The 230,686-nt window shown below is 38.8% G+C and carries 186 protein-coding genes, 17 tRNA genes, 15 rRNA genes, 1 other RNA gene, 4 pseudogenes and 1 other annotated feature (1 of these 224 cut by a window edge); of the genes and pseudogenes, 46 read left to right on the top strand and 177 right to left on the bottom strand.

What is annotated here, in order from left to right; translation table 11 throughout:
• A protein-coding gene (locus PSR12_RS01115; protein WP_202342741.1) for a hypothetical protein crosses the window boundary here: on the top strand, positions 1-769 show its 3' portion. 509 nt of this gene lie to the left of the window's left edge; only the last 769 of its 1,278 coding nucleotides appear in the window; the start codon falls outside the window, past its left edge; its stop codon occupies positions 767-769.
• Between the two features lie 199 nt (positions 770-968).
• Here the strand turns inward: PSR12_RS01115 and PSR12_RS01110 are convergent, their stop codons facing one another.
• The 4 genes and pseudogenes from PSR12_RS01110 to PSR12_RS01095 form a co-directional block, all read right to left on the bottom strand.
• The gene (locus PSR12_RS01110) at positions 969-2,894 is read right to left on the bottom strand and encodes an ABC transporter substrate-binding protein (protein ID WP_221681379.1); all 1,926 of its coding nucleotides are present in this window, start codon (positions 2,892-2,894) and stop codon (positions 969-971) included.
• Positions 2,895-3,073: 179 nt separating this feature from the next.
• Positions 3,074-4,018, bottom strand: coding sequence for an ABC transporter substrate-binding protein (locus tag PSR12_RS01105; RefSeq protein ID WP_221681378.1), 945 nt, complete (start codon positions 4,016-4,018; stop codon positions 3,074-3,076).
• A 101-nt stretch (positions 4,019-4,119) separates the two neighbouring features.
• Positions 4,120-5,682: an ABC transporter substrate-binding protein gene (locus PSR12_RS01100; RefSeq protein WP_221681377.1), complete on the bottom strand. Its 1,563-nt coding sequence runs from the start codon at positions 5,680-5,682 to the stop codon at positions 4,120-4,122.
• Between the two features lie 355 nt (positions 5,683-6,037).
• Positions 6,038-6,286, bottom strand: a pseudogene (locus PSR12_RS01095) (hypothetical protein); the annotation flags it as partial.
• Between the two features lie 172 nt (positions 6,287-6,458).
• Between PSR12_RS01095 and PSR12_RS01090 the strand changes: the two are divergent.
• The 6 genes and pseudogenes from PSR12_RS01090 (at position 6,459) to PSR12_RS01065 (ending at position 13,375) form a co-directional block, all read left to right on the top strand.
• Positions 6,459-7,415: an ABC transporter substrate-binding protein gene (locus PSR12_RS01090; RefSeq protein ID WP_257520968.1), complete on the top strand. Its 957-nt coding sequence runs from the start codon at positions 6,459-6,461 to the stop codon at positions 7,413-7,415.
• A gap of 97 nt (positions 7,416-7,512) precedes the next feature.
• Positions 7,513-9,147, top strand: coding sequence for a helix-turn-helix domain-containing protein (locus PSR12_RS01085; protein ID WP_274771257.1), 1,635 nt, complete (start codon positions 7,513-7,515; stop codon positions 9,145-9,147).
• Between the two features lie 32 nt (positions 9,148-9,179).
• Positions 9,180-10,364 carry a helix-turn-helix domain-containing protein gene (locus tag PSR12_RS01080; RefSeq protein WP_274771255.1) on the top strand — a complete coding sequence of 395 codons (1,185 nt, stop codon included), beginning with the start codon at positions 9,180-9,182 and terminating at the stop codon, positions 10,362-10,364.
• Positions 10,365-10,409: 45 nt separating this feature from the next.
• Entirely contained in the window at positions 10,410-11,408 is a 999-nt protein-coding gene (locus PSR12_RS01075; RefSeq protein WP_274771253.1) for an ABC transporter substrate-binding protein, read from the top strand.
• Positions 11,405-12,205: an alpha/beta hydrolase gene (locus PSR12_RS01070; protein ID WP_274771251.1), complete on the top strand. Its 801-nt coding sequence runs from the start codon at positions 11,405-11,407 to the stop codon at positions 12,203-12,205. Before PSR12_RS01075 ends, PSR12_RS01070 begins: the two co-directional genes overlap by 4 nt.
• A gap of 118 nt (positions 12,206-12,323) precedes the next feature.
• Positions 12,324-13,375 (top strand): annotated as a pseudogene (locus tag PSR12_RS01065) (IS3 family transposase).
• 113 nt (positions 13,376-13,488) lie between these two features.
• Here the strand turns inward: PSR12_RS01065 and PSR12_RS01060 are convergent.
• The 3 genes from PSR12_RS01060 to PSR12_RS01050 all read right to left on the bottom strand — a co-directional run bounded on the left by PSR12_RS01060 (position 13,489) and on the right by PSR12_RS01050 (position 18,954).
• On the bottom strand, positions 13,489-13,743 hold the full coding sequence (locus PSR12_RS01060; RefSeq protein WP_066038057.1) for a hypothetical protein: 255 nt from the start codon (positions 13,741-13,743) through the stop codon (positions 13,489-13,491).
• A 174-nt stretch (positions 13,744-13,917) separates the two neighbouring features.
• Entirely contained in the window at positions 13,918-18,018 is a 4,101-nt protein-coding gene (locus PSR12_RS01055; protein WP_274771247.1) for an S-layer homology domain-containing protein, read from the bottom strand.
• A 309-nt stretch (positions 18,019-18,327) separates the two neighbouring features.
• On the bottom strand, positions 18,328-18,954 hold the full coding sequence (locus PSR12_RS01050; protein ID WP_274771245.1) for a nitroreductase family protein: 627 nt from the start codon (positions 18,952-18,954) through the stop codon (positions 18,328-18,330).
• 124 nt (positions 18,955-19,078) lie between these two features.
• Here PSR12_RS01050 and PSR12_RS01045 point away from each other — a divergent pair, with 124 nt between their 5' ends.
• Positions 19,079-19,435, top strand: a complete 357-nt coding sequence (locus PSR12_RS01045; protein WP_274771243.1) for a winged helix-turn-helix transcriptional regulator — start codon at positions 19,079-19,081, stop codon at positions 19,433-19,435.
• 340 nt (positions 19,436-19,775) lie between these two features.
• On the opposite strand, the gene PSR12_RS01040 is transcribed toward PSR12_RS01045, so the two are convergent.
• Complete coding sequence (locus tag PSR12_RS01040; protein ID WP_274771240.1) at positions 19,776-21,344, bottom strand: sensor domain-containing diguanylate cyclase; 1,569 nt, start codon at positions 21,342-21,344, stop codon at positions 19,776-19,778.
• Positions 21,345-21,851: 507 nt separating this feature from the next.
• Between PSR12_RS01040 and PSR12_RS01035 the strand changes: the two genes are divergently transcribed.
• Positions 21,852-23,036, top strand: a complete 1,185-nt coding sequence (locus PSR12_RS01035; protein WP_004233875.1) for a CaiB/BaiF CoA transferase family protein — start codon at positions 21,852-21,854, stop codon at positions 23,034-23,036.
• 39 nt (positions 23,037-23,075) lie between these two features.
• Here PSR12_RS01035 and PSR12_RS01030 read toward each other — a convergent pair whose 3' ends face one another.
• From PSR12_RS01030 to PSR12_RS01015, 4 genes are all read right to left on the bottom strand, one after another.
• Positions 23,076-24,551, bottom strand: coding sequence for a hypothetical protein (locus tag PSR12_RS01030; protein ID WP_274771237.1), 1,476 nt, complete (start codon positions 24,549-24,551; stop codon positions 23,076-23,078).
• A gap of 200 nt (positions 24,552-24,751) precedes the next feature.
• Positions 24,752-25,306 (bottom strand): HPP family protein, encoded by a 555-nt coding sequence (locus PSR12_RS01025; RefSeq protein WP_221681364.1) that lies wholly within the window; start codon positions 25,304-25,306, stop codon positions 24,752-24,754.
• Positions 25,307-25,505: 199 nt separating this feature from the next.
• Positions 25,506-26,864, bottom strand: a complete 1,359-nt coding sequence (locus PSR12_RS01020) for an acetamidase/formamidase family protein (protein WP_257520955.1) — start codon at positions 26,862-26,864, stop codon at positions 25,506-25,508.
• Between the two features lie 84 nt (positions 26,865-26,948).
• Positions 26,949-27,563 carry a PH domain-containing protein gene (locus PSR12_RS01015; protein ID WP_048390761.1) on the bottom strand — a complete coding sequence of 205 codons (615 nt, stop codon included), beginning with the start codon at positions 27,561-27,563 and terminating at the stop codon, positions 26,949-26,951.
• Between the two features lie 191 nt (positions 27,564-27,754).
• Between PSR12_RS01015 and PSR12_RS01010 the strand changes: the two genes are divergently transcribed.
• Positions 27,755-28,477, top strand: coding sequence for a response regulator transcription factor (locus PSR12_RS01010; RefSeq protein WP_221681362.1), 723 nt, complete (start codon positions 27,755-27,757; stop codon positions 28,475-28,477).
• Positions 28,474-29,859, top strand: coding sequence for a sensor histidine kinase (locus PSR12_RS01005; protein ID WP_274771233.1), 1,386 nt, complete (start codon positions 28,474-28,476; stop codon positions 29,857-29,859). Before PSR12_RS01010 ends, PSR12_RS01005 begins: the two co-directional genes overlap by 4 nt.
• A gap of 105 nt (positions 29,860-29,964) precedes the next feature.
• Here the strand turns inward: PSR12_RS01005 and PSR12_RS01000 are convergent, their stop codons facing one another.
• The 7 genes from PSR12_RS01000 to PSR12_RS00970 all read right to left on the bottom strand — a co-directional run bounded on the left by PSR12_RS01000 (position 29,965) and on the right by PSR12_RS00970 (position 36,522).
• Complete coding sequence (locus PSR12_RS01000; protein ID WP_274771231.1) at positions 29,965-30,324, bottom strand: YxeA family protein; 360 nt, start codon at positions 30,322-30,324, stop codon at positions 29,965-29,967.
• Position 30,325: 1 nt separating this feature from the next.
• Positions 30,326-32,194: an ABC transporter permease gene (locus tag PSR12_RS00995; RefSeq protein ID WP_274771229.1), complete on the bottom strand. Its 1,869-nt coding sequence runs from the start codon at positions 32,192-32,194 to the stop codon at positions 30,326-30,328.
• Complete coding sequence (locus PSR12_RS00990; protein ID WP_004233892.1) at positions 32,181-32,948, bottom strand: ABC transporter ATP-binding protein; 768 nt, start codon at positions 32,946-32,948, stop codon at positions 32,181-32,183. The genes PSR12_RS00995 and PSR12_RS00990 overlap by 14 nt, the downstream gene beginning before the upstream one ends.
• Positions 32,949-33,098: 150 nt before the next feature.
• The gene (locus tag PSR12_RS00985; protein WP_004233894.1) at positions 33,099-33,575 is read right to left on the bottom strand and encodes a glutathione peroxidase; all 477 of its coding nucleotides are present in this window, start codon (positions 33,573-33,575) and stop codon (positions 33,099-33,101) included.
• A 14-nt stretch (positions 33,576-33,589) separates the two neighbouring features.
• Positions 33,590-34,924, bottom strand: coding sequence for an FAD-dependent oxidoreductase (locus PSR12_RS00980; RefSeq protein ID WP_221681358.1), 1,335 nt, complete (start codon positions 34,922-34,924; stop codon positions 33,590-33,592).
• Between the two features lie 13 nt (positions 34,925-34,937).
• Entirely contained in the window at positions 34,938-36,083 is a 1,146-nt protein-coding gene (locus PSR12_RS00975; RefSeq protein WP_274771225.1) for a VanZ family protein, read from the bottom strand.
• 151 nt (positions 36,084-36,234) lie between these two features.
• Entirely contained in the window at positions 36,235-36,522 is a 288-nt protein-coding gene (locus PSR12_RS00970) for a DUF6509 family protein (RefSeq protein WP_004233902.1), read from the bottom strand.
• Positions 36,523-36,678: 156 nt separating this feature from the next.
• On the opposite strand from PSR12_RS00970, the gene PSR12_RS00965 reads away from it, so the two are divergent.
• Positions 36,679-37,854, top strand: a complete 1,176-nt coding sequence (locus tag PSR12_RS00965) for an alanyl-tRNA editing protein (protein ID WP_274771224.1) — start codon at positions 36,679-36,681, stop codon at positions 37,852-37,854.
• Positions 37,855-38,136: 282 nt separating this feature from the next.
• Here PSR12_RS00965 and PSR12_RS00960 read toward each other — a convergent pair whose 3' ends face one another.
• Entirely contained in the window at positions 38,137-40,134 is a 1,998-nt protein-coding gene (locus tag PSR12_RS00960) for a methyl-accepting chemotaxis protein (RefSeq protein ID WP_221681355.1), read from the bottom strand.
• Between the two features lie 329 nt (positions 40,135-40,463).
• Here PSR12_RS00960 and PSR12_RS00955 point away from each other — a divergent pair, with 329 nt between their 5' ends.
• The 4 genes from PSR12_RS00955 to tatC are packed head-to-tail and all read left to right on the top strand — an operon-like array spanning position 40,464 to position 44,027.
• Positions 40,464-41,213: a gluconate 2-dehydrogenase subunit 3 family protein gene (locus PSR12_RS00955; RefSeq protein ID WP_131522166.1), complete on the top strand. Its 750-nt coding sequence runs from the start codon at positions 40,464-40,466 to the stop codon at positions 41,211-41,213.
• Positions 41,214-41,226: 13 nt separating this feature from the next.
• Entirely contained in the window at positions 41,227-42,939 is a 1,713-nt protein-coding gene (locus PSR12_RS00950; protein WP_274771221.1) for a GMC family oxidoreductase, read from the top strand.
• Between the two features lie 27 nt (positions 42,940-42,966).
• Positions 42,967-43,170 (top strand): twin-arginine translocase TatA/TatE family subunit, encoded by a 204-nt coding sequence (gene tatA, locus PSR12_RS00945; RefSeq protein WP_048390784.1) that lies wholly within the window; start codon positions 42,967-42,969, stop codon positions 43,168-43,170.
• A gap of 11 nt (positions 43,171-43,181) precedes the next feature.
• Positions 43,182-44,027, top strand: a complete 846-nt coding sequence (tatC, locus tag PSR12_RS00940; protein WP_048390786.1) for a twin-arginine translocase subunit TatC — start codon at positions 43,182-43,184, stop codon at positions 44,025-44,027.
• A gap of 14 nt (positions 44,028-44,041) precedes the next feature.
• Here tatC and PSR12_RS00935 read toward each other — a convergent pair whose 3' ends face one another.
• A complete protein-coding gene (locus tag PSR12_RS00935) occupies positions 44,042-44,857 on the bottom strand; it encodes a metallophosphoesterase (RefSeq protein ID WP_274771218.1) in 816 nt (271 codons plus the stop codon).
• A 510-nt stretch (positions 44,858-45,367) separates the two neighbouring features.
• Here PSR12_RS00935 and PSR12_RS00930 point away from each other — a divergent pair.
• Positions 45,368-46,075: a response regulator transcription factor gene (locus PSR12_RS00930; protein ID WP_274771217.1), complete on the top strand. Its 708-nt coding sequence runs from the start codon at positions 45,368-45,370 to the stop codon at positions 46,073-46,075.
• Between the two features lie 49 nt (positions 46,076-46,124).
• Here the strand turns inward: PSR12_RS00930 and PSR12_RS00925 are convergent, their stop codons facing one another.
• The 8 genes from PSR12_RS00925 to PSR12_RS00890 all read right to left on the bottom strand — a co-directional run bounded on the left by PSR12_RS00925 (position 46,125) and on the right by PSR12_RS00890 (position 57,300).
• A complete protein-coding gene (locus PSR12_RS00925; protein ID WP_274771215.1) occupies positions 46,125-49,874 on the bottom strand; it encodes an S-layer homology domain-containing protein in 3,750 nt (1,249 codons plus the stop codon).
• Between the two features lie 208 nt (positions 49,875-50,082).
• Positions 50,083-50,778 (bottom strand): phage tail protein, encoded by a 696-nt coding sequence (locus PSR12_RS00920; RefSeq protein ID WP_274771213.1) that lies wholly within the window; start codon positions 50,776-50,778, stop codon positions 50,083-50,085.
• Between the two features lie 94 nt (positions 50,779-50,872).
• Positions 50,873-51,349 (bottom strand): GNAT family N-acetyltransferase, encoded by a 477-nt coding sequence (locus tag PSR12_RS00915; RefSeq protein ID WP_274771212.1) that lies wholly within the window; start codon positions 51,347-51,349, stop codon positions 50,873-50,875.
• A gap of 43 nt (positions 51,350-51,392) precedes the next feature.
• On the bottom strand, positions 51,393-52,511 hold the full coding sequence (locus PSR12_RS00910) for a hypothetical protein (RefSeq protein ID WP_257520944.1): 1,119 nt from the start codon (positions 52,509-52,511) through the stop codon (positions 51,393-51,395).
• A gap of 27 nt (positions 52,512-52,538) precedes the next feature.
• The gene (locus tag PSR12_RS00905; protein ID WP_274771210.1) at positions 52,539-53,651 is read right to left on the bottom strand and encodes a hypothetical protein; all 1,113 of its coding nucleotides are present in this window, start codon (positions 53,649-53,651) and stop codon (positions 52,539-52,541) included.
• Positions 53,652-53,670: 19 nt separating this feature from the next.
• Positions 53,671-54,735, bottom strand: a complete 1,065-nt coding sequence (locus tag PSR12_RS00900; RefSeq protein WP_274771208.1) for a hypothetical protein — start codon at positions 54,733-54,735, stop codon at positions 53,671-53,673.
• Positions 54,736-54,800: 65 nt separating this feature from the next.
• Complete coding sequence (locus PSR12_RS00895; RefSeq protein WP_274771206.1) at positions 54,801-55,262, bottom strand: GNAT family N-acetyltransferase; 462 nt, start codon at positions 55,260-55,262, stop codon at positions 54,801-54,803.
• Between the two features lie 985 nt (positions 55,263-56,247).
• Entirely contained in the window at positions 56,248-57,300 is a 1,053-nt protein-coding gene (locus PSR12_RS00890; protein ID WP_221681345.1) for a helix-turn-helix transcriptional regulator, read from the bottom strand.
• Between the two features lie 74 nt (positions 57,301-57,374).
• On the opposite strand from PSR12_RS00890, the gene PSR12_RS00885 reads away from it, so the two are divergent.
• The 3 genes from PSR12_RS00885 (at position 57,375) to PSR12_RS00875 (ending at position 59,665) form a co-directional block, all read left to right on the top strand.
• Complete coding sequence (locus tag PSR12_RS00885; protein ID WP_274771204.1) at positions 57,375-57,686, top strand: hypothetical protein; 312 nt, start codon at positions 57,375-57,377, stop codon at positions 57,684-57,686.
• Positions 57,687-57,920: 234 nt separating this feature from the next.
• Complete coding sequence (locus PSR12_RS00880; protein WP_274771203.1) at positions 57,921-58,625, top strand: class I SAM-dependent methyltransferase; 705 nt, start codon at positions 57,921-57,923, stop codon at positions 58,623-58,625.
• The gene (locus tag PSR12_RS00875) at positions 58,622-59,665 is read left to right on the top strand and encodes a saccharopine dehydrogenase family protein (protein ID WP_274771202.1); all 1,044 of its coding nucleotides are present in this window, start codon (positions 58,622-58,624) and stop codon (positions 59,663-59,665) included. Before PSR12_RS00880 ends, PSR12_RS00875 begins: the two co-directional genes overlap by 4 nt.
• 51 nt (positions 59,666-59,716) lie before the next feature.
• On the opposite strand, the gene PSR12_RS00870 is transcribed toward PSR12_RS00875, so the two are convergent.
• From PSR12_RS00870 to PSR12_RS00860, 3 genes are all read right to left on the bottom strand, one after another.
• A complete protein-coding gene (locus PSR12_RS00870) occupies positions 59,717-60,439 on the bottom strand; it encodes an amino acid ABC transporter ATP-binding protein (protein ID WP_257520936.1) in 723 nt (240 codons plus the stop codon).
• On the bottom strand, positions 60,432-61,091 hold the full coding sequence (locus PSR12_RS00865; protein WP_036075291.1) for an amino acid ABC transporter permease: 660 nt from the start codon (positions 61,089-61,091) through the stop codon (positions 60,432-60,434). The genes PSR12_RS00870 and PSR12_RS00865 overlap by 8 nt, the downstream gene beginning before the upstream one ends.
• A gap of 133 nt (positions 61,092-61,224) precedes the next feature.
• Positions 61,225-62,019, bottom strand: coding sequence for a transporter substrate-binding domain-containing protein (locus PSR12_RS00860; protein ID WP_257520935.1), 795 nt, complete (start codon positions 62,017-62,019; stop codon positions 61,225-61,227).
• A 424-nt stretch (positions 62,020-62,443) separates the two neighbouring features.
• Here PSR12_RS00860 and PSR12_RS00855 point away from each other — a divergent pair, with 424 nt between their 5' ends.
• Both PSR12_RS00855 and PSR12_RS00850 read left to right on the top strand, forming a co-directional pair.
• Positions 62,444-65,452 (top strand): ATP-binding protein, encoded by a 3,009-nt coding sequence (locus PSR12_RS00855; RefSeq protein WP_257520934.1) that lies wholly within the window; start codon positions 62,444-62,446, stop codon positions 65,450-65,452.
• A gap of 14 nt (positions 65,453-65,466) precedes the next feature.
• Complete coding sequence (locus PSR12_RS00850) at positions 65,467-66,180, top strand: DNA-binding response regulator (protein WP_274771198.1); 714 nt, start codon at positions 65,467-65,469, stop codon at positions 66,178-66,180.
• Between the two features lie 200 nt (positions 66,181-66,380).
• On the opposite strand, the gene PSR12_RS00845 is transcribed toward PSR12_RS00850, so the two are convergent.
• The 7 genes from PSR12_RS00845 to PSR12_RS00815 are packed head-to-tail and all read right to left on the bottom strand — an operon-like array spanning position 66,381 to position 72,156.
• Positions 66,381-66,749 carry a Na+/H+ antiporter subunit G gene (locus tag PSR12_RS00845; protein ID WP_004233152.1) on the bottom strand — a complete coding sequence of 123 codons (369 nt, stop codon included), beginning with the start codon at positions 66,747-66,749 and terminating at the stop codon, positions 66,381-66,383.
• Positions 66,727-67,011 (bottom strand): Na(+)/H(+) antiporter subunit F1, encoded by a 285-nt coding sequence (locus tag PSR12_RS00840; RefSeq protein WP_004233151.1) that lies wholly within the window; start codon positions 67,009-67,011, stop codon positions 66,727-66,729. Before PSR12_RS00840 ends, PSR12_RS00845 begins: the two co-directional genes overlap by 23 nt.
• Positions 67,011-67,493, bottom strand: coding sequence for a Na+/H+ antiporter subunit E (locus tag PSR12_RS00835; RefSeq protein ID WP_274771196.1), 483 nt, complete (start codon positions 67,491-67,493; stop codon positions 67,011-67,013). Before PSR12_RS00835 ends, PSR12_RS00840 begins: the two co-directional genes overlap by 1 nt.
• Positions 67,493-68,998: a Na+/H+ antiporter subunit D gene (locus PSR12_RS00830; protein WP_257520931.1), complete on the bottom strand. Its 1,506-nt coding sequence runs from the start codon at positions 68,996-68,998 to the stop codon at positions 67,493-67,495. The genes PSR12_RS00835 and PSR12_RS00830 overlap by 1 nt, the downstream gene beginning before the upstream one ends.
• Positions 68,991-69,329, bottom strand: coding sequence for a Na(+)/H(+) antiporter subunit C (locus tag PSR12_RS00825; RefSeq protein WP_004233143.1), 339 nt, complete (start codon positions 69,327-69,329; stop codon positions 68,991-68,993). The genes PSR12_RS00830 and PSR12_RS00825 overlap by 8 nt, the downstream gene beginning before the upstream one ends.
• A gap of 3 nt (positions 69,330-69,332) precedes the next feature.
• Positions 69,333-69,755 (bottom strand): Na(+)/H(+) antiporter subunit B, encoded by a 423-nt coding sequence (locus PSR12_RS00820; RefSeq protein WP_257520930.1) that lies wholly within the window; start codon positions 69,753-69,755, stop codon positions 69,333-69,335.
• Positions 69,745-72,156: a Na+/H+ antiporter subunit A gene (locus PSR12_RS00815; protein WP_274771191.1), complete on the bottom strand. Its 2,412-nt coding sequence runs from the start codon at positions 72,154-72,156 to the stop codon at positions 69,745-69,747. Before PSR12_RS00815 ends, PSR12_RS00820 begins: the two co-directional genes overlap by 11 nt.
• 564 nt (positions 72,157-72,720) lie before the next feature.
• Between PSR12_RS00815 and PSR12_RS00810 the strand changes: the two genes are divergently transcribed.
• Entirely contained in the window at positions 72,721-73,407 is a 687-nt protein-coding gene (locus tag PSR12_RS00810; protein WP_036075307.1) for an adenine nucleotide alpha hydrolase family protein, read from the top strand.
• A 26-nt stretch (positions 73,408-73,433) separates the two neighbouring features.
• On the opposite strand, the gene PSR12_RS00805 is transcribed toward PSR12_RS00810, so the two are convergent.
• Positions 73,434-74,642 carry an MFS transporter gene (locus tag PSR12_RS00805; protein WP_274771189.1) on the bottom strand — a complete coding sequence of 403 codons (1,209 nt, stop codon included), beginning with the start codon at positions 74,640-74,642 and terminating at the stop codon, positions 73,434-73,436.
• Positions 74,643-74,744: 102 nt separating this feature from the next.
• Between PSR12_RS00805 and PSR12_RS00800 the strand changes: the two genes are divergently transcribed.
• On the top strand, positions 74,745-75,464 hold the full coding sequence (locus tag PSR12_RS00800; protein WP_202342701.1) for a YetF domain-containing protein: 720 nt from the start codon (positions 74,745-74,747) through the stop codon (positions 75,462-75,464).
• Positions 75,465-75,488: 24 nt separating this feature from the next.
• On the opposite strand, the gene PSR12_RS00795 is transcribed toward PSR12_RS00800, so the two are convergent.
• Positions 75,489-76,193 (bottom strand): CBS domain-containing protein, encoded by a 705-nt coding sequence (locus tag PSR12_RS00795; protein ID WP_221681335.1) that lies wholly within the window; start codon positions 76,191-76,193, stop codon positions 75,489-75,491.
• 170 nt (positions 76,194-76,363) lie between these two features.
• Here PSR12_RS00795 and PSR12_RS00790 point away from each other — a divergent pair, with 170 nt between their 5' ends.
• Complete coding sequence (locus PSR12_RS00790) at positions 76,364-77,134, top strand: MerR family transcriptional regulator (protein WP_446720646.1); 771 nt, start codon at positions 76,364-76,366, stop codon at positions 77,132-77,134.
• On the top strand, positions 77,131-77,784 hold the full coding sequence (locus tag PSR12_RS00785) for a GAP family protein (protein ID WP_274771185.1): 654 nt from the start codon (positions 77,131-77,133) through the stop codon (positions 77,782-77,784). Before PSR12_RS00790 ends, PSR12_RS00785 begins: the two co-directional genes overlap by 4 nt.
• Positions 77,785-77,834: 50 nt before the next feature.
• Here the strand turns inward: PSR12_RS00785 and PSR12_RS00780 are convergent, their stop codons facing one another.
• From PSR12_RS00780 to PSR12_RS00760, 5 genes are all read right to left on the bottom strand, one after another.
• Positions 77,835-78,617: an ABC transporter permease gene (locus tag PSR12_RS00780; protein ID WP_274771183.1), complete on the bottom strand. Its 783-nt coding sequence runs from the start codon at positions 78,615-78,617 to the stop codon at positions 77,835-77,837.
• Positions 78,614-79,498, bottom strand: coding sequence for an ABC transporter ATP-binding protein (locus tag PSR12_RS00775; protein WP_221681331.1), 885 nt, complete (start codon positions 79,496-79,498; stop codon positions 78,614-78,616). The genes PSR12_RS00780 and PSR12_RS00775 overlap by 4 nt, the downstream gene beginning before the upstream one ends.
• Positions 79,495-79,698, bottom strand: a complete 204-nt coding sequence (locus PSR12_RS00770; protein ID WP_004233126.1) for a PLDc N-terminal domain-containing protein — start codon at positions 79,696-79,698, stop codon at positions 79,495-79,497. The genes PSR12_RS00775 and PSR12_RS00770 overlap by 4 nt, the downstream gene beginning before the upstream one ends.
• Before the next feature lie 118 nt (positions 79,699-79,816).
• A complete protein-coding gene (locus PSR12_RS00765) occupies positions 79,817-80,248 on the bottom strand; it encodes a protein-tyrosine phosphatase family protein (protein WP_274771181.1) in 432 nt (143 codons plus the stop codon).
• Between the two features lie 20 nt (positions 80,249-80,268).
• Entirely contained in the window at positions 80,269-81,216 is a 948-nt protein-coding gene (locus PSR12_RS00760) for a carbohydrate kinase family protein (protein WP_221681329.1), read from the bottom strand.
• 156 nt (positions 81,217-81,372) lie between these two features.
• Here PSR12_RS00760 and PSR12_RS00755 point away from each other — a divergent pair, with 156 nt between their 5' ends.
• The 7 genes from PSR12_RS00755 to PSR12_RS00725 all read left to right on the top strand — a co-directional run bounded on the left by PSR12_RS00755 (position 81,373) and on the right by PSR12_RS00725 (position 89,534).
• Positions 81,373-81,936 (top strand): GNAT family N-acetyltransferase, encoded by a 564-nt coding sequence (locus PSR12_RS00755; protein ID WP_221681328.1) that lies wholly within the window; start codon positions 81,373-81,375, stop codon positions 81,934-81,936.
• Between the two features lie 18 nt (positions 81,937-81,954).
• Positions 81,955-82,869, top strand: a complete 915-nt coding sequence (locus PSR12_RS00750; protein WP_274771178.1) for an EamA family transporter — start codon at positions 81,955-81,957, stop codon at positions 82,867-82,869.
• A 199-nt stretch (positions 82,870-83,068) separates the two neighbouring features.
• A complete protein-coding gene (locus tag PSR12_RS00745) occupies positions 83,069-84,175 on the top strand; it encodes an extracellular solute-binding protein (protein WP_274771176.1) in 1,107 nt (368 codons plus the stop codon).
• Between the two features lie 83 nt (positions 84,176-84,258).
• Positions 84,259-85,329: an ABC transporter ATP-binding protein gene (locus tag PSR12_RS00740; RefSeq protein ID WP_009371494.1), complete on the top strand. Its 1,071-nt coding sequence runs from the start codon at positions 84,259-84,261 to the stop codon at positions 85,327-85,329.
• A 12-nt stretch (positions 85,330-85,341) separates the two neighbouring features.
• Positions 85,342-87,048 carry an ABC transporter permease gene (locus PSR12_RS00735; protein WP_221681325.1) on the top strand — a complete coding sequence of 569 codons (1,707 nt, stop codon included), beginning with the start codon at positions 85,342-85,344 and terminating at the stop codon, positions 87,046-87,048.
• Between the two features lie 27 nt (positions 87,049-87,075).
• Positions 87,076-88,590, top strand: a complete 1,515-nt coding sequence (argH, locus tag PSR12_RS00730; protein WP_221681324.1) for an argininosuccinate lyase — start codon at positions 87,076-87,078, stop codon at positions 88,588-88,590.
• Entirely contained in the window at positions 88,587-89,534 is a 948-nt protein-coding gene (locus PSR12_RS00725; RefSeq protein WP_274771173.1) for an N-acetylglucosamine kinase, read from the top strand. The genes argH and PSR12_RS00725 overlap by 4 nt, the downstream gene beginning before the upstream one ends.
• A gap of 21 nt (positions 89,535-89,555) precedes the next feature.
• On the opposite strand, the gene PSR12_RS00720 is transcribed toward PSR12_RS00725, so the two are convergent.
• The 4 genes from PSR12_RS00720 to PSR12_RS00705 all read right to left on the bottom strand — a co-directional run bounded on the left by PSR12_RS00720 (position 89,556) and on the right by PSR12_RS00705 (position 93,399).
• Positions 89,556-90,860: a transglutaminase domain-containing protein gene (locus PSR12_RS00720; protein ID WP_274771171.1), complete on the bottom strand. Its 1,305-nt coding sequence runs from the start codon at positions 90,858-90,860 to the stop codon at positions 89,556-89,558.
• Positions 90,861-90,950: 90 nt separating this feature from the next.
• The gene (locus PSR12_RS00715) at positions 90,951-92,087 is read right to left on the bottom strand and encodes a transglutaminase domain-containing protein (RefSeq protein ID WP_274771169.1); all 1,137 of its coding nucleotides are present in this window, start codon (positions 92,085-92,087) and stop codon (positions 90,951-90,953) included.
• 253 nt (positions 92,088-92,340) lie between these two features.
• On the bottom strand, positions 92,341-92,601 hold the full coding sequence (locus tag PSR12_RS00710; RefSeq protein ID WP_004233098.1) for a metal-sensitive transcriptional regulator: 261 nt from the start codon (positions 92,599-92,601) through the stop codon (positions 92,341-92,343).
• Positions 92,602-92,685: 84 nt separating this feature from the next.
• Positions 92,686-93,399 (bottom strand): glycosyltransferase family 2 protein, encoded by a 714-nt coding sequence (locus PSR12_RS00705; protein ID WP_004233095.1) that lies wholly within the window; start codon positions 93,397-93,399, stop codon positions 92,686-92,688.
• 239 nt (positions 93,400-93,638) lie between these two features.
• On the opposite strand from PSR12_RS00705, the gene PSR12_RS00700 reads away from it, so the two are divergent.
• Positions 93,639-95,555: an SEL1-like repeat protein gene (locus PSR12_RS00700; protein WP_221681320.1), complete on the top strand. Its 1,917-nt coding sequence runs from the start codon at positions 93,639-93,641 to the stop codon at positions 95,553-95,555.
• A 44-nt stretch (positions 95,556-95,599) separates the two neighbouring features.
• Here the strand turns inward: PSR12_RS00700 and PSR12_RS00695 are convergent, their stop codons facing one another.
• The 11 genes and pseudogenes from PSR12_RS00695 to aceA all read right to left on the bottom strand — a co-directional run bounded on the left by PSR12_RS00695 (position 95,600) and on the right by aceA (position 104,930).
• The gene (locus PSR12_RS00695) at positions 95,600-96,007 is read right to left on the bottom strand and encodes a hypothetical protein (RefSeq protein WP_004233089.1); all 408 of its coding nucleotides are present in this window, start codon (positions 96,005-96,007) and stop codon (positions 95,600-95,602) included.
• A gap of 73 nt (positions 96,008-96,080) precedes the next feature.
• Positions 96,081-97,454, bottom strand: coding sequence for a HAMP domain-containing sensor histidine kinase (locus tag PSR12_RS00690; RefSeq protein ID WP_221681318.1), 1,374 nt, complete (start codon positions 97,452-97,454; stop codon positions 96,081-96,083).
• A complete protein-coding gene (locus PSR12_RS00685) occupies positions 97,451-98,122 on the bottom strand; it encodes a response regulator transcription factor (protein WP_257520918.1) in 672 nt (223 codons plus the stop codon). The genes PSR12_RS00690 and PSR12_RS00685 overlap by 4 nt, the downstream gene beginning before the upstream one ends.
• 73 nt (positions 98,123-98,195) lie before the next feature.
• The gene (locus PSR12_RS00680; RefSeq protein WP_221681316.1) at positions 98,196-99,293 is read right to left on the bottom strand and encodes a DUF1648 domain-containing protein; all 1,098 of its coding nucleotides are present in this window, start codon (positions 99,291-99,293) and stop codon (positions 98,196-98,198) included.
• 4 nt (positions 99,294-99,297) lie between these two features.
• Positions 99,298-99,693 carry a GntR family transcriptional regulator gene (locus PSR12_RS00675; RefSeq protein WP_221681315.1) on the bottom strand — a complete coding sequence of 132 codons (396 nt, stop codon included), beginning with the start codon at positions 99,691-99,693 and terminating at the stop codon, positions 99,298-99,300.
• 72 nt (positions 99,694-99,765) lie between these two features.
• Complete coding sequence (locus PSR12_RS00670) at positions 99,766-100,059, bottom strand: LysR substrate-binding domain-containing protein (RefSeq protein WP_342456122.1); 294 nt, start codon at positions 100,057-100,059, stop codon at positions 99,766-99,768.
• A gap of 54 nt (positions 100,060-100,113) precedes the next feature.
• On the bottom strand, positions 100,114-100,275 hold the full coding sequence (locus PSR12_RS00665; protein WP_231595767.1) for a hypothetical protein: 162 nt from the start codon (positions 100,273-100,275) through the stop codon (positions 100,114-100,116).
• A 258-nt stretch (positions 100,276-100,533) separates the two neighbouring features.
• A pseudogene (locus tag PSR12_RS00660) lies at positions 100,534-100,794 on the bottom strand (recombinase family protein); the annotation flags it as partial.
• 204 nt (positions 100,795-100,998) lie between these two features.
• Positions 100,999-101,397, bottom strand: coding sequence for a hypothetical protein (locus tag PSR12_RS00655; protein WP_231595766.1), 399 nt, complete (start codon positions 101,395-101,397; stop codon positions 100,999-101,001).
• 538 nt (positions 101,398-101,935) lie between these two features.
• Complete coding sequence (gene aceB, locus PSR12_RS00650) at positions 101,936-103,534, bottom strand: malate synthase A (RefSeq protein WP_039885193.1); 1,599 nt, start codon at positions 103,532-103,534, stop codon at positions 101,936-101,938.
• A 112-nt stretch (positions 103,535-103,646) separates the two neighbouring features.
• Positions 103,647-104,930, bottom strand: a complete 1,284-nt coding sequence (gene aceA / locus PSR12_RS00645; protein WP_221681309.1) for an isocitrate lyase — start codon at positions 104,928-104,930, stop codon at positions 103,647-103,649.
• A 214-nt stretch (positions 104,931-105,144) separates the two neighbouring features.
• On the opposite strand from aceA, the gene PSR12_RS00640 reads away from it, so the two are divergent.
• Positions 105,145-105,816 carry a LytTR family DNA-binding domain-containing protein gene (locus PSR12_RS00640; protein WP_274771161.1) on the top strand — a complete coding sequence of 224 codons (672 nt, stop codon included), beginning with the start codon at positions 105,145-105,147 and terminating at the stop codon, positions 105,814-105,816.
• A 104-nt stretch (positions 105,817-105,920) separates the two neighbouring features.
• On the opposite strand, the gene rrf (PSR12_RS00635) is transcribed toward PSR12_RS00640, so the two are convergent.
• The 35 genes from rrf (PSR12_RS00635) to PSR12_RS00465 all read right to left on the bottom strand — a co-directional run bounded on the left by rrf (PSR12_RS00635) (position 105,921) and on the right by PSR12_RS00465 (position 137,382).
• Positions 105,921-106,036 (bottom strand): 5S ribosomal RNA (rrf, locus tag PSR12_RS00635).
• A gap of 191 nt (positions 106,037-106,227) precedes the next feature.
• Positions 106,228-109,155 (bottom strand): 23S ribosomal RNA (locus tag PSR12_RS00630).
• An 89-nt stretch (positions 109,156-109,244) separates the two neighbouring features.
• A tRNA-Ala gene (locus PSR12_RS00625) sits at positions 109,245-109,320 on the bottom strand.
• 12 nt (positions 109,321-109,332) lie between these two features.
• Positions 109,333-109,409 (bottom strand) — tRNA-Ile (locus PSR12_RS00620).
• Between the two features lie 94 nt (positions 109,410-109,503).
• Positions 109,504-111,055, bottom strand: a 16S ribosomal RNA gene (locus PSR12_RS00615).
• 142 nt (positions 111,056-111,197) lie between these two features.
• Positions 111,198-111,273 (bottom strand) — tRNA-Ala (locus tag PSR12_RS00610).
• Positions 111,274-111,293: 20 nt separating this feature from the next.
• Positions 111,294-111,370 (bottom strand) — tRNA-Pro (locus tag PSR12_RS00605).
• A 9-nt stretch (positions 111,371-111,379) separates the two neighbouring features.
• Positions 111,380-111,456, bottom strand: a tRNA-Arg gene (locus tag PSR12_RS00600).
• Between the two features lie 8 nt (positions 111,457-111,464).
• A tRNA-Leu gene (locus PSR12_RS00595) sits at positions 111,465-111,553 on the bottom strand.
• Between the two features lie 5 nt (positions 111,554-111,558).
• Positions 111,559-111,633: transfer RNA gene (locus tag PSR12_RS00590), tRNA-Gly, on the bottom strand.
• Between the two features lie 37 nt (positions 111,634-111,670).
• Positions 111,671-111,755 (bottom strand) — tRNA-Leu (locus PSR12_RS00585).
• A 17-nt stretch (positions 111,756-111,772) separates the two neighbouring features.
• Positions 111,773-111,848, bottom strand: a tRNA-Lys gene (locus PSR12_RS00580).
• 6 nt (positions 111,849-111,854) lie between these two features.
• A tRNA-Thr gene (locus PSR12_RS00575) sits at positions 111,855-111,930 on the bottom strand.
• 3 nt (positions 111,931-111,933) lie between these two features.
• Positions 111,934-112,009: transfer RNA gene (locus PSR12_RS00570), tRNA-Val, on the bottom strand.
• Positions 112,010-112,019: 10 nt separating this feature from the next.
• Positions 112,020-112,135: ribosomal RNA gene (gene rrf / locus PSR12_RS00565) — 5S ribosomal RNA — on the bottom strand.
• Between the two features lie 115 nt (positions 112,136-112,250).
• A 23S ribosomal RNA gene (locus PSR12_RS00560) occupies positions 112,251-115,178 on the bottom strand.
• Between the two features lie 181 nt (positions 115,179-115,359).
• Positions 115,360-116,912 (bottom strand): 16S ribosomal RNA (locus PSR12_RS00555).
• The 16S, 23S and 5S rRNA genes sit together here with 11 tRNA genes alongside, the layout of an rRNA operon.
• A gap of 672 nt (positions 116,913-117,584) precedes the next feature.
• Positions 117,585-117,866: a hypothetical protein gene (locus PSR12_RS00550; RefSeq protein ID WP_221683415.1), complete on the bottom strand. Its 282-nt coding sequence runs from the start codon at positions 117,864-117,866 to the stop codon at positions 117,585-117,587.
• A gap of 206 nt (positions 117,867-118,072) precedes the next feature.
• Entirely contained in the window at positions 118,073-119,575 is a 1,503-nt protein-coding gene (lysS, locus tag PSR12_RS00545; RefSeq protein WP_221683414.1) for a lysine--tRNA ligase, read from the bottom strand.
• Between the two features lie 179 nt (positions 119,576-119,754).
• A complete protein-coding gene (gene dusB / locus PSR12_RS00540; RefSeq protein ID WP_274771158.1) occupies positions 119,755-120,795 on the bottom strand; it encodes a tRNA dihydrouridine synthase DusB in 1,041 nt (346 codons plus the stop codon).
• Positions 120,796-120,882: 87 nt separating this feature from the next.
• Positions 120,883-121,395, bottom strand: coding sequence for a 2-amino-4-hydroxy-6-hydroxymethyldihydropteridine diphosphokinase (gene folK / locus PSR12_RS00535; protein ID WP_274771156.1), 513 nt, complete (start codon positions 121,393-121,395; stop codon positions 120,883-120,885).
• Positions 121,395-121,760: a dihydroneopterin aldolase gene (gene folB / locus PSR12_RS00530; RefSeq protein WP_221683411.1), complete on the bottom strand. Its 366-nt coding sequence runs from the start codon at positions 121,758-121,760 to the stop codon at positions 121,395-121,397. The genes folK and folB overlap by 1 nt, the downstream gene beginning before the upstream one ends.
• Entirely contained in the window at positions 121,760-122,614 is an 855-nt protein-coding gene (gene folP, locus PSR12_RS00525) for a dihydropteroate synthase (RefSeq protein WP_221683410.1), read from the bottom strand. Before folP ends, folB begins: the two co-directional genes overlap by 1 nt.
• Before the next feature lie 13 nt (positions 122,615-122,627).
• Positions 122,628-123,467 carry an aminodeoxychorismate lyase gene (gene pabC / locus PSR12_RS00520; RefSeq protein ID WP_274771153.1) on the bottom strand — a complete coding sequence of 280 codons (840 nt, stop codon included), beginning with the start codon at positions 123,465-123,467 and terminating at the stop codon, positions 122,628-122,630.
• On the bottom strand, positions 123,468-124,049 hold the full coding sequence (gene pabA / locus PSR12_RS00515) for an aminodeoxychorismate/anthranilate synthase component II (protein WP_274771152.1): 582 nt from the start codon (positions 124,047-124,049) through the stop codon (positions 123,468-123,470).
• A complete protein-coding gene (gene pabB / locus PSR12_RS00510) occupies positions 124,046-125,476 on the bottom strand; it encodes an aminodeoxychorismate synthase, component I (RefSeq protein ID WP_274771151.1) in 1,431 nt (476 codons plus the stop codon). Before pabB ends, pabA begins: the two co-directional genes overlap by 4 nt.
• A gap of 128 nt (positions 125,477-125,604) precedes the next feature.
• On the bottom strand, positions 125,605-126,534 hold the full coding sequence (gene cysK, locus PSR12_RS00505) for a cysteine synthase A (RefSeq protein ID WP_274771150.1): 930 nt from the start codon (positions 126,532-126,534) through the stop codon (positions 125,605-125,607).
• 247 nt (positions 126,535-126,781) lie between these two features.
• Entirely contained in the window at positions 126,782-127,753 is a 972-nt protein-coding gene (locus tag PSR12_RS00500) for a peptidyl-prolyl cis-trans isomerase (protein WP_221683406.1), read from the bottom strand.
• Positions 127,737-128,618, bottom strand: coding sequence for an Hsp33 family molecular chaperone HslO (hslO, locus tag PSR12_RS00495; RefSeq protein ID WP_274771147.1), 882 nt, complete (start codon positions 128,616-128,618; stop codon positions 127,737-127,739). The genes PSR12_RS00500 and hslO overlap by 17 nt, the downstream gene beginning before the upstream one ends.
• Before the next feature lie 21 nt (positions 128,619-128,639).
• The gene (locus tag PSR12_RS00490) at positions 128,640-129,407 is read right to left on the bottom strand and encodes a type III pantothenate kinase (RefSeq protein ID WP_221683404.1); all 768 of its coding nucleotides are present in this window, start codon (positions 129,405-129,407) and stop codon (positions 128,640-128,642) included.
• A gap of 238 nt (positions 129,408-129,645) precedes the next feature.
• Positions 129,646-130,479: an aldo/keto reductase gene (locus PSR12_RS00485; RefSeq protein WP_274771145.1), complete on the bottom strand. Its 834-nt coding sequence runs from the start codon at positions 130,477-130,479 to the stop codon at positions 129,646-129,648.
• Between the two features lie 153 nt (positions 130,480-130,632).
• Positions 130,633-132,660 (bottom strand): ATP-dependent zinc metalloprotease FtsH, encoded by a 2,028-nt coding sequence (gene ftsH, locus PSR12_RS00480; protein ID WP_221683403.1) that lies wholly within the window; start codon positions 132,658-132,660, stop codon positions 130,633-130,635.
• A 282-nt stretch (positions 132,661-132,942) separates the two neighbouring features.
• Positions 132,943-133,485 (bottom strand): hypoxanthine phosphoribosyltransferase, encoded by a 543-nt coding sequence (gene hpt, locus PSR12_RS00475; RefSeq protein WP_004229145.1) that lies wholly within the window; start codon positions 133,483-133,485, stop codon positions 132,943-132,945.
• Between the two features lie 67 nt (positions 133,486-133,552).
• Positions 133,553-134,959, bottom strand: a complete 1,407-nt coding sequence (gene tilS / locus PSR12_RS00470; protein ID WP_221683402.1) for a tRNA lysidine(34) synthetase TilS — start codon at positions 134,957-134,959, stop codon at positions 133,553-133,555.
• Between the two features lie 29 nt (positions 134,960-134,988).
• Positions 134,989-137,382: a SpoIIE family protein phosphatase gene (locus tag PSR12_RS00465; RefSeq protein WP_048395327.1), complete on the bottom strand. Its 2,394-nt coding sequence runs from the start codon at positions 137,380-137,382 to the stop codon at positions 134,989-134,991.
• A 418-nt stretch (positions 137,383-137,800) separates the two neighbouring features.
• On the opposite strand from PSR12_RS00465, the gene PSR12_RS00460 reads away from it, so the two are divergent.
• From PSR12_RS00460 to PSR12_RS00445, 4 genes are all read left to right on the top strand, one after another.
• Positions 137,801-137,875: transfer RNA gene (locus PSR12_RS00460), tRNA-Gly, on the top strand.
• 11 nt (positions 137,876-137,886) lie between these two features.
• A tRNA-Met gene (locus PSR12_RS00455) sits at positions 137,887-137,963 on the top strand.
• A gap of 4 nt (positions 137,964-137,967) precedes the next feature.
• Positions 137,968-138,039 (top strand) — tRNA-Glu (locus PSR12_RS00450).
• A 165-nt stretch (positions 138,040-138,204) separates the two neighbouring features.
• Positions 138,205-138,456 carry a hypothetical protein gene (locus PSR12_RS00445; protein WP_202342951.1) on the top strand — a complete coding sequence of 84 codons (252 nt, stop codon included), beginning with the start codon at positions 138,205-138,207 and terminating at the stop codon, positions 138,454-138,456.
• A gap of 86 nt (positions 138,457-138,542) precedes the next feature.
• Here the strand turns inward: PSR12_RS00445 and PSR12_RS00440 are convergent, their stop codons facing one another.
• The 25 genes from PSR12_RS00440 to metG form a co-directional block, all read right to left on the bottom strand.
• Positions 138,543-138,971, bottom strand: coding sequence for a S1 domain-containing RNA-binding protein (locus tag PSR12_RS00440; protein WP_004229154.1), 429 nt, complete (start codon positions 138,969-138,971; stop codon positions 138,543-138,545).
• Positions 138,972-139,105: 134 nt separating this feature from the next.
• Positions 139,106-139,510 carry an FtsB family cell division protein gene (locus PSR12_RS00435; RefSeq protein WP_048395333.1) on the bottom strand — a complete coding sequence of 135 codons (405 nt, stop codon included), beginning with the start codon at positions 139,508-139,510 and terminating at the stop codon, positions 139,106-139,108.
• Positions 139,511-139,527: 17 nt separating this feature from the next.
• The gene (gene yabQ, locus PSR12_RS00430) at positions 139,528-140,019 is read right to left on the bottom strand and encodes a spore cortex biosynthesis protein YabQ (protein WP_341275679.1); all 492 of its coding nucleotides are present in this window, start codon (positions 140,017-140,019) and stop codon (positions 139,528-139,530) included.
• The gene (gene yabP, locus PSR12_RS00425; RefSeq protein ID WP_004229167.1) at positions 140,016-140,315 is read right to left on the bottom strand and encodes a sporulation protein YabP; all 300 of its coding nucleotides are present in this window, start codon (positions 140,313-140,315) and stop codon (positions 140,016-140,018) included. Before yabP ends, yabQ begins: the two co-directional genes overlap by 4 nt.
• A 147-nt stretch (positions 140,316-140,462) precedes the next feature.
• On the bottom strand, positions 140,463-140,753 hold the full coding sequence (locus tag PSR12_RS00420) for an RNA-binding S4 domain-containing protein (protein ID WP_004229169.1): 291 nt from the start codon (positions 140,751-140,753) through the stop codon (positions 140,463-140,465).
• A 4-nt stretch (positions 140,754-140,757) separates the two neighbouring features.
• A complete protein-coding gene (gene mazG, locus PSR12_RS00415; protein ID WP_221683400.1) occupies positions 140,758-142,218 on the bottom strand; it encodes a bifunctional methyltransferase/pyrophosphohydrolase YabN in 1,461 nt (486 codons plus the stop codon).
• 9 nt (positions 142,219-142,227) lie between these two features.
• On the bottom strand, positions 142,228-143,850 hold the full coding sequence (locus PSR12_RS00410) for a putative polysaccharide biosynthesis protein (protein ID WP_257520910.1): 1,623 nt from the start codon (positions 143,848-143,850) through the stop codon (positions 142,228-142,230).
• 158 nt (positions 143,851-144,008) lie between these two features.
• Positions 144,009-144,545, bottom strand: a complete 537-nt coding sequence (gene spoVT, locus PSR12_RS00405; RefSeq protein WP_004229174.1) for a stage V sporulation protein T — start codon at positions 144,543-144,545, stop codon at positions 144,009-144,011.
• 310 nt (positions 144,546-144,855) lie between these two features.
• A complete protein-coding gene (mfd, locus tag PSR12_RS00400; RefSeq protein ID WP_274771138.1) occupies positions 144,856-148,368 on the bottom strand; it encodes a transcription-repair coupling factor in 3,513 nt (1,170 codons plus the stop codon).
• A gap of 138 nt (positions 148,369-148,506) precedes the next feature.
• A complete protein-coding gene (locus PSR12_RS00395) occupies positions 148,507-148,734 on the bottom strand; it encodes an anti-sigma-F factor Fin (protein WP_016993788.1) in 228 nt (75 codons plus the stop codon).
• A 241-nt stretch (positions 148,735-148,975) separates the two neighbouring features.
• Positions 148,976-149,542 carry an aminoacyl-tRNA hydrolase gene (gene pth / locus PSR12_RS00390; protein WP_274771136.1) on the bottom strand — a complete coding sequence of 189 codons (567 nt, stop codon included), beginning with the start codon at positions 149,540-149,542 and terminating at the stop codon, positions 148,976-148,978.
• 148 nt (positions 149,543-149,690) lie between these two features.
• Complete coding sequence (locus tag PSR12_RS00385) at positions 149,691-150,287, bottom strand: 50S ribosomal protein L25/general stress protein Ctc (RefSeq protein WP_221683396.1); 597 nt, start codon at positions 150,285-150,287, stop codon at positions 149,691-149,693.
• Between the two features lie 254 nt (positions 150,288-150,541).
• Positions 150,542-151,501: a ribose-phosphate diphosphokinase gene (locus PSR12_RS00380; RefSeq protein WP_004229183.1), complete on the bottom strand. Its 960-nt coding sequence runs from the start codon at positions 151,499-151,501 to the stop codon at positions 150,542-150,544.
• Between the two features lie 24 nt (positions 151,502-151,525).
• A complete protein-coding gene (gene glmU, locus PSR12_RS00375; RefSeq protein WP_221683395.1) occupies positions 151,526-152,896 on the bottom strand; it encodes a bifunctional UDP-N-acetylglucosamine diphosphorylase/glucosamine-1-phosphate N-acetyltransferase GlmU in 1,371 nt (456 codons plus the stop codon).
• A 261-nt stretch (positions 152,897-153,157) separates the two neighbouring features.
• Positions 153,158-153,460: a septation regulator SpoVG gene (gene spoVG, locus PSR12_RS00370; RefSeq protein ID WP_004229187.1), complete on the bottom strand. Its 303-nt coding sequence runs from the start codon at positions 153,458-153,460 to the stop codon at positions 153,158-153,160.
• Positions 153,461-153,680: 220 nt separating this feature from the next.
• Positions 153,681-154,055, bottom strand: a complete 375-nt coding sequence (locus PSR12_RS00365) for a RidA family protein (RefSeq protein ID WP_004229189.1) — start codon at positions 154,053-154,055, stop codon at positions 153,681-153,683.
• The gene (purR, locus tag PSR12_RS00360) at positions 154,052-154,885 is read right to left on the bottom strand and encodes a pur operon repressor (RefSeq protein WP_004229190.1); all 834 of its coding nucleotides are present in this window, start codon (positions 154,883-154,885) and stop codon (positions 154,052-154,054) included. The genes PSR12_RS00365 and purR overlap by 4 nt, the downstream gene beginning before the upstream one ends.
• Positions 154,886-154,941: 56 nt before the next feature.
• The gene (gene ispE, locus PSR12_RS00355) at positions 154,942-155,808 is read right to left on the bottom strand and encodes a 4-(cytidine 5'-diphospho)-2-C-methyl-D-erythritol kinase (RefSeq protein WP_009374181.1); all 867 of its coding nucleotides are present in this window, start codon (positions 155,806-155,808) and stop codon (positions 154,942-154,944) included.
• A 220-nt stretch (positions 155,809-156,028) separates the two neighbouring features.
• On the bottom strand, positions 156,029-156,208 hold the full coding sequence (locus PSR12_RS00350) for a small, acid-soluble spore protein, alpha/beta type (protein WP_004229193.1): 180 nt from the start codon (positions 156,206-156,208) through the stop codon (positions 156,029-156,031).
• 113 nt (positions 156,209-156,321) lie between these two features.
• Complete coding sequence (gene veg, locus PSR12_RS00345) at positions 156,322-156,582, bottom strand: biofilm formation stimulator Veg (protein WP_004229199.1); 261 nt, start codon at positions 156,580-156,582, stop codon at positions 156,322-156,324.
• A gap of 157 nt (positions 156,583-156,739) precedes the next feature.
• Positions 156,740-157,621 carry a 16S rRNA (adenine(1518)-N(6)/adenine(1519)-N(6))-dimethyltransferase RsmA gene (gene rsmA, locus PSR12_RS00340; protein WP_274771125.1) on the bottom strand — a complete coding sequence of 294 codons (882 nt, stop codon included), beginning with the start codon at positions 157,619-157,621 and terminating at the stop codon, positions 156,740-156,742.
• The gene (gene rnmV, locus PSR12_RS00335; RefSeq protein ID WP_004229206.1) at positions 157,614-158,180 is read right to left on the bottom strand and encodes a ribonuclease M5; all 567 of its coding nucleotides are present in this window, start codon (positions 158,178-158,180) and stop codon (positions 157,614-157,616) included. The genes rsmA and rnmV overlap by 8 nt, the downstream gene beginning before the upstream one ends.
• Positions 158,181-158,400: 220 nt before the next feature.
• Positions 158,401-159,612: a resuscitation-promoting factor gene (locus PSR12_RS00330; protein ID WP_009374180.1), complete on the bottom strand. Its 1,212-nt coding sequence runs from the start codon at positions 159,610-159,612 to the stop codon at positions 158,401-158,403.
• A 135-nt stretch (positions 159,613-159,747) separates the two neighbouring features.
• Positions 159,748-160,518 carry a TatD family hydrolase gene (locus tag PSR12_RS00325; RefSeq protein WP_048395439.1) on the bottom strand — a complete coding sequence of 257 codons (771 nt, stop codon included), beginning with the start codon at positions 160,516-160,518 and terminating at the stop codon, positions 159,748-159,750.
• Between the two features lie 253 nt (positions 160,519-160,771).
• Positions 160,772-162,763 (bottom strand): methionine--tRNA ligase, encoded by a 1,992-nt coding sequence (gene metG / locus PSR12_RS00320; RefSeq protein ID WP_237497404.1) that lies wholly within the window; start codon positions 162,761-162,763, stop codon positions 160,772-160,774.
• 334 nt (positions 162,764-163,097) lie between these two features.
• Here metG and PSR12_RS00315 point away from each other — a divergent pair, with 334 nt between their 5' ends.
• Positions 163,098-163,376 (top strand): transition state genes transcriptional regulator AbrB, encoded by a 279-nt coding sequence (locus tag PSR12_RS00315; RefSeq protein WP_004229214.1) that lies wholly within the window; start codon positions 163,098-163,100, stop codon positions 163,374-163,376.
• Between the two features lie 234 nt (positions 163,377-163,610).
• Here PSR12_RS00315 and rsmI read toward each other — a convergent pair whose 3' ends face one another.
• The 20 genes from rsmI to ffs all read right to left on the bottom strand — a co-directional run bounded on the left by rsmI (position 163,611) and on the right by ffs (position 180,811).
• Positions 163,611-164,486, bottom strand: coding sequence for a 16S rRNA (cytidine(1402)-2'-O)-methyltransferase (rsmI, locus tag PSR12_RS00310; protein WP_221683393.1), 876 nt, complete (start codon positions 164,484-164,486; stop codon positions 163,611-163,613).
• Positions 164,483-164,746, bottom strand: a complete 264-nt coding sequence (locus PSR12_RS00305) for a GIY-YIG nuclease family protein (RefSeq protein WP_274771117.1) — start codon at positions 164,744-164,746, stop codon at positions 164,483-164,485. Before PSR12_RS00305 ends, rsmI begins: the two co-directional genes overlap by 4 nt.
• The gene (locus tag PSR12_RS00300; RefSeq protein WP_221683392.1) at positions 164,730-165,479 is read right to left on the bottom strand and encodes a tRNA1(Val) (adenine(37)-N6)-methyltransferase; all 750 of its coding nucleotides are present in this window, start codon (positions 165,477-165,479) and stop codon (positions 164,730-164,732) included. The genes PSR12_RS00305 and PSR12_RS00300 overlap by 17 nt, the downstream gene beginning before the upstream one ends.
• Positions 165,480-165,542: 63 nt before the next feature.
• Positions 165,543-165,899 (bottom strand): DNA replication initiation control protein YabA, encoded by a 357-nt coding sequence (yabA, locus tag PSR12_RS00295; RefSeq protein WP_004229222.1) that lies wholly within the window; start codon positions 165,897-165,899, stop codon positions 165,543-165,545.
• Positions 165,900-165,926: 27 nt separating this feature from the next.
• Positions 165,927-166,742, bottom strand: coding sequence for a PSP1 domain-containing protein (locus PSR12_RS00290; RefSeq protein WP_048395431.1), 816 nt, complete (start codon positions 166,740-166,742; stop codon positions 165,927-165,929).
• On the bottom strand, positions 166,735-167,739 hold the full coding sequence (holB, locus tag PSR12_RS00285) for a DNA polymerase III subunit delta' (RefSeq protein WP_221683391.1): 1,005 nt from the start codon (positions 167,737-167,739) through the stop codon (positions 166,735-166,737). The genes PSR12_RS00290 and holB overlap by 8 nt, the downstream gene beginning before the upstream one ends.
• Positions 167,740-167,887: 148 nt before the next feature.
• The gene (locus PSR12_RS00280) at positions 167,888-168,328 is read right to left on the bottom strand and encodes a YaaR family protein (RefSeq protein ID WP_004229228.1); all 441 of its coding nucleotides are present in this window, start codon (positions 168,326-168,328) and stop codon (positions 167,888-167,890) included.
• Between the two features lie 108 nt (positions 168,329-168,436).
• The gene (locus PSR12_RS00275) at positions 168,437-168,766 is read right to left on the bottom strand and encodes a cyclic-di-AMP receptor (RefSeq protein ID WP_004229230.1); all 330 of its coding nucleotides are present in this window, start codon (positions 168,764-168,766) and stop codon (positions 168,437-168,439) included.
• A 311-nt stretch (positions 168,767-169,077) separates the two neighbouring features.
• The gene (gene tmk, locus PSR12_RS00270; protein WP_221683390.1) at positions 169,078-169,707 is read right to left on the bottom strand and encodes a dTMP kinase; all 630 of its coding nucleotides are present in this window, start codon (positions 169,705-169,707) and stop codon (positions 169,078-169,080) included.
• A 17-nt stretch (positions 169,708-169,724) separates the two neighbouring features.
• The gene (locus PSR12_RS00265) at positions 169,725-171,149 is read right to left on the bottom strand and encodes an aminotransferase class I/II-fold pyridoxal phosphate-dependent enzyme (RefSeq protein WP_255601758.1); all 1,425 of its coding nucleotides are present in this window, start codon (positions 171,147-171,149) and stop codon (positions 169,725-169,727) included.
• Positions 171,150-171,424: 275 nt separating this feature from the next.
• A complete protein-coding gene (locus PSR12_RS00260; RefSeq protein ID WP_274771113.1) occupies positions 171,425-171,862 on the bottom strand; it encodes an SRPBCC domain-containing protein in 438 nt (145 codons plus the stop codon).
• A gap of 105 nt (positions 171,863-171,967) precedes the next feature.
• Positions 171,968-172,083: ribosomal RNA gene (gene rrf / locus PSR12_RS00255) — 5S ribosomal RNA — on the bottom strand.
• Between the two features lie 70 nt (positions 172,084-172,153).
• Positions 172,154-175,081, bottom strand: a 23S ribosomal RNA gene (locus PSR12_RS00250).
• Positions 175,082-175,262: 181 nt separating this feature from the next.
• Positions 175,263-176,814: ribosomal RNA gene (locus PSR12_RS00245) — 16S ribosomal RNA — on the bottom strand.
• Between the two features lie 283 nt (positions 176,815-177,097).
• Entirely contained in the window at positions 177,098-177,370 is a 273-nt protein-coding gene (locus tag PSR12_RS00240) for a pro-sigmaK processing inhibitor BofA family protein (protein WP_004233951.1), read from the bottom strand.
• A gap of 75 nt (positions 177,371-177,445) precedes the next feature.
• On the bottom strand, positions 177,446-177,661 hold the full coding sequence (locus tag PSR12_RS00235; RefSeq protein ID WP_004233954.1) for a YaaL family protein: 216 nt from the start codon (positions 177,659-177,661) through the stop codon (positions 177,446-177,448).
• A gap of 13 nt (positions 177,662-177,674) precedes the next feature.
• Positions 177,675-178,271, bottom strand: coding sequence for a recombination mediator RecR (gene recR, locus PSR12_RS00230; RefSeq protein WP_221683476.1), 597 nt, complete (start codon positions 178,269-178,271; stop codon positions 177,675-177,677).
• Between the two features lie 11 nt (positions 178,272-178,282).
• Positions 178,283-178,597, bottom strand: a complete 315-nt coding sequence (locus tag PSR12_RS00225; protein ID WP_274771110.1) for a YbaB/EbfC family nucleoid-associated protein — start codon at positions 178,595-178,597, stop codon at positions 178,283-178,285.
• A 20-nt stretch (positions 178,598-178,617) separates the two neighbouring features.
• Positions 178,618-180,402 (bottom strand): DNA polymerase III subunit gamma/tau, encoded by a 1,785-nt coding sequence (gene dnaX, locus PSR12_RS00220; protein ID WP_221683475.1) that lies wholly within the window; start codon positions 180,400-180,402, stop codon positions 178,618-178,620.
• 141 nt (positions 180,403-180,543) lie between these two features.
• Positions 180,544-180,811, bottom strand: an RNA gene (gene ffs / locus PSR12_RS00215) — signal recognition particle sRNA large type.
• A gap of 168 nt (positions 180,812-180,979) precedes the next feature.
• Here ffs and PSR12_RS00210 point away from each other — a divergent pair.
• The 4 genes from PSR12_RS00210 to PSR12_RS00195 all read left to right on the top strand — a co-directional run bounded on the left by PSR12_RS00210 (position 180,980) and on the right by PSR12_RS00195 (position 184,704).
• A tRNA-Ser gene (locus PSR12_RS00210) sits at positions 180,980-181,072 on the top strand.
• 126 nt (positions 181,073-181,198) lie between these two features.
• Entirely contained in the window at positions 181,199-182,458 is a 1,260-nt protein-coding gene (locus PSR12_RS00205; RefSeq protein ID WP_221683473.1) for a sensor histidine kinase, read from the top strand.
• On the top strand, positions 182,459-183,337 hold the full coding sequence (locus PSR12_RS00200) for a response regulator (protein ID WP_048391012.1): 879 nt from the start codon (positions 182,459-182,461) through the stop codon (positions 183,335-183,337).
• 92 nt (positions 183,338-183,429) lie between these two features.
• Positions 183,430-184,704, top strand: coding sequence for a cation:dicarboxylate symporter family transporter (locus tag PSR12_RS00195; protein WP_221683471.1), 1,275 nt, complete (start codon positions 183,430-183,432; stop codon positions 184,702-184,704).
• 46 nt (positions 184,705-184,750) lie between these two features.
• Here PSR12_RS00195 and PSR12_RS00190 read toward each other — a convergent pair whose 3' ends face one another.
• The 10 genes from PSR12_RS00190 to PSR12_RS00145 all read right to left on the bottom strand — a co-directional run bounded on the left by PSR12_RS00190 (position 184,751) and on the right by PSR12_RS00145 (position 193,074).
• The gene (locus tag PSR12_RS00190; RefSeq protein ID WP_221683469.1) at positions 184,751-185,371 is read right to left on the bottom strand and encodes an RraA family protein; all 621 of its coding nucleotides are present in this window, start codon (positions 185,369-185,371) and stop codon (positions 184,751-184,753) included.
• A 99-nt stretch (positions 185,372-185,470) separates the two neighbouring features.
• Positions 185,471-186,379 (bottom strand): methyl-accepting chemotaxis protein, encoded by a 909-nt coding sequence (locus tag PSR12_RS00185; protein WP_274771103.1) that lies wholly within the window; start codon positions 186,377-186,379, stop codon positions 185,471-185,473.
• A gap of 138 nt (positions 186,380-186,517) precedes the next feature.
• The gene (locus PSR12_RS00180) at positions 186,518-187,045 is read right to left on the bottom strand and encodes an LOG family protein (RefSeq protein WP_004233967.1); all 528 of its coding nucleotides are present in this window, start codon (positions 187,043-187,045) and stop codon (positions 186,518-186,520) included.
• An 89-nt stretch (positions 187,046-187,134) separates the two neighbouring features.
• The gene (locus tag PSR12_RS00175; protein ID WP_004233968.1) at positions 187,135-187,803 is read right to left on the bottom strand and encodes a deoxynucleoside kinase; all 669 of its coding nucleotides are present in this window, start codon (positions 187,801-187,803) and stop codon (positions 187,135-187,137) included.
• Positions 187,803-188,438 carry a deoxynucleoside kinase gene (locus tag PSR12_RS00170; protein WP_274771100.1) on the bottom strand — a complete coding sequence of 212 codons (636 nt, stop codon included), beginning with the start codon at positions 188,436-188,438 and terminating at the stop codon, positions 187,803-187,805. Before PSR12_RS00170 ends, PSR12_RS00175 begins: the two co-directional genes overlap by 1 nt.
• Positions 188,439-188,634: 196 nt before the next feature.
• On the bottom strand, positions 188,635-191,046 hold the full coding sequence (locus PSR12_RS00165; RefSeq protein WP_274771098.1) for a heavy metal translocating P-type ATPase: 2,412 nt from the start codon (positions 191,044-191,046) through the stop codon (positions 188,635-188,637).
• Positions 191,047-191,127: 81 nt separating this feature from the next.
• Positions 191,128-191,334 carry a copper chaperone CopZ gene (gene copZ, locus PSR12_RS00160; RefSeq protein WP_004233974.1) on the bottom strand — a complete coding sequence of 69 codons (207 nt, stop codon included), beginning with the start codon at positions 191,332-191,334 and terminating at the stop codon, positions 191,128-191,130.
• A 31-nt stretch (positions 191,335-191,365) separates the two neighbouring features.
• The gene (locus PSR12_RS00155) at positions 191,366-191,698 is read right to left on the bottom strand and encodes a metal-sensing transcriptional repressor (protein WP_004233976.1); all 333 of its coding nucleotides are present in this window, start codon (positions 191,696-191,698) and stop codon (positions 191,366-191,368) included.
• 66 nt (positions 191,699-191,764) lie between these two features.
• Entirely contained in the window at positions 191,765-192,718 is a 954-nt protein-coding gene (locus PSR12_RS00150) for a cation diffusion facilitator family transporter (protein WP_115674558.1), read from the bottom strand.
• Positions 192,719-192,738: 20 nt separating this feature from the next.
• Positions 192,739-193,074, bottom strand: coding sequence for an ArsR/SmtB family transcription factor (locus PSR12_RS00145; RefSeq protein ID WP_016995255.1), 336 nt, complete (start codon positions 193,072-193,074; stop codon positions 192,739-192,741).
• A gap of 223 nt (positions 193,075-193,297) precedes the next feature.
• Here PSR12_RS00145 and tadA point away from each other — a divergent pair, with 223 nt between their 5' ends.
• Positions 193,298-193,813 carry a tRNA adenosine(34) deaminase TadA gene (tadA, locus tag PSR12_RS00140; protein ID WP_221683461.1) on the top strand — a complete coding sequence of 172 codons (516 nt, stop codon included), beginning with the start codon at positions 193,298-193,300 and terminating at the stop codon, positions 193,811-193,813.
• A 94-nt stretch (positions 193,814-193,907) separates the two neighbouring features.
• On the opposite strand, the gene PSR12_RS00135 is transcribed toward tadA, so the two are convergent.
• The 6 genes from PSR12_RS00135 to pdxS all read right to left on the bottom strand — a co-directional run bounded on the left by PSR12_RS00135 (position 193,908) and on the right by pdxS (position 201,490).
• Positions 193,908-195,503 carry an amidohydrolase gene (locus PSR12_RS00135; RefSeq protein ID WP_274771095.1) on the bottom strand — a complete coding sequence of 532 codons (1,596 nt, stop codon included), beginning with the start codon at positions 195,501-195,503 and terminating at the stop codon, positions 193,908-193,910.
• The gene (gene brnQ, locus PSR12_RS00130) at positions 195,500-196,831 is read right to left on the bottom strand and encodes a branched-chain amino acid transport system II carrier protein (protein WP_257520895.1); all 1,332 of its coding nucleotides are present in this window, start codon (positions 196,829-196,831) and stop codon (positions 195,500-195,502) included. Before brnQ ends, PSR12_RS00135 begins: the two co-directional genes overlap by 4 nt.
• A 108-nt stretch (positions 196,832-196,939) precedes the next feature.
• Positions 196,940-198,274 (bottom strand): sigma 54-interacting transcriptional regulator, encoded by a 1,335-nt coding sequence (locus PSR12_RS00125; protein ID WP_274771094.1) that lies wholly within the window; start codon positions 198,272-198,274, stop codon positions 196,940-196,942.
• A 141-nt stretch (positions 198,275-198,415) separates the two neighbouring features.
• The gene (gene serS, locus PSR12_RS00120; protein ID WP_274771093.1) at positions 198,416-199,696 is read right to left on the bottom strand and encodes a serine--tRNA ligase; all 1,281 of its coding nucleotides are present in this window, start codon (positions 199,694-199,696) and stop codon (positions 198,416-198,418) included.
• A gap of 75 nt (positions 199,697-199,771) precedes the next feature.
• Positions 199,772-199,991: a binding site (T-box leader), on the bottom strand.
• A 49-nt stretch (positions 199,992-200,040) separates the two neighbouring features.
• Positions 200,041-200,604, bottom strand: coding sequence for a pyridoxal 5'-phosphate synthase glutaminase subunit PdxT (gene pdxT / locus PSR12_RS00115; protein WP_221683455.1), 564 nt, complete (start codon positions 200,602-200,604; stop codon positions 200,041-200,043).
• A 1-nt stretch (position 200,605) separates the two neighbouring features.
• Entirely contained in the window at positions 200,606-201,490 is an 885-nt protein-coding gene (gene pdxS, locus PSR12_RS00110) for a pyridoxal 5'-phosphate synthase lyase subunit PdxS (protein ID WP_221683454.1), read from the bottom strand.
• A 102-nt stretch (positions 201,491-201,592) separates the two neighbouring features.
• Here pdxS and pdxR point away from each other — a divergent pair, with 102 nt between their 5' ends.
• Positions 201,593-203,011, top strand: a complete 1,419-nt coding sequence (gene pdxR / locus PSR12_RS00105) for a MocR-like pyridoxine biosynthesis transcription factor PdxR (RefSeq protein WP_274771092.1) — start codon at positions 201,593-201,595, stop codon at positions 203,009-203,011.
• A gap of 15 nt (positions 203,012-203,026) precedes the next feature.
• On the opposite strand, the gene asnB is transcribed toward pdxR, so the two are convergent.
• From asnB to dnaA, 20 genes and pseudogenes are all read right to left on the bottom strand, one after another.
• Entirely contained in the window at positions 203,027-204,865 is a 1,839-nt protein-coding gene (gene asnB, locus PSR12_RS00100) for an asparagine synthase (glutamine-hydrolyzing) (protein ID WP_221683451.1), read from the bottom strand.
• A gap of 99 nt (positions 204,866-204,964) precedes the next feature.
• Positions 204,965-206,296, bottom strand: a complete 1,332-nt coding sequence (locus PSR12_RS00095; protein ID WP_274771091.1) for a D-alanyl-D-alanine carboxypeptidase family protein — start codon at positions 206,294-206,296, stop codon at positions 204,965-204,967.
• A 141-nt stretch (positions 206,297-206,437) separates the two neighbouring features.
• The gene (gene guaB, locus PSR12_RS00090) at positions 206,438-207,901 is read right to left on the bottom strand and encodes an IMP dehydrogenase (protein ID WP_004233999.1); all 1,464 of its coding nucleotides are present in this window, start codon (positions 207,899-207,901) and stop codon (positions 206,438-206,440) included.
• A 269-nt stretch (positions 207,902-208,170) separates the two neighbouring features.
• Positions 208,171-208,286, bottom strand: a 5S ribosomal RNA gene (gene rrf, locus PSR12_RS00085).
• Positions 208,287-208,356: 70 nt separating this feature from the next.
• A 23S ribosomal RNA gene (locus tag PSR12_RS00080) occupies positions 208,357-211,284 on the bottom strand.
• A gap of 181 nt (positions 211,285-211,465) precedes the next feature.
• Positions 211,466-213,017, bottom strand: a 16S ribosomal RNA gene (locus tag PSR12_RS00075).
• Positions 213,018-213,322: 305 nt separating this feature from the next.
• Positions 213,323-214,216: a patatin-like phospholipase family protein gene (locus PSR12_RS00070; protein WP_221683486.1), complete on the bottom strand. Its 894-nt coding sequence runs from the start codon at positions 214,214-214,216 to the stop codon at positions 213,323-213,325.
• A 616-nt stretch (positions 214,217-214,832) separates the two neighbouring features.
• A pseudogene (tnpA, locus tag PSR12_RS00065) lies at positions 214,833-215,289 on the bottom strand (IS200/IS605 family transposase).
• Positions 215,290-215,366: 77 nt separating this feature from the next.
• Positions 215,367-215,482: ribosomal RNA gene (rrf, locus tag PSR12_RS00060) — 5S ribosomal RNA — on the bottom strand.
• A gap of 111 nt (positions 215,483-215,593) precedes the next feature.
• Positions 215,594-218,521: ribosomal RNA gene (locus tag PSR12_RS00055) — 23S ribosomal RNA — on the bottom strand.
• 89 nt (positions 218,522-218,610) lie between these two features.
• Positions 218,611-218,686: transfer RNA gene (locus PSR12_RS00050), tRNA-Ala, on the bottom strand.
• A 12-nt stretch (positions 218,687-218,698) separates the two neighbouring features.
• Positions 218,699-218,775, bottom strand: a tRNA-Ile gene (locus tag PSR12_RS00045).
• A 94-nt stretch (positions 218,776-218,869) separates the two neighbouring features.
• Positions 218,870-220,421 (bottom strand): 16S ribosomal RNA (locus PSR12_RS00040).
• Between the two features lie 411 nt (positions 220,422-220,832).
• The gene (locus PSR12_RS00035) at positions 220,833-221,912 is read right to left on the bottom strand and encodes an HD-GYP domain-containing protein (protein WP_221682478.1); all 1,080 of its coding nucleotides are present in this window, start codon (positions 221,910-221,912) and stop codon (positions 220,833-220,835) included.
• A 142-nt stretch (positions 221,913-222,054) separates the two neighbouring features.
• Positions 222,055-224,520, bottom strand: a complete 2,466-nt coding sequence (gyrA, locus tag PSR12_RS00030) for a DNA gyrase subunit A (protein ID WP_221682477.1) — start codon at positions 224,518-224,520, stop codon at positions 222,055-222,057.
• A 25-nt stretch (positions 224,521-224,545) separates the two neighbouring features.
• Positions 224,546-226,480, bottom strand: coding sequence for a DNA topoisomerase (ATP-hydrolyzing) subunit B (gene gyrB / locus PSR12_RS00025; RefSeq protein WP_221682476.1), 1,935 nt, complete (start codon positions 226,478-226,480; stop codon positions 224,546-224,548).
• Between the two features lie 93 nt (positions 226,481-226,573).
• A complete protein-coding gene (gene recF, locus PSR12_RS00020) occupies positions 226,574-227,689 on the bottom strand; it encodes a DNA replication/repair protein RecF (RefSeq protein ID WP_004233301.1) in 1,116 nt (371 codons plus the stop codon).
• Positions 227,690-227,692: 3 nt separating this feature from the next.
• Positions 227,693-227,917, bottom strand: coding sequence for a S4 domain-containing protein YaaA (gene yaaA / locus PSR12_RS00015; RefSeq protein ID WP_004233303.1), 225 nt, complete (start codon positions 227,915-227,917; stop codon positions 227,693-227,695).
• Between the two features lie 113 nt (positions 227,918-228,030).
• Complete coding sequence (gene dnaN / locus PSR12_RS00010; RefSeq protein ID WP_004233305.1) at positions 228,031-229,167, bottom strand: DNA polymerase III subunit beta; 1,137 nt, start codon at positions 229,165-229,167, stop codon at positions 228,031-228,033.
• A gap of 169 nt (positions 229,168-229,336) precedes the next feature.
• On the bottom strand, positions 229,337-230,686 hold the full coding sequence (gene dnaA / locus PSR12_RS00005) for a chromosomal replication initiator protein DnaA (RefSeq protein WP_004233307.1): 1,350 nt from the start codon (positions 230,684-230,686) through the stop codon (positions 229,337-229,339).

Genomic DNA, 230,686 nt, shown 5'->3' with positions numbered 1-230,686 from the left:
TTCATCTCGTCTCTCGTTCCATAAAGATGTAGCCAATGCCCGAGCAGAGCTTAATGCACTACGTAGGTTTTCGAATATTTCTTTACCTGTAGGTATCGAGCAGCAATTACTTGATGCAGAACAGCTGGTTGTAAAGGATAAGGCAGCAGCTAAAGAAGTTGAAAACGCTATTGCAGCTTTATCACCAAAAACATCGACAGCTCAGGATGTGCAGGCAGTCAAAACTTCTTTTGAAGCATTAACACCTGTTCAGCAGCAGCTAGTCCCAAATGTATGGACTTTAGTGGATTTTGTACAAGGAACACACACACTTCCTTCAAAAGATAACATACCAAAAACACCTGTTTTATCTGATGCAGCAGCTGTCCCAGGGAAAATTACAGCTATGATAAAAAATAAAAATATCTATAAAGCTAAAATTAATGTAGCCGCATCAGAAAATGACACGGAACGTTATATTCTAACAACAGAAGACAAAATGACCATCATTATTCCTCCACTTTATACACTTGTCAATGAAGATGAAGGGGTTATGGATATTCAAGTAACAAAAAAGGCAAATCGAATTACTCTTCAAGCTACATTGAATAAACAACCAGTAACCTTTGATGCAAATATGGAAATCATAATTGAAGGCTTACCAGCCAATTCTTCCTTCAATCGCTCAAATGGTTTTGGCAAGCAAGTTCCAGCTGACTTTACCATCAGTGGAAATCGTCATATTATCCAAACTACTACTCCTGGCACGTTCCAAATCGTAAGAAATTAAATTAAAGCACTAAAGAAACAATGTTGGTTTCTTTAGTGCTTTCTTTCTTTTTGAAAAGTTAATCTCTATTATTAGAAGTGCACTTTAAAAAAGAATAGACAAAGTCAAATAATCAAATTTGTCTCATTTTAAATAAAAATATAACCTCTCTATAAATGTTATGTATTAATAATCATTTATGGGGTAAACCATCAATTTTTTAATTTTTAGTTGTATCAACTAGTTGGTCCACAATGAAATCTAGCTGTTTTGATAATGAATAAATGTCGTTGTAGTAACAAAAACCAAAATCCATTTCGATAAGCCTTCCTTCTTTAATGGCAGGAATATTAGACCAAACTGGATGATCTGTTAAATCTACCATTCCGTCATAAGATGAGCGGAACACATAATCTCCTGCATAATCTGTTAATACTTCTAAAGAAACATCGATTGCCTCATTGGTGTTGTTTTTATCATCAATTTTCTTTTGAATAATATCTGGTGCTTTCATTTCTAAATACTCATAAAAAGCTTGGGAACCACGTCCAAAGGTATAACTTGTCACAACGGACATTTTTCCTTTGCCGCCTTCCATAATACTAACCGTTTTATCTGAAATACCTGCCTCTTTTAGCTTCTTTTGACTATCCTCTACTTTTGTATAGAAATTAGCTAAAAGCTCTTTTGCTTCTTTCTCTTTTCCTAGTACTTCACCAATCTTTGTTAAACGTTCATCTAGTGAGGTTGAGAAATCGATCATGATTGTTGGTGCAATTTTCTGCATTTGATCGTAAAGCTCATCCTTACTTGGAATAATGATGACATCAGGTTTTAATTGAATCACTGCCTCGACATTTGGTTCAAACCATTCACCTAAACTTTCAACTGTTTTTAATTCTTCCTCAAATGCTGCTCCCTCTTGTATTTTAGAGGAGCCCACTGGTGTCACATCAAAAGCTAGTACATCACCCGTATAATACATCACCACTACCCGCTCAGGGTTAACAGGTATTTCTACGTCTCCTTTCATAGTAGAGACAATTTTTGTTTGTGATACGCTGACTGCTTGAGTGGTAGAGGCTTGTTTTTCCCCGCCTCCTGTATTGCTTGATGTCCCGCTGCTGCAAGCACTTAATAAAAGCGTCAGACATAGAAAGAGTGTTGCAATAGCTGATAATCCTCTTTTATTCATTGGTTCATACTTCCTTTCATTATATTGATAACCATTCTCAATATAATCTTGGAAGCTCCAATCGACAATGGAGTATCTTTCAGACATTGAAGGACTATCTTTTATCAGATCACTTACTTTTTGCTTTTGACGGAATTTTGCAGGAGAAACGCCTACTCTCTTTTTGAAAAGTCTACTAAAATAATAGACATCACTATAGCCGACACCCATAGCGATATCGCGTAAGCTAGCATTTGTCTTCTCAAGCAAAATAGAAGCTTTTTCAATACGTAGCTGAATTAAATACTCAATCGGGCTACAACCTAATTGTTGCTTGAATTGAATGGATAAATGAGATGGACTATAGCGCAATGCCTTCGCAATGGATTCTAAGGTCAATGGCTGTGCATAATTTTGCTCTAGATAGGCTTTAATTTGACTAGAGACATTTAGCTTTTGAATGTCGACACTGTCCTGATCTAACTGCATGAAAATTTCATTTAATAATTGATAAAATAGCGATTTAACAGTAAATTTGCTGAGGTTATTGGCATTTTCCCACTTCTTATACATAAAATATATTTTTTCAAACATTGTAATAGGTGAGTTAGGAACAAGACTGTATTGATAGTTGAAAGGATTATTTGTTTGTAACGCCCTTGCTATCATTTTATTTGAGGTTAAAGGAATGGAAGCTCGATAAAATATTAAAAAATATTCAAAGCCTTTGTCTGTAGCCATTATTTGTAGTGTGGTGCCCTTTCCACCGTGAATAAGATGAAAGCCCTCTAGTGTATAGTTTATTAAATCGATTTGAACTTCCGCACCACCACCTGTGGCATAAAGAAACATATTTGCAGGCAATTTATATGATTTTCCGATTTCCTCAGGTTTGAATAGCTCATATCTTAAATCGAGCACTTTGATCGTTGCATGATTCCAAAGAAATAGAAACTCCTCTTTTGGTAGCATCCTACATCATTCCTTCCAATTCTTCACTACCTACAAGTTTATTATAATTGATAATCATTCTCAACATAAAACTGTATAAGCATAGAAAAATCACCCAAACAATCCAATGCCTGAGTGATTTTATGGAATTCCACTTAATTTTGTTTAGTATGTTGTACTAGCATTTCCAATTACTTAGCTTATTTTTTATTCGTGAGCCAGGTTGTTAATTCTTCTACCTGAGCCAACACGGCTGTTGGGTCATAATACCATGAGCGCTCCTCTGGCCAAACATAAAGATGATCATTTTTTACGGCTGGCAAGCTACCCCATATAGAATCTTTCTTAAAATCTTCAACTGTGCGATCATCTGAAGTCAAAATAATGTAGTCTCCTGCATAATCTGCCAGCACCTCTTCGGAAATTTCAGCCCACTGCTTTTCCATCATTTCATCTGCTACTTTAGCAGGTGGTTTGCGACCAAGTGCCTGATAGACTGGTTGTCCACCACGTCCAAAATTATCACCATATGCATAATACGTTTTGCCTGCATCCTCTATAATAGAGAAGCTTGCATCCTCTGGAATAATCGCATCTACCTGTGCTTTGGCATCGGCAATCCTTTGATCATATTGCGCCAGCCAATCCTTAGCTTCTTGCTCTTTGCCAAGCAACTCACCGAAATATGTAAGTTCTTCGTGTGCATCCTTCAATTCACCATAGGGAATGACAACTGTGGGGGCAATTTTACTTAAAGCATCATAATTTTCCCCATTGCCAGTAATAATCAAGTCAGGTTTGAGCGCTATTATCTTCTCAATCGACGGTTTCCCATAATCACCGATTTCTTCTACATCCTTTAATGCATCCTTTAAATAATAGTTTTCAAGTGCCAACCCAGGAGCTCCCACAGGTTTCACATCTAATACAAGCAAACTTGCAATATACTCCTCTGCTACAATACGCTGAGGACTAGTCGGAATAACAACCTCACCATTTGTCGTCTGAACCGTTTTTGTCTCTGCTTCTTTTGTATCTTGCTCTGCAGTCGGACTAGAATTTTTCTCCTTTTCTCCACAAGCCGTTAACAGAAGCAATATTAAAAGAAATAGTGGCGCTATGAATTTTCTATTTTGTTTCAGCAATTTTTTCCCTCCACACATACCAATTGATAATCATTCTCATTAATTGTAGAAGAATGTAAAATAACTGTCTATGTATGAAAGTGATTTGTTCCCCTGTATATTTATGATGTTAATACTTCCATTAATTTTTGTAATTGAGTAGCTGTAGATAATGGGTCATATCCATAAAATAATTCATACTGATTCAAAAAATACACCTGTTTCTTTTGCACCGCTGTAAGTGACTGCCATTTTTCTGAATGTAATACCCTCAAGAGATGCTCTTTTCCAAAATCTTTTGGAGGAAGAGCAGTGACGAATATATAATCCGCTGAAAAATAAGCAATATCTTCAATATCTACTGATAAGTAACCTGTTTGTTCAATATTTCGTGTGACAATCGCAGCTGGTCGACTAAAGCCCAAATCATCGTACAGTATATGACTCCCTCTTCCATGACTACTATTTAAACAATATGCTTGATGACTACCTATTTCCCAAACAATAGCAGTCCCCCTTGCTCCAAGTTGTTGGTCAAGAATAACGTTACACTGAGCTATCTGTTCATCATATTGCTGGAGCCAGCTCTTACATACTTCTTGTCTATCAACGATATGGGCAATCAACCTAAATTGCTCTCGCCAGCTTAATTCTCTACATGGTAGCTCGAATATAGGAGCTACTGACAGTAATAATGGTTTTTCATCACCCCCACTGTAGTTAATAATAATATCTGGACATGCTGCTGTAATCGCCTGATAATTTGAAGCAATATCATACTCATAGCCTTTCAGTTTCTGCGTACCAGGGACAGGCTTGATACCCTCTAGAAAAGGAGAGTATACACCCAACACTGGCGTAATACCAAGAGCTAGTAAGCATGCTGTATGATTGGTATTGAGTGCAAGGACACGCTTCGATTTCTGATAATAGACTGTTGGTGTTACACCTACTTTTTCTTTAAATTTCCGACTTAAATAAGTTCCCTCATTGTAGCCAACTTCCTCGGCAAGCTCATCTAATTTAGGCATTGTAAACAATAGCCTTTTCTGTGATTCTCGTATTCTTAGTAATGTTAAATATTCACTATATGTATAGCCTGTGTGCTTATGAAACGTACGAGAAAAATGTTCTGGACTTACTTGTGCTTTTTCAGCCATCTGCTCTCTTGTTAATTCTTCACGAAAATGTAGATTAATATAATGAAGTACTTTATCAATCCATAGTCCTTCTTTTTTTTGATTATTATCACGTAAATGGCTGTATAACACTTCTAGCATTTCACCAAATATTTTTTGTAAACGAAACGGATTATTGCTCTCAGTGTTCGCTTCTTTTTCTACTTCTTTAGCTAAATTCATCAGTCGATAGGAGCATTGCTCAATTACGATAGAATCTTGCAATAAACGATCAGTTTTGTAACCATATACACAATATTGAATGACGATTCCTCTGCTTTCGCATGTTTCAAGAAGATGAAAATCGTCAGTATTTTCTATAAGCATAACAGAATTTGAACTAAGCCTAACGTGCCTACCTTGAAGCGTACACTCTATATATCCCTCATATACTATGACCATAAATGGGTAGGTGAATTGTACTATGTCACTTAACATTTCATTTAATTTCACTATTTGTATAGGTTGATAAAAAAGATGGGACAGTAACTGATTGTCTTTGTACATTTAAACTCTATCTCCTAAACAGCAAATTGATATTGATTATCATTTTCATTATAATGGAATAGAATGAGAGAAATCAATTGAATTAGGAGGCTTACAGCTTTGAAAAACTTTATAAAAAAGAATGCCTTTTTAACTGGCATTTTAATGATTTCCATCCTTTTGGCTGCATGCGGAACTTAATCCTCTTCCACAGCAGAGAAGTCAAAGGTTGCAAACTCCAATCAAGTCTTAACAGATTCAATAGCACATGAAGTGACCATTCCTAAAAATCCCTAACGCATCATAGCTCCATATCTAGAAGATCACCTTGTAGCATTATGTCTGGTTGCTTTTTGTACAAAACGCTAACAAAACGACGATTAGTAAGTACTCCAGAAATCCCTACTGTTAGTAAATAACCTAAAAACAGTATTGTTCCTAGGTAACCAGATTGGGCGGTTGTGAAATACATTCCCTCCTGCATAAACGGCAATATAACTCCATATGCCATGCGAAATCCCGTAGTTTTAACAATTAATAGCATTCCTGCTATGACAAACACCCAATAATTTTCATTTTTTAACCCCCTTTCATTACACGAATCGTAGTCCAATGAAAGGTCCATTTTCCACCAATGGAAGGATACTTATACGGTAAAACGGATTTTATTTTAAGGTTAAAGTTAGATTTTTGGATAAACCTTAATGGCCCTTTTTCATTTTATCCATTGTTCTAGGCCACTGACTAATTTATGCTAGCCTATATCGATAATGATTATCATTTACGGAGGAAGAGACATGAAAAAATTAAAGCGACATATGCTCATTTATAGCTTATTATTACTGGTTAGTATCATACTGGCTGCTTGTGGTTCTACCAATGGAGAAACGAAGAAGGAAGAGACAACAACATCAGCATCAACAACTCGCCTTTATAAGGATTATTTAGGTCATGAGGTTGAAATTCCTGTAGATCCTGAGAGAGTGGTTTATCATGGAGAAGGATACGGTGATTTACTTGCATTGAATATCAAAACAGTTGGTGCTGGCTTCTCTTGGATTACAAATTATGCTTGGGAAGATCGCGTAAAAGATGTGGAGGACGTTGGTTTTCCTATTAATGTGGAAAAAACATTGTCATTAAAGCCTGACCTTATTATTATTGGTACTTCTGATGATAAGACATATTCACAGCTTTCTAAAATCGCTCCAACTATCGTGTTTGATACTTTTGCGCCATTAAACCAACGTTTAACCGAGCTGGGCGATATACTAAATAAAAAAGAAGAAGCGACTCAATGGATGGATGCTTATACAGAAAAAGCGGATAAAATGTGGGAGTCGCTTGTAGCTGATGACATCATTAAACCAGATGAAACGGCATCGGTTTTAACATATTATCCAGGAGACCGATTATTTGTCATGGCACGTGCTGGACTTTCTCAAGTTTTATACGATTCAAATGTGCTTAAGCCTGGTGACAAAATACAAAAAATTCTTGATGATGGAACAGGCTTTGCTGAAATCTCCACAGAACTTCTTCCTGAATATGCTGGTGATCGAATATTCATCCTCACACCAGTCGATGATGAAGCAAAACAATCGACAAAAGAAATGATGGAAAGTCCAATTTGGAAGAACCTACCAGCTGTGAAGAACGGTCATGTCTACACGATTGATATTGAAAAAAGTGATAGCGATGCCTCAACAAGAGAATGGCTGTTATCACAACTACCTACTATGTTAAAAAAATAGCTAACAAGAGACATTTCATCTTTGTTGAAATGTCTCTTTACTTTTTATACAATACATTTAATTGATAATCATTTTCATTTACTAAGGAAGTGAACAGATGGAAGACAACAAATCAGCTTCTATTAACAAGGATTTACTATTTCATTTAGAAAATATTGACTGTATTTCGCAGAGCTATCCGTTTATCTCGACTTCTCATCATACGATGATACTTTTTACAGATGGCTGTGGGACGTTGACGATTGATGATATACCTTATTTAGTGACGAAGGGAAAAATTTTTCTGGTACAGCCCCGTTCTATGATTGATTTATCGGATATAAATAATGGTTACTGTTTCTATAAAATTACTTTTTCAGCCTTTCAGCTAAAACATAAGCACCTTTCCCCACATCTAGGATCTATTTTTTCTGATGAAGTGGAATATACAATTTATCCTTATACACGCTTAATTCGTCTTACCGAAGATCTGGATAATTTAAATCCTAAATTGGATTTTCTTAAACAACAAGGACTGTTGTATGAACTATTAAATTTATTATTTGAATATCAGCTTCAAAAGAGCTACCAGTTGTCAATGACAAAGGTAGTTGAAGAAACCATTGACTATATACATAACTATTTTCAACTTCCTTTAACGGTGAAAAAGCTAGCGGAACTCGCTCGTATAGCTCAATGGCAATATAGTGCGATCTTCCAAACCTTAACTGGGAAGAAACCGCTAGATTATATTACAGATTTACGTCTTACAAATGCCAAAGAATTATTGCTACAAACAAATGAGCCATTAAAAGATATTGCGCAGCAAGTGGGATTTGATGATGAATATTATTTTAATCGCCGCTTCCGACAGGTAATTGGAATTCCTCCAAAACAGTTTGCACGACAATATAAACAAAAAACTGTTGTAAAAGATTGGACAGGACATGAGGTAGCAATCCCTCGTTCACCACATCGTGTTATTTATCATGGAGAAACGTTTGGGGATATGTTGATTTTTGATTTGCAGCCAATAGGCGGAGACAAAACCTCTATTAGTAAATCCTTCTATAAAAACCATGTTCCTTATATTCAAGATGTTGCCTTTCCAATCAATCTTGAAAAATCTTCGCAGCTGAACCCTGATTTAATTATCTTTACAAATAATGACGAGCAGCAATATCAAGCACTATCTTCTATTGCACCAACGGTAACCCTAAATTCCTGGGATTCATTGGAGGAACGCGTCCTTTTATTAGGGCAGTGGCTTAGCCAACAACAGCGTGCAGTAGATTGGCTAGAATATTTTAAAATCCAAGAAAATACTATGTGGCAGCAGCTACAAACAGTGATAGAGCCTGGCGAAACAGCATCTGTTTTGACTTTTGATCATGGCAAACGCCTTTTTATTATGGGCTGTACAGGTCTATCCCCTGCCCTTTTCCATCCAGATGGATTTCAGCCGCACCCTCAAGTCAAAAAACTACTTCAAGCAGGCGAGGGGTATAAAGAAATACCAATAGATCACTTACCTCAGTATGCTGGTGACCGCATCTTTATGTTGTTATCTGATAAACCCGAATCGCAAATGGCTACGATGGAATTGATTAATAGCGATATTTGGAAAGGACTCACTGCTGTACAAACTAACCATGCTTATTTAGTGGATGCAACAAAGTGGAATTACGGAGATGCCTTTACAAGAGAGAAGTTACTCGGTGCATTACCAAAGCTATTGGTTACTACCAAGTAATTCTCATACTTATAATAAGGGGTGACATTTATATGAAAACGGAAAGTATAACAGATATGACAACTCAAATATCATTAAAGGATATTCGAGATTATATTGCTAAAAACCATCATCAACCTCTCACGATTAAGCATCTAGCACTCATTTCGGGTCTGAGTTCCAGCTACTTTGGAGAGGCATTTAAAAAGGCATTCGGTCAAAGTGCCACAGATTATTTAACGGCGCTACGTATCGGACATGCCAAGCAATTACTGCGTGATACCGATTTATTACTTCGTGAGATTGCTAGAAAAGTAGGCTACAGTGACGAATTTTATTTTAGCCGAAAATTTAAAAAGGAAGTTGGGATTTCACCTTCTGCTTATAGTAAGATGGCTCGCCAGCGTATTTCTACTTTTTCGGTCTCCGCTACTGGAAATTTATTAGCGCTTGGTATCATACCAGTTGCAGCTCCGCTGAATGCTAAATGGAGTCCTTATTATTACCATCATTATCAAGAGAAAATTCCCGTGCATGTTAATATATTTGATACAGAATCAGAGGACAACTTCAAAAAATTAGCCTCTGTTAAGCCAGATATTCATATTTTTCAAGAGGAACCCTCCCTCTCCATGCTTGATTGGCTTCAAACAATTGGCATCCAAAATATCTTTATACAAGCGAAGGATTGGCGAACACAGCTGAGAGAATTAGCTGTAGCTGTTAAAAAGAAAAGCGTAGGTGAGCGCTTCATTCAAACATATGAACAAAAGGTATTACAGGCGAGATTAGAAATTAATCAAGTTGCTGGAAATGATACGTTTGCCGTTCTTCGTTTATGCGGTGATCAATTATTTATGTATTGTAATAAAGGGATTCAGGATGTACTGTTTACAGATTTACAGCTTCGTTCTGTCGATGCTCGCCAACAAACATATAATGAGCATATTACATTTGATCAGCTAGTAAATATAGACCCTGACCGTTTGCTATTTATCATTTGTCCAGATTCGCCAACTCGAAATTATTGGCTTACTTTACAATACCTTGATCGTTGGAAAGAGCTCCGTGCCGTAAAAAATGGACATGTCTATGTTTTACCTTCGAATCCTTGGTTTGAATACTCAGCTATTGCTATAAACCGAATGCTAGATGAAATGTTGCTTATGCTAACCGGAAAAAATCCAAATCCTTTTCCTGTCCCCGTCCATGGTAACGTATCTGACGGTGATTTATAATTCTATTTGAGAATGATTATCACCGGAAGGAGACTTTGATGAACAATGAAACAAAATTGTCGTAATCAATGTCATACAATTATAAAATCTGCCTATTTATTAGCGATGTTTTTGCTAACTATCGGCATACTTTCCGCCTGCAATACCCAATCAAGCAATAAAGAGGAACAGGTAGAAACGCAGGCATCCTCAGAAAGTACAAAGGAGCAAAGTGTTTACCCGCTAACACTAAAAGATGAGGTCGGGAATGAAGTAACACTACCGGCTAAGCCTACTAAAATTTTTGCACCTGTCATGGAGGATTCATTACTAGCTCTTGGTATCAAGCCTACTATGCAATGGTCTAACGGTGTTAAGCCACAGCTTTATTTACAAGATCAGCTACAGGGTATACCAGAAATTAGCTTTGCAAGCGGTCCCCCATCAGCCGAAGCCATTATGGCAGATAAACCAGACTTAATTATTTTGCATAATTCATTTTATGTGGAAAATGGCACCTATGAAAAATATGCAAAAATCGCACCAACCTATGTTTTTAATAATGCTGCAAGTAATTTAGAAGGCTCTATTAAAGTTTTAGGGCAACTACTTGATGAAACAGACAAGGCTGAGCAAGCTTTAAAGGATTATCAAGAAAAAGTAGATGTAGCAAAAACAAAGCTATCCTCTATAACAAAAGGTAAAAAAATTGCTTTAATTCGCTTTAATGCAAAAGGTATGTTTTTCATGACTGATGAGTATTTTAGTGGATATGTCCTGACACATGAATTAGGATTTGAACAAAGCAGCTACGTGAAAAATGGTGCCTTCGAAGTATCATTGGAGATTCTACCTGAACTGGATGCCGATTATATTTTCCTAATCAATGATGGTAATCTTGGGGATGAATTTTTAAATGAGTTGAAGAACAGTAAAATTTGGCAAAGTACGGCAGCCTTCAAAAACGATCAAGTATTTGAGACATCCGAGGATTACTGGCTAAATGGCGGTATTCATGCTCAAGGAAAAGTGATAGAAGATGTATTGGAGTTTTTAGCGCCATGACAACAATGACAAAGAAACCTTATACATCAGAAAACTACTTAGAAGTTACTATGACATCTCGTCAACAGCTAGATTATCGCCTTTTAATTGCAAGCCCAACAGATGAACCATCAGCAGATGGTTATACTGTCATCTACGCCTTAGATGGGGACGCCCTTTTTCCAACACTTGCAGAGGCAGTGAAATTACAAACCCGTAAACCAAAAGGCTATGATCCTATTCTTGTTATTGGCATCGGTTATCCCTCAAAGGAACCTTTTGATATGGAGCGACGCTGTCTCGATTTTACACTACCTGTTAGCAAAGAACATCTGCCACCACGTCCAGATGGAACGCCTTGGCCTCCAAACGGCAAAGCCAATGAGTTCTTAGATTTTATTGAACATGAGCTCATACCTGCTATAGCAAAGGAATGGCCTATCAATAAAAAGAAGCAAGCGATTGTTGGTCATTCCTTAGGCGGCCTTTTCACACTATATGCTTTATGTGCAAGACCTCACTTATTCAGTCATATTGTAGCTGGCAGTCCCTCTATTTGGTGGGCTGACAATGCGGTACTACAAGTAATAGACAGATTTTTTGAAGATTGGAACGGTCAGCATGCTATTAATCTCTTACTCACAATCGGTGCTAACGAGTTGCCAGATATGTTAGAGGGAGCTGATCTAGCGGCTGAACGACTGAAGCGTTTAAGCGACCAAAACATTCATACTAATTATGTGAAGTTTAATGAGGAGGACCACGTGAGCGTCCTGCATTGTATGCTTGGTCGACTTCCGCGATTTTTAAATTCCTAGCTAAAAAGCCCAAGTGGTCATATCTGAACTGACCCCTTCGGGTTAGACAAAACAAAAAAGCATCTTCAATTGAATTTAGGGTAATGTATCCTAATATCTATTGGAGGTGCTTATTTTTATGGGAACGAGAGTGAGTTATCCGCAAGAAGTAAAATTAAAAGCAGTTGAAATGAAGTTACAGGGTATTCCTACAAAGGTGATATTAGCAGAATTAAATATTCGTAATGACACTCAAATAGAAACATGGACACGTTGGTATAAAAATGGTGAAATAGATCGTTTCTAACAACCTGTGGGAAAGCAATATACTTTTGGGAAAGGTCCAGATGATCTTTCAGCTATCGAACAGTTGGAGATAGAAAATAAATTTTTAAAGCAACAAATTGAAGTTTTAAAAAAGTACGCCGAATTGGAAAGGAAGTGGTTGGACAAGTAATTGTGGAGATAATTGAAAACTTAAAAGAACAAGTAACTGTTCAAGAACTATGTGCAATATTGAATGTCCCTCGATCTACGTATTATAGATGGCGTCAAGAATCCAAACGGATTCAAGGGGCGTACCAATTAGAGAAAAGCGTTGGGGAACTTTGTAAAGCAAATAAATATCGTTATGGTTATCGAAAAATCACAGCTATCTTAAGACAAGATCGGGTTGTGAACCATAAGGCTGAGCAACGTATAATGCAAAAGTATGGTTGGCAATGTCGTGTGAAAGTTAAAAAACGTAAACAAACAGGACAACCACATTACGTGGCTAATAATCTGATGAATCGTGAATTTACATCACAAAAGCGCTTTGAGAAACTCGTTACAGATATTACCTACTTACCTTTTGGTGGGAAAACGTTATATCTATCTAGTATACTCGATTTATTTAATGGTGAAATTATTGCTTATACGATTTCTGATACTCAAAATGTAAATCTTGTGTTAGATACACTTCAGCAATTACCTGTTTTACCGCAAGGTTGTCTTTTACACAGCGATCAGGGCGCGGTTTATACTTCAGCAACGTATCAACAAGCCAAAGCAAAGGGCATTATCATGAGCATGTCCCGTAAAGGAACGCCCGCTGATAATGCCCCAATTGAATCGTTTCATGCGACACTTCGTATTCAATTGAAATTAAACAACCAGTCTCCAATTAATTATCGGAAACTGGTTGGGTGATGCTTTTTTGAGACTGTCTCACTAATGGGGTTCAGTCCCTATCCACTTGGACTTTTTTCTAACCTAGGCCAAAGAAAAAAGGCTAAGGGTTGCCCTTAACCTCTACTATCAGCTTATTTTGTTAACATATTTGAAAATTCCCCTAGCAACATGTTACTCGTTGTCATATCATCATAATTCCATTTATCCTCAATGAAATGCACTTTATTGTTTTTCACGGCAGGTAAGGAGTTCCACAATGGCTCTTGCTTTAATTTCTCAAAAGCATTTTGTGCCTCTTTAGCAGAATAAAGTAAAACAAAGAAGGAATTACTAAAAGTTACTCTAACTTTTAAATTTTGCTGGTCTATATTCGTTATTCGTCTCAATCAAAAAATTTACTATAATTAGTTAATTCCTCTGGGTTTATGTAAAAAACACCCCTTCGATGAATTCATAGGCTACAGTACCTATTTTCAACAAGAGGTGTTCTAATTTGTCTCATATTTTAATCTATTTTTTTCGAAAAATAATCGTTTCTAAAAGTTACTTATCGTCCTTGCTTACTTTGGACTTGTAATTGCATACCCAGGAGTAACCGGTGAAATATTTCCATATTGATCTCTAAGAACAGTGTAAATCATATCACCTTCCACAAAACTATATGGAATGCCTGGACGCACAGATAAAGTTTCTTCAATTCGAGAAGTATTACTTGTAACTTTTCCATTACCAGTTATTAAATTTGAATCTCCTGGATTTATTATTTCTTCTGCTTTATCAGGAGCTTTACCATTGGTTACTACATAATAATATTCAACATACTGACGTTCTTGATTTAATTTAATACGTATAAATAAATCTTTACTATAAGGTGTTCCGTTGTTTGTAACTAAGTTACCTTTTGCATTGCTTAATACTGCCGTTTCAACTGTTGGTGATAAATTAACATAAACATACTCACCAATATCATCAGCATCAAATGTATTCTTAGCCTTTAAAGAATCTAATACATTTGGTTTCATGTTAATACTAAATGTTTTATCCACATTTGTTGGAGGTGTTCCCGTGAATTTGATGACTAACTTACTCTTTTCTGTTGTCTTTGTTCCCTGTGTGTAGCTAACAAACTTGTAATCACTCAAATTTGCTCCTGTCATAACTAATAAACTATCAAGCGAGTCACCTTCGTTTAGGGTAATTGTTGATTTCTCATCTAATCCTCGCATTATGGCTTCACTAAATGTTATTTCAAATTCATTTTTATCTCTTACAATTACATCTTCAACTTTTGGTTTAGTTCCATCAGAATAAAATTCAGCCTTTTCTAATTCCGTTGTATTTCCTGCTAAATCTCTGGCTACATAGTAAAGCACATAGTCTTTATGAGCCTCAGGAACAGCAAATACTTCAGTTGTTTGCGGACCTTCCTTTAATTCGAGTGTTTTACTTGAATTTTTTACTTCTTCTAATGTTGGTGGTTGTTCATCTTTACGTTTTAATATATAACGAATTTGACCAGCCTCATTAGAATTAATATCTAGTTTTGCTGTAGCATCACCTTCTTGAGGCTTTACAATACCATTCATAATTTCTGGCGCAGTTCTATCTTTAACAAGTTCAATTGTCTGTATTTTTTCTGTCAAGTTCCCAGAACGGTCAGCCATAAAAATGTAAATACTCCAAGAATGGAACTTTGTTAAATTATTGGGTATTGGAATATTTAACTGACTGTCTCCTATCTCAATGGCTCTTGAACCTCCATATAAATTTAGTGGTACGTCCTGTAATGTTAATTCATTATTTGTACCACTTGGCAGTAACGCATTCAATTTTTTATCCATTATATCTCGCATAGATAAATCTGAGACTCTATTATTTGTAGGTAAAATAACATAATAATATGTCCCAGCCTTAGATGCATTAACGTTTAAAAGACCATGATCATATTGATCGTTTGTTTCAACACTTTTAATTGTTAATAAAGGCGATCGTGTATCCTCATGTGTGTAAACAGCAAAATTCCGCGGTTTTTCATGAGTTCTACTATTTTCAAATTCATTACCTGCAAGGTCATATAATGTAGGTTCTATAGTGACACGAATCGTATCATTATTAATAAGTCCTGTTGCTGACGGTATTGTTAGCGTTACCTTTGTATCATTTTCCTTATAGTCTACCTTAGATGGATTTATTTCTTTTTGTCCTGAAATACTCATAATCCCAGTACCACTTAAAACATAATTTTTCACATTTTTTGCAGCTTCTTCGTCAAGTGGTTCACTAAAATGGACAGTAATTTCATTTAATCCTGTCAGTTCTAGTCGTTGTTTTTCAATAGGGATAAATGGTGCAATATCATCCAGTTCCTCTGTTGTAAAGTCAGTCCATACAGCAGGATCAATTGAGAAGTTACCTGACTCATCCTTCATAACAACGTAAAGTTGATATTTTGTTTTAGCCTCCAAGCCTTTTAATATATCTTCTATCCCTAGGTTACCAGCTATTGCTTTACCCTTAACTGTTGTTGGGTCAGCAATGATATCTGCTGTTGTTGGGGCAGGAGCTGATGTTTCCTTACGTACATAATAATAATAGTCCCCAGGCTCAGTAGCTTTAAATGTGAATTTAGCACGTGTGCCTCCATGTAAAGCTGTCACATTTAGTTTTTCTACTCTTGGCGGAGTTCCATCTTTCATTTGGAACTCTTGAGAAACTATGTCCGATGCATTTTTCGAGCCATCCACAACCATGATGTAGATAACATATTCTTTTTTCTCTCCTAAATTGGAAACCTTAATTGAGTTGGTTCCTTTGATGGCTGCCGCAGTTCCATGTGCTACGTTCTTATTTGAGAGACGGTTAACCATTTCACTTTTATTTGGTGCCTCTGCGCCCTTTTCACGCACAATATAATAGTACGTACCGACTTCATCAGAAGTGAAATCTGCTTGAATTTCGCTGCCATTTAGAACTTTGACATTTGTAATACTAATGATTGGTTTTGTTTTATCATCAGGATTTTGATTCTCGTTTTCGTCCTTATCGATTGGTTTGCCATCTGGATCTGTAATATTACCTACATTATCTTTATCATCTAAGAAATCATCAAAGATATTATTCGGTGATTCGTCTTTAGGTAAAATAACTTTATCAATATACGTATAATCTCCAATATCAATTTTGCCATATGAATTATCAACAAATAATGTGCCAATTCGTCCATCAATATATAGCTCTAGATCTGTGTAGCTATTGTAATTGATCCAATCGATATTTCCTGAACCATAAATTGTAAGCTTTGTTTCTGTATTTAAATTTAACGTACCAATATCGCCTTGAATTTCAAACTCACGCACATTTCCAATGATGTCTACACGTGGTAGTTTTGTATTTGTTTCAATTTTTGTACCTGTTTGAGATACTACTAGTCGAGCAACACTGCTGTTATAAAATTCTAGGTATTTCTCAACATTTTTCATTTCCTCTTTTTCTTTAGACCAGTTAACAAATGGCTTATCATTTTCAGTATTTGGTTTTGTCCAATTTTGAAGATCGTTCGAATTGTTATTTGACGAATCATCGCCTTTATTATTATCTGGGTTTGACCAATTGATAAATGAAATATTGTTACTTGCCACACGACCAAGAGCTAATGGTTGATTATAAGTAGCCCCTAAATGCAATGGTGGGCGAACGGTTTCGTTGACAAACATTGTCCCTGTCAGCGTCATATTCGAGAATTCGATATAATTACCATTTACTACAATCGTTGCGCCAAAAGAACCGTAATTTCCATCAAAATCTAAAGAACGTGTGCTTGTTCCACTTGCATTAAGGGTTAATTTTGAAATGGAGCGAATTCCCTTACTCGATAAATCACCCTCAATGACAGCACCTTTTAACACAGGAGCATTATATTCGTTAAAAATATGAGCAAGGCTTTCTGGAATTGTATAAGATTGACCATTTATATAAACAGCATCATCATCCACATTTGTGATTTTGTAAGATGTTTCATTATTTTTCTTCTCTTGTGAACCCACTACAAACGAAGCAAACTGTCCGCGAGTAACAGGATCAAATGGAGAAAATGTAACAGGAGTTGTGCCCTTTGTAATATTCAGATCGATTAAAGTTTGAATATAGATGGCATTGTTTGTTTTGCTATTCACATCTTTGAAAATATTATTGTACGTAGGGGATACCTCTAAATGGAATCCAACTACAACCATTTTGGCTAGTTCCCCTCTAGTCAACACTTCATTCGGCATAAACATGCCATTTGAATAGCCCGACATAATACCTGCATTTTGCAAGGCCGCTACGTATTTATAATATTGATTGCCCTTTGGAACATCCTTATAGTAAGGATCTTGGATATTTTTTGTATCCAATTTTAACGCCGTTGCCAGCATTTTCGCTGCCTCTCCACGAGTTACACTGACATCAGGACGGAAAGTATTATCCGCAAAACCGCTCATTACACCCTGAGAATATAGTTTTAATATTTCATTATAATTGTCCGAGTATTGGTTAATATCCGTAAAGGGAGAAGTAGCCGCTGCTGCATTTGGTGGAGGTACTACAACAGCAATCCCGCTTGAAGCAAATACGGTTGCAATCAAGGCTTTATTTACTTTTTGGATTTTAGATTTATCCATTCCACTCTTCCTTTCGCTTATGTATTTTGATACGTACAAATATCATTTTGCTCATATCCTTTATATCGACCAAAGGCTAGTGAACCTTCATAGATAAATCTAAAATTGTAGAGTAAATTTCTTCTAGAGTTCGAGACTAAAATACGATTTCTTTACTATGCGAGTTCATAAGCTTTCTATCACTCAATATTTAAAAATTCATAGTTTGCAATACATAAAAAAGAAGCCATTTAAAAATAGATTCGTAATTGGCTTCTCTCTATTAGCTATTAATTTTGAACTTTTAAAAGTTTGGTTAGTTTAAAAACACTAAATTATTTCATTCTTATAAATTACCTTGTTTACATTATGCCTAACAGTCTTATGACCTGCTTTTATACCTTTACCAATAGCAATCAGCATAACATCTAGATACCTATCAGAAATATTTAAGGTCTCTTTCAATTTCTTAGAATCGTAGCCTGACATCGTAATTGTGTCAAAACCAGCTTCATTCGCTAACAAAACTAAGGACATTGAGGCAAGACTTACATCTCTAGTTAATTCTAACTTGAGATCTTCTTTTGTCTTACTTTCATAATAATTTATTGCAGCATTCGCAAGATAGTCTCTTAATGATTCATCAAAGTAACCTGCCTGGTACCCCTCCTCATGAATTTTAATAATATTACCTTTGTTAAATGCCTGATAGTCGCCCAACATGACAATTAACGATGAAGCTTCTACTATTTGTTGTTGATTAAAAGCTATAGGTAGTAATAAATTTCTTAAGTTCGCATCCTCGATTATTAAGTATCGCGTTGCTTGAATATTATTTCCGTTAGGCGACTTACTTGCACTTTCAACTAAGGCAGTCAATGTTTCTGAACTAATTTTATAATTTGAATCATAATGTCTAACTGAACGTCTTTTTTCTAAAATATCTTTTACACTCATTATTAACAACTCCTAAGTTTTAATGTATTGCGCCTCTAATTATAGTAAGCAATAATAAATAAGAAAATAACGCACAAAAAAGTGGTATAGCCACTTTTTTGTGCCTATTTAGGAGAGAAAGCACATGGTGAACTATAATACAGGAATCAATATTTTTATGGATATTGCAGGTGGCAAATGGAAATGTTTAATACTATTTTTCTTGAGTCAACAATCAGTAAGGACGAAAGAGTTTTATGAATTAATACCCGGAATTACGCAAAAAGTTCTAATTGATCAATTGAAGCAGTTAGAAAGAGACGGACTTGTTCGGAGAGAAATATTTAAAGAAGTACCACCAAAAGTAGAATATAGTTTAACAGATTTAGGAGAGTCATTTATCCCCGTTTTAAATACGATGTGTACATGGGGAAATGATTATGCACGTTTAAAGGGAATTGCCAAGGAGCAACAAATTTGTTGTCATCAAAAAGAAAGCTAAGTTTTCCTTAAAGGCTCCTTGTACTAATCACTATTAAAACCACAGCTTGTTACTCTGTTAGAATATTCCACAAAATGCTAAAAAGCCAAGGAGCATCGGTGCTCGCTTGGCTTTTGACGATATATAGGCATACATCTAGTCGTACTTGGGGTGTCATAAGGGAAAGGGGGATAACCTTACGTCTTGTCAAGTCGATCAAGAGATGTGGCCCGAGTTACATATCATTTGAACATAATTTAAAAGTCATGTGGTTGATGACTTATATACAGCTTGCCCAAATGATGTTTGCATTAATCATTACCCCAAAAATTTGGGTTGTAAGCTCTTTTGTTGTATTTTTTTATTCCTTTTTTGAGACTCCGACTTTTACCTGATTTCGCCCTTCTTGTTTCGCAAGGTAAAGTGCGTCATCAGCCGCTTCAATTAGCGCTTCAGTTGTATTTGCCATTGCAGGATAGGATGCTATTCCTGCAGATAATGTTATTGGTCTACCACAAGGACTGACCGTATCAGCCAAAGTTTTTCGTAGTTGTTCTGCGACTAGTTTGGCTCCCTCTACCGTCGTGTTCGGTAGAAGCATGACAAATTCCTCGCCACCGTACCGGCAACATACATCGCCTTCCCGAGCTACTGATTCCATTTGTCTAGCCAAAAATTGTAAAACTTTATCACCTACTGCATGTCCATATGTATCATTCACACTTTTAAAGTGGTCTAAATCTAGCAAAATAATGACATGTGGTACCTTACTTGCTAACCATTCAGCAAGCATTGAATCCATTGTACGTCGGTTCGTAATTCCCGTCAGTGGATCAACAGTAGATTGATCCTTGAAAAAGGAGACCTGTCCATGTAGAAACGATAAACTTCGAACCAATGCATTCTTCAATGAATAGGCTTCAAAGTACCATCCACTAACAGATTTTAAACCTTCTACATTTTTCTTATCTAAACTCTCTTCTGTTAATGATGCTAGTTGTTGTAAGGGATTCGCAATACGTGCTGCAGCCCAAAGTACAATGATAATCGAAACAAACATAAGAGGGACAGATTTTATAATGACCTCCTGTACACGATCAAATGAAGGGGCTAATGCTACCTCTAAAGGTTTCTGCGCAACAACTCCCCACCCTGTCGATGCCACTGCACTATAGCCTGCTAGCATTTTCACTCCTTTTGTATTCTCAACTAGTTGGGCACCATCCTTGCCAGATGTAACAGCTTGAACGACTTTATTTTTCGTTACAATGTCATTAATACGACTTGGATCTTGATGATAGATAACTCGTCCATCTGAATCAACTACATATACGTAAGAACCATCCTTACTATAATGTTCTCCCAACAAGGTTTTAAAGGCATTAGGTTCCTTTAAATAGATAGTGCCAGCAATCATTCCTAGATATTCATTGGACTCCGAGAAAATAGGATGCGATATAAAAATGATGAGCCGCCCTGTCATCGCCTCATATGGCTTAGAAATAATGGGTGTCTTTTTGGCTAATGCCTCTTTAGCGCCCATTGATGTTAAAATCTCTCCTTTAATTTCTATAGAGGGCGGAGAGACAGATAAAACAAGTCCCTTTGCATTTGTTATAACCACCGAATTGAACATTTGATTTTGCAATCTCAAGCGCTCTGTTTCCTGATTCAATACTTGTTCATCATCCATTTTCGTCCTGACCTGCTCCGCACTATATCCTAAGATTTGAAAAGCTTCATGTAGATAGGAATCAGCAGTTGAGGCTAATTTTTGAGCATAGACTCTATTCGTTTCTAGCGCATTTTCCTTAATGGAATCAATGTTCATCCTATAGCCGCCCCAAACACTACCTATGCTTGTTAAAAAGAATGCTGCCATTGCTACGCCCATTATAAGATGCTTTAACTTTAATCGGTGCGATTTCATTTTTCCCCTCCTATTTATGATTTTTTATATGTATATTTTGAGAGATACTTTAAACAATTAGTGCCTATTATAAGCAATGGCTCCTATAGGTAAAAGTAACATGTATTAATTGTGTAAGAAGAATCCAACACACCTCTAGGATTGTATCAATAAACGAGATCGTATCATATAGAATCTAGCAAACAAAATTGCAACATTTTAGTTACTTAGATTAAAAATTCCAACAACTGACGCTAATTATCTGAAATTTGATAGAAAATCTAAATTCTAAATTTTTTTACTTTTATTGTTATTCTGACATATAAAAGTTGAAGCGTTTATTTTATAATAAAAATTAGCATAGGCAAGTTAAGATTCAATCTGTTATAATACTCATTAAAATACAATAAACTGTAATAATACAGTATATAGAATACGCTTTTCACACAATGGGGATTATGAGAAAAGCGCTACTCGCCATCATCATACAGATGGTTGTGTAGCCTACACAAAAAGGGGTTGGAAGATTTGGGTATTTTAAAGGGGTTAAAAATTCTCGATTTTTCTGCATTACTACCAGGACCAATGGCGACAATGATATTTGCTGATTTAGGAGCAGATGTTATCCATGTCGAATCTTCAAAGCGGGTTGATTTAACGCGAATCATGCCTCCCTATGACGAGGATCATGAGGCATATATCCATCAACATTTAAATCGATCAAAAAAGTCTATAACGCTAAATTTAAAATCACCAGAAGCTATCGACATTGTTAAATCACTTGTACAGGAATATGACGTTATTATCGAAGGGTTTCGACCTGGTGTAATGCATCGACTTGGCATCGGCTATGAAGCGCTTAAAGAAATAAATCCTAAGGTTATTTATTGTGCGATAACTGGCTACGGACAAACAGGGCCATATAGTAATCGTCCAGGACATGATAATAACTATCTATCCTTAGCAGGCTTACTCGACTATTCACGCCATAAGGATAAAAAACCTGTTTCCATGGGCGTCCAACTAGCTGACATAGCTGGAGGGACAATGCATGCAGCAATAGGCGTACTGGCTGCTGCCCTCCATCGTGAAAAAACAGGAGAAGGACAGTTCATCGATATTAGTATGACAGATGCTGTCTTTTCACTTAATGCTATGTATGGTGCAGCATTTATTGGAGGTGGACGTGTCCCACAGCCAGAGCAAGAAATTTTAAATGGAGGCAGCTACTATGATTTTTACAAAACAAAGGATGGGCGATTTTTTTCTGTCGGTAGTTTAGAGCCTCAATTTCGCAAATTGCTCTGTGAAGCACTCGATATTCCCGAATTGATCGATAATACCTTCAATGACTCCTACTATACACAAATTCGTTTTAAAGAGGCTGTTCACGACGCTTTCTTGTCCAAGACATATGAGGAATGGCTTGAGGTGTTTAACGAGGATTTCGAAGGTTGTGTAGAGCCAGTTCTAACATTTCCTGAAGCATGTGAGCATCCACAGCTAAAGGCACGAGAAATGATTGTGACTATTCCCAAAAGCGATGGCACTATGCAAAAACAAATTGCCTCTCCGTTTAAATTTGATGGTACGCAGCCTGAATACAAGCATGTTGGTGCTAAATTAGGCGAGCATAATGAGGAAGTTTTACTATCTCTAGGCTTTGATGCTGAACAAATTGAGGCTTTGAAGGAAAAAGGCGTTTTAGAGTAAAAAAAGGTGTCTAATACTGTGATGTATTAGACACCTTTTTTATACATATGCACTAATAAACATACGTAGGTTTTCAAAATGATCATCTATTAGTAGATATTTTTTGTAAATCTCCATTAACTTTTCAAAAAGCTCGTACTGCTCGGTTACAAACAAAACTCTTAAAATATTTAACATATGCAGGGATGCACTTTGTGCGACAACATAGTATGGTGCATTTGGTTGACGATAATTGCGTCGCCACTCTTCCACAGACAAACCAATATGTTGTAGAGAGTTATTCACATGAAGTGCTATATCCTGTTGAACATATGCCTCAATTGCAATAAGTTGTTCACTACTAAAGTTTTTGTGTACTAATGAAGAATTGATTTTTTTATTCGATGCTAAAACATGCTCTTTTAATAAAAGTAAGCCATCCTCATAACGTGCCATTTTTACATAGTGCTCCAGTAGAATGGCATATAAATTTTCTAAATAATTTAGCTGATAATTTTTAATAATGGCAGGTGGTGTTGGTTTACGATTTGGTAATAGCTCTTTATACTCTAGTAATATTTCAATGGCATAATTATTTATTCGCTCATCCTCTAATAAATATTCACCATATTGTATAACCATTTCACTCTGCTGTTCTCTATTTGCTATATGAAATAAAATATAGGCAATTAACACTTTTTCCTTCTCTGATAGTGCATACATTGAGTAGCGCCATTCAGCTTCAAATGAGGTAATAAGCCCTTTGACACTTTTAAAATCACCTTCTGATAAGCGATAATGAGTAACAATTTGATAAAGACGTAACTGTTTCTTTGCCAAACAGCTAGCATTATGCTTATCCACATGAGTTATACACTTATCCAGTATCGCTTTATAGTTATTCACAAAGTTATCCACATGTTCACAATTTTCTCTCACAGAATGCTCGAAATGTCCCATTATTTCATAAAGAAATGTGAATTGCTCTAAAGGTTTGTGGATAAGCAGTGAATAAACTTTTTTTGTGAAAAGCCAATGCCAAAAAGATACATGCTCTTTATACATCATATGCACTAAATATTCATCTTGAAATTTATATAAGATAATTGATTGTAGCTCATTAACTGGCATAGCTATTTGCATTCGTTTCCCAAAGACTAACCAAATTAATCGTTCTAAGTCTATTGTATGTTGTGCAAAAAGCTGCTCAAAAAAAGTATCTTTACCCTTTTGGGTATAGAAAAAAGCACTGAGACGCTCATTCACAAATTTTGAATCTAAACCATATTTGTCAAAATATATTTGCATTTCTGTTGATACATGACCCCAATATTTACGTGCTGTGGAAAAGGCAATATTCTTAGCCGTTTCTTCGTTTACTAAAAATAGATTGGGTGAAAGCGAAGTACCAAGTATTTTTGGATCTTCTTGCAGATTTGACTCTGCCTCCAGCCAAGTTGCTAGTATATTTTCAGCACCCTTTTTACTTCTTTGTTTATAAGCCATGAATAATTGCTCATCACAGTCCAACAGCATAAAAATGGATCCTCCCATCAATTTCTACCAACAAAGATCTTCCCCTATCATTTAAATACATGATTTTTACACTCTTTCTTCAATATAACAAATCTTAACTAACATATGCTAAAAAAATATGGGTATGTATAGCAAAAACGTTAACAAATATAAAAAAACCATCTATATAAGTGGACACACTTCATAGATGGATATCATCTTTACCAAAACAACGGATATTTTCTTTTTTCTCGTAAATTATTGATCAACAAACCGAAAAATACAATTATGACTGCTCCAATTAATACAGGGGTTAGTAAATAACTCCAACCATAACCTCCTAAAATAATAATTATAGGATTGGCGCCTGCTGGTGGATGGATGACACCTAAAAAGGCCATAAAAAATATAGTTAATCCAACACCAAGACTAATAGACAATATATTGGAGCCTAGTAATGAATACATGGCCAACCCGATAAATGCCGAAATGAAGTGACCTCCAATTATATTTCGTGGCTGGGACAAAGGTGCATTCCAAACGACAAATATAAGAACGCAGCTACCGCCTAATGATGCCATTAACCAAGGTGAATCGGTAATGTTAGTTAACCATAGCAACACAAAAATGCATATTAATCCTCCCATTGCTCCAGTAAAGGCATCAGCGAAATTTGTTCGAGAAGGAGCATGACCTCCCCCTCTCATTTTTAATATAAAAGGTTTTATACTACTCTTTTTCTCTATTTTGTTTTCCACACCTATAATTTCTGTCATTAGACACCAACTTTTCTCTTCTATACTCATCTATTTTATATAAGGTCCTGTTCATCATTGTTAAACTTTAACTATTATATCAACACAACAATAGATTTCAATCCAAACTTCAAATTTCAGAAAAACAATTACTTATCTGACTTATAGCTCATACAAAAAAGCAAACTTTTAAAAGTTTGCTTTTTCAAGAAATCATTTATTAGTCATATTGTTTTTTAATAGTTTTATATATTCTTACCTTTTTCAATACAGTTTTAGGTACTTGGAAAGTGGCTGTGACAACCCCTGGATGGCGTCCGATTTCAATGGAGCCTGTGATTGTTGCTCTATTTAAAACCTCTGGTTCGCTCATCTCAAATAGCTTCGCAGCTCGACTAATCGCGTTATCAGTCGCCTCATTTAACGTTTTACCAGAACCAACCACCGACACTGGGAATGCATCCTCTACCTGCTTAACACCAAACTCCTCCGCTAGCTCACGTGCGCGACGTTTTTCTTCCTTTGTAAAGGGCTTTGCTGTATAAGGTAAATCTTCTACATTTGGTAGTAAAATTGGGCCTTCCAAAGCTACTTTCTTCAAGACCTTAACTTCAAGCTGTACAATACCCGCTACATCAGTTGTATGTCCTGCAATCTCGCCGTCCCCTTGCATAGCATGCATGTCTCCAATATATACACCACCGCCTGGTACCTTGACTGGACAAATAATAGTCGCACCTTCTCGTACTCGGCTGATATCCATATGTCCATCGGTACGATGTAAATCCAATTCTTCTTGAGTAAAAGCATATTCATGTGGTGCTCCAATTAAAAATGAACCAAAGTCACCTGCATTATGTGAATCAGGCATCGCTTTAGAAGGGGTTGTACCAAGCTGACCTAAAAATGGTCGCATTCTCGCCAATACACCTACTAAATCGCTTGGAGCCAATGCTACAACAGGATTTTGTACAGAATTTTCAGGTGTTCTCATGTAGGTTCTAGCATCAAGTGCAATTCGTCTAGCACCCTCTCGTCCAACCGTTACACCCATTTGCCCTTTATGATCTAGTACCATCGTATAACCGTTTGTCATTTTAAAGGGTGCCGTTTCTGTATCACATGTAGAACATCGAATTGCATGTGGGCCTATCCCTTTTACAACTGTGCTTGGATGAAGCTTGCCACAGCCTGGACATTTTACAGAAACAAACGGATCACCAATGAATCGATCTACAATTGCCTCATCATGGCCAGACGAAGTTGCAAGAGATGTGACCTGAATAGATTTAATTTTTATAACAATAGCATCACCCACCTCTGCCCCTTCTACAAACACGGGCTTCGTTACTTCATGTCCTCCGCGAATAGTAGGTGTAAGCATGGGGCCCCAACATCCAGGTGTTGTATTGGCAATAATCGTTCCACCATCCTTAAGTGGTCCTAACATCTTCTGTGATGGATCTAAAATACCATCAATAAACTCATTTACGAACAATGTTTCAGCGGCTTGAGGTTGCTGTATAAAATCATCACTTTCTACCTCTTCTTTTTCTAGCACATGCATGTCGTTTGTCATTTTCTAATCACGCTCCTAGAATAATTTTTATGTATATCGTTATATGTTAAAAATGCTCTCTACACTTGCAGAGAGCTATTTTTATCAATTGTTCATATATAAATCAAAAATATGTGAGAAGTCTTCTTTTTTATACTTATCTTTATGATCGATCATCCAGGTATTCGCAAAGCTTGTAATTTCTTTGAATGACGACGCAGGAGATATATTGTCATTGCCAATTCGACCAAGTGATGATGATGCTATGTTTAAACTTTTTTCCGCTACTTCTAGCTTATAAGCATTGTTCTTTTGTTCATAGCTAATGGCATGTAGTGCTTTATATAAATCTTTAATGTCATCAATAAAGCGTTTATGAATGTCGATGGACAGTGGGGAATTGCCGATTGTAAACTTAATTTCGACATCAAGGTCGATTGTTCCTGCTGTTTCGAGAAAAACTTCTGTCACAGTATACATTGAATAGTCATAGCGTCGCAGTAATCGTTTCTTGCTCATAGCACTTTCGCCATCTACATGAATAATTGCACGATTTGTAAAGCAATACTCATCAGCCTTCGTTTTAATTAAAAAATAAATTTTTTCATCAATTTCATGTAAGATAAAATCATCTGCATCTGTCTTATCATAGTCCTCTCTTGGCACAACCACACCAATATCTGAAAGTCCAAGTGCATCTGCTGCTATTTTTTTAAACATCGCCATTCCTCCTAATTTGTAATACTCTTTTTACGCTTTAGAATCTGTAAAGGTTTCACCTTGTAGTGGTTTATATAAAAAATGTACTTCCTTTCTTGTAGAATACAACCCAACATTTCCTCTTTTCTATACATTTCATTTATAATAATTGTCAGTAAAGATTCTTCCAAATCGAAAGGTCGTGTGAACAAGTGCAAGAACCAACCATTTTAGTAGTGGATGATGAGGCAGATTTAGCGAATCTACTAAAAGTAAGCTTACAAAAAGAGGGCTACAAACAAATTTATACAGCTAGTACCATTCGCGATGCTTGGACAAGCTTTCAACAAACAACACCCGATATTATACTTCTAGATGTCATGCTTCCCGATGGTGAGGGTTACGATTTATGTAGACGTATCCGTGAAGTATCCCATGTCCCTGTGCTCTTCATGTCTGCTAAAAATGAGGAAATTGATAAAATTTTAGGACTAGCCATTGGCGGAGACGATTATATTACAAAACCTTTTAGCCCGAAAGAAGTAGCCTATCGTGTGAAGGCGCAATTACGTAGAGCTGGCTATCAAACACAAGATACCATAACGAATATTGTTGAAAAAACACTACAAATTGGACCATTTCAGTTGAATGCCGATGAAACTGAAGTGCATAAAAATGGCGTGTTATTGGAGTTAACAGCTAAGGAAATTGGGTTAATGGCGTGCTTTATGCACAATCCCAATCGAATCTTAAGTAAAGAAACATTGTTTGAACGTGTATGGGGAGAGGATTTCTTCGGTTCTGATAACACTGTTATGGTGCATATTCGCCGGTTGCGTGAAAAAATTGAGCAGGATGCGTCTAATCCTCTATATATCACAACTGTAAAAGGACTTGGCTATAAGTTTGTCATGCCCAAAGAGGCACAAGAATGAAGTGGAAATTAACCGCTCGCTTTCTCCTTTCCGTACTTTCTATCGTCATCATTGTTATTTTTGTCAATACAGCTATCTTCATGGGACTCCTTACTTATCGGCTAACAACTGACTCTGAAGGTGTTTCTGCCACCGAAGAGGAAAACTTTGTGCGAGAATTTCAAAAACATATCGAGATAAAAAATGGAGCAACCTCCATACGTGAAGATGGACTCGAACAATTGCATCAAAGAAATGCTTGGATACAATTGCTTGATGAAAATGGTCAAGTTATTGATTCTCATTTTGCACCAGATAAAGCACCATTGCACTATGCACCTATCGACTTAATTCAAGTATATAAATATAAAGAATTCGATTCTGATACTACGGTGTATATTGGCAGTAAGGATCCCTTTAGTTATTTAATTGGTATTAAAGGTAGCGGTGTTACAAGGCTTGTTACGCATGTTTCTGGTACATCACTCTTACAGTTTATAGGGAAATTTGGCCTGTTCATCGTGATTGCGGACTTGTTAGTAGCTACATTAGTAGGATGGCTTTTTGGTCGTACATTAACGAAACCTCTTTATGCGATGATAGATCGCATTCACCATTTAAAGAATCATGATCATACGTCTATTAAGACTCCTGGTGGTGTCTACAAGCCGGTTTTTGAAAACTTAAATGAAGTATCACGAGAATTGGCAGCCCATGAACAGGAGCGAAAGAGACTAGAAATTATGCGTGAAGAATGGATTAGTAATGTCTCCCACGATATGAAAACGCCACTTGCCTCTATTCGAGGTTATGCAGAACTATTGAATGATGCACAAATAACAAATACTGAGCAAATCGAGTACGCAAAAGTTATAGAAAAACAATCATTGCATATGCAAAATCTACTGGATGACTTAAATTTAACGATGCGTTTAAGACATCAACAGCTTCCACTTACACTAAATGAAGTGAACATGGTGCCTTTTATTCGAGAGATAGTGATTGAAACATTAAATACACCACAATATGAACAAGCTAATCTAACGTTTGAGGCGACAACTGCGAACAGTCTTCATCAAATAGATGAACATTTTATGCGCAGAGCTATCATGAACTTTTTACACAATGCATTGCTTCATAATGCTCCCGATGTATCTGTCTATGTGTCTGTTGATGAGCATACTCTAACAATTTCTGATAATGGCAAGGGGATAGCCCCAGAGGATTTGGAACATATTTTTGAACGCTATTACCGTGGCACAAATACGGACAATACTGCTGGTACTGGTTTAGGTACAGCTATTGCTAGAGATATCATTGAGGCCCATGGAGGAACAGTGACCATCACCTCGGAAAAAGGAAAAGGTACATGCGTTATTATTGATCTACAAAAGGAATACTAAATAAATAAACTAAATTTAACCAGTTGAATTTAAACGCTAAATACTTTGCACTGAACTTTCGTGTGGAAAAGAAGGAGTCTCAAAATTTGAGACTCCCTCTTTGTGTTATTTCATTTGATCCTGTACTTTAGCAGGTAATTCATGGAATTTCACTTCATCAAATGAAGTAACTTCTGTTTCCTTTTTCACGTAAAGCTTTAAATAAGCATCCTGGCGTAAATTTTTATGAGCGGAAAACTTTAATGTTTTCTCTTCCCCATTTTTATCGTAAGTAGGTAGCTCGTACCAATACATTTTAAAGATTTCACCACTATCTGCTTTATACTCCTCTACCTCACCATCAGCCGTGATATGAACATAGTTGGTATCTTTATTTAATCGGTTAAAATCTACAGTCATCAATACAATTAACCCTGCTACGAATAAGATAAACAATGCACCTATTCCGAAAAATACTTTTTTCATATTAATTCCCCTGTCTCACTATTTTATAAAACGAACGAACGGTAAAGATATAATAAATAAAGTAAATAGCTGAATATGCAATCATCCACAAGATGACTGGTTTTGTAATATTCATGTTAAATAGCTGTGAAAATGCTAGTAATGCAAACACACTATGTGCAATCCCCACAATAAGTGGCGCACTAAAGATAACAGCGACCTGTCCTGCTACTGTCTTTAAGATTTGCTTACTATTTACACCAACTTTATTTAAAATAGCATATTTTTCCTGATCTTCTTCGGCTTCCGTTAAAATTTTGAAGTAGATAATACTGCCCGTTGCTGTTAGGAAAACCAATCCTAGGAAGCTTCCTACAAACAATAGAGCACCAACTGTTGCTAAACTATCCTCATAGCTTTGCGGTACACTAGAAAATGATTCTTGTTGTTCAGAAGACAACTGCTGGTAAATGTCTTTCGACACATCCTGTTGTTTCAAATCATTATCCAATCCAACAACCTGCATCATAATTTCATCGGCATCAGTAGCTTTAAACTCTTGATCATTCACAACGAGAACTGTTCCAGCTGCTATAAAGTTTAACACGCTTTCCGTGTACATCTTCTCTACATGGAAGGAGTCTCCGTTTTGTAGCTTAAAGTCCTCACCTGTATAATCATGTGAAAATCGTTCATCATAGGCTGCATCCAGTAAAACCGTAGAACCCTCTGGAATGTGTAGCTCTTTATCCTTGCCTTGTAATTTTGCTAAACGATTATAGTCCGATTCCTTAAGTAATGTATATTCGAAAAATGAGAATTCATTATCTACACGTAAATTTTTCACAGCCAGTGCTTCATTATATAAGACATCTTGTTGTGAAAATTCTACTGTCTCGCCTTTCCACATAAATGTGTTTGGCAGCATCTGACGTACAGAAGCTTCTGCATTATAATACATACCGAAGACACCGCCACCTGCTGTAATCGTAGTGGCACTTAAAATTGCAATGATTGACAACGATTTGGCATTGGCTCGAATACGATACAATAATTGAGAAACACCGATTAAATTTAAACCCTTCCAGGACCATGATGTTGCTTTCTTTAATGCTGTTAACACAAAGACACTCACACTATGGAATAGAAGGTATGTCCCTGCAATTGTCACCCCTATAACCACTAATGGCGTACCTAATACCGTAAAGAATCGCCATATTTCACTCGTAAACATATCAGAGGCAGCTGTATAATAACCAAATGCAATAAGTACAGTGCCGAGTAGAGCAGCTACTAATGAAGCACGTGGAATTTGCTCTCCCTGTTTGTCTGCGTGGAATAAATCAATTAGCTTAAATTGATAAATTACACGGTAACCTTGTAAGGATGTGAATAAAAACAGTAGTGCAAAAATGCCCGTTGTATTAATTAGTGCCTCCATTGAAAATGTCAGGCTACCAACCACTTCATAGCCCATTAAGCGTACTAGTATCATTAATAGCCCTTGGGACATAAAGAAACCTAGAAGGATACCAAACATTAGAGAGACAAGTCCTATGACTAAATTTTCAAAAAAGAGCATTAAGCCAATTTTTTGCTTACGTACACCTAGTAACGAGTAAAGGGCTACTTCCTTTTTCCGCTTCTTCATAAAAAACGAGTTGGAATAGGCCATAAAGATGACAATGAAGAACAGAAGTACGACTGACGAGGCACTCATCAATCCTTTAATTTGTTGTGACGATTGCTTTAAGGCTGAAAGGTCATCATTATATTTGAGTGTCACAAACGTAAAGTAAATAACGATACTAAATACCATTGAGGCAATATATAAAAAGTAATTCGATAAATTGCGTTGAACATTTTTACGCGCTAAACTAAATAACGTCATTTACTCCACCCCCGATGCTAGATAGCACCTGCAAGATCTCTTGGAAAAATTGCTTCCTCGTTAGAGTCCCACGTTGAATTTCCTTAGATAGCTGTCCATCCTGAATAAATAGAATGCGCTGGCAGAAGCTAGCTGCAAAGGCATCATGAGTAACCATCATAATCGTTGCGGCTTGAGATTGGTTTAAATCACTTAAGCTTTCTAATAAATCGGTTGCAGATTTTGAATCTAGCGCACCTGTAGGCTCATCGGCAAAAATTAGTTTCGGTTCTGTCACTAATGCTCGCGATGAGGCTGTACGCTGCTTTTGCCCACCTGAAATTTGATAAGGATATTTGTTTAATAAATCACTAATTCCAAACAATGCAGCAATGCGATCAACTCTCGCATTAATAGCCTTTGTCGGCATTTTTGCAATCGCTAGTGGTAAGACAATATTTTCGCGCACTGTTAAAGAATCAAGCAAGTTATAATCCTGGAAAATAAACCCTAAATTATCTCGACGAAAATCTGCTAATTCAGCATCCTTCATACGTGCCAAATTAGTATCTTCAATAATAATTTCACCAGTCGTTGGCGTATCAATCGTTGCTAATACATTAAGAAGCGTAGATTTCCCAGCCCCAGAAGGACCCATTACCCCAACAAACTCTCCCTTTGCTACTTCAAATGATATATTCGATAGCGCTGTAAAAGTATTTGCGCCTTTGCCGTAAGTTTTTCCAACGTTTTGTACCTTTAATAATGGCGTCATATACGCTCACCTCTTCTTTCTGACTTTAGTATACGACCCCAAACTTACAGCAAATTTGTCGCAAGCTTACAGCAACCTTAAATCCACTGCTTTTTGGAATTTATAAACAAAAAAAGATTCATACACAAGTTGTGCATGAACCTTTCTAATCTATTGAGCTAATACTTTTTGAATATCTTCCTCAAAGCTACTTGGCTTATCTGCTGAGGCGTAGCGTCCAACAACCTCTCCATTACGGTTTACAAGGAATTTTGTAAAGTTCCATTTAACACTATTGCCTAAAAATCCTTTGGAGTGGGAAGTAAGATAATCGAAAATAGGATGTGCTTCTTTACCATTCACCTTAACAATCTCATGCATGGGAAATGTCACACCATAGGTTAATCGACATTGGGAGGCCGCTTCTTCAGCTGTCGCTAGCTCTTGTTTAAATTGATTTGATGGAAAACCAAGTACAACCAGACCTTGCTCCTGATACTTTTCATAGAGACCTTCTAATTCTTCAAATTGTGGTGTAAAGCCACATTTAGAAGCTGTATTAACAATTAGCATCGGCTTTCCTTTATAACGTTCAAGGCTATAGATAGTACCATCTTCTAAAGTTACATTAATATCATAAATGCTCATCTCTCTACCTCCTATTATAAACGTCCATTCATTCTTGCCACCTGCTGCAAAGGGTCCCAAACACCGTTGAATGGTGGTGCATAGGCCAAATCTAAATCTAGCAAATCAGGTAAGGTCATTTTACTATATAATGCTGTCGCAAACACATCGATACGCTTATCGACTCCCACTGGTCCCACGATTTGCGCACCCAATAACAATTGATCGCGCTTGCGAACGACCACTTTTATAAACATACGTTGTGCACCGGGATAATACCCAGCTATATGGCGTGCAGATAATTTAAATGCCTCATAGTCAAAACCAAGCTCTTTAGCATCGCGCTCATTAATGCCTGTTGTAGCAATAGTTAAATTGAAGAACTTTAAAATAGATGTGCCCACAATTCCTCTAAACGGAGCAAATTTGCCTGACATGTTGAGACCTGCTAATCGACCTTGCTTATTGGCAGTCGTTCCTAACGGTATATAATCTAAACGTTCTTTCACAATATTAAAGTGAGTTGCACAATCGCCAGCTGCATAAATATTTTCAAGGGAAGTCTCTAAATGACGATTTACAATGATCGCCCCATTTTTTGCAAGTGCAATCCCAGTATCCTTTAAAAACTGTGTATTTGGTTTTATGCCTGAAGCGACAATGACTAAATCCGTCTCTAGAACGCCGTTATCTGTTATAACACGTTCCACTCGTTTATTTCCTTCAAAAGCCTCAACGCTCGTATTTAATAACAGCTCTACATCGTTCTTTTTCGCTTCCTCATGCACATGCTGAGCAAGTTCTTCATCTAAAATACGGGCCACATGACTTCCGCGCTGAACAAGTCTTACCTTTTTCCCACAGGCATGTATTGTTTCAGCCATTTCTAAACCAATATAGCCACCACCTATGATGGTTACCTGCTCAATCTCTGGTGTTAAATCTGCCATCAAATCTTCCAGTTGAGGAATTGTTTTTACCGTATGGATACCATCTAGCTCATTCCCCTTTTTCACAGGCATGACTGGACTAGCACCTGTTGCAATAAGAAGTTTATCGTAGGTAATCTCAAATTTGTCGCCACTTGCTTGTGTACCTGTAATAACCTTCTTCTCTATATCTACATTCTCTACCTCATAGCCAACTCTTGCATCAATGCCATACTTATCTCGAAAAGTTTCGACATCTCTTGCAATTAAACGTTTGGTTGATGAAATACGACCATCTACAACATAAGGCAATCCACATTGCCCATATGAATAAATAAAACCACGTTCTAAAGTAGTTATTTCTGCTCCTGGAACATTTCGATAGATTTCCATTGCTGCAGACATACCTGCAGCATCTCCCCCAATGATGACGTATTTCATTCTACAAGCCCCCTTATTTTTTCCTTGTTGCCATTAAATCAGCATATTGATCGATATACAAACGTCGTTTTCCACCACTTACGATGACTCTTACTACATGAACGGCTAATATCATTGTAAGTGTAAAACCTGCTATTGCGGCAAGTAGAGAAATGACAATTTGTAGAACATAAAATGATGAATCCATATCTAATTGAATGTCACCTAATGTTGTAATGGCATCTGATAAACACAAGGTAGCGATAATAGCAATACAACGACGCCATGATTGCTTTACAATACTTTTACCATTCTTGTTGACCATTGTAAAACGCATCACCTTCATACCAAGCGTTGCGCCATTCATCATACTTGGTAGCAAACCAAAGAGTATAATGTACAGAGCCATTTTCACTAAAAATTCAAAAGTACCGCTATACCCTGTCAGAACACCAATAATCACCCAAACCAATTGGGCGATAAATAAATCAATGACCAATGCTAGTAAAATAGAAATCGGCTTAACAATATCATTTTTTTCCATTTCAGCAGCTTTAGTCTCAACCTCTTCATGAGAGGGGAATAATGCCCAAACAATTGGTGCTAGGAAGAAACCTAGGAGCGCACCTATACTGTTTAGTAATAAGTCATCGACATCAAAGATTCGGTATGCGCAATTAAAGATGCCATAAATGCCTGTTCTTTGTGTGACCTCATAAAACAATGTTAGCAAAAAGCTAATTAAAAATGCACGTTTCCAGTACCTTCTTTCTTTAAGAAAATATCGCAAGTAAACGCCGAATGGCATTAATAGTAAGAAATTAAAGAAGGCTTGAAAAAATGCCTGCTGTTTTGTGATAGCAAGCCATGTAGATGGATTTGTGGCAACAACGCCACTATCCTTTAAAACATCATCAACAAATTGAAAAAGTCGCAAATTAGTATGAACGGTGTCTGCGGATTGAAGTGAGCAAGTATCTCTTGTAGACGGAAATGGTAGTAATACTAAGCAAAGCGCAGATAAAAAGTAAAAAATAAATGAGAACATGATAATGGTTTTGGACATCGATAAGTATCCATACTTGCGATACGTATAAATCAGCCATGGTATAAATAGTACAAAGGATAAAATAATGGTTATGAAAAATGCTATAAAAATGGATTGTGTGTACGTTGACATAGAAACACCTCTCTCTTTAAATTGCCCTATTTTATGAACACTAAAACTAAGTTTAGTCCTTCAATACTACATGTATATTTCATCATGCTTACATAATCCTTAATTCAATAAAAAAACAGGTAAAGAATATATACTCTCTACCTGTTACTTACTATGCTTTTGCTATTTCTTCTTTACAGAATGTCAAAATTTCTTCTAGTTCATCATCCTCTAATGCAAAGTCTAAATATTCACCTTCAGCCTTTTCCATGATGAAGTAATTTAATATAAATGGTTCTTCGTTTTTTTCACCTATAAGGACACGAATTTCAATACCAGCTTCGTGGTAAAGCTCATCCTCTTCATCAATTTCTACATCCAGAATAAATTCATAACGCTTACCTTCAATAATATTTGTTGGGTCTAAAATTTCTTCCATTGAGAATTGTGTAATTTCCATTATATTTGCTCCTTTTTCTTTAGCTGTTCTTTTCTATATTAAATCAATTTCAGCATGGGTCAACTAGAAAACCCGTATACACCTGTAGTTAATTATGCCACAATGAAATGGAATTAATTTAGAACTAAATTTCCCTACATACGAGGAGGCTTTTTCATGAAAGAGCTATTATATTATCAAGACGTTATGTTACAAGAGTTTGATGCAACTATTATTAGTAAAGGAACTGATGAATTCGACCGTCAGTATGTTGTACTATCGAACACCGCTTTCTATCCCACTGGTGGTGGTCAACCTCACGATACAGGTACATTGAATGCGTTGGAGGTCATAGATGTTGAAAAAGTGGATGATGAAATTCGTCACTATATTGAAGGTGATCTATCGACTTTAGATGGTGTCGTACATGGCAAATTAAATTGGCCAAGACGATTTGATCATATGCAGCAACATGCTGGCCAACATATTTTAACAGCTGCTTTTGTAGAGCTTTTTAATGCGCAGACTGTAAGCTTTCATCTAGGCAGTGAGCAAGTAACAATTGATCTTGCTATAGAAATGATTTCTGAGCAACAGCTTGCAGCGGCAGAAGCAAGAGCCAATGACATAATTTTAGAGAACCGCCCTATTCAAACTACCTGGGTTACAGAGCAAGAGCTGGGCAACTATAATCTTCGTAAAGAAGTCGCAGTGACGGGAGACATCCGACTTGTGATTATCCCTAATTTTGATTACAACGGTTGTGGTGGCACTCACCCTACATCCACAGGGCAAGTTAGTACCATCAAAATATTAGGTACGGAGAAAATGAAGGGCAATGTGCGCGTTTCTTTTGTGTGTGGTCAACGCGTTTTGACTGAGCTTGACATGCGTAAAAAAGTATTAGCGGACGTTGCTCGTCAATTAAGTGTCCCTGAGATTGAAGCTGCCACAGCACTTTCAAAAGTTTTATCTACTCAAAAAACTACAGAAAAGGCTCTCGCTGCTGCGAAAGAGGAATTACTCACGTATGAAGCAAGGGCACTTGTTAATAGCGAAGGTGTCGTAACAGCTGCTTTTAATCAGCGAACAATGCAAGAGCTACAAAAAATAGCACGTTTGATTGTTACGGAACAAAAAGATGTAATAGCTCTACTTGTATCTGAAAATGAAGGCAAACTACAATTCGTCGCAGCAAGAGGGAATAATGTTTCAAAAAGCATGAAGGATGTTGCCCAAAAGGCACTACCTCTTATTAATGGTAAAGGTGGCGGAAGTGACCAAATGGTACAAGGTGGTGGCGATTGCACCGTTTCGAAAGAAGAATTACTAGCAGCGATGCAAGACGCTTAATTGCATTATAATAGAGGAGCTGTTATTAAAATTACGGCTCCTCCTATATTGTTGAAAAAAGACAATGTTACTAGCAGAAAAAGAATTTTTGACAAGGTGAGGGGTTGATTTTCGTTCCGCCAGCGTCCTTTCCAGGGGGTGTCTGACAACCGTGGGATAGCGAGACAGACGAGCCCCTGCATGGAGCGGTAATCCATCTTCACCTTTCACAAAAATTGTATGAATGATTTTGTTTTTTAACACTCTGAAGGAGCTATCATTAATAGACAGTTCCTCTCTAATTTAATATTTAAATTTTTGAATGGCTTCATATAAACGTTTTGCCATTTCTGATAGTTTTTCAGTTTGATTGTTCATTACTGCTACCGTCTTCAACTGTTCCGCTGTTGCATCTGTTACCTCATGCACATAATCACTGGCCGCATGTGCAGTAGCTGCCATTTCTTCCATAGACGCGGAAACTTCCTCCGTGTTGGCAGACATTTGTTCAGCTGAAGCATTCATTTCTTCAATTTGACCTGCTATTTCTCCTACTGCTTGAACCATTTCCTCGAAGCGTTCTCCTACTGCCTCAATGGAAGCTAAACCACGCTCAACATTATCTTCACCAGATTCCGCTGCTTTTACTACTTCTAATGTATAAGATTGAACTCTTTCGATGAGCACATTAATTTTAGTAGCTGATTCTGCTGTTTGCTCCGATAGCTTGCGAACTTCTTCTGCTACAACGGCAAAGCCTTTACCAGCATCTCCAGCCCGTGCTGCTTCAATAGAGGCATTCAATGCCAATAAATTTGTTTGATCGGAAATATCGGTAATCATTTTTGAAATTAAGCTAATTTCTTCTGACTCTTTTTCTAGTTTGTGAATAATTGATAGTTCATCTGTTGTGCCTTGCTGAATCTCATTCATACATAGAACGGATTGTTGAACTGCATGATTGCTTTCACTAATTTTCTGGGAAATAAAATCTGTATTACAAGCAATTGAGGAGGCAACTTCAGCTACATTTTGTATCCCTATTGCCATTTGTTCCATTGCTGAGGCACTTTCCTCTGCCATCACAGTTTGGCTTTGTGCCCCTCGATCTACTTCACTTATTGCACCAGCAATTTGCTTTGAACGCTTTGTTACTCCATTTACATCTCCCATTAAATCACACGCAGCTTCATTCACTGCCGTTGCTTCTTGACTCACTTTGGCTATCATTTCCCGCATATTATCAGTCATGCGATCTAATGCACGTGCCATCGTTCCCATTTCATCAATACGTTTCAAATATTTTTCTGGAATCTCCTGTGTAAAGTCTCCATTCGATAAGCCCTCACTAATGCGAAGTACATGTCGAAGTGGTCTACTAACAGAGCGAGAAATGGCAAATGAGATGCATAGCCCAAGTATCGAAACAATGATCGTAGTGACAATGAAGTTGGTCTTAAGCTTAGTAAGCCCTGAAAGCATCTCATCTTCTAGTGCGATAACCCCCATTTTCCAACCATTATCGAGGGTATGATAGCCCATTAGACTAGTTCCTGTATCTTCCGTTTTAAAAGTAAAATAACCGTTATCATTAGTAATCATTTCTTTAGCAGCCATTGCTCTGCCTGTCTTGATACCTGTTTTGTCTGCTTCCTTAATTGGATTGTATTGCTCCTTCACATACGAGTGATTATTATGTCCAATAATTGTTCCGTTAGCGTCTAACATAAATGCATAGCCACTGTCTCCAACCTTAATGTCTTCTACAATTTTAGATAGGTAATAGCCGTCAATACGTGCTAATAATAAGGCTTTTTCACCTGTCACTGTATCAATTGGAGAAACAATTAAAATGACTGGTTCACCTGTTACACGACTAATCGTAATTTCTGACATGACAGACTTACCAGTAAAACCTTCTTTTACGTAATCACGATCCCCTAGTTCAGCTGTTGTATCATCCAGATAATGGGCAACTCCATTAGCATCGATAATGCCAAAACCTAAATAATTCTCATTACCGGCAAGACGTTTCGATAGATACTGCTTTTGCTTTTCAAAGTCCATGCTCCGAACTGCCTCTTGCTCTGCAATTGCCTCCACCTCCACTAGTGTTAATTGGAAGTGTTCTTCTATGTATTGGGAAACATCCTCTGCTCTAGATACCAAATTAGATTCCACTTGCTCATTCACGGCTTTTGTACTATTTATCCAAGTAGATAGCCCAAGCGTGCCACATGTTACAAATACAAGAGCTATAATTGCAACAATTAATTTACCGCCAATTCCTTTTAACCACATTTCTCTTTTTCTCACTTCTTCCATTTTTAGCTATACAATCCGCATATTTTTACATAACTTCAGAGTAAAGTCACTAAAAGTAGAAGTCAACAAAAGTTTTCCAATATGATTAATAAATGTATAATAATACCATTTACACTACCTTTATAGTGCTAACAATTTTCTACAAAATTTTCAATTCATAGATCCCTCTTGTCATTTAAAAGGAGAGTACATCATGCTAATGGAGGAAATTAAAACATTTTCCAACAAAAATTGATTATAATTCACATTTTTTGCTGATTATTAAAGATAGGATCCGTTTAACACATTTTGAGGGGAGGACTTCCATGAGTTCAGACAAAAATAATGTTTCTCGTCGAGACTTTTTAAAAACTACAGGTATTGCTGCTGGTACATTAGTCGGTGGTGGTTTAATTGGAGGATTAGTTGGTTACAACATCAATGGTAAAGGTACTTCTACCCTAGAGCATGGTGGTCATGAAACAACGAATGAGGCCACAGGCTCACCAAAAGCTAAGATGTTTTTCAGAAATGAAAAAGATTTTAGTATCTTATCAAAGGCCACGGAACGTATCTTTCCAGAGGACGATTTGGGACCAGGAGCTATTGGTTTAGACGTTCCCTATTTTATCGATCATCAACTTGCAGGAAATTATGGGAGTAACTCTAAAGAATATATGCAAGGTCCATTTGATGTAGGTGCCCCAACTCAAGGCTACCAGAGCCGTTTAACGCGAGCGGAAATTTTTAGACAGGGTATCCAAAAAATGGAGGATGAAGCACAAAAGCGTTATAAGAAAAGCTTTAACGATTTAGATGGCAAACAAATGGATGAAATATTAACTGCCTTCCAAAAAGGTGACATAGAAATGGTTGGGGTTACTTCCGCGTTCTTCTTTACATTATTACGAGCAGCAACATTAGAGGGAGCTTATTCTGACCCTATGTATGGAGGAAATCGCAATATGGATGGCTGGCGTATGAAGGGCTTCCCTGGTCACCAGATGGCTTATATTACACAAATAGAAGATGCCAAGTTCCAAAAAATTGAGCCTAATCCATTAGGCAACCATTAAGGGGGGATAAAAAATGGCTAAAACATTACCGAGTGTAGACGTAGTAACAGTTGGTGTAGGTTGGACTGGCGGTATCGTTGCTGCTGAATGTGCTAAAGCTGGCTTAAAGGTAGTCGGTTTAGAGCGAGGTCAAAAGCGTGGTACCGAGGATTATTTAAATGTTCATGACGAATACCGTTATGCCATCCGATATGATTTAATGCAAAATCTTTCTAAAGAGACCGTAAGCTTTCGTAATGATCGCAATATGAAGGCATTACCAATGCGTCAGCTTGGCTCCTTCCTACTTGGAGAGGGTCTGGGTGGATCAGGAACACACTGGAATGGCATGACTTATCGATTTTTACCCTATGATTTCCAAATCAAAACATTAACAGATAAACGTTATGGACCTAATAAGCTGGGACCAGATTATCTGATTCAGGATTGGGGCTTAACATATGATCAGCTAGAGCCCTATTTCGATAAGTTCGAGAAAACAGCTGGTATTTCGGGTGATGATAAAAATAAATTTAGTGGAAAGCGTTTGAATCCCTATCCAACACCGCCTATGAAAAAAACGCCTATGCTTGCACAATTCGAAAAAGCTGCAACAAACCTGAAGCTAACACCTTATATGGTTCCATCAGCTAACGTATCAGAGGTTTATAAAAACCCAGATGGCGAAACGATCAACGCTTGCCAATATTGTGGTTTTTGTGAACGCTTTGGATGCGAATATGGTGCAAAGTCATCTGCAGAAATTACAGTTGTCCCTACAGCCCTGAAGACAGGAAACTTTGATTTACGCTTCAATTCCAATGTTGTTGAAATTTTAAAGCAAGGTAACAAGGCTACAGGTGTAAGATATATCGATACTGTTTCGGGAGAAGAATTCATTCAGCCAGCTAATGCTGTTGTATTAACTAGTTATGTCTTTAATAATGCCAAGCTATTAATGGTTTCTGACATTGGGGAAAGATATGATCCTACTACTGGCAAAGGAACACTTGGCAGAAACTATTGTTATCAAATCTTGCCTGGTGCCGCTGGGTTCTTCGAGGAACAATACAATACATTTATGGGTGCAGGTTCGTTAGGCATGTGTATAGACGATTACAATGGGGATAATTTTGACCATAGTGATTTAGATTTTATTCACGGAGGTAATATTGCACTTACACAGACAGGTACACGACCAATAGGCTCAAATCCAACCCCGCCTGATACGCCTACTTGGGGACCAGAATTTAAAAAGCAATCTATTTATTACTATACACGTTCATTTGGGATTGGTGCGCAAGGAGCATCTATGCCACATAAGGAAAATTATATATCACTGGACCCTACCTATAAGGATGCTTACGGGCTACCATTAACTCAGTTAACATACAATTTTACTGATCAAGATCGAGCTCTTCATAAATACATCTCTGCACGTGCAGCTGACATTATGAAGGAAATGGGTGCAAAAACAATTGTCCCTAACGCGGAAATTACCGATTACAATATCGTACCCTACCAAACAACGCATAATACTGGTGGTACGGTGATGAGCTTAACACCAGAACAAGGTGTTGTGAATAATTACTTACAGCACTGGGATGTTGATAACCTTTTCGCAGTAAGTGCAGGCAACTTTGCACACAATAGTGGTTATAATCCAACAGGCACATTAGGGGCACTTGCCTACCGTTGTGCTGAGGGAGTCATCAAATACAGTCAATCAGGTGGTTCATTAGTATAAAAAATCATTCTAAAGGAGGCAAGACTTATGGGAGGTCTAGGAGCAATTGGAGTACCTGGATTAATCATTATTTTAGTGATTGTATTAATTGTATTTGGCCCAAAAAAATTACCAGAAATCGGTGGAGCGGTTGGTAAAACGTTTGCAGAATTTAAAAAGTCTACTAAGGGACTTATGGATGATGAAGATGATACCGTGAAAAAGGTCGAAAAAAAATCTGATGCTTCGTAGGAGGGTTTCCTATGGATCCATATGAAGACGGAAAAAGAAAATATTTAAGCCCTCTAGATAAACCACAAGCCGAGCCTCCAAAACCAGTGGAGGCTTTAGTTGAAATACCTACGGTAGCAATTGAAGAGGATCATGTGTCCGATGAACCCCTGATACCTGTTACCTCATTATTGGAGCATCTTAGTGATTTACGTAAGCAAATTATCAAAGGGTTAACGGTTTTTATTTTATTTTTCATTGTTGTCTTTTCTACTATTAATATTTGGTTTCCATTTATAACGCGAGGTCACTCACTCGTTATTTTAGGACCGCTAGAAGTAGTTAAATTTTACATGACGATTTCAACTACTTTAGCTTTTGGTCTTGCAATGCCCTTCCTCGTCCACTTTCTATGGAGCTTTATTAAACCAGGCTTAAAAGAAGAGGAAAGTCGATTTTTAGGCCTCTATGCACCAATCATGTTAGTTCTATTTTTAGTAGGAGTAGCTTTTGGTTATTTCGTCGTAAATCCACTTAGCTATACATTCTTAGTAAGCATTGGAGCTACCAATTTCGATGTCATGGTATCAGCAAATGAATATATGCACTTTTTAATCATGACTACAGTACCGCTTGGTCTATTATTTGAGTTACCGATTGTTGCCCTATTCTTATCAGCCATTGGTGTACTGACTGCTGAATCCATGAAAAAAATACGAGGCTGGTCTTATATCGCAATGGGCGTAGGCTCCGCTGTTATCACGCCTCCAGACTTTATAAGTCAGTTACTCGTATTAATACCGATGATTATTTTGTATGAAATAAGTATTTACCTCGTTAAACGTATAGAACGCAAACAAATTGAAAGCACTGCGTAAATTTTACGCAGTGCTTATTTTTTCTTTAGATCCATCACAATAATTTCTGGTAGATTAAAAATGCGATATGGTACTGAGCTATTACCTAACCCTCTACTAACTACCATTCTCGTCGCGCCTGCTTCGTAGACACCAGCTGTATATTTTGGAAACAGCCCCTGTCCTGGTGCAACAAGTCCTCCAAGCCCAGGAATACGAACTTGCCCACCATGCGCATGTCCCGAAAATACTAAATTTATGTGGTAATTTACATACGTATTAAATAGTTCTGGTCTATGTGCTAGTAACAACTTAAACATATCGTCTGGCAAATAGGCCGTTGCAATGTCCAGCATATCTTCTGTTGTTCTACCCATTAACGGATCCTCAATACCAACAATCGCCAAGCGCTCCCCGTCGCGCTCTAACACGGTCGATTCGTTGGCCATAATATGTACCCCTAACGATGACAGCGCCTCATAAATTTCATTCACCTTATTTGACGCTACCTCATGGTTTCCTAGTACATAATAAACATCCGCTATTTTAACTAGTCCTTCCACTGCTTGTAGACTTTGTTTTAAATTATAGCGATTACTATCGATCACGTCACCTGTGATAAAAATATAATCAGGCTTTGTATCCTTTACCTTAGCAATCAATTTTTGTTGCTTGTCACCAAAGACAGCGTCATGTAAATCCGAAACTTGTACAATGCGTAGCCCATCAAAGCTGTCAGGCACACTTTCTGATTCAAACACATGTTTACTTACGACTAGCCAGTGATTGTTTACGTACAAAAAAATGACTATAAAAACAACAAAGAAGATACCATATAATAATTTTTTCAATCGCAATCGCTCACTTTGTGGCTACTTTTTTCAGAAATAATTCTGACTTTCTCATTATAAGCAAAAAACAGAGTGATTGTAAGTATATGCACTTTAAATACACAAAATGCACAAATACACTTAACTTAAAATTTTTAGCATTAGATTATGATACACGGTTTAATCTATTTTTCGTTAACTATTGGCATGCTATAATATGGGTAGAAAGACATATTTTATTATCCACTCATAATACATCACGATTTGGGAAATGCATCTCATTTACTAAAGTGCGAGAATACTAATAAACTTAAATCAGTTAAAGGAGAAAAGAATTGCTTTATTGTAGGTAATGATCCAGTTAGATTGGACGATAAACGTGTTTTGCATCCTAATAAATTACACAATTTACAGAATTGAATAATTTCAGAATCCAGCTTCCATTGCTAAGTATAAAATTGATGACGAAAAATTTATTTAGTACAGTTGCGCTACATAATATTCTAAATTTAGATGATAAGAGGTGAAAAAATGTTGAAAGCCATCATAGTAGATGATGAAATTTTAGCAATCAATTTATTAGAAGCCACGTTACATGATAATAGCGCGGTTACTATTATCGGAAAATTCGTAAATCCACTAGAAGCTATAGCAAATATCCCTATACTCAAACCTGATATTCTTTTTTTAGATATAGATATGGCGGAAATGAATGGTATTGAATTTGCTAGTAAGATTGCAGACTTTCCTTATTTAATGGATATTGTATTTGTCACTGCCTATGAGCGTTTTGCAATAGAAGCTTTTAATGTACAGGCTGTTGACTATATTTTAAAGCCTATTGAGAAAGAACGTTTAATGAAGACAATCAAGAGAATATCAATGCGTAGAAAGCAATTTCAAGTAAAAGCTGCTGTACACCATATAGAGGAAGATGCTCATGTAATAGAGGATTTTCACTTTCATGTTCATTCCGGAAGAGTATATATCGGTAACACAGCATTAGCCTTATCTACAAAGGAATTTCAAATTTTTTTCTTTCTAGCTCAACGACCAGGACAAATTTTTCCCCCATCAGAGCTGTATAAGCTTATTTGGGCAGAGGAAAGTATTGGGCATACACAGGCATTGAAGGTTCATATTAGTAATTTACGAAAAAAGCTAGAATCCGTTGCTGGCCATAGAGCAAAGATTATAACAGTGAGGGGTTCGGGATATAAATTCCTTTTCGAGCCTTGAAAAAGAAGGGCACTGCGATTACCTTACGAATCGCGTACCCTCTTTTTGGTTATTTTTTTGCGGCTTCTTGAATCTCATAAAATGCCCAATGGTGTTTTGGAACATCTTTAAATAATGGTATTTGATCTTCAATGAGGACTTGACGTTCAAACAGTCGATTTAATACCCTCACTGCTTGTGCACGTGTTAAGAATCCATCTGGATTGAATGTATCGGCTGTTATTCCTGTCATAATTTCCGCTGCATTGACAGTATCAATTGCTTTCACTGCCCAATGATGGACGCTCACATCTTTGAATGCTGCACTTTGTAAGGCTGGTGGACAGAAATCGGCATCAGGACGTTCCACACATTGCTGTTCTATCCAGCGGGCAGCCACTGTAGCCATCTGTGCACGCGTAATCAAGCCGTTTGGATTAAAGTTAGTTGCTGTAACCCCTTTAAACAGACCCTTTTCCTTCGCAAATTCGATTGCATCTTTAGCATCATGTTGGAATGTATCTGTATAGGTTGCCTTTGCTTGCGGTATGGCATTACCTGTTAATTGACGAGCAAACATACTTGCCATCTGTGCTCTTGTAACAGGAGCATTTGGACGGAAGGTACCATCTGGATAGCCTTGAATGTAAGGTAGATGTGTAACACCCTCTGTAGTTGGCTCCTTCACTTCTTCCTTCTCTGGTAAGTAGAGAATGGAGAAGGTGGAGAATTTATTCACCTCAAACTGTAAACCTGTTATTCCCATTTGATATTCTACAACCTTCCCTCGTACAACTTCTTTTGTGCCATCACTATGCTCGATAAAGATCGCCAAATTGGCAAGTTGTTCATCTGTTAAATCTGTAGGCAACGGCAATGTTAATTTAACAGGACGGCTTTGCATATTGGTTTCGATGGTCATCGGACGACCAAGCAACTCAACAACCGCACCTTCTACCAATTGCTGCACAACGGTTTCCCTTTTGGCTTGTTCTTCAATCTCTAACTGTTTATCATGCCCTTTTATCGGAACGAGTCGGAAGTATAGATTCTCATTAAACATTTCCAATGAAGTTTTCGGCACTTCAATTCTAACGTTATCGGTAACAATTTCGAGATGGACTGCTCCATTTTGCAGAAGTGACAGCACATTTTTCGGAATGGACACCTGGACTTGATTTACTTGATCCTTCTCATCTGGGATGATAATCCTTGCTTTATCATTCCCTTGTTCCTTTAATTTCCTAATTGTCTCTGTTGCGCTCTGGGCCGTTAATGTCACTTCATCGTTTATAGTGTTATCTACATTTTTTGTTCGTTTTATTGTTGTTTTAGAAACTAGGTCGCCATCACCAGACTCAACATCTAACACAATTTCCTCTACATTGGTTGAAGGTGTTGATGAACCAGAATCAGGATTTGGTGAAGTATCAGTATTGCCCCCACTTGTATTATTACTAATCCATTTTGCATAGATCACTGTGTTTGCTGTAATTGCAGTATTAAAATTATATGGTGTTGTGTAGGCATTACTTGTATACCAGCCACCAAATGTATAGCCCGCTTTCGTTGGCGTTGGTGTTGGCTGACTTGCTTTTCCTTCATGTACTACCGTCTGATTAGAGACAGCCCTTCCTCCGTCTACATCAAAGCTTACCGTATGTGTCACAGTCACTGGATTCCATTTTGCATATAATATGATGCTTCCACTACCCATTATGAAAGTTGAAGCTGGTGCATAATCTGTTCCTTTTCCATCTGCTTGCGTGTTCCAGCCCTCAAACGTGTAACCCACTTTTACTAGATTTCCTATATTACCTAGAACTGTTACAGTTTCTCCTTGCTCACACGTTTCACTATCTGTTGGAACTGTGCCCCCTGTGTTTGTATTGCCGTTGTAGGTGATAGTAATAGTTTGTGCTGAATTTACTATTACAGGAACTACATTACTTGTCGCGGTAGCAGTTTGATTGCCACTTACTCCACTATTCGTGTTCGTCACTACTACATAGTAGTACATCGTGCCTGCTGTAGAGGTTGGGGCTGCATAGGTCGCATTCGTGGCTCCGCTTATCAAGGTTCCTCCACTCGTGCTATTCGTTGTGTTACTGTACCATTGGTAGCTCAGGGTTCCTCCATCACTTACATTTGCACCTACACTTAACGTCGGATTTGCGGCTCCTTGGTTCACAGTCGCTCCCGTTGGCTGCGTCCCGATTGCTGGTGTCTCGGCATCTACTAACGCATTCACTGTTACCCCTACTACATTACTTGTCGCAGTAGCAGTTGGATTGCCACTTACTCCACTATTTGTGTTCGTCACTACTACATAGTAATACATCGTGCCTGCTGTAGAGGTGGGGGCTGCATAGGTCGCATTCGTGGCTCCGCTTATCAAGGTTCCTCCACTCGTGCTATTCGTTGTGTTACTGTACCATTGGTAGCTCAGGGTTCCTCCATCACTTACATTTGCACCTACACTTAACGTCGGATTTGCGGCTCCTTGGTTCACAGTCGCTCCCGTTGGCTGCGTCCCGATTGCTGGTATCTCGGCATCTACTAACGCATTCACTGTTACCCCTACTACATTACTTGTCGCAGTAGCAGTTTGGTTTCCACTTACTCCACTATTTGTGTTCGTCACTACTACATAGTAATACATCGTGCCTACTGTAGAGGTTGGGGCTGCATAGGTCGCATTCGTGGCTCCGCTTATCAAGGTTCCTCCACTCTTGCTATTCGTTGTGTTACTGTACCATTGGTAGCTCAGGGTTCCTCCATCACTTACATTTGCACCTACACTTAACGTCGGATTTGCGGCTCCTTGGTTCACAGTCGCTCCCGTTGGCTGCGTCCCGATTGCTGGTGTCGCAGCATCTACTAACGCATTCACTGTTACCCCTACTACATTACTTGTCGCAGTAGCAGTTTGATTGCCACTTACTCCACTATTCGTATTTGTCACTACTACGTAGTAATACATCGTGCCTGCTGTAGAGGTTGGGGCTTCATAGATCGCATTTGTTGCTCCGCTAATTGGAGTTCCTCCACTCGTGCTATTCGTCGTATTGCTGTACCATTGGTAGCTCAGGGTTCCTCCATCACTTACACTTGCCCCTACACTTAACGTCGGATTTGCGGCTCCTTGGTTCACAATGGTTCCCGTTGGCTGCGTCCCGATTGCTGGTGTCTCGGCATCTACTATTTCGCCAGCTGGAGACCCCCATAATTCGAACTCATAAATATTTGTTGGATTTGGTTTTCCAGCCTCAGCCATTAGAGGCTCGACATTTGTTACTTTTATGCGGAAATATTGATATGTCACCGTAGGGGAAAGCGATTTATTAATAGTGACTGTATATCCATTTTGATCAATTGTAGTATTATTTAAAGAAGAATCAATAGGAGTAAAAACATCTCCATCCTTACTGGCTTCTAAATAAACATCTTTGAATTGATAATTCTCTGTCATTGAAAAGGCAATAACTTTCCAACGCTTAATTATATGAGGACTCCCTAAATCAACCATTAACCAAGCTGGATTGGTTTCTGAAATAGGTTCACTACTTGGAGAATCATTTGTAGTCCATGAATACCATGAGGTTGTTTCGTCACCGTCAACAGCGTTACCACTTACTCCCCATTCTTCTTCGACTTCACTTGATACTGTAACTGCTTTCCCTAACGCAACATTCTCACCCCCTGTATCTGAACTAGCACTTACTTCCATACCTGCAAATACACCAAAAGAAATTAAATTAAAAAGCAATAAACCAACCACAAAGACAGAAGTAATTTTCAACCGCTTTTTATTTTCCATTCAATCCTCTCCTCAAAATAAATTTAGCTCCTTGATTGTAAGGATTGTTTATACAAATCAAGATTTGAATTCCAATATATAAGCACTTTAAAAATTTGTATTCTCACTATTAAAGACCCATTTAAGGATGTCCAAAATGCTATGAAAATATGAAACTATATGTTGTGTTTATCAAATAATTAGCGTTATAAAATTTTTAGTTTACTTGCTAAAATGGCTTCATCGGATAAATACCCTGGTAACATATAATATAATTTATAACCAGATAAGGTTGCATATTCGCAATTGGAGTGCCAGATCCTGTTATACCAGTATTTACCGTTCCTGTTACTGTTCCATTCACCGTTCCTGTTACTGTTCCCGTTACTGTTCCTGTTGCATTCACCGAATCATTCTGAAGTGTAGTATCGGGTGAATTTGTGCTGTATATGTTTACATCTTGATTAGTAGCCGTTTTTGCTACACCTAAACATTTATTTGAACCTGGCACAGATGTCGTATTCCCTGGTACCGTGGTTGCATTCTTAGGTAAATTCACAGTTACTTCACAAGCTCCATTACTAATACTTCCACCACTAATTCCTGCACTAAATGTATTATTTAATGTAACAGTATGAATATGTGGTGGTATCTGACCAGTTTGCAAGGTCACATTTTCACTGCCTGCCATTTGTCCAATTGGCCTATTTGCTAATCCTACACCCTGTCCCATTCCTACTGGCACTCTACCTCGTAAATCGGGTAATTTAAACGTAGTTGTAGCATTCCCTCCATATTTTACTCCTATTAAAGAATAAATCGCCTGATATTGGTTTATTGGCAATTCCTGACCTTGACATAATAACCACCCATCAGGAGCCCAATCTAAAGACCAAGGTAATATAGTTCCAACAAAAGCTTCCATTATTAAATTCTCCCTTCTCACTTATAAATTATTTTTCAAAATTACTATCAATTAATCTCACTAAATTCAAACACCCTTATTATAGAATATCCACTTATCTATCAACCTCCCAAATCATTAGTAAATACGGGGACGTTTCATCCATAACAACAAACCCACATCTCTCATACAACCTCTGTGCAGGATTCCCCATCAAAACATTTAATTCTATTGGCAATCTCAATTCAAGAGCTATACGTTGAAGTTCCCTCAATAGCACTGTACAGATTCCTCTCCCTCTATATTCAGGAAGTATGAAAATATCAATCAGACGTATTACTTCTTGCTGTACCTCGGTTATTAATCTACCAATACCTACATCTTCATACATTATGAGTTCATAGTTGGCATTAGGAAATTGTTGCTGATAAGAAGCTTTTTGAGCACCATATTGCATACGTAATAAACCTTCTATTTGTTGCTCATCCAATTCTAATATGGCAAATTCATTTTTTCTTGTAGATACAAATAATGAATAAAGGGTATCTTCCTCTTCAGGTAATGCCACTCGCAATTTCACTTTATCTTTCATTTTTGCTTTGCCACTCACCTCTTTCCTGAAATTTCAAACAATATCAAGCAACACTCGCTAAAATATCCTTATTTTCTTCTTGTATAGATACAACTTCTTGGATTTCCATTTCCAAAACCCTTGCTATCTCGGAAGGTGTATGCTTCGTAAACAACATGTACATAGCTTTTATTTTCTTTGCTTGATCCCCAGAAACTTTTAGAGTATTTGAGATTTCGGCTAAATCCGTATGGTTCTCTATCAAATACGATCCTAATAAAGTATTAGTGATTTTTTGTAACTCATTTTGATCCATAGCATTTTTGCATAATGCTTCTGCAGCTATACTCGCTGCCACTGATAAATCCATCCCTTTTTCATGCATACGTTTCATCGCATTAAATTGATCAGACCATTTGCGTAATGTATAATTTTGTTCCTTTACTAAGAAAACTAGCTCTCGATGATTTACAACAGTATCTTGTAAAAGTTCTGTCTCCTTAAATGTCATTGCAAGATCTTTAAAGAAAGCATTAACTTGACTTTGTCCACGATAAATCTCTTGTTTAGTCTTCGTTAAATCCTCTTTTGCCTTATTCGTTTCTGCTTGAATATTTTCAAAATACTCTTTCCGCAATTCTCCTTGAATAATTCCTGTAATAAGGTAGAGGACAGCGGCTATTGCACCAAGCGTACCTAGTTTCGCAACTAAGCTATCCAGCACTTTTATTTTTCCAATCCATTGATTAACTACAAATAATGTAAGCGCCACATACTTATCTAAAGCGATTTTTTTATAAGAAGGCACAACGATTGATAAAGAAATCAGTGGCAACGTATTTTTAAAGCATTTTCTCCATTCGAGGAATTCCATTAGCAAACTATTTAAATCATCTTGGATATCATGCTTTAAAATATTTAAGTCAATTGATGTTTCACTTAACTCACTTTTCAGCTCTTTTAAAAGCTTAATTGCTTGTGCCTTTCGCTCTGGGTTATCTGTACGAAATAGATTATCACCCAGCCATGCACTAATTTCTAAATCCTCGTCCAATAGCTTAGAAATGATGCTATCAATTCCCTCTTTACATTCAGCAAGCTTATCTTCTACTTCATAAATATTTTTTAGTGCGGGCTGTAATTCTTCGACATAGGTTGTTAATGTTGCTTCTGTAATCGCCATATTATCCATCCATTCTAAGATTATTTTTTAGCTAACAATTGCTATTAAATCGCTATTTGTCTCTTGAATTGTCATAACCTCGTTTACATCCATTTCCAAGACTTGAGCAATTTCATCTGGTGTATGCATTTTAAATAACATGTAGGTTGCTTTTACTTTTTTAATTCTTTCTAGGGACATATCAAGCTTTTGAGAAACTACACTATTGGGCTCTCCCATTTCAATAAGGTAGGCACCCATTAACAGTTTGCTGTAATTGTCTAATTCATTTTCATCATCTTGTTTATTTACTAGATTTGCAGCAACCACTTCTGCTGAAAATTCAATATCTAAGCCTTTATTAATCATTCGCTTCATCGAATCATATTGATCCGACCAACGTCTTAATGTGCCAGCCTGTTGTTTAACGAACGATACTAGCTCCTGATGGTTTGTATATGACTTTGTTAACAAGCCTGTTTCTTGAAAGCTCTTTGCCACATCTTCAAAAAAGGTATTTACTTGCACCTGCACATCATTGATATCCTGCCTTAGCTTTTTAACATCCTCCATTGCAGCCTTTGTTTCTTTTTGGATATTTTCAAATAACTCCATTCTTTTTTCGCCTTGAATTATTCCATCTATTAACACCACCACAACAATAAGACCTACAACACCTAACCCTAATACCTCAAATATTGGTAGTAATATGTCTTTCAATACGATAGTTAATACAAACCCTAGCATTAATCGATGAAAGGGATTAAAAGCCTGGAATTTAGGTACAGCTATGGAAAACGCAATAAATGGTAACCTATTATCAAAGTAAGTTTTCCAGTCCCCATACTCTTTTAATAAAGTATTTAATTCATCTTGAATATCATGCTTTAAAATATTTAAATCAATTTTTGCATTACTTAATTCATTGTTTAAGTCATTTAACAGTTGAATAGCTGTTTCTTTCCTTTTCGGGTTATCTGTCCGAAATAGATTGTCACCAAGCCATGCACCTAGATCAAATCCTTCATCGTTTAATTTGGATAAAATACTGTCTATATCTCCACCGGCTTTTCCAAGCTTGTCTTCTAGTTCAATTATATTTTTAATACTGGGTTGAAGTTCCTTCACATAATTGTCTAATTGGTATTCCGAAATTGGCATAGCATTTTCTCCTTTCTGTTTAGGAAATAATTAAAGAAAAAAATTCTTTATTTTCTTTATAAAAAGCTTCAATCTCCATCAATTCCAAATTCACTTGTTCAGCAACTACTACTATGCTCTCTTGGTTTAGCAATAAGTATGCTGCTACTAATAGCTTTGCCTGTTGTTCAGAAAGCTTTAAATCTTGTGCTAATGTCACATAGGTCGCGCCTGTTTCAAGTAGATAAGCTCCTTGTAAAACTCTCTGGTTTTGATAGATTTGCGCTGATTCCTCTAAACTTTCGCTTAATACTTTTGCCGTTAGTTGTACAGCCTCTTGGAATTCCATATCTTTTTCAAGCATTGTATGAAGCATTTGATAATGATCGGCCCATATTTTCAACTGCTCACCCTTGCTTTTAATCTCAGCAATGAAATCAAGTTGCGTATAGGACGATTCTGACAATCTATCACTTTGATTTAAATTTGAGACGACATCGCCAAATTGTCTGTCCAATTCAATTTCAGTATCCATAATGATTGACATTAATTTAGCAGCACTGCTTTTTGCTTCATTTATTTGCTCTTTTATGTTCACATCAAAATTGTCTAGGGTTCCTATTATTTCATTTACTTGACTCGATTCAATTGTTGCAGTTAGAAGGGGTAATTTTGTTACTATCTCTTTTTCAATTAAGAGGAACAGCACTATGTTGAATTGAACATTTGAAGAAAGACTTGTCTCAAAAGGGATGCTTGATACTGCAAATGGAAGTAGGGGAAGCATATCCTTTAAAGTTTGCTGTAATTCTCTGTTATTTTTTTGCAAAGTGTTTATTTCATTGACAAGTAGCTGTTTAATATGTGCCATACCAATTAAAGATTTTTGTAAATCCGATTGTAGTATTCTTACTTCTTCGAGATGTTTTTCTTTCTTTTTACTTGCTAATAAAAATCTCCTTTCTTTTTTTTGAATATAGTTTTTGATACTGCTGTCAATGTGTACAATGACACTTTCGACCTGTCCCTCTAAATTAAAAAAGTACTGAATCGTTTGCTGTAACTTTTCTTCATATGTCTGTAAAGCCGTATTTGATATTGGCACTTCACATTCACCTCTCTTTAGTTTTTAATAATGGACGGGAATCAGCTTCAAAAGACTTGATACGTTTATTGCCACCTCATTTTTAAATAGAGTTCATCAGTTGACACTACATGAAATCCTAGTCTCTCATATAGATTTCTTGCAGGATTTGTATGAAGAACTTGTAATATCACTGGTTTATTTTCTTCTTTTGCCTTTTGCCGAAGATTGCTAATGAGATAAGATCCTACTCCATTACCTTGAAAACTTGGCAAAATAGAAATATCAATTATATGTAGTCGCTCAGGTAAATCTTCTGTTAACAACCTTCCAACATATTGCTCATCTGAAGTAATAATACAATGGCTTGCATGTGGAAATTGTTGTCTATATGAGGTTTGCTGTGCGCACCACTGCATTTCTAAAAAGCGCTGTATTTGTTCAGCAGACCATCCCCATGAATCTATTTCTTTCCTACGAGAAGAAGCATAGACTTCGTAAAGGAATGGCTCGTCGTCTTTCGTAATAGACTTAAGCTCTACTTTCATCCTCTCGCCCCTTCTTTTCTTGAATAGCTTAATGATTATAGAGTCATAACACATGTCTGTTATATCTCCTCTGCTTTATTTATCACAAAATTCAGATTTTTAAAGCCCTAGTAATAACTAATACTTAATGCCCAAATAAAAAGTCTATTATTGCATTTATTTTGTGGCTTTTAGCCTTTTTTTCATTATATTATAGGTCAATAGATTTCACTATGAATTTATTCCATTTTTTAGGTTAATTTTTCTTAACCTTTTATTATGATTATTGATACTAGTAGCTAAAGTATAGTTAATGGCTTCTTTAACTATCACTGATGTAACTTAATAGCTTCCAATCACAAACCTACTGATTGAATGTTAGTAAACAATAAGAATCTACTAGAAAGCTACCAGATTCTTATTAGTGTTGAAAAACAAAATAGTCGATCGAAAGGCAGAAATGGATTTTAATTCCAGTCCACTAGTTTTCCTGTAGGCGAGCGCCGAGCCGCTTTCACTCCATGCAGGGTTTGCCTGTCTCGCTATCCCACTGGAGTCAAGTAGCCTTCCAAGCCGACCCACAAAAGTGTTACCTTTTTAGCAAAGGTTTTCAAATAAGGTGGAGGTCTTCACTACTCTTTATGAAGAGTGTTGTCACCCATCACTTCTCTACAATGAAAAAAAGCCTATCCTTTCTCTAGTAATACAAATAATGGGCTATTTTGTTCACTACAGCTATTATGAAAGATAAGGAAAAGACACTTTTGCAGCATGGTTGATTGGAGTGGAGCCAGCGTCACTCCTAAGGGATTTAGCGTCACAGTGGAGACCCTAGAGCCAACGCTAGTGATTGAAGCAGCTCATCGGACGCCTCCTGGAAAGGACGCTGGCGGAACGGAAATCATCCGCTCACCTTGCAAAGTCGCTTTTTATGCCGTTGACATCATCTTTTTTCAGCAACATGAAGAATCTGCTAGAGAGCTAGCAGATTCGTTAGTTCAACTTATTAATCTAATTGGAAGCGGGAAAAAATTTTCCATACTAGCTCATTTCGATTTGAGACATTTACTTTTTGAAAAATTACCTTTAAATGATCTTGTACTGTGTAGGTTGAAATATTAAGATTATAAGCAATCTCTTTTGTAGGAATCCCTTTAATAACTTCAAATACTACTTCCTTTTCTCTGGGGGTAAGGTTATAGGCCGTTATTAAGAAATTGAGCATTTCTCTTGATGGTGCTTCATTTATTAATAAAGCAATTTGCTGTTCTTGTTGGCTTGTCAGCAAAAGTGATGCCCGAATAGCAATATAGCCTGTATCTTTGATAGGTACTATTAAAGAAGTATTTGAATTGTACTTGTCAGCAAGGAGTTTTGCACAGAGAGCTTGAATAGGCTTAGGAACTTGAATTTCTGCTAAACTTTCATACTTTCTTAAAATGGATAGCAATTCACAAGCTTTGGTATTACTTGAAAGAATTTTTAACTCTTTATCAAAAATAACAATGCCTTGTTCTCCTTCTACAGCTGGAATCCTCTCCTCAATAATATAATGATAGAACTTCTTTAATGATTCACCCATAATTGGTATCAGTCTTTTTATAATCACCACATCTTGATCTTTAAATAAAGGCTGATCATTTTCAGCTCTTTTGAATAGTGTTAAAAAACCATAGCATTGTCCTTGGTAAGTTAATGCGGCTCTTACTTCATCACTATAGCCATTGGGCATTAAAACTTCTCTATAGCGAAAGCTTCGACTTGAGGAATCGCTTAACCTGCCTATGTTTTGCCCACTTTGTACTAAGAATCCATATTTATTTACATCTTCTGTCGTATATTCCAATTCCATAATCTTCTGATGAATCGCCTCTATTGATTGTTCAGTAACTGCTCCTACCGAAAAAAGTGTATGTACATCCGTTAATGTACAGCAATACGCATCAAAATTTATATGTTTCCGTAGAGCTTCAATCATCAATTGCCGATATTCAAATGAATTTTTGCTGTGCTTTAAGCATTGGTCAGATTTTCGTTGCCAATATTGTGTTTCCTTCATAAACACCCACCTCCCCCCAGAAATATGGGATAGTTCTTTTTTTTCGAAAGTTTATAATTGAGAATAATTCTTAATTGAATTGTACAGAAGTTCAACAAGGAGGAATACTATTTTATAAAAAATTATTTTTCATTATTGTCTTGCTAGCTACTTCCGTTAATAGTGACTGCTCAGAGAAATCATCTCAAACAATTGTGGGTGGTGAGAATTCAGAAGAACAGCAAGCTCTTAAAGCTACTATTCGTGCACCTAAATCGCCTGCTATTTTGCCAAGCATCCTATTGGCAAAACAACAGAAGGATAATGAACTTATTACCTGGGAAACAGTAGATACCCTTTTAGCTCAAATACAAAAAACAAGCACAATTTATGGCACTTCCTCTTAATATGGGAGCTAATCTATATGCAAAAGGAGTACCATTACAACTTATAGGAGGTTTAGCACATTAAACTATTTTCATACCTAGTTAAGGTGGTCTACCAGATATTTTTAGTCCTACACAAATACTAGGTGATTTCACTAAACAATCATCAGCCTTTCATCAGAATGATTGCTTAAAGATGAAGGAATTGCTCTCGAAATTTTAACGCATAAAAATAATTTTTTTGGAGGTATTTTAATGAATAGATCTATACATAGCTGGGACAGTCCTTCTGTCAACACTTATCAACAGTCCATTCGACAAAAAATCATAGGCTATAACCTTATTTATGACATGATGGTCAATATACTTCAGGATCTTACTACTGTAAATAAATTTTTAGTGGTAGGCGCTGGAGGCGGACAGGAATTACTCACATTAGGCAAATCATTTCCTTCTGCCCATTTCACAGCAGTCGATTCATCAAAGGTAATGCTGGAGCTGGCTGCTAAACAAATTGACTCGCTACCACATCGACCGACTATTATGTGGGTTGAGAAGGATCTACTATCCTTAAGAGTAAATGAGGTCTTCGATGTAGCTAGTTGTCATTTGGTTTTACATTTCATAGAAAGCCTTGACCAAAAGAGAACAATGCTTCAAAAGATTGCGGATAGCTTAAATGAAAATGGTGTGTTATTTATTTCATCGATTAATGCTGATTTAACTTCCCCAACATTCAAACACGAGCTTCGTTATTGGCGAAGCTCCATGCTTCATAACGGAATAAGTGAGGATCATTGGCAACGCTTTGAGCAATCCTTTAGCGTCACAACCCATCCGATTACTCTTGAATTGCTTATTAATTTACTAGAAGAGGCTGGTTTTACGACAATCCTTGCCTATTTTAAAACACATATGATTGACGCTTTAGTCGCTATTAAGGGAGAAACTACTTTATGAAAAATGGGAATATCTTAATCATCGGAGGCTATGGTGAAGTAGGTGGGAAAATTGCAAAATTATTGTTGCAAAGCTCTCCTAACAGAATATGGATTGCCGGAAGAAATATAGAAAAGGCTAAGGATTTCTGCGCCCAGCACAATAACTTAGTAAGACCTCTACAATTGGATGTGTCGAAAAAAGTGCACCCAGAGCAATTAAAAAATGTAGCACTGGTCATTATGTGTTTAGAGCAAAAAGATACTGCATTTGCACAGCTTTGCTTAAATAAAGGGATTATGTATATCGATATTACTGCAAGCTATACCTTCCTTAAAAAGTTAGAGGCACTACACTTACTAGCTGAACAGAATCATTCAACAGCCGTATTTAGTGTTGGTATGGCTCCAGGATTGACCAATTTAATGGCCATGCATGCTGCAAAGCAATTATCCTCCGTAGAGAAGCTGCATATTTCTATCTTACTCGGGGCAGGCGATACGCATGGCACTGCAGCAATTCTTTGGATATTGCATCAATTAAATAAACCTTTTAGTAGCTACAGCAATCAGAGAGTTGCTAATTTCACTAATAAGAGAACCGTGAAATTTAAGAAGATTGGAAAACGTAGTGTGTATCAATTTAATTTCTCTGACCAGCACACATTAACAAAGCACTTCCCTTCTATTCCTATCGTCACAAGATTAGGCTTTGATGTTGAGCCACTCAATAAATTCGTATCCTTTTTACAAAAGAGTAGAATTGCTTACTTATTAAAATTTGACCGTATCCAAATCTTGCTCGCTTCACTTATTCAAAAAATAAAAATTGGTTCTGATGTGTGTGGCATACAAATAGAAGCCATTGGGAAAAAACATCACAAAGAAGCAAGCTTTACATTAGACTTTCTTGATCGCGATGAATCACTTGTAACAGCGAAAGTTGCAGCATTTATTGCTAACGAGCTCCTTAACAATAAACATCCAGCAGGAGCCTATCATATTGAGGAATTATTTACATTAGAAACCTTACAGACTCATTTTGATAGGTCCTTTCAATAAAAATGGCATTTAGCTCTCATCTAAGGGAGAAGCTAAATGCCTTTTGTTTTATTATAAAACCTTCTCTAAAAAATCCTTAGCACGCTGTGTTGATGGCGCTGAAAAAAACTGTTCTGGAGGAGCATCCTCAATGAGCTTGCCGCCATCAAGGAAAAGAATACGATCAGCAACCTCACGAGCAAAGCCCATCTCATGTGTCACAATCAACATAGTCATCCCAGAATCTGCGAGGTTTTTCATAACGGCCAAAACCTCTTTAACCATTTCAGGGTCAAGTGCCGATGTAGGCTCATCAAATAATATAACTTTAGGGTCCATGGCAAGTGCTCGCGCAATGGCAACACGTTGCTTTTGTCCCCCCGATAAGCGATTTGGATATTCTTGACGCTTCTCAAACAGACCCACTTTCTTTAGTAACTCTTCTGCTTTGTTGATAGCAGTAGTCTTATCTATACCCTTCACATTGATTGGCGCATATGTTAAATTTTCAAGCACGGTTTTATGAGGGAAAAGATGAAAATGCTGAAATACCATACCTACTTCTTCACGTATTTTCATTATATTTGTCCCTTTATCTGTCAGGACATCCCCTGCAATCGTTACCTTCCCACTTGTCGGAGCTTCTAATAAATTTAAGCAACGAAGAAATGTCGATTTACCTGATCCCGAAGGTCCAATAATAGCAATTACTTCTTTTTCTTTAACTTCAGTTGATATACCCTTTAATACTTCATTCTGCCCATAAGATTTGTGTAAATCTTCAATTTTAATCACTTTTTCTCATTCCTTTCTCGATTCGTTTACCAAGGAACGTTAAAACAAGCGTCATGATGTAATAGATTACCCCTGCAAAAAGTAATGGCTCAAGATAACGGTATGTCGAACCGCCTACAATGTAGGCACGACGCATAATATCTAATGCACTGATTACTGTCACAACTGCCGTTTCTTTATTTAATGTAATAAATTCATTTACTAAGGAAGGTAAAATATTTTTTACTGCTTGCGGAATAATAATATCCTTCATCATTTTTGCATATGGAATACCCAGTGCTTGTGCAGCTTCCATTTGTCCTTTATCAACTGCATTGATACCAGCACGGATAATCTCTGAAATATATGCTCCTGAGTTTAAACCAAAAGCAATAATAGCTGTTGGAATAGGCTCAATTTGGATATCTAGTAATTGTGGTACTGCATAATAAATAATTAGTAATTGTAATACAAGAGGTGTACCGCGGAAAATCGACGTATAGAAATCAGCAAACCAACGTAAAAAATTCACTTTACCAATTTTACATAATGCTAAAAGTATACCTACGATAAAACCAATGATGGATGCACCGATTGCAATTTGAAGTGTAACACCTATCCCTTTTAAAATATAAGGAATAGAGGGTACGATAGCTGTAAAATCTAAATTCACAGCGCTCCCTCCTTTCTTTTTCATCATGATGTGGCTTTGTTTTTTGTACCGAACATAAATTTAGAAGAGGCTTAAAGCATAATAATGAAAAGCACAAGCGATAGCCCAAAAGTAGAGCTATCGCACGCAATTATTATTCAACTTTTTCTAACCATTTTTCTTCTAGCTCTTGGATTTTGCCTTCTTCAGCTAGCTCTTTTAAAGCTTTATTAATTTTATCTTTTAAATCGCTTCCTTTTGGAACAGCGATTGCTTTGAAATCTTCAGGCTGTTCTTCCACTGGGAAAGCTTCTAATTGATCATTCGTTTTTAAATAGCCTTTCGCAACGCCGCCCTCTAAAATACCTGCGTCTAAACGTTTAGACATCATATCTTGCACAATCTCAGGGATTCGCGTACGTCCTTCTACTGTTACATCAATCTTTTTCGCAATTTCATTACCTAAGTTTTCCTGGATAGATGCAGTTTGTACACCTATTTTTTTACCAGCTAAGTCAGCTTCTTTATTAATACCGCTATCCTTTTTAACAAGGATTACTTGCTCTGTTTCATTATATTTATCTGAGAAATCTACCACTTTTTCACGCTCTGGATTCGGTGTCATACCAGAAATAACGACATCAATTTTCCCTGCTTGTAGTGCTGGCACTAAACTGTTAAAGTCCATATCTTGCACTTGCATATCAACGCCTATTTTTTCTCCAACTAATTTGATTAGATCAATATCAAATCCAATAATTTCTTCGCCTTTTGCTGCATCCACATATTCAAATGGCGCATAGTCTGCTGAAGTACCAACTTTTAATACTTGCTTACCCTCTGTATCCGTAGTAGATCCTGTATCGCTTGCATTATTGTCTTTAGTCCCACATGCTGCAAGTACACCTATTACTAGTACCAGCACCATGATGAATAACTTGTTCTTCATAAACCGTAACTCCTTTTATTTATAATTTATTGTGTATGAGAATACATTTCTCGAAAATAGCTGATTGGATATTTATTCATATTGAAGAATAAAAAATCTATCTGCTAATTAAGATATACTCTTTTGAAATAATAATCAAGATAAACTAAAAAAATTTTAGCTAGATATTATATACATAATTTTCTGATAAGTCAATTTATTTTTGTTTTCATTCATTTTACAAAGTAACTTTACTATTTTCCGTTTTAGCATTATTTATTCCTCCATCGTAAAAACAACTTAACTTCAACAGTGTTCAGAGATAGTGATTATCGCCATTATTTAAGCTCGCAATATTTTGATTTCATCGCTAGTAGGAATTTTGTATTAATGCCGTAAGTTATCTTGTATAATCCAAATAAATCATTTGAAAGGGATTTTTACGATGAAAAAATTATCGTTGTTGTTCGCAATTATTATTGGCTCAGTGCTGATAGCAGGCATTACCTTTTTCTTAACTCAACCTAAGTCGCATGGGCCGCAAGCGATTGAAGGTGTGATGGATTTACGTCATCATTCATTTCACGATAATACGCCTATCAAATTAGATGGGGAGTGGGCATTTATCCCGAATCATTTAGTGGACGGTGAAGCCTTTGATTCTTATCAAAGCTATCTTGTTAATGTCCCTTCAGCTTGGACAAAATATACAATTGATGGGCAACAAATACCTGTATTTGAAAGTGGAACTTATCGTCTCAAGGTTTTAATCGATGATACTGAAGATATTCTAGGAATTAAAACGAGTAACATTCGAATGTCGAACGCATTGTATATTAACGGAAAGCGAATTGGACATAGTGGAGAGCCAGCTGAGGATAGCAGCTATATACCCCACAATACCCCATATACCGCTTATTTTTCGCCTGATAAAAAAGAACTTGAAGTGATTGTCCATGTAGCCAATTTTGATTATGCACCAGGAGGAGGAATTATTAGCTCCATTTTTTTAGGGGATCAATCTAGTATTGCAAAGCTTCGAGAGGGTGCCATATTCTACGATTTAATTACCCTAGCAGGTTTTTTAACAATGTTTATCTACTTTTTTGGCTCATATCTTTATTCAAAATTTGGTATAGAACAGCTTTACTTCTCTATATTTTGTTTTGCAAGTGGGGTCTACACCCTTACTCATGGGGAAAAGTTATTACTAGACTTTATAAATGTTCCATATGCTCCATTTCAGAAAATGCAAATGATCTCTAGTATAGCTGTAGGCCTTTTTATATTGTTGTATTTTTACCGTGCTCTAATAAACCATATGAACCGTTTAGTTGTGAAAGTGTTTTGCGCAATAGGTACCCTTCTAATGCTTGTTGCATTTTTTCCAACATCCATTAATTCACTATTTCAGAACATCAACTCATTGTATGTATTCGCAAATATTGTTTATATTTTCTATGTGCAAATTATAGCAATTTACAAACGCGCGACAGGAGTAATGTATTTAACATTAAGCTCCCTAGCCATTTTACTTTATTTTATCGTTGCAACGTTAAATACAAATATTAATCTTGAACTAAGTGCTCTACCACCATTGTTACCATTTATTTGCCTGACAATGCTTTCCCTATATATTTCTCATCGTTTTGCAGATTCTTATTTAGAAAAAGGCAAGCTAACGGAGGCACTTATACGTGTAGATAAATTAAAGGATGAGTTTCTCGCTAAAACCTCTCATGAATTCCAAACGCCCTTACATGGCATTATAGGCATTTCGCAGTCTATGCTGAAGGATGATAGTTTACCTATCTCAGCGGATGAACAAAAAGAAAAAGTATCACTTATTTTCAATATTGCAGAACGTCTATCCTATTTAGTCAATGATTTACTAGATTTTTCAAAGCTTAAGGAGAATGAATTAACATTGCGGATGACATCTGTTGATTTATATGCCATTGCACATATGACTGTAGAAGTGCTTTCCTACACGATTAGCAAGAATGTCAAAATTTATAATCATATAGAACGGGGAACCTTTGTCCAAGCTGATGAAAACCGTCTTCGCCAAATTTTATATAATTTAATTCATAACGCAGTGAAGTATACAAATGAAGGAAAAATTGATATAACTTGTTATGAGAAACAGTCATTCCTAGTGATTGAAGTTAAGGATACGGGGTGTGGGATAGCACCAGAAAATTTAAAAACCATTTTTAACCCATTCCAACAATTCAATTATTCAATCGGTGGCAGTGGATTAGGTTTACATATTACAAAGGAGCTTGTCGAGCGGCAGGGTGGAAAAATATTTGTTGATTCTATTGTCGGACAAGGTGCTACCTTTTCATTCAAATTACGAAAAGGTCAGCCGACAAATGAGGAATTACCATCAATCCCAATCCAAACATACCAGCATCCTTTCCTAACATTCCCACATATTGTTGAAAAAATAGGAAAGAAAAAAATTCTTATTGTGGATGACGATGCTGTTAATTTAAAGGTACTAATAGATATTTTGACACAAGAAAACTATTCCATTATAGCAATTGATAATGGACACCATGTATTTGAGTACCTTACACAACAACCTAGTATTGATTTATTAATTTTAGATATTATGATGCCCACTATTTCTGGCTATGAGATTTGTCAACAGGTTAGACAAAATTACACGTCTACAGAGCTACCTATTCTAATGTTGACTGCGGCTGTTCGCCCAGAGGATATGATTGCAGCCTTTCAAACTGGTGCAAATGATTTTTTACATAAACCTTTAGATGCTACCGAGCTAAAGACAAGGGTACGCAATCTTCTTTTATTGAAGGAGTCTGCAGAAACAGCAGTGAAGATGGAAACCGCGTTTTTACAGGCACAAATTAAACCGCATTTTATTTATAATGTCTTAAATTCCATTCTGTCACTAAGCTATTTAGACTTAGATAAATCACGGGCAATGATTACAGATTTTGCTACATTTTTACGTAATAGTTTTGCCTTTGAAAATGCCAACAGTCTTGTCCCTTTGGAAAAGGAGCTTAGTCTTATTGAGGCCTATGTAAATATTCATCGCACTAGATATCCTGAGCAATTAGAATTTAATATTTGCATGGATGAGCCTATCCAATGCCTTATTCCTCCTTTACTGCTTCAGCCTTTAGTAGAGAATGCCCTTCTTCATGGTTTGAAAATCAGAAAAGAGCTTAGCGAGCTACTATTAGTTATAAGGCAGGAAGAGCATATGGTGATTTTCCAACTGATAGACAACGGCATTGGTATATCTTCAGAGCTTTTAAGGCAAATTCAAAATGGTGAGAAAACAGCTAGTCAAGGCATTGGTATTTTAAACATTTCCAAAAGATTAAAAAAATTCAACAACGCTACTATCTATTTTGATAGCCACGAAAACAAAGGAACGACTGTTGAAATAAGATTTCCAATAATTACTTTATAGAGGATGTGAGCAGCTTGTTAAAAGCAGTTATTATAGATGATGAAATTTTAGCCATTCGTTTATTAGAATCCATGCTAAATGCAAGTGGCTCTATTGAGATTATTGGAACCTTCCAGAATCCAAAAGATGGTTTAGTAAATATTGATATGTTAAAACCTGATATTTTGTTTTTAGACATTGAAATGACTGAAATGACTGGTCTTGAATTCGCTTCTAAAATAGAAAATGTTTCAAGCTATATAGATATTGTCTTTGTTACAGCTTATGAAAATTATGCTTTAGAGGCCTTTAATGTACAGGCTATAGATTATATTTTAAAGCCCATTGACCACAACCGACTCTTAAAAACAATTGAGCGGCTACTTGAACGAAGGCAGCAAAAAAAGTTAATACAACCAATTGAACATACTTCTGTAAATGAAGGAACCAAAATTATTCATACATTACACTTCCATATACACTCAGGAAAAGTTTCAATTGGTGATACTGTATTAACTTTATCAACAAAGGAATTCCAAATTTTATTCTTTTTAGCACAGCATTGCAATCAAGCTTTTCCAGCTGCCGAGCTGTACCGACTTATTTGGGACGAGGATAGCTTTGGACAAACACAAGCCTTACGAGTTCATATCAGCAATTTAAGAAAAAAACTTGAAACGATTCCAGGTCATACAGCTAAAATTGTTATGGTAAGAGGCTCTGGGTATCAATTAGTTTTTCAAGAATAATTTGAAAGGGAAGTTGATTAAACCAATCAACTTCCCTTTCACTTGAATGTTATGAAATGTCCAATGTTTACTACCTTCTAGCCACTGCTCTCTCATCTCTTATGCAGGGATTTCCCCACTCTCTGTGAACAATCTATTCATCAATTTTGCAATTCTATTTTTAAAAAAGACTGTTTGCTTTAGGGCAAACAGTTCTCCTTCTATTTTATCGTATGTTCTTCAGGGAACAATTTTGACTTTAATTCATCTTCACCAGAGCCCTTGGCTAATGGAACGCGAGAACGATAGGCTGCACGACAAATTAAATGCCCTGCAACGGGTGCTGTCACAAAGACGAAAAGAATACCTAAAATGAGCCGTACACTAACAAAACCGTCATGCACCCAGAAATAGATAAACGCTCCTAACAAACAGGTTAAGACTGATAATGTAGAGCTTTTTGTAGCAGCGTGTGAACGTGTATAAACATCTGGTAGGCGAATCATTCCAAATGCGCTAATAACACTCACAATGGAACCTATAAGAATAAGGATAACTGCTGCCCATTCAATCATTTGATTTACGTTCAACAATCACACCTCTTTCTATATATTTTGTAAATGCAATCGTTCCGATAAACGCTAAAATGCCCAAAATAAGTATAGCTTCTAAATATGCTTTAGTCTTCAATATAATAGAGACAATCGCAATAGCCGATAATAAATTAACCCCAATTGTATCGAGAGCTATCGCTCGATCAGGCATTGATGGACCACGGATAACACGATATAACGACAGCGCAATGGAAATACTGAAGAAAGCAAGTGCAAGAAGTAATATATTGTTAATCATTAGCGTGTCACCTCCATTATTGCTTGTTCAAATTTTCCAATTGATCGTATAACTGCATCCTTTGACTCTTCTATGTCCATAGCATGGATATAAAAGACATCTCCCTCTTCTGATACCTCCATGACGACAGAGCCAGGAGTTAATGTTAATAGTAAGGCAAGGGTTGTAATCTCCCAATCCCCCTTTAATACAGTTTTATATGTGAAAATACCAGGTGTAATATTTAACTTAGGTGTTGTGATTTGTCTTAATACACTATAGCTTGATAAAAATAGCTCCCAGTTAAACAACCATAATAACTTGATAATGGAAAAAACTCTCCGCATATAAAATTGAGTACCATAAAAGCGATGCATCGCATATAGAATGCCCATACCTACAACAAAGCCCATTAAAAATGTCGAAAATTGTGGTGTCACTTCATCTTGTAGTAGTAACCAAAGTGTTGCGATAAATAAGTTTAAAATAAACTGCATCGCCATTATTTATTCACCTCACCTTGCCATTGTTCGCCATCTAAAACTGCATCGATATAGATAGATGGTGTATAAAGAGTTTCAGCTGCATCTGTGACAAATGGTGCCATTTTTTCTGCCCCAATCCCTAATCCAAATGTGCAAACAGCCAATAATGTTAAAGGCAACAGTATACGTTTAGGTAAAGGTTTTTCATCCTCTAGGCTAATAATGGTTTCGCCAAAAAAGGAAGAAAGAAATATCCTTAACAATGAATATAAAACAATTAAACTAGAGAAAAACCCTAGACCTAATAGAACGAAATGGCCGCCTTCTATCGCACCTTGTCCAATTAAAACCTTTCCTAAAAAACCACTTAGTGGGGGTATACCAGCTAGTGAACACATTGCTATAAAGAACAACCACCCAAAAAAGGGATAGTTACGGATAAGTCCACTCATCTTATCAATTACTGTTTCCCCAGTGAGATAGATCATCATGCCAACAGCTAAAAACAACATAGCCTTAGCTATCATATCGTGCATTAAATAGTAGATAACACCTTGTAAGGCTGACTCTGTACCTACTGCTAGCCCAATTATTATAAAACCAACGCCAATTAATACATTGTAGGAGGCTATTGTTCTAACATCACGACCTGAAAGTGCACCGATACAGCCTGCTATAATTGTAATTCCAGCCATGATGCCGAGAGCTGTGTGTGTGACTTCAGGATTATTAGGGAACAGCAATGTAAAGGAACGAACAAGTGCATACATCCCTACCTTTGTTAATAAAGCAGCAAATAAAGCAGCAATGGCAGTTGGTGGTACGCTATACGAGCCTGGCAACCAGAAGAATAATAAAAGTCCAGCCTTCAAGCTAAAGACGATTAAGAAAATAAGCGCTACTGTTGTAATAAGAGGATTAGCTCCTGCCTCCATTACACGAACTGAAATATGGGCCATATTTAATGTGCCAACTGTTCCATACAGAAAAGCTAGTGCTACTAAGAAAATCCAAGAGGCTACAATATTGATAAGCACATATTTCAATGCTTCACGTAGCTGAATTTTTTCGCCACCTAAGCTGATCAGTGCGTAGGAAGCAAGCAACATCACTTCAAAACACACAAATAAGTTAAAAATATCGCCCGTCAAAAATGAGCCATTGACACCTGCTATCATCAGCAAGGTAAATGGATAAAAATACATTTTTTCATATCTTAGCTCCATTGTAAAAATTGCATATAGCATACAAATGAGGGCTACAATATTTGCAACTAACACTAATAGTGTCGCAAATGAATCGGCTACAAATGAGATTCCAAATGGTGGTGCCCATCCACTAAAGTCAATGCGCATCACACCCTGTTCTTGAATCTCTACTAATAAAATGACGCTGATGATAATAATAAAGCTCAATGTTAATAAGCTGATGATGCGTTGTAGCGTCACATGCTCTTTTAAAAACACCAGTAAAATAGCCGTAATTACCGGTACAATTAATGGTAAAACAATCATATTACTCATCAGGCGTACCTCTCAATTCATCAAAATTCCCTGAACCATTTGTTTTGTACGCACGATACCCTAAAACGAGAACAAAAGCAGTGACAGCAAAGCTAATCACAATCGCTGTTAATATTAATGCTTGAGGTAATGCATCTGTATATGGTCCCTCTGATTCTCCTAATAATGGTACATCCCCTTTTTTTAAACCTCCCATAGTCAGAATCAGTAAGTGGGCAGCATGAGATAAAACAGCGGTGCCTAAAATAACACGTAATAACTGCTTTGAGAGGATTAAGTACGTCGCAACAGCTACTAATATACCTACTAAAACAAGTATTAAAGACTCCATTGGCTACTCATCCTCACTTATACTTAAAATAATTGTTACAACAACCCCCACCACTGTTAAAGCTACACCCGCTTCAAATATAGTGACAGTTGAAAAGCCCAATTTCCCAAAAATAGGAACATCTATATACGTATGTGCTTGTGTTAAAAATGGTACATCGAAAAACAACGAACCTATTGCAGTTCCTGTTGCAAGCAATACACCAAGAGCTGCAACCTTTTTAAAGTCGAAAGGCATCCCTTTATGAACAGTTTCAATATCATAGGCTAGATACAACAAAACAATGCCTGAGGCTAACACAAGACCACCTATAAAGCCACCACCAGGAGCATGATGCCCAGCAAAGAATAAATACACGCCGAGTGTTAAAATAATGAACACGACAGCTTTGGTGATGGTCCTTAAAATCACATCATTAATTTTCATGATCTGCTTCCTCCTTTCGTGGCTTAAGCTTTGTTAGAGCATAGACCCCTAAGCCAGCAATTAGAAGAACAACAACCTCTAGCATCGTATCAAAAGCACGGAAATCCCCTAGTATTGTATTAACGATATTGGAACCACCAGCCAATTCATAGGCATCATTGAAGTAAGTAGCCACTGGTTCAAAGCGATCATAGTGTACTACTGCTAAACCAACAATTGTTACGGTTGCACCAACAAAAATAGAAATCAATGCTTTTGACCATTGAACCCTTTTACGTGGTAGCTCTGGCATCAAATCTGGCAAATATTTAAAACATAAAAGGAATAAAGCTGTTGTGACCGATTCAACAACTAATTGTGTTAAAGCTAGGTCTGGTGCACGGAAGATAACAAAGAAGAAGGCAATAGAATAGCCTAGTACACCATTTAGCAACATGGCTGTCACCCGACCCTTTGCGAAAATCATCCAAACAGCTGCAAAGATCATGACAAACACAAGGATTAACTCGTAGGATTCTATAGCGGAATCTTTATCAAAATTAAAGGTCATAGCATCTGACCAAACAAAATAACCAGCGATAAGTGCAACAAAAAATACATATATATAGATAAAATAATGTGTTAAATTACCTGTCATATATTTATTGGTAAGCCTCTGTGAGCCATTTTCACTCATCTCTATCATTCGATTGTAATACGTATTAAACGTATATTTTTGTGAAAATAGACGATAAAGTGGCTTCCAGCTTTTTAATGTTTTAAATAAGATAATTCCAATAATAATGACACCTACTGTCATCAATAACTCTGCATTGATGCCATGCCATGCATGAATATGTGGTGTTAACTCACTTGTAGTTGGGAATGTAGGATAAATACTAGCCATAGCAGGCTCTAAAATATAATGCCCTAATATATTAGGGAAGAAAAAGATACCAACTACCAACAAGCATAAAGTAATTGGCGATATTAACATGCCAAGTGGAGCTTCGTGTGGTTTTCTATCAATCTTCTCTGGTTGTAGTTTACCCAAAAATGTACGACTAATTAAAATCAAACTATAGATAAAGGTAAAGATACTTGCCACCCATGCTATGATGGGGAAAAATAACCCTATATCAGCAATAGAGAATGCTTCTACATCACGAATAGCCAATACTGCTGCAAAAAACATTTCCTTACTTAAAAAGCCATTAAATGGTGGCAATCCTGCCATTGAGAAGCTACCAATCACTGCGATTGTAAAAGTGATAGGCATGAAAGACATTAAGCCACCTAAACGACGAATATCACGAGTACCTACTTCATGATCGACAATTCCAACCATCATGAATAAAGCTCCTTTAAAGGTCGAATGATTCACAAGGTGAAATAGCGCTGCAAAGCTTGCTTGAGTGTAAAGAATTGAGTTTTCCTCATAGCCATAATAATGACCAACAGACCCAAGGCCAAAGAGACTCATAATTAAACCAAGCTGACTCACTGTTGAAAAGGCTAATAATGCTTTTAAATCCGTCTGACGGACTGCATTAAATGAACCCCAGAATAATGTAACTAGGCCTATAACACTAACTAGCCAGAACCACACAGCCTCTCCACCAAAAACTGGTGAAAAACGAGCTACTAAAAAAATGCCTGCCTTTACCATTGTTGCGGAATGTAAGTAAGCACTAACAGGTGTTGGGGCCTCCATAGCATCGGGCAACCAAATGTGGAAAGGAAATTGTGCAGATTTTGTAAAAGCCCCAAGTAAAATTAGAATAAGTGCTGGCGTAAATAAGGCATGATCTCGTATAACCTCTACATTAGCAACAATTTCACGAATACTAAATGTATGAGAAGCTACATAGAGCATTAAGAAACCTGCAAGCATTGAGAGTCCGCCAAAGACTGTAATCATCATAGCTTTTTTGGCTCCAGCTCGAGATGCCTTTCTATGATGCCAAAATGCAATTAATAGGAATGATGACACACTTGTCAGTTCCCAAAATGTGTATAATACCATTAGGTTATCTGAAAAAACAACGCCAAGCATAGCGCCCATGAATAGTAATAAATAGCAGTAAAAGTGATGAAGAGATTCTTTCGTTGATAAATAAAAAATAGAATATAAAATGACTAAACTACCTACACCTGTAATCAGCAGACCAAAAATCATACTGAGTCCATCTAGGTAAGTTGTGAAATTTATATTAAAAGAGGGAATCCACTCATATGTATGAATAAAGGTTTTACCCTCGGCTAATTGAGGAATATAGCGAGCGAGTAAAAGAAACAAGATGAATGGAACAGATAAAACAAACCAGCCAAGATGTGTGACACGCCTTAGTCGCCTGTAAAGCAATGGAATTAGAGCAGCACAAACAAATGGCAAAAGTATCGCAATGAGAACTGTGACCAAATGAAAACCTCCTACTATCTAAATCATCTAGCAAATTTTTGTGGTGATGGGCATGTAAAGTGCTAAGACTTTAGAAATTTGTTCAAGCTAAGTAACATATTAGATGTATTCTTGAAATTTTTTAATGGAATGTGGTGGGGTGTTAAAGTGCTTAATTGTTTATAAAAACGGTTATTTTAGTTATTTAGTCACTTCTAACCCGATGCAAGCCTAAATAACTTGTGGAAAATCAGATAATTTATACAGTTACAACTCAGTTAATATCAGCATAATGAAGACACTTGACTATCTATTTAACTCACTGCATAATAGTGTGGCATATGAAAGCAAATTAGCATAGATGCACAGAATGCATAAATTAAATAATCTCTAATTATTGATTTAAGCTTAATCCTTCAAGGGTTTTCCAATACATTTTCGTTAACTTTTATACATTTTTAAGTATACAATATAAATGAGCATAATGCACTGTAACAGCATTGATTTTAGCTGTTTTAGGATAATTTTTTCAAAATCAACAGTGAAATTAACAAAATACCAACAGATAAGAGGTGTACATTTTTTATGAAGCATGTAAAAGGGCGTTTGGATGAAAGTATATTAGTTTGTGTTTACTACGGCTTAAATGGCGAACGTTTGATTCGTCGTGGTCATAAGATGGCCACAATGCTTGATTGCCCACTTTATATTCTTTCAGTCGATTCGCAACCCCTTGATGCATTTGACGCAGAGAAATCTAGTTATATAGAGCAATGGAAAAAGTTATCAGATGAGCTTGAGGTCGAAAAATTTATTTTGCAAGATAATGAAAAACGCCCCATACAAAAGGTTATTGCAGAGGTCGCAAAGAATTATAGCATTTCGCAAATTATCGTAGGGCAAAGCGCACAAAGCCGTTGGGAGGAAATCACTAAAGGCTCGTTCCTAAACGTACTGTTAAAGGAAGTTCCCTTTGTTGATTTTCATATCGTAGCTGTTCAACGCCCAACAGACGATGATGCAAATGAAACATATGAAAAAGGAGTACGTGCTTACTTAATTAAAGAACAGGAGAACTTTAAAGTAGCATTTACATGTCCTAAGTATGTATCGATTGAAGGTATATTCTTCAAAGAAATTGGCACAGATTTTGACAACGGCATCTTTAAATTTACTTACAACGATAAAATGCATGAAGTTCATATTTCAGAGGGCTATGTAATCGATCAGGAAAAATTGCCAGCAGAATTTTTAGCTCCATTAAGACAATAAAAAAAACGCGTAGATACGCGTTTTTTTTATGAGACAGCAGCTGAAGCAGGTTTATCCTTCGGTAAGAAGAAGGCAACTAGTAATAATAAAGGTAATAATGAAACAACAATCATTGTAAAATCAATGCCTTTATGATCCATTAAAACGCCGATAACCATTGCCCCTATTGCGCCCATACCAAAAGCAAATCCTGTTGTTAAACCAGCCATTGTGCCAATTTTTGTTGGGACTAACTCTTGTGCATAGACCACCGTTACGGAGAAGCTAATCATAATCAACGTACCAATAATAACTAAAAATATCATAGCCGCCCATAATGGTACATATGGCAATGCCAAACAAAATGGCATAGGGCCAACTACAGAAAGGATGATGACATTTTTCCTACCAATACGGTCTGATAAAGAGCCTCCGAAAAAGGTACCTACTACACCAAATGCCATGAATGTGAATATTAATATTTGCCCTAGTCGAAGGCTAACCTCATAGTGATCCATTAGATAAAACACATAAAAACTAGTTATATTTGTTGTATAAAATGATCGTGCAAAAATAATTGTAAATAATAATGTTAATGCCATTCCAACCTGTTTCTTTGTTAATGGAGGCAATGTTGAAACAAGTACACGCTTTTTCTTAGTTGTACGCTCCTGCTCCAATTGTTTTTTATACCATGTAGCAATTTTACTTAATAAAATAATACCAAACGTTGCAATGACTAATATGATCGCAGCCCCACGTTGTCCAAGAATATCAAAGATGTAAGCACTTATTAATGGTGCCAGTGCTTGCCCTGAATTTCCCCCCACTTGATAAATAGACTGCGCAAGTCCTCGTTTAGATCCAGCTGCCATAAAGGAAACCCTTGATCCCTCAGGGTGAAAGATAGCTGACCCAAAGCCTATAAATAATACTGCAATAATAATAATCCAATACTGCGTTGTGAACGCTATAATAGCAATCCCTATAAATGAACTAATCATACCGATAGGTAAAGCATAAGGCATTGGTTTTTTATCACTGATATAGCCTACCGCAGGCTGCAATGCAGAAGCAAATATGTTTAATACAAAAGAAATCATTCCAATTTGTGTAAAGGTCAATCCTAATTCACTCTTAAATATCGGAAACATCGCTGGGATAACAGCTTGCATCGTATCATTGATAAGGTGAGCAACACCGATTGCAATCATAATCGGATAGATTGGATTGGTTACATTTAATTGTTTATTCATGTTGCCACCTCACTCTTATTTTGTTTAAACAGGATTGTCGCATACTATCGACCGTTTTGCACAAGCTATAGTTCGACAGCTGTAAAAGGAGTTGATATATGCATGGAAAGCTTTATTCATGCTCACTTTTGGGAAATGATTCTACGCACAACACTTTCGTTTTTTGCCTTACTAATTCTGGCACGTATACTTGGAAAAAAACAACTAGGCCAGTTAACATTCTTCCATTATATTACAGGTATTACATTTGGTTCGATCGCTTCAGAAATTGCCTCTCAGGAAGAAACACCATTTTTAGATGGTCTGATTTCGCTCGTTTGGTGGAGTGCTTTAACATATTTGATGACCGTTATTACAATTAAATCTAAAAAAGCTCGCGTTCTCGTTGATGATAAACCAACGATTGTTATTCAAAAGGGTCTTATATTAGAATCAGCGCTACAAAAAAATCGTCTTCATCTAGATGAGCTTACAATGATGCTACGTGAACAAGCCATTTTCTCCGTACAAGACGTTGAGTATGCCTTACTAGAAACGAATGGAAAGCTCAGTGTGCTACAAAAAACCTCTGAACAAGTGGCTACAAAGCAGGATGTTAAAGCAGATGTATCACCACCTACCTATCTTCCTACTGAAGTTATTTCTGATGGTCAACTTATTACTGAGAATATTGTTGAACTTGAGCTGACAGAAGACTGGGTATTAAAGAAATTGAAAAAGCAAAATGTGCATTCTGTAGAAGAAGTTTATTTTGCTCAAGTCCAAACAAATGGTTCCTTGTACATCAGCTTAAAAGATAAAGCGAGACATTCAAGCCCTTAATTGCTTGTCTAGTCTCGTTTTTTGTTAATCAATTTTGACAATATCTAAGGGCGTAATAATACCGAGTAATCTTTGATGTGGTTGACCATGCTCCGTTATTAATAATGCCTCAAAGCGTCTCCCTCTTTCGACTCCTTGTTTAAATATTTCCTCAGCCTCATAGATGGATATCGTTCTACTGACAAATTTGTAATTCACTCTATTTTTCTCATGCAATAAGATATCATGCAGTGTTGGTATTTTTTTCGGTAAATGATCGCCACCCATCTTTGACGCAAGCCAATTTGTGATTCCAACTGTTGTGATTAGCCCCTTAAACTGCTTATTATAATAAACAGGAAATTGTGTATATTTGCGCTGACGTATCACTTTTAAAACATGTCTTAAAGAATCATTTTCTTGAAAAATCAATACTCTTTTACGGAACATTTGCCCTACAAGCGTTGGCTTAGCAAGGGTAGCATCTATGTATTCAATTCGTTCTACAACATCAGTATGTGGCTCTGCAATCACATAATGTAATGATGTACGATGATGCACAATCGCATTTCGTAAGTCTGCATATGAGCGCAGATCATCTTCATATTTCTTCACCAAGACATCCTTTTTCTTCGCTTGATCAATCAGCCGATAAAAAGGCATAAAATCCTTAGCACCTACAATATCTCTCAGTCTATGATCTATTCGATTAAACGCTGTCAGGAAACGATCGGAATTTTCAGTTCCCACTTTTCATGTCCCTTCTTTCTATAGTAGTCTATATATTTTCCGAGTTATTTGACAAATTTCGAGTTACACACCCATTATATTCCTAAGTTATAGAGATTCCAAGAAAGTAGTTTTACAATCCCTCTTGAAAGTGACGTTACGTCATTTTATATAATGGCATGAAAGGAGGAGTGATTACTTTGCTTACGATTCACAATGTATCAAAACAAACTGGCATTTCTGTTCGAACATTACGTTACTATGAGGAGATCGGCTTGTTACTTCCTATAGCAAAGACTGAGGGAGGACATAGGATTTACGGAGAGAACGAGCTCAAAACGTTACAACAGATTGTATTTTTAAAGGCATTAGGCTTCAAGTTGAAAGAAATTCAGACACTTATCAATAACTCATGGAATTGGGAAGCAAGTTTAGACCATCAGTTAGCTTTTGTAGCAGAAGAGCAAAAGAAACTACAGCAGATGAAGAACACCATCCTTGGATTAAAGAATGCTTCGTCTATCGAAGGTGGGTTAACAGAGTCCCTTATCCAAAAGTACATTAAGCTTTCAAATCAAGAACGAGATAATAAGCAAGCCTTCCGCCAGCAGATTTTTGCAGCTACGGAAATAGAACTTTTTCGAAAATTACCCAATTTAAATCAAAATGATCCTAATTCTTTAGAGTGGATTGGTTTATTAGGTCAATTAAAGCAGCTACATAAGGAAAGCCCTGAAGCCGATTCCGTGCAGTTTATTATTAAACGAATGATGGAAAAGGCCAAGGTAGAATATAACGGAAATGATGAATTTTTAGAGAAGATGTGGACGATAAGAAAATCTACTTATAAATCTGAACAAATAGGATTATATCCTTTAGAGGAAGAATTTCTACATTTTATAGAGCAGGCTTTTCATGTTTATGAAACAAAAAAACAGGCGTTAGGAAAGTCACAATCATGAACATAGAAATGTTGCTACTGATTGGCACCTTAGCTTTGTTAGACATGTTTAGTCCTTCTATAATTGGCGTATCCGTCTATATATTGCTTGTGGCTAAAAAAAAGCAGACCCGCCTTTTATTAACCTATTTAATGACTGTTGGGTTGTTTTACTTTAGTACTGGGATTTTTTTAATGTTAGGTCTAGGTGTCATATTCAGCCCTATTTCTAATTTACTAGATAGTTACTCAGCTCGATTAATCATGACCATTGTAGGAGGAGTTTTATTTATTGGCAGTTGGTTAGTACCAAAAAGAACGGCAAATGGATCACCTAAACCAAAATCTTTACATGTGAGCTCTATGGTAGCTTTAGGTTTCACAACTTCTATTTTAGAAGTTGCAACCGCTCTTCCTTATTTCGCGGCAATAGGTATTTTAACGAGTAATCAAATAGTGTTTTATGAATGGTTACCTTTATTGGCAGGATACAATTTAGTAATGATTGCACCAGGGATCATCCTACTATGCTTACATCTATTATTCCGACGATTTATGAATAAACCTTTAAGAAAAATTCAAACACTTTTTGATCAAAGAACAAGTTCGACCCTTTCTTGGATTATGTTCTTTGTGGGATTGATTTTACTTATAAATGGTAGGATGATTTAAAATAAAAAACGGTAAAAATCCATTATAAGTTGGTTTTTACCGTTTTCTCTTCAGATTTTTGTCATAGACGCATTTCTTTTCATCATCACGATACCAATGCCGATGCAGATAATTGTCAATGCTAGCGTAATGACTAAGCTCCACCAGTAATCTGACATCTCTATTGTTCCTCGAAATTTTGCAATTCCGTAGCTTGCTAGTTTCCACGGTGATATTGTCCAAAAGATTCCTATAATCATATCGATAATTTGCCCAACAAAGATCACTGTAAATGCACATGTTGTAGCAATAACTGTTTTAAAGCTGGCACTCATCATTAACGTAACAGCTATCACAAATAGCAACCAAATATAGTACGTAGAAAAGCTTACTAACAGTGCACTTACGTCCAACGTTCCATATAGAATAGTTGTATAATAGACACTTGCAGCAAACCCAGCTAAAATACTAACCAAACAAATGGTGCTCATAACAACAAATTTACTCAAAAAATATGCGCCAAATGAAATGGGCCGAGCATATAGTAATGTTGCCATACCATTAGCACGTTCCTTACTAATAGCTCCTACAAACGAAGCCATCATCACCAATAAGCCAATCGTTTGAAATTGCCCGATAGAAGCTTGAATTAAATCCAGTGGCATTAATTCTGGCATCAACATTTCAAAGCCCTCTGGTACATTCCCAACAGCATTTAAAATATCCATCATATAATAGTTTGTTAGTGGATCACTCATTCCAAGCAGAGCAAACACTAGAGGAATCCATAGAAACTTCCAACTCCTCCATGCTTCTCTAAATTCCTTTTGCAGAAGTACATTGAATCCTCTCATGCCTTTTTCGCCACCTTCATGAAAATTTCTTCCAAAGATGCTGTCTGTCGCTCTACCTTTCTAATTGTATAAGGACATTCACTTAACCGTTGAAGCAACATTTTCATCGTCGGCTCCTCATTCACGATCTCAATATACACATTACAGCCTATTACATGATTAGAGGGATTTGCAAAAAGCTTAGCTTCTTCTTCACTGCCAAATTCAATGACATAATTTTGCTCATCAAAACGTTGCCGTACTTCACGTAATGTTCCCTGCTCTACTAGTTTTCCATTTTGCAAGAATAATAGTTGATCTGTCATTTCTTCAGCATCATTTAAAATATGCGTTGAGTATAAAATAGTCGTCTCTTGCTGTAGTCCTTTTAATAAATCAAGTACTTCTCTACGGCCAACTGGATCTAATGCTGAAACAGGTTCGTCTAATAGCAGTAATTTAGGCTTATGCACTATTGCTTGGGAAATACCAAGTCGCTGCTTCATCCCACCTGAAAAAGAGGCTATTTTTTTATGTTGGGCATCCCCTAACCCTACAAATTCTAAGGTTTTTTGGGCTTCTAATTTAGCCTTTTTGGCTGCTACACCATTCAATTTTGCAGCCATTTCTGTAAACTCTAACGCAGTTAGCCAAGGATGAAATTGTGGATATTGTGGTAAAAAACCTATATTCGCACGTAAATCATTACCTAGCATCTTTACATTTCCAGCAGTCGGTTTCAAAAGTCCCGTTAACATAGATAAAGTGGTTGTCTTGCCAGCTCCATTCGGACCAATTAAAGCCGTAGAAGTTTTTTCCTCTAAGTTGAAATGAATAGCATCTACAACTTTGTGCTCTGCAAATTGCTTGGTCAAACCTGTAACTTGAAGTAAAGTTGTCATGACTGCTTTCTCCCCACTATAAAGTACGCAATTGACCCTAATAGATTAGCAAATAGAATGATAAACACCCAAAGAATTTTAGGGCCGTTTGTTGCGTGAATTTTTCGTAAATCAATAAGTGCTACGATCATCAAAATAATTTGAACGATGATGAGCGGTGCTATAACTGCCCATGGAACTTTTGCTAATTCCTCCATCATACAGATCACCTCATTATTTGTTATACACTAACTATAACAACTTTGTTCTAATATGTATAGAACAAAGTATCTCTTACATCATAAAAAAAGATGTACCTTAATTAGTACATCTTCTCAATTATTTATAAAGTTTTTGCAGAGCGTCTTCCATTTTAGGGCGTATAGTTACTACTGAACGAGCTTTTTTGACAGCTGACTGTGCTGCTTCTAACGAATCAGCCATTCCCAACTCCATTAAGATAGCAGTAGCTGCAACACCTGCACGTCCACCCCCACTTCCACAGTGAACATATACTTTCTGCCCTGTCTCAAAGGCTATAGCAACTTCTTGCGCTACTTGTTGGATGGATGATGCTACCTCACTATCTTCATCTGCTATAGGCATATGTTTATAAGAATAAGGAACTATTTCCTGCTCTTGAAGGGATAGCCCTTGAACACGAACATCTATCACAACATCAACGGATTCTTGTGTAAATGCAGCCTCTGCATCTTTTGCACCGCCAAAGAACAGTTGATCCTTTACTAAAACATCGTAGTTTTTCTCCATATTCTCCACGCCTCACATGTTTATTTTAGTAAATGCTTAATATCCTCATAATATGGTAGAGCCGTTAAAGCACCTGCTTTTGTTGCGGCAAAAGCTCCTAATTTGTTGCCAAAGCTTGTACAACGCACTAGTTCTGCTTTTGTTGTAGGTAAACCATTATAATGGACATCACGTAGGACACCTGCCATAAATGCATCTCCCGCACCTGTAGTATCCACAGGCACTACTTTCTCAGTCGGTACATGGATAACATCACCATTAAGGACTGCATAAGTCCCGTTCTCTCCTACGGTAATTAAAATAATAGGCACTAAATAGCTATTTAATTGCTCGATACCTTCTTCTAAGCTACTTGTCTCTGTCAGGAAGAATAACTCATCATCCGTCACCTTTAAAATATCGACATCCTCGAAAAATGATGTAATCGTATCTCGACAAATTTCTTCACTGCTCCAACGTAAAGGACGGATATTTGCATCCATTGCAATAATCGCACCCTTGTCCTTAGCCATTTCTACTGCTGCTCGTGTTGTAGCAAGAGCTGTTGGATGGAACATTGTGCCTGAACACACCGTTAAAGCAGAGGCATGCTTAAAAGCTGCTTCATTTAGCTGTGATGGTTCAACTTGTAAATCGGGTGTTTCATCAACATAATCCTTAAAAATCCGCTCACATGCTTCTGTTAGATGCACATAAACACCACTTACTCGTTTTGCTGGATCAAATACGGCATAATCCAGTTTCACACCCTCTTGGGCAAGCCCATCTCTCACAAATTGCGAGCCCTCATCATCACCCGTAATTGTAATTAATGCGGAAGGCGCACCAATGCGGCTAATACCCGCTGCAACATTGACCGTTGCGCCACCCATATATTTAGTAAATGATGAGTTTGTTACATCATCAGCAATATAGTCAATAAAAGCATCTCCATAGACTAATATAAAATCCTTCTCTTGCTTTGTCATGATAGTCCTCCTGAAAGTCTAGTCATTATAGATTAACACGAAAATTGTCATTCTATAAAGGTTTTTACTTTTGGCATTTCTTTACGAGAGGATGGATAACTTGAGTCATCCCCTATCTTTGTTATACTTGCCTATAGAAAGGTAGGGATTATCAAAATGAGTATTACAATTCGACAAGCGCAACCACAAGATGCCCATGCTGTTGTGCCTTTAATTATCGACGCCATTGGCGATATTGCTAATCGGTTAACTGGTGAGCAATCAACGGAGGCTGTGATACAAGAGCTGACTGTTCTTTTTCAACAAGAAGACAATCGACATTCTTATTTAAATACTTTTGTCGCTACTGAAAGTGAACAGATTTTGGGGATTCTCGTTTATTATCACGGTCAACAAGCTGTTCATATGGATGCTAACCTTGTTAAATGGCTTGAAGCAAAAAATGCACCATCCATTGTTATTGACAAAGAAGCCCATGAAGACGAGGCTTACATTGATACAGTTTGTGTTGCACCAGCTGCACGTGGTAAAGGAATCGGAACATTGCTATTACAATTTGCCGAAGAGCTGACAAAGCAGCGTGGCTATACAAAATTATCATTAAATGTTGAAACCCAAAAAGAAGAAGCTCGCCGTCTTTATGAACGACTAGGCTTTGTTATTACGGAGCCTTGGTCAATTATTGATGAGCCTTTTCACCATATGGTTAAACAGTTTTAGGAAGTGAATAACTAATATATGAAAAACAATTTGATTTACCCTCTTTTGATTGTTATTGCATCTAGTAGTTACGGGATCTTGTCGACTATTGTCAAAGTAGCTATGCAGCATGGCTTTACATCAGCAGAGGCTGTATCAAGCCAATATATTATTGGCTTTTTACTCGTAATATCCATCTTTATTTTTACTGACAGAAAATTACCAAGACCGTCCAAGAAGGGTTTACTTATTTTAATATGTGCGGGAGTTTTTACAGGGACAACAGGTATCGTGTACGGAGAATCTTTAAAGTATCTTCCTGCTTCTCTTGCAGTAGTCATGTTATTCCAATTTACATGGATTGGTCTACTGATTGATTGTGCCCTCCATAAAAGATTACCAAGTAGACCTGAAGTTATTTCAATCGTCATCTTATTTATCGGAACGATTCTAGCTGCAGGTGTATTAAATGTAGATTTAAGTGACATTCCTATTCAAGGATGGCTATTCGGTTTTACAGCAGCCGTTACTTTTGCATGTTTTATTCAATTTAATTCTCGACCTGTCGAGGGCGTGACTACCACATCAAGGGTATTAATCGTTTCCTCTATAGCCCTTATTATGATCAGTATTTTCCTAAGCCCCGAGGTTATTTGGAACGGTAAACTATTCATGCAAGGCCTGTGGAAATATGGACTAGCACTAGGTCTTTTCGGTATCATTTTACCGATTTATCTATTTTCGATTGCTATCCCTAAAGTTGGTGGTGCGCTTGCTTCTATTTTAAGCGCCATTGAATTACCAGTGGCTGTTACTGTTTCCGTTATTGTTTTGCATGAACCTTTAACTGCTGTACAAATTATCGGGATTGTACTGGTGATTGCTGGCATGATGCTGCCAACCATTGTTGCACAACGTCAACAAAAGGATAGCTTATTAGAAGCACATTTATAAATCGACAAAAAACTCCTTAAAAATGGAATGATTCCTTTTTAAGGAGTTTTTTTGAACTTTAATGAAATGCCATTGCTTACCATTATGCACTTCGCTATGATGAATGCAAATGTAATTTTTTAATAATTCTAACATTAATGTTCCCCTTCGGTATTATACTGCAATATGCAAGTAACTTACTTTAAGAAAGGGGAAGTTGATGAAAAAAGCCTATATTCTTGGTTTTTTCCTTATGTTAATGCTTGTCGTTTTAGCTGCTTGTAATGGCAAAGATCAGCAAAATTCTACAAATGATGCAGCAAATAATGAGGAGGCATCGAATGGTAAACAAACAGAAGTAGCAACAACGTCGCCTTCAGGCAAGCTAGTAATTTACACTGGACGTGACGAAGAAATGGTGCAAAATGTGATCGATCAGTTTAATGAAAAATATCCAGACATTGAAGTAGAATTTCTAACAATGGGTGCTCAACAGATTTTAGAACGTCTTCGTGGAGAGAAAGCCAATCCTCAAGCAGATTTTTGGTGGGGCGGAACGCAATCCGCACTCATTGTTGGCGCCAATGAAGACTTACTACATGCTTGGCAGCCGAGCTTTATTGACGCTATTGATACCGCACACAAAGATGTAGATGGACGTTGGTTCGGCGAGATGCTGTTACCTGAAGTAATTATGATTAATAGTGATTTACTAACAAAAGAAACTGGTCCACAGGACTGGGATGACTTATTAGATCCTAAATGGAAGGATCAAATTTTAATCAGAGGTGTACTGGCGTCAGGCACAATGCGTACGATTTATTCTTCCATGATTGTACGACAAGGTGCGGATTCACCTGATAAAGGCTACGAGTGGTTACTACAATTAGATGCCAATACAAAGGAGTACACACAAGACCCTAATGCTTTGTATTTAAAACTAACGCGTCAAGAAGGCAGTGTCTCCCTATGGAATCTACAAGATATTTTGTTAAAAAAATATACGACAGATTATCCTTTTGATTATATTTATCCTAAAAGTGGTGCACCTATTTTAGTAGACGGTGTAGCAGTTGTAAACAATGCGAAGAACCTAGAAAATGCGAAACTTTTTGTAGAGTTTTTATTTGAAAAAGAGATGGTAACACAATTAGCTAATGATTATTATCAAATTCCTACACGTTCAGATATCGACAAAGGCTCCATGCCAGAATGGTATCAGGAATTAGATTTAAAAACATTTGATATTGATTGGCAGCTAATGTCTGACAAAGAAGCAGAATGGATGGAATACTGGGATAACAATATTAAAGGGCGCGGTAAATAGTAGAACGGGTAAAAATTCGGCTTATACAGCGAATTTTCACCTTCCTGTATCATCTAGATTCTTTGTTAGAGAGGAGCTAATGATTGAGAAGTGTCAGAATCGAAAATGTCTCGAAGCAATTTGGTCAAGTGTATAGCGTGAAGGACTTAAATCTTGAAATAAAAGCTGGTGAATTTTTTACCTTTCTGGGTCCTAGCGGCTGTGGCAAAACAACCACTTTAAGGATGCTTGCAGGCTTTTATTACCCTACTAAAGGCAAAATTCTTTTTGATGATCGAGATGTCACTCGACTTCAGCCCAATAAGCGCAATATCGGCATGGTATTTCAAAATTATGCCCTTTTCCCCCATATGACGGTTGATGAGAATATTGCATTTGGTTTACAAGTTCGAAAATTTTCAAAAGCTGAGATTCAGCACAAGGTGGATCGAATTAGAGGTCAAGTACATCTTGCTGCTTACGGCAACAGAAAAATAAATGAGCTATCTGGTGGGCAACAGCAGCGTGTTGCTTTAGCTAGGGCACTCGTGATAGAGCCAGATATTTTATTGCTTGATGAACCTCTATCCAATCTAGATGCAAAATTGCGTGAGGAAACACGTATTGAAATCAAACGAATCCAATCTGAGCTTGGAGTCACAACGATATACGTTACTCACGATCAAATGGAAGCCATGTCTATGTCGGATCGAATTATGGTTATGGAAAATGGCTATATCAAACAAATTGGTACGCCTCAGGAAATTTATCATCAACCCAAGGATCGTTTTGTGGCAAATTTTATTGGTGAAACTAATTTAATTGAATGCTCAATCCAAGCTATTGATGGGGAAAATGTACAAGTACGAACAGTGAATGGACATAATTTAATTGGGCGAAAGCAACAAAGCTCTCCCTCTTTAACGCATATGATTGGAGACAAAGTATTTATTTCTATTCGTCCAGAATCGATTCAACTTGGTACTGGTGAAAACACATTAACAGGAAAAATTACATTTGTTGAATTCACAGGTATTAGCGTTAATTACATTGTAGATTTTACTGCGTTCTCACTTAAAGTAATGCTTATTAATTCTTATGACCAAATCAAAAAGATCGGTGAAGATATTACAATCCATATGGCACAAGATTCACTGTACTTTTTAGGGGAATAGGAGGAAGCCAATATGGGGAAACAGTCTGAAAGTACGTGGACGCGAATTTTGCATGCCAATTGGTTTGTCTATGTTTTAATATCGCCATTATTTTTAGTGTTATTCGCCTATGTGGTTTATCCCTTCTATCAAACTTTCATCCAAAGCTTTGCTGGTGATGAAGCATTCTTTCACTATAAGAAATTTTTTGATATAGCTAGTCCAGCAAATTTAGAGGCCTTGTGGACCAGTATTTATATTTCATTTATCAGCGTTATTTGCTGTGCACTTGTTGGGGTAACAATGGCCTTTTTACTAGAACGCTATAATTTCCCTGGGAGACGGATATTGTCTATTTTAGTTTTGGTTCCAATGGCACTTCCTCCTCTAGTAGGTGTTTTGTCCTTTTCATTTTTATATGGCGATAGCGGGATTTTCCCACGAATTTTTCAGCATCTATTTGGGTTGGATCACGTTCCTTTTGCCTTGAAGGGAATATGGGGCGTCATCGTTGTTCATACATTCACAATGTATACGTACTTCTATTTGACTGCCTCTGCTGCTATTAAGGGGCTTGATCCTGCTCTTGAAGAGGCAGCTACTAGTCTGGGTGCAGGGCGTATTCGCGTATGGACAAAGGTTATTTTACCGATGCTCACACCTTCTATTGTCGCCTCATCCTTATTGGTGTTTATGATTTCTATGGCTTCTTATACTGCACCTTTGATGTTTGGTGTGGAGCGTACTATGACGATGCAAATTTATTTATCACGTACAAATGGGAATCTTGAGATGGCGGCAACACAGTCGATGATATTATCTTTTGTGTCTATCACTTTTTTAATCATTATGCGTTGGTATCAAAATCGCAGAAATTATCAAAATCTGAGTAAGGGAATTAGTGTTCATCGTTCAGAGGTATCCTCAAAAAAGGTAAAAATTATAGCAACCATTGCTTCTTTTGTTGGCACATTAATATTGATACTGCCTATTTTAGTGTTGATATTGATCTCTTTTTCTGTGGATGGAGCTTGGAAAACGCAAATTCTCCCGACCGATTATACAATCGATCATTATATTGCCCTTTTTACCGATGAACGCACATGGCGACCTATCTGGAACTCCATTCAAATGGGTGTCATTGCAACACTGGGCAATATCATCTTTGGAGTCGCGGCAGCTTATGCTATGGTGCGCTTAAATTTTAAAGGGAAAACCTTGCTCGATATTTTGATAATGGTACCTTGGGCTTTGCCAGGAACAGTTGTTGCTGTTAATTTAATTGCAGCCTTTAGTACAGAAAGTATCTTTAGTTTTAATCAAGTATTGATCGGGACATTTTGGATTTTGCCATTAGCCTACTTTATTCGACATTTACCACTTGTTTTTCGATCAACATCCGCCTCTCTTGTACAGCTAGATCAATCAATTGAAGAGGCATCACGTGGCTTAGGGGCCAACTGGTGGTATACATTTAGACGTATTGTCGTGCCTTTAACATTCACCGGGATTTTAGCAGGGACACTCTTAGCCCTCGTGCAAAGCTTTGGTGAATTTGTTGCATCCATTCTAATTTACAGTACATCCACTATTCCATTGTCTGTAGCGATATTCCAAAAATTATATGCATTTAAATTTGGGACCGCCTGTGCTTATGGTGTCTTACAAATTTGTTTAATTTTAGTTGTCCTTATTATTTCTGAAAAACTATCAAAAGGCAGTGCTGGTACAGCCATCTAACTGCCAATCTATTAGGGGGCCTTGACAATGTTTGAAGATTTTCGCAATAAAACACAGCTGGAAGATGGGATGATATTCCCTTCTAACATCTATCGAAAAATCGTTTTACAGCCAGCTTATGATGAGGCAAAGAAAAATTTTTTAACAATTATGCTACAAATCAATATTGCTCATTTAAAAATGTTAGAAGAACAAGGACTTGTAAAAAAAGATGAAGCAAAGCAAATTGGGATAGCTCTAAAAAAAATTGACTTAAATTATTATCGTTTAGAGGATTACAGTCCCCAATATGAGGATTTATTTTTCCGCATTGAAAATAAATTAATAGAGCTTGCTGGTGATGTTGCTGGAAATCTTCACATTGGTAGAAGCCGAAATGATATGGGTATCGCCATCTATCGAATGACATTAAGAAAAAAATTATTATTATTAATGCGCGAGTTACTAACATTACGTGATGATTTAATCGCTGCTGCAGAGGAACATATCGATACCATTATGATTGGCTACACACATACACAGCAGGCCCAGCCTACAACCTTCGCCCATTATTTAAAGGCCGTCATCGACCAGCTAGAGCGTGATTTTGAACGAATGCAGCATGTCTATAAAACGGTCAATCGTAGCAGTATGGGAGCCGCTGCCTTAACAACGACAGGCTTTAATATTAGTAGAGAACGTATGCGTGACCTACTTGCCTTTGATGATATTATCGAAAATGCATGGGATGCAGTTGCAGGAGCAGATTATATAGCCGAGGCTGCAAGTATTGTACAGCTTGCTGCACTCAATCTTGGCCGTACTTCTCAAGATTTTTTGTTATGGGCTACTCAGGAGTTTAATGCGTTTACACTCGCAAGTCCATATGTGCAAATAAGCTCTATTATGCCTCAAAAGCGTAATCCTGTTTCTATAGAACATACACGCTCATTACTATCTGCGGTTGTAGGAGATGCAAGTACAGTATTACAGATGGTACATAATACACCTTTTGGAGATATCGTAGACACTGAGGATGATATGCAGCCTTATTTATGGCGTGCCATTGACCGCTTAATTGGTATTTACAAGTTGTTTGGTTCGCTTGTTGTTACAATGGATGTCAATAAGAAGAAGTTAAAAAGTCGCGCTGAAAATAGCTTTGCGAATGTCACTGAGCTAGCTGATACATTAGTCCGTTCAGAGGGAATTTCCTTCCGTCAAGCACATAGTATTGTTAGTAAATGTATTAAGGTTCTACTTGCTCATGGAGAGGAATCATTAGCTAGTCTTACATGGGGACTTGCAAATACACAATCGAAATTGATCACGGGCAAGGAATTAACTATTTCAGAAGAGGATTTTTATAAGACGTTAAGGCCAGAATCCTTTGTTGGTGTGCGAACATTACTAGGTGGTCCCGCTCCAGCCACTATGAAGGCTGCTCTTGAACGTTCCAAACTGAACGCCCATGATTTTTATGAATGGATTCGCTTAAAGGAAAGTTCCATTATTGAAGCAGAAAAAGAACTAACAGCCTTTCTAGAGGAATGGAATCAATGAAGCAATGGTTATTAATTATTGATGGTGGGGCGACAAAAACAGCATGTGCAGTTGTTCATGCTGAATCTGGTGACATTGAGTATTCTACATCCGCTAAAGGCTCTAATTATCAAGCCATTGGTGTTGAATCGGCTACGGCAATATTACAAGAGCTTTTAGCAAATGTTGAAAGATTTTTGCGAAAGTATCCTAATTCTCAAATTGCTGTAGCCACCTTTGCTTTAGCTGGCATTGATTCTCCGAAGGATCATGCAGCCGTCGTGACTATTGTTCAAAATGCTCTTAAGATCACACAGCTACAAATAGACACAATGATTATTGAAAATGATGCAGAGGCCACACTATTAGGTGTGACTGCTGGACAGGCAGGTGCACTGCTCATTGCTGGAACAGGAGCTATTGCCTATGCCTTTGATGGGCAGCGAATTGTACGTGCAGGGGGCTGGGGACATCGGGCTGGCGATGAGGGAAGTGGGTATTGGTTAGGGCAGGAAGTCGTAAGAGCTATATTTAAAATGGAGGATGGTCGTGGGAAACCAACAATCTTAAAGGAAGCTGTCTATCAGTCTTTAGGTATACAAGATGTTACAGAGCTTGCCGAATGGCTATTCCAACCTTCCTATACAAATGCACAACTGGCCAAGATAGGCTCTTTTGTGGCAAGAGCAGTCGAGCAAGAAGATGCTTGTGCCATCGCAATATCTCAACAAGCTGCCCATGAACTAGTCCTTCTAGCAAGCGCTGTATTGAAAAATATTGACTATCAGAATGAACCATTTTCTTTTTTTTGTAATGGTGGTGCCATCAAGCATAATCCACTCATTTTAAAGATCTTTACAGAGGAAATAACCTTCATGTATCCTCAAGTGGACATTACCCTTTGTCAGCACCAGCCTATTACTTATTTAATTGAACGAACAAAAAGGGCATATGACTGTTTATAAGTCATTGCCCTTTTCTTGCTTTTAAAGTGCCAGTCTCTTCAATTCTTTCGTCGTAAAATAGAGATAGCCATCCTTTATAAATAAATCCTTCGAATCCTCCCTATTTAGTACCTCTTCTCCACTACCATCTGGACGAATCTTTGTTAAATACGCCCCTCGGGAATAATTACTAAAGTAGAGCCAACCATCTGAATAAACGATATATTGCGCCCGGGAATTTGTGACACGTTTCGTCTTACCAGTTTTCATATCTAGTACATATAGCTTATTGTCATCTGCAATATTACTATAAAACAATTGGTCTCCAACCTGTGCTGGGAAGTCTATATCATGATAATAACTATACAGTGTGCTTGTTGCTTTTGGATAGTCTTCAGCAATCCACGAGTGATCCTTCGCCATTGTACGGTCATCTACTAAAAAGTATTGGTAGCGTATTGCACCCTTACGATCTGGTACTGGATCATTCCATGTCGTATCGAGATGATACCACTGTCCATCCAGCTTGACTAGATTCCACGCATGTCCCTCTTGACCTACATAGCCCACAATATATTTTGTTTCAATACCCAATTTTTGAAGCATAGAGTGAGCAAGTAAAGCATAGCCCTGGCATACTCCCCCGTGCTCAGCAAGAACGGTATAAGCGCTGTGTGGGCTAGAGTTCGTTTGTTCTGTATAGGAAGTATTGGCAACAATATAGTCATTGACAGCTCGTACCTTTTCTACATCCGTCATAGATTTTTTACTAATCCTAGCAATAATTTCTTGAACATTCATCTCTACATATGCCGCCTGCTCTGGCGTCATTAAATAGCTCTGTTCTCCAAAAATAGTTGCTTTATTTCGCCCATATTCATATCGAATTGAATGTTTACTTACATGGCCGTAAACATAGTCATCGCGTTTGATAGCATTGTTATAGGCCTCTTCTACAATTTGTTCAATTCTCTGTGTATTCCCTTTATATTGAATTTCAAACTTTGGTGAAAAGCTATTATAATACGCATACATCGCATCAGCCAGTTCCTTGGCATTTGTCACGACTAACTTTGTTTCAGGTTTCTGAATAGGTGGAGCTGTAGGGGCTACCTCCGCTTCATGTACATCTTCTATAGGTAGGGCTGTTTCAATTGAGGCATTATCTGAAAGTCTTGCAGTAACATCTACGATCTTCTCCTTTGTTGAAAGTAGCATCGTTTCGATTTCATCATTATTTGTCCAATCCACCACCTGTTGAATAACTGCCTTACCAGCTGTATAAATAGGATCAATAAAAATAACAATAATGGCAATTATAGCTAATTTCTTCCACAAACTCCTCACCTCCAACCGTCTTCCTTACATTATATACAAAAAAAGCACAAAGAACTCACTTAAGGGTCCATTTGTGCTTGTTAATATTTGTTTGTTGACTTAATTAATTTTAAGTTTATGTTCTTTTGTTTGGACATTATACAGTAAATAATTGTCACTAACCTTTAAATTTGTTACTGGCTGCTTCACTAGCACCTCAGCTTTTAACGTTTTTAAATCTAGCTTTGTCAAATACCCACCGTTACTGTAATCACTATAATATAGGTTTTGATTAGTCCCTGTAATATACAACGAACGTTTATCTAATACCTTTGACTTACTACCACTAGTCATATCAAGCTTATACAGTTTATCGTTATCTGCAGTATTACTAAAATAAACAATATTATTTAACTGATGTGCGAAATGGACATTAAGCATATAACTGTATTTAGTGCTTGTAGCAGTAGGATAATTTCCTTTAATCCAAGTATGGTCTTTGCTAATTTGATTGTCCGACACTAAAAAATAGTCATAGGACGCCGCACCAACGCGATTTGGCAAAGGATCGTTCCACGTTGTATCCAAATGATACCATTCCCCATCAACCTTTACTAAATTCCAAGCATGTGCCTCATTCCCATTTACAAAGCCTACAACATATTTTGTCTCTATCCCAGATTGCTCTAACATAGCATGTGCTGCCAATGCATAACCTTGGCATACAGCTTGTCCTTCAAAAAACAAAGCATAAGCACTATGTGGACTTGCCTTAGTTTTAGTTCCGTACATAGTATTGGATACAATATAATCGTTAACAGCTTTTACTTTTTGAAAATCTGTCATAGAAGGTTTGATAATATTTTTCAGAATTAGATTAATCTTTTTTTGTACAGCTGCTTCTTGAGTTTGACTTGTCAGGTACTTCATTTTATAGGTTACATTCCCTAGAGAATCTGCGGAAACCATGGTACTTTCTATATGTCCACTTGCATAAACGGCTTGTTGCTTAGCTTTTTCAAGTGCGTCCATCATTTCTTTTTTTAGGTCGCCTATTTTGCCTGTATACTTAATTTTTATATCGGTCTCAAAGTTTTGTATTTGCTTTGCAAGTTCTTCTGTTAATTGATCCCAACTTGCTACTGTTGAGTTAGCTACCATAGGATAAATTGGGGAGGTATTTTCTGTTTGTTTTGCATAGACAGCAGTTGGACTTAACATCAATAAAGCTGCACCACATAACAATAATTTTTTCATCGCTCATCACCTTCCCTTTGATTCTTTCTTTACTATTTAGCATAGCAAAGAATGTACCTACTAAGCTATCATACAAGTTCACTAACTAAGACTTTTAACTAAAAATATATTAAATTTTATATAATATAAAATACCTACTAATAAAATATAATTAGCGAATATAACTATTTTTTTGCAAAATAATAAAACTCACCTAATTAATAGTGAGTTTTATTTCGATTTAGATTCTGTAATTGTTCAGGCGTTTAGTAAATTATCTACTTTTCACCACTAAATTAACTGCTTCCTGAATGGCTTCGTTCATTTTTTCACCATCCCCTTCAGCATTCTGTACACATTCCAATAGGTTCGTACTAACAATAACCCCAACTGTACGGTCTACAGCAGAGCGTACTGCTGATAATTGTGTAATGACTGCCTTACAGTCTTTTTCCTCCTCCATCATTTTCAAAATGCCACGTAGCTGTCCTTCCATCCGTTTCACACGATTTTTCACTTGATCTGAATATTCCATATACATTGCTCCTTCTCTTATACTCGCTACGCTCTAATGAGTGATCGTTATTCTTTATCCTAGCTCATTATTTTAAATTTAAACCTAGCCATTACTATTCCTTGGTTTTAGATAATTGATGAGCATTCTCGTAATAATGGTACCAGCGTTTGTTATTTCATCGTACTGAATTATTGAATTCTTCTTTATACGTAATTGCCCAATTTCTACCTCGAAAACTGGACACTTTCTTTTAAGTGCAGCAATCAACATGTTTGTATCATAATCATAGCGTTCACCTTTTACTTTCATTAACCAAGGCAACTCATTGATGGAAATATAACGTAAACCTGTTTGTGTATCCATTAATTTCTTATGATACAGTATCTCGAAAAATAAGCTTGTTGCACGATTTCCCCAGTAAGAAAGAAATGTACTATCAGTTGAACGAAAGTTACGCACACCTAGCACAATCCCTTCAGAAAACACCTTTGTCATGGTTAAAACAAGCTTAACATCTTGTAAAGTATGTTGCCCATGAGCCCCAACTGTAAGGATACCATGGCACCTTGCTTGTTGTTCTCGTATATATGCAAAGGCGGTCTTAAGTGCGCCACCCTTACCAATATTGCAATCATGCTGTAGTACTTGGCAGCGTTCAATTTTATCTAGGTTTTCAAAAATATCTTTATATTTTTGATCACTCCCATCATTGACAATGATGATTTGTGTAATAGTCGTTGCTAATAATTGATGTACATAGGTAATGAGTGATTGTTGTGGATTATATGCTGGTATAATAGCTGCAATATTTTTCATTTCGATCCCCCACCTAAAGGCTGACAGGTTCTCCGTAGCTACGAATCTCCCTTATATCAAATAGTATCATGTAACACCAACAATTCAACTGATCAATCCCATTAAAACATATCAATAATATCGATTTTTCTCCGATATATGAACAAAGAGATGAAGAGGCGCTTTGTAAAAAGGTTTAAAAGTAAAATGCTTGCAATAAAAACCGAGGTAATTAACTGAAAGAGGTGAGTTCTTTCGTCATGCATTATGAAAACCTTGAAGAACAATGTCAAAAATTAAGACAGCTGTCCTTCACAACATTATCCAAAAATTTACAGGATGCTAGTTTGCTCGCCATTTCAACCCCAGCAGAATCCTTACAGAAGTCACTTCTTGTATTAGAGGAAATTTTATATGAGATTTATCGATTGGAAATGCATACCGAACCTAAACTCAAAAATGTCCGAATGCTATTAAATAATCGAAGTTTTGTGGCGCAAATTCATCCTCGTCGAATTTATTTATTGATGAATCTAATTCATAAAATGACAAGCCATACTAGTAATGACATTGTAGAAGCCAAAGCAGCTAAAATTGTTTTAGACTATCTTAGCGATATTGTTGAATGGTTTATGAAGCGCTATGATCGTAGTTTCAAATCGAACCGCCTGTCTTCTCATGTCACAGAACTTCCTTCTATATTTGATAAAAATATACTTCAGCATGAGCAGTCACGAGAGGCTTACGAACATGCTGTCAAATGGTTTGAAGTAGCTGCCCAGAATGGAGATGCAAGTGCTCAATATAACTTAGGTGCTCTTTACAATCATGGGCGAGGTGTAGAAAAGGACTATAGGCTTGCAAAAATGTGGTATGAACGAGCTGCCGCACAAAATGACGCAAATGCTCACTATAGCCTCGGTGTACTTTATCATCTAGGCCAAGGTGTTATACAGGATTATCTAGAGGCTGCACGTCATTACCAAATAGCTGCTGATTTAGAGAATGCTGACGCCCAATACAATTTAGGTGTACTCTATAATCAAGGCTTAGGCCTATCTCAAAATTTTAATGAAGCTGCCAAGTGGTATACCTTAGCAGCCAATCAAGGGAATACAAGTGCCCAAAACAATCTAGGCTTTCTTTATCATAATGGCACGGGTGTGGAGCAAAGCTATGATAAGGCCGTCGCTTATTTCAAAATGGCTGCCTTAACTGGAGATGCAAGTGCTCAATACAATCTCGGTTATATGCATCTTAAAGGGCGTGGTATTCCCCAAAACCAAGAAGAAGCAGCAAAATGGTTTCATATGGCTGCTTTACAGGACCATGTGAACGCAGAGTTTCAACTGGCCATGCTCTATAATACTGGGCAAGGAATGACGAAGGATCATATAGAAGCTTTAAAATGGTTCAAGCTAGCGGCACATAAAGGACATTTAAATGCTCAATACTGTCTTGGCCTGCTGTATGAAAAAGAACAGAATCTTGTGTCAGCAGAAAAGTGGCTACTGCAAGCTGCTGACAATGGCCATATCAGCGCTGGCTTCGAGCTTGGACGTCTATATGCATATCAGCTTCAAGACCCAGCCAAGGCAATGTCATATTTTAGGACAGCCGCTGAAAAGGGCTATGCAGATGCACAGTATGAGCTTGGCCTATTACTGACATCTGGCACTGGTGTTCCTATAAATTATAAGGAGGCCGTTAAATGGTGGCGAGCAGCAACCGATCAATCACATATTCAAGCTGAATATCAATTAGGCCTACTTTATGAACAGGGATTAGGGGTAGCCTTAAATCTTGAGGAGGCACGCAGATGTTATCGACTAGCAGCCACTCAAGGCCATGCAGGTGCGCAGTATCAACTGGGCAATTTATTTGATAAAGGTAAAGGCGTAGAACAGGATTACACAGAGGCAGCTAAATGGATTGAACAGGCTGCATCACAAGGACATATGAAGGCACAATACCAATTAGCCCAAATGCACATTCATGGACAGGGCGTACCAAAGGACTTTGCAAAGGCCGCCCAGCTTTATCGACTATCTGCTAATCAAGGGCATCAAAAAGCCCAATTCCAGCTTGGTATGCTCTACAAAAAAGGGCATGGTGTTGCACAAGACTATCAAGAGGCGACAAGATGGCTGAAAAAGTCACTGGAAGAAATTAAATAAATATTAAAAAACCTACCGCATCACATAAGACACGGTAGGTTTTATTAATGACTGCTATTATCCTTTTGTTGTTGAATCATAAATGTTACAACAATAAATAAAGCAAAGCTAATTAATAGCGTAGTTCCTCCTACAATAAAGAAGACTAATGTAAAAGTGCTACCAAAATTAAATGGATTTATATTGTAAAACCACATGCCTAACGTTAAGCCCAGAACACCCACAATAGCTGTCCAACCATGAATGGTTACTAATTTTTGTGATTTCACTTTGAAGGCTCTATAAAAAATACCCCAGGCAAACATACTAAGCCAGCCAACAAGTAAAATATGTGCATGTATCGGTCTATATTCATAACTACCTGATCCCGACATATGTGAACCTAAATATGTGCCGATTAAAGCAAAAATTGCCGCTAATCGAATAAGGCGTATGCTCCACTTTTGTTCCATACGATAACTCCCCCTAGTCGTGTTTCAACTAAGTAGCAGTTTATCTTGTGAACATGAACTTTACATGAACTCCTTATGACAAAATTGGTAGATGGATATAAACCTTTGTGCCCGCATGCACTGTACTTTGCATCTGTATGGTCCCTCCATGTAGCTCAACAATTTGTTTGACAATCGCTAAGCCTAGTCCGGTCCCTTGCTTGGTTCTAGACGCATCGGCACGATAAAAACGGTCATATACTTTTGCTAACTGATCCTCAGTCATTCCTATCCCACTGTCCTCCACAAGAATTTCAACTAAGGCAGATCTTTTTTGTAAATGTAGATGTATTTGCCCACCCTCTACATTATATTTAATGGCATTTGTCAGTAAATTATCCCATACGTTTTGTAAAAGCCCTGCATCGCCATCAAAAATAATTTGCTCAAGCTTATATGATATTTGAAGTTGTGACTCTTCCATTTGCCAACGATACTTTCGTACAGTTTCCTTTAGCTGTTCATCTAAACGATAAGACTCACGTTTTACAATTATTGTCGATTGGTCAAGGGAGGTTAATAATAATAACTGTTTGGTTAATGTAGATAGGCGTTTTGTTTCTAGTTCAATGATTGCTGCATATTCCTGTCTTTCCTGTTCAGTAAGGGAAGGATTTTTCAGTAAATCTACATACCCTTGAATATTTAATAAAGGTGATTGAAAATCATGTGATACATTACTAATAAATTCCTTCCTTGTACGATCAGTTTCCTGTAATCTCTCGGTCATCCTATTAAAGCTTGATGCTAATTGACCAATTTCATCTGCACGATCAATATCTAGAACTGTATCAAATTTTTCATGCGCTAGCTGTTGAGTGGCTGCTGTTAACTTTGTAATGGGGCGAATTAATGCTTTAGCAAATAGTAGCATGGCAAGTAGGCTCAGTATTGTCATAACCAACATTAATCCTGCAAGTATTGTATGCACCTCAGAAAACAATAAACGAATATCAGGTCTTATGAATAATGCATAGGACTTGCTTCCATAGGTAAATGGCACACCAATTGTATTATTCAGTTCATTAGCAAAAAATCCTGTTACAAAGGTTTCTTTAGGAAAATCTCGCATACCATGATAGGTTTCCCCATTTAAAACACGCTCTACCACAGACGTTGACAATGTTTTATCACGATATGGACCGCCAAAAAATTGCCCCTCCTCACCAGTTGTCACATAAATTTGATAGCCGATTTCACCCAATGTTGTCAGATAGCTATTTAAATCCTCTGGTTTGTCTGTCTCAATATAATGCACAATATCCTGTGCTATGCTAACGTTCTTTGCATCATTTTTTTCTTTTATAACTTGATGGTAATAGGTATTCGTTGCCAAAAATCCCATACATAAGCTTCCGATCATTACCAGCATTGTTGTTACAACAAATTTACTATATAAGGTTTTCATGTTGCTTCCTCTAGCTTATAGCCAACACCTCTTACTGTTGTAATTTCAACAGCCGTGTCATATCGGTTTAATCTTTCACGAATCCGCTTCACATGCGTATTTAACGTTTGCTCATCTCCATCATAGTCATAGCCCCATACTTGTTCCATAATATAGCTACGAGTAAACACTTGATGGGGACGTGATGCTAACAAAGCCAGTAATTCAAATTCCTTTAAAGGTAATATAAGTGTATTTTCCCCTATTACAACCTCAAAGCTTCGTCGGTCAATTACTAGTTTACCTACTTGGATGGTTACTTGGTTTTTTTTATCAAATCTCCTCAATATCGCAGCTATACGAAATAATAATTCCTTTGGTTCAAAGGGCTTTACAACATAATCGTCAGATCCTGCTAAAAAGCCACGTTCTTTATCCTCTAGCTCACCTTTTGCTGTTAATAATAAAACAGGAATATCATAATCTTGAGTTAAATACTCTGTCAGTGTAAAACCATCCATTCCTGGCATCATCACATCGACAACAGCTAAATCAGGCAGACTCCCTTCGAGTAAGGCTAGTGCCTGCTTTGCATTTTCAGCAAGTAGCACTTGGTAGCCTTCCTTTGTAAGATAAATATTGACTAGCTGTAAAATATGAACATCATCATCGACAACAAGGATCTTCACCTGCCCACCTCCAGTTAATAAGAAAAAAACCGATCATATAGAACAAATTTTTTCATCATAAATTACTATTATTTTATAATGAAAATATAGAAATCAACAGCAATAAGAGAAAAGGTAATCCAATAACAATATAGCCTCTAGGATTGGCAAGGTTCATGGTCCATCCTACCCCAAAGCGTTTCTCCACAAAAACGGATGGGTCTTGTCGATTCATATAAATTAAGCCGCCCTTCCAATAACGATCCTCATCCACATCCATTACTTGGGAATCTATATTTGCTTCATAGCGTACTTTATGTTTATACTTTTTCACCACATATATCAGTAATGAACCCAGCAAAACAACTAAGAACAAAATAAATACTGGTAATAGCTTATAGCCTACTGTCATAGAAGGATAGATGTTACTTAATTGTAAAATTGTTAATAAAGCTGTTAATGCAGAACTTATCAGTAGTATTTGCCAACTCATGTATTTTCGTGTTTTTAGCTGATCCTCCAACGATTCCTCTTTGCGATTTACAGCTAATTTAATTGCAGAACGTTTAATGGAGTCGGTAATTCCCCACATCATACACTGCATCATTAGCATTACCAGTGGCAGTGAAATAGCTGTAAAATAGGTCTTGTTTCTCCAGGCATCCGCTTCGCCACTCGGCCCCCAATGTACTGCTATATCATTTGGCATGAGATCGTAATGAAGGTATGTGTAAATGATCAAAAATACCGATATTCCTAATGGAACAGCAAAAAAAGACCAAGGAAGCATTTCATCACGGCTTCTTGCAGTTAAATCCACTGCCCGTACTTGTTTAATATTTGCGCCCCACTGCTCTTGTTTTTTCAACTTCGATACCTTTTGATGATTTATCCAATACAACGCCATACTTACTGCAAGCATACTAAACAAACAGCTTAATAAAACAATACTTTGAATAGATTCAGAAGGAGCAAATTGATTGTAACTTATAATCATGATGATTAGAAAAACTATCCCTGTTCCCCCTACGAACTGCACATACTGTTTTTTCAACTGAGCTAAGATGGGATGCTTAATATTTTGATCAGGCACTGTGACTCCAAAAACGACTGTCTCTCGTACAATATAGGGAACGACTATTTGCAAAGCTAATGTCATGATGTAAATGGTTATAAAAACGCCAAGTAGCATTTTGCTACACTCCCTCTGCTGGAATTTGCAAATCGGCAAAAACTTTTTTCATCATGTGCTCAATTTGTTCAGCTGTTGCGCCGAGCACCATTCCTTCTGCCACAACAGGTTTCAAATTCTTTTCGATTTGTCGCAGTTGCTCAGGTGATAAAGCTCTCTCCTCTGCTGAACTTATAATAGCTCCAGATTTTGGCCGAATGGTAATAATCCCTTTTGCCTCTAATTCATGATAACTTTTATTAACAGTATGCATATTAACACCTAAATCGGCAGCTAAACTTCGCACAGACGGTAAAGTATCACCTGGCTTCATTTCTCCTTTAGCAATTCCTTCGATAATTTGACGTGTTACCTGCTCATAAATAGGTACGTCTGATTGAAATTCTATTTGAATAAACATGTTTATCAGCTCCATATTTGTTATACAACTAATATAACAAATTTCTCTCCACCTTGCATGAGATTGAAATTTTTAAATAGGGGAATTTTTTATGGTTTCAATAAATCTTTGCACAAGTAAATTCTGCTTCTCATTATTCCTTGTACAAATTGCAATTTTATGTTTAATGGCATGTATTTCCTTCACATAAACTCTCGCCAATTGCCCACTCTCTACATACTCTCTAACAGCAAGAGAAGAAATAAAATTTGCACCATAGCCCGCCATGACTGAGCGAATGGTTTCATGAATGCCATTAAATTGGAGTGCGATATTGGGTGGTTTCACTTGGTAGGTTTGACATAATGAGAAAAGATGCTCCCTCATTTTAAAATGCTTTCAAAATTCACATGTTGCGCATCTATAATGACACGACACCCACTATCCGTCTTTCTGATTTGTTTCTGGAAAGGATAAATAGCTCTTAGATTGCTCCATATACTTAAAAGCTGTTGAAATTGTATTTAATCCTACCTCTAATTTGTTACTCAAATGCTCTCGGCTTACTTTGATAATGCCATTGTATGTAAAATCATAAATCAATTTTTCTAGCACCCTATGTACTTTCTCACCAGGATAAATACCTTGTGCTGCTAAAGTTTCTTCTAGTTGCTGCAGGCGTTCTTCTTTGAGTTGCCGATCTCCTTTTTGATTGCCGTATGTAATAAATGTTTAGACTGCTTGGTTTGGTGTAGTTTTTAGTTTATTTTTCATGATAGTTGCTCCTTTTTTGAAGCAAAAAAGCGTTTTACATCGCTGTAGTAACGATGCAAAACGCTTTCGATGACGGAAACTTTTTAATAAATTTACGCCTTTGGCGAATAACCGTTCAATGATCTCGATGCCTTCTTTAGTGTTTCGAGCCAATCGATCCAATCTGGTTACAACAAGCCTGTCACCTTCATTTAATTTAGACAGCAGCTCATTTAATTGTGGTCGGTCTGTTTTCGTTCCTGTGAATTTCTCTTTATAAATAACAGTCGCTCCTTCACTCTCCAACGCTTGAAGCTGAACCTCTAATTCCTGTGATACAGTCGATACCCTTGCATAACCGTAAATCATAGAAAAATACCTCATTTCTGCACTACATTTATCGACCTAAGTTATGACACCTTTTTACACCTTGATATTACTGCATCAACACACTGGTGTAAAAACTATTAAGTTTTGGCACTGTATAAATAAAAAAGACCACCTCGTATGAGATGGATACATCATTCTATCTATTCAATTAAAGCACCACGTTTGTTGAACAAGGAATTTTGTTTACCCTTCAACAATTGCAAGATATTTTTTGATTTCTCCTTCAGATTCAACAATTAAAATATCTCCTCGTTCTTTGGTAGAAAAAATCTTTGTACCAACAGGAAGTTTATTCGACATCTCATCTCTAAAATCTGTATTAGCATCATTTTTTGTTTTTATTTCACCGATTTGAACATCTTTTGTTAAAGACAATTCTTCAACCCAATCAATATTAGTTTTGTAGATAACTCCATCATACTGAAAAATATCAGCATCAGAATCTAATGTTAAAACTTCTTCGGCATCTATACTGTCAATTGATACTGTTGTAGTTCCCCCTTGAATATTGCATCCTGTAATCATGAATAAAGCTAATGCGATCAAACCATAGAATAATTTTTTTATTTTCAATTTACCCACCTCTTTTATATAGACACCTATTGTCTACCAAAAGTTACATATTCAACTAAATATCTTCGTTAGTTGAACAAGAATCCGTTCCACAACTCTTTAAGTTTTGATATCAAGGCTGATGGGAAAGTATGGGTATTCACCCCATACATTAGAATTTAAATCCATAAATAACTTTTATACCATTTAAATCATCAGTTTGGGGAGTTGTCATTTTAGTTCTATCTCTGCTGCTATCCATAAGACGGCTTTGTACTAGCCGTAGTAAATTAGCATAGAAAAACCGCGTAACTAAAAAAACAGTTACGCGGATGTACTATATAAAAGATGCCTTACTGCTCCCCATCTAAGCTAGTAAGACATCTTTACCCCTTAAAATCTCTTAACTTTTATTTATAGACCCCTTTTAATTCAATCGTGCTCATCTCTTTAAACGGGGGAACAGACCCCGTCACGTTATGTTAGTGGAATAGGCTGGATTGTACCCGAGTGCAATCCTTAGATAGTTATTAGGAAAGTTTGATATGTTGGATAGTAGACTTGTATTTTACGCTAATTTTTCATACCCTGGAAGTGTCAAGAATTCCGCAAATTCATCTTGTTCAATTAAGGATTTAAACAGTTCAGCAGCTTCTTCATAGCGACCACTGTTATAAGCTTGTTCCCCAACAGCCTCTTTAATTTTCACAAGTTCTTCTTCCAATATTTCTAAAACAAATGCTAGTGTAATACCGCGTCCATCATCTAAGATTCCTTTGGGATGACGGATCCATTGCCATACTTGTGTACGAGAGATTTCTGCTGTTGCAGCATCCTCCATCAAGTTATTAATTGGTGCAGCTCCGTTACCTCGAAGCCATGAAGCAATATATTGTACACCCACACTACAGTTAATACGTAGACCTTCAATTGTAATTGTTCCTTCTGGTACAGCTACTAAATCTTCGGCTGATACTTGTACATCCTCACGCTTTTTATGAATTTGATTAGGCGTTGTCATAATAGCATCAAATTGCTCCATCGCTGTTGCAACCATACCAGGATGTGCTACCCATGTACCGTCATGCCCCTCTGTTGCCTCACGACGTTTATCTTCTGCCACCTTTGCAAATGCCACTGCATTCGCCTCATCATCATTTTTAACTGGAATTTGAGCTGCCATTCCGCCCATTGCTGGTGCATTTCGCTTGTGACATGTTTGAATACATAAAGATGTATAGGCTTTCATAAAAGGTACTGTCATCGTTACTTGCCCACGGTCTGGCAAAATAACATCAGCTTGATTGCGTAGACGTTTAATGTAGCTGAAAATATAATCCCAACGACCACAATTCAAACCAGCTGAATGTTCACGTAGCTCATATAAAATTTCATCCATCTCAAATGCAGCTAAAATCGTTTCGATTAATACAGTAGCTTTTATTGTCCCCTGTGGAATACCAATATAATCTTGAGCAAACACAAAGACATCATTCCATAGTCGAGCCTCTAAATGACTTTCAAGCTTTGGTAGATAGAAATATGGCCCTGTACCTTGTGCAAGTGCGTTTTTGGCATTGTGGAATAGATATAAACCGAAGTCAAAGAAACTGCCTGAAATCGGCTCTCCATCCACCAGGACATGCTTCTCAAGCAAGTGTAGACCTCGTGGACGAACTAATAGCACTGCTGTCTCATCATTTAATTTATATGTTTTACCATTGGATACTTGTGTAAACTCAATGGTCTTATTAATAGCATCACGCATATTAATTTGACCGCCAATCATATTTTCCCATGTCGGAGAAGATGCATCTTCAAAGCATGCCATGAACATTTTTGCTCCAGAATTTAACGCATTAATAACCATTTTCCGATCAACAGGCCCTGTAATTTCAACACGGCGATCTTGCAAGTCGTTTGGAAGTGGTGCGATTACCCAATCACCTTCACGAATATGCTTTGTCTCTGGTAGGAAATCCAGCTTCTCTCCCGCATCAAGTCGTTTTTGGCGTTCTTGTCGAGCCTCCAACAGCTCCTTGCGGCGAGCATCAAATTTTTCGTGCAGAGCAAGAACAAATTCAAGAGCTTCAGGTGTCAAAATTTCATTAGTTTGCTCATTTTGTTCTCCAACAATTTTAAGCTTACCTGTCGTTGCTTGTTCCATTAGCTGTTTACCCACCTTTGTCATTTTAGTTTCGTCATCCTCCGCTTTAGGAGGAGCGGAGGAGACTATTCTATGATTATGAATTTAGGAAAACACGTATTTAAACTACGACTTATACAAACTGTTCTGTTTCAGTAGAACCAGCCATTGCTGTTGTAGAAGAAGTACCACCAGAGATAACCTGAGAGATTTCATCAAAGTATCCAGTACCTACTTCGCGTTGGTGACGTGTAGCTGTATAGCCTTTAGACTCAGAAGCAAATTCTGCTTGTTGTAGCTTAGAATATGCAGCCATACCATTATCTTTATAGTCATGAGCAAGCTCGAACATAGAGTGGTTTAGTGCATGGAAACCTGCTAAAGTAACGAATTGGAATTTATAACCTAACTTACCAAGTTCACGTTGATACTCTGCAATTTCTTCTTCTGAAAGATTTGCCTTCCAGTTGAATGAAGGTGAGCAGTTGTACGCAAGCATTTTACCTGGGAACTCAGCATGAATAGCTTCAGCAAATTCTCTAGCTTCTTCAAGTGATGGTTTAGAAGTTTCACACCAAATTAAATCTGCATATGGAGCGTAAGCTAAACCACGAGCAATTGCCTGTTTGATTCCAGCTTTTGTACGGAAGAAGCCTTCAGGTGTGCGTTCACCAGTGATGAACTCTGCATCACGTGGATCAATATCTGATGTAACCATATCAGCAGCATCAGCATCTGTACGTGCAATTAAAATTGTATCTACACCCATAACATCTGTTGCTAAACGTGCAGCTACTAAGTTACGAACAGCATTTTGTGTTGGAAGTAATACTTTACCTCCAAGGTGTCCACATTTCTTTTCAGAAGCTAATTGATCTTCTAAGTGAACACCAGCTGCTCCTGCTTCAATCATACCTTTTACAAGCTCGAATACGTTTAGAGGCCCACCAAAACCTGCTTCTGCGTCTGCTACGATTGGCGCGAACCAATCAAATTGATCAACACGTCCTTCAGCATGATCAATTTGATCTGCACGTTGAAGCGCTTGATTAATTCGTTTTACTACTGCTGGTACAGAGTTAGCTGGATATAATGATTGGTCAGGATACATTTGACCAGACAGGTTTGCATCAGCAGCTACTTGCCAGCCTGATAGATAGATAGCCTTTAAGCCAGCTTTTACTTGTTGTACTGCCTGATTCCCCGTTAATGCCCCCAATGCATTGATGAACGGTTCCTCATGTAATGAATTCCAAAGTCGAGTAGCACCTTTTTGCGCTAGTGTTTGTTCAATTACTACTGTTCCCTGTAATTTAACAACTTCTTCAGCTGAATATGTGCGTTCAATACCAGCCCAACGTGGGTTTTCAGCCCATTGTTTTTCTAAAGTTTCGATTCTTTCTTGACGAGTTGACATATTGAAATTCCACCTTCCCCTTTGTGTACAATATACTCTGTTAAAAAACTTTTAATTATCTGTTCCATAACAGGTTTATTTGTTGTAAATTAATATATAACAGACTATTTGAATTTTCATTATTTTTCGATAAAAGATCAAATTTTAAGGATAAAACTACCTTTTTTGACGATGAAATTTGGAAGACTGTTTACAAACAAGGGGGATATTCACAATGAACAATGAGTTAAATTCTTTCGTAAAAGATATTTCACAACAATATATTTTTATGTTGAAAGACTGGATACCTGCTGATTCATCCATTGCGATTGCTGTTGAAAATTCTTATGTTTATTTTCACTCTGGTCACCAAAGTATTCATTTAGAGATAGGTCAACAAGTCTTACCTGGGAGTATTGCGGACCAAGTATTACAGACTCAAAAAAGAACAGATGCTATATTAGATAATTCCCTATTCGATACGCCATATTACGGCATTGGTTATCCTATATACATTCAAAATAAGCCTGCTGCTCTCGTCATTGTCCTACCGTCATCATTTACAGCAAAAAGAGCAGAACCATTTCAATTTTTAACTGGAAAGCAAGAGGAGGAATGGAATCCTGTAGCAATTAATAAAATATCTCATATTGAAAGCCTACAGAAAAAAACATGGTTTTATGTAGAGGGTGATCAGTATAAAACGAGCATTACACTCAAAGAACTTCAATTACGATTACCATCATATTTTATTCGTATCCATAGATCTTACATTGTAAATATACACTTCATAAAAAAAATGGCACGTGATTTAACATCAAATTTTATTGTCACTTTAATTGATGGAAATGAGTTGCCAGTGAGTCAATCTTATCTAACTGATCTTCGGAGTGCTCTTGAATTTTAAGTATATAGGGCTGTCTTTTTCGGGGGACAGCCTAATTTAAACTATCTTCTTAATTTGTGTACAACAAAAAAAGACCAGAGAATTTATTCTCTGATCTTTCATTTGCCTAGCGACGTCCTACTCTCACAGGGGGAAGCCCCCAACTACCATCGGCGCTAAAGAGCTTAACTTCCGTGTTCGGTATGGGAACGGGTGTGACCTCTTTGCCATCATCACTAGACTTATTCGACCTCCAATACACGGCATATTACTGCGTCAGCTGCTCTCGTTCAATCAGTCACGTACAAAAGTACGCTCCTTCAATCACTCATTTGCTTCCTTGTACTACTTGTGTCTTGAAGCTCTCTTTTTTATTGAAAGATTTGTTCTTTCAAAACTGGATAAACGGTGCATTGAATGCTTCAAACTTTTTTGGTTAAGTCCTCGATCGATTAGTATTCGTCAGCTCCATGTGTCACCACACTTCCACCTCGAACCTATCTACCTCATCGTCTTTGAGGGATCTTACTTACTTGCGTAATGGGAAATCTCATCTTGAGGGGGGCTTCATGCTTAGATGCTTTCAGCACTTATCCCGTCCACACATAGCTACCCAGCGATGCCTTTGGCAAGACAACTGGTACACCAGCGGTGTGTCCATCCCGGTCCTCTCGTACTAAGGACAGCTCCTCTCAAATTTCCTACGCCCACGACGGATAGGGACCGAACTGTCTCACGACGTTCTGAACCCAGCTCGCGTACCGCTTTAATGGGCGAACAGCCCAACCCTTGGGACCGACTACAGCCCCAGGATGCGATGAGCCGACATCGAGGTGCCAAACCTCCCCGTCGATGTGGACTCTTGGGGGAGATAAGCCTGTTATCCCCGGGGTAGCTTTTATCCGTTGAGCGATGGCCCTTCCATGCGGAACCACCGGATCACTAAGCCCGTCTTTCGACCCTGCTCGACTTGTAGGTCTCGCAGTCAAGCTCCCTTGTGCCTTTACACTCTACGAATGATTTCCAACCATTCTGAGGGAACCTTTGGGCGCCTCCGTTACCTTTTAGGAGGCGACCGCCCCAGTCAAACTGTCCGCCTGACACTGTCTCCTGCCCCGCTAAGGGGCATGGGTTAGAATTTCAATACAACCAGGGTAGTATCCCACCGACGCCTCCTTCGAAGCTGGCGCTCCGAGATCTCTGGCTCCTACCTATCCTGTACAAGTTGTACCAAAATTCAATATCAGGCTACAGTAAAGCTCCACGGGGTCTTTCCGTCCTGTCGCGGGTAACCTGCATCTTCACAGGTACTATAATTTCACCGAGTCTCTCGTTGAGACAGTGCCCAGATCGTTACGCCTTTCGTGCGGGTCGGAACTTACCCGACAAGGAATTTCGCTACCTTAGGACCGTTATAGTTACGGCCGCCGTTTACTGGGGCTTCAATTCGCAGCTTCGCTTGCGCTAACCACTCCTCTTAACCTTCCAGCACCGGGCAGGCGTCAGCCCCTATACGTCACCTTACGGTTTTGCAGAGACCTGTGTTTTTGCTAAACAGTCGCCTGGGCCTATTCACTGCGGCTCTCATGCGCTTGCACGCTCAAGAGCACCCCTTCTCCCGAAGTTACGGGGTCATTTTGCCGAGTTCCTTAACGAGAGTTCTCTCGCACACCTTAGGATTCTCTCCTCGACTACCTGTGTCGGTTTGCGGTACGGGCACCTCTCACCTCGATAGAGGCTTTTCTTGGCAGTGTGAAATCAGGAACTTCGTCCATACGGACTCGCCATCACAGCTCAACGTTACAGTGTGCGGATTTGCCTACACACACGCCTTACTGCTTGGACGCGCACAACCAACGGCGCGCTTACCCTATCCTACTGCGTCCCCCCATTTCTCAAACGGTGAGGAGGTGGTACAGGAATATCAACCTGTTGTCCATCGCCTACGCCTATCGGCCTCGGCTTAGGTCCCGACTAACCCTGAGCGGACGAGCCTTCCTCAGGAAACCTTAGTCATACGGTGGACGGGATTCTCACCCGTCTTTCGCTACTCATACCGGCATTCTCACTTCTAAGCGCTCCACCAGTCCTTCCGGTCTGACTTCAACGCACTTAGAACGCTCTCCTACCACTGACATCGTAGATGTCAATCCACAGCTTCGGTGAATCGTTTAGCCCCGATACATTTTCGGCGCAGCGTCACTCGACCAGTGAGCTATTACGCACTCTTTAAATGATGGCTGCTTCTAAGCCAACATCCTGGTTGTCTGTGCAACGCCACATCCTTTTCCACTTAACGATTACTTTGGGACCTTAGCTGGTGGTCTGGGCTGTTTCCCTTTTGACTACGGATCTTATCACTCGCAGTCTGACTCCCGTGTATAAATATCTGGCATTCGGAGTTTGTCTGAATTCGGTAAACCGGGATGGCCCCCTAGTCCAAACAGTGCTCTACCTCCAGTATTCTCATCACGAGGCTAGCCCTAAAGCTATTTCGGAGAGAACCAGCTATCTCCAAGTTCGATTGGAATTTCTCCGCTACCCACACCTCATCCCCGCACTTTTCAACGTGCGTGGGTTCGGGCCTCCAGTAAGTGTTACCTCACCTTCACCCTGGACATGGGTAGATCACCTGGTTTCGGGTCTACGACCACGTACTATTTCGCCCTATTCAGACTCGCTTTCGCTGCGGCTCCGCCTTCTAAAGCTTAACCTCGCACGTAATCGTAACTCGCCGGTTCATTCTACAAAAGGCACGCTATCACCCATTAACGGGCTCTAACTACTTGTAGGCACACGGTTTCAGGATCTCTTTCACTCCCCTTCCGGGGTGCTTTTCACCTTTCCCTCACGGTACTGGTTCACTATCGGTCACTAGGTAGTATTTAGCCTTGGGAGATGGTCCTCCCGGATTCCGACGGAATTTCACGTGTTCCGCCGTACTCAGGATCCACTCAGGAGAGAACGAACTTTCGACTACAGGGCTTTTACCTGCTCTGGCGGACCTTTCCAAGTCGCTTCATCTAACTCGCTCTTTTGTAACTCCGTATTGAGTGTCCTACAACCCCAAGAGGCAAGCCTCTTGGTTTGGGCTCTTCCCGTTTCGCTCGCCGCTACTCAGGGAATCGATTTTTCTTTCTCTTCCTCCAGGTACTTAGATGTTTCAGTTCCCTGGGTCTGCCTTCAAGACGCTATGTATTCACGTCAAGATACTACGCGATTAAACGTAGTGGGTTCCCCCATTCGGAAATCTCCGGATCAAAGCTCACTTACAGCTCCCCGAAGCATATCGGTGTTAGTGCCGTCCTTCTTCGGCTCCTAGTGCCAAGGCATTCGCCGTGCGCCCTTAATAACTTAACCAAGTTATTAAGCCTATAAAAAACTTAAAAAATAAATGTGTTTGTTACAATTTCAATGTCGTTTTATCCAGTTTTCAAAGAACAAAAAAATGGTGGAGCCTAGCGGGATCGAACCGCTGACCTCCTGCGTGCAAGGCAGGCGCTCTCCCAGCTGAGCTAAGGCCCCAAGAGGTATATATGGTGGGCCTAAATGGACTCGAACCATCGACCTCACGCTTATCAGGCGTGCGCTCTAACCAGCTGAGCTATAGGCCCTCTTGGAAGTTTTATTAAATTTCATAAACCTTCAAAACTGAACGCAAAACGTAATCGTACAAACCCAAGGTTTGTATTCCGAAATAATCCTTAGAAAGGAGGTGATCCAGCCGCACCTTCCGATACGGCTACCTTGTTACGACTTCACCCCAATCATCTATCCCACCTTCGGCGGCTGGCTCCAAAAGGTTACCTCACCGACTTCGGGTGTTACAAACTCTCGTGGTGTGACGGGCGGTGTGTACAAGGCCCGGGAACGTATTCACCGCGGCATGCTGATCCGCGATTACTAGCGATTCCGGCTTCATGTAGGCGAGTTGCAGCCTACAATCCGAACTGAGAACGACTTTATCGGATTAGCTCCCTCTCGCGAGTTGGCAACCGTTTGTATCGTCCATTGTAGCACGTGTGTAGCCCAGGTCATAAGGGGCATGATGATTTGACGTCATCCCCACCTTCCTCCGGTTTGTCACCGGCAGTCACCTTAGAGTGCCCAACTAAATGATGGCAACTAAGATCAAGGGTTGCGCTCGTTGCGGGACTTAACCCAACATCTCACGACACGAGCTGACGACAACCATGCACCACCTGTCACCGTTGCCCCCGAAGGGGAAACTATATCTCTACAGTGGTCAACGGGATGTCAAGACCTGGTAAGGTTCTTCGCGTTGCTTCGAATTAAACCACATGCTCCACCGCTTGTGCGGGCCCCCGTCAATTCCTTTGAGTTTCAGTCTTGCGACCGTACTCCCCAGGCGGAGTGCTTAATGCGTTAGCTGCAGCACTAAGGGGCGGAAACCCCCTAACACTTAGCACTCATCGTTTACGGCGTGGACTACCAGGGTATCTAATCCTGTTTGCTCCCCACGCTTTCGCGCCTCAGCGTCAGTTACAGACCAGAAAGTCGCCTTCGCCACTGGTGTTCCTCCAAATCTCTACGCATTTCACCGCTACACTTGGAATTCCACTTTCCTCTTCTGCACTCAAGTCCCCCAGTTTCCAATGACCCTCCACGGTTGAGCCGTGGGCTTTCACATCAGACTTAAAGGACCGCCTGCGCGCGCTTTACGCCCAATAATTCCGGACAACGCTTGCCACCTACGTATTACCGCGGCTGCTGGCACGTAGTTAGCCGTGGCTTTCTAATAAGGTACCGTCAAGGTACAGCCAGTTACTACTGTACTTGTTCTTCCCTTACAACAGAGTTTTACGATCCGAAAACCTTCTTCACTCACGCGGCGTTGCTCCATCAGGCTTTCGCCCATTGTGGAAGATTCCCTACTGCTGCCTCCCGTAGGAGTCTGGGCCGTGTCTCAGTCCCAGTGTGGCCGATCACCCTCTCAGGTCGGCTACGCATCGTCGCCTTGGTGAGCCGTTACCTCACCAACTAGCTAATGCGCCGCGGGCCCATCCTATAGCGACAGCCGAAACCGTCTTTCAGTCCTTCACCATGAAGTAAAGGAGATTATTCGGTATTAGCCCCGGTTTCCCGGAGTTATCCCAAACTATAGGGTAGGTTGCCCACGTGTTACTCACCCGTCCGCCGCTAACGTCAAAGGAGCAAGCTCCTTTTCTGTTCGCTCGACTTGCATGTATTAGGCACGCCGCCAGCGTTCGTCCTGAGCCAGGATCAAACTCTCCATAAAAGAAATTTGATTAGCTCAAATTGTTTTGCTGGCATCATGTTTGATGTCCAAAATTGTGTTTCGTTCGCTAGTAAAACTAGCTACTTAAAACTTTATTGATTACGTTTTGCTTGTTCAGTTTTCAAGGTTCATGTATTTGAATTGGTGGAGCCTAGCGGGATCGAACCGCTGACCTCCTGCGTGCAAGGCAGGCGCTCTCCCAGCTGAGCTAAGGCCCCGTTTTTTTATTTTTAGGAAATGGTCGGGAAGACAGGATTCGAACCTGCGACCCCTTGGTCCCAAACCAAGTGCTCTACCAAGCTGAGCTACTTCCCGTTGTTATTATGGCGCGCCCGACAGGAGTCGAACCCATAACCTTCTGATCCGTAGTCAGACGCTCTATCCAATTGAGCTACGGGCGCATTTAAAATGGTGCCGAGGACCGGAATCGAACCGGTACGGTAGTCACCTACCGCAGGATTTTAAGTCCTGTGCGTCTGCCAGTTCCGCCACCCCGGCACATTTGGAGCGGAAGACGAGGTTCGAACTCGCGACCCCCACCTTGGCAAGGTGGTGTTCTACCACTGAACTACTTCCGCATGTGCATAAGCTTTTTTTATCTGGCAATGAAAATAATGGTGCGGGTGAAGGGAGTCGAACCCCCACGCCTTGCGGCGCTAGATCCTAAGTCTAGTGCGTCTGCCAATTCCGCCACACCCGCTTATTATTATTTGAAAATGGTGAGCCATGAAGGACTCGAACCTTCGACCCTCTGATTAAAAGTCAGATGCTCTACCAACTGAGCTAATGGCTCGAAAAATGGTGCCGGCTATAGGAATCGAACCCACGACCTACTGATTACAAGTCAGTTGCTCTACCTGCTGAGCTAAACCGGCATATGGTGGAGGATGACGGGCTCGAACCGCCGACCCTCTGCTTGTAAGGCAGATGCTCTCCCAGCTGAGCTAATCCTCCTGGGTATTATGCCTAGCGATGTCCTACTCTCACAGGGGGAAGCCCCCAACTACCATCGGCGCTAAAGAGCTTAACTTCCGTGTTCGGTATGGGAACGGGTGTGACCTCTTTGCCATCATCACTAGACTTATTAAAAGACAAGATTTATTATACCATATTTCAGTATAAATACAAGCTTTTTTTAAAACTTACTTGTTCTTTCAAAACTGGATAAACGGTGCATTGAATGCTTCAAACTTTTTTGGTTAAGTCCTCGATCGATTAGTATTCGTCAGCTCCATGTGTCACCACACTTCCACCTCGAACCTATCTACCTCATCGTCTTTGAGGGATCTTACTTACTTGCGTAATGGGAAATCTCATCTTGAGGGGGGCTTCATGCTTAGATGCTTTCAGCACTTATCCCGTCCACACATAGCTACCCAGCGATGCCTTTGGCAAGACAACTGGTACACCAGCGGTGTGTCCATCCCGGTCCTCTCGTACTAAGGACAGCTCCTCTCAAATTTCCTACGCCCACGACGGATAGGGACCGAACTGTCTCACGACGTTCTGAACCCAGCTCGCGTACCGCTTTAATGGGCGAACAGCCCAACCCTTGGGACCGACTACAGCCCCAGGATGCGATGAGCCGACATCGAGGTGCCAAACCTCCCCGTCGATGTGGACTCTTGGGGGAGATAAGCCTGTTATCCCCGGGGTAGCTTTTATCCGTTGAGCGATGGCCCTTCCATGCGGAACCACCGGATCACTAAGCCCGTCTTTCGACCCTGCTCGACTTGTAGGTCTCGCAGTCAAGCTCCCTTGTGCCTTTACACTCTACGAATGATTTCCAACCATTCTGAGGGAACCTTTGGGCGCCTCCGTTACCTTTTAGGAGGCGACCGCCCCAGTCAAACTGTCCGCCTGACACTGTCTCCTGCCCCGCTAAGGGGCATGGGTTAGAATTTCAATACAACCAGGGTAGTATCCCACCGACGCCTCCTTCGAAGCTGGCGCTCCGAGATCTCTGGCTCCTACCTATCCTGTACAAGTTGTACCAAAATTCAATATCAGGCTACAGTAAAGCTCCACGGGGTCTTTCCGTCCTGTCGCGGGTAACCTGCATCTTCACAGGTACTATAATTTCACCGAGTCTCTCGTTGAGACAGTGCCCAGATCGTTACGCCTTTCGTGCGGGTCGGAACTTACCCGACAAGGAATTTCGCTACCTTAGGACCGTTATAGTTACGGCCGCCGTTTACTGGGGCTTCAATTCGCAGCTTCGCTTGCGCTAACCACTCCTCTTAACCTTCCAGCACCGGGCAGGCGTCAGCCCCTATACGTCACCTTACGGTTTTGCAGAGACCTGTGTTTTTGCTAAACAGTCGCCTGGGCCTATTCACTGCGGCTCTCATGCGCTTGCACGCTCAAGAGCACCCCTTCTCCCGAAGTTACGGGGTCATTTTGCCGAGTTCCTTAACGAGAGTTCTCTCGCACACCTTAGGATTCTCTCCTCGACTACCTGTGTCGGTTTGCGGTACGGGCACCTCTCACCTCGATAGAGGCTTTTCTTGGCAGTGTGAAATCAGGAACTTCGTCCATACGGACTCGCCATCACAGCTCAACGTTACAGTGTGCGGATTTGCCTACACACACGCCTTACTGCTTGGACGCGCACAACCAACGGCGCGCTTACCCTATCCTACTGCGTCCCCCCATTTCTCAAACGGTGAGGAGGTGGTACAGGAATATCAACCTGTTGTCCATCGCCTACGCCTATCGGCCTCGGCTTAGGTCCCGACTAACCCTGAGCGGACGAGCCTTCCTCAGGAAACCTTAGTCATACGGTGGACGGGATTCTCACCCGTCTTTCGCTACTCATACCGGCATTCTCACTTCTAAGCGCTCCACCAGTCCTTCCGGTCTGACTTCAACGCACTTAGAACGCTCTCCTACCACTGACATCGTAGATGTCAATCCACAGCTTCGGTGAATCGTTTAGCCCCGATACATTTTCGGCGCAGCGTCACTCGACCAGTGAGCTATTACGCACTCTTTAAATGATGGCTGCTTCTAAGCCAACATCCTGGTTGTCTGTGCAACGCCACATCCTTTTCCACTTAACGATTACTTTGGGACCTTAGCTGGTGGTCTGGGCTGTTTCCCTTTTGACTACGGATCTTATCACTCGCAGTCTGACTCCCGTGTATAAATATCTGGCATTCGGAGTTTGTCTGAATTCGGTAAACCGGGATGGCCCCCTAGTCCAAACAGTGCTCTACCTCCAGTATTCTCATCACGAGGCTAGCCCTAAAGCTATTTCGGAGAGAACCAGCTATCTCCAAGTTCGATTGGAATTTCTCCGCTACCCACACCTCATCCCCGCACTTTTCAACGTGCGTGGGTTCGGGCCTCCAGTAAGTGTTACCTCACCTTCACCCTGGACATGGGTAGATCACCTGGTTTCGGGTCTACGACCACGTACTATTTCGCCCTATTCAGACTCGCTTTCGCTGCGGCTCCGCCTTCTAAAGCTTAACCTCGCACGTAATCGTAACTCGCCGGTTCATTCTACAAAAGGCACGCTATCACCCATTAACGGGCTCTAACTACTTGTAGGCACACGGTTTCAGGATCTCTTTCACTCCCCTTCCGGGGTGCTTTTCACCTTTCCCTCACGGTACTGGTTCACTATCGGTCACTAGGTAGTATTTAGCCTTGGGAGATGGTCCTCCCGGATTCCGACGGAATTTCACGTGTTCCGCCGTACTCAGGATCCACTCAGGAGAGAACGAACTTTCGACTACAGGGCTTTTACCTGCTCTGGCGGACCTTTCCAAGTCGCTTCATCTAACTCGCTCTTTTGTAACTCCGTATTGAGTGTCCTACAACCCCAAGAGGCAAGCCTCTTGGTTTGGGCTCTTCCCGTTTCGCTCGCCGCTACTCAGGGAATCGATTTTTCTTTCTCTTCCTCCAGGTACTTAGATGTTTCAGTTCCCTGGGTCTGCCTTCAAGACGCTATGTATTCACGTCAAGATACTACGCGATTAAACGTAGTGGGTTCCCCCATTCGGAAATCTCCGGATCAAAGCTCACTTACAGCTCCCCGAAGCATATCGGTGTTAGTGCCGTCCTTCTTCGGCTCCTAGTGCCAAGGCATTCGCCGTGCGCCCTTAATAACTTAACCAAGTTATTAAGCCTATAAAAAACTTAAAAAATAAATGTGTTTGTTACAATTTCAATGTCGTTTTATCCAGTTTTCAAAGAACAAGTTTTGAAGTGTTTCATTCAGATAGAATGAACCTTCAAAACTGAACGCAAAACGTAATCGTACAAACCCAAGGTTTGTATTCCGAAATAATCCTTAGAAAGGAGGTGATCCAGCCGCACCTTCCGATACGGCTACCTTGTTACGACTTCACCCCAATCATCTATCCCACCTTCGGCGGCTGGCTCCAAAAGGTTACCTCACCGACTTCGGGTGTTACAAACTCTCGTGGTGTGACGGGCGGTGTGTACAAGGCCCGGGAACGTATTCACCGCGGCATGCTGATCCGCGATTACTAGCGATTCCGGCTTCATGTAGGCGAGTTGCAGCCTACAATCCGAACTGAGAACGACTTTATCGGATTAGCTCCCTCTCGCGAGTTGGCAACCGTTTGTATCGTCCATTGTAGCACGTGTGTAGCCCAGGTCATAAGGGGCATGATGATTTGACGTCATCCCCACCTTCCTCCGGTTTGTCACCGGCAGTCACCTTAGAGTGCCCAACTAAATGATGGCAACTAAGATCAAGGGTTGCGCTCGTTGCGGGACTTAACCCAACATCTCACGACACGAGCTGACGACAACCATGCACCACCTGTCACCGTTGCCCCCGAAGGGGAAACTATATCTCTACAGTGGTCAACGGGATGTCAAGACCTGGTAAGGTTCTTCGCGTTGCTTCGAATTAAACCACATGCTCCACCGCTTGTGCGGGCCCCCGTCAATTCCTTTGAGTTTCAGTCTTGCGACCGTACTCCCCAGGCGGAGTGCTTAATGCGTTAGCTGCAGCACTAAGGGGCGGAAACCCCCTAACACTTAGCACTCATCGTTTACGGCGTGGACTACCAGGGTATCTAATCCTGTTTGCTCCCCACGCTTTCGCGCCTCAGCGTCAGTTACAGACCAGAAAGTCGCCTTCGCCACTGGTGTTCCTCCAAATCTCTACGCATTTCACCGCTACACTTGGAATTCCACTTTCCTCTTCTGCACTCAAGTCCCCCAGTTTCCAATGACCCTCCACGGTTGAGCCGTGGGCTTTCACATCAGACTTAAAGGACCGCCTGCGCGCGCTTTACGCCCAATAATTCCGGACAACGCTTGCCACCTACGTATTACCGCGGCTGCTGGCACGTAGTTAGCCGTGGCTTTCTAATAAGGTACCGTCAAGGTACAGCCAGTTACTACTGTACTTGTTCTTCCCTTACAACAGAGTTTTACGATCCGAAAACCTTCTTCACTCACGCGGCGTTGCTCCATCAGGCTTTCGCCCATTGTGGAAGATTCCCTACTGCTGCCTCCCGTAGGAGTCTGGGCCGTGTCTCAGTCCCAGTGTGGCCGATCACCCTCTCAGGTCGGCTACGCATCGTCGCCTTGGTGAGCCGTTACCTCACCAACTAGCTAATGCGCCGCGGGCCCATCCTATAGCGACAGCGAGATGCCGTCTTTCAGTCTCTTGCCATGAAGCAAAAGAGATTATTCGGTATTAGCCCCGGTTTCCCGGAGTTATCCCAAACTATAGGGTAGGTTGCCCACGTGTTACTCACCCGTCCGCCGCTAACGTCAAAGGAGCAAGCTCCTTTTCTGTTCGCTCGACTTGCATGTATTAGGCACGCCGCCAGCGTTCGTCCTGAGCCAGGATCAAACTCTCCATAAAAGAAATTTGATTAGCTCAAATTGTTTTGCTGGCATCATGTTTGATGTCCAAAATTGCGTTTCGTTCCCTAACCGAAGCTAGTTACTTAAAACTTTATTGATTACGTTTTGCTTGTTCAGTTTTCAAGGTTCATTTAGCAACCATCTCTCGACAGCAACTTTTAAATTATAACATTTCTTCTCTTTTGTTGTCAACACTTTTTTGAAATATTTTTCAAATCACCGGAGACGACTTTTAAATTATATTATAATCAATTGTTTATGTCAACATCTTTTTTCAAATTGTTTTTGAAGTTCGATGTCGTTGATTGCATTGTCTTAACGACAAGTAATAATTTATCACGTTGGAAAGCACTTCGCAAGTGTTTTTTAAACAAAATCTAATTTTATTTAATAAACTTGCTTTAATAAGCTATTTTGCGCATTTACGAGAATCGTGAATCATAGTATCTTTCCTTATTTATTATTTGTTTTACTATACATCTCTTTCTATTAAATCTCAATATCTTAAATTACAATACTACTTACTTTTCAAGTTAAATATAGCTCATAAAAAACTACAAATTTAAATATGTTGTTTAAGTCTTAGAAGGTTTTATAAAAATGCAATAAATGAAAATAAGCAGGCGCTAAAGTAGAAGTACTTTAGCGCCTGCTTATTTCTAATATGTCCCTATTTTATTTCATTACCTTGAGGGTCAACTATATTTAAACACCACAAGAAGTTATCCCATGCAGAATACCAGCCACTAAAGATTTCAGAAGAATCGTCCCAACGAACATCAAATTTCTTATGGCCATCTATTTCTACTAAATATAAAGTAAGAGTCTCGTCTTTTTTAGCAACGACTAATTTCATACCATGCTCGAGTTCTTCCTCTGTAAACGGAACATCAGAAACAGAACGTAATTGTGCCTGTTCATATACTTGTTTGTTAATAATTTTGTAATTCATTATAAGCCCCCAATAAAATACTTCTTTTTTATACTTATTGTATTTGAAAAACATAGAACTATAAAAGTATAACCTAAATATAAACCACGTTTAAACAACTTAATTTTTTTCATTGAACAAAAAGAAGAGAACTCACTATCATGTGAATTCTCCTCTTAATCCATTGACTGCTCTTTAATAGCTCTATAAAGAGCCTACGCAGCAATTTATTTTGTAATATGACGCATTGTTGGGAACAATAATACATCACGAATTGATGGTGAATTTGTTAGTAGCATAATTAAACGGTCAATACCAATACCTAAACCACCTGTTGGAGGCATACCGTATTCTAATGCTTCAATGAAATCATTGTCCATTTCATGTGCCTCATCATTACCTGCTTCTTTTTCTGCCAATTGTGCTTCAAAGCGTTGGCGTTGGTCGATAGGGTCATTTAACTCAGTGAAAGCATTGGCGTGCTCACGACGAACGATAAATAACTCAAAGCGATCTGTAAAACGCTCGTCCTCTGGATTTTTCTTCGCAAGAGGTGAGATTTCTACCGGGTGACCATATACAAATGTAGGCTGTACAAGCGTCTCTTCTACTTTCTGTTCGAAGAATTCATTGATAATATGACCTACTTCGTGAACATCCTTTACTTCAACTCCATGCTCTTTAGCAAGTGCTTGTGCTTGTTCTTTTGTCATCGGCTGCCAGAAGTCTACACCTGTTGCCTCTTTTACAGCGTCAACCATATGAACTCGTTTCCAGCCTACAGCAAGGTTGATTTCATCTTCACCATATTGAACGGATGTTGTACCAAGAACTTCTTGGGCTACATGTGCAATAAGGTTTTCAGTTAGAGACATGATATCTTGATAATCAGCAAATGCTTCATACAGTTCAATCATTGTAAATTCAGGGTTGTGGCGTGTAGAAATTCCTTCATTACGGAACACACGTCCGATCTCGTAAACTTTCTCTAAACCACCAACTATTAAACGTTTTAAATGCAATTCGATGGCAATTCGCATATATAATTCCATATCAAGGGCATTGTGATGCGTAATAAATGGACGAGCAGCTGCGCCACCAGCAATTGTGTGAAGCATTGGTGTTTCTACTTCTAAGTATCCAGCATTATCTAAGTAATTTCGTATTGCACGAATAATTTTCGAACGCGTGATAAATGTCTTTTTGCTATCTTCGTTTGTCATTAAATCTAGATAACGTTGGCGATAACGTTGCTCAACATCCTGCAAGCCGTGGAATTTCTCTGGCATAGGACGTAGCGCTTTTGTAAGGAATGTGAATTCCTCAGCCTTTACAGAAAGTTCTCCCACTTGTGTACGGAACACGTTACCACGCACACCAACGATATCTCCTAAATCAGCTTGTTTAAATAATTCATACGCTTCTTCGCCTACATGATCTTGACGAACATAAATTTGTATTTGACCATTTAAATCTTGAATATGTGCAAAGCCAGCTTTTCCTTTACCACGTTTCGTCATAATACGGCCCGCAATAATTACCTCTTGAAGGTTTTCCTCAAGCTGTTCTTTTGTTTGATCTGCAAATTGCTCACGTACTTCTGTTGATAAATGTGTACGCTCAAAACGGCTTCCAAATGGATCTTGTCCATTTTCTAGTATCGTTGTCATCTTTTGGCGTCTCACCAATAGTTGATCATTTAATTCTTCTATATTTGACACTTGTTTCACTCCTTAAGTAAATTGTCCGCGTTTACGTCCATAATATTTCTATTGTACACAATTTCAGTGCTGTAATCATCTGTTTCAATTTATTTTCAATCCAATACAAAATAATTAATAATTCTAAAAATTAAAGGTGTTGCTGAAAAGGCGCCTCTATCAAATTATAGAGACGCCCATAATAAAAACTATATAATTAATTCTTTGACTTCTGGAACAATCAATTTAGTTTCGCTTTCTTCATACTCCTGTACAAGACTATTTAATAGTACTCGAAGTTCTGCCGCCGTTTCTGTTTGGTTAATAGCATTGCGGGCCTTACCATTGCCACGGATTCCTTTTAAATACCATGATGCATGCTTACGCATTTCCCGTACTGCAATTCCTTCTCCCTTTAATTGAAGAAGTCGTTCAAAGTGTAGTAAACATACGTCCATTTTTTCTCGTACACTTGGCTCTTCTTTTAATTCACCAGTTGCTAGGTATTGAACCGTACGATAGATCATCCATGGATTACCTAAAGCAGCACGTCCAATCATTACTGCATCTACACCTGTAGTTTCCAGCATACGTTTAGCATCTTGGGGTGTTTCCACGTCACCATTACCTAGCACAGGAATGCTGACATTTTCCTTCACTTGACGAATGTAATCCCAGTTCGCTTTACCTTCATACATTTGTACACGTGTACGACCATGAACTGCTACTGCAGCTGCACCTGCACGCTCAACAGCTTGAGCGTTTTCAATTGCAAAGATATGTTCTTCATCCCAACCAATACGCATTTTTACGCTAACAGGCTTTTTAACAGCATCCACAACAGCCGCTACCATCTCATATACTTTATTAGGATCAAGTAGTAAACGTGCTCCCGCTTCACATTTTATAATTTTATTAACAGGACACCCCATGTTGATATCAATAATATCAGCAGTCGTATTTTCATCCACATATTTCGCTGCTTCCACTAAGGTTTCTTTATCTCCACCAAAGATTTGCAGTGAAAGAGGATTTTCACGTTCATCGATATAAAGCATACTTAATGTTTTTTCATTTTTTTGGACAATGCCCTTATCACTAATCATTTCAGCGTATACGAGACCTGCCCCAAACTCCTTAACCGTTAATCGGAAAGCAGAGTTACAAATCCCAGCCATTGGCGCTAATACTACTCGGTTGTCCATGACAATATCGCCAATTTGAAATGGCTTCTCTGTTGACTGACCCAACGTTTTTCTTCCTCCTCTATAGGCTTTACCTATTTTCTCTATCTATCGTTAATGCTATACGCTGATAATTCATTCCTATACAAATACTTAATTTACCGCTGACGGCTCATTAAAGTGGTTCCAGAAGATTACGCCTTCCTTTTCACGATCCATTTGCTGTAACAGATCATGCGCTTGTTGTAGCTGTTCATCGAATGGTGATGGTGTAATCTCTACAAGTGGTACTAGGACGAACGCTCGCTCGTACATTCTTGGATGAGGAACAATTAAATTCTCCGTTTCAATATTCTCTTGATTGTAAAGTAAAATGTCAAGATCAATAACTCTTGGGCCCCAGCGGAATTCTCTTACACGCCCTAATTCCCGTTCGATTTCTTGGCAAATATTCAACATCTCAACAGACGATATAGGTGTTTTTAGATGAACAGCTATATTTAAAAAATCTGCCTGATCCGTATAACCTACAGCAGCTGTCTCAAAGACAGATGAAACACGAATCAACTCTAGTTCCTTCTTTTCCTTTAAAAGGTCTACTGCGTGCTGAAGATTCTCATATCTCTCCCCCATATTTGTTCCGATAGATAAATAGACATCCTTCATTAGAAAACACCCCTCGTAACCTCAACAGAGACTTCTTTATAATAGCCATGAATAGGGGGGTCTGGTTTAATGAGCTCTACACGAACTCCTTTTACTTTATCAGGATAGCTTGCTAAAATCACATTTGCTATTTTCACAACAAGAGCCTCAATAAGCTTAAACGGTTCGCCCTCTACAATATCCCTACATAACGCATATACCTCTGCATAATTAACGGTATAAGAAAGATCATCCGTTTCACCAGCTTTTGTCATGTCTACTGCAAGCGAAACATTTGCTCGAAAGCGTTGGCCTAGAGTAGTTTCAGCTGCTAATACACCATGATAACCATAGAACTGCATGTCCTTTAAATGAATATAATCCATCACGCTTCCTCCTTAAACAAACGTTTACCCACTAATACATCCGTCATATACGTTGCCCGCGCCATTTCCTTTACATCATGAACTCTTATCATATGACAACCCTTTTCAATTCCATAAACCACTGTTGCGCTTGTCCCTTCAAGTCGCTCCTCAACAGGTAAGTTCAGGACATTACCAATCATTGATTTACGTGATGTTGCTAATAATACGGGATAGCCCATAGCCACTAAATCCGATAAGTGTTGCATCATAGCTATATTTTGTGCAGTATTTTTAGCAAAGCCGATACCTGGATCTAAGATGATATGATGATCGGGAACTCCCGCTTGCTGTGCAATGGCAATACTTTTTTCTAAATCTGCCTTTGCAGTCGTCCAAAAATCAACACCATAATCCATATTTTCACGATTATGCATTAAAATGATCGGAACATGTAAGTCTGCAGCAACCTGAGCAATTTCTGGTTCTGCCTTTGCTCCCCAAATATCATTGATGATGTGTGCGCCCGCTTCAATTGCGGCACGCGCCACACTTGCTTTATACGTATCAACTGAAATAATGACCTTTACTTCCTGTGCTAACGCTTGAATAACAGGCACGATGCGTGCAATTTCATCTTCATCTGAAATTCGTTCGTACCCAGGACGTGTAGACTCTCCACCTACATCGATAATTTTTGCTCCTTCGGCCACCATTTTTTTTGCTTGAGTAACAGCAGCCTCCACATTGTTATACTTTCCTCCATCAGAGAAGGAGTCCGGTGTAACATTTAGAATCCCCATAACAAATGTTTCTTGTCTATAGTCTAATGTAATACCATTAATCGTTAATGGTTTCGTATATTTTTCTAGCATGTAAACGCTCCTTCTATCCTCGTTCCACTTCTTGAACAAATGCGCTATGCAAAATGGAATAAATAGGTCCTTTATTGCCTAAAAATGGCTGGTTCTCCAAGCTACTAATAGGCACAAGTTCTTGTACTGAATTGGTAATGAAGCATTCCGTACTTTGTAGTAAATCCTCTTTTGTATAAAAGCCTTCCTGTACGTCAAGGTTTAGCGCACTAGCCTTTTCTATAACCCATGCACGAATAATTCCTGGTAAAATACCTGTCTCCAAGGAAGGAGTATATAGTATATCATTTTTTATCCAAAATATATTTGATGTCACACCTTCAGCTACATAGCCTGATTCTGTTAAAAAGAAACCTTCTTGTTGGGCCAGTGATGGCATTTCAAAGCGACCAAGCACGTTATTGCCGTAATGGTGCGATTTAACACGAAAGGCTTGTTCAGGTGTATTGCGTGGTATGGTAAGCCATTGTGCAAACTTTTCAGTACCACGCGGTGTGTCTTGAAGTTCCTTGCGAAAAATGATGATATTAGGTTGTCTATATTCTGTTGGTTGTAATCCAATATTATGTTCACCCGCAGATACATTTAAACGGAAGTAACCATCCTGACCGCCAGCAAGTTGATTTAGTTGTTGCACAGCCTCAAGTAATACACTTTCAGGATAGTTTAAATGAATGTGATATTGTGATAAAGCACGCTGTAATCTTTCCATATGTGCTTCCCAGTAAAATACCTGACCACCATATGTTCGGAACGTTTCAAAAAATCCTAATCCATATAAAAATCCATGATCAAATGGCGAAATTCTCAGATCCTGGGCCGCCATATAGTTTCCGTTCATCCAGCACTGCATCTATTTCACTCCTTCTACATACATTTCTATAAATTGGCGAAGTAGTTGTTTCCCTTGCTCGGTCATAATGGATTCCGGATGATATTGTACACCCTCAATAGGATATTCCTTATGACGTAAACCCATAATTTCTCCTTCTTCTGTCCAAGCTGTTACTTCTAGACACGCTGGTAATGTCTCCTTATCAACAATAAGAGAATGATAGCGAGTTGCTTGGAATGGATTTGGCATGCCTTTATGCAAACCTACTTCAGCATGCAGCACGGGTGATGTCTTCCCATGCATTAAACGTTCCGCTTGTATGACATGACTACCAAACACTTGTGCAAGTGCCTGATGTCCAAGACAAACCCCTAAAATTGGAATATTTCCCGCGAAATATTTAATAATGTTCAGGCTTTCCCCTGCCTCATTTGGACTACATGGCCCTGGAGAAATAACAATCATATCTGGCGCAAGTTGTTCTATTTCTTCTACTGTAATAACATCATTACGTTTTACTACTATGTCATGACCAAATTCGCCCAAATATTGGACGATGTTATAAATAAATGAATCGTAGTTATCGATCATTAAAATCATTTTACTCCCTCCTCTGCCATTGCCTTTGCCTGCCACATTGCCTTCGCTTTATTTAAAGATTCCTGATACTCTCTTTCCGGAACAGAGTCAATGACAATACCTGCTCCAGCTTGAATATGGGCAACCCCATCTTTTACAAACGCTGTACGGATTACAATATTAAACTCCATATCACCTGTAAAGCCTAGCCAACCGATCGAGCCTGTATATAAACCACGTCTTACAGGCTCCAATTCTTCAATAATTTCCATAGTGCGGATTTTTGGTGCTCCTGTAATTGTGCCACCTGGGAACATCGCACGAATAACGTCTGCATTCGTTTTCCCTTCTGCTATTTCTCCACGCACATTCGAAACGATATGCATAACATGTGAATAGCGCTCAATAACCATAAACTCATCCACTTTCACTGTTCCATAGGTGGATACACGTCCTAAATCATTGCGCTCTAAATCCACTAACATCACATGCTCAGCACGTTCTTTATCATTATCAATTAATTCTTGAGCCAATGCTAAATCTTCCTCTTCGGACTTTCCTCTTGGTCGAGTGCCAGCTATTGGTCTCGTCGACAACTCATTGCCTTGACGCTTGACTAGTAACTCTGGCGATCCAGAAACAACAGAGAAATCAGGTGCTTCAATATAAGCCATATATGGTGACGGATTAAACGCTCGTAGTGCCTCATAGACATCTAGTGCAGTTGCATTGAGTTTCTTAGACTGACGCACAGATAAATTCACCTGAAAGACATCACCTTGCGCGATATACGTTTGGATTTTTTTAACCGCTGCCTCGAAATCGTCGCCTGCAAATGAAACAAGCAACTCATTTTCATCATTCTTAACTTCTATAGCGGTTGTTTTCTCAAATTTGCGCGCGTCTAATCCAGCCTGTGCTGCAACCTGCCAGATGTTAGCCCATTCTTCCAAGTTAACCTCATTCTCTTCTAACTTCATAAGTGTCACGGTATTCGTTTTCACATCATGTACGGCCCAGCAATCAAAGATATAATAATAGATATCTGGCACTTGTAAATCATCTGTTGCTGTATTAGGAAGCTCCTCAATTTTACGAGCATAATCATACGACACAAATCCAATAGCCCCTCCCTGAAAAACAGGTAGCTCTCCATTATAAGAAACCTGATATTCCGCCACAAGCTCTTCCAGTAAGTCGAGGGGCTCACCTTGTAAAACTTCCTGTCTGCCATTTCTCCAATTGACCAAAAGCCCACCCTCTACTGATCGTGCGGTAGCTAATGGATTCCACGCAGCTATTGAAAAATGTCCACCACGTCCACTTTCTAAAAACACATGCGCTTGCTGAGTCTCTGTCTGCCTTTTATAGCTATAAAAAAATGAATCTGCATCCATCGTTAATGTTTTTGTAAGTATTGTTTTCAAGTTATTTTCCCCTTTAAACATATGCTGTGATTCCATCTTAACTTGATTATTACATAGAAGCGAATATTTTTATAATTTTCATAGTGTCCAAGTTTTTGCACTAAAAAAAGGGCCCCTTTATAAAGGAGCCCTTACATAAAAAAATTGAATTAGTCTTCAAATTGATATAAAGGTGTTGATAGATAACGCTCACCATTAGAAGGCACAATAGCAAGGACATTCGAACCCTTACCTAAACGTTTTGCCGCTTCAATTGCAGCATAGATTGCAGCACCAGATGAAATACCACATAGGATTCCTTCTTCACGTGCTACTTTACGTGCTATTTCAAAAGCAACCTCATTTTCAACAGGGAATACTGAAGAATAGACTTCCGTATCTAAAACTGCTGGTACAAATCCAGCGCCAATTCCTTGAATTTTATGAGGCCCTGGTTGACCACCAGAAAGAACTGGTGAATCCTTTGGTTCAACTGCAATGATTTCAATGTTTGGATACTTTTCTTTTAAGACCGCACCAGCACCAGTAATTGTACCACCTGTGCCAACACCAGCTACAAAAGCATCAAGTGTTAGGCCATCAAATGCTTCTACTATTTCTGGGCCTGTTGTTAAACGGTGAATTACCGCGTTCGCAGGATTTGTAAATTGTTGTGGTAGAAAGTAGCCATGTTCTTCAGATAGTTCTTCTGCTTTAGCAATTGCACCTTTCATACCTGCTGGACCAGGCGTTAATACAAGCTCTGCACCGTAAGCACGCAATAAATTACGACGCTCTAAGCTCATTGTTTCTGGCATAACTAAAATGGCTTTATAACCTTTAGCAGCGGCAATCATTGCAAGACCAATACCTGTATTACCAGATGTCGGCTCAATAATTGTACCACCTGGTTTTAATGTCCCGTCTTTTTCGGCAGCTTCGATCATGGCTAAAGCTAGACGGTCTTTCACCGAGCTTCCCGGATTAAAATATTCTAATTTTACATACACAGTACCTTCATTTTCACTTGTTGCATGATTTAATTTTACAATTGGTGTTTTACCAACTAATTCAGCTACCGAGTTTGCTAATCTACTCATTTACTAATCCACTCCCAATCCCTACTATTTTTATAGGTTTTACTTATTTTGTATTTTATCAATTTTTCCATTCGATTGTCAATAAATAAAACTAATATTTTCAGAATATTTATCATTGCTTTGAAAAGGAAAAATCTTATCCTCTGCTAAAGAAAAAGAACCTGCATTTTGGGTAATTCACTACGAATGCCTGTAAGTTTGATCAGACTCATTTTACCCCGCAAAACCTGCAGACTCTTTTCATGTATTATTTTTCTTTTTTAGTCTCTCCATAATACCAAGTAGCATTAAATTCAGACCAAAATGCCTCTGGCGTAACGGATTGTGGTAATTGCTCTAAAGCTAATTCTCGCTCAATATGTTCTTTCACATCGTCATATGTAAAGGATTGTCCTTCTAATACCTCTTGTACTTGAACAATGCCATAATGACCATTATCTAACTTAAAGGCTTTACTTACCTCATTTGCCTTTAGGGATTTTACAGTATTAATAATTGCAGGGTCTATATTTTCCTGATTTTCTGTAAGGAAACCAATATCCCCTCCTAAACTCGCTGAAGCACTATCAACAGAAATTTCTCGTGCCAGCACTGTAAAGTCAGAGCCATTTTTCAATTCACCCAGTGCCTCATCAGCAGCTTTTTTTGAATCGACCTCAATAAAATTCGTACGATAGCTTGTTTTTGTATTATATAAGCCTTGATTTTCCTCATAATACTTTTCAACGTTTTCTTCCTCTATCACTACGTCTTTCGTGAGTACCTTATCCAATATCAGCTGTGACCGAATCTTTTGGCGTAGTTGCTCTGCCGAAAGATTTTGCATGGCTGTATCAAACTTATCTTGAGCTGATCGCATTAACGCTAATTCAAGATCAATTTCTTTATCAGTAACTTTAATTTTATATGTTTTAGCAGCCTTTTCCATTACCGTTTCATTGACTAAATTTTGGAGTGTTTCTTTACCATATCTTTCCTCCATAGCAATCATCCACTCTTGGCGCGTGATAACATCCCCGTCAATGGCAGCGACTTGTTCGTCGCTACCAATTTCCTGACCTTTGTTCGGGATCAACCAACTAATGAACCATAATACATTTCCTAATAATAAAACGGCTATGACAGCTAAAGCAGGCTTTGTCTTTAAACGACGTTGCAATAAAGGAGTTTGGTTTGGTGTTACATTGGTTGAAGGTCGGCGATTACGCGTTGAGCTCATCGATAAACCCTTCTAGCTCATCTTTAGAAAAGCTATATGTCTCTAAGCAGAAGTGACATTGTGCCTCTGCACCGCCGTCTTCATCAATCATTTCTCTAATTTCCGCTGTTCCTAGACCTAAAATTGCCGCACCAAACCGCTCTTTTGAACATTGACATTTAAATTCAACTGGCATGGAATCTAAAATTTGTAGATGTCCATTTCCTAATACAGCTTCTAAAATTTGCTCTGGCGTAAAACCTTTTTCAATCATTTTTGAAACAGGCTCTATTGTAGCAAGGTGTTGCTCAATTTCAGTTATCGTCTCTTCCTCACAGCCTGGCATTAATTGAAGTATAAATCCGCCAGCCGCAAGAATAGTGTTATTTGGATTAACTAATACGCCTAAGCCTACAGATGATGGTACTTGCTCAGATGTAGCAAAATAATAAGTAAAATCTTCAGCAATTTCGCCTGAAACAATTGGTGTTTGTCCTGAAAACATATCTCTTAAACCAAGGTCTTTAACAATTGTAAGAGCACCTTCTGTTCCAACACCTGCTCGAACATCTAGCTTACCTTGCTCGTTTAAATCAAAGTGTACATGAGGGTTTGTCACAAATCCACGCACTTCTCCATGTGCATTACTATCAATTACCATTGGGCCAATTGGACCGTTGCCCTCAATTTTAATAGTGATTTTCTCTTCACCTTTTAGCATGGCTCCCATCATCACAGCCGCTGTCATTGAACGACCTAAAGCTGCTGATACAACTGGCCATGTATCGTGACGGCGTTGCACTTCTCCTACTGTAACTGTTGTACGTGCTGCAAACACACGAACTTGTCCATTAAATCCTAAACCTCTTACTAAATAATCACTCATAAATGGAATGTCCCTCATTTCCTATTGGTTACGTTTATAGAGCTTATATAAACCCTTTAACGTTAAAAATGGATCTACAACATCTATAATTTGTGTCTCCCCTGCGATTAGATTTGCTAATCCACCTGTAGCAATAACTAATGGCTCCTCTTTACTTTGTGCTTTTATACGATTAACAATGCCCTCAACTTGCCCGACAAAGCCATAAAAAATTCCCGCCTGCATGGCAGAAACGGTCGTTTTCCCCACGATATGTGTAGGTCGAACGATTTCAATACGTGGCAATCTTGCAGCCTGTGTATAAAGAGCCTCTGTAGAAATAGTGATGCCTGGCGCAATAGCTCCACCCATGTAATCACCCTTTTCGTTCAAGTAACAATAGGTTGTTGCTGTCCCAAAATCAACTATGATACAAGGGGCCTTATATAAATCTAGAGCTGCTATGGCATTCACTATTCGATCAGACCCAACCTCACGTGGATTTTCGTATTTAATATTTAAACCTGTTTTCACACCTGGTCCTACTACCAAAGGCTTTTTTCTAAAATACTTCTGGCACATCGACTCTAGTGAAAACATAATTGGTGGCACAACTGAGGATATAATAATGCCTGTTATTTGTTCAAATGAAATGCCTGCATGATTAAAAAATGAAAGAACTTGCATGGCATATTCATCTTCTGTTTTATGAAGATCCGTCACCATACGCCAATGGAAGGCTAATTGATCGTTGTCATCATAGACACCTAATACAATATTTGAATTCCCTGCATCTAAAACTAAAATCAAGAATGACACCTCCCATATCGTCATTGTAACTTTTGCAATCCTCATATTACAATATTCTCTCTAGCTGGAATGAGGATAAAACACTTTAGAAAATGATACCATACTTTTTATCTTGATTCAGCAGATGTTGTTTGTACTACAAGTGATGATAAACACCTATATTTTTTGTTAAAAACAATTGTATGTTATCATCCTTCTTTAAAAAGAGGCCCCCCAAATATGGTAGCCTCTCTTACAATCATTTGAAATTAAATTTTTCTGGATCTGGACCACAACGTAGTCCATCGTTCATTGCATCTAACTGTGTCATTTCCTGCTCAGTTAACGTAAAATCAAAAACAGCTAGGTTTTCAACCATACGTGCTGGTGTCATTGTTTTCGGAATCGTGACAACATCATGTTGCACATCATAGCGTAGTACAATCTGTGCAGGCGTTTTGCCATATTTAGATGCTAGCTCTTGAATCAATGCCTCTTCCAGTAGAGAACCATTCATCAACGGAGACCATGCCTCCACCTGTATGCCCTTATCCTTACAGAAGGCACGTACTTCCTCCTGTATTAAGTGCGGATGGAATTCAATTTGATTAATAACAGGGACGACAGTCGTTTCCTTCAAAAGGTTTTCTAAATGGTGTACGTGGAAATTACTAACACCAATCGAACGTACACGACCATCCTTGTAAATCTTTTCTAGTGCTTTATAAACCTCAATATAATTTTGGTCTATGCCAGGCCAATGTACTAAATATAAATCCAAATAGTCTAATCCTATTTTTTCTAGACTGCTGTCATATGCCGCAAGTGTTTCTTCATAGGAAAGTCCATCGTTCCAAACTTTCGATGTTATAAATAATTCTTCACGAGTTACTAAGCCTTCTTCAATGGCTGCTCGTATTCCTCGTCCAACACTTTCTTCGTTGCGATATACTTGTGCTGTATCAATACTACGATAACCTTTTGCTATAGCTGTTTTGACTGCTTCAGCTAGGTCATCTCCTTCGGGTACTCGAAAGACACCATAACCAACCAATGGCATTTTAAGACCATTATTCAATACAACATTTCCCACGCGTATACACTCCTATCTGCTTTGGCTAACATCTCTCTAAATGGCAGAGTTGTATGCAGCTTGTCTTTTTTACTACTCTATCCTAATGCTTATTAATAAGAAAAGGCAAAGAAAAAGACTGCTTACTGAACTAGTAAACAGTCTTCCCTATTTTTAATCACGTTTTTCATCGATACCCTTAGGTGCATCATTCGGTTCTTTACGTTCTTTTGCTAAATCCAAAGTTGTTGGATTTGACTCTTTACTTAGTAGCTCTTTTTCAACAACTGGTTCGCCAATAGTATCTAATGTAGGCTTTGCTTCAATCTTTGGAGTGTTCTCCTCAATTTTTTCTGTAGCCTCAGGTTCTGGTAACACACCATGATCACGTAAATGCTCAATTTCTTGTGCATTTAATGTTTCTTTTTCCATTAGTGTATTGGCAATTAAATCAAGCAGGTGACGTTTTTCCGTAAGAATACGCTTAGTACGCTCATATTGTGTATCAATAATTTTTTGCATTTCTTTATCAATTTCATAGGCTATTGAATCAGAATAGTTCTGGTCAGAATTAAAGTCGCGGCCAAGGAATACATTACCACCTTGACTTGAACCAAATTGCATAGCTCCAAGGTTCTCACTCATTCCGTATTCAGTAACCATAGCACGGGCAATGCTTGTAACCTTTTGGAAATCGTTATGTGCTCCCGTAGAAACTTCACCAAGAACAATCTCTTCAGCTACACGACCACCCAGAAGACCTGCAATACGATCTAAAAGCTCTTGCTTTGTCGTAAAGAAACGCTCTTCCTTCGGTAACATAATCGCATATCCACCCGCTTGCCCACGAGGAACAATTGTTACTTTGTGTACTGTATCAGCTTCATCTAGCTCAAGACCAACGACTACGTGGCCAGCTTCATGGAAGGATACAAGTTTCTTCTCTTTCGCAGAATATACGCGACTGGCTTTTGCAGGACCAGCAATTACTCGGTCTGATGCTTCATCAATATCTGCCATATTTATAGTGCGCTTACTTTTTCGAGCAGCTACAAGCGCCGCTTCATTAAGTAGATTTTCTAAATCCGCACCTGAGAAACCTGGCGTACGTTGAGCAACAGCTGCTAAATCAACTGTATCTGCTAAAGGCTTATTACGTGCATGTACTTTAAGAATTGCCTCACGGCCTTTTACATCAGGATGCCCTACTGTAATTTGACGGTCAAAACGACCTGGACGTAATAATGCTTTATCTAAAATATCAGGGCGGTTTGTTGCGGCAATGATAATAATTCCTTCATTGGCACCGAAACCATCCATTTCAACTAATAACTGGTTTAATGTTTGTTCACGCTCATCATGGCCTCCACCAAGACCAGCACCACGTTGACGACCTACTGCATCAATCTCATCGATAAAGATGATACATGGAGCATTTTTCTTAGCATTTTCAAATAGATCTCGAACACGTGAAGCCCCAACACCGACAAACATTTCTACGAAGTCAGAACCCGAGATAGAGAAGAATGGAACACCTGCTTCACCAGCTACTGCTCGTGCAAGTAATGTTTTACCTGTGCCTGGAGGACCTACAAGTAAGATACCCTTTGGAATACGGGCACCAATTTCAGTGAACTTGCGATGGTCTTTTAAGAATTCTACCACCTCAACAAGCTCTGCTTTCTCTTCATCAGCACCTGCTACATCTGTAAAACGTACTTTTTTCTTCTGATCATCATACAGTTTAGCTTTACTTTTACCAAAGCTCATCACTTTATTACCGCCACCTTGAGATTGACTCATTAGGAAGAAGAATAAGAAAATGATGATAATGAAAGGAATAATTCCTGTAAAGAATTGAATCCATCCACTTGTTTCTGGTGCTGCTAAAAAACTAATATTACTATTTTTATCCTTAGCAGCCTCATCGATGCGGTCCATTAAAGATTGGTTTTCACGAGGGATGTTTGTAGTAAAGCTTTCCCCTTTTTCATACCCCTTCAGTGTTCCTTCAACGACGTAAACTGATTTATCAGGTTGAATTGTAGCACTTGTTATTTCTTTCTTATCTAGAGCTTCTTGAAACTCATGATAAGTTAATTCTTTCGTTGGGGAATTTCCACCATTGAAAGTACCAAAAATACCGATTATCACTAGGAAAATCAGTAGATAGAATATGGTATATCGAAATATTCGATTCATCTCCAGCCTCCTCATTACAAACAGAAAAATTATAAGTAAAATCTTAACATATCATGATTTCATCATACAACGAAAAGCCCTACTTAAAAAATGTTTCGTTCACCTATTGCCGTTATCACAACAGTTTTTAGGCCATCTTTATATGTCCCAGCGTAATTGTACCTGTTCCTCGGGCTCGATATAGCTAAACATTGTGTCAAGATTTTGAATTATGTTAAACATAACTAAAAATACGTGACCTGCGCTGGAGACCTTTACTTTTTATAGCTGGTCTTTTGTATCTTAGAAAGAATATACCTCAGGCTTTAAAATACCAATATAAGGTAAGTTACGATATTTTTCAGCGTAATCTAAGCCATATCCTACAACAAAGCCATCTGGCACTTCGAAACCAACATAGTCAGCAGACAAATTCACCTTCCGACCTGATGGTTTATCAAGTAATGTAACAATTTTAATGGACTTTGCTTTGCGATATTTAAATAAATCTACTAGATAGCTTAAAGTTAAACCACTATCAATAATGTCCTCGATAATTAATACGTCACGTCCCTCAACGCTTGTATTCAAATCCTTTAAAATCTTAACTTCACCAGATGACACGGTAGCATTACCGTAGCTAGACACATCCATAAAATCAAGTTCGATGAAAGAATCGAATCGTTTCATGAGGTCTGTCATAAATGGCATTGCCCCTTTCAGTACGCCAACAGCTAATGGAAATGCATCTTTGTATTCCTCTGTTAATTGCGCGCCTAAGTCTGCAATTCTTTCTTGCAATTGTTCTTCTGTAATCATAATTTTTTCGATGTCGTTTTGTAACATATCGATTCCTCCTCGTGATGTATCAAAAAATCTTCACCCTATTTCGGTGAAATATTTTACAAAGACCTTAGTCTACGATGAGCACTGTATCATCGTTTGGTTGCGGAGTGGTTGAAAAAAATATTCCCATACGCACACCAATTACCGCTACCACCTCATCAGATTGAGAAATCAGTAACGGCCAGCTATTTCGCTCATTTAAAGGAATCTTTTCATCTATAAAAAGGCGAGATAAGCGTTTTGGCTGATCCATTCCTTTTAACAGCATTCTATCTCCATCCCTGCGTGCCCGAACATAGAGCGGTAGGTGGAGTTTGCTAGCGTTAAAATAAAAAAGTTGTGCAGTATCCGTCAGCAATTCAGACGATAAATCATGCAAATTGACTACGCGTAAGCGCTCACCATTTGTCAGTGTTGTCCAGCCATTAGCAGTCGAAATAACCTGTTTCTCAGGAGAAGCTAGGCCTTCTAACGGCTCCTTTTTCTGAATCGTTAAATTTCCATAACGGCGAACTGCTAGAAAATCTTCAGGTAAGTGAATTTCAGCATACCCTGCTGTTGTATCACAAAGCTTTAAAATTGAAGTCAATAAGGCATAACTTTGTATCGTATTTGAATCTTTGTAAAGATAGTTTAATAGTATTAAAATGAGCCTCCTTTGTAAAGCAAGTGGTACCAATTGAAATGCCTCAATTTCCATGCGATATGTATTTTCATTATTTCTTATGATGATTTGGGAAAATACATCTTGGGCCAATGTCATTAAAAAGGTATCGTCTTCTTGCAATTGCTTTGTGAAATGGGTCACCTGTTCAGTCACTCGCGGATTCTCTGCCTGCAGTAAAGGCACTACATGATGTCTAAAACGATTACGTACATAGGTATCTTTAGAATTGCTAGCATCTTCTCGATAATCTAAACCTTTTCTAAGTAAATATTCCCCTATTTCAGACTTTGTAACCGTTAAAAACGGACGAATTAATGATTTTCCTCCAAAAATTCTTTGAGGACGTATGCCCTGCATGCTATTCATTGTTGCATTTTTTGTAAGGGCCATTAATACTGACTCCAGTTGGTCATCCGCATGATGTGCAGTTACAAGCTTATTAGCATTTGTTTTTTGCAGAATTTCTTTGAAAAATTGATACCTTTCCCTACGACAAATTAGCTGTGTATTCCCGTTCTCCTGTGCCAATATTGTAGGTATAGGAATTTCCTTGGCATGTAAGTAAACACTATTAGCGTCACAATATTTTTGAACAAAAGCCCTATCCTCAGAAGAGGCTTCTCCTCTCAACATATGATCAACATGTACGGCTTCTACCTGAATGTTCCACTGCTCCTGTGTTTGAATAAAGTAATGAAGTAAAGCCATAGAATCTACCCCACCCGAAACGGCGATGAGAAGATGGTCGCCTTGCTGTAATAATTGCTCTTCTTCTATAAATGCTTTGACCTTTAATTCAAATGACAAACGCTTCTCCTCCCCTTTTCGTTGTTAGTTTAAGATGATTTACTCATTGAATACTGAGCTGGTCTAAAGACAGCCCATGTCGGTACAACATGTGTCACCTCTAACATTAATACTGTACAATCATCTTCTATTTCAAAATAACCTTGGAATGATTGCATAATGGTTGTTAGTTTTTCTTGAATCGTTTTATTTGTACTTGCTACCTGCTGTGCGAAAGCTAAAAATGTTTCCTCTTGTTCATCCCAATCAGCTACACTTGAGAACAGTCCATCTGAATGCATTAAAATAACATCACCTGCCTTCAGTTTTCTTTTTTCAGCTTCGACTGCTGAAATAGATAAGAATCCTACAGGTGCTGCATTACTTTCAACTTTCAGTACCTCTTTTCCACGCAAAATGTAGGTTGACATTCCACCCGCCTTCCACGACCACAAATCTCCGTGCTGTAAATCGACAAGTGCAAAATCAAGCGTTGCATACATATCATCTTGCTGCTTTAATGCCATGACATAATGGAGCGTATGCATCGCCGTTTCTGGATTCATATTGTAATTTAGACACTCTCGCATTAAATGAATCAATTTTCTACTTTCATGTTGTGCTTCTTTACTTTGCCCCATACCATCAGACAGCAATATCGCAAATAATCCTGGATGCAATTGGAAAAGGGCGTGAGAATCACCCGAATATAGTGTTGCATCTTTAGACATGCTATATATATCATACTCTACTTCAAAGCTAATAGCTGATCTAAAGCAAATTTGAACATGACGAAATGGTATTTCACAGGCTACTACTTTTTCAATTTCAAAAGGTTCATCAAAAATTTCATAAAGAATCGGCAAAATCATACGTTCAGCTAATGTCGTATCTTTCTCCCAGTTGACACGTGCTGGTGCTAAGGCACAAACAATCTTTCTTGCCCCAGGCTTGTTGCTTAGGACATCAAGTTGAAAACATTCAATATTGGCTTCCTTTAAGCGTTCAACAATGTCCTTCTCAACACTTACAAAAGAAATTGTATCTTCCTTCATCTCAGCAATTAACTGATTTAAATGATTGCTCATATCGCGCAGTTGAAGGGCAATCATTTTTTTACCATGGAAATACTGCCCGTTGATTCGTTCTCTATAAAGTTCTGTATCTAATTCCTCGAAGATTTTCGTGGACTTCACACATTTATAGCGTATTTGTTCTTCAACACGATGAATAGCTGATTCCTTGCCTACTCCTTTCATATGAAACCAATCTGTCATCAGCTTGTCCATACCATTATTTTGCGCACCCCAGCAATGATCATAACGGAAACAACTTAAACAAGTATTCATTGGTGCTACTTCCTTCGCCGCTTCAACGGGTGCTGTCATAAAGCGATCAAACACAAGTTCCTTCATGAATTGCACAAAATGCTGAAAGTGCTCTAATTTATATGTTACATGTTCTGTTAACCAATTCTGTCGGGCTAATAAAACCTCTTCTCGTTGTGGAAAGAGCTTGTCCCTTACCTTATCTGAATATTTCTTTGGAATGGTTAGAAATAAAATACTACCAATGGCAATTGAGGTGAAATAAACACTATCCAAGGGCAATGTGGCGTCATAAAATAAAAAAAATACACTAGGTAAAATACTACCAATAGCAACGCCAAATCTACCACCTTTCGCTCCCATACCCGCACATAATCCAGTTAAGGTAGCCACCGAAAGCATACCGGTAAACGAAAGCTTGGCCACACCTATAAGCGTCCCTAGCACTGCTCCAATGACAGTTGCTAAGGGCACACTTCCAACCAATGCGCCAAAACAGATAAAGAGCTGCAGTAAAAAAATAGGGAGTGAAAAATAGCTTATTACAACCGTTTGCATTCCAGTAAGCATGGCTGCAAAGACGACTAATCCTGAACCTAGCTTTTCATATGTCCAATGCGTCGTAAACCATTCATACGAATTAACAAATAATACTTGCATAAACAATGTCATAATAAGAGCTAAAGCTGCTTCACAGCCCACATAAAATTGTACAAGCACTGGTGGTAAACCCTGATACATCACCCCTTGCCACATTATTTGTACCAGTAATACAGCTAAAGACACCGCAATACTTTGGGGCAGTTGCCAGTAACGAAAACGCATAATACATTCATACAGGATAATTTGTAAAGCGAGAATTAAGACTTGTCCAAAGCCCAAGAAAAAGCAACCCGCTAAACTCCCAAATAATACGAATTTGGCATACTCCCTATATTTTGTTCGAATAATGGCCCAAAAAGGAACTGAGAACGGTACAGCCGCTTCAAATACAACAGATTGAGCCAAGAAAAAGGCGGTTAAAAAAAAGAGAGAGCCTATTAGGATCTGCTTCTTTTTCAAACCTATTTTTTGGTCATCTACATTCGTTGTATTATACCATTCAATACTTGTCATTTAACTATCCCCTTTCCGCACTTTTGGTTATTATAAAAAATTATGTGTGGAAAGATTGTCTGACGTTGACAGAAAAAAATATAAATATTTCGACTAATAGCTATTCATAAATACGAGAATTGGCAACAATTTCTATAGCAAGAGGCTTTTGATCAATATAAATATCGGAAAATTCAATTATTTAATCAATATAATAATCACTTACTATTCATCTTAAAGCCTATTTTGAAGGGATTTTACGTACTATTAATGGCTTGATTCAGCTCTTCTCTAGGATATATTTCTACGTAAGAACAAAAAATCCGCTAAAATATTCTTCTATAGTTAAATGTCCTGAAATATCTTTAAATAATTTTTCAAACCTACTTGACACTAGCACGATTGGCTTGTATTATTTAACTTGTTGCTTAAATGACATGCGGAAGTAGTTCAGTGGTAGAACACCACCTTGCCAAGGTGGGGGTCGCGAGTTCGAACCTCGTCTTCCGCTCCATTTCTAAATTTGGCGGCCTAGCTCAGCTGGCTAGAGCGTACGGTTCATACCCGTAAGGTCGGGGGTTCGATCCCCTCGGCCGCCACCATTTAGGCCCGTTGGTCAAGTGGTTAAGACACCGCCCTTTCACGGCGGTAACACGGGTTCGAATCCCGTACGGGTCATATCAAATAGGTATCTCAGAACTAGATTCTGAGATACCTATTTTTAATTTAACCATCTATCTACTTCTTTGCAAATTCTATCCGTCCGCTCAAGTAAAGCTATGTGACAGAATATAAAAGTATGGCATACTAGTAAAAACAGCGTTTTTAGGAGGTTTAATTCCCTTGAGTGCATTAACAAAAGCTGCTTTAATTTGTGGAAGTGGCTCAATGATTATTCTTATTTCAATTCTAATAAACTTACCGTTTTTTGTTCAAATAATCTTATTGCTTGGTGGACTAGCTGTGAGTGTATATGGTGTTGCTTTACTTGTCAAAATGGTTATCCATCCAGTAAAGAAAGAATCCATTAGTCTTACCGATGAAAAAACAATAACACCCACAAAAAAGAAAAAGAGACCTTCTTCTACTTTATAGGTATATTAAAAAAGGGAGTAGCTTTTTAAAAAGCTACTCCCAACTCTATTTCATACACTTTTTCTACGATTAAAACAGTCAGCAAACTACCCTCTTCTAGCTCCGCGACCTCCGCGTTTTGATTCTGTAGCACGTTTAAGTGTTGCTAGACGTTCATCACTATCTTTTAAGAAGCGTGCCATTTTTTGCTCAAAATTTTCTTTTGGCTGGTGGCGTTCGTTGCGATCATTAGAACGATTATCACGACGTGGACGTGCTGGACGCTCTGGTCTTTCAGCTTGAGGCTTTGCTTTACGGATTGAAAGACCAATCTTTCCGTCCGCTTCAACATTCATCACTTTTACTTCAACTTCATCTCCAACTTTTAGATGCTCATTGATATCTTTTACATAATTGTCAGCAACTTCACTAATGTGAACTAAGCCTGTTTTGCCATCTGGCAGCTCAACGAATGCTCCAAAATTTGTGATTCCTGTTACTTTACCTTGTACCTTGCTGCCTACTTCAATTGACATAAAAAAAATGCTCCTCCTTAAAAATTAAGCGACTCTTTTGAGCCATGTAATCAATTTAATCAAACTTTTTACTGCAATAAGCTTCTCTTTTCATTATATATAACAATAAAAGAGTGTCAACAATACATAGCTTTTCAGTCGTCTTTTTTATCTTCCTTATCTGGAATGATGAAAATAATCTCACCTTTTTCCGATAAGTAGTACTCTTTTCTTAATAGCTTTGCGATATATTCATCATCCTGCAATTGTTTGATTTTAAGATTTAATGTATCTTGTTCTTCTTTCAATTCAGTGAGATGCCGATTCGCTTCTTCCTTGGATTTCTCTTTTGCTGCTAATGTTTCATTCTGATGTGACAGCACATTTAAGAGAAGAGCAATAATAATGACTGGTACAATCGCAAAAAAGACAATACGACGCATCTTACGTTTTCGAGCCTGTTGTTTGCGATTTATAGCTCTATCCGTGTTACGGACATAGTCATTATCAAGCTTAGTGAAGTTTTGGGATTCATCATTTGATGAATGACGTCTAGTCATGTCCGCACCTCCGATAATTATTGTTGCTTTTTATTATACTTCAAATATCGTAATTTTTTAAAAAAAGTGTAGGACAAATACGAATAAATTTTGACAAAAGGTCTTATAACAAACATAACAATATTTATTAATAATTGCAAAATTTGTCGAATAACCGTAATTATGAAGCGTACTATGAACCAAAAGGGTCTCCATGTTATATTCACCAAAATTCTAGCAACGAAACGTAAAAAGGTTTGAAAAAATGATTGATACAAAAAAATTCCGGCTATTTGCGCTAGCGGGTCGTAAGCCCGCCAAGCGCCATCTTTTAGCCAAAATAATAAATAGTATGTCAACCCTCCTAGTAGAATCCACGTTATTAACTCAACAATCATCATCCACTTTCGAAGGCTTGACCTTTTTGGAGTTGAAAAAACAATGAGCCTTATACTATCAATTATGAAACCAACTGCTATACCGCTCAAAACCATGACAATTAATTGATAAAATTGTTCACTGACAATCATCCAAATAACTTATGAAGGAAACCTTTCGAGAAGCCACTTTCCTCCTCGTCGTACTGTAAAGTTTTTACAGTTCCTTCAAGTGTCAATAATCCTTTGTCAACATCTAAATGAACGATATGCAGTTCCTCTCCACGGATTAACAAGTGCCCTTGGGACGTCTTAATGAAAAACTCTTCCTGATCAAAGCGTTCAATTGATTTTACAGAAGTCATGTCCATTCTTTTACGATTACGAATCGTTAAAATATGCTCTCCAGATGGAATTGTGTAACGATTACTTTCTTGATGTAGCGTCATTTTTTTCCTCCTTTAGTCGTCCTAGCTTCTGTTCACTTTATGCGGACAACCTTCAAAGAATGACAACTTTATTTAAGTTGTGTAATATTTACACCTACAAAAAGAAAGGCGGGACAACATGAGGAGGGCCAGAAAATAAATTTAGCTTTATTCCTCATCATCAATAAATTCAGGCTCAATCTTTTCAAGTCGTTCTTCTTTCAAAATGGTAAACATTTTTGCTGCATCTTCTTTTTTCACAGTATCACGTATTTCTTCTACACGTGCCGTTACTATTTTTTGACCAAAACGGATAGCAAGCTCATCACCAGCTTTCACTGTACTACTTGCTTTTGCAATCTTTTCATTGATTGTAATACGTCCTTGATCGGCCACTTCTTTGGCTAAAGTACGGCGTTTTATTAAACGTGACACTTTTAAAAACTTATCTAATCTCATAATCTTACTCCTTTTCTAGTTGCTTTGCTTCATTCCAAAATGCATCTAATTGTTCTAATGTAAAATCGGAAAATGGTTTTCCACTTGCCTTTACCTGTTGCTCAACATAGCCGAAACGTCTTGCAAATTTCTCATTTGCATGTAGCATGGCTTCTTCTGGTGATAATTTATAGAAACGCGCTAAGTTTACTAATGTGAACAATACATCGCCAAATTCATCAAGACGGGACGCATTAGAGCCTTTCGTCACCTCATGGCGAAATTCCTGCCATTCCTCGGTAAATTTATCCCAAGCTCCCTCCACATCTGGCCAATCAAATCCCACTTGTGCTGCTCTTTTTTGATAATTGTAGGCTGTTTGTAAAGCAGAAGATGCTCTATACTCTTCGCCTAATAACGGTTTATCGCTAGTTCCCTTTTCTTCAGCCTTGATGGCCTCCCAATTAGCCACAACACCCTCCGCATCTTCTACTGCAACATCCCCAAAAACGTGTGGATGGCGACGAATCATTTTTTCACTAATTGAAGCTAACACATCTTCAAGTGTAAAGTAGCCTTGATCTTCTCCTATTTGTGCATGTAAAAATACTTGTAACAACACATCGCCAAGTTCCTCAATCATGGCAAAATCATCTTCAGCATCAACCGCTGACAAGTATTCATGTGCTTCTTCAAGTAAGTATTTTTTCAACGACTCATGTGTTTGCTTTTGATCCCAAGGACAGCCATTTGGGCCTCTCAGCGTTGCAATGATTTGGCGGAATGTTGTCCAATCTCTTAATGACTCCTCCTGTGATTTTACAGGTGGTACATAGACTGTTGTTAAATTATTTACTTCTACACTTTGATCGAGTTCATAGAGCGGCACTGTGACAATCTGTTCCTGTGAAGATCCAGCCGCTGTCACAACTGTCACAGGATACTCATCATCATATTTCTCCATCAACGTCAGCTTCACTTCTGATGCGCTGAATGTATCGTATACTTGAGCAATCAAGATGTGCTGACGCATGTTAATGTCATGCATTGAAAAGCTAGTACCATCAAGTAATTGAAAGCCTTCAATTGGATCGATTTTTAAGGCACCAAAAATGGGATCTAAGAAACTCTGACCACCTTCAATGACTAGCTCAATTTTCCCTTCATTTGCTGCGGCAATAAGTAATTGCACTGTTTGCTCTGCAACTAATGGGTGCCCTGGCACAGCATACATAACATCCTCAACAGCGGTAGCTTTCATAAGATAATCAGCTATTTCCGCATAAACAGGTTGAAATGTATCGTGTTTTTCATACACATTGTCAAAACTTTCGAATGCCACACCCTCTGCTGCTAATTCCTCTAAAACCGGATGATCCACTGTCCGTACATATAATTTTTTTGCAGCCTTTAATTTTTTATAAACACCCATTTGCAGCTGATTAAAGTCACCTGCACCTAAACCAATAATTGATAATGTATTCAATATTTACACCTACTTCTTTGAATTTAGCCAAAGTTGATAAACGGCCATTCTACGTCCAAACGGCAGTAAATACCATTCTTTTTCTACTAGTACTCTTTTCTTTGCAATAATTGTTAGCATAACAAACGCCCCAATAGATACTGCTGTCAAACCCGCCACCATGGCTATTATACGTGAAGACATCAGGTGATTTAAAAAGGACGATACTAGCTGTAACCATATAAGAACGACGATTGTCATACTGAAAGAGGCTATACCTACCTTTTTATAAAATGCGCCTGAAGCTAATTGAATGCCAGTCAATGTTTTTAAATAAATAATTAGCAAGGTTGCTGATAATAATAATCCTATATCATTAGCGATGGCAGCTCCTAGTACACCTAATCCACCAATTAATCGTACATTTAAAATCATTTTTATTAGAAAACCGATTATAAGAAATAACGCAGGTTTTTTTAATTTCCCATAGCCTTGTAAGATCGCTGTAAATGTAAGGATAATTGACAAAGGGACAATTTGAAATACATAGACAATCAATACCTCCGATAAGGAATTGGTTTTAAAAAGCATTTCATTTAAATAAGGCATAACTAGCATTAAGCCTAGTGCTGCAGACCAGCCGAACAGGACGGATGCTTTGTATGTTAATTGTATGAATGGCACTGCACTCCGTCCCGCTTGTTTTTTCGACAAATGGGCGACAAGTGGCACAATGGCCAACGACAATGAGGATGCAATGACAACACCTAGTTGAACTAACGGTTGTCCTCGATCATAAATCCCTTTCGTTTCCTTCGCTATTGTAGGAGTCATGCCATTATCAATTAATGAAGAATAGATTGTAAATGAATCGACCAATTGATAGCCGAGTAGTAGTAGACCACTCATACTGACACTCAAACTCAGCCATGTGACCTCTTTAATGATAGGTAAACTTGAATTACGATGTAGATGCTGTTTAACTTGCAGTAGACCAAATCGTTTATGCGAGATATAAGCAAGTAATAACAATGCTGTAATTTCTCCAATTACTGTACCGATAACAGCCATTCTTCCTGCACCATAAAGTGATTTCGTCGTTGTCATAATAAGAAAGGTACCTGCTAATATGACAGTTACTCTCACTGTTTGTTCAAGTACTTGGGCATAAGCAATGGGCTCCATAATTGCTCTAGATTGAAAGCTACCTTTTAAAATAGCCAGCGCCGGCATAACCAATACTACTAAGGAGCCTGTACGAATAAGTGGTGCTAATTGAATATCTCCCATCAAATAGGCAATCCTTCCAGCACCTCCAAATAAAATGGCAAAAAACAGTAGTGATAATACCGTTAAATACCTGAAAACTACCTGTGTTATAGTACGACGTCTTTCATCACGTTCTATTGTATCAACAATACAATCATTGTCTGCAAGCATTTTAGAAATGGCTATAGCAAAGCCACTAGATGTCCAAACAACGAAGATTGAAATAACTGGATATACCTGTTGATAGATATAAAAGCCTTCATCACCTACTAGATTTTGAAAAGGCACACGGTAAATGGCACTAAGAACTTTTACAATAAGGGCTGCTATCGTCAATAAGGCGGCACCCTTCATGTAGCTTTTCATACCAAAACGTTGCGACATAAATTGCCCTCTTTCCTTCTTAACAATGCCAATAGTATAGCATATCTCAAAAGTTTGACGTGCAAGGTGGCACTACTGTTCCTATAACGATTCATCTTTATGTACGCAAAAAAGTTATTGTTCAGCCTTAAAGGTCATCGCAATAACTTTTCCATGCATTAACTATTCATTTGTTTTGCTAAGAAGTTTGCAGCTGTTTCCACTACCTTGACTTCTACCTCACCAACAAAGTGTACTTTAGACAAGACGATAATACAGCCAATAGGATCACCATTCACCATTATAGGTGTCGCACAATATGATTTCACTTGCTCATATTGTCCAGGGACAATTTCAATCGTTGTCTCCATTTTTTCAATTTTTGTGGAGCGCTCGTCCATAAAGCTTTCCGCAAAGGACGTAATGCGACGATTTATATATTCCTTTTTCCCAATCCCTGCAACAGCGATTACTTCATCACGGTCAGTGACAAATGCCGGTGTGCCCATTGTTTCATAAAGTGTTTCAACATATTCTCTTGCAAATTCCCCCAGATCATTGATGGGAGAATATTTTTTTAAAATGACTTCGCCTTCACGGTCCGTATAAATTTCAAGCGGGTCGCCTTCACGAATACGTAGCGTCCTACGAATTTCTTTTGGAATAACTACACGCCCTAAATCATCAATACGACGAACAATTCCTGTTGCCTTCATTCTAATGCCTCGCTTTCGCTACAATGAAATTTTTATTCAATGATAGTATGGTTTTTATTTGAGCAATCTATGCAAAAACTGAAGAAAAAGGATTTCACAACCATCAATTTTTTCAAAAAAAACGGTATTACATCAATCAACTCCTTATTAGATTACCCAAGTAATAAGTTTCTATAATTAATTCATAAAAATATTGGAAAAATTCCATTATTCCTGTGAGCAAATATGAGAGAGATGGTGATTACTGAATCAACATGAAAAAGGCTCTTCTTATCTTTTACAGTAAAAGATAAGAAGAGCCTTTTAACTACTATTGCTGCTTTTTTGCATTATCAATAATTTGCATTAGTTCTTCCAACATATCAAAGGGTTGATATTTCCCAATCTTGCGTTCATCTATTGTTAATTTTAACTGCATACCATCCATACCAAAACCAACAGCACGCTCGAATTTCATCGATTCTTCAATAATCTTACTGCCATCGACACTTGCCGTCCCTCGTTCTGATAATAGTATTGTAATAAGTTTTTGCTTCTCCTTTACAGATACTACTCCCGCACCTAAGCCCCAAACTTTCATTCGTGCTATTCGAAGTAAACGCTCTGTTTGAATTGGAAGATCGCCAAATCGATCCTCTAATTCCTCCCTGATTTCGTCATACTCCTCCACCTGATCCATGGCTTTAATTCGTTTATACATTTGGATCTTTTGATAACCATCTGGAATATAAGCGTCTGGAATATAGGCATCAATACTCAGCAAAATTTCAATATCTGGCTTTTCTTCTTTTTTCACGCCTGTTTGACGTTCCGCGATGGCATCCTGAAGCATTTGTGAATATAAATCAAAGCCAACTGAATCAATAAAGCCATGTTGCTGCGCTCCAAGTAAGTTTCCTGCGCCCCGAATAGATAAATCTCGCATCGCAATTTTAAAGCCTGAGCCAAGCTCTGTAAATTCTTTAATTGCTTGTAAACGTTGCTCCGCTACATCTGTCAGAACTTTGTCGCGTTGGTACATAAAATATGCATAGGCTACTCTGTTAGAACGTCCAACGCGCCCGCGTAATTGGTAGAGCTGGGCTAAGCCCATGCGATCAGCATCATGGACTATTAATGTATTTACATTCGGTATATCGACACCTGTCTCGATAATCGTTGTCGTAACAAGCACATCATAGTCGCCCTCTAAAAAGGCTAAAATCACTGATTCTAGCTCTGACTCAGTCATTTTTCCATGAGCAAAGCCTATCCGTGCTTCAGGGACCAGCACTTGAATCTCCTCAACCCTTCGAGCCATATCCTCTACCCGATTATACAAATAAAATACTTGTCCGCCACGTGCCATTTCCCTCTCAATAGCTTCTCGTACTAATGCACCGCTGTGCTCCATCACATATGTTTGAACTGGGAAACGATTAGCAGGAGGCGTCTCAATAACAGATAAATCTCGGACCCCTACCATGGACATATGAAGTGTCCTTGGGATTGGTGTAGCTGTTAAAGTTAAGACATCGACATTTGTCTTTAACTGCTTAATTTTTTCCTTATGCGTCACACCAAAACGTTGCTCTTCATCCACAATTAGCAGACCAAGGTCTTGGAAAATTAAATCTTTAGATAAAATACGGTGTGTTCCAATAACTATATCGACTCGGCCCTCTTTTAAGCCTTTTAATGTTGCTGTTTGCTCCTTTTTCGAACGGAAGCGAGATAACAATCCAACATTAATGGCAAAGTCCTGAAAGCGCTCACGAATAGTCTCATAATGTTGCTGGGCTAGAATGGTTGTAGGGACAAGGAATGCCACTTGCTTTCCATCTTGAATAGCCTTAAATGCGGCACGAATGGCTACCTCTGTTTTACCATAGCCTACATCACCACAGACTAAACGGTCCATAGGGCGTTCACGTTCCATATCTCGTTTTACTTCAACAATTGAACGTAGTTGATCTTCTGTTTCTTCATAGGGGAACATTGCTTCAAAATTACGCTGGTCATCGTTATCAGGTGTAAAAGCATGCCCTTTCTCTGCTTCACGCTTTGCATACAGCTTTATTAAATCATCCGCAATATCCTGTACAGCAGAGGATACCTTCGCTTTCGCCTTTTTCCACTCTGCTCCACCTAATTTATGTAGCTTTGGTTCTCGATCCTCTGACGCCACATATTTTTGGATTAAGTCTATTTGCTCAACAGGTACATATAATTTATCGTCTGCACGATATCGAATATGCAGATAATCCTTATGTGTACCATTAACCTCTAATGTCTCTACTCCAATATATTTACCAATCCCATGATGAACATGTACAACATAATCACCTGGCTTAATTTCCGTATAACTTTTAATACGTTCAGCATTGGTCATTTTTTGTGTGCGTGTTTTTTTCTTTACCTGCTGTTTAAAGAGCTCGTCTTCTGTTACAATTGCTAAACGCTGTAGGGGCAATTCAAAGCCACTCGACAAGCCACCATCTACAATATAAATATCAGGTTCTGTTGGCTCACCTATTGTTGTATGAATATCGTATTCTTCAAGCATTTGCTGAACTCTTTTCACTCGTTCTTTATCCCTTGCTATGATGAGAACTGTAAATTTGCCTAGTAACCAGCGTTCAACCTCACTTTGAAGCAAGGACATTTGTCCATGAAATTGCTGCATTGGCTTGCAAGAAAAGTTGGTTGTTTTACTAAACGTAATCCCTGCAAATGTTCGCGAAAACAATGAAAATGAAAGCTTTTGTTGTGACAACATCGCCAATATTTCTTTTAATGAGAAGGCAGGTTTGACATCGTGAACCATTTTTCCCTCTTCGATTAAAGATAAAAACCACTCATCTTCTTCACGCTCCCATGCATCCATTACCTCTTGAATACGTCCAAGCTCGTCAAAAAGTACAATACCATCATGTTCAAAGTAATCTCCTAAAAAGGCTGTTTTATCGTATAATAATGAGCCATACTTGTTTACATAATCAGGTAAATTCCCTTGTTGTAGCAACTCAATATCATATTGAATATGCTGATACAGAAGTTCTTTTGTCTCCTGCTTTTTAACCTTCTTTAGGCTGGCTGCTAATGCCACTTCTAAACGGTCTGCTAATGCCTGTCTTTCTGATTTTGTAAGAATGACCTCTGAAGCAGGGAGAATACGAATTTTTTGTAATTTATCAATAGAACGTTGGTCATCTGCTGAAAATGTTCGTATGGAGTCAACCTCTGTATCAAATAATTCAATACGAATTGGTGATTCTAAATAAGGTGGATAAATATCTAAAATTCCTCCACGTAATGCGAACTCTCCAGGTGATGTCACCATTGAATTCCGTACATAGCCCATCTCAACTAATGTTTGCAACCATTTATCAATTTCAACATCTTCGCCTAATGCGGTTTGTAAAAAATAGTGTAGCCAGTGTTCTTTTGGTTGCATTATTTTACGTAGACCAGCCACAGGTATTACATATACGGCTTTCTCACCTCTAGCTAAGCAATCGAGCGTCGCGATTCGCTCCGCGCGAAGTTCTGGTGAAGCCACAGAAAGATCGGCTGCAATAAATTCATCCGCAGGATAATAGTGAACATGTTCCTCACCTAATAGTCCAACAAGCTCATCCGCCATTTTTTGTGCCTGCAATAGATTAGGAGAGATAATGTAGATTGGCTTCTTTACATATTCAAATAACACATCAACCATTACTGGGCGTGCGCTTCCTGTTAAACCTGTTATAAGCTGTGATGCAGTTTGACCGCTCTGAATTTCCTTTAAAAATGATGTAATATGTTTATCTTGCGACACAAGCTGTCGTAAAACCTCCACAGTCAAGCTCCTTTCAGCATAAATTCTATATTTTTATTTCTATTATTCTAGTGTTATTTTACATATCTCTATTAATGGCTGTTTTATGAAATGGAAAAAGCCTTGAACACACATAAGTGTGTCAAAGCATCCTTCCAATTATTGAATCCATTTATTGAGTGCGTGATAATCTGGATATTGTCTCAGCGAATCCTCACATTGCTCACAAATGCAGTGCACAGTCGTTTGACCATGTTGATCTTTCTCAACATAATCATCCGCTTCTCCTAATTCGAAAATATGCAACTTTCGAATTGTATCATCTGCATCAAATGGTAGTGTCCCTATTTCTACTTCACAATGCCGACATCGATAGCGAACTGACATCTCCAAATCATCCTCCTTTAAGCAACTTTCTACTTAAAGTATAGACATTTATAAAAAGGATTATGCACTTTTCACTGTCATCATCATTGTAATAACTTGAAAATTAGAGAATTAATTTTTACCTGTAGCTAAGACTATTCACTACAAGTATTAGCTGTAATAATAGTGTAAGGCAGTTCATTACTCACCTTACACCATGCCAATTATCCAAAAACTTTAACAGAAATTTTATTACTTCCATCTATTTGCTTGCGTTAAAGTGATTCATCACATCAAGAAACGGCTTTGAAAGAGATGCTTCAACAGCGTTTACAGAATTTACAATGGCGTCTTGCATAAGAACTTGGTCTTCCTTCGAAAATTTAGCTAAAACATAGTCTGCTACCTTCATGCCCGCTGGCGGACGATTAATGCCCACTCGAATACGATTAAATTCCTGAGTACCTAAATGTTGAATTAACGATTTAATGCCGTTATGACCACCTGCACTCCCTTTTTGTCGCAGACGTAATTTACCTGTCTCTAAATCCAAGTCATCATAAATGACAACTAAATCTTCTACCTCTATGTCAAAATAGTCCATTAGGGGACCAACACATTCCCCTGATAAATTCATATATGTTAATGGTTTAACAAGTAGAACCTTTCCTTCTGGTCGATGTACAGTAGTGTACATCCCGTTAAATTTTGAATTTGTTAAAGGTGTTTCCCATTTTTCTGCTAACGCATCAATAACATCAAAGCCAATATTATGTCTTGTATGCTCATACAGTTTACCTGGGTTTCCTAAACCAACGATAATTTTCATAAGTACCTCTCTTCTTTCCAATCTAATAGTCATTATTTTACCATATAGCACACCTAGAAAGCATTTTGTACAATTATTAAAAGGCATAAAAAAATAAGGCTAACAAGAAAGCTATAGCCTTCTTATTAGCCTTAAGCGTCAATTACTTTTATACTGTCTCTTGCCCTTCTTCACTTTCTGTAGCCTCTTCCTCTACAGAAACAGGTGCCACAATTGTTACTAACATATAATCATCTTCACTAATAATTTCAACAGGTGTAGCATCGCGAATATCTGCTACTGTTAGGGATTCCCCAATTTTCAACGATGAAATGTCCACATCAATTGATTCAGGTAACTCTGTTGGCTTTACTTTTACTTTTAATTCTAAGTTAGGCTGCATTAGAATACCGCCCTCACTCACGCCAACTGACTGTCCAAGTAATTTAATCGGGACATCAGCTTCTAGCTCTTCCGCCATATTAATGGCTAAAAAGTCAATATGATTTACTTCATCTTTCAATGAACATTGCTGAATCTCTGACACAACAGCATTCACCTTTTTCCCCTCTAACTCTAGCGAAAACACACTATTTTGCCCATTTTTTTGAATGGACTTTTTAAAATCTTTTGCAGCAATAGAAATTGGGGTTGAATCTACTTTGTAGCCGTAAATAACTGCAGGAATGGCTCCCCCTTTTCTAAGTTGGGTTAATGTTGAACGATGCCCAGTTTCGCGCTTTGTAACACTTAATACTGTACTCATACTTCTTTATTCCCCTTCCAAGAAAATTATTTACGCCTCAACAATAATTCGTTGTAGGCTATGATAATATTTAGCTCTATTTGTTTAAGGTAGAGTAAATATTATTAAGACACATTATTATTATACCCCTTTGTGAGAAGGCTCACACATAAAACACTCATCTATTTCTTCGCCTTGATAAAATAGTGCCTAAATTTATATTGAAAAGACCAATCTACTCAAAGAGTAGATTGGTCTTATACTTACAATATTTATTAATCAAATAGAGTACTTACAGATTTATTTTCATAAACGCGAGAGATAGCATCCGCCATTAATTTAGCTACAGAAAGCTCTGTAATTTTTGGAGATTTTTTCTCGTCTGATAGCTGAATTGTATTTGTCACTACTAATTCTTTAATAGCAGAGTTTTCAATACGTTCAATTGCTGGACCAGATAATACAGGATGTGAACAGCAAGCGTAAACTTCTTTTGCACCAGCAGCACGTAACGCATCTGCCCCAATCGTAATTGTACCTGCTGTATCAATAATATCATCAATCAAGATTGCCACTTTACCATCAACATTACCAACAATGTTCATCACTTCCGCAACGTTTGGTTTCGGACGACGTTTGTCAATAATTGCAATCGGTGCTTTTAATCGTTCAGCCATTTTACGAGCACGTGTTACCCCACCATGATCTGGTGAAACAATAACGATCTCATCTCCTGGAATACCTTTAGATTTGAAGTAATCAGATAGTAATGGTACTGCCATTAAGTGGTCGATTAGGATATCGAAGAAACCTTGGATTTGAGGTGCGTGTAAATCTAATACGATAACACGTGTTGCACCAGCAGTTTCAAGTAGGTTTGCCACTAATTTAGCTGTAATTGGCTCGCGCGCTTTTGCTTTACGGTCTTGGCGTGCATAACCATAATAAGGCATTACAACGTTTACTGTACGAGCAGATGCACGTTTAACTGCATCTACCATAATTAAAAGCTCCATTAAATGTTCGTTTACAGGTGCAGAAGTAGACTGCACGATAAACACATCACAACCTCGAATACTTTCTTCAATGCTAATTTGAATCTCTCCATCACTGAAGTGCTTAACAGAAGATTTACCTAATTCTACGCCCATTTCCTGCGCAATTTCTTGAGCTAATGGATTATTAGAATTAAGTGAAAATATTTTTAATTGTGAGTTTGCATAATGATACGGCATGATGGCCTCCTGTTTAGTTGATAATTATTTTGAATTTAATTTGCTTACATAATTCGGTTTGTTTTCTTGTCTTGCACGAGCTATGGCAAGTGCATCTTCAGGAACTTCTTTTGTAATTGTAGAACCTGCTGCAATAAATGAACCTTTTCCAACTTTCACTGGCGCTACTAAGTTAGTATTACATCCTACAAATACATCATCTTCAATAATCGTTTTGAACTTGTTTTTTCCATCATAGTTTACTGTAATGGAACCACAACCAATATTGACGTTACTACCGATCTCGGCATCGCCAATATAGCTTAAATGTGAAACTTTCGAGCCATTATCTAGCTTGCTTTTCTTCACTTCTACAAAGTTACCAATTTTCACATGACTACCGATGTCTGAAAGTGGTCGAATATGAGCAAATGGCCCAATAGCAGTATCCTCTGCAATAGCGCTTTCACGGACAACTGAAGAATGTATAGTTGTACGATCACCAACGCGGCTATCTATGATTTGAGTATTTGGACCGATAATGCAATCTTCACCGATCACAGTAGCACCTTCAATCATTGAGCCAGGTTGAATCACCGTATCACGCCCAATAACTGCATCTGCACTAATATGCGTTGTTTCAGGATGGATAATTGTTACACCATTCCGCATATGTTTCTCGTTGATTCTTGTACGCATTAATGTCTCGGCTTGTGACAAAGCCACACGATCGTTAACACCTAGTGTTTCTTCAAAATCATCAGTGACATATGCTTCAACAATATCACCTTGCTTTTGTAAAATTTCAATGACATCTGGTAAATAATATTCACCTTGCGCATTATCATTTTTCACAAGTTTCAATGTTTCAAATAATAATTTGTTATCAAAGCAATATGTGCCTGTGTTTATTTCTTTTACTAATTGCTGCTCTGCTGAAGCATCTTTTTGTTCAACAATTTGCTCCACCTGTCCGTTATTGCCACGTAATATACGGCCATAGCCAGTTGGGTTTTCAGCAATTGCAGTTAAAATAGTTGCTTTAGCATTCTTTGCATGATGATGTTCGAATAGAGCTTGCATCGTTTCAGGACGAATTAGTGGTGTATCTCCACATACAACTAACGTTGTACCTTCTTCATTACCTAAAATGGCCTCTGCTTGTTGCACAGCGTGCGCTGTACCTAGTTGTTCAGCCTGCAGCACATACTCACTTTTTTCACCAAGCTGTTGTTGCACTTTTTCAGCACCATGTCCGACAACCGTTACAATGCGATTCACATCTAACGTCTGAATATGATCCACCACATGTTGTACCATTGGTTTCCCACATACTGGATGGAGCACTTTATATAATTTGGACTTCATACGTGTACCTTGACCTGCAGCCAAAATGACAGCAAAAACATTGCTCATCAGTAAGTCCTCCAATACGCTCATTTTCTCTTATGACTATATAGCAAAATTCATCTATTTTCAAGGCATGTAGAGTTGACAAAAACATGAATTCCTAAATCCAATGCACCTTATGCTCGAATGTCATGAAGTATATCCTGAAATTGCTCATATTATCTTTTTATCAAAATAAAAAGAACCCTTCCAACTAGAAGAGTTCTTCCTATCTTTTTTACCATCAGTTTGTAACATATCCTTAAAAAGTAAGTTATTTACTATTTATTACACACCGATTCCCTCTAATTCTTCCTCTTTACCAGCTTCCTCTACTTCACTAGAGTTATGATACTCGTTTAAAATGATCTCCTGAATTTTATTTCGAGTATCAGAATTAATTGGATGAGCAATATCTCTAAACTCCCCATCTGGTGTTCGTTTACTAGGCATAGCTACAAATAAACCAGTATTTCCATCAATGACACGAATATCGTGAACAACAAACTCATTATCAAGTGTAATGGAAGCAATCGCACGCATGCGACCATCCGTCTGTACCCGACGTAATCTCACATCAGTAACTTCCATTTTCTCACCACCTCTCTTCTTGGATGCCTAAATGAAAATATCATATTCTCAATTACCGAATATTTTCCTTTTCATAGTCTATCAAATTTTCTAAAAAATTTGAATACTTATTAGAATAATATTTTTTCTTATATACGTAATTTTTGACAATTGTTTGTCAGCGTAAAAAAACCCACTAAAAAGAATAAAGGATCTTTTTAGTGAGCTTAACAAGTTTTAATTATTTTACGATTGCGATTACTTCGATTTCTACTTTTACATCTTTCGGAAGACGGGCTACCTCTACAGCTGAACGAGCTGGTTTATGATCACCGAAATGATTTGCATAAACTTCATTCATCGCTACAAAGTCATTCATATCTTTCATAAAGACCGTTGTTTTCACAACATTATCTAAAGAAGTTCCAGCTTCCGCTAAAACCGCTTTTAAATTAGCAAATACTTGATTTGTTTGTACAGTTATATCGCCTTCCACTAAATCACCTGTAGCTGTTAATGGAATTTGACCAGAGCTATAAAACATTCCGTTAACAATAATACCTTGTGAATATGGTCCGATTGCTGCTGGTGCATTTGTTGTTGCTACTACTTTCATTTGTCATGTCCCCTTTTAGAAAAATAGTTACCTTCACTTAATGCAATTGTTCGATCTTTTTCATTAACTTCATGAAGCTTTACAAGTGAATAATAATCATCTACTAATGTTTCGTCCGCATGCTCAGCCTCCACAAGCACTGCAATGCCTGCTAGCTGACAGTCAAACTCCTCTAAGAGGTTTTTCATGCCATTCATTGTACCGCCGACCTTCATAAAGTCGTCCGTAATTAATACACGTTGTCCACTCTTCATGCTTCTTTTTGATAATACCATTGTCTGAATTCTTCTGGAAGAACCAGATACATAGTTAATGCTTACTGTAGAACCTTCCGTTACTTTACTATCTCTTCTCACAACTACCACTGGTACATTTAAATGTCTTGCGATGGCATGGGCGATGGATATCCCTTTAGTTGCTACTGTCATTATGACATCGATTTGTTGATCTGCAAAGGCAGAAGCAAAGACCTTCCCTACACGATTAATTAAATCTGGGTTTCCAAGCAGGTCTGTCATAAATAAATATCCACCTGGTAACAATCGATCTGAATGTTCTAACTCTGCTTTTAAATCTTGAATCACTAAACGTACTTCAGCCTCGGACATTTTCGGAATATACTTTACTCCTCCTGCAGCACCCGGCACTGTCATCAATAACCCGATTCCTTTTTCTTCGAAAGTTTCTTTTACAATCGTTAAATCTTCACTAATGGATGACTTAGCAGATTGATATAGTTCTGAAAAATAAGTTAGCGGGATCAGCTGATGTGGATGTTCTAGTAAGTAGTACGTCATATCAACTAGTCGTTCACTACGCTTCCATTTCATGCGACCCTCTCCTAAACACGAATATTTATAGGTAAAATTAACACAAATTTGCGTTTCTAAGCAAGCGTATTTCGCTCACCTAAAATTCGTACTGCATAAACTTCTTCACAAAAACCACGTAAACCATTATAAATGCGACTTACACGAGCTTCACTATCCACAAGCCCAAATACAGTTGGACCGCTTCCACTCATTAACGTAGCATCTGCCCCAAAGCGCTTCATTTGTTCCTTTAACATCACAACTTCTGGGTGTAGCTTAAATGTTACAGTTTCCAAAACATTTCCTAATGATGAACATAATAGCTCATAATCTTTTGTCTCTATAGCTTGTATCATCTGCTGTGTATTGGGGTGTTGCAGTCCTTCAACCTTAAGACCCCCATAAACTTCTGCTGTCGACACACCAATTTTAGGCTTAGCTAGTACAACCCAACAATTAGGTGGAGCTGGTAATTCTTTTATTTTTTCGCCTCGCCCTGTAGCGAGTGCCGTGCCTCCGTAAACACAAAACGAAACATCCGAACCAATTTTAGCACCAAGCTCCGCTAATTCATCTATTGATAAACCTAAATCCCACAGTTCATTTAGCCCTTTTAATGTTGCAGCTGCATCACTACTACCTCCTGCGAGTCCTGCTGCTATGGGTATTTCCTTTTCAATCGTAATGGATACACCTTGTCTAATGCCATATGTATCTTTAATGAGACGCGCTGCCTGATAAGCAAAATTACGATGGTCATTTGGTACAAAATTATCTGTTGAAGTGATTTGAATAACACCATCTTCTCGAGATTCAAGACTGATACGATCAGCTAAATCGACTGTTGTCATAACCATCTCCACTTCGTGAAAATTATCGGGTCTTTTATAAAGTACATCTAATGTTAAATTGATTTTTGCAGGCGCCTTTACATAAAGCATATTTCTTCCTCCTTATAGCTACACGTATAAACAGTTCTTTTTTTCGCGCAAGATTATTCATTTTATTTTACCATATTGAGAATACGAAAATGGAAAAAAAGAACCGTTTACCCTATTCGGAGTAACGGCTCTCTCTCGTCAGTTGTATTTGTTGTGTCAGTAAGGATTTTCATCCCTGCTGAATGAAACTTTATAAGATGACTATTTTAGCAAAAACAGCCTACTTACGCTCTTGCTCACTACTTGCCCGTTCAGCCATTTCTATGGCACGTTTGACCATATTACCAGCATCACGAGCTTTTATGCCGCCCCAGCCTTCCTTTTGCACAACATCATAAAATCCAAGTTCTTTTGCGATCTCTTCTTTTAAACGAGGTGACATGATACCTTTTCTAGGCATATAAACTCCTCCTTTAACAACTGACGAATTTAGTATGCCCGTGAAAACGCAAAACACTCATGTATTTTAAATATACATGAGTGTTTCTAAAATATAGAAATAAGTACTAGAAACTATTTTGCGACAGCAGCCTTTGCTTCGTCTAAAAATGTAATCTCTACTGCTTCAGTTAAAATATCTGTGTAGCTATACGATACGCGCTTGCACGTATTGTCTTCTTGATCGAGCTCTACTACAAAGATGGCGCGATATGTCTCACGTAGTATCCCTGCACACTCAACCGTTTTCTTGCGACCACCGTTTGCTTTTAATTGCAAACGTTTACCCAAATGACAATCCAACGACTTTTTAATGTCCGCTAAAGTTTTTGGCATTTTCGCTTACACCTCACTAATAACAAGTATAAGCTAATGGCCCAAAAATGTCAACAAAATATAATATTTTATCAGCCTCTTATAAATCTTGTCAACTTATTTTTTATAAAAAAATATATATTTTTTTACATATCCGAAAAATTGTTAACAAAAATTTTCACTTTGCAAAAACAGGATACAGTGCATCGGCTAATTTCCCAAACTCTTGAATTGAAAGTGTTTCTCCACGGCGAGTTGGCTCAATTTTCGCTAGCTCTAATGCCTGTAAAATGTGATCCTTTTGTGCCTTTCCATTTGGTAAACCAGATTGCAGGTTATTATAGATTGTTTTTCTTCGCTGAACGAATGAGGCACGCGTTACAACAAATAAAAAATCCTCATCTATTACTTTTACCGGTGGTTCCTCATGCTTGATAAGGCGAATTACTGCAGAGTCGACGTTAGGTTGAGGCATGAAAACTGTTTTTGGCACTGTCATCGCAATATCTGCTTTCACGTAATATTGTATTGCAATTGATAATGAACCATATTCTTTCGTCCCTGGCTTAGCCGTTATACGGTCTGCTACCTCTTTCTGCATCATCACAACAAAACCACGGATCGGTAATCTGTCATTGAGTAATTTCAGTAAAATTGGAGTCGTTACATAATACGGTAAATTTGCTACAACCATAATATCATCAATACCTGGCATCTCATCTGCAATTACTTTCTCCACATCTGCCTTAAGTATGTCAGAATGAATAATAGACACGTTATTATATGGACTAAGCGTATCTTCTAGTACAGGTAATAAACGTTGGTCAATTTCAAAGGAAACTACCTTTTTAGCGCTTCTCGCCAAATGCTCAGTTAATGCCCCAATCCCAGGACCAACTTCAATTGCGCCACTATTCTCAGTTAAATTGGCGTGACTCACTATATTTCTCAAAATGTTCGGGTCAATTAAGAAGTTTTGACCTAAACTTTTTTTAAATGAAAACCCATACTTTTTTAAAATTTCTTGTGTTCGAATTGGTGTCGCAATATCCTTATGCATCATTTTCCTCCTGATCTAACTGTGCGATAGCCGCACCAAATTGCTCCTCTGTAATCTGAAACATTTTCAATCTTTTATGAAGTTGTTTACCGTTTGTAGCACCTATATTTAAGATTTCCCCTAGTCTATCACGACGCTGCTTTGCTTGTGGATGTCCAATTAAACGAGCAGTCATTAAATCTTCCAGTGTAATTACCTCTTTGTTTAGCACCTCATGTATAGGGGTATAGACATGTTGTAATGCCTCACGTATATCCTCATCAGCAGCATGCTCAATCCCTAACCCTTTACCGTTTTTAGCAATCGTTTTCGCTTTTGGTAAAAAGGCATGCTTCACCCCTTTTACACGCTCCTCGATAATGGCCCGTATTCGACGTCCTGGATAGTCTGGATCAGTAAATACAATAACTCCACGTTTTTCTTGGGCGTGCTGTATTCGCTTTAACGTTTCTTCAGAAATTGCAGATCCATTTGTTTCTATAGTATCTGCTTGTACAGCACGTTTAATAGCTGTCGTATCATCTTTTCCTTCAACAACAATAATTTCTTTAATTTGCAAAAAGGCTCCTCTTTTCTATCTACCTTATCTTCTGACCATTTTACAACTGCTCTATACGATTTGTACAGGAATACAAGGTCCAGATGAGCTTATCTTATTCAACTTACTCTCTACATACCTTACAGCATCATTTGCTAAAAAATAATAAAGAAGCCTTCCCGCCAGTCAAAACAGGAAAGCTCCATTTGTGAAAAACATTTTGATTAATTTTACAATTTTTTTAATTTAATACTTTAACGCGCACTTTCTTACGTCCCCAGTTACGTGCTTGAGCATCTGTTTGTACAAGTATGTCAATCTTATTACCCTTAATTGACCCACCAGTATCCCCAGCTATAGCAGTTCCATAGCCTTCTACCCAAACCTTTGATCCTAGCTTAATAACAGAAGGGTCAACTGCTATCACCTTCAAGCCAGAATTTGAACGTAGGTTTATACCAGTTGCTGATGTACCAGTACAACCGTTGCAATATGGTGTATATGCTGTTGCCGTTACATAAAATTCTTTACCGTTAGCAGGCTCTGCAGAACCACGTGACACAGTTGCTGCACTTGCAACGATTGTTTTTGTGCCTACTGCAACCACTTGTTTCTTCGGCTCTTTTAATACTTTCTCAGATTGCAGGTTTTTTGCCACAACCTTACCATTTTCTTTGACAACTTCATACGTACGAGAAACCGAACCCTTCTCGCCCGTTGCTACTACTTTTTGTTTCCCCTTTTGCAATGAAGCATCCTGCTTCTTTTCAACTGCGAAATCTAAAGAGTCTTCCACTACATCGATAACCTTTTCTACGCGAACTACTGTGATTTTACTCTCCGGAGTAATAACGTTCTCCAGGTTATTTTCGACACGATCGAATTCATTTAGCTGAATTCCTTGTTGTTTTAAAAAGTTAGCGACCGTAGTCGAAGTGGACCATACTTGTCTTTTATTTACGCCATCGACAAGCGCTACTTGAAACGCTTTTTGAATATCGATTTTGTTTTCTGCTCCTAGTTCAGTATCTAGACCTTGCGCTAAAGAGTCATGTTCAGATACTTTAATATTTGCTTCCTTCAAAATGTCCTTCACAAGTGTTTCAGTTGTCCAAACTTTTGACTGATTTCCATCAACTGAAATAGTTACTTCTTTTGCCTGTTCCCATGTAATTGCTAATCCATTAACAATTTTGGTGTTCAGAGAGGGTGAAATTTTGTCATGCTCTGCTATATCTATATTTTGATTTTGTAATAATTGTTCTACAGTTTTGGCATGTGTTGATACTTCGATTGTTTCTCCATTTGCTTCAAGCTTAACGGATTTTTTCGTACCCTGATAAAGCACGAAAGAGATTACAGACACAAACAGGACAAGTGAAATAATTCTTATCACTGTTTGCTTACTCCTCAATGATCCTAAGAACAAGTTTTTCATGGAATTATTTGACATGAAAAAACGCCTCCTTAATACAAGGTTGGATTATACGGACTAGTTTTGGCACTGTCAACCCGAAAGTATTTCTCTGAAAATTGACTTCTTGTTTTTTGCCAACCACAAACCCTGTATTGGAGGCATCTAAGCTAGTTAATTGTCAATCCCAAAAAAATTTTTCGCATTGGCTGTAGTTGCTTGTGCAATTTCCTCAATTGTCAACCCTTTCAAACGTGCGATTTCCTCAGCAACTAAAGGCACGAAAGCGGGTTCATTGCGTTTACCTCGATGTGGATGTGGAGCTAAATAAGGAGCGTCTGTTTCAATCATCAAGTGCTCAAGAGCTATTTCTGTCGCTACTTCCTTTGGTAGACGTGCATTTTTAAATGTCACTGGTCCCCCAAGACTAATCATAAAATTCATAGCTATACATTCACGCGCTGTTTCTACACTTCCACTAAAGCAGTGCATAACACCCCCTACGGATGCAGCATTTTCTTCACGTAAAATTTGTACAACATCACCTGTTGCATCCCTATTATGAATAACGATTGGTAAATTGATCTTTTGAGCTAATTGAATTTGCTTGCGAAAAAGTTCCTGTTGAACGTCTTTTGGAGACTTATCCCAATAGTAGTCCAATCCCGTTTCACCAATGCCAACTATTTTTGGATGTGAAGCTAATTGCTCAATCCACTCTAAATCTTGTTGAGTACAATCAATAGCGTCTACTGGATGCCAGCCAATGACACCGTAAACAAAATCATATTGCTCTATTAATTGCATTGTTCTCTCAATGGTTTTACGGTCGAAACCAATAACTACCATTCTTTCCACTTTAGCTTCAAGAGCTCTATCAATCACTTCTTGAAGATCTTCCTCATACTGATCTGCGTTTAAATGTACGTGTGTATCTATAAACATCTTCATTCTCCTAACATTGATTTTATTAAAATTTATTATTTCATATTTTTCGTGGTCATTACAATTTCATTACAAACTATTCGACATTGTGACATTCCACTTAATCGACATTACCTAAAGTAGTTCTTTAAACCCATAAAAGTATATTTTTCACGCACCATAAATTATTTCAAAATAATTTAATCCCATTTTCTCTAACAGATTTGAAAAGCCTGCTGAATAATTCATATTCAGCAGGCCTTCCTTAAGTTCATTACTTTACTTTTGCACCATTTTCGAGTTTAGGATCAACTGATGCTAATTTTAAAATTCCATCTTTCTCACCAGCTAAAATCATTCCTTGTGATATTTCACCACGTAATTTCACTGGTTTTAAATTTGCTACGACAATTACTTTTTGACCTATTAAATCATCTGGTGTATAGAATTTCGCAATACCTGAAACTACTTGACGTTGCTCATATCCTAGATCAACTTGAAGCTTTAATAATTTATCTGCTTTCGGAACAGTTTCACATGCAGTCACAGTAGCTACTCGCAAGTCAACTTTCATAAAATCATCGATAGTAATTTCAGGAATTTCTGGATTTTCTTCAGTTTTTGCTACCTTTTTAATTTCTTCATCCTGTGGTGTTTTCACAGAGCCACGCATTTCCTCACGAATATAAGTAATCTCAACCTCATTTTCTAAGCGTGGGAAAATCGGTATCCCTTTTTCTACCACTTTAATGTTTGCTGGAATAGTATTGCCGAATGTTTCAATTGTATCCCATGCTAAGAATTTGTCATCTAATCCTAACTGATCGATCATACGTTTCGGAGTTGTTGTCATAAATGGTTGCAACATGACAGCGATTTGATGTAAGCTTTCTGCCAAATTTCGCATAACTGCACCTAATTTTGGCTTGTCTGACTCCTCTTTTGCTAACACCCATGGTTGTGTCTCATCTATATACTTATTTGTGCGGGAAACAAGCGTCCATAAGTCTGCAAGAACAACACTAAATTGCATTTTTTCCATACTTTCTTCATATTTAATACGTACCGACTCAGCTTGCTCTTTTAAAGCTGCATCAAATTCTGTCGGTTGAAGATTTTCTGTCGGAATAATACCATCAAAATATTTATTAATCATTGAAATTGTACGATTTAATAAGTTCCCTAAATCATTAGCCAGATCAAAGTTTGTACGTTCAATAAATGATTCTGGTGAAAATACCCCATCAGAGCCAAATGGTAATTCTCGTAATAGGAAATAACGTGTCGCATCTAGACCATAACGCTCGATTAACATTTCAGGATAAATTACATTACCTTTTGATTTAGACATTTTACCGTCTTTCATCATAATAAAACCGTGAGCAAATACCTTTTTCGGTAATGGCAAATCTAGTGCCATTAAGAAAATTGGCCAATAAATCGTATGGAAACGAACAATATCCTTCCCAACTACATGTACATCTGCTGGCCAATATTTATTGAATAATGATTCATCTTCTGATAGATATCCTAAGGCTGTAATATAATTCGTTAATGCGTCAACCCACACATAAATAACATGCTTTGGATCTCCTGGTACTTTAATTCCCCAGTCGAAGGATGTTCTTGATACCGATAAATCCTCTAGTCCTGGTTTAATGAAGTTGTTAATCATTTCATTTTTTCGTGATTCTGGCTCAATAAATTCAAGGTTCTCTTCATAATAAGCTAATAAACGATCTGCATATTTCTTCATATTAAAGAAGTACGATTCTTCTTTAACCTTATGCACCGGACGACCGCAATCAGGACAGTTCCCGTCAACTAGTTGAGTCTCAGTAAAGAATGATTCACACGGTGTACAGTACCAGCCTTCATACTCACCTTTATAAATATCACCATTATCTAAAAACTTTTGGAAAATCTTTTCGACAGCTTTCGTATGTCGATCCTGGGTTGTTTGAATAAAGTCATCATAAGAAATATCCATTAACCCCCAAAGTTTTTTCGCAGCATCTGCAATTTCATTTACATAATCTTGAGGATGTTTACCCGCTTCTGCTGCTTTTTCTTGAATTTTTTGGCCATGTTCGTCCATTCCTGTTAAAAAGCGTACATCATAACCTTTTAAACGTTTATAGCGTGCAATAGTATCAGATGCTACTGTTGTATATGCCGTACCAATATGAAATTTCCCACTTGGATAGTAAATGGGTGTTGTTATATAGAATGTTTTTTGTTGTTCACTCACTAGAACTGCCTCCATTGTTTTACAATATACTTTCTATTCTAACGAAGTACGAAATTCGTTTCAATGAAAGTTTATTAAACGCGAAAATTGTCGAATAATATATTTAATCCATTAAATGACTTAAATAAGAACCTTTTTTACTATTAACAAAAATATTTATTAAAAACCTTTTAAAAAAATTAAAATACCAGCATTCTTCTCAAAAAATTTTTTTAAAAACCATAATATTAGTGCATTAATTAATTGACGTTTATGGCATTACTTGGTATGATAACTATCAGACAAAGAAATAATGTCGAAATTTGACGAAATACCAATATAACTTTTATAAATTAGGAGGAAATCTATTATGAAATCAACAGGGATTGTTCGTAAAGTCGATGAGTTAGGTCGTGTAGTAATTCCTATCGAGTTACGCCGTACGCTAGGTATTGCTGAAAAGGACGCTTTAGAAATCTATGTGGATGATGATAAAATCATCTTAAAAAAATATATGCCTAATATGACATGTGCTGTTACTGGTGAAGTTTCAGATGATAACTTCCGTCTAGTTGGAGGCAAATTAATTTTAAGTCCAGAAGGCGCTGAAATGTTAGTTAAAGAAATTCAATCTAACTTAAAAAAATAATTAGTTACTCACCTAAATCAAAACAGTGATTTAGGTGTTTCTGTTTATTAATATAACCAATTTCTTAATCCCTTATAATGTCCATGTCAGACCTTTCTATTTTAGGTTACTATTATTTACAATTATTATCAATTTAAAATTGTGTCTCAAAATTATTACTTTTCAACTTTTAAGTTTCGAAGTCATTAACTAAATAAAAATAAAGAGCTACCCTATTAAGGTAACTCTTTACTATTAATCACTATGATATTCATTATAAACATCTCGCTTTGACACTTGCCTTAACTTAGCTACTTCTTTAATGGCTTCTTTTGAAGATACATTCGATTGATTGATAATGAAATCAACATGTTCAACAATGGACATGTTTTGCCAATAGGCTTCTTCATGATCTTCCTCTTCTACACAGCTATTACCTTCAAGAACAATACAAAACTCTCCTCGTATTTCCTCTGTTTGTGACCATTCTATAGCTTCAGACAAAGTACCTCTTAAAAACTCTTCAAACTTCTTTGTCAGCTCTCGAGCTAAAACAATACGACGTTCCCCCAGTATAGCTTCCATATCTTTTAATGTATCCTTTAAGCGATGTGGTGCCTCATATAGTAAAATCGTTTCTTGGCGTTTTTTTAATTGTTCTAATTGCTGGCGACGTTCCTTTTTTCCGCGATTCAAAAATCCATAAAAGAAAAATGGCTGTGGCGATAACCCAGATGCAATTAATGCTGAAATCGCTGCATTAGGCCCTGGCACTGGTACAACAGAAAAGTTTTGAGCAATTGCTTTTTCAACTATATCTGCACCTGGATCAGAAATACAAGGTAAACCTGCATCACTTACTAATGCAATTGTTTTTCCTTCCTGTAGTAATGTTAACAATTTTTCTCCACCTACGGCTAAATTATGTTCGTGGTAGCTGATTAGCGGTGTTTCAATCTCAAAGTAGTTACACAGCTTTTTGGTGTTTCTAGTATCTTCTGCCGCGATAATATCGGCTTCTTTTAAAATGCGAAGTGCACGCACACTCATATCTTCTAAATTACCAATAGGTGTTCCTACCAGATATAAACAACCTGTCTGTTCGTGTATTGTACTTTTTTGTGATTTCACGATTCGCCCCTCCTTATATAATTAATTTTCTGTGTTCTTGTTAATTGCTTAAAGGCATATTCAGCACGCATTGCTGCTTGCTTTGTCTCAAATATTTCTTTATAAATACATTTCACTGGACCTCTAGCTCTTGTATATTTTGCTCCTTTACCAGCGTTATGTACAGCAACACGTTTTTCTATATTATTTGTATACCCTGCATAAAGAGTTTGATCAGCACACTCTAACACATAAAAGTAGTGATTATTGCTCTTTTCCATAAAGAATTTCTCTCACTTCTGCCGTGTATTCATTATTAGCATCATAAACATACAACGGCGGCAGAATTTTTAAATCAGGCTTTCCATCTTTTATTCCTTCTATTAATAATGTATTCGCCTCTTTCCCTTCCTTCGGATAAATGAGCTGCATCCGTTTAGGCTCTAAGCGATTTGCTCGCATAGCTGTCACAATATCTAATAATCGCCCTGGTCGGTGGACAAATGCGGCCTTGCCCCCTTGCTTTAATAATTTACTTGCTGATTGAATTGCTTCTTCCAATGTTAAATACAATTCATGGCGTGCAATGGCATGATGCTCACTAAGGTTTTTATCACTTGCTTCATGTGCTAAAAAATAGGGTGGATTACAGGTAACCACATCATACTTTTCAATGCCAAGTTGTTTCGGTATTTCTTTAACATCTCCAAGAATCATTTGAATTTGCTGTTCTAGCTGATTGTAACGGATACTTCTCTCTGCCATCTCAAATAAACGTGGCTGAATTTCTACTCCCGTTATCTGTCCCTTTGTACGTGCACTTAAAAAAAGTGGTATCACACCATTTCCTGAACATAAATCAACCATTTTTCCTTTATGATAAGGAATACTGACAAACTTCGAAAGCAGTACTGCATCTAATGAGAACGAAAAGACCGAGGGACTTTGAATAATACGTAAATTCTCAGCCAACAAATAATCTAACCGCTCGTCACCTTTTAGCCATTTTTCCATACTTACTCCTCCTACACTACAAAACAAAAGACTGACACCACCGTAGCGGGAATCAGCCTTTTATTACACATTTTGTTTATTTAAAAATGATAGACAAAACAGACAATCCTCACCCTTACGTGAACTTCCAAAATGAACATGGCAAACATGGAAGCCCTCTTGGTAGAGGCGAGCTAAGTTATCATATCCCTCACCAATATCTAGCGGACTCTCTTTCTTTACTTCAGCAGCTTGTACGGAGTTTGTATTAGAAAGTAGTTCTTCTAGACGTGTACGTAGGTGATGATTTTCTGTTTCAAGCGCCTTATGCTCTTCCATCATTAACGCTACAAATTGTTTCAATGCACCAAATTGCTCCTGCATTGCTTCGAGCTGTTGTTCGAACTCCATAACGGTATCTAAGAAATTACGGTCCTTCACCCAAGCCACCTCGTTAAATTCTCTATCTTAAATAAGATTTTTTTCGCATGCTAGCAGTTCTTCTAGTGTATACTCAACTGTGCGTTCCTGCTCATGTAAATATACTTGAATAAGTCTTTCCAGCACATTTAGCCCTACTACTTTCCCACGGCCATCTGGTGTCATTGTTATCTCACCAACATCTGGCATGCCCTCTTTTGCTTCTTCATATTCATCATTTTCATACTTTAAGCAACACATTAAACGTCCACAAAGGCCAGATATTTTTGAAGGATTTAATGATAAGTTTTGATCTTTAGCCATTTTAATAGAAACAGGCTCAAAATCACCCAAAAATGTGGAGCAGCAAAGCATTCTACCACATGGACCGATACCACCTAAAAGCTTGGCTTCATCACGCACACCGATTTGACGAAGTTCAATACGTGTTCTAAAAACCGAGGCTAAATCTTTTACTAGATCCCTAAAATCAACTCGTCCTTCAGCTGTAAAGTAAAAAATAATTTTATTACGATCAAATGTATATTCAACATCTACAAGTTTCATTTCTAAATTATGCTCTATAATTTTCGTACTAGCGAGCTCAAATGCACGCTTTGATTCCGCTGCATTTTCCTCTACTTGTATACGATCACGATCATCTGCTGGTCTAAGTACTTGTTTTAGTGGTAATACAACATCATTATCACCCACTACCTTTTGAGGGACAACTACTTTTCCATACTCTACACCGCGGGCTGTCTCTACAATAACATATTGACTATCTTCTAGTAGAAATGATGCCGGATCAAAATAATATATTTTACCCGCCTTTTTAAAGCGGACTCCTACTACATTATACAAATGTATATCCCTCCTGCAGATTTAGCATTAACTGCTCCATCAATAACGTCCTATTCATGTTACGCTGTAAAGAGGCGCGAGCTTGTAAAATAGATTCCATCTGATTTGATAATCTCTCATAAGTGGAATATAGCGCAACTTCTTTAAATAGTGGTAACATGTCTGGATAAGTACAAGCTGCCTCGGGATTAGCTTTTATTGACACTATATCACGGTAAGCAAATAGTAGTAAATCCAATGCTTGCTCCATCTCGCTTTTTTCTTTAAAGTGAGGCAACCACTCTTCATGCACAATAAGCAATGCTTCGTGTACATTTTGCCGAATGGCCTCTACTAATTTTAACACTGTTTTTCGAGCGAGTGCAAACTGCTCATCATTTGCTAAAAATATCGCTGTTTCTACCTCGTTTGTCATCATGCTTACTGTTGAGGCCATTGAATGAGAAATATTATTTTCCTGTAAATGCTTCAACAAAACATGACGTGGCATTTTTTGAAATTTGATATGTTGACAACGAGAACGGATAGTTGGAAGTATTGACTGCATTTGCTCTGTTAGTAATATGGCAGTTACTTCTCCTTCTGGCTCCTCTAAAAATTTAAGTATCATATTTGCAGAGGCTGTATTAAGACGGTCTGCATGATGAAGCACATAAATCTTACGTCCTTCTTCTACACCCACCATTTTCATTTCTCCGATGAGCTCTCGCATCTGATCAATTTTTATGAATTGACCATCTGGATAAATTTGATGAATATTTGGATGATTTCCCGAATCTACACGTTTGCAATTTCGACATGTTTCACATGGAACATTTCCATTTGGTTTCTCGCATAACATTAATTTGACAAAAAAGTGCATAATATCTGCCTTGCCTGTACCTTTTTCGCCATCAAAAATATATGCATGTGCTAATCTATTCTTGTCAAATATTGTTTGAAGCTGCTTCATTACGACTGGCTGCAGTGTGAGTAGCTCTTCAACATTCTTGGCCATACATTTAAATTCCTTCCTGTCTCTACAACAAAAAGTGATACTTTCTTGCACTCTTGTAAAGAAATATTGCAGTTGTTTACTTTAATGACGAGTAGCCACATCAACATTTGAAAAAAGCCCGCGCCTAAATGAGAACGAGACACGGGTTTTACATATATAAATTAATTAGTAAGCCTTTAATTTCACCGATTTTATCAAGAAGATCTATTGCTTCCTTTTCTTCGTCTAAAAGATCCTGTGCAAGTTCGACAAGACGTGTATCAATGGTTTCAATGATTTTCAGACGTCTTCCTTCACCAAAACGATTCCAAGTATGTGATTGTTTTAACTCCATACCATGTTCTACTGTCTCTTGTAGAAATCGTTTAACAAGCATTTTAAACCTAGCAAGTTCTCGTAAATTACGTGATCTAGCTACTCGGTCCCCTGCAGTAGATATATCCCCTAACAAACGCGTGAGTTGTTCTGTTTGCAGCTTATTACCTTGCTTGACGACCATATCTCCAAATCGGTTATTTTGATTATTATTTTGTAGTGGCTCTTTGCGATTTGTATTTAACCCGACACGTATATCTTGATTAATCTTCAAGCTAGTTTCGCCCCCACAGTTTTATCTATTTCTCCTAGGCATAATCGTTTTTAAATAAAATGTTTAATAGTAACAAATAATTAATGATTTAGCTTCGGAGGCTACTTTTTAAAAATGATGGAATTGTTCAATCGGTAAAACAAATACGGTAGCTCCTCCCACCTCTACCTCCACAGGGTAAGGTATATAGGAATCAGCATTTCCTCCTAACGGAGAAACGGGTGCAACCATTTGCTCTCTTGCCCGACAATTATCCCGAATAATATCTAAAAGTTTGGGTATGAGAGAGTCTTCAGTTCCTATAAGAAATGTCGTATTTCCTGAACGTAAAAATCCTCCTGTGCTCGCTAATTTAGTTGCGCGAAACTGATTTTTCGTTAAAGCATTTGATAAGCGGCTGCTATCCTGATCTTGCACTACAGCTACGACTAACTTCATTCGCACTCACCCCTTTTATAAAATTCACTAGATAGATTTCAATTCTATTCTTAAGCCTTAACTTATAAATAATTATCTTAGTTCATCGGAAGTTTAAACTACTGTTGAACTAGAGGAACATCAGCATGTTGACATAAAAACTCTATAAGAAAGTTTTAAAAGAGACATCTACAAGGTTCCCTAAACACATAATGTATCTACACAAAGGTGTGTCAGACCTAATAGGTACTTCCACAAATGATGCCCTCTTAGTGAAGATAAATTAATGGATAGTATCATTATATCACATTGTTGTAGACAACTTCATGCATTTACTGCATTGCTTCCAATAATAATAACCATACATCTTCCACAACACTTTCAATATCTTGATCTGCGTTGACTACACGTATTCGCTCTGGATACTGCTCTACTAATTGTAAATATCCTTCACGTACCTTCTGATGAAACGGCAAGCTTTCAACGTCTAAGCGGTTTACTTCCCGATTGCCAGTTGCATGAATACGCGCTAAGCCAACCTCTGGAGCAAGATCAAATAGTATGGTCACGTCAGGTAATTTCTTCCCAATAGCAAATTCATTAATAGAAAGCACCTCATTGACACCTATACCTCTTGCATATCCTTGATAGGCTAAAGAGGAATCGATAAAACGGTCACATATCACTAACTTCCCTGCATCTAATGCAGGACGTACTTTTTCAAAATAATGCTGGCTTCTTGCTGCAGCATATAACAATGCCTCTGTTCGTTCATCCATAGCAGTATGTGCAGGATTCAAAATAATCGTTCTTATTTTTTCTGCAATCTCAATTCCACCTGGTTCTCTTGTTGCTAGAACTTCAATATTTTTTTCTTTTAATCGCTTTGCTATCATTTGAATGACCGTTGTTTTTCCTGCTCCCTCTGGTCCTTCAAATGTAATAAATAAATTGCTATTCATGCTGTGATTGCCTCCAACTATTTAATAACCTGAATCATTTTTTCTGCTAAACGATGATTCCCCTGGAATGTTGCACCTGCTGCTAGTAGCTCTTCCAATTGACTTAACTTAGCTACTGTTATTCTTTCTCCTGGTACTAATAATGGTATCCCAGGTGGATAAGGAATGATCATATTTGCTGAAATTCGCCCCATTGTACGCATATATGGTAACCATTCTTTCTTTAATGATGCAACCTCATTAAAGGTATATAGAGGCTCAGTAATCGGTACAAAATGATAGGCTGTTTGAGAAGCCGTTATGCTATCTGTTTTAGCTGTGTTTAATAGCGTTGATATAGCCTCTTTTATACGAACCCTGATTTCAGCAAATGGGTAGGTATGTCCTTGCTTCAGCAAAGGTAACACAAATAAAACCTGATTGGCATCTGCCAGTTCCCCATACACATGCTTTGCCTCTAATGCCTCCTGTAATTGAAAGCCACTATAACCATTAACACGTAACAATACTTTAAGTGGATCATCTACTTCAATTACTTCTAATGATCCAATTGCTCGTAATGCATCTACCCATTGATTCTTTTTTTCTATTATATATGCCCCATCACTCTCCATATATGTCTGTACATAATAGCGAGCATCATCTAATGATGCTAATAATAAGTAAGATGGACTACTAGATTGTAACATGCGTAAGTAGTGATGTATTTTGTCAGCCTCTATCAATTGCGACTTAACATGCATAAAAGAAGCCATCGTCATAGCAGGTAGAGTCTTATGGGCTGATTGAACAACAACGTCTGCTCCAAGTGTCAATGCAGATGGCTGAAATAGCGTACATGCATTAAAATGAGCGCCATGTGCTTCATCCACCAATACAGGTATTCCCTTCTCATGACAATAAGCAATTTGTTGCTGTATTTCATTCGAAGTCATCCCATAATAAGTAGGATATGTTAAAACTACTGCTTTCGCCTCTGAATAATTTTCTACGGCTTCTTTTAAATCTCTATAAGTTACATGTGTCGCCGACATTGTCCGTTCATCCCATAGCGGCGACACAAAAATTGGCTTAGCCCCAACAAGTTCAATAGCATGGAAAATTGATTTATGTGCATTACGCTGAACAATAATGGTATCACCTTTGTTACAAGTAGCATAAATCATTGCTAAATTGCCAACAGTAGACCCTCCTACTAAAAAGAAGCTCTTCGTTGCTCCATATGTATCTGCCAATAAATTTTCGGCTTCTAATATCATTTCCTCAGGGTAATGTAGATCATCTAATCCCGATAATTCAGTTACATCATAACGCATTACATCCTTAAATGCTTGAGGAAGATGGGACAGTTCGCCATGCTTATGACCTGGGACATGAAAAGAAATATTTTGTTGCTGTCGAAAACGTTCTAACCCTTCTATAATTGGTTTTTTCTTTTGCAAAACAAACACCCATTTTCGTTAGATTCTCGTTTAATTATACGAAATTATAAGGAGAGAAAAAAGCTATCCTTTCACAGGTAATCCACTTTATTTAGTAAACAACCTTTTCATCAAAATTAATCACAGCTTGATGTCATTATCGTTGACGCTTCATCCAAAAATAGAGTCATCTATACCTAAACCATCTTTTTTGCAGCAGTAAGAGTTGCTTATTAAAATAAAACCGATTATTGCTGTTATCTGTAATAATCGGTTCACCACTTATTTTCATATCACTAGTCTTGTAATGCTTGAATGGCCATTGCTTCCACTAATTGCTCTATCAGTCGAGGTACAAAATTATCTAATACAGGATTCATCATTCCTGCTAAAAATCCACTAGCTTTCATTGTTAAATTACCAATCAGTTGTGGTGATTCATTTTGATTTTGTATTATTTCAAAAGAACCATTACCAATTATCGGATCAGATAAACCCTCTAAATCAAACTGTATTTGATGAGCATCAGATTTTTTTACTTTAAGTTTTACTTTAACAGCTTTCTGAATTATGCCAAAGTCTCCTTGGAAGACCCAGATCATATCGACTTCATTTATTAATTCGTGATGTAAATAACCTGGTATTAAAACAGCCCATTGTTCTCTATTTTGAATAAAATTCTCTAATTTTTCTTTTTGTATATTGATTTCCTTACTGCATTGTCCTGTTGCCACTCTATTGCACCCCTTTGTTTATTTTTATCGCTCTATTAAACTTTAACATTTTATAGGTTTCTATATAAACAAAAAAACCACTGAGTTCTCAGTGGTTACTTATTTGCCTAGCGACGTCCTACTCTCACAGGGGGAAGCCCCCAACTACCATCGGCGCTAAAGAGCTTAACTTCCGTGTTCGGTATGGGAACGGGTGTGACCTCTTTGCCATCATCACTAGACTTTGTATTTAATTGAAAGAATTGTTCTTTCAAAACTGGATAAACGATACATTGAATGCTTCAAACTTTTTTGGTTAAGTCCTCGATCGATTAGTATTCGTCAGCTCCATGTGTCACCACACTTCCACCTCGAACCTATCTACCTCATCGTCTTTGAGGGATCTTACTTACTTGCGTAATGGGAAATCTCATCTTGAGGGGGGCTTCATGCTTAGATGCTTTCAGCACTTATCCCGTCCACACATAGCTACCCAGCGATGCCTTTGGCAAGACAACTGGTACACCAGCGGTGTGTCCATCCCGGTCCTCTCGTACTAAGGACAGCTCCTCTCAAATTTCCTACGCCCACGACGGATAGGGACCGAACTGTCTCACGACGTTCTGAACCCAGCTCGCGTACCGCTTTAATGGGCGAACAGCCCAACCCTTGGGACCGACTACAGCCCCAGGATGCGATGAGCCGACATCGAGGTGCCAAACCTCCCCGTCGATGTGGACTCTTGGGGGAGATAAGCCTGTTATCCCCGGGGTAGCTTTTATCCGTTGAGCGATGGCCCTTCCATGCGGAACCACCGGATCACTAAGCCCGTCTTTCGACCCTGCTCGACTTGTAGGTCTCGCAGTCAAGCTCCCTTGTGCCTTTACACTCTACGAATGATTTCCAACCATTCTGAGGGAACCTTTGGGCGCCTCCGTTACCTTTTAGGAGGCGACCGCCCCAGTCAAACTGTCCGCCTGACACTGTCTCCTGCCCCGCTAAGGGGCATGGGTTAGAATTTCAATACAACCAGGGTAGTATCCCACCGACGCCTCCTTCGAAGCTGGCGCTCCGAGATCTCTGGCTCCTACCTATCCTGTACAAGTTGTACCAAAATTCAATATCAGGCTACAGTAAAGCTCCACGGGGTCTTTCCGTCCTGTCGCGGGTAACCTGCATCTTCACAGGTACTATAATTTCACCGAGTCTCTCGTTGAGACAGTGCCCAGATCGTTACGCCTTTCGTGCGGGTCGGAACTTACCCGACAAGGAATTTCGCTACCTTAGGACCGTTATAGTTACGGCCGCCGTTTACTGGGGCTTCAATTCGCAGCTTCGCTTGCGCTAACCACTCCTCTTAACCTTCCAGCACCGGGCAGGCGTCAGCCCCTATACGTCACCTTACGGTTTTGCAGAGACCTGTGTTTTTGCTAAACAGTCGCCTGGGCCTATTCACTGCGGCTCTCATGCGCTTGCACGCTCAAGAGCACCCCTTCTCCCGAAGTTACGGGGTCATTTTGCCGAGTTCCTTAACGAGAGTTCTCTCGCACACCTTAGGATTCTCTCCTCGACTACCTGTGTCGGTTTGCGGTACGGGCACCTCTCACCTCGATAGAGGCTTTTCTTGGCAGTGTGAAATCAGGAACTTCGTCCATACGGACTCGCCATCACAGCTCAACGTTACAGTGTGCGGATTTGCCTACACACACGCCTTACTGCTTGGACGCGCACAACCAACGGCGCGCTTACCCTATCCTACTGCGTCCCCCCATTTCTCAAACGGTGAGGAGGTGGTACAGGAATATCAACCTGTTGTCCATCGCCTACGCCTATCGGCCTCGGCTTAGGTCCCGACTAACCCTGAGCGGACGAGCCTTCCTCAGGAAACCTTAGTCATACGGTGGACGGGATTCTCACCCGTCTTTCGCTACTCATACCGGCATTCTCACTTCTAAGCGCTCCACCAGTCCTTCCGGTCTGACTTCAACGCACTTAGAACGCTCTCCTACCACTGACATCGTAGATGTCAATCCACAGCTTCGGTGAATCGTTTAGCCCCGATACATTTTCGGCGCAGCGTCACTCGACCAGTGAGCTATTACGCACTCTTTAAATGATGGCTGCTTCTAAGCCAACATCCTGGTTGTCTGTGCAACGCCACATCCTTTTCCACTTAACGATTACTTTGGGACCTTAGCTGGTGGTCTGGGCTGTTTCCCTTTTGACTACGGATCTTATCACTCGCAGTCTGACTCCCGTGTATAAATATCTGGCATTCGGAGTTTGTCTGAATTCGGTAAACCGGGATGGCCCCCTAGTCCAAACAGTGCTCTACCTCCAGTATTCTCATCACGAGGCTAGCCCTAAAGCTATTTCGGAGAGAACCAGCTATCTCCAAGTTCGATTGGAATTTCTCCGCTACCCACACCTCATCCCCGCACTTTTCAACGTGCGTGGGTTCGGGCCTCCAGTAAGTGTTACCTCACCTTCACCCTGGACATGGGTAGATCACCTGGTTTCGGGTCTACGACCACGTACTATTTCGCCCTATTCAGACTCGCTTTCGCTGCGGCTCCGCCTTCTAAAGCTTAACCTCGCACGTAATCGTAACTCGCCGGTTCATTCTACAAAAGGCACGCTATCACCCATTAACGGGCTCTAACTACTTGTAGGCACACGGTTTCAGGATCTCTTTCACTCCCCTTCCGGGGTGCTTTTCACCTTTCCCTCACGGTACTGGTTCACTATCGGTCACTAGGTAGTATTTAGCCTTGGGAGATGGTCCTCCCGGATTCCGACGGAATTTCACGTGTTCCGCCGTACTCAGGATCCACTCAGGAGAGAACGAACTTTCGACTACAGGGCTTTTACCTGCTCTGGCGGACCTTTCCAAGTCGCTTCATCTAACTCGCTCTTTTGTAACTCCGTATTGAGTGTCCTACAACCCCAAGAGGCAAGCCTCTTGGTTTGGGCTCTTCCCGTTTCGCTCGCCGCTACTCAGGGAATCGATTTTTCTTTCTCTTCCTCCAGGTACTTAGATGTTTCAGTTCCCTGGGTCTGCCTTCAAGACGCTATGTATTCACGTCAAGATACTACGCGATTAAACGTAGTGGGTTCCCCCATTCGGAAATCTCCGGATCAAAGCTCACTTACAGCTCCCCGAAGCATATCGGTGTTAGTGCCGTCCTTCTTCGGCTCCTAGTGCCAAGGCATTCGCCGTGCGCCCTTAATAACTTAACCAAGTTATTAAGCCTATAAAAAACTTAAAAAATAAATGTGTTTGTTACAATTTCAATGTCGTTTTATCCAGTTTTCAAAGAACAAGTTTTGAAGTGTTTCATTCAGATAGAATGAACCTTCAAAACTGAACGCAAAACGTAATCGTACAAACCCAAGGTTTGTATTCCGAAATAATCCTTAGAAAGGAGGTGATCCAGCCGCACCTTCCGATACGGCTACCTTGTTACGACTTCACCCCAATCATCTATCCCACCTTCGGCGGCTGGCTCCAAAAGGTTACCTCACCGACTTCGGGTGTTACAAACTCTCGTGGTGTGACGGGCGGTGTGTACAAGGCCCGGGAACGTATTCACCGCGGCATGCTGATCCGCGATTACTAGCGATTCCGGCTTCATGTAGGCGAGTTGCAGCCTACAATCCGAACTGAGAACGACTTTATCGGATTAGCTCCCTCTCGCGAGTTGGCAACCGTTTGTATCGTCCATTGTAGCACGTGTGTAGCCCAGGTCATAAGGGGCATGATGATTTGACGTCATCCCCACCTTCCTCCGGTTTGTCACCGGCAGTCACCTTAGAGTGCCCAACTAAATGATGGCAACTAAGATCAAGGGTTGCGCTCGTTGCGGGACTTAACCCAACATCTCACGACACGAGCTGACGACAACCATGCACCACCTGTCACCGTTGCCCCCGAAGGGGAAACTATATCTCTACAGTGGTCAACGGGATGTCAAGACCTGGTAAGGTTCTTCGCGTTGCTTCGAATTAAACCACATGCTCCACCGCTTGTGCGGGCCCCCGTCAATTCCTTTGAGTTTCAGTCTTGCGACCGTACTCCCCAGGCGGAGTGCTTAATGCGTTAGCTGCAGCACTAAGGGGCGGAAACCCCCTAACACTTAGCACTCATCGTTTACGGCGTGGACTACCAGGGTATCTAATCCTGTTTGCTCCCCACGCTTTCGCGCCTCAGCGTCAGTTACAGACCAGAAAGTCGCCTTCGCCACTGGTGTTCCTCCAAATCTCTACGCATTTCACCGCTACACTTGGAATTCCACTTTCCTCTTCTGCACTCAAGTCCCCCAGTTTCCAATGACCCTCCACGGTTGAGCCGTGGGCTTTCACATCAGACTTAAAGGACCGCCTGCGCGCGCTTTACGCCCAATAATTCCGGACAACGCTTGCCACCTACGTATTACCGCGGCTGCTGGCACGTAGTTAGCCGTGGCTTTCTAATAAGGTACCGTCAAGGTACAGCCAGTTACTACTGTACTTGTTCTTCCCTTACAACAGAGTTTTACGATCCGAAAACCTTCTTCACTCACGCGGCGTTGCTCCATCAGGCTTTCGCCCATTGTGGAAGATTCCCTACTGCTGCCTCCCGTAGGAGTCTGGGCCGTGTCTCAGTCCCAGTGTGGCCGATCACCCTCTCAGGTCGGCTACGCATCGTCGCCTTGGTGAGCCGTTACCTCACCAACTAGCTAATGCGCCGCGGGCCCATCCTATAGCGACAGCCGAAACCGTCTTTCAGTCTCTCGCCATGAAGCAAGAGAGATTATTCGGTATTAGCCCCGGTTTCCCGGAGTTATCCCAAACTATAGGGTAGGTTGCCCACGTGTTACTCACCCGTCCGCCGCTAACGTCAAAGGAGCAAGCTCCTTTTCTGTTCGCTCGACTTGCATGTATTAGGCACGCCGCCAGCGTTCGTCCTGAGCCAGGATCAAACTCTCCATAAAAGAAATTTGATTAGCTCAAATTGTTTTGCTGGCATCATGTTTGATGTCCAAAATTGTGTTTCGTTCACTAACCGAAGCTAGTTACTTAAAACTTTATTGATTACGTTTTGCTTGTTCAGTTTTCAAGGTTCATTTTGTTTACTGCTGTTTCAGCAGCAACTCTTATATAATATCATGCGCCACACACCATGTCAACAATAATTTTAAAATTATTTTTTCGTTTCAATCAGTTGTATTAGCGACTTTTATAACTATACCATAATCTTTTTATATTGCAAGCCTTTTATAAAATAAATATTAAAGCTGTTATTCCTAAGACACCAGGAATACCTAAAACAGCGATTGTTAAGACCGAAAACAGATTGATTGGCACATTATATCCTATATAACCAATACCTAAATGGATTACAAATAATAGTAGAAAAGCAAATGCAAATCTAAACCAAAACACCGATAATCCTTCTAAGATTTTACCCATTTTAGCATGTCTTATTATTACATAAAGAAAAAGAAGCCCGACAGGAATACAAATACTCATAATTACTAACTCAGACATATAGTTGCCCCCTCAAGTAAATAATTATGAAAGTTTATGTTTCCTGTTTTGCTTCTATGAATATTTTACAAAGAACTATTTTATTAATACCTTACGAATTCTAGCTTCCTTAAACAAATAGAAATGAATACTTTCTGCTGTTTTGCGTTGAGCAATTACACCTAGGTCATAATCATCCATTAATTCTTCTATTATCTTTGCCTGCTGTAAATCCTCTTTTGTTTCTTTAATCAGATTCACAAGCTTATCATCAAATTCCTTTTTTAATTTCCCTTTACTACGGAAGAACATACTAATCCCTCACTCATAACTCGCGTCGGCCTTCCATTGCCTTAGACAGCGTAACCTCATCTGCGTATTCTAGATCTCCACCTACTGGCAATCCATGAGCAATACGAGTTGTACGAATGCCTGACGGTTTGACAAGGCGAGAAATATACATAGCGGTTGCCTCACCCTCGATTGTTGAATTTGTAGCTAAAATAAGTTCTTGAACACTTTCATCTTGCAAGCGCACTAGCAAAGAAGCAACATTAATGTCTTCTGGACCAATACCATCCATTGGTGAAATAGCTCCTTGAAGTACATGGTACATACCATTGTAGTCACGCATTTTTTCCATTGCAATCACATCTTTTGTATCTTGTACAACACAAATAATAGAATGATCTCGCTGCTTATCTGTACATATGTGACAAGGATCTACATCCGTTATATTGCCACAAATAGAACAGTAGCTTAGGTTTCGTTTAGCATCAATTAGTGCTTTAGAGAAAGATAATACATCGTCTTCCTTCATTGTTAACACAAAAAACGCCAGACGAGCCGCAGTTTTCGGCCCGATACCTGGCAATTTCATAAAACTATCGATCAATTTAGATATTGGTTCTGGGTAGTACATATGAATACCTCCTAGAATGGAAGGTTTAAGCCTTGCGTGAATTTACCCATTGTTGAGTTTGTTTTTTCTTCTACTTTTTTCAACGCTTCATTTGTTGCAATAACAATTAGGTCTTGTAGCATTTCGATATCTTCTGGGTCTACTACAGATTCATCTAGAGTTACTGAAACTACTTCACGCTGACCAGAAACTGTTACTTTCACCATACCGCCGCCTGCAACACCTTCAAATTGCTCAGCATTTAGAGCTTCTTGAGCCTCCATCATTTCCTTTTGCATTTTTTGCATTTTTTTCATCATACCTTGCATATTTCCCATTCCACGCATAAATGTTTCCTCCTAAAAATTTAATCTTCAATAATTTCAACAAAATCTTTACCAAAGAGCTTTTCAGCCTCTGTTACAAGTGGGTCTTGTGAAGCAAGAGGTTGGGCATCATCGATAAATGGTTCTTCTGGCATTTCTGCCGGTGGTGGCTCTAATAATTCTTCTCCATGCTCTGATTCAGTCTGTGATTTCTTTTGCTGCAGACCATGATCACGAATAAACTCTTCACGCATTTTTAACCATGATTCTTCTGGTATACATAGCATCTCGTACATTGTACCAGTTTGCCCTGCAATTAATTGTGTAAAGTGAGCCTTTAAAGACTGGTTGTCGGCAACCATCTGACAATGAATATCATACTTGAATTTTAACACAAAAGCACTTGAAGATGCCGCAACAGGTTCGGCTTCTGCTAAAAGAGCAGATTGTGATTTTTGCATTTGACTTAAGGCTTGTGCCCAAATGGACTTAATACGTTGCACATCCTGCTTTGTTGCATCTTTCAGCACTTCCTGAATACGACCTGTAGGTGCTTTATAACCATTCGGGCTTTTAGCTCGAGGCCGTTGCTCTTTTTGTGCTGTCGTCGTTTGCATAGGTGTCCCCGTTTGCAGTTGTAAGGATAGTTGCTGAACCAGTTGTTCAAGAGCTACAATTTTTTGAGTGAGATCAGGGTTTTCTCCCATTTCATTTGTAGTCACCGTCTGATGGGCTATCCCTCCTGAAAACTGTACCATTTTAAGCAAAGCCGTCTCTAAATAAATTTTGGTATGGTGAGAGAAACGCATCTCTTGCTGTGTCTTTGCAAGTATATCAATATATCCATAAAGCATATTTGGTGCAAACTCGTGCGCTAAAGTGAATACACGTTCCTCAGGAGATACAAGCTCTAAAAGTTCAGCTAAATCATCACTTGTTTGAAGTAATAATAAATCGCGGAAAAATGTAATTAAATCCTCTGAGAGTCGCAAAGGGTCCTTACCGTCAGCTATAAGTTGCTCTAAAAGGGTAAGCATTTGCGCAACATCTTTTACTTTGAGTGCCTCCGCTAGATCATAAAAAACATCCTGACTAATAGAACCTGTAACTAACAACGTATCCTCAAGTTTTAATTTTTCGCCACTAAAAGACACAACTTGGTCCAATAAGCTTAAAGCATCACGCATTCCCCCTGCGGCTGATTGTGCAATCACCTTTAAACCTTGTTCTTCATATGGTAAGTCAATATCTTCTAAAACAACTTTCATACGTTCAATAATATCATTAGTAGAAAGTCGTTTAAAATCAAAGCGCTGACAACGAGAAATGATCGTAGCAGGCAATTTATGAGGCTCTGTAGTTGCTAAAATAAACACGGCATGAGGAGGTGGTTCTTCCAACGTTTTTAAAAGAGCGTTAAAAGCACTTGTAGAAAGCATATGCACTTCGTCTATGATGTACACCTTATATCTACTGCTTGCGGGAGCAAAACGAACCTTTTCTATGATATCCCTTATCTCTTCAACACGTGAATTTGAGGCTGCATCAAATTCAATTACATCTGGATGAGAACCATCTGTAATACTTATGCATGTAGCACATTCATTACACGGCTCTTTCGATGGTGCATGTTCACAATTCAAGGCCTTCGCAAAGATTTTAGCAGTACTTGTTTTCCCTGTACCACGGGGCCCAGAAAACAAGTAAGCATGTGTTGTTTTATTTGCTAGGAGAGCATTTTGTAGCGTTCTTTTGACATGTGTTTGACCAGACATTTCTCGAAAAGATTGCGGTCTATACACACGGTAAAATGCTTGATACGTCACTGATTTCCTCTCTCCTTCTCCATTTAATTGAATAGTTTTATTATAGCATTTGCTGCATTATATAGAAAATGAAGTTGCTAAATTTAAAATAAAAAAGCATCCGCCTATAATAGACGGATGCTTTGAATTGGCAATTTAATGCCGTGCACCTTTCCTTGACAGCCGCACATAAGCGTTACTCTTGTCGTTAGCTCAGATTAGGCAACCCCGCGGCACATGAATAAGACCACTTAATGCTGCTTCCTTCCGGACCTGACATGGTTCATGGGTATCCATTGCGCAGGACCCAATCGTCAACACTACGTGCAAAAGGCAGACCAAACAATACGGACAGCCTCGAAAAAGGAATTCAGTCTCGCTAGAGCGGATTGCGAGTTACAGGACACCGCTACCTTCCCACCTAGCACGGCAATAACTAGTATACTGACTGTTTGTATAAAATGCAACTTAATGCACAAATTATTTATTTCTAAGTGACGATTTAAACATTATATATTTTTTCAAAAATTATCTTGACGTTCGTTTCTAGTTATGATAAATTTATTTTTGTCGATAAGACAGTAAAGCAATATAACATGGAGGTATACCCAAGTCTGGCTGAAGGGATCGGTCTTGAAAACCGACAGGCGGGTAACACCGCGCGGGGGTTCGAATCCCTCTACCTCCTCCAGTTTTAAATTTCCGACTACGAATGTAGCCGTTTTTTTTTGCCTAAATTGTATGTATTACTTGTTAGATACCACTTCCGCCTCGGTTGTGGTATTTTTTATTATATCAATGATGGGAGGTTGTTGAATTGCAATCGAAATTACTTATGACGCGTGCTTCCCTTACTTGGATTTTCATTATTGCTGTTATGACCGCAATAGGTAGTGAAATTAAAATTATGCCTTTTGCTAATACAACTTTCCGTTTTGGTTTAGGAACAATTGTCTTCTTTTTATGCACATTAATTAAACCTACACCAATTATTTTAGCAGGTGTAGCTACCGGTATTGTGACAACTATTTTTCGGGTTATTAATTCGACATTACATGATGTTCTGATTGCCGAGAGTATATTTAACCATTTACCAGCCGGTTTATTTTATGTATTGTTTGCAGTATGCCTGCAAATTTTAGATATTCAACAATACAGAGAAAAACCACTAAAACTTGGTTTACTCGTTGCTTTTAGTGAGGTCATCAGTAATTTAGCTGAACAAATTTTCCGATTTTTTGTCCAAACATATACTTTTTTATTTCTCCATGATCTCTTGATCCTATTAGCGGTAGCATTATTACGAAGCTTTTTTGTAGTAGGGATTTACAGCTCTATTTTGATAGCTGAACAAAAAAAGCGGGTACAAGAAATGCTGAATATTGGATCTGATCTCTATGTGGAGACACTATATTTAAAAAAGTCAATGAATCATATTGAAACAATTACAGGTAGTGGTTATGAATTATATCGTCAGTTAAAGACGCTAGGTTTTCGAGCGGAAAGTTTACAAGCACTTCATATTGCCCAGGAAATCCATGAAGTGAAAAAGGATTCTCAACGGATATATGCTGGTATTTCAAAGATTGTCGGGGAAAAGAGCTTTGGCCCTTTTGTATTATCTGAATTATTGCATTATATTGAAGAAGGTAATAGGAAATATGCAGAATTACTTGGTAAGGAAATTCAATTTAATACATGTATAGACTTTGATTTTCAAACGAAAGATCATATTGCACTCCTTGCTCTATTAAATAATTTATCAGCCAATGCTGTTGAGGCTATTGAAAAGCAAGGGATCATTTCTATTGCTATTGAGCGCCAAGAGGATAATACTGTAATAACCGTATGTGATAATGGACAAGGGATTTCCCAAGCAGATATTTCTGTTATTTTTGAACCTGGATACACCACTAAATTCAATGTTGATGGTGTTGCAGCAACTGGCATTGGGCTTTCGCATGTTGCTGAACTAGTAGAAAAATTAAAAGGCTCAATAACCGTTGAATCAAACAATCAATACACAACGTTTAAAATCATAATTCCTACGCAAACTATTCAAACGGGAGAGACTTAAATGAGGTATTTTATTGTAGATGATGATCGTGCAAGTCGTGTTATGTTAAAGCAAATTATTGAAGATAGCGGGTTAGGAACAGTTATTGGTGAGGCTCGAAATGGTGAAGATGCCATTCCGCAAATTTTAATGACACAGCCAGAGTTTGTACTTATTGATTTACTGATGCCTAAGCTTGATGGTATAGCAACTGTGGAACAACTTATGCAAAATCGTTTCGAGGGACAATTTATTATGATTTCACAGGTAGTGAATAAGGAAATGGTTGGCGAAGCCTATGAGCAAGGAATTGATTTCTTCATTCATAAACCAATCAATCGTATTGAAGTTGAAAATGTTTTAAAAAAAACAACTGAACAATTTCGACTTAAAAATTCACTATTAGTGATACGTCAATCACTTACAAACATTGAGTTAAGTGAACAAAAGACTCATAAAGCTACATCACGAGACCATATTCAATCTATTTTGAATGATATGGGGATTGTCGGGGAAATTGGTAGTGAGGATATCATTGCCATTATAGAAACATTACTTGCTCACCAGCACAAGATTGCACCCCTTCCTCCATTAAAGGAGCTTTATGAAGAAATTGCAGCTGTGACCAAGGCTACGCCAGATGAAATTTTAAAAGAGAGTAAGGCCATCGAGCAGCGTGTGCGTCGTACAATATTAGCTGCCATGATTAATCTTGCTAATTTAGGGGTTGTTGATTACACAAACTCAGAATTTGAGTACTATGCCCCTCGCTATTTTGATTTTAAAGAAATTCGTCAGCTCATGACACAGATTGAAGATCACGATAATCGTAAAGCAAAGGTAAATATTAAGAAGTTTATTCAAGTGTTATATTCAGACATTTTAACAAAAGTAAATTAATTTTCTCGGATTTTGTCGGATTCCATAAGTCCTCCGTATTATTAAAGTAAGGCGTGTCCTAAAAATTTAATATTAGGGGAGGTACAAAGGATTTGAAAAAGAAATTTAAAGTCAGTTTAGCCGCTCAGATTTTAATCGGTTTGATTTTAGGGATCATTGTTGGCGGTATCTTTTACGGAAACCCCAAAATTGAGACATATCTACAACCATTAGGGGATATATTTTTACATCTTATTAAGATGATTGTTGTACCGATTATTATTTCGACATTAATCGTTGGTGTTGCTGGTACTGGAGATATGAAGCAACTTGGACGATTAGGCGGGAAATCAATAATTTACTTTGAGATTATTACTACAGTTGCAATCGTAGTTGGATTACTTTCTGCAAACATTTTCCAACCTGGTGCAGGTATTAACATGAATGAATTATCTCAAGGGGATATTTCGAAGTATGTATCAACAACTGAGGAAGTACAGCATGAAGGACCATTTGATATCATTGTAGGCATTGTCCCAACAAATATTATTCAGTCAATGGCTGAAGGTAATATGCTAGCAATTATCTTCTTCTCAGTTATTTTCGGTTTAGGGGTTGCTGCAGTAGGTGATCGAGGGAAACCAGTCTTAGACTTCTTCCAAGGGGTAGCAGATGCTATGTTCTGGGTAACAAACCTCGTAATGAAATTCGCTCCACTAGGGGTATTTGGTTTAATTGGTGTAACCGTTTCCAAATATGGGTTTGCTTCACTGGTTCCACTTGCCAAATTGGCAATTCTTGTTTATGCAACCATGCTATTCTTTATCTTTGTCGTTCTTGGACTTGTGGCAAAATTCGCAGGGATCAGCATCTTCTATTTAATTAAAGTATTAAAAGATGAGCTAATTTTAGCCTTCTCAACAGCAAGTTCTGAAGCTGTATTACCACGTGTTATGATGAAAATGGAGAAATTAGGGGCGCCAAAGGATATTGTATCTTTTGTTATACCGACCGGTTACTCTTTTAACTTAGATGGGTCAACACTATATCAAGCCATTGCAGCATTATTTATTGCTCAAATGTACGGTATTCACCTAAGCATTGGTGAACAAATTACGTTAATGCTTGTATTAATGGTTACATCTAAAGGTATTGCAGGTGTTCCAGGGGTATCATTCGTAGTACTTCTAGCAACTTTAGGTACTGTAGGTATTCCACTTGAGGGACTAGCCTTCATTGCTGGTATTGACCGTATTCTTGATATGGGACGTACAGTTGTTAACGTAATTGGTAACTCATTAGCGTCATTAGTAATGGCTAAGTGGGAAGGCCGTTTCGATCGAGAAAAGATGAAAAATTACTTTAATGAAAATGAAAATCTAGCGTAATTTTAAAAAAACCCTCACGATGTTGGATGGCATCGTGAGGGTTTTTTTATTTTGCTAACACTTTATCTAAATAAGCGATAATTGATTCTTTTCCATTGGCATGTGCTTCTTGAGCGCGTTTTTCATCTTTTTCAAGCTTAGCCTCTGCTGCTACAACAATTTTTTCAGCATCCTGTTGTGGCACAACAACTACACCATCCACATCCCCAATAATATAATCACCAGGATGAACCGTAACTCCTCCAATGGCGATCGGTACATTTACTTGACCACCGCCGTTTTTATTGCCTGCTGCTACAGTAGTGCCTAACGAAAATACAGGGAAATTTAATTCACGAATTGCTGCAATATCGCGGACTACGCCATCCACAACAAAACCCTGTACACCTATCCCTTTTGCTAAGGAGATTACAAAATCTCCAGCAACAGCTCGGTTTGTATTTCCTTTTGCATCAATGACTAAAATATCCCCTTCATTTGCAGCCCTAATTGCTTCCAAAACTGCCCCATTTTCACCATCTGGTAAACGTACAGTTACAGCTCGCCCAGCAACTTTAAAATGGTCTGCTAACGGCTTAATATCACTTCGCACATTGGTATGCCCGCCTGTTGCATCTGAAATAGCTGTTGTTGGTAAATGCTGAAAGCTTACTTCCACTTTTGTCATACATAACACCCCTATTATGATTAATGACTTACACTAGTATTGTAAATAAAAAATATATCCTATTTCAATATATCTCGAAAATAGTAGTCATTAGTAGAATTAAATAATTTCAATAAATTGCTTTGATTGCTCGTCTAAGGCTTCAGCAGCAGACGCTATTTCACTAAAGTCTTTCGCTGTGACAGTAATTTGTTCATTTGTTTTATCTATTTTTTCTGCTATTTTTGTAATACTATCAGTCACCTGACCAATTTCTCGCTCAATGCCCTCTACATTATCCTTCACTTCTGAAATAGATTGTTCAACTCTTACAGAAAGCTTGCGTACCTCTTTCGCTACTACATCAAAACCTCTACCATATTCTCCAGCCCTAGCGGCTTCAATAGCTGCATTTAATGCCAATAAATTAGTTTGTGAGGCAATTTCTTGTACAGTCTTGACTATTCCTTTAATAGAATCTGCTTGTTTCTGAAGTTGCACAAGATTACTTACATTTTCATTTGATTCCTTTGAAACTACTTTAATGGTTTCTAGTAGATCTTGGCTATTTTGAATGCCCGCCTCTGAACGCTGGTAAAGCTTATTAGACATGCCCTTCAACTTGTCAGCAACACTAACAATCTCATGTTGCCGTTCAGTGATATTGGTAGCTATTTTGGATACACCTATTACTTTTCTTGTATTATTTGCGAAGACAGGCATATATGTCGCTTCCAGCCAAATTATATTACCTCTAGCATCAATTCTTTCTATTTTGTCCTGATAGCTGTTTCCTGCCGTTAGGTTGCGCCAAAATTTATCGTACTCCATACTATTAATGAAATCAGGCAAACAAAAGTCTTTATGATGTTTTCCTAGCATTTCCTGCACTGTATAGCCCAATGTTTGAGCAAATAGTTCATTGACATACGCCACTCTTCTATCCATATCGAAGCGGATAATGGCTATATTGCGTTCAATAGCCTGTACTACTAAATCATCGGTTACTTGAGCCTCTACACTATGCATAAAGAACACCCCATCCATTACTAATTTTTTACTTAAAATTTAATTATTTTACTTTTATATTACATTAATTATGCCTCAGTGTAATTGCAGCGGATGTTAGTGCACCTGCTGCATCAAGATAAAAAACATGGAAAGAGTTCATCCATGTTTTTTTAATAAACGTAAAATCCCTTCAGAGGTAGCCGCTACACGTAAGAACTTCTTTTGCTCTGCACGTATAAAGCCTTCCTCTAGCATTGTTTTAAAATGCTGTAGAAGTGCATCATAGAATCCATGGACATTATATAAAATGACAGGTTTTGTATGAAGTCCAATCTGAGCCCAAGTAAATACCTCAAAATATTCATCTAAAGTCCCTGCGCCACCTGGCAGAGCAATAAAAGCATCTGCTAACTCGGCCATTTTAGCTTTACGAATATGCATAGAGTCTACGATATGAATTTCTGTTAATGAGGCATGTGCCAATTCACGCTTTTGTAAATGTGTTGGCATCACACCAATCACTTCTCCTCCAGCTGCTAAAACAGCATCGGCCACCTTCCCCATTAGGCCTGTTTTAGAACCACCATAGACAACCCCGTGACCGTTTTTTGCCAGTGCTGTACCAAGCTCAGCCGCTTTCTCTGCATAAATAGGGCTTTTACCCAAACCGGATCCGCAATACACTGCGATTCTTATAATAATCCCTCCTATTCAAAAAACGTGAAACAATCGGCTATATATTGTCTCACGTTTTTTGGTCATTTATTTTACTTTTATTTTCGTAAATGGCTTGTTTGTTTTAGCATATGACTGATACGGCTTACAATTGATTCAATGGCATCAGGATTTTTTAATAAATCATAATCATTAATATCTAAACGTAGAACTGGACAGGAATTAAAATTATTTATCCAATTTTCATAGCGTTCATGCATTTCTATCCAATAATCATTCGGTGTTTGTTGCTCCATTGTACGTCCACGCTCTTGAATACGTCCAATAACTGCATCAATAGGTCCTTCAAGATAGACAAGCAAATCTGGATGTGGGAAATAAGGTGTCATTACCATTGCATCAAACAAATTTGTATAAGTCTCATAATCTGTTGGGCTCATTGTTCCTTTATCATAATGCATCTTAGCAAAAATGCCAGTATCCTCATAAATAGAACGATCTTGTACAAATCCTCCACCATATTCAAAAATACGCTTCTGTTCTTTAAAACGCTCTGCTAAAAAATAGACCTGTAAATGAAAGCTCCATTTTTCAAAGTCCTCATAAAATTTATCAAGGTATGGATTTGTGTCTACTTTCTCGAACGAGGTACGAAAGTTCAGTGCCTCTGCTAAAGCCTTTGTCATCGTCGATTTTCCTACCCCAACAGTACCAGCAATCGTAATAACCGTTTGTGGTGGAATATCGTACTTCTCTCTTAAATTCATTATTGCAAACTCCTTTGTTGTAACGTATCTTTAATTATTTTTAAAACATGATTTAAATCATTTGGATTTTTTACAAAATCAAGCTGATCTCCATTAAATCGAATAACTGGAATTTCGGGATGCATGCTCTCAAAATGCTCGATAAAAGAATGATAGTCGGCCACAAGCTGCTCCATGTAATCACGTGAAATCATCTTTTCAAACTCTCGCCCTCGCATGGCGATACGCTTCATTAATGTCTCAACACTGGCATGTAAATAAACCACTACATTTGGAACAGGCATGTCTTTCGTTAAAATTCTATAGATCTCCTCATACTTCTCGTATTCAGTTGGTGCCAATGTACGCTTCGCAAATATTAAATTTTTAAAAATATGATAGTCTGCTACAACAGGTTTGGCATGTGCTAAACGAAATTTTTTAATATCGGTTAGTTGCTTATAGCGATTACAAAGGAAGAACATTTCCGTTTGGAAACTCCACTCTTCAATGTCTTCATAAAACTTATTTAAAAAAGGGTTTTCGTCTACAATTTCTTTTAATAGATGGTAATTAAATGTCGCTGCTATCTCTTTCGATAAAGAGGTTTTACCAACACCAATCGGACCTTCTACCGTAACAAATGGAACCGTCACCAGAAGCTCCTCCTTTTGTTCTATGGATTCGATCATTGTGTCCTACATAAAATGAATCAGTGCCTTTCATTTTATCATAGTAGGAAAATGAAAAACAGAATCAACCTATTGTTCTAGTAAATTTACCTGGGGTATTCTTCTTAGTGACATAGAAAAAAGACATCGAGAATCTACTTCCCGATGCCTTTATACCAACTTATAATTTCACTCGTTGTAAACGAAGTGCATTTAATACGACCGAAACTGAACTAAAGGCCATCGCTGCGCCTGCTACCCATGGCGCAAGCAGACCGAGTGCAGCAATTGGAATACCTAATGTATTATAAGCAAATGCCCAAAATAGATTTTGTTTAATATTACGCATTGTTTTTCTACTCATTAGAATGGCATCCGCGATACTATTTAAATCTCCACGAATAAGCGTAATATCGGCTGCTTCCATTGCCACATCTGTCCCTGTACCAATTGCCATCCCAATATTCGCTGTTGCTAAGGCAGGTGCGTCATTAATACCATCACCTACCATCGCCACTTTTTTCCCTTGGGCTTGAAGTTTTTTCACTTCATCAGCTTTACCTTCTGGTAAGACTTCTGCAATAACATGATTCACGCCTACCTCTGTTCCAATTGCTTTAGCAGTACGCTCGTTATCACCAGTCATCATGATGACCGTAATACCCATATCCTGTAAACGACGAATAGCTTCTTTTGATGTATCTTTCACGGTATCAGCCACAGCTACTAAACCTGCATATTGCCCATTGATGGCTGCTAACATGGCTGTCTTACCATTTCGTTCTAGTTGCTCCATTGTTGGTAAAATATCATTAATATGAATACCATATTGTTGCATTAATTTACGTGTGCCAATGATAACACCTTGACCTGAGACAGTTGCCTCCACACCATAACCCGGTATTGCTTCAAAGAATTGAACGTCACCTAAAGCTATGCCGCGTTTTTCTATGCCTTGAACAATGGCTTCTGCTAGTGGATGCTCTGACTGCTTCTCTGCTGCCCCGATTAAGGATAAAAAGCGTGCTTCATCTTGCTCTGGTGCTAACAGAACATCTGTAAGCTCAGGTTTACCATGTGTCACTGTTCCTGTTTTATCTACAACAACTGTATCTATGCCTTGTGTTTGCTCTAAATGTTCTCCACCTTTAAATAAAATACCAAACTCAGCTGCACGTCCAGAGCCTGCCATTATTGAAGTTGGTGTTGCTAACCCAAGTGCACATGGACAAGCAATAACAAGAACTGCGATTAATACCTCTAAAGCAGATGTAAATTCCCCTGGACGGACCCAAATAATCCAAATGAAAAAGGTTACAATGGCTATGCCAACTACAATAGGTACGAAAATTCCCGAAATCTGATCTGCTAAACGTTGAATAGGTGCTTTCGATCCTTGAGCATCTTCGACCACTTTAATAATTTGTGCCAATGCTGTATCACGACCAACCTTTGTTGCAGTCATTTTAATAAAACCATTTTTGTTAATAGTTGAGCCAAATAATTGATCACCTTGCTTTTTATCAACTGGTAGACTCTCTCCTGTTAACATCGATTCATCAACAGCTGTTGTCCCCTCTATTACCTCACCATCTACAGGAATTTTTTCACCTGGTTTCACTAAAATAACATCGCCAATGATAACTTCCTCTAATGGGACCTCCTTTTCTATACCGTCACGTACAACGATAGCTGTCTTTGCTTGAAGTCCCATTAGTTTTTTTATGGCTTCAGATGAACGTCCTTTTGCCTTTGCCTCAAATAATTTACCTAATAAAATAAGTGTAATTAATACAGCACTGGTTTCAAAATAAAGATGTGGACCATGGTGTGATCCTATCGTTACAATCGCTTGATAGACACTATAGAAATAGGCCGCTGAAGTCCCCATAACAACAAGCACATCCATATTTGCACTACCATTGCGTAATGCTTTATATGCCCCTACATAAAATTGTTTACCAATAATAAATTGCACAGGCGTAGCCAATACCATTTGGACCCATGGATTCATTAGAAATTCTGGAACATATAAAAATGATGTAAAGGAAAAATGACCAACCATCGTCCAAAGCAGTGGTAATGAAAGAATAGCCGATAAAATAAATTTATGTTGTTGCTGTTTAATTGCTTTTTCGCGATGATCTACGGTTTCCTGTTCATCTGCCTTTTGATGTGCCCCATAGCCTAGCTTCTCAACCTTTGTAATGATATCTGCGATGGATACTTCCGAAGGATTAAACTCAATCATCGCTTTTTCCAGTGCTAAGTTAACATTAGCAGAGGAAATACCACTTAGCTTATTTAACCCTTTTTCAATGCGAGTCGCACAAGCTGCACATGTCATTCCTGTAATATCAAGCTCAGCTTTTTGTTTAACAACACCATAGCCAAGTGCTTCTATTTTCCTTTCAAAATCTGCTTCACTTAGTTTAGTTGGGTCATATTTAATAGATGATTTTTCAAGTGCTAAATTTACTGTTGCATGTTCTACACCATCCATTTTATTTAAACCTTTTTCTATACGAGTGGCACAGGCTGCACACGTCATACCCGTAATTTGCAAATTAGCTTCTTTACTAGCAGAACTCATTTACCATTCACCTCTCCTTATACCAACAGGGGGTATATTTTTTTGAAAATAAGAGAGTGCTACTGGAGCACTCTACAATTATTATTTTACGTCATATCCTTGGTCATCAATTGTTTCTTTAATTTGGTCAAGTGATACTTGTGCATCATCAAATGCAATATCCACTAAACCATCTGCTAAATTAACTTTTACTTGTTCAACACCAGCTAGAGCACCAACACTTTTTTCCACAGCATTTACACAATGACCACATGACATTCCTTGTACGTTTAATGTTACGTTTTGCATAATAAAATCTCTCCTTTTGTATGTTTTCAATCTATTTTTTCATTAACTTTTGGATCGTTATGACTAACTCATCTAATACTGCTTCATCGCCCTCTGATAGACGATCCACAACACAGCCCTTTAAATGACCTTCTAATAATATTTTTGCCACACTATTTAATGCAGATTGTGTAGCAGATAGTTGCGTAATAATATCATCACAGTAAACATCTTTATCAATCATTCCCTTAATACCACGAATCTGACCTTCAATTCGATTTAAGCGAGTTGTTAGATCCTTTTTCACACGCTCAGGGTGATGACTTTTTCGGCAAGACGTAGCTTCCTCTGTATGACAAGCATCCTCTTTTACTGTCTCCTCCATTCACTACACCTCCTATTTGTAATCATCATACTATACCCAAGAAGGGTATGCAAGTCATAAAAAATTTTATTTATCATCATGATGATGTTCATGGTCATTTTCTAATTTACATAAAATAGAATTATCATGTCGATGTAAGGATGTTTCTAATTGAATTGTTACATGCTTAATGCCCTTATGTTGAAGATTATGTTCAATTTTCCGCAAGATATGCTCACTCTCAGCTATTTTCAATTGATCATTGACAACCGCATGACAGGATAATGCATTCGTTCCACTAGTAATTGTCCAGATGTGTAAATCGTGGATACTTTCTATTCCATCAGTCTGTTCTATTAACTGAATAATCTCCTGAACATCTACATTTGAAGGTGTCCCCTCCATTAAGACATGAATGGAGGCTTTTGTGACATGGTAGCCACTTCGTACGACCAATAATGCAACAATAACGCTTGCAAGAGGATCTGCCCAGCCCCAGCCAAAAAACATAATTAATAGTGCCGCAACAATAGCGCCTACAGACCCTAGCATATCACTTAGTACATGTAAAAATGCTCCGCGCATATTTAAATTATCCTTTGTATCACTTCCACGCATCATAATCCAGGCAACTAAAATGTTAACGAACAAACCAATTATACTAATAATAAGCATTCCAGTTGTAGCTACTTCTGGTGGGTTTGTAAATCGTTCAATTGCTTCATAGAAAATAAATAATGCGATTCCTATTAATGTAATACCATTCAGTACTGCAGCTAAAATCTCAAATCGTTTATAGCCGTATGTTTTACTATAGCTTGCAGCTTTTTCCCCAAACATAAAAGCTAACATCGCTATACCTAAAGAGATAGAGTCACTTAACATATGCCCTGCATCTGATAAAAGAGCCAAACTATTTGTTAAAAAGCCACCAATGGCTTCCACTACCATATACCCTGTAATAATAATAAACGACAGTAATAATACCTTTTTATTTGCACCATGTGTATGATCATGGCCATGGTCGTGTTGATGTCCCATTGTTATTCCCCCATTTCATTTTAGTTATGAGCCGCATGCTCAATGGCCTGCTTCAATAAATTCATAATGTGATCATCGTCCTTAGAATAATATAAGGTTGTTCCCTCTCTCCTAAATTTCACCAATCTTAAATTTTTAAGAAAGCGTAATTGGTGGGAAACGGTTGATTGGCCTAAATCTAAAATTTCTGCAATATCATTAACAGAATGTTCATCTGAACAAAGTAAGTTTAAAATACGAATTCGTGTTGGATCACTCAATGCTTTAAAAGTCTGAGATACTACAAATAATGTCTCTTCATCTAAATGCTGATCAATATTTTTTTGCATTTCTGAACTGTTTAATTTTTCATCCATAGAAGTTTACCCCATTCTTCAATATTTATATATGAGCATGTGTTCATATATAAATATATATGGATATATAAGGAATGTCAACAAGTATTTATGCTTCAACATATTACAGGGGAAGCGTTTACGCATGGCTGCGATGATTATAGATGAATATAACATCCGAAAAGAAGTTAACAGTAGCAATTACCAATTCAGCACGCTACACTACTGTTAAGGAGAGATATGAGTGGATATTTTTGACGCAGATCGTTTATTTATGAAACAAGCCTTAGAGGAAGCTCAACAGGCTGCCTTACTTGGGGAAGTACCAATTGGTGCAGTACTTGTTTATGAAGGAAAAATCATTGCACGTGCGCATAATTTAAGAGAAACAACGCAAAATGCTACAACACATGCGGAGTTGTTAGTGATTCAAGAAGCCTGCAAAAAAATAGGGAGTTGGCGACTGGAGAATACTACTCTTTATGTTACATTGGAGCCTTGTCCAATGTGTGCAGGGGCCATTCTCCAATCACGTGTACCTCGAGTTGTTTATGGGGCAAGAGATCAAAAAGCTGGCTGTGTAGATTCTCTTTACCGTTTATTAAATGATGAACGCTTTAATCATGAATGTGATGTAACAGAAGGGATTTTAGCCGAGGAATGTGGTCAAATTTTAACAGACTTTTTTAAGGCATTAAGAGATCGTAAAAAAGCTGAGAAAAAAGCACGATTAGCTTCCAACGATATAAATGGTCATTAAAGAAGGTGCCTCCTCATGAGACACCTTCCTTTTATATTTAAGGGAATAGTGATATATATGAAATGTGTCGTAGCAGCGACCATCTTCATCTAATTTATTGAGCTTGAATAGTGGATTGTGTAAAAACACATTCTCCTTCGATATATGTAGCGAATGGTTTTACATGCATAAGCTGGTTATGTGAAAGCGTCAGCAAATCGTCTGTTAGTACAACAAAATTAGCTTCATAGCCCTCTTTTAACTGACCAACGTTCTCCATACGAATCATCGTCTTGGCATCAACTGTGTATAGCTGTAATGCCTCCTCTACAGAGATTTTTTCTGCGGTACCTAAATCTGTTCCATCATAGGCTGTTCGTGTAACAGCTGTTTGTATCGTAACAAAGGGATTAGCCGCTTCTGCCCATGATGTAGCAGGCGCATCTGAAGAGAGCGCTGTCGCAATTCCTCTCTTGAGAAATGTTTGTACACCATATAATGTCTGTGTTTTTTCTAGCCCTAGATTCTCTAAATAACTCTCAATTTCACAAAATAAGAAGATGGGTTGTGGCACAAAGCCTATCCCCCATTCAGCAGCTTTTTGCAAGGCACTTTTAGATGGCATGGCTGCATGCTCAATACGAACAGACGGTGCATCTGTTAACCAAGCCTTTTCCTCATAAAATGTGTCGACAATTAGATCAATGGCTCTGTCCCCCATTGCATGAACCACTAATTGAATACCATATTCTTTTGCTACCGCAGCAGCAGCTAGCAGCTCCTCTTTCGAAGTCATCGCTATGCCTTTTTCATCACTTCCCAAAAATGGCTCAGAAACAAGTGCTGTACGGCCTGAAACACTACCATCCGAAAATAGCTTGATGCCTCCGATATAGGCTCCTGCAGAACGATCAATAGTATTTGCTGTCAACAGCTCAAATCGTTGAATATCCTCCCAGATATAATAAACTGCTACGCGTTGCTTAAAGCCTTTTTCTTGAGCTTTACGATACAGGCCTAAATAATCAATTGGTGCTACAGTTGCCATTAATTCTGTAATACTTGTTACACCATAGGATGCCAAAGTTTGTGATAGCTTTAGCAGCCTTTTGACAATCTCTTCTTCAGAGGGTGTAGGTAAATGCTGTAACACTAGATTCCGTGCATTTTCACGCAGTACGCCTGTAGGTTCTCCATTTTCATCCCGATCGATTTGTCCACCCTGTGGATCAAGCGTATCCTTCGTAATACCTGCGATTGCTAATGCTCTACTATTAACCGATACGATATGACCACATGTACGCATAACAATAACAGGTAACTCTGTAGAGGCACGGTCTAAGTCCTCTTTTAAAGGCGCTCTTCTTTCCTTTAGTTTCCCTTCATCATAGCCCCAGCCTAATAGCCATCCCCGCTGACTTGCATCATAATTTGCTAGTGCATTAATTATATCCTCAATAGAATAAATATATGGAGGTAAACAAGCCACTTGTTCCAAAACATCCGCTAACATAATCGGATGCATATGAGCGTCAATAATCCCAGGAATAATGACCTTTCCTTGTACATCTATTATTTCTCCCTGATAGGGGGGTAAATCTTCCTGTTGTCCAATCCAAAGTATCTCTCCTCCTTCAATTACCATAGCAGTTGCAGATGGCTGATTAGTATCTGCCGTATAAATCTTTGCGTTACAAATAATTTTCATCATTTTTCAACTCCTATTTCTTCCATACCAAAAGTAGATTTTTCAGGATCTTCTGCTTTCAGCACCTTATGCAAAATAGTACCGATAATAAAGCCAACAATAGATGGCATAATCCAAGCAAATCCACTAGACTGCAATGGTAAATGCATGACCAACTGTGTCACACCAGGTATCGTAATTTCATAGCTAGCAAATGTTTCAACGACGCTTACTAGAAATGCAAATAGTACAGTTCCTTTATAGGCTCCTGCATTTGGTACAAAACGATCAAAGGCTCCCAGTAGCACAAGTACAATAATGACTGGATAAATTACCAAGAAAATCGGCAATGTAATTTCGACGATGGCACCTACACCTAAGGAGCCAATAGTTGCGCCTACTACACACATAATAAAGACCCACGTTCTATAGCCAAGCTTCTCTTTTGTTAGTTCATTTAAAAACTGTGAAGATATGACCATGACGCCAATCGCTGATGTTAAGCAGGCAAAAACAACACATATAGCTAGTAACGCTTTACCCAAATTACCAATGACACTAAAGGCAATGCCCGCTAATAGTTCTGTATCACTGCCAGGATTTGTGATGATGCCACTACTTGTAGCCCCTAAATAAAGTAGGCCACCATATACTGCAATTAACCCTATTGCAGCAATAGCCATACCACCAAGCGCGACCTTTTTAGATTGTTTCCCTTTATAGCCGTAGCCAACGATTGCTGCTAAAAAGATTGGCGCACAAAGAATACCTGTTCCCACATCTCCTGTTTGATAGGCTGCTATTATGGAGTTGGCAAAAACACTTTCTGCACCGGTATTAATTGCCGCTCCTATTGGGTCTAATACCCCTTTACCAATGAGGATAATAAGTATAAGAACAAGAACAGGCGTCAACCATTTTCCAATCTTATCGATCACATTCGATTGGTCCATCGCAAAGTAAAAGCAAATCGCAAAAAATGCTAATACTGACACAATTAAAGGTACGTTCGGAATAATTTGTGATACCCCTAATTCATGAGTTGTCGCTGACATCCTCGGTATTGTGACAACCATCCCAATACAAACCATCATGACCGTATTAAAGGCTTTATAAAACCAATTTCCAATTGGTCTTGTGAGCGCTTCCACAGTTCCCCCAGTATTATAAATTGCATACACCGCAAGCACAGGTAAAATAACACCCGTTAAGCTAAAGCCCATCAAAGCGGAAATCCAAGATTCCCCTGCACTATTTCCTATGGATGGCGGAAATATTAAATTCCCAGCACCAAAAAATATAGCAAATAAGGCTAGCCCCACGATTATCGTATGCTGCACAACTTTAGACATATCCTCAACCCCTTTATAATTGTTTACAGAAGATTTATCTAAATAATAAAAAATTTAATAACACGAAAAAAGGAGATAAATTTTTATCCCCTTTTTGTAAAATTTTTTTTACAACAATTCATATTTTAAACACTTATATTTTAGTAATTGACGAGAAATACCTAAACGTCTAGCTGTTTCCGCTAATCGTCCATCCGTTTCACGCAACTTTTCCGCTATTATTAGACGCTCGTAGGCTTCCGTTAAATCTCGTAAATGTCCAGATTGGTTGTTTTGCATGATCGATTGAGTTGAATGTTGAACATTTTTTTTAATCCTCTCTGGAACATGTTCAACAAGTATTTCATCTCCAAGCAAATTATTATATGCCGTTTCAAGGGCATTTTTTAGTTCTCGTACATTCCCCGGCCAATGATAGGCATAAAATAATTGAATTACTTCATTACGATAGCTTACATTTTTCTGTAGTGTATGTTCATTGTAAAATTGGATATAAAAATCAAGGATAATTGGAATATCTTCCTTCCTTAATCTTAGCGGTGGCAAATCAATTTGGAGAACATTTAAGCGATAAAATAAATCCTCACGTAGCCTTTTTTCAGCTAATAGTTTATCTACATCTTCATTGACAGTAGTAATATACCGTATATCTAAGGGCTCACCATTTAACACTTTTATATCTACCGCATGTAAAAGTTTCGCCTGCAAAGAGATATCCAATAAATTAAGGTGGTCAATGAGTAACGTCCCACCATTAGCCTCCTGTAACTTTCCACTTTTTGCTTCATTGTCCGAGCCATATAGCTGAGTAAATATATTATCCTCTGTTAATGTTGAGCAGTTCAAAGTAATAAACGGCTTTGTATAGCGTTCACTTTCATTGTGTATGCCTTGTGCGATAATATCTTTCCCAGTTCCAGTTTCCCCAGTTAGTAAAACTGGTGCACTTTTTTGAGCACTACGACGTGCCTTTTCAAGTTGAGTTTTCATTTCGGCGTTTGTCGTAATGTAATCCTCCAAACGGTAGGTCGTATGATTATCTCGATATAATTTATGTCCCAGGAAATTATCTAAGTATTTAATTTGCTTAGTTTCATAAAAATGTTTTGAAAATTCAATGGCACCAATGACTTTTCCATGCTCCATAATGGGATAGGTCGAACTCAGTGATAAATAACTAAATCCGTTTAATGTTGTAAGTTGTTGTTCATAGTATAAAACTGGCTGCCCTGTTTGTATGACTTGAAAGACAGTACTTGTCTCAGGTGATAAATTTTGATAATTATCAGTCACAGTGCTTTGAAAAAATTCATCTGGTGTTAAGCCGATTTCCAATAATATATTTAAATCTGCTAAGTCATAAAAGATTGCACAGCCTTTATCATCTGTAATTAAAACATTATCAAATTCACTCAAAGCCTGTGCAAATTGTTGCAATTCCATGAATTTCTCCCCCTTGTCCCCATAAATATTACCCATTATAACGAATTTTCAAAAATTATGAGAGAATTCAATTTTTGCAACACAAAAAAGCTATTTTAGAACATTCATAAAGGAATTGTCTAAAATAGCTTTATCTGTTGTTTATTTTGGTGCGATTACTTCTTTACCGCCCATATAAGGTCTTAAAACTTCAGGAATTACTACGCTGCCATCAGCTTGTTGGTAGTTTTCTAGAATAGCAGCAACTGTACGGCCAATGGCAAGACCTGAACCGTTTAATGTGTGCACATATTCTGGTTTAGCATTTGGCTCACGACGGAAGCGGATATTTGCTCGTCGTGCCTGAAAATCCTCAAAGTTAGAGCAAGAAGAAATTTCACGGTACATGTTTTGTGCAGGAATCCAAACTTCTAAATCATATTTTTTCGCTGCAGTAAAACCTAAATCAGCTGTACACATTTTTAACTTACGATATGGTAAGCCTAATAATTGTAATACTTTTTCTGCATGACTTGTTAATAGCTCTAATTGTTCGTATGACTCCTCTGGTTTTACAAAACGTACTAATTCTACTTTATTGAACTGGTGTTGACGAATTAAACCACGTGTATCACGGCCTGCTGAACCCGCTTCTGAACGGAAGCACGCACTATACGCTGCAAAGCCTTGTGGTAAAGCTTCAGCCGGTAAAATCTCATCTCGATAGAAGTTCGTTACTGGTACTTCTGCAGTTGGAATCATGAAATAATCTGTTTCCTCTAATTTGAATACATCTTCCTCAAATTTCGGAAGTTGCCCTGTACCTGTTAGGCTATCACGATTAACAATGACAGGTGGTAGCATTTCCTCGTAACCATGCTCCTCTGCATGTAAATCCATCATGAATGACATTAATGCCCTTTCTAAACGAGCACCAAGACCACGATAGAATAAGAAACGGCTACCTGTTACTTTCGCGCCGCGTTCAAAGTCTACAATTTTTAAATCCGTAGCAAGGTCCCAGTGTGCTTTAATATCAAAATCAAATGTCGGAATTTCACCCCATGTATATTCCTCAACATTGTCGTCCTCTGTTGTGCCTACTGGTACAGATTCATGTGGGATGTTTGGTAAACGCATCATCATATCTTTAAAGCGTTCTTCCACATCATTTAATTGTACATCTAATTCTTTAATTTCATCGCCAACCTGACGCATACGAGCAATGACTTCATCAGCATTTTCTTTGTTACGTTTCATAACTGAGATTTGTTCAGATACTTTATTGCGTTCCGCTTTTAATTCTTCTGTTTTGGCAATTAATTCACGACGTTTTGCATCTAAGTCTTCAAAGTCATCTAAATTTCCCAAGTCCTCATTACGTGTTAATAACATCTCTTTAATTTCCGTGAAATTCTCACGTACGCGTTTAATATCTAACATCTTCATACCTCCAATAGTTTCTTCATGATGGAAAATTGTTGCAGCGAAATGAACACAAAAAAGCCCTCGTCCCTAAAAAGGGACGAGAGCTACCCGCGTTGCCACCCTAATTGACTAGACATACTTCTGCCTAATCCACTTATTTCATAACGGCATTTCAGCCGGCTACAGCCTACTTCATTCACTTCGACTGTGCAACTCCAGGACGGATTCACAAGTGCTTTTATCAGCTTCCACCAACCGCTGACTCTCTAAAAAAAACGTGCTTGCTACTACTTCCCATCATCGTGTTCAGTTATTTAAAATTTAACCATACTGTACTATATGAAAACAAATTTTGCAAGTCATACCATAGAGGATACAAAATATTCAATAATTCGTGTATCCTCTGTTAATTCGGGATGAAACGAACAACCCAATAAATGGCCATCTTGTGCCAAGATTATTTTCCCTTCATGTTGTGCAAGAATTTCAACACCTTTACCTACCGCTTCAATATGAGGTGCACGAATAAATACCGCTGGAATCCCTATACCTACTTTAGGAATATCTAGTTGTACTTCGAAGCTATCCACCTGACGTCCATATGAGTTTCTTGCTACAGTCACGTCCATCACAGCCAAATGTGGTTCATCTTCAATTAGATCCTTGGCTAATAAAATTAATCCCGCACATGTACCAAGCATCGGTAATCCTTGCTGTGCAAGTCCACGAATTGGCTCCAGTAGATCAAATCGATCCAGCAATTTTCTCATTGTTGTGCTTTCTCCACCTGGTAACACAAGTCCATCTAGGTTTCCTAAATCCTTTCTTTGTTTTACTTGAATTGCTTCGCAACCAAGAGCCTCTAACATTTGTATATGCTCACGAACTGCTCCTTGTAATGCTAATACACCAATTCGCTTCATGCTACCAACCTCGCTCTTGCATACGCTCGTTGTGTCCAAGCTGTGCAATATCAATCCCCTTCATTGGCACGCCGAGCTCTTTTGATATTTCCGCAATAAGCTTATAGTCTTTATAATGAGTAGTCGCCTCTACAATGGCACGTGCAAATTTTTCTGGCTTCTCAGATTTAAAAATACCTGAACCAACGAAAACGCCATCAGCTCCAAGTTCCATCATTAAGGCTGCATCAGCAGGCGTCGCCACTCCTCCTGCTGCGAAGTTTACTACTGGTAAACGACCAAGACGTTTAATTTCTCTTAATAACTCGAAAGGAGCTCCTAGTAATTTCGCCTCTGTCATTAATTCATCCTCTGTCATTCCTACGACTTTACGAACCTGTGCATTTACTTTACGAATATGGCGAACTGCCTCCACAATATTCCCTGTTCCTGGTTCACCTTTTGTCCGTAACATCGAGGCACCTTCCCCGATACGACGGGCTGCCTCCCCTAAATCACGACAGCCACACACAAACGGTACTGTGTATTCACTTTTTAATAAATGGTATTCTTCATCTGCTGGTGTTAAAACTTCACTTTCATCAATATAATCAACACCCATTGCTTCTAAAACACGTGCTTCAACAATATGACCTATACGTGCTTTGGCCATGACAGGAATAGTTACAGCTCCCATTACTTCCTCAACAATCCGAGGATCGGCCATGCGTGCAACGCCACCTGCTTTCCGAATATCTGAAGGTACTCTTTCTAATGCCATAACTGCTACAGCACCTGCAGCTTCTGCAATTTTTGCTTGCTCTGCATTAATGACATCCATAATGACGCCGCCTTTTTGCATTTCTGCCATTCCACGTTTTACTAGCTCTGTACCTGTTCGTTTCATTTTCTAACCTCCACCTTTATGATGAAGTTTAGTATAATAGAAATTGACCATATCAAAATATCCAGTTTTTAAAATATTTATAGGGTCAGGAGGTTCCAGATCATGGATATGCTTTTATTCCAGCTTGAAAGGGATAGTGATAAACCGCTTTATGATCAGCTTTATAACGGTATTAAAGAAGCTATTATTTCTAAGAAAATAACTGTAGGAGAAAAACTGCCTTCAAAAAGAAAATTAGCTGATTTTTTAAACATTTCCCAAACAACAATTGAAATTGCCTATGCTCAGCTATTAGCTGAAGGCTATATTATGTCCAAATCACGTATTGGCTATTTTGTAGAAGAAATAGATGAACTGCCTTACATTCAACAAGATACTATGGCGTCCATTAATGAATATCCTAAGAAAAAGTCTTACAAAATCGATTTTAATCCTGGATCTATTGATATCGATGCTTTTCCATTTCAAACATGGAGAAAGTATGCAAAAGAGCTTTTTGACGATACCTCAAAGGAGCTATTATTAACAGGGGAACCACAAGGTGAACTGCCTTTACGCACAGAGATTGCTAATTATTTATATCAATCCCGTGGTGTTGTATGCCACCCTGAACAAATTGTTATTGGTTCAGGGACGGAGCAGCTCCTCCCTATGATTCTCCGTCTTTTTAGTGAGGACACCAGCTTTGCATTAGAAAACCCAGGATACCCTGCCGTCCATCGAATGTTTTCCCAGCATAAACGAAAAGTTTACCCAATTGCAGTTGATGAAGAGGGCATAATTATTCATGATCTTGAAAAAACAGATGCTAATGTTGTGTATATTACACCCTCACATCAGTTCCCAACTGGAGCTGTATTATCTGCTACAAGACGAGCACAGGCTTTAAATTGGGCGGCACAAAGCACATCTCGTTATATTATTGAGGATGATTATGATTCGGAATTTCGTTATGCTGGAAAACCAATTCCTGCCCTAAACGCATTAGATCGAAACGATAAAGTTATTTACATGAGTACTTTTACCAAATCTTTAATGCCATCCTTGCGAGTAGCTTATTTTGTACTTCCACCTAAGCTACTTGCTACTTATAACGATGTCTTTAATTATTACTCATCAACTGTGCCTCGTTTTGATCAGCATATTGTGGCAAATTTTATGGGTGATGGGCATTTTGCAAAGCATCTCAATCGTATGCGTAAAATTTATCGTAAAAAACATGATAAACTAACTTCTATTTTAGAAAAATATTCATCATCCATTAACATTACTGGTGAACAAGCGGGTATGCATATTTTATTAGAGGTTGAACACACATTCTCAGAAAAACAATTACAACAGCTCGCCTCTCAAGCAGAGATCGGTATTTATCCATTATCAGCCTATAGACTAGATGATTATGAATCTTCACAAGCTCAATTTTTATTAGGTTTTGGAGGGATTCCTGTACAAGCAATCGAATCATCCATTGAGCAGTTGATGGATTGCTGGAGTATACAAAAAAACGCCCCATCTATGTAGATGGGGCGTTTTATATTAAGTCTCAATTAATTGAATTTGATAATGCTCAAACCAAGTATGAATTTGCCCTAGATAAGCTAAAAGCTGGGGACCTGCCATTAATTGCCCATACCATGGAACCTTAAAAGAGCTACCTCCCGATTCAATTAACTCCGCAAGCTTTTGTCGTTCAAATAGTTCATGCAAAATTGAATTTTTATCATGCAGAATTTCCTTCAACCATTTTTGCACTCCTGCTGTATAGACAGGATGATATGTTTTGGGATAAGGATTTTTTTTACGATATAACACTTCATTCGGCAATAGATGTGCCATTGATTTTCGAAGTAATCCTTTTTCTATTCCATCCAAATTCTTCATTTCCCACGGAATATTCCAGGCATATTCTACAAGCCGATGATCTGCAAAAGGGACACGTACCTCTAAACTTGCCCCCATACTCATACGATCCTTCCGCTCTAATAATGTTTGCATAAACCATAGCATATTTAAGTAGGACATTTCGCGATGCTTTGCCTCTGCTAGACCTTCTCCATCTAACAAAGGAACTTCAGCTATTGTTTGTGTATATAGTTGTTGTGCATAGGATTCAATTTTTAATTTTTTGTTCCACTTCTCTTGGAGTAATGCACTTCTTTCAGACAATGAACGGATCCAAGGGAAACCAGTAATCCTATCTTTAAACCATGGATAACCACCAAAAATTTCATCTGCACACTCTCCTGATAGCGCTACAGTAAATTCCCTTTTTATTTCACGACAAAACCATAATAACGAAGAATCTACATCTGCCATACCTGGAGAATCGCGAACGATGACCGATTCCACTAATAAATCAATTAACTGTTGCTGAGTGATCTCCTCTGCGTGATGAGCTGTCTTGAAAGTTTCTGTCATTTTTTGAATCCAGTACGTATCTGTGGAGGTCTGGAAAGAATGTGGGTTAAAGAATCGCTCATTATCTTCATAATCAATAGAATACGTATGCAACTGATGGCTTTGCTGTTGGAATCTATTTGCTGCAATGCCGGTGATAATACTGGAATCTAGTCCTCCTGAAAGAAACGTACAAATGGGTACATCTGAAACTAGCTGACGTTCTATAGCATCCGTTAACAAAAAACGAACATGTTCAATTGTTTCTCCTAATGTTTCTTCATGTCTACGACTTTGTAGCTGCCAATACGGCCACTTTCTTAAACCTTCTTCTCTAGAGAATCGCATAGCATAGCCAGGCCGTAATTCTTTAATATTTTGAAAAAGGGTTTTACCTGGCTCTCTAGAAGGCCCTACAGCCATCATACTTGCCAACCCTTCAACATTTACACATGCTTGAACCGTGGGGTGTGCTAGCAGAGCCTTCACCTCCGATGCAAAAAGTACACCTTCTTGTTGCTCTGTATAATACAAGGGCTTTACGCCTAGTCGGTCTCGACACAAAAATAAAGACTGTGTTTGCTCATCCCAAACACCGAAGGCAAAAATACCATTTAGAAATTCTACACACTGCTCTTTCCATTCAATATAGGCAGTTAATAGTACTTCAGTATCTGATTGTGTTGTAAAACTGTGCCCTCTTTTTTGAAGTTCCTTACGTAGCTCTTCTGTATTGTAAAGTTCGCCATTATATGTAATGACATAGTTCAAACCATCATGGATTTTTTTCATTGGTTGTTTACCACCGATTAAATCAATAACAGCTAACCGTCGATGGCCAAATGCAATATGCTCACTACACCAAATATTTTCATCATCTGGCCCTCTCTTATTTAATGTTTGCGTCATCGATTTTAATATTGTGTCACTTGTTCTTAAATCCTTTTGAAAACTAGCCCAGCCTGTAATGCCACACATTTAGCCACATCCTTTCGCCTATTAGCGTATGCTGTAGCGTGTAAAAATGTGAAAAAGCACATGAATGCTTAAGTACATTCATGTGCTCTTATTTAAATATTAAAACAATCCACCAACAAAGTCTGTAATGCCTCCCCATAAATTACCGAAGAAGTTACCTACACCTTGGAAGAACAATGAGATACCGCTAGCACGCTCTACAGCCTCTGTTGTGACAACATCGGATGAAATATCCTTGCCATCGATAAAGCCGTAATCTGTGCCTTCTGTGCGTTCAATAACGACCTTTCCTACAACAGTGTCTTTTTTAACATCTGCCTCTAAACTCTTTTTATCTAAAACCAATGTAGGTTTATATAAGTCTTTATCAGAAGACTTAATCATAAATGAAATTGGTTCTTTTACTGCAATCGATACTTTGTCTTCTTTACCTTTTGTTACTTTAACTGTTTTTTGATTTTTGAATGTATAGTTCCCTGGTAAAATTTCCTGCTTTGAGAATTGTGAAAAGCCGTAGTTAAATAATTTCGCTGTGGCATCAAAGCGAGCTTCATATGAACCTTGTCCATTTGCATCAACAGCCTTCATTACAACTGCAATCAAACGAGTACCATTGCGCTCTGCAGTACCTGTGAAGCAGTGACCTGCAAAGTTTGTTGTACCTGTCTTTAATCCATCTACACCTTGATATTCATACACTAATCCCGGTAACATAAAGTTCCAGTTAGACATTTTAATTGCATCTTCTGTCCCTTCACGGAATGTCTTTTTTGCAATTTTAGATGTCTCTAATACCTTTGGGTGATCCTTTAATAAATGATACGCTAATTTAGCTACAGATTTTGCAGGCATTACATTTTCATCTTCTGGGCCTGTGCCTGATGGATGCATACCAAATAAATCAGCATTATTAAGACCAGTAGCGTTGACAAATTTATAGCCCTCTAAACCAAGTTCTTCTGCTTTTTTATTCATTAACTTTAAAAATTCAGTTTCAGAACCTGCGATCGTTTCAGCAATGGCTACGGTTGCTGCATTTGCTGAATAGATTGCCATTGCCTCGTATAGCTCACGAATCGTATAAGTGCCATCTCTACGTAAAGGTACATTACTTAATGCACGATTTTGAGACATACGATACGTATAATCTGTTACGTGATATTCTTGATCCCACTTAACTGTCCCTGCATCAATCGCGTCCAATAACAGGTATTCAGTCATCATCTTTGTCATACTTGCAATACCTAGTGAAGTATCTGCATTTTGTTCAAATAAAATTTTTCCTGAATCTGCATCAATTAAAATCGCAGCATCCACTGTTAATCCTAAATCTGTTTCCGCATTAGCCTTTGCAGGAATACCTGCAAAAATACTAAATAATAAAACAGGAATTAGGAGTAAGCGTAATACGGTGTTCATTTTCTTTTTCACCTTTAAAGCCCTCCAAAAAATAATCTTGTCCTCGACATTTTATCATAGATAACAACAAACGTGTTGACTCTCTACCATAAAAAAATGCTCTCGCGCCATCTTTGTAGACGATGCGAAAGCATAAAAGTTGCAAGTAATATATTACATGGAATAGTTTGGTGATTCTTTTGTAATCTGTACATCATGTGGATGTGATTCACGTAGACCAGCACCTGTCATTCTAACAAATTGTGCATTCTCGCGTAGGTGTTCAAGATGTGGAGCTCCACAATAACCCATACCAGCGCGAATACCACCAATCAGTTGGTAGATTGTATCAGCTAATGGTCCTTTATAAGGAAGGCGGCCTTCAATACCTTCAGGTACTAATTTTTTTGCATCCTCTTGGAAGTAACGATCTTTAGAACCTTTTTCCATTGCGCCGATAGAACCCATACCACGATAAACTTTAAAACGACGTCCTTGGAAGATTTCTGTTTCTCCCGGAGATTCAGATGTACCTGCTAGAAGGGAACCAAGCATTACAACGTTGCCTCCAGCTGCTAGTGCTTTTACGATATCACCAGAGTATTTAATACCACCATCTGCAATTATTGTTTTACCTAGCTCACGAGCTACTGTAGCACAATCATATACTGCTGTAATTTGTGGGACACCTACACCAGCTACAACACGTGTAGTACAAATAGAACCAGGACCGATACCTACTTTAACAACATCTGCTCCTGCTTCAAATAATGCACGTGCGCCTTCTCCTGTAGCAACATTACCAGCGATGATTTCTAGCTCAGGGTAAGTCTCACGGATTGAACGAATTGTTTGTAATACGCCTTCTGAATGACCGTGGGCTGTATCGATTACAACAATGTCAACTTGTGCTTCTACAAGCTTCTCAATACGTACCATCGTATCCTTTGATACACCAACAGCCGCGCCTACTAGTAAACGGCCATGTGTATCTTTCGCAGCATTCGGGAATTCAATCACTTTCTCGATATCCTTAATTGTAATAAGTCCAGTTAATCTACCTTCTTCATCTACAATTGGAAGCTTTTCGATTTTATATTGTTGAAGAATTTTTTCAGCATCCTCTAAAGTCGTTCCAACTGGTGCTGTAATCAAATCTTCTTTCGTCATTACATCTTCAATTTTTAAAGAGTAGTCAGAGATAAAACGTAAATCTCGGTTTGTAATAATCCCTACTAGCTTTTGATTTTCCATACTATCAACAATAGGAACACCAGAGATTCGGTATTTACCCATTAGATGCTCAGCATCGAAAACTTGATGTGTCGGAGTTAAGAAGAATGGGTTTGTAATAACACCATTTTCAGAACGTTTTACTTTTTCTACCTGTTCAGCTTGCTCATCAATTCCCATGTTTTTATGGATAATACCGATACCGCCTTGACGTGCCATAGCAATCGCCATTTTAGACTCTGTAACTGTATCCATACCTGCGCTGACCATTGGGATGTTTAATTTAATCTTAGGTGTTAATTGAACAGATAAATCAACATCTTTCGGTAGTACTTCGGAATGAGCTGGTACTAATAATACATCATCAAAAGTTAAACCTTCTTTGGCAAATTTAGTCTCCCACATTTTCGTAACTTCCTCCTATAGTTAAAAGAATATTAATTGTAAGATTAACAACGTGGACTGCTACTGTCAAGGAACTTATAAAAGAAAGACAATTCAGATTTTTAACAAATAACAATTAAGATAAACAATACAAATAATTAACTACATTTTTGAGGCATTTATTTGCATTATTTAAATTCAAAAAACACATTTGATCAAACTCTTTGGTAAAGTTAAAAGTTATCAAGACAAAGTAAAAAAACAGTCAGCGCACAGCTGACTGTTTTGTTGCCTAGCGACGTCCTACTCTCACAGGGGGAAGCCCCCAACTACCATCGGCGCTAAAGAGCTTAACTTCCGTGTTCGGTATGGGAACGGGTGTGACCTCTTTGCCATCATCACTAGACTTTGTATTTAATTGAAAGATTTGTTCTTTCAAAACTGGATAAACGGTGCATTGAATGCTTCAAACTTTTTTGGTTAAGTCCTCGATCGATTAGTATTCGTCAGCTCCATGTGTCACCACACTTCCACCTCGAACCTATCTACCTCATCGTCTTTGAGGGATCTTACTTACTTGCGTAATGGGAAATCTCATCTTGAGGGGGGCTTCATGCTTAGATGCTTTCAGCACTTATCCCGTCCACACATAGCTACCCAGCAATGCCTTTGGCAAGACAACTGGTACACCAGCGGTGTGTCCATCCCGGTCCTCTCGTACTAAGGACAGCTCCTCTCAAATTTCCTACGCCCACGACGGATAGGGACCGAACTGTCTCACGACGTTCTGAACCCAGCTCGCGTACCGCTTTAATGGGCGAACAGCCCAACCCTTGGGACCGACTACAGCCCCAGGATGCGATGAGCCGACATCGAGGTGCCAAACCTCCCCGTCGATGTGGACTCTTGGGGGAGATAAGCCTGTTATCCCCGGGGTAGCTTTTATCCGTTGAGCGATGGCCCTTCCATGCGGAACCACCGGATCACTAAGCCCGTCTTTCGACCCTGCTCGACTTGTAGGTCTCGCAGTCAAGCTCCCTTGTGCCTTTACACTCTACGAATGATTTCCAACCATTCTGAGGGAACCTTTGGGCGCCTCCGTTACCTTTTAGGAGGCGACCGCCCCAGTCAAACTGTCCGCCTGACACTGTCTCCTGCCCCGCTAAGGGGCATGGGTTAGAATTTCAATACAACCAGGGTAGTATCCCACCGACGCCTCCTTCGAAGCTGGCGCTCCGAGATCTCTGGCTCCTACCTATCCTGTACAAGTTGTACCAAAATTCAATATCAGGCTACAGTAAAGCTCCACGGGGTCTTTCCGTCCTGTCGCGGGTAACCTGCATCTTCACAGGTACTATAATTTCACCGAGTCTCTCGTTGAGACAGTGCCCAGATCGTTACGCCTTTCGTGCGGGTCGGAACTTACCCGACAAGGAATTTCGCTACCTTAGGACCGTTATAGTTACGGCCGCCGTTTACTGGGGCTTCAATTCGCAGCTTCGCTTGCGCTAACCACTCCTCTTAACCTTCCAGCACCGGGCAGGCGTCAGCCCCTATACGTCACCTTACGGTTTTGCAGAGACCTGTGTTTTTGCTAAACAGTCGCCTGGGCCTATTCACTGCGGCTCTCATGCGCTTGCACGCTCAAGAGCACCCCTTCTCCCGAAGTTACGGGGTCATTTTGCCGAGTTCCTTAACGAGAGTTCTCTCGCACACCTTAGGATTCTCTCCTCGACTACCTGTGTCGGTTTGCGGTACGGGCACCTCTCACCTCGATAGAGGCTTTTCTTGGCAGTGTGAAATCAGGAACTTCGTCCATACGGACTCGCCATCACAGCTCAACGTTACAGTGTGCGGATTTGCCTACACACACGCCTTACTGCTTGGACGCGCACAACCAACGGCGCGCTTACCCTATCCTACTGCGTCCCCCCATTTCTCAAACGGTGAGGAGGTGGTACAGGAATATCAACCTGTTGTCCATCGCCTACGCCTATCGGCCTCGGCTTAGGTCCCGACTAACCCTGAGCGGACGAGCCTTCCTCAGGAAACCTTAGTCATACGGTGGACGGGATTCTCACCCGTCTTTCGCTACTCATACCGGCATTCTCACTTCTAAGCGCTCCACCAGTCCTTCCGGTCTGACTTCAACGCACTTAGAACGCTCTCCTACCACTGACATCGTAGATGTCAATCCACAGCTTCGGTGAATCGTTTAGCCCCGATACATTTTCGGCGCAGCGTCACTCGACCAGTGAGCTATTACGCACTCTTTAAATGATGGCTGCTTCTAAGCCAACATCCTGGTTGTCTGTGCAACGCCACATCCTTTTCCACTTAACGATTACTTTGGGACCTTAGCTGGTGGTCTGGGCTGTTTCCCTTTTGACTACGGATCTTATCACTCGCAGTCTGACTCCCGTGTATAAATATCTGGCATTCGGAGTTTGTCTGAATTCGGTAAACCGGGATGGCCCCCTAGTCCAAACAGTGCTCTACCTCCAGTATTCTCATCACGAGGCTAGCCCTAAAGCTATTTCGGAGAGAACCAGCTATCTCCAAGTTCGATTGGAATTTCTCCGCTACCCACACCTCATCCCCGCACTTTTCAACGTGCGTGGGTTCGGGCCTCCAGTAAGTGTTACCTCACCTTCACCCTGGACATGGGTAGATCACCTGGTTTCGGGTCTACGACCACGTACTATTTCGCCCTATTCAGACTCGCTTTCGCTGCGGCTCCGCCTTCTAAAGCTTAACCTCGCACGTAATCGTAACTCGCCGGTTCATTCTACAAAAGGCACGCTATCACCCATTAACGGGCTCTAACTACTTGTAGGCACACGGTTTCAGGATCTCTTTCACTCCCCTTCCGGGGTGCTTTTCACCTTTCCCTCACGGTACTGGTTCACTATCGGTCACTAGGTAGTATTTAGCCTTGGGAGATGGTCCTCCCGGATTCCGACGGAATTTCACGTGTTCCGCCGTACTCAGGATCCACTCAGGAGAGAACGAACTTTCGACTACAGGGCTTTTACCTGCTCTGGCGGACCTTTCCAAGTCGCTTCATCTAACTCGCTCTTTTGTAACTCCGTATTGAGTGTCCTACAACCCCAAGAGGCAAGCCTCTTGGTTTGGGCTCTTCCCGTTTCGCTCGCCGCTACTCAGGGAATCGATTTTTCTTTCTCTTCCTCCAGGTACTTAGATGTTTCAGTTCCCTGGGTCTGCCTTCAAGACGCTATGTATTCACGTCAAGATACTACGCGATTAAACGTAGTGGGTTCCCCCATTCGGAAATCTCCGGATCAAAGCTCACTTACAGCTCCCCGAAGCATATCGGTGTTAGTGCCGTCCTTCTTCGGCTCCTAGTGCCAAGGCATTCGCCGTGCGCCCTTAATAACTTAACCAAGTTATTAAGCCTATAAAAAACTTAAAAAATAAATGTGTTTGTTACAATTTCAATGTCGTTTTATCCAGTTTTCAAAGAACAAGTTTTGAAGTGTTTCATTCAGATAGAATGAACCTTCAAAACTGAACGCAAAACGTAATCGTACAAACCCAAGGTTTGTATTCCGAAATAATCCTTAGAAAGGAGGTGATCCAGCCGCACCTTCCGATACGGCTACCTTGTTACGACTTCACCCCAATCATCTATCCCACCTTCGGCGGCTGGCTCCAAAAGGTTACCTCACCGACTTCGGGTGTTACAAACTCTCGTGGTGTGACGGGCGGTGTGTACAAGGCCCGGGAACGTATTCACCGCGGCATGCTGATCCGCGATTACTAGCGATTCCGGCTTCATGTAGGCGAGTTGCAGCCTACAATCCGAACTGAGAACGACTTTATCGGATTAGCTCCCTCTCGCGAGTTGGCAACCGTTTGTATCGTCCATTGTAGCACGTGTGTAGCCCAGGTCATAAGGGGCATGATGATTTGACGTCATCCCCACCTTCCTCCGGTTTGTCACCGGCAGTCACCTTAGAGTGCCCAACTAAATGATGGCAACTAAGATCAAGGGTTGCGCTCGTTGCGGGACTTAACCCAACATCTCACGACACGAGCTGACGACAACCATGCACCACCTGTCACCGTTGCCCCCGAAGGGGAAACTATATCTCTACAGTGGTCAACGGGATGTCAAGACCTGGTAAGGTTCTTCGCGTTGCTTCGAATTAAACCACATGCTCCACCGCTTGTGCGGGCCCCCGTCAATTCCTTTGAGTTTCAGTCTTGCGACCGTACTCCCCAGGCGGAGTGCTTAATGCGTTAGCTGCAGCACTAAGGGGCGGAAACCCCCTAACACTTAGCACTCATCGTTTACGGCGTGGACTACCAGGGTATCTAATCCTGTTTGCTCCCCACGCTTTCGCGCCTCAGCGTCAGTTACAGACCAGAAAGTCGCCTTCGCCACTGGTGTTCCTCCAAATCTCTACGCATTTCACCGCTACACTTGGAATTCCACTTTCCTCTTCTGCACTCAAGTCCCCCAGTTTCCAATGACCCTCCACGGTTGAGCCGTGGGCTTTCACATCAGACTTAAAGGACCGCCTGCGCGCGCTTTACGCCCAATAATTCCGGACAACGCTTGCCACCTACGTATTACCGCGGCTGCTGGCACGTAGTTAGCCGTGGCTTTCTAATAAGGTACCGTCAAGGTACAGCCAGTTACTACTGTACTTGTTCTTCCCTTACAACAGAGTTTTACGATCCGAAAACCTTCTTCACTCACGCGGCGTTGCTCCATCAGGCTTTCGCCCATTGTGGAAGATTCCCTACTGCTGCCTCCCGTAGGAGTCTGGGCCGTGTCTCAGTCCCAGTGTGGCCGATCACCCTCTCAGGTCGGCTACGCATCGTCGCCTTGGTGAGCCGTTACCTCACCAACTAGCTAATGCGCCGCGGGCCCATCCTATAGCGACAGCCGAAACCGTCTTTCAGTCCTTCACCATGAAGTAAAGGAGATTATTCGGTATTAGCCCCGGTTTCCCGGAGTTATCCCAAACTACAAGGTAGGTTGCCCACGTGTTACTCACCCGTCCGCCGCTAACGTCAAAGGAGCAAGCTCCTTTTCTGTTCGCTCGACTTGCATGTATTAGGCACGCCGCCAGCGTTCGTCCTGAGCCAGGATCAAACTCTCCATAAAAGAAATTTGATTAGCTCAAATTGTTTTGCTGGCATCATGTTTGATGTCCAAAATTGTGTTTCGTTCGCTAGTAAAACTAGCTACTTAAAACTTTATTGATTACGTTTTGCTTGTTCAGTTTTCAAGGTTCATTTTGTTTACTCTTCTGTAAGAGTTAACTTTTATATAATAACATGTTTTATATTTAATGTCAAACAGTTATTTTATTTTATATTTTAGTAGCTGCGTATCTCAACAGCAACTTTTATATAATAACACCCTATTTGTCATTGGTCAATAGTTTTATAATTAATTTTTAAAAATAATTATAACCTCAACCTTGGCCAATTTCGTAAAAATTGAATTGTACGGTTTCTTCCTATTTCTAATAGAGTTTCTTTTGTTTCTTCATTTAAATCAAATTGGGTAGCACTATAATCTTCTACAGGAATAAAAATAATATCTCTTTCATGTCGTCTTGATATATACCTTTCATCATGAGCATCTTTCATAGTTGAAAATAGTGCCTCAAATAAATTTAGACCATTCTTAATTTCTTGAGGACATTGTTCTTCTCTACTTCTGCTCAGTTTCAGGCCTAAAATCGGACGTACTTTCCGACCTTCTTTATCATCGAATATCCATAGTGGAAAATTACTTAAAACACCACCATCCACTATAACCGATTCACCCTTCCCAGTCTTTAATGTAACTGGTTCAAAGAAAAAAGGTATACCACAACTCATGCGTAACGCACAAGCAACTGAAAAATTCTTTGCTTCAATTTGATATTTATGCAAATCGTCTGGTAAAACAATCATTCTACCATTGGTTAAATCTGAAGCTACTAACTTAAGTGAATCTTTAGGCAGATCACCAAAAGTGTATACTCCTTTTGCTGCTAGCTTTTGGAAAAACCATTTTTCTAAGGCCTTTCCTTTATAGAGACCTAAATGATTATAAACATTTACCCATTTCATAAAAGGAAAAGGTAAAATTGTTCTTCTTGGATCTAGTAATGAAGGAACATCTAACTCTTCTAGCATCATTTCTATCTCTTTTCCACTATATCCTGCAGCAATAAAGGCAGCTAAAATGGCACCTGCACTTGTACCAGCTACACGTTTAAATCGAAAATGTTCAGCTTCTAGTACTTGATATGCCCCTACTAATGCAAAGCCCTTCAAACCGCCACCAGAAAACACGCCATCAATCCACAAAATTTCCTCTCCTTTTTGATGTAATCTTTACAGTATAAGGATGAAGAATGACGAATAGAACTAGATTTTCTATTTTTTTGACGATTCTTATGTAGATAGTAGCAAACTCTAACGAAGTGTTTAGCTAAAATTCAATTACAGTAACATATAAGAATATGCAGCGAAATATGGTTATTCTAAGAAATGTATAGAGCTACTTAAATCATAGTTTATGTTGCAACAATAATTTCAGTTTCAAAAATTTTTAGTGTAGAACATATTTTTAATAAGAAAAATAAAGGGCATAAGCCCCCAACAGTAATGAAAGCTCTTATCTATATTAACTATGTCTTATAAGGGTGTACTGGTGGTATTAATATTATTTAATTGAAAAAAAGTTACGCTGTTGTTTACGTCTAATTTTATCCTTTCACTGAAGGCTTGATGAAGGCTTGAAAATTTTAAACTGACTTAGTTAATAGCTTTCTAACCCCTCCTATATAGTGCTAAGATTACAATGAATCAGAACCACCAGTCTAACTGGTGGTTTGCTCTACGCGTGAAACGCTGGGGTACTGGCCCATGTCTAAAGACACGCTGAAAGGTCCGCCAACCGCACTCCGTTTTCACGCTACCACTAAGGTGGTTTTATTATTTTTGCTTGTATTTCTTCTCCTGTAAATGGATCAATGAATTCTTTCATGGTCGTTTGATCCTCAAGAATATCCTCTTGCAATTGATTTTTTATATATTCCTGTATGATTTTTCTGTTTCGTTCTACTGTATCTAAATAATATCCGCGACACCAAAACTCCCCATTTCCATATCTCTATTTCAGGTTCGTATGGCAATCGAATATCATTAAACTACTCTTCCCTTTCAAATAACCCACAAACGATGAAACACTTATTTTGGGCGGAATCTCATCAACATACGAATATGATCAGGATAGGCTGTAGCTTCAATGATTTCGACTCCTTTTCTTTCACATAACTGGCGAAGAATTCTACCTATATCTGCCTTCTATATTTTGGCGCAAAGACGATGTGATACTTACAATTCCATGTAGTGTGTGCTAAATTTTTATTATTCATTGAGAGCCTCTCGCATAGCAAGGGGTTTTCAAAAGATACAATAAAAAAACAGTCAGCGCACAGCTGACTGTTTTGTTGCCTAGCGACGTCCTACTCTCACAGGGGGAAGCCCCCAACTACCATCGGCGCTAAAGAGCTTAACTTCCGTGTTCGGTATGGGAACGGGTGTGACCTCTTTGCCATCATCACTAGACTATTTGAAAGACAATACTTATTATAACATATCTTATAAAAATTACAAGTATATTCTAATATTTTATTCTTTCAAAACTGGATAAACGGTGCATTGAATGTTTCAAACGTTTTGGTTAAGTCCTCGATCGATTAGTATTCGTCAGCTCCATGTGTCACCACACTTCCACCTCGAACCTATCTACCTCATCGTCTTTGAGGGATCTTACTTACTTGCGTAATGGGAAATCTCATCTTGAGGGGGGCTTCATGCTTAGATGCTTTCAGCACTTATCCCGTCCACACATAGCTACCCAGCAATGCCTTTGGCAAGACAACTGGTACACCAGCGGTGTGTCCATCCCGGTCCTCTCGTACTAAGGACAGCTCCTCTCAAATTTCCTACGCCCACGACGGATAGGGACCGAACTGTCTCACGACGTTCTGAACCCAGCTCGCGTACCGCTTTAATGGGCGAACAGCCCAACCCTTGGGACCGACTACAGCCCCAGGATGCGATGAGCCGACATCGAGGTGCCAAACCTCCCCGTCGATGTGGACTCTTGGGGGAGATAAGCCTGTTATCCCCGGGGTAGCTTTTATCCGTTGAGCGATGGCCCTTCCATGCGGAACCACCGGATCACTAAGCCCGTCTTTCGACCCTGCTCGACTTGTAGGTCTCGCAGTCAAGCTCCCTTGTGCCTTTACACTCTACGAATGATTTCCAACCATTCTGAGGGAACCTTTGGGCGCCTCCGTTACCTTTTAGGAGGCGACCGCCCCAGTCAAACTGTCCGCCTGACACTGTCTCCTGCCCCGCTAAGGGGCATGGGTTAGAATTTCAATACAACCAGGGTAGTATCCCACCGACGCCTCCTTCGAAGCTGGCGCTCCGAGATCTCTGGCTCCTACCTATCCTGTACAAGTTGTACCAAAATTCAATATCAGGCTACAGTAAAGCTCCACGGGGTCTTTCCGTCCTGTCGCGGGTAACCTGCATCTTCACAGGTACTATAATTTCACCGAGTCTCTCGTTGAGACAGTGCCCAGATCGTTACGCCTTTCGTGCGGGTCGGAACTTACCCGACAAGGAATTTCGCTACCTTAGGACCGTTATAGTTACGGCCGCCGTTTACTGGGGCTTCAATTCGCAGCTTCGCTTGCGCTAACCACTCCTCTTAACCTTCCAGCACCGGGCAGGCGTCAGCCCCTATACGTCACCTTACGGTTTTGCAGAGACCTGTGTTTTTGCTAAACAGTCGCCTGGGCCTATTCACTGCGGCTCTCATGCGCTTGCACGCTCAAGAGCACCCCTTCTCCCGAAGTTACGGGGTCATTTTGCCGAGTTCCTTAACGAGAGTTCTCTCGCACACCTTAGGATTCTCTCCTCGACTACCTGTGTCGGTTTGCGGTACGGGCACCTCTCACCTCGATAGAGGCTTTTCTTGGCAGTGTGAAATCAGGAACTTCGTCCATACGGACTCGCCATCACAGCTCAACGTTACAGTGTGCGGATTTGCCTACACACACGCCTTACTGCTTGGACGCGCACAACCAACGGCGCGCTTACCCTATCCTACTGCGTCCCCCCATTTCTCAAACGGTGAGGAGGTGGTACAGGAATATCAACCTGTTGTCCATCGCCTACGCCTATCGGCCTCGGCTTAGGTCCCGACTAACCCTGAGCGGACGAGCCTTCCTCAGGAAACCTTAGTCATACGGTGGACGGGATTCTCACCCGTCTTTCGCTACTCATACCGGCATTCTCACTTCTAAGCGCTCCACCAGTCCTTCCGGTCTGACTTCAACGCACTTAGAACGCTCTCCTACCACTGACATCGTAGATGTCAATCCACAGCTTCGGTGAATCGTTTAGCCCCGATACATTTTCGGCGCAGCGTCACTCGACCAGTGAGCTATTACGCACTCTTTAAATGATGGCTGCTTCTAAGCCAACATCCTGGTTGTCTGTGCAACGCCACATCCTTTTCCACTTAACGATTACTTTGGGACCTTAGCTGGTGGTCTGGGCTGTTTCCCTTTTGACTACGGATCTTATCACTCGCAGTCTGACTCCCGTGTATAAATATCTGGCATTCGGAGTTTGTCTGAATTCGGTAAACCGGGATGGCCCCCTAGTCCAAACAGTGCTCTACCTCCAGTATTCTCATCACGAGGCTAGCCCTAAAGCTATTTCGGAGAGAACCAGCTATCTCCAAGTTCGATTGGAATTTCTCCGCTACCCACACCTCATCCCCGCACTTTTCAACGTGCGTGGGTTCGGGCCTCCAGTAAGTGTTACCTCACCTTCACCCTGGACATGGGTAGATCACCTGGTTTCGGGTCTACGACCACGTACTATTTCGCCCTATTCAGACTCGCTTTCGCTGCGGCTCCGCCTTCTAAAGCTTAACCTCGCACGTAATCGTAACTCGCCGGTTCATTCTACAAAAGGCACGCTATCACCCATTAACGGGCTCTAACTACTTGTAGGCACACGGTTTCAGGATCTCTTTCACTCCCCTTCCGGGGTGCTTTTCACCTTTCCCTCACGGTACTGGTTCACTATCGGTCACTAGGTAGTATTTAGCCTTGGGAGATGGTCCTCCCGGATTCCGACGGAATTTCACGTGTTCCGCCGTACTCAGGATCCACTCAGGAGAGAACGAACTTTCGACTACAGGGCTTTTACCTGCTCTGGCGGACCTTTCCAAGTCGCTTCATCTAACTCGCTCTTTTGTAACTCCGTATTGAGTGTCCTACAACCCCAAGAGGCAAGCCTCTTGGTTTGGGCTCTTCCCGTTTCGCTCGCCGCTACTCAGGGAATCGATTTTTCTTTCTCTTCCTCCAGGTACTTAGATGTTTCAGTTCCCTGGGTCTGCCTTCAAGACGCTATGTATTCACGTCAAGATACTACGCGATTAAACGTAGTGGGTTCCCCCATTCGGAAATCTCCGGATCAAAGCTCACTTACAGCTCCCCGAAGCATATCGGTGTTAGTGCCGTCCTTCTTCGGCTCCTAGTGCCAAGGCATTCGCCGTGCGCCCTTAATAACTTAACCAAGTTATTAAGCCTATAAAAAACTTAAAAAATAAATGTGTTTGTTACAATTTCAATGTCGTTTTATCCAGTTTTCAAAGAACAAAAAAATGGTGGAGCCTAGCGGGATCGAACCGCTGACCTCCTGCGTGCAAGGCAGGCGCTCTCCCAGCTGAGCTAAGGCCCCAAGAGGTATATATGGTGGGCCTAAATGGACTCGAACCATCGACCTCACGCTTATCAGGCGTGCGCTCTAACCAGCTGAGCTATAGGCCCTCTTGGAAGTTTTATTAAATTTCATAAACCTTCAAAACTGAACGCAAAACGTAATCGTACAAACCCAAGGTTTGTATTCCGAAATAATCCTTAGAAAGGAGGTGATCCAGCCGCACCTTCCGATACGGCTACCTTGTTACGACTTCACCCCAATCATCTATCCCACCTTCGGCGGCTGGCTCCAAAAGGTTACCTCACCGACTTCGGGTGTTACAAACTCTCGTGGTGTGACGGGCGGTGTGTACAAGGCCCGGGAACGTATTCACCGCGGCATGCTGATCCGCGATTACTAGCGATTCCGGCTTCATGTAGGCGAGTTGCAGCCTACAATCCGAACTGAGAACGACTTTATCGGATTAGCTCCCTCTCGCGAGTTGGCAACCGTTTGTATCGTCCATTGTAGCACGTGTGTAGCCCAGGTCATAAGGGGCATGATGATTTGACGTCATCCCCACCTTCCTCCGGTTTGTCACCGGCAGTCACCTTAGAGTGCCCAACTAAATGATGGCAACTAAGATCAAGGGTTGCGCTCGTTGCGGGACTTAACCCAACATCTCACGACACGAGCTGACGACAACCATGCACCACCTGTCACCGTTGCCCCCGAAGGGGAAACTATATCTCTACAGTGGTCAACGGGATGTCAAGACCTGGTAAGGTTCTTCGCGTTGCTTCGAATTAAACCACATGCTCCACCGCTTGTGCGGGCCCCCGTCAATTCCTTTGAGTTTCAGTCTTGCGACCGTACTCCCCAGGCGGAGTGCTTAATGCGTTAGCTGCAGCACTAAGGGGCGGAAACCCCCTAACACTTAGCACTCATCGTTTACGGCGTGGACTACCAGGGTATCTAATCCTGTTTGCTCCCCACGCTTTCGCGCCTCAGCGTCAGTTACAGACCAGAAAGTCGCCTTCGCCACTGGTGTTCCTCCAAATCTCTACGCATTTCACCGCTACACTTGGAATTCCACTTTCCTCTTCTGCACTCAAGTCCCCCAGTTTCCAATGACCCTCCACGGTTGAGCCGTGGGCTTTCACATCAGACTTAAAGGACCGCCTGCGCGCGCTTTACGCCCAATAATTCCGGACAACGCTTGCCACCTACGTATTACCGCGGCTGCTGGCACGTAGTTAGCCGTGGCTTTCTAATAAGGTACCGTCAAGGTACAGCCAGTTACTACTGTACTTGTTCTTCCCTTACAACAGAGTTTTACGATCCGAAAACCTTCTTCACTCACGCGGCGTTGCTCCATCAGGCTTTCGCCCATTGTGGAAGATTCCCTACTGCTGCCTCCCGTAGGAGTCTGGGCCGTGTCTCAGTCCCAGTGTGGCCGATCACCCTCTCAGGTCGGCTACGCATCGTCGCCTTGGTGAGCCGTTACCTCACCAACTAGCTAATGCGCCGCGGGCCCATCCTATAGCGACAGCCGAAACCGTCTTTCAGTCTCTCGCCATGAAGCAAGAGAGATTATTCGGTATTAGCCCCGGTTTCCCGGAGTTATCCCAAACTACAAGGTAGGTTGCCCACGTGTTACTCACCCGTCCGCCGCTAACGTCAAAGGAGCAAGCTCCTTTTCTGTTCGCTCGACTTGCATGTATTAGGCACGCCGCCAGCGTTCGTCCTGAGCCAGGATCAAACTCTCCATAAAAGAAATTTGATTAGCTCAAATTGTTTTGCTGGCATCATGTTTGATGTCCAAAATTGTGTTTCGTTCACTAACCGAAGCTAGTTACTTAAAACTTTATTGATTACGTTTTGCTTGTTCAGTTTTCAAGGTTCATGTTCTTTATTTCGTCGTCACCTCTTGGCGACTCATTTATAATATCAAGATTCAAAAACAAAGTCAACACTTTCTCCAAAAATATTTTAATACAATATATATAAATGTTTCAAAACACAATTATGGTTAAAATCCTCACTATTTAATTGATTAATATTGCGAAGTATTTCTTAAGGAAACTACTAATATCTCACCTATTTATACTAGCACTTGCGTAGAGTAAATCTCTTACCTGATAAAAAAAGGCAAACCACATAATATAGTTTGCCCCTTTATCTATTAATTAGTTATGATACGTGAAATATAGAAGCTACGATTTTTCCCTAAATCAAAAATTTCCCCTGAATGAATTAATTTAATAAGTGGTCGTGTTGGGGCAAATTTATTTACATACATTACTTCCCCACGTTCTAAATTAGAAAGTTCTACAATTGTACCTATTGGAAGATCTGCAACAATATCAATTAATGCACGTACTACTTTAATATCAAATTTACCAAACTCAGATTCATTGATCATTTCTATCACTTTAAATGAAGATTGTTTTGTTCTATACACTCGTTCACATGTCATAGCATGAAAAACGTCTGCAACAGCAATGATTTGTGCAAATATAGAAATATTTGCGATCTTTTCGTTCTTCGGATATCCACTACCATTTAAACGTTCATGATGTTGGAAGATTGCTTCTTTCATCGTTTCTTTTAAAATGGTCAAATCTTTCACCATATTATGGCTATAAATGGGATGTTTATAAATCTCATCATATTCTTGCTCTGTTAATGGTGTCTTCTTATCCCTGATACGGGGATGTACTTTAGCCATACCACAATCAGCTAATAAACCACCGATGGCTACTTGAATAGTTGTCCCTCTATCATAACCAAGTTTTTGAGCAATAACTGAGGCAATTAAACCAGTTGCTACACAATGATGATACAGGTAGTCTTTTGGATTTGAATACTCATTTAAATCAAAAATAATAGTACGATCTTCTAGTACCATCTCTACTAGAGGTAAAATAATTGTTCTGGCCTTTGCAATATCTACCTTGGCTCCCGCTTCCCAGTTTTTAAATTCTTTTTTAAACTGTTCAACAGAATGATTATAGATTTTTCTAAAAGTCGGAATTTCTTCTATTGTAACTTCGACATCGCTCTCATTCTTTTCTACACGAGTATCATTTTCACTTTTGTAAACGGGGACGGTGAAAATATTAAATGCATGAAAAACTTGTAAGTGTACATAAGAAATCATTGTATCTTTGAAAATAATCGGATACTGTGTATTAGCAAATATATCTTCAGAAATTACCTTGCCAACACCTAGCTCTGAAATTGGAACATGTATAGTTTCCACGGAATGAACACCTCTCCACTATTTTCTTGCTTCAAAATAAGGTATTTTCATTTTATCATGGAATTCAAAATAATTACTTATATTTCATTATTTACGTAAAAAAACCGATGACGACATTCAATAATGTCATCATCGGATTATATTATTCTTCGACTTCCTCTTCGTCTTCTAAAGACTCTTCTGCTTTTTCCACTTTAGCGACAGTTGCAACCAATTCGTCATCTCCTAGTCGAATTAAACGTACACCTTGCGTACTGCGCCCAATTAATGAAATATCGTTCACATCCATACGGATAAGCATACCATTAATAGTTATAAGCATTAAATCCTCAGAACCATCGACGGTTTTTACAGCCACCATTGGACCATTCTTATCTGTAATCTGGATAGTTTTCAGTCCTACTCCACCACGACTTTGTAAACGATAGTCCTCTTCAGAAGTACGTTTACCGTAACCTTTTTCAGTTACTACTAAAATTTCTTGCCCTGGCTCAACAATCTCCATACCAACTACTTCGTCACCATCACGTAGCTTAATGCCTCGTACACCACCAGCTGTACGGCCCATAGATCGAATGTCGTCTTCTTGGAAACGAACGAGCATGCCATCGCGTGTACCAATAATGACTTGTTTCTCTCCATCTGTAAGACGTACAGAAATAAGATCGTCGTCTTCTCTCAAGCTGATTGCGATTAAACCATTTGTTCGGATGTTAGCAAATTGCGATACAGGAGTACGTTTTGTAATACCTGTTTTTGTGGTAAAGATAAAGTAAGCATCGTCATCAAACGACGCAACACGAATCATAGCTGTTACTTTTTCGCCTTTTTCTATATTGAGCAAGTTTACGATAGGTAACCCTTTAGCAGTACGACCGAACTCAGGAATTTCATATCCTTTTGCTCTAAATACTTTACCTTTAGACGTGAAGAATAAAATTGTATCGTGGGTAGAAGTATTCATTAGATGCTCTACAAAGTCGTCTTCATTTGTACCCATTCCTTGTACACCACGACCACCACGCTTTTGACTACGATATGTATTCGCAGCTAAACGCTTTATATAGCCATTATGTGTTAAAGTAACAACTGAGTTTTCAACAGGAATTAAATCCTCATCCTCAATCATTTCAATTCCACCTGATGTAATCTCAGTACGGCGTATATCATTAAAACGTTCTTTCAACTCTAAGATTTCAGTACGAATAATATCTACAATTTTCTCTTCATCTGCTAAGATTGCCTTTAATTCAGCTATAAGAACTTGAAGCTCTTGATATTCTGCCTCAATTTTTTCACGTTCTAAGCCACTTAACCGAACGAGGCGCATATCTAAAATAGCTTGAGCCTGACGCTCAGATAAGTTAAAACGTTCCATTAATTGAGGTTTTGCTTCTTCACCACTACGTGAACCACGTATAATAGCGATTATTTCATCAATATGATCGAGTGCGATTCGTAAGCCCTCTAAAATGTGAGCGCGGTCTTCAGCTTTTCGAAGATCAAACTCTGTACGACGACGAATAATTACTTTTTGGTGTTCTAAATAATGGTATAGCATTTCTTTTAAGCCTAATACTTTAGGCTGACCATTTACTAAAGATAGCATATTGATACCGAAGCTAGATTGCATAGCTGTTTGTTTATATAAATTATTTAGTACAACATTAGCATTTGCATCTTTACGAACTTCAATCACTACACGCATACCACGACGGTCTGATTCATCACGTAAATTTGTGATTCCATCTATTTTTTTATCACGTACAAGCTCTGCAATTTTTTCAATGAGCTTAGCCTTATTCACTTGGTAAGGTAATTCATGAATAAGAATAGTTTCCTTACCATTTGCCTTTTGCTCAATTTCCACTTTCGCACGGATGATAATGGAACCTCGACCAGTTTCATAGGCTCTACGAATACCACTACGTCCTAAAATTAATCCACCAGTAGGAAAATCAGGGCCAGGAATGATTTCCATTAGCTCTTCAGTCGTAATGGCTGGATTTTCAGAAAGTGCTATAACAGCATCAATTGTTTCACCCAATTGATGTGGTGGAATATTTGTTGCCATACCTACAGCAATCCCTGCAGCACCGTTGACTAAAAGATTTGGATAGCGACTTGGTAAAACTATTGGTTCTTTTTCTGATCCATCATAGTTATCTGTATAGTCAATTGTATCTTTATTAATATCACGGAGCATTTCCATTGCTATTTTAGACATACGTGATTCTGTATATCGCATGGCTGCTGCGCCATCACCATCAACAGAGCCGAAGTTTCCGTGACCATCAACAAGCATGTAGCGATAGCTAAAATCTTGTGCCATACGTACCATTGCATCATAGATGGAAGAGTCACCATGTGGATGGTACTTACCCATTACATCCCCAACGATACGTGCTGACTTTTTGTAGGCTTTATCTGCTGTATTACCTAATTCCTGCATCCCATATAAAATACGACGATGAACTGGTTTTAATCCATCACGTACATCAGGTAATGCACGTGATACAATTACACTCATTGCATAATCAAGAAAGGATGTTTCAATTTCTTCTGTTATATTAATTCCTTTAACACCGGAGCGTTCTTGTTCTGACAAAGTGTAGACCTCCTCTCAAGAAAAATTAGATATCTAAATTAGCGTATACGGCATTTTCCTCGATAAATTGACGACGAGGTTCAACTTCATCGCCCATTAAACGTTCAAATGCTTGGTTTGCTTTAATTGCATCATCTAATTCTACTTGTAATAATGTACGGTACTCAGGATCCATTGTTGTTTCCCAAAGCTGCTCAGCGTTCATTTCACCAAGACCTTTATAACGCTGCACATTTGGTTTTGGCATTTTTGGTAGCCGTTCTAAAATTTCTTTTAATGTCTCTTCATCATAGCAGTACTCAATATGTTTACCTTGTTTCACTTGATAAAGTGGTGGCTGTGCAATATAAATATAGCCTGCTTCTATAAGTGGTCGAAGGAAACGGAAGAAGAATGTTAAAAGTAATGTACGAATATGTGCCCCATCGACATCGGCATCTGTCATGATAATGATTTTATGATAACGAGCTTTCTCTAAATTAAACTCCTCACCAATACCAGTGCCGAATGCTGTTATCATTGCACGGATTTCCGCATTCGATAAAATTTTATCTAGTCGAGCTTTCTCAACGTTAAGGATTTTACCTCGTAAAGGTAAAATTGCTTGAAAGTGTCGATCACGTCCAGATTTAGCCGAACCACCGGCAGAATCACCCTCAACAATATAAATTTCACAATCAGCTGGGTTAGTAGAAGAACAATCAGCTAATTTACCCGGTAAGCTAGATACTTCGAGAGCATTTTTACGACGAGTAAACTCACGTGCTTTTTTCGCAGCTACACGAGCACGTGCTGCCATTAATCCTTTTTCCACAATTTTTCGTGCAACCGTTGGATTTTCTAACATAAAACGCTCAAAGCCATCTGAGAACAAAGAATTGGTAATTTGACTTACTTCTGAATTCCCTAACTTTGTTTTTGTTTGTCCTTCAAATTGAGGATCTGGATGTTTAACAGAAACAATAGCTGTTAACCCTTCTCGTACATCCTCACCTGTAAGATTAGCGTCAGATTCTTTTAGTAATCCACTTTTTCGTGCATAGTCATTAATAACGCGTGTAAGGGCTGTTTTAAACCCTGATTCATGTGTACCGCCCTCATACGTATTAATGTTATTAGCAAATGAAAAAATATTAGAAGAGAATCCAGCATTATATTGCATAGCAATTTCTACTGTGATGCCATCCTTCTCTCCAAGAACATCAATTGGATCATGGATTGGGTCTTTAGATTGATTTAAATGCTCAACATAAGAACGAATACCACCTTCATAGTGGTATGTTGTTGAGCGAATCTCTTCTTCACGTTCATCAGCAATCGTAATCTTAATACCACGATTTAAATAAGCCAATTCTCTAATACGATGAGCTAAAATATCATATTCATAAACAGTTGTTTCTTTAAATATTTCTGGGTCAGCTTTAAAACGCGTTGTTGTACCATTATGATCTGTATCACCGATAACTGTTAATTCTTGAACTGTTTTTCCACGTTCAAATTTTATTTCATGGATATGACCTTCACGGTGTACTTGGACAATTGTTTCAATAGAAAGTGCATTTACTACTGATGCTCCAACTCCATGAAGACCACCAGAAACTTTATAACCTCCACCGCCAAATTTACCACCAGCATGTAAAACAGTCATAATAACTTCAACAGCCGGCTTACCCATTTTTTCTTGAATACTAACTGGAATACCTCGACCGTTATCTTCTACACGAATCCAGTTTTCTTTTTCAATTGTTACTTTTATATCTGTACAAAATCCTGCAAGTGCTTCATCGATACTATTATCAACAATTTCCCATACTAAATGGTGAAGCCCTTTAGAGCTAGTTGAACCGATATACATCCCTGGTCTTTTACGTACTGCTTCTAAACCTTCTAATACCTGTATCTGATCGGCCTCATAAGCTTGGTTTTGTAAACCTTCGTTCTCTATAGCCACGGCTTTCATCTACTCCTTCATAACATCATTGTGTGTAAATGAATGAACAGTCAACCGAGCTGACTATTACCATTCTTTTTGTAATCTAAAAAACTACCCTGGCTAACTTCTTTCAATCGCACCTTGTTTCACGTGGAACAGTTGAGCCTGTTCCATCGTTTCATGATGAATTCCTTCCACACTTGTGGTTGTTACAAAGGTTTGGACTTCACCCTGAATGGTATTTAATAAATGCGATTGGCGATAATCATCGAGTTCCGATAAAACATCATCTAAAAGTAGTATGGGTGTTTCTTTTGTTTCTTGTTTAATTAATTCAATTTCAGCAAGCTTTAAAGATAATGCAGTAGTTCGCTGTTGCCCTTGTGAACCATAAGTTTGGACATCATAGCCATTGACTAAAAACTGTAAATCATCTCGGTGTGGACCAACTAGTGTCACGCCTCTATCAAATTCACGTTCTCTCGCTTCAATTAATTTTTGATGTAAAGTATTTTCAATTTCACTAGTAGAGTGCTCTTTTTCAATACCAGCTACCGTACGATATTTTATAACAAGTGTTTCCTTACCTTGCGATATACCTGCGTGTATGGGTTCCGCCCACTCCTGCAATAAATCCATAAATTGAAATCTTTTACGAATAATTTGGGTAGCAGCGTGAATATATTGTTCATTGTAGACCTCATACATCACATCATTGGACATGGACTTGCCTTGGTTCATTTTTAAAAAATGGTTACGTTGTTTTAAAACTTTTTGAAAGGTTAATAAATCATGTAAATAGACAGGCGAAATTTGCCCAATCTCCATATCAATAAAACGCCGACGTATTTGCGGACTTCCCTTTACAACGTTCAAATCCTCTGGCGCAAACATAACGACATTCATTTGACCAATATAATGACTAAGGCGACTTTGCTCTATATGATTTATCTTGCCCTTTTTACCTTTCTTTGTAATCGTAAGTTCGATCGGTAAAATACCATGCCTTTTTTTAACGGCCCCTTCTATTTTACCATAGTCTGAATCCCAACGTATCAATTCTTTATCGTTCGTTGTTCGATGGGACTTAGCCATTGCTAAAACATAGATGGACTCCATAACATTTGTTTTTCCTTGTGCATTTTCACCAATGAAAACATTAATTTTTGGAGAGAAGTTTAAAGCTAAGGCATCATAGTTACGGTAATTTGTAAGTTTTATTTGCTCAATATACATAATTTATTGTCCAGTTGGTCCTATAATTTGAAAACGACCACATCCAGGAATATTTACAATATCTCCGTTACGTAATTTTCGACCTCGACGATCGTCTACTTCTCCATTTACATATACAGCATGTTCTTGTAAAAACCACTTGGCCATTCCACCTGAACTAATGGCATCAGTAATTTTTAAAAGTTGCCCTAACGTGATGAACTCCTCATCAATTTTAATGTCCTGCATAGTGTGTTCCCCTCCGAATACAGACTGTCTATCTCTCTATCATACCTAAAATTACGCCATAAGTAAAAAAAGATAGTCACTATGAGCGACTATCTTAACAGATCTTATATTCTTTAGTAAGTTCGTACAGGTAAAATTAATTGTAAAATAGCATCATCATGAACGGAACGTAAAATAAACGGTCTCATTGCCCCGGTAAATTGAATAACTACGTCTTGTCCATCTATTGCTTTTAATGCTTCCATCATATATTTTGCACTGAATGAAATTTTCAAACCTTCCCCTTCTAATGCTTCCACAGGAATTTCTTCTTGTACTTTACCGATTTCAGGAGAGTTAGAAGAAACTTCAACTGCTTGGTTATCTAAAATTTCAAAACGGACAACATTATTACGATCGCCTCGTGCAACAAGTGATGCACGGTCAATAGCTTGTAATAAAGATTTACCATTAATTGTTACATTCGTTTGATATTCTTCAGGAATTAAACGAGTTGTGTCAGGATAATTTCCTTCCAGTAAGCGAGAGAAGAATAATACATCACCAGTTTTAAATAATACTTGCTGACTTGTAATAACGATTTGGACAAGATTTGTAGAATCTTCAAGAACTTTATTTAATTCATTCAAACTTTTCCCTGGAATTACTACACTATGTTCAACTTCTGGTAAATTTTCGAGTTGCACTTTACGTCTTGCTAAACGATGGCTATCTGTTGCAACACAGATTAATGTTTCATTTTTGATCTGCCAGTTTACACCTGTCAACACGGGTCTACTTTCTGAAGTGGCAACAGCGAATACTGTTTCACGGATAATTGTTTTTAAGAGATCAGCAGGAATAGTAAATTTTTGATCTTCTGTAAGCTCTGGTAACAAAGGATACTCTGCTGCATCTGAGCCAATTAAATGGAATTCCGATTTCCCTGAACGAATATGCGTTTGGAAACCAGGTGTTACTTGTATTTCAACATCGTTTGTTGGTAATTTACGTACGATTTCATTAAACATACGTGCTTGTACAACAATTGAACCTGTTTCTGTAATGTGAATAATTTGTTGTCCATCTTCTTCTACTGGAATAAATGTTTGAATAGTTATATCAGCATCACTACCAGTTAAGCGGATACCTTCCTCTGTTACATCAATTTTAATCCCAGTTAAAATTGGAATAGTTGTTTTTGAACTTACTGCTTTCATGACATCATTTAAACCTTCTAATAAACGGTCACGTAAAATATCAAATTTCATTCGTTTTCCCTCACATATTTATATTATTTATTTATATAAAATAAAAAGATATAGTAATAGGCCCTGTGGATTTGTGGATAAGTGTATTTATATGAATAAAATCAGTCTATCCACATGTAGATAGACTGTGTATAAGTTTGTGTTTAAATAGTTAGTTTGTCCACAGCAATTACTTGCCTAGCATACTACGAATTTGTTTAACATCTTGTTGAAGTTGCACGTCATTTTTCAACATAGAAGATATTTTTTCGTGCGCATGTATGACAGTCGTATGGTCGCGGCCGCCAAATTCTTCGCCAATTTTTGGCAGCGAAAAATCTGTCAACTCGCGTGATAAGTACATAGCGATTTGACGTGGAAAAGCAATTAATTTAGTACGTTTTTTGGCAGCGAAATCTTCCAAACGTATACTAAAATGTTCCCCTACTGCATTTTGAATGTCTAATATTGTCACTGTTCGCGGTTTTGAATTAGGAATGATATCCTTCAAGGCCTCGGCAGCTAATGTCGCAGTAATATCTTTGTTTACAAGTGATGAGTAGGCAACGACGCGAATAAGCGCACCTTCAAGCTCCCTAATATTGGAGTCGATCTGGTTCGCAATATAAAGCATTACTTCATTTGGTACCTCTAAACCGTCTGCTTTTGCTTTTTTACGCAAAATAGCGATACGAGTTTCCAAATCGGGCGGCGCAATATCAGTTATTAACCCCCATTCGAAACGTGAACGGAGCCGATCTTCTAAAGTTGGAATCTCCTTAGGAGGCCGGTCACTTGAAATAACAATTTGTTTGGATTCTTCATGTAAAGTATTAAACGTGTGGAAAAATTCTTCTTGAGTTGATTCTTTTCCAGCAAGGAATTGAATATCATCAATTAGCAGTACATCCACGTTGCGGTACTTATTGCGAAAATCAAGTGCTTTGTTATCACGAATTGAGTTAATAAATTCATTTGTAAATTTCTCGGATGATAAATACACTACTTTTGCATTTGGATTATGCTCTAGTACATAATGACCAATAGCGTGCATTAAGTGCGTTTTACCTAGCCCTACTCCCCCATAAATAAAGAATGGATTGTATGCCTTAGCAGGTGCTTCAGCTACAGCTAACGAAGCTGCATGTGCAAAGCGGTTACCAGAGCCAATAACAAACGTATCAAAAGTATATTTCGGGTTTAACATACCTGGTGAAATATCATGATGTTCATTATTTTTTGCTTGGATAATCGGCGCTGGCAAATCAAAATCGTCCGAATCCTGGTTTTTTTGAACAACAAATTTAATAAGCAAGTCTTCGCCTGTTAGCTCCGTTAATATACCTGTAATCAAATGAATATAATGATTTTCAAGCCAGTCTCGAGCAAACGAATTTGGCGCAGCAATTGTCACAGTGGACCCACTACCATTGTAAGATAGTAACTTCGTAGACTTTAGCCACGTTTCGAAGCTTGGTTTAGAAATTTTTTGTTCAACTTGAGCCAGGACATTGTTCCATAGTTCTTCTAAATGTTCCAA

Origin of the sequence: Lysinibacillus sp. G01H, assembly GCF_028872195.1 — a bacterium.
GTDB lineage: Bacteria > Bacillota > Bacilli > Bacillales_A > Planococcaceae > Lysinibacillus > Lysinibacillus capsici.
This window is presented reverse-complemented; position numbering and strand designations above follow the sequence as displayed.

Coding starts and splice junctions, on each gene's coding strand:
- PSR12_RS00465 (WP_048395327.1), bottom strand. CDS start 137,382: ATGACAAGTATTGAATGGTATAATACAACGAATGTAGATGACCAAAAA.
- PSR12_RS00860 (WP_257520935.1), bottom strand. CDS start 62,019: ATGAAGAACAAGTTATTCATCATGGTGCTGGTACTAGTAATAGGTGTA.
- PSR12_RS00680 (WP_221681316.1), bottom strand. CDS start 99,293: ATGCTACTTGGCGTTTTTATAACCATTTACATCATGACATTAGCTTTG.
- PSR12_RS00805 (WP_274771189.1), bottom strand. CDS start 74,642: ATGAATAAACAATTAAATGTAACCAATCCAATCTATCCGATTATGATT.
- PSR12_RS00985 (WP_004233894.1), bottom strand. CDS start 33,575: ATGAGCATTTATGATATTAATGTAACTTTAGAAGATGGTACTATCTAT.
- PSR12_RS01055 (WP_274771247.1), bottom strand. CDS start 18,018: ATGGATAAATCTAAAATCCAAAAAGTAAATAAAGCCTTGATTGCAACC.
- PSR12_RS00835 (WP_274771196.1), bottom strand. CDS start 67,493: ATGGCGATGCAGTTTATTTTAAACTTATTTATCGCAACACTTTGGTTA.
- yabP (WP_004229167.1), bottom strand. CDS start 140,315: ATGACGCTACATCAAGAAAGTAATCGTTACACAATTCCATCTGGAGAG.
- PSR12_RS01080 (WP_274771255.1), top strand. CDS start 9,180: ATGAAAACGGAAAGTATAACAGATATGACAACTCAAATATCATTAAAG.
- ftsH (WP_221683403.1), bottom strand. CDS start 132,660: ATGAATCGAATATTTCGATATACCATATTCTATCTACTGATTTTCCTA.
- PSR12_RS00915 (WP_274771212.1), bottom strand. CDS start 51,349: ATGAAAGATAAAGTGAAATTGCGAGTGGCATTACCTGAAGAGGAAGAT.
- PSR12_RS00125 (WP_274771094.1), bottom strand. CDS start 198,274: ATGGAATTGCAACAATTTGCACAGGCTTTGAGTGAATTTGATAATGTT.
- PSR12_RS00855 (WP_257520934.1), top strand. CDS start 62,444: ATGAAAAAATTATCGTTGTTGTTCGCAATTATTATTGGCTCAGTGCTG.
- PSR12_RS00420 (WP_004229169.1), bottom strand. CDS start 140,753: ATGAGATTAGATAAGTTTTTAAAAGTGTCACGTTTAATAAAACGCCGT.
- PSR12_RS00200 (WP_048391012.1), top strand. CDS start 182,459: ATGAGGTATTTTATTGTAGATGATGATCGTGCAAGTCGTGTTATGTTA.
- PSR12_RS00895 (WP_274771206.1), bottom strand. CDS start 55,262: ATGAAAGTAGAGCTTAAGTCTATTACGAAAGACGACGAGCCATTCCTT.
- PSR12_RS00225 (WP_274771110.1), bottom strand. CDS start 178,597: ATGCGTGGAATGGGAAATATGCAAGGTATGATGAAAAAAATGCAAAAA.
- PSR12_RS00910 (WP_257520944.1), bottom strand. CDS start 52,511: ATGGCGATTACAGAAGCAACATTAACAACCTATGTCGAAGAATTACAG.
- yabQ (WP_341275679.1), bottom strand. CDS start 140,019: ATGATTGTCAGTGAACAATTTTATCAATTAATTGTCATGGTTTTGAGC.
- spoVT (WP_004229174.1), bottom strand. CDS start 144,545: ATGAAGGCAACAGGAATTGTTCGTCGTATTGATGATTTAGGGCGTGTA.
- PSR12_RS01015 (WP_048390761.1), bottom strand. CDS start 27,563: ATGTTTAAAAAAATAGCAGCAGATGCACTTGGACTTTCAGATATTGGT.
- asnB (WP_221683451.1), bottom strand. CDS start 204,865: ATGTGTGGCATTACAGGCTGGGCTAGTTTTCAAAAGGATTTAAGAACA.
- PSR12_RS00775 (WP_221681331.1), bottom strand. CDS start 79,498: ATGACAACTTTACTTCAAGTTACAGGTTTGACCAAGCAATTTGCAGAG.
- PSR12_RS00990 (WP_004233892.1), bottom strand. CDS start 32,948: ATGACGCCATTATTAAAGGTACAAAACGTTGGAAAAACTTACGGCAAA.
- tmk (WP_221683390.1), bottom strand. CDS start 169,707: ATGAATAGCAATTTATTTATTACATTTGAAGGACCAGAGGGAGCAGGA.
- PSR12_RS00755 (WP_221681328.1), top strand. CDS start 81,373: ATGAGTATTACAATTCGACAAGCGCAACCACAAGATGCCCATGCTGTT.
- PSR12_RS00750 (WP_274771178.1), top strand. CDS start 81,955: ATGAAAAACAATTTGATTTACCCTCTTTTGATTGTTATTGCATCTAGT.
- PSR12_RS00920 (WP_274771213.1), bottom strand. CDS start 50,778: ATGGAAGCTTTTGTTGGAACTATATTACCTTGGTCTTTAGATTGGGCT.
- PSR12_RS00365 (WP_004229189.1), bottom strand. CDS start 154,055: ATGAAAGTAGTAGCAACAACAAATGCACCAGCAGCAATCGGACCATAT.
- PSR12_RS00975 (WP_274771225.1), bottom strand. CDS start 36,083: ATGTCAACGTACACACAATCCATTTTTATAGCATTTTTCATAACCATT.
- PSR12_RS00960 (WP_221681355.1), bottom strand. CDS start 40,134: ATGTGGTTAAAAGGAATTGGCGGTAAATTAATTGTTGCAATTATAGCT.
- cysK (WP_274771150.1), bottom strand. CDS start 126,534: ATGAGTAGATTAGCAAACTCGGTAGCTGAATTAGTTGGTAAAACACCA.
- yaaA (WP_004233303.1), bottom strand. CDS start 227,917: ATGCAGGACATTAAAATTGATGAGGAGTTCATCACGTTAGGGCAACTT.
- recR (WP_221683476.1), bottom strand. CDS start 178,271: ATGTACTACCCAGAACCAATATCTAAATTGATCGATAGTTTTATGAAA.
- PSR12_RS00965 (WP_274771224.1), top strand. CDS start 36,679: ATGAAAGAGCTATTATATTATCAAGACGTTATGTTACAAGAGTTTGAT.
- PSR12_RS01030 (WP_274771237.1), bottom strand. CDS start 24,551: ATGCTGTTGGACTGTGATGAGCAATTATTCATGGCTTATAAACAAAGA.
- PSR12_RS00760 (WP_221681329.1), bottom strand. CDS start 81,216: ATGACAAAGCAAGAGAAGGATTTTATATTAGTCTATGGAGATGCTTTT.
- PSR12_RS00925 (WP_274771215.1), bottom strand. CDS start 49,874: ATGGAAAATAAAAAGCGGTTGAAAATTACTTCTGTCTTTGTGGTTGGT.
- PSR12_RS00785 (WP_274771185.1), top strand. CDS start 77,131: ATGAACATAGAAATGTTGCTACTGATTGGCACCTTAGCTTTGTTAGAC.
- PSR12_RS00175 (WP_004233968.1), bottom strand. CDS start 187,803: ATGAATTTAAGAGAGAAGTACGATATTCCACCACAAACGGTTATTACG.
- PSR12_RS01085 (WP_274771257.1), top strand. CDS start 7,513: ATGGAAGACAACAAATCAGCTTCTATTAACAAGGATTTACTATTTCAT.
- PSR12_RS00830 (WP_257520931.1), bottom strand. CDS start 68,998: ATGAGTAATATGATTGTTTTACCATTAATTGTACCGGTAATTACGGCT.
- guaB (WP_004233999.1), bottom strand. CDS start 207,901: ATGTGGGAGACTAAATTTGCCAAAGAAGGTTTAACTTTTGATGATGTA.
- PSR12_RS01020 (WP_257520955.1), bottom strand. CDS start 26,864: ATGACAAACGACATGCATGTGCTAGAAAAAGAAGAGGTAGAAAGTGAT.
- PSR12_RS00155 (WP_004233976.1), bottom strand. CDS start 191,698: ATGGAGGAGACAGTAAAAGAGGATGCTTGTCATACAGAGGAAGCTACG.
- PSR12_RS00300 (WP_221683392.1), bottom strand. CDS start 165,479: ATGGAAAAATGGCTAAAAGGTGACGAGCGGTTAGATTATTTGTTGGCT.
- recF (WP_004233301.1), bottom strand. CDS start 227,689: ATGTATATTGAGCAAATAAAACTTACAAATTACCGTAACTATGATGCC.
- pdxR (WP_274771092.1), top strand. CDS start 201,593: ATGGATATGCTTTTATTCCAGCTTGAAAGGGATAGTGATAAACCGCTT.
- folP (WP_221683410.1), bottom strand. CDS start 122,614: ATGCTAGAAAAATATACGAAACCATTAACGATTAATGGTATTACATTA.
- PSR12_RS00690 (WP_221681318.1), bottom strand. CDS start 97,454: ATGAAAACCTTATATAGTAAATTTGTTGTAACAACAATGCTGGTAATG.
- aceB (WP_039885193.1), bottom strand. CDS start 103,534: ATGGAACAAGCAACGACAGGTAAGCTTAAAATTGTTGGAGAACAAAAT.
- PSR12_RS01005 (WP_274771233.1), top strand. CDS start 28,474: ATGAAGTGGAAATTAACCGCTCGCTTTCTCCTTTCCGTACTTTCTATC.
- PSR12_RS00395 (WP_016993788.1), bottom strand. CDS start 148,734: ATGTCAGTTCGCTATCGATGTCGGCATTGTGAAGTAGAAATAGGGACA.
- PSR12_RS00930 (WP_274771217.1), top strand. CDS start 45,368: ATGTTGAAAGCCATCATAGTAGATGATGAAATTTTAGCAATCAATTTA.
- tatA (WP_048390784.1), top strand. CDS start 42,967: ATGGGAGGTCTAGGAGCAATTGGAGTACCTGGATTAATCATTATTTTA.
- PSR12_RS00800 (WP_202342701.1), top strand. CDS start 74,745: ATGGAAAGCTTTATTCATGCTCACTTTTGGGAAATGATTCTACGCACA.
- copZ (WP_004233974.1), bottom strand. CDS start 191,334: ATGCAAAACGTAACATTAAACGTACAAGGAATGTCATGTGGTCATTGT.
- PSR12_RS00955 (WP_131522166.1), top strand. CDS start 40,464: ATGAGTTCAGACAAAAATAATGTTTCTCGTCGAGACTTTTTAAAAACT.
- glmU (WP_221683395.1), bottom strand. CDS start 152,896: ATGAGCAATGTTTTTGCTGTCATTTTGGCTGCAGGTCAAGGTACACGT.
- PSR12_RS01100 (WP_221681377.1), bottom strand. CDS start 5,682: ATGTACAAAGACAATCAGTTACTGTCCCATCTTTTTTATCAACCTATA.
- holB (WP_221683391.1), bottom strand. CDS start 167,739: ATGGCCAAGAATGTTGAAGAGCTACTCACACTGCAGCCAGTCGTAATG.
- PSR12_RS00745 (WP_274771176.1), top strand. CDS start 83,069: ATGAAAAAAGCCTATATTCTTGGTTTTTTCCTTATGTTAATGCTTGTC.
- PSR12_RS01040 (WP_274771240.1), bottom strand. CDS start 21,344: ATGAAATCGCACCGATTAAAGTTAAAGCATCTTATAATGGGCGTAGCA.
- PSR12_RS01070 (WP_274771251.1), top strand. CDS start 11,405: ATGACAACAATGACAAAGAAACCTTATACATCAGAAAACTACTTAGAA.
- PSR12_RS00165 (WP_274771098.1), bottom strand. CDS start 191,046: ATGAGTTCTGCTAGTAAAGAAGCTAATTTGCAAATTACGGGTATGACG.
- PSR12_RS00715 (WP_274771169.1), bottom strand. CDS start 92,087: ATGAAAAAATTATTGTTATGTGGTGCAGCTTTATTGATGTTAAGTCCA.
- PSR12_RS00675 (WP_221681315.1), bottom strand. CDS start 99,693: ATGTTTATTCAAATAGAATTTCAATCAGACGTACCTATTTATGAGCAG.
- PSR12_RS01000 (WP_274771231.1), bottom strand. CDS start 30,324: ATGAAAAAAGTATTTTTCGGAATAGGTGCATTGTTTATCTTATTCGTA.
- serS (WP_274771093.1), bottom strand. CDS start 199,696: ATGTTAGATATTAAACGCGTACGTGAGAATTTCACGGAAATTAAAGAG.
- PSR12_RS00235 (WP_004233954.1), bottom strand. CDS start 177,661: ATGTTCTTCCGTAGTAAAGGGAAATTAAAAAAGGAATTTGATGATAAG.
- PSR12_RS01025 (WP_221681364.1), bottom strand. CDS start 25,306: ATGACAGAAATTATAGGTGTGGAAAACAAAATAGAGAAAAAGAGTAGT.
- argH (WP_221681324.1), top strand. CDS start 87,076: ATGTTTGAAGATTTTCGCAATAAAACACAGCTGGAAGATGGGATGATA.
- PSR12_RS01075 (WP_274771253.1), top strand. CDS start 10,410: ATGAAACAAAATTGTCGTAATCAATGTCATACAATTATAAAATCTGCC.
- PSR12_RS01090 (WP_257520968.1), top strand. CDS start 6,459: ATGAAAAAATTAAAGCGACATATGCTCATTTATAGCTTATTATTACTG.
- PSR12_RS00435 (WP_048395333.1), bottom strand. CDS start 139,510: ATGACTAGACGTCATTCATCAAATGATGAATCCCAAAACTTCACTAAG.
- metG (WP_237497404.1), bottom strand. CDS start 162,763: ATGGAGGCAGTTCTAGTGAGTGAACAACAAAAAACATTCTATATAACA.
- PSR12_RS00150 (WP_115674558.1), bottom strand. CDS start 192,718: ATGGGACATCAACACGACCATGGCCATGATCATACACATGGTGCAAAT.
- PSR12_RS00840 (WP_004233151.1), bottom strand. CDS start 67,011: ATGATTAACAATATATTACTTCTTGCACTTGCTTTCTTCAGTATTTCC.
- tatC (WP_048390786.1), top strand. CDS start 43,182: ATGGATCCATATGAAGACGGAAAAAGAAAATATTTAAGCCCTCTAGAT.
- PSR12_RS00970 (WP_004233902.1), bottom strand. CDS start 36,522: ATGGAAATTACACAATTCTCAATGGAAGAAATTTTAGACCCAACAAAT.
- PSR12_RS00880 (WP_274771203.1), top strand. CDS start 57,921: ATGAATAGATCTATACATAGCTGGGACAGTCCTTCTGTCAACACTTAT.
- purR (WP_004229190.1), bottom strand. CDS start 154,885: ATGAAATGGAAGCGTAGTGAACGACTAGTTGATATGACGTACTACTTA.
- hslO (WP_274771147.1), bottom strand. CDS start 128,618: ATGAGTGATTATTTAGTAAGAGGTTTAGGATTTAATGGACAAGTTCGT.
- PSR12_RS00350 (WP_004229193.1), bottom strand. CDS start 156,208: ATGCCTAGAAAAGGTATCATGTCACCTCGTTTAAAAGAAGAGATCGCA.
- PSR12_RS00325 (WP_048395439.1), bottom strand. CDS start 160,518: ATGTTTATAGATACACACGTACATTTAAACGCAGATCAGTATGAGGAA.
- PSR12_RS00810 (WP_036075307.1), top strand. CDS start 72,721: ATGAAGCATGTAAAAGGGCGTTTGGATGAAAGTATATTAGTTTGTGTT.
- hpt (WP_004229145.1), bottom strand. CDS start 133,485: ATGTTACAAAACGACATCGAAAAAATTATGATTACAGAAGAACAATTG.
- pabC (WP_274771153.1), bottom strand. CDS start 123,467: ATGCAGTGCTGGATGAACGGAAACTATATGGCGGCCCAGGATCTGAGA.
- PSR12_RS00710 (WP_004233098.1), bottom strand. CDS start 92,601: ATGGAATATTCAGATCAAGTGAAAAATCGTGTGAAACGGATGGAAGGA.
- PSR12_RS00385 (WP_221683396.1), bottom strand. CDS start 150,287: ATGAGTACAGTATTAAGTGTTACAAAGCGCGAAACTGGGCATCGTTCA.
- PSR12_RS00190 (WP_221683469.1), bottom strand. CDS start 185,371: ATGACAAAAGTGGAAGTAAGCTTTCAGCATTTACCAACAACAGCTATT.
- PSR12_RS00440 (WP_004229154.1), bottom strand. CDS start 138,971: ATGTCAATTGAAGTAGGCAGCAAGGTACAAGGTAAAGTAACAGGAATC.
- PSR12_RS00700 (WP_221681320.1), top strand. CDS start 93,639: ATGCATTATGAAAACCTTGAAGAACAATGTCAAAAATTAAGACAGCTG.
- folB (WP_221683411.1), bottom strand. CDS start 121,760: ATGGATTATATTCATTTAAAGGACATGCAGTTCTATGGTTATCATGGT.
- PSR12_RS00145 (WP_016995255.1), bottom strand. CDS start 193,074: ATGGATGAAAAATTAAACAGTTCAGAAATGCAAAAAAATATTGATCAG.
- PSR12_RS00380 (WP_004229183.1), bottom strand. CDS start 151,501: ATGCCGTATCATTATGCAAACTCACAATTAAAAATATTTTCACTTAAT.
- PSR12_RS01045 (WP_274771243.1), top strand. CDS start 19,079: ATGGTGAACTATAATACAGGAATCAATATTTTTATGGATATTGCAGGT.
- PSR12_RS00950 (WP_274771221.1), top strand. CDS start 41,227: ATGGCTAAAACATTACCGAGTGTAGACGTAGTAACAGTTGGTGTAGGT.
- PSR12_RS00875 (WP_274771202.1), top strand. CDS start 58,622: ATGAAAAATGGGAATATCTTAATCATCGGAGGCTATGGTGAAGTAGGT.
- PSR12_RS00705 (WP_004233095.1), bottom strand. CDS start 93,399: ATGAAAAATATTGCAGCTATTATACCAGCATATAATCCACAACAATCA.
- PSR12_RS00185 (WP_274771103.1), bottom strand. CDS start 186,379: ATGCATAGTGTAGAGGCTCAAGTAACCGATGATTTAGTAGTACAGGCT.
- PSR12_RS00135 (WP_274771095.1), bottom strand. CDS start 195,503: ATGATGAAAATTATTTGTAACGCAAAGATTTATACGGCAGATACTAAT.
- aceA (WP_221681309.1), bottom strand. CDS start 104,930: ATGTCAACTCGTCAAGAAAGAATCGAAACTTTAGAAAAACAATGGGCT.
- PSR12_RS00550 (WP_221683415.1), bottom strand. CDS start 117,866: ATGAATTACAAAATTATTAACAAACAAGTATATGAACAGGCACAATTA.
- PSR12_RS00905 (WP_274771210.1), bottom strand. CDS start 53,651: ATGCCAATTTCGGAATACCAATTAGACAATTATGTGAAGGAACTTCAA.
- PSR12_RS00820 (WP_257520930.1), bottom strand. CDS start 69,755: ATGAAAATTAATGATGTGATTTTAAGGACCATCACCAAAGCTGTCGTG.
- PSR12_RS00275 (WP_004229230.1), bottom strand. CDS start 168,766: ATGAAGTTAGTCGTAGCTGTAGTGCAAGATCAGGATAGCAGCCGCTTA.
- PSR12_RS00735 (WP_221681325.1), top strand. CDS start 85,342: ATGGGGAAACAGTCTGAAAGTACGTGGACGCGAATTTTGCATGCCAAT.
- pdxS (WP_221683454.1), bottom strand. CDS start 201,490: ATGAAACGAACAGGTACAGAGCTAGTAAAACGTGGAATGGCAGAAATG.
- PSR12_RS00640 (WP_274771161.1), top strand. CDS start 105,145: ATGAACAATGAGTTAAATTCTTTCGTAAAAGATATTTCACAACAATAT.
- PSR12_RS00825 (WP_004233143.1), bottom strand. CDS start 69,329: ATGGAGTCTTTAATACTTGTTTTAGTAGGTATATTAGTAGCTGTTGCG.
- PSR12_RS00765 (WP_274771181.1), bottom strand. CDS start 80,248: ATGGAGAAAAACTACGATGTTTTAGTAAAGGATCAACTGTTCTTTGGC.
- PSR12_RS00330 (WP_009374180.1), bottom strand. CDS start 159,612: ATGTCAAATAATTCCATGAAAAACTTGTTCTTAGGATCATTGAGGAGT.
- PSR12_RS00890 (WP_221681345.1), bottom strand. CDS start 57,300: ATGAAGGAAACACAATATTGGCAACGAAAATCTGACCAATGCTTAAAG.
- PSR12_RS00695 (WP_004233089.1), bottom strand. CDS start 96,007: ATGGAACAAAAGTGGAGCATACGCCTTATTCGATTAGCGGCAATTTTT.
- PSR12_RS00995 (WP_274771229.1), bottom strand. CDS start 32,194: ATGACGTTATTTAGTTTAGCGCGTAAAAATGTTCAACGCAATTTATCG.
- gyrB (WP_221682476.1), bottom strand. CDS start 226,480: ATGAAAGCCGTGGCTATAGAGAACGAAGGTTTACAAAACCAAGCTTAT.
- PSR12_RS00410 (WP_257520910.1), bottom strand. CDS start 143,850: ATGTCGCAACGTTTTGGTATGAAAAGCTACATGAAGGGTGCCGCCTTA.
- veg (WP_004229199.1), bottom strand. CDS start 156,582: ATGCCAAAAACTTTAGCGGACATTAAAAAGTCGTTGGATTGTCATTTG.
- ispE (WP_009374181.1), bottom strand. CDS start 155,808: ATGCTTTATGTAAAGGCGCCTGCAAAAATCAATTTAACATTAGATGTA.
- PSR12_RS00725 (WP_274771173.1), top strand. CDS start 88,587: ATGAAGCAATGGTTATTAATTATTGATGGTGGGGCGACAAAAACAGCA.
- PSR12_RS00315 (WP_004229214.1), top strand. CDS start 163,098: ATGAAATCAACAGGGATTGTTCGTAAAGTCGATGAGTTAGGTCGTGTA.
- pabA (WP_274771152.1), bottom strand. CDS start 124,049: ATGATTTTAATGATCGATAACTACGATTCATTTATTTATAACATCGTC.
- PSR12_RS00240 (WP_004233951.1), bottom strand. CDS start 177,370: ATGTCTGAGTTAGTAATTATGAGTATTTGTATTCCTGTCGGGCTTCTT.
- pdxT (WP_221683455.1), bottom strand. CDS start 200,604: ATGAAGCGAATTGGTGTATTAGCATTACAAGGAGCAGTTCGTGAGCAT.
- spoVG (WP_004229187.1), bottom strand. CDS start 153,460: ATGGAAGTTACTGATGTGAGATTACGTCGGGTACAGACGGATGGTCGC.
- PSR12_RS00670 (WP_342456122.1), bottom strand. CDS start 100,059: ATGAGGGAGCATCTTTTCTCATTATGTCAAACCTACCAAGTGAAACCA.
- folK (WP_274771156.1), bottom strand. CDS start 121,395: ATGAAGGATGTCTATTTATCTATCGGAACAAATATGGGGGAGAGATAT.
- pabB (WP_274771151.1), bottom strand. CDS start 125,476: ATGTTTAAAGGGGAAAATAACTTGAAAACAATACTTACAAAAACATTA.
- PSR12_RS01050 (WP_274771245.1), bottom strand. CDS start 18,954: ATGAGTGTAAAAGATATTTTAGAAAAAAGACGTTCAGTTAGACATTAT.
- brnQ (WP_257520895.1), bottom strand. CDS start 196,831: ATGTCTAAAGTTGTGCAGCATACGATAATCGTGGGGCTAGCCTTATTT.
- PSR12_RS00780 (WP_274771183.1), bottom strand. CDS start 78,617: ATGAGAGGATTCAATGTACTTCTGCAAAAGGAATTTAGAGAAGCATGG.
- pth (WP_274771136.1), bottom strand. CDS start 149,542: ATGAAAATTATCGTTGGTTTAGGAAACCCAGGTAAACTGTATGAGCAT.
- dnaN (WP_004233305.1), bottom strand. CDS start 229,167: ATGAAATTTGATATTTTACGTGACCGTTTATTAGAAGGTTTAAATGAT.
- PSR12_RS00305 (WP_274771117.1), bottom strand. CDS start 164,746: ATGGAAAAGAGCAATAATCACTACTTTTATGTGTTAGAGTGTGCTGAT.
- PSR12_RS00980 (WP_221681358.1), bottom strand. CDS start 34,924: ATGAAATACGTCATCATTGGGGGAGATGCTGCAGGTATGTCTGCAGCA.
- rsmA (WP_274771125.1), bottom strand. CDS start 157,621: ATGCATAAGGATATTGCGACACCAATTCGAACACAAGAAATTTTAAAA.
- PSR12_RS00500 (WP_221683406.1), bottom strand. CDS start 127,753: ATGAGCTCAACGCGTAATCGCCGACCTTCAACCAATGTAACACCAAAC.
- PSR12_RS01110 (WP_221681379.1), bottom strand. CDS start 2,894: ATGCTACCAAAAGAGGAGTTTCTATTTCTTTGGAATCATGCAACGATC.
- PSR12_RS00770 (WP_004233126.1), bottom strand. CDS start 79,698: ATGATGGAGGAATTAGCAAAAGTTCCATGGGCAGTTATAGCACCGCTC.